The organism is Flavobacterium sp. PL002 (genome assembly GCF_054165825.1).
On sequence record NZ_CM135110.1, the window covers coordinates 3153533 to 3377500 of the forward strand.

The 223968-nt window shown below is 33.0% G+C and carries 165 protein-coding genes, 3 tRNA genes, 1 rRNA gene and 1 other RNA gene (1 of these 170 running past the window's edge); 84 read left to right on the top strand and 86 right to left on the bottom strand.

Annotated features, from left to right (window positions below; translation table 11 throughout):
• From ACVEGE_RS13790 to ACVEGE_RS13890, 21 genes are all read right to left on the bottom strand, one after another.
• Positions 1–1375 carry the 5' portion of an outer membrane beta-barrel family protein gene (locus ACVEGE_RS13790; RefSeq protein ID WP_192500518.1) on the bottom strand. It extends 1037 nt beyond the left edge of the window, so the window shows 1375 of its 2412 coding nt (coding positions 1–1375); it begins with the start codon at positions 1373–1375; the stop codon falls past the left edge of the window.
• A 14-nt stretch (positions 1376–1389) separates the two neighbouring features.
• Entirely contained in the window at positions 1390–1818 is a 429-nt protein-coding gene (locus tag ACVEGE_RS13795) for a PepSY-like domain-containing protein (RefSeq protein ID WP_192500517.1), read from the bottom strand.
• Positions 1819–1922: 104 nt separating this feature from the next.
• Positions 1923–3188: a sensor histidine kinase gene (locus ACVEGE_RS13800; RefSeq protein WP_192500516.1), complete on the bottom strand. Its 1266-nt coding sequence runs from the start codon at positions 3186–3188 to the stop codon at positions 1923–1925.
• Positions 3181–3858 (bottom strand): response regulator transcription factor, encoded by a 678-nt coding sequence (locus ACVEGE_RS13805; RefSeq protein WP_173853944.1) that lies wholly within the window; start codon positions 3856–3858, stop codon positions 3181–3183. Before ACVEGE_RS13805 ends, ACVEGE_RS13800 begins: the two co-directional genes overlap by 8 nt.
• 122 nt (positions 3859–3980) lie before the next feature.
• Positions 3981–4304, bottom strand: coding sequence for a hypothetical protein (locus ACVEGE_RS13810; protein ID WP_192500515.1), 324 nt, complete (start codon positions 4302–4304; stop codon positions 3981–3983).
• 48 nt (positions 4305–4352) lie between these two features.
• The gene (locus ACVEGE_RS13815; protein WP_192500514.1) at positions 4353–4727 is read right to left on the bottom strand and encodes a nuclear transport factor 2 family protein; all 375 of its coding nucleotides are present in this window, start codon (positions 4725–4727) and stop codon (positions 4353–4355) included.
• A gap of 168 nt (positions 4728–4895) precedes the next feature.
• Positions 4896–6740 carry a PLP-dependent aminotransferase family protein gene (locus tag ACVEGE_RS13820; RefSeq protein ID WP_192500513.1) on the bottom strand — a complete coding sequence of 615 codons (1845 nt, stop codon included), beginning with the start codon at positions 6738–6740 and terminating at the stop codon, positions 4896–4898.
• A 390-nt stretch (positions 6741–7130) separates the two neighbouring features.
• The gene (locus tag ACVEGE_RS13825; RefSeq protein WP_192500512.1) at positions 7131–8399 is read right to left on the bottom strand and encodes a hypothetical protein; all 1269 of its coding nucleotides are present in this window, start codon (positions 8397–8399) and stop codon (positions 7131–7133) included.
• Positions 8400–8588: 189 nt separating this feature from the next.
• The gene (locus ACVEGE_RS13830; protein WP_173855837.1) at positions 8589–8852 is read right to left on the bottom strand and encodes an FUSC family protein; all 264 of its coding nucleotides are present in this window, start codon (positions 8850–8852) and stop codon (positions 8589–8591) included.
• 286 nt (positions 8853–9138) lie between these two features.
• On the bottom strand, positions 9139–10650 hold the full coding sequence (locus tag ACVEGE_RS13835; protein ID WP_192500511.1) for a P-loop ATPase, Sll1717 family: 1512 nt from the start codon (positions 10648–10650) through the stop codon (positions 9139–9141).
• A 198-nt stretch (positions 10651–10848) separates the two neighbouring features.
• Entirely contained in the window at positions 10849–11610 is a 762-nt protein-coding gene (trpA, locus tag ACVEGE_RS13840) for a tryptophan synthase subunit alpha (RefSeq protein ID WP_173838699.1), read from the bottom strand.
• A gap of 44 nt (positions 11611–11654) precedes the next feature.
• Entirely contained in the window at positions 11655–11975 is a 321-nt protein-coding gene (locus ACVEGE_RS13845; RefSeq protein WP_173838698.1) for a gamma-glutamylcyclotransferase family protein, read from the bottom strand.
• A 210-nt stretch (positions 11976–12185) separates the two neighbouring features.
• Positions 12186–13367 carry a tryptophan synthase subunit beta gene (gene trpB / locus ACVEGE_RS13850; protein ID WP_173838697.1) on the bottom strand — a complete coding sequence of 394 codons (1182 nt, stop codon included), beginning with the start codon at positions 13365–13367 and terminating at the stop codon, positions 12186–12188.
• Positions 13368–13378: 11 nt separating this feature from the next.
• On the bottom strand, positions 13379–13996 hold the full coding sequence (locus ACVEGE_RS13855) for a phosphoribosylanthranilate isomerase (protein WP_192500510.1): 618 nt from the start codon (positions 13994–13996) through the stop codon (positions 13379–13381).
• Between the two features lie 232 nt (positions 13997–14228).
• Positions 14229–15044, bottom strand: a complete 816-nt coding sequence (gene trpC, locus ACVEGE_RS13860) for an indole-3-glycerol phosphate synthase TrpC (protein ID WP_192500509.1) — start codon at positions 15042–15044, stop codon at positions 14229–14231.
• Positions 15045–15132: 88 nt separating this feature from the next.
• Positions 15133–16128 (bottom strand): anthranilate phosphoribosyltransferase, encoded by a 996-nt coding sequence (gene trpD, locus ACVEGE_RS13865; RefSeq protein WP_192500508.1) that lies wholly within the window; start codon positions 16126–16128, stop codon positions 15133–15135.
• A 184-nt stretch (positions 16129–16312) separates the two neighbouring features.
• A complete protein-coding gene (locus ACVEGE_RS13870) occupies positions 16313–16978 on the bottom strand; it encodes an anthranilate synthase component II (protein ID WP_192500507.1) in 666 nt (221 codons plus the stop codon).
• A 48-nt stretch (positions 16979–17026) separates the two neighbouring features.
• Positions 17027–18430: an anthranilate synthase component I family protein gene (locus ACVEGE_RS13875; RefSeq protein WP_192500506.1), complete on the bottom strand. Its 1404-nt coding sequence runs from the start codon at positions 18428–18430 to the stop codon at positions 17027–17029.
• Between the two features lie 319 nt (positions 18431–18749).
• Complete coding sequence (locus tag ACVEGE_RS13880) at positions 18750–19316, bottom strand: YceI family protein (protein ID WP_173855829.1); 567 nt, start codon at positions 19314–19316, stop codon at positions 18750–18752.
• 27 nt (positions 19317–19343) lie between these two features.
• Positions 19344–19976: an NAD(P)H-dependent oxidoreductase gene (locus tag ACVEGE_RS13885; RefSeq protein ID WP_192500505.1), complete on the bottom strand. Its 633-nt coding sequence runs from the start codon at positions 19974–19976 to the stop codon at positions 19344–19346.
• A gap of 11 nt (positions 19977–19987) precedes the next feature.
• Positions 19988–20443, bottom strand: coding sequence for a MarR family winged helix-turn-helix transcriptional regulator (locus ACVEGE_RS13890; protein ID WP_173855827.1), 456 nt, complete (start codon positions 20441–20443; stop codon positions 19988–19990).
• A gap of 383 nt (positions 20444–20826) precedes the next feature.
• Here ACVEGE_RS13890 and ACVEGE_RS13895 point away from each other — a divergent pair, with 383 nt between their 5' ends.
• Complete coding sequence (locus ACVEGE_RS13895; RefSeq protein ID WP_192500504.1) at positions 20827–21585, top strand: hypothetical protein; 759 nt, start codon at positions 20827–20829, stop codon at positions 21583–21585.
• A gap of 283 nt (positions 21586–21868) precedes the next feature.
• Here ACVEGE_RS13895 and ACVEGE_RS13900 read toward each other — a convergent pair whose 3' ends face one another.
• From ACVEGE_RS13900 to ACVEGE_RS13935, 8 genes are all read right to left on the bottom strand, one after another.
• Positions 21869–23200 (bottom strand): IS4 family transposase, encoded by a 1332-nt coding sequence (locus ACVEGE_RS13900; RefSeq protein ID WP_192500503.1) that lies wholly within the window; start codon positions 23198–23200, stop codon positions 21869–21871.
• Positions 23201–23455: 255 nt separating this feature from the next.
• Positions 23456–23641 carry a YgaP family membrane protein gene (locus ACVEGE_RS13905; protein WP_192500541.1) on the bottom strand — a complete coding sequence of 62 codons (186 nt, stop codon included), beginning with the start codon at positions 23639–23641 and terminating at the stop codon, positions 23456–23458.
• A gap of 47 nt (positions 23642–23688) precedes the next feature.
• Complete coding sequence (locus tag ACVEGE_RS13910) at positions 23689–23994, bottom strand: hypothetical protein (RefSeq protein ID WP_192500502.1); 306 nt, start codon at positions 23992–23994, stop codon at positions 23689–23691.
• Positions 23995–24053: 59 nt separating this feature from the next.
• The gene (locus ACVEGE_RS13915) at positions 24054–27299 is read right to left on the bottom strand and encodes an efflux RND transporter permease subunit (RefSeq protein ID WP_192500501.1); all 3246 of its coding nucleotides are present in this window, start codon (positions 27297–27299) and stop codon (positions 24054–24056) included.
• A gap of 93 nt (positions 27300–27392) precedes the next feature.
• Positions 27393–28475, bottom strand: coding sequence for an efflux RND transporter periplasmic adaptor subunit (locus ACVEGE_RS13920; RefSeq protein WP_192500500.1), 1083 nt, complete (start codon positions 28473–28475; stop codon positions 27393–27395).
• A gap of 45 nt (positions 28476–28520) precedes the next feature.
• A complete protein-coding gene (locus ACVEGE_RS13925; RefSeq protein WP_192500540.1) occupies positions 28521–29834 on the bottom strand; it encodes a TolC family protein in 1314 nt (437 codons plus the stop codon).
• A 167-nt stretch (positions 29835–30001) separates the two neighbouring features.
• Positions 30002–30133, bottom strand: a complete 132-nt coding sequence (locus tag ACVEGE_RS13930; RefSeq protein ID WP_255505326.1) for a hypothetical protein — start codon at positions 30131–30133, stop codon at positions 30002–30004.
• 47 nt (positions 30134–30180) lie between these two features.
• Positions 30181–31641 carry an NAD(P)/FAD-dependent oxidoreductase gene (locus tag ACVEGE_RS13935; RefSeq protein ID WP_192500499.1) on the bottom strand — a complete coding sequence of 487 codons (1461 nt, stop codon included), beginning with the start codon at positions 31639–31641 and terminating at the stop codon, positions 30181–30183.
• Between the two features lie 395 nt (positions 31642–32036).
• Here ACVEGE_RS13935 and ACVEGE_RS13940 point away from each other — a divergent pair, with 395 nt between their 5' ends.
• Positions 32037–37652, top strand: a complete 5616-nt coding sequence (locus tag ACVEGE_RS13940) for a PAS domain S-box protein (protein ID WP_192500498.1) — start codon at positions 32037–32039, stop codon at positions 37650–37652.
• 138 nt (positions 37653–37790) lie between these two features.
• Here the strand turns inward: ACVEGE_RS13940 and ACVEGE_RS13945 are convergent, their stop codons facing one another.
• The 11 genes from ACVEGE_RS13945 to ACVEGE_RS13995 form a co-directional block, all read right to left on the bottom strand.
• On the bottom strand, positions 37791–38915 hold the full coding sequence (locus ACVEGE_RS13945) for an ABC transporter permease (protein ID WP_192500497.1): 1125 nt from the start codon (positions 38913–38915) through the stop codon (positions 37791–37793).
• Positions 38916–39040: 125 nt separating this feature from the next.
• Positions 39041–40147, bottom strand: coding sequence for an ABC transporter permease (locus ACVEGE_RS13950; protein ID WP_192500496.1), 1107 nt, complete (start codon positions 40145–40147; stop codon positions 39041–39043).
• Positions 40148–40220: 73 nt separating this feature from the next.
• Positions 40221–40955 carry an ABC transporter ATP-binding protein gene (locus ACVEGE_RS13955; protein ID WP_192500495.1) on the bottom strand — a complete coding sequence of 245 codons (735 nt, stop codon included), beginning with the start codon at positions 40953–40955 and terminating at the stop codon, positions 40221–40223.
• 2 nt (positions 40956–40957) lie between these two features.
• A complete protein-coding gene (locus ACVEGE_RS13960) occupies positions 40958–41869 on the bottom strand; it encodes an ABC transporter ATP-binding protein (RefSeq protein WP_192500494.1) in 912 nt (303 codons plus the stop codon).
• Between the two features lie 21 nt (positions 41870–41890).
• A complete protein-coding gene (locus ACVEGE_RS13965) occupies positions 41891–42778 on the bottom strand; it encodes an HlyD family secretion protein (protein ID WP_192500493.1) in 888 nt (295 codons plus the stop codon).
• A gap of 63 nt (positions 42779–42841) precedes the next feature.
• Positions 42842–44098: a TolC family protein gene (locus tag ACVEGE_RS13970; RefSeq protein WP_192500492.1), complete on the bottom strand. Its 1257-nt coding sequence runs from the start codon at positions 44096–44098 to the stop codon at positions 42842–42844.
• Positions 44095–44688 (bottom strand): TetR/AcrR family transcriptional regulator, encoded by a 594-nt coding sequence (locus ACVEGE_RS13975; RefSeq protein ID WP_192500491.1) that lies wholly within the window; start codon positions 44686–44688, stop codon positions 44095–44097. The genes ACVEGE_RS13970 and ACVEGE_RS13975 overlap by 4 nt, the downstream gene beginning before the upstream one ends.
• 249 nt (positions 44689–44937) lie before the next feature.
• Positions 44938–45240 (bottom strand): thioredoxin, encoded by a 303-nt coding sequence (trxA, locus tag ACVEGE_RS13980; RefSeq protein WP_173853915.1) that lies wholly within the window; start codon positions 45238–45240, stop codon positions 44938–44940.
• The gene (locus ACVEGE_RS13985; protein WP_173853914.1) at positions 45233–45439 is read right to left on the bottom strand and encodes a hypothetical protein; all 207 of its coding nucleotides are present in this window, start codon (positions 45437–45439) and stop codon (positions 45233–45235) included. Before ACVEGE_RS13985 ends, trxA begins: the two co-directional genes overlap by 8 nt.
• Entirely contained in the window at positions 45440–46270 is an 831-nt protein-coding gene (locus ACVEGE_RS13990; protein ID WP_192500490.1) for a methyltransferase domain-containing protein, read from the bottom strand. It abuts the gene before it with no gap.
• A 144-nt stretch (positions 46271–46414) separates the two neighbouring features.
• Entirely contained in the window at positions 46415–47830 is a 1416-nt protein-coding gene (locus ACVEGE_RS13995) for an MBL fold metallo-hydrolase (RefSeq protein WP_192500489.1), read from the bottom strand.
• A gap of 227 nt (positions 47831–48057) precedes the next feature.
• On the opposite strand from ACVEGE_RS13995, the gene ACVEGE_RS14000 reads away from it, so the two are divergent.
• Positions 48058–49389 (top strand): cytochrome ubiquinol oxidase subunit I, encoded by a 1332-nt coding sequence (locus tag ACVEGE_RS14000; protein ID WP_173853911.1) that lies wholly within the window; start codon positions 48058–48060, stop codon positions 49387–49389.
• Between the two features lie 5 nt (positions 49390–49394).
• Complete coding sequence (gene cydB / locus ACVEGE_RS14005) at positions 49395–50471, top strand: cytochrome d ubiquinol oxidase subunit II (protein WP_192500488.1); 1077 nt, start codon at positions 49395–49397, stop codon at positions 50469–50471.
• Between the two features lie 546 nt (positions 50472–51017).
• Here cydB and ACVEGE_RS14010 read toward each other — a convergent pair.
• The gene (locus ACVEGE_RS14010; protein ID WP_173853909.1) at positions 51018–51806 is read right to left on the bottom strand and encodes a sulfite exporter TauE/SafE family protein; all 789 of its coding nucleotides are present in this window, start codon (positions 51804–51806) and stop codon (positions 51018–51020) included.
• A gap of 74 nt (positions 51807–51880) precedes the next feature.
• A complete protein-coding gene (locus ACVEGE_RS14015; protein WP_173855807.1) occupies positions 51881–52507 on the bottom strand; it encodes a Crp/Fnr family transcriptional regulator in 627 nt (208 codons plus the stop codon).
• 294 nt (positions 52508–52801) lie between these two features.
• Here ACVEGE_RS14015 and ACVEGE_RS14020 point away from each other — a divergent pair, with 294 nt between their 5' ends.
• From ACVEGE_RS14020 to ACVEGE_RS14065, 10 genes are all read left to right on the top strand, one after another.
• The gene (locus ACVEGE_RS14020) at positions 52802–53113 is read left to right on the top strand and encodes a rhodanese-like domain-containing protein (protein ID WP_173853907.1); all 312 of its coding nucleotides are present in this window, start codon (positions 52802–52804) and stop codon (positions 53111–53113) included.
• A 57-nt stretch (positions 53114–53170) separates the two neighbouring features.
• On the top strand, positions 53171–54751 hold the full coding sequence (locus ACVEGE_RS14025; RefSeq protein WP_192500487.1) for an NADP-dependent glyceraldehyde-3-phosphate dehydrogenase: 1581 nt from the start codon (positions 53171–53173) through the stop codon (positions 54749–54751).
• Between the two features lie 474 nt (positions 54752–55225).
• Entirely contained in the window at positions 55226–59824 is a 4599-nt protein-coding gene (locus ACVEGE_RS14030; RefSeq protein WP_192500486.1) for a hypothetical protein, read from the top strand.
• Positions 59825–59826: 2 nt separating this feature from the next.
• Entirely contained in the window at positions 59827–61902 is a 2076-nt protein-coding gene (locus ACVEGE_RS14035) for a fibronectin type III domain-containing protein (RefSeq protein ID WP_192500485.1), read from the top strand.
• A 3-nt stretch (positions 61903–61905) separates the two neighbouring features.
• Positions 61906–63141, top strand: a complete 1236-nt coding sequence (locus tag ACVEGE_RS14040) for a hypothetical protein (protein WP_192500484.1) — start codon at positions 61906–61908, stop codon at positions 63139–63141.
• A gap of 19 nt (positions 63142–63160) precedes the next feature.
• A complete protein-coding gene (locus ACVEGE_RS14045; RefSeq protein WP_192500483.1) occupies positions 63161–64459 on the top strand; it encodes a hypothetical protein in 1299 nt (432 codons plus the stop codon).
• 23 nt (positions 64460–64482) lie between these two features.
• Positions 64483–69360 (top strand): T9SS type A sorting domain-containing protein, encoded by a 4878-nt coding sequence (locus ACVEGE_RS14050; protein WP_192500482.1) that lies wholly within the window; start codon positions 64483–64485, stop codon positions 69358–69360.
• Positions 69361–69439: 79 nt separating this feature from the next.
• Complete coding sequence (locus tag ACVEGE_RS14055) at positions 69440–71866, top strand: hypothetical protein (protein WP_192500481.1); 2427 nt, start codon at positions 69440–69442, stop codon at positions 71864–71866.
• 55 nt (positions 71867–71921) lie between these two features.
• A complete protein-coding gene (locus ACVEGE_RS14060; protein WP_192500480.1) occupies positions 71922–77048 on the top strand; it encodes a fibronectin type III domain-containing protein in 5127 nt (1708 codons plus the stop codon).
• Positions 77045–77827 (top strand): NADAR family protein, encoded by a 783-nt coding sequence (locus tag ACVEGE_RS14065; RefSeq protein WP_458008553.1) that lies wholly within the window; start codon positions 77045–77047, stop codon positions 77825–77827. The genes ACVEGE_RS14060 and ACVEGE_RS14065 overlap by 4 nt, the downstream gene beginning before the upstream one ends.
• Before the next feature lie 450 nt (positions 77828–78277).
• Here ACVEGE_RS14065 and ACVEGE_RS14070 read toward each other — a convergent pair whose 3' ends face one another.
• A complete protein-coding gene (locus ACVEGE_RS14070; protein ID WP_192501868.1) occupies positions 78278–78832 on the bottom strand; it encodes an REP-associated tyrosine transposase in 555 nt (184 codons plus the stop codon).
• Between the two features lie 231 nt (positions 78833–79063).
• Here ACVEGE_RS14070 and ACVEGE_RS14075 point away from each other — a divergent pair, with 231 nt between their 5' ends.
• The 5 genes from ACVEGE_RS14075 (at position 79064) to ACVEGE_RS14095 (ending at position 84699) form a co-directional block, all read left to right on the top strand.
• Positions 79064–79648: a hypothetical protein gene (locus ACVEGE_RS14075; protein ID WP_192501867.1), complete on the top strand. Its 585-nt coding sequence runs from the start codon at positions 79064–79066 to the stop codon at positions 79646–79648.
• Positions 79649–79650: 2 nt separating this feature from the next.
• Positions 79651–80340: a hypothetical protein gene (locus tag ACVEGE_RS14080; protein WP_192501866.1), complete on the top strand. Its 690-nt coding sequence runs from the start codon at positions 79651–79653 to the stop codon at positions 80338–80340.
• A gap of 334 nt (positions 80341–80674) precedes the next feature.
• Complete coding sequence (locus tag ACVEGE_RS14085; RefSeq protein ID WP_192501865.1) at positions 80675–81553, top strand: hypothetical protein; 879 nt, start codon at positions 80675–80677, stop codon at positions 81551–81553.
• Between the two features lie 411 nt (positions 81554–81964).
• The gene (locus ACVEGE_RS14090; RefSeq protein WP_192501869.1) at positions 81965–83539 is read left to right on the top strand and encodes an FAD-dependent oxidoreductase; all 1575 of its coding nucleotides are present in this window, start codon (positions 81965–81967) and stop codon (positions 83537–83539) included.
• 584 nt (positions 83540–84123) lie between these two features.
• On the top strand, positions 84124–84699 hold the full coding sequence (locus ACVEGE_RS14095; RefSeq protein ID WP_192501864.1) for a DJ-1/PfpI family protein: 576 nt from the start codon (positions 84124–84126) through the stop codon (positions 84697–84699).
• Positions 84700–84896: 197 nt separating this feature from the next.
• Here ACVEGE_RS14095 and ACVEGE_RS14100 read toward each other — a convergent pair whose 3' ends face one another.
• The gene (locus tag ACVEGE_RS14100; protein ID WP_173853904.1) at positions 84897–85748 is read right to left on the bottom strand and encodes an EamA family transporter; all 852 of its coding nucleotides are present in this window, start codon (positions 85746–85748) and stop codon (positions 84897–84899) included.
• 156 nt (positions 85749–85904) lie between these two features.
• Between ACVEGE_RS14100 and ACVEGE_RS14105 the strand changes: the two genes are divergently transcribed.
• Together ACVEGE_RS14105 and ACVEGE_RS14110 are read left to right on the top strand one after the other, a co-directional pair.
• Positions 85905–86375 (top strand): OsmC family protein, encoded by a 471-nt coding sequence (locus ACVEGE_RS14105; protein WP_192501863.1) that lies wholly within the window; start codon positions 85905–85907, stop codon positions 86373–86375.
• 106 nt (positions 86376–86481) lie between these two features.
• Positions 86482–86868 carry a hypothetical protein gene (locus tag ACVEGE_RS14110; protein ID WP_173855798.1) on the top strand — a complete coding sequence of 129 codons (387 nt, stop codon included), beginning with the start codon at positions 86482–86484 and terminating at the stop codon, positions 86866–86868.
• Positions 86869–87156: 288 nt separating this feature from the next.
• Here ACVEGE_RS14110 and ACVEGE_RS14115 read toward each other — a convergent pair whose 3' ends face one another.
• Positions 87157–88050: an IS1595 family transposase gene (locus tag ACVEGE_RS14115; RefSeq protein ID WP_192501064.1), complete on the bottom strand. Its 894-nt coding sequence runs from the start codon at positions 88048–88050 to the stop codon at positions 87157–87159.
• 240 nt (positions 88051–88290) lie between these two features.
• On the opposite strand from ACVEGE_RS14115, the gene ACVEGE_RS14120 reads away from it, so the two are divergent.
• From ACVEGE_RS14120 to ACVEGE_RS14170, 11 genes are all read left to right on the top strand, one after another.
• Complete coding sequence (locus tag ACVEGE_RS14120; RefSeq protein ID WP_192500703.1) at positions 88291–89889, top strand: oleate hydratase; 1599 nt, start codon at positions 88291–88293, stop codon at positions 89887–89889.
• 34 nt (positions 89890–89923) lie between these two features.
• On the top strand, positions 89924–90742 hold the full coding sequence (locus ACVEGE_RS14125) for a DUF1269 domain-containing protein (protein ID WP_192500702.1): 819 nt from the start codon (positions 89924–89926) through the stop codon (positions 90740–90742).
• Positions 90743–90764: 22 nt separating this feature from the next.
• Positions 90765–91475: a 2,3-bisphosphoglycerate-dependent phosphoglycerate mutase gene (locus tag ACVEGE_RS14130; protein WP_192500701.1), complete on the top strand. Its 711-nt coding sequence runs from the start codon at positions 90765–90767 to the stop codon at positions 91473–91475.
• 11 nt (positions 91476–91486) lie between these two features.
• A complete protein-coding gene (locus ACVEGE_RS14135) occupies positions 91487–91987 on the top strand; it encodes a hypothetical protein (RefSeq protein ID WP_192500700.1) in 501 nt (166 codons plus the stop codon).
• A 17-nt stretch (positions 91988–92004) separates the two neighbouring features.
• Positions 92005–92580 carry an HdeD family acid-resistance protein gene (locus ACVEGE_RS14140; protein WP_192500699.1) on the top strand — a complete coding sequence of 192 codons (576 nt, stop codon included), beginning with the start codon at positions 92005–92007 and terminating at the stop codon, positions 92578–92580.
• 31 nt (positions 92581–92611) lie between these two features.
• Entirely contained in the window at positions 92612–94204 is a 1593-nt protein-coding gene (locus ACVEGE_RS14145) for an oleate hydratase (protein WP_192500698.1), read from the top strand.
• Between the two features lie 277 nt (positions 94205–94481).
• Complete coding sequence (locus ACVEGE_RS14150; RefSeq protein WP_192500697.1) at positions 94482–94940, top strand: redoxin domain-containing protein; 459 nt, start codon at positions 94482–94484, stop codon at positions 94938–94940.
• A gap of 10 nt (positions 94941–94950) precedes the next feature.
• Positions 94951–95466, top strand: a complete 516-nt coding sequence (locus ACVEGE_RS14155) for a DsbA family protein (protein ID WP_192500696.1) — start codon at positions 94951–94953, stop codon at positions 95464–95466.
• A gap of 175 nt (positions 95467–95641) precedes the next feature.
• Positions 95642–96118: a Dps family protein gene (locus ACVEGE_RS14160; protein ID WP_192500695.1), complete on the top strand. Its 477-nt coding sequence runs from the start codon at positions 95642–95644 to the stop codon at positions 96116–96118.
• A gap of 239 nt (positions 96119–96357) precedes the next feature.
• Positions 96358–97011, top strand: coding sequence for a BON domain-containing protein (locus ACVEGE_RS14165; RefSeq protein ID WP_173855790.1), 654 nt, complete (start codon positions 96358–96360; stop codon positions 97009–97011).
• Positions 97012–97273: 262 nt separating this feature from the next.
• Entirely contained in the window at positions 97274–98170 is an 897-nt protein-coding gene (locus ACVEGE_RS14170) for a 3-hydroxyacyl-CoA dehydrogenase (protein ID WP_192500694.1), read from the top strand.
• A gap of 85 nt (positions 98171–98255) precedes the next feature.
• Here the strand turns inward: ACVEGE_RS14170 and ACVEGE_RS14175 are convergent, their stop codons facing one another.
• From ACVEGE_RS14175 to ACVEGE_RS14240, 14 genes are all read right to left on the bottom strand, one after another.
• On the bottom strand, positions 98256–98615 hold the full coding sequence (locus ACVEGE_RS14175) for a hypothetical protein (protein ID WP_173853891.1): 360 nt from the start codon (positions 98613–98615) through the stop codon (positions 98256–98258).
• A gap of 54 nt (positions 98616–98669) precedes the next feature.
• On the bottom strand, positions 98670–99077 hold the full coding sequence (locus tag ACVEGE_RS14180) for a hypothetical protein (RefSeq protein WP_173853890.1): 408 nt from the start codon (positions 99075–99077) through the stop codon (positions 98670–98672).
• 64 nt (positions 99078–99141) lie between these two features.
• Entirely contained in the window at positions 99142–99912 is a 771-nt protein-coding gene (locus ACVEGE_RS14185; protein ID WP_192500693.1) for an RNA polymerase sigma factor, read from the bottom strand.
• 519 nt (positions 99913–100431) lie between these two features.
• Positions 100432–101502, bottom strand: coding sequence for a response regulator (locus tag ACVEGE_RS14190; protein ID WP_192500692.1), 1071 nt, complete (start codon positions 101500–101502; stop codon positions 100432–100434).
• The gene (locus ACVEGE_RS14195) at positions 101495–103525 is read right to left on the bottom strand and encodes a PAS domain-containing sensor histidine kinase (protein ID WP_192500691.1); all 2031 of its coding nucleotides are present in this window, start codon (positions 103523–103525) and stop codon (positions 101495–101497) included. Before ACVEGE_RS14195 ends, ACVEGE_RS14190 begins: the two co-directional genes overlap by 8 nt.
• The gene (locus ACVEGE_RS14200; RefSeq protein WP_035759224.1) at positions 103518–104585 is read right to left on the bottom strand and encodes a mechanosensitive ion channel family protein; all 1068 of its coding nucleotides are present in this window, start codon (positions 104583–104585) and stop codon (positions 103518–103520) included. Before ACVEGE_RS14200 ends, ACVEGE_RS14195 begins: the two co-directional genes overlap by 8 nt.
• A gap of 139 nt (positions 104586–104724) precedes the next feature.
• The gene (locus ACVEGE_RS14205; RefSeq protein ID WP_192500690.1) at positions 104725–105102 is read right to left on the bottom strand and encodes a hypothetical protein; all 378 of its coding nucleotides are present in this window, start codon (positions 105100–105102) and stop codon (positions 104725–104727) included.
• Between the two features lie 247 nt (positions 105103–105349).
• Positions 105350–105610 carry a hypothetical protein gene (locus tag ACVEGE_RS14210; protein WP_108742098.1) on the bottom strand — a complete coding sequence of 87 codons (261 nt, stop codon included), beginning with the start codon at positions 105608–105610 and terminating at the stop codon, positions 105350–105352.
• A gap of 150 nt (positions 105611–105760) precedes the next feature.
• A complete protein-coding gene (locus ACVEGE_RS14215) occupies positions 105761–106252 on the bottom strand; it encodes a hypothetical protein (protein WP_192500689.1) in 492 nt (163 codons plus the stop codon).
• Between the two features lie 26 nt (positions 106253–106278).
• Positions 106279–107232, bottom strand: a complete 954-nt coding sequence (locus ACVEGE_RS14220) for an MlaD family protein (protein WP_192500688.1) — start codon at positions 107230–107232, stop codon at positions 106279–106281.
• 23 nt (positions 107233–107255) lie between these two features.
• Positions 107256–107990, bottom strand: coding sequence for an ABC transporter ATP-binding protein (locus ACVEGE_RS14225; protein ID WP_173855780.1), 735 nt, complete (start codon positions 107988–107990; stop codon positions 107256–107258).
• 3 nt (positions 107991–107993) lie between these two features.
• Complete coding sequence (locus ACVEGE_RS14230) at positions 107994–108752, bottom strand: MlaE family ABC transporter permease (protein WP_192500687.1); 759 nt, start codon at positions 108750–108752, stop codon at positions 107994–107996.
• Positions 108753–109218: 466 nt separating this feature from the next.
• Entirely contained in the window at positions 109219–109530 is a 312-nt protein-coding gene (locus ACVEGE_RS14235; protein ID WP_192500686.1) for a hypothetical protein, read from the bottom strand.
• Positions 109531–109647: 117 nt separating this feature from the next.
• Positions 109648–110097: a hypothetical protein gene (locus tag ACVEGE_RS14240; protein ID WP_173855778.1), complete on the bottom strand. Its 450-nt coding sequence runs from the start codon at positions 110095–110097 to the stop codon at positions 109648–109650.
• Between the two features lie 303 nt (positions 110098–110400).
• On the opposite strand from ACVEGE_RS14240, the gene ACVEGE_RS14245 reads away from it, so the two are divergent.
• Entirely contained in the window at positions 110401–111588 is a 1188-nt protein-coding gene (locus ACVEGE_RS14245; RefSeq protein WP_192500685.1) for a PAS domain-containing sensor histidine kinase, read from the top strand.
• Positions 111585–112637 carry a response regulator gene (locus ACVEGE_RS14250; RefSeq protein ID WP_192500684.1) on the top strand — a complete coding sequence of 351 codons (1053 nt, stop codon included), beginning with the start codon at positions 111585–111587 and terminating at the stop codon, positions 112635–112637. Before ACVEGE_RS14245 ends, ACVEGE_RS14250 begins: the two co-directional genes overlap by 4 nt.
• Before the next feature lie 448 nt (positions 112638–113085).
• Here ACVEGE_RS14250 and ACVEGE_RS14255 read toward each other — a convergent pair whose 3' ends face one another.
• Both ACVEGE_RS14255 and ACVEGE_RS14260 read right to left on the bottom strand, forming a co-directional pair.
• Complete coding sequence (locus ACVEGE_RS14255) at positions 113086–113772, bottom strand: SRPBCC family protein (protein ID WP_192500683.1); 687 nt, start codon at positions 113770–113772, stop codon at positions 113086–113088.
• A 41-nt stretch (positions 113773–113813) separates the two neighbouring features.
• On the bottom strand, positions 113814–114065 hold the full coding sequence (locus ACVEGE_RS14260) for a hypothetical protein (protein ID WP_173853876.1): 252 nt from the start codon (positions 114063–114065) through the stop codon (positions 113814–113816).
• Between the two features lie 528 nt (positions 114066–114593).
• On the opposite strand from ACVEGE_RS14260, the gene ACVEGE_RS14265 reads away from it, so the two are divergent.
• Together ACVEGE_RS14265 and ACVEGE_RS14270 are read left to right on the top strand one after the other, a co-directional pair.
• Positions 114594–116984, top strand: coding sequence for a glycosyltransferase (locus tag ACVEGE_RS14265; RefSeq protein WP_192500682.1), 2391 nt, complete (start codon positions 114594–114596; stop codon positions 116982–116984).
• 64 nt (positions 116985–117048) lie between these two features.
• A complete protein-coding gene (locus tag ACVEGE_RS14270) occupies positions 117049–118080 on the top strand; it encodes a glycoside hydrolase family 130 protein (protein ID WP_192500681.1) in 1032 nt (343 codons plus the stop codon).
• Between the two features lie 96 nt (positions 118081–118176).
• Here the strand turns inward: ACVEGE_RS14270 and ACVEGE_RS14275 are convergent, their stop codons facing one another.
• Positions 118177–118692: a DUF421 domain-containing protein gene (locus tag ACVEGE_RS14275; RefSeq protein ID WP_192500680.1), complete on the bottom strand. Its 516-nt coding sequence runs from the start codon at positions 118690–118692 to the stop codon at positions 118177–118179.
• Positions 118693–119088: 396 nt separating this feature from the next.
• Between ACVEGE_RS14275 and ACVEGE_RS14280 the strand changes: the two genes are divergently transcribed.
• From ACVEGE_RS14280 to ACVEGE_RS14290, 3 genes are all read left to right on the top strand, one after another.
• Positions 119089–119277 (top strand): hypothetical protein, encoded by a 189-nt coding sequence (locus tag ACVEGE_RS14280; RefSeq protein WP_173853872.1) that lies wholly within the window; start codon positions 119089–119091, stop codon positions 119275–119277.
• A 73-nt stretch (positions 119278–119350) separates the two neighbouring features.
• Complete coding sequence (locus tag ACVEGE_RS14285) at positions 119351–121561, top strand: bifunctional alpha,alpha-trehalose-phosphate synthase (UDP-forming)/trehalose-phosphatase (protein WP_192500679.1); 2211 nt, start codon at positions 119351–119353, stop codon at positions 121559–121561.
• Positions 121562–121793: 232 nt separating this feature from the next.
• Positions 121794–122870 (top strand): DNA topoisomerase IB, encoded by a 1077-nt coding sequence (locus ACVEGE_RS14290; protein WP_192500678.1) that lies wholly within the window; start codon positions 121794–121796, stop codon positions 122868–122870.
• Positions 122871–123103: 233 nt separating this feature from the next.
• Here the strand turns inward: ACVEGE_RS14290 and ACVEGE_RS14295 are convergent, their stop codons facing one another.
• Positions 123104–124906, bottom strand: coding sequence for a glycoside hydrolase family 15 protein (locus ACVEGE_RS14295; RefSeq protein ID WP_458008554.1), 1803 nt, complete (start codon positions 124904–124906; stop codon positions 123104–123106).
• A gap of 1789 nt (positions 124907–126695) precedes the next feature.
• Between ACVEGE_RS14295 and ACVEGE_RS14300 the strand changes: the two genes are divergently transcribed.
• The 3 genes from ACVEGE_RS14300 (at position 126696) to chrA (ending at position 134582) form a co-directional block, all read left to right on the top strand.
• Entirely contained in the window at positions 126696–130232 is a 3537-nt protein-coding gene (locus ACVEGE_RS14300; protein WP_458008555.1) for a glycoside hydrolase family 9 protein, read from the top strand.
• A 98-nt stretch (positions 130233–130330) separates the two neighbouring features.
• Positions 130331–132898, top strand: coding sequence for a cellulase family glycosylhydrolase (locus ACVEGE_RS14305; protein ID WP_458008556.1), 2568 nt, complete (start codon positions 130331–130333; stop codon positions 132896–132898).
• Between the two features lie 571 nt (positions 132899–133469).
• A complete protein-coding gene (gene chrA / locus ACVEGE_RS14310) occupies positions 133470–134582 on the top strand; it encodes a chromate efflux transporter (protein WP_192501439.1) in 1113 nt (370 codons plus the stop codon).
• 233 nt (positions 134583–134815) lie between these two features.
• Here chrA and ACVEGE_RS14315 read toward each other — a convergent pair whose 3' ends face one another.
• The gene (locus ACVEGE_RS14315; protein ID WP_192501438.1) at positions 134816–135838 is read right to left on the bottom strand and encodes a LacI family DNA-binding transcriptional regulator; all 1023 of its coding nucleotides are present in this window, start codon (positions 135836–135838) and stop codon (positions 134816–134818) included.
• 342 nt (positions 135839–136180) lie between these two features.
• Here ACVEGE_RS14315 and ACVEGE_RS14320 point away from each other — a divergent pair, with 342 nt between their 5' ends.
• The 23 genes from ACVEGE_RS14320 to ACVEGE_RS14430 all read left to right on the top strand — a co-directional run bounded on the left by ACVEGE_RS14320 (position 136181) and on the right by ACVEGE_RS14430 (position 171803).
• Positions 136181–137662, top strand: coding sequence for a xylulokinase (locus ACVEGE_RS14320; RefSeq protein ID WP_192501437.1), 1482 nt, complete (start codon positions 136181–136183; stop codon positions 137660–137662).
• 9 nt (positions 137663–137671) lie between these two features.
• The gene (gene xylA, locus ACVEGE_RS14325) at positions 137672–138997 is read left to right on the top strand and encodes a xylose isomerase (protein ID WP_192501436.1); all 1326 of its coding nucleotides are present in this window, start codon (positions 137672–137674) and stop codon (positions 138995–138997) included.
• 172 nt (positions 138998–139169) lie between these two features.
• Complete coding sequence (xylE, locus tag ACVEGE_RS14330; RefSeq protein ID WP_192501435.1) at positions 139170–140600, top strand: D-xylose transporter XylE; 1431 nt, start codon at positions 139170–139172, stop codon at positions 140598–140600.
• 27 nt (positions 140601–140627) lie between these two features.
• A complete protein-coding gene (gene fsa / locus ACVEGE_RS14335) occupies positions 140628–141281 on the top strand; it encodes a fructose-6-phosphate aldolase (protein WP_173835977.1) in 654 nt (217 codons plus the stop codon).
• Positions 141282–141283: 2 nt separating this feature from the next.
• Positions 141284–142126, top strand: a complete 843-nt coding sequence (locus tag ACVEGE_RS14340; RefSeq protein ID WP_192501434.1) for a transketolase — start codon at positions 141284–141286, stop codon at positions 142124–142126.
• Positions 142127–142248: 122 nt separating this feature from the next.
• Entirely contained in the window at positions 142249–143220 is a 972-nt protein-coding gene (locus ACVEGE_RS14345) for a transketolase family protein (RefSeq protein WP_192501433.1), read from the top strand.
• A 199-nt stretch (positions 143221–143419) separates the two neighbouring features.
• Positions 143420–144403: a Gfo/Idh/MocA family protein gene (locus ACVEGE_RS14350; protein ID WP_192501432.1), complete on the top strand. Its 984-nt coding sequence runs from the start codon at positions 143420–143422 to the stop codon at positions 144401–144403.
• Positions 144404–144488: 85 nt separating this feature from the next.
• Complete coding sequence (locus ACVEGE_RS14355) at positions 144489–145463, top strand: aldose epimerase family protein (protein WP_192501431.1); 975 nt, start codon at positions 144489–144491, stop codon at positions 145461–145463.
• Positions 145464–145754: 291 nt separating this feature from the next.
• On the top strand, positions 145755–149924 hold the full coding sequence (locus tag ACVEGE_RS14360; RefSeq protein ID WP_225738157.1) for a hybrid sensor histidine kinase/response regulator transcription factor: 4170 nt from the start codon (positions 145755–145757) through the stop codon (positions 149922–149924).
• Between the two features lie 614 nt (positions 149925–150538).
• Complete coding sequence (locus ACVEGE_RS14365; protein WP_192501430.1) at positions 150539–153670, top strand: SusC/RagA family TonB-linked outer membrane protein; 3132 nt, start codon at positions 150539–150541, stop codon at positions 153668–153670.
• Between the two features lie 13 nt (positions 153671–153683).
• Positions 153684–155216 carry a RagB/SusD family nutrient uptake outer membrane protein gene (locus ACVEGE_RS14370; RefSeq protein WP_192501429.1) on the top strand — a complete coding sequence of 511 codons (1533 nt, stop codon included), beginning with the start codon at positions 153684–153686 and terminating at the stop codon, positions 155214–155216.
• A gap of 18 nt (positions 155217–155234) precedes the next feature.
• Positions 155235–156401 (top strand): IPT/TIG domain-containing protein, encoded by a 1167-nt coding sequence (locus ACVEGE_RS14375; RefSeq protein ID WP_173853855.1) that lies wholly within the window; start codon positions 155235–155237, stop codon positions 156399–156401.
• Positions 156402–156478: 77 nt separating this feature from the next.
• Entirely contained in the window at positions 156479–157828 is a 1350-nt protein-coding gene (locus ACVEGE_RS14380) for an endo-1,4-beta-xylanase (protein ID WP_458008557.1), read from the top strand.
• A gap of 566 nt (positions 157829–158394) precedes the next feature.
• Positions 158395–161022, top strand: a complete 2628-nt coding sequence (locus ACVEGE_RS14385; RefSeq protein ID WP_458008558.1) for a glycoside hydrolase family 3 C-terminal domain-containing protein — start codon at positions 158395–158397, stop codon at positions 161020–161022.
• 10 nt (positions 161023–161032) lie between these two features.
• Positions 161033–162148, top strand: coding sequence for a hypothetical protein (locus tag ACVEGE_RS14390; RefSeq protein ID WP_192501428.1), 1116 nt, complete (start codon positions 161033–161035; stop codon positions 162146–162148).
• A gap of 39 nt (positions 162149–162187) precedes the next feature.
• The gene (locus ACVEGE_RS14395; RefSeq protein ID WP_458008559.1) at positions 162188–163309 is read left to right on the top strand and encodes an endo-1,4-beta-xylanase; all 1122 of its coding nucleotides are present in this window, start codon (positions 162188–162190) and stop codon (positions 163307–163309) included.
• Between the two features lie 185 nt (positions 163310–163494).
• Entirely contained in the window at positions 163495–164502 is a 1008-nt protein-coding gene (locus ACVEGE_RS14400; RefSeq protein ID WP_192501427.1) for a Kelch repeat-containing protein, read from the top strand.
• Positions 164503–164544: 42 nt separating this feature from the next.
• Entirely contained in the window at positions 164545–166020 is a 1476-nt protein-coding gene (locus tag ACVEGE_RS14405; RefSeq protein ID WP_192501426.1) for an MFS transporter, read from the top strand.
• A gap of 6 nt (positions 166021–166026) precedes the next feature.
• On the top strand, positions 166027–167046 hold the full coding sequence (locus tag ACVEGE_RS14410) for a glycoside hydrolase family 43 protein (protein WP_458008560.1): 1020 nt from the start codon (positions 166027–166029) through the stop codon (positions 167044–167046).
• A gap of 217 nt (positions 167047–167263) precedes the next feature.
• Positions 167264–168544, top strand: coding sequence for a sugar phosphate isomerase/epimerase family protein (locus tag ACVEGE_RS14415; protein ID WP_192501425.1), 1281 nt, complete (start codon positions 167264–167266; stop codon positions 168542–168544).
• Between the two features lie 276 nt (positions 168545–168820).
• Positions 168821–169585 (top strand): ThuA domain-containing protein, encoded by a 765-nt coding sequence (locus tag ACVEGE_RS14420; protein ID WP_192501424.1) that lies wholly within the window; start codon positions 168821–168823, stop codon positions 169583–169585.
• A gap of 14 nt (positions 169586–169599) precedes the next feature.
• Positions 169600–170538 carry an SMP-30/gluconolactonase/LRE family protein gene (locus ACVEGE_RS14425; protein ID WP_192501423.1) on the top strand — a complete coding sequence of 313 codons (939 nt, stop codon included), beginning with the start codon at positions 169600–169602 and terminating at the stop codon, positions 170536–170538.
• 68 nt (positions 170539–170606) lie between these two features.
• Complete coding sequence (locus ACVEGE_RS14430; RefSeq protein WP_458008561.1) at positions 170607–171803, top strand: endo-1,4-beta-xylanase; 1197 nt, start codon at positions 170607–170609, stop codon at positions 171801–171803.
• 236 nt (positions 171804–172039) lie between these two features.
• On the opposite strand, the gene ACVEGE_RS14435 is transcribed toward ACVEGE_RS14430, so the two are convergent.
• The 7 genes from ACVEGE_RS14435 to ACVEGE_RS14465 form a co-directional block, all read right to left on the bottom strand.
• Positions 172040–172594 (bottom strand): porin family protein, encoded by a 555-nt coding sequence (locus ACVEGE_RS14435; RefSeq protein ID WP_192501422.1) that lies wholly within the window; start codon positions 172592–172594, stop codon positions 172040–172042.
• 87 nt (positions 172595–172681) lie between these two features.
• Complete coding sequence (locus ACVEGE_RS14440; protein ID WP_192501421.1) at positions 172682–173818, bottom strand: helix-turn-helix domain-containing protein; 1137 nt, start codon at positions 173816–173818, stop codon at positions 172682–172684.
• Between the two features lie 1429 nt (positions 173819–175247).
• Positions 175248–176270, bottom strand: a complete 1023-nt coding sequence (locus tag ACVEGE_RS14445) for a reverse transcriptase domain-containing protein (RefSeq protein ID WP_192501420.1) — start codon at positions 176268–176270, stop codon at positions 175248–175250.
• Positions 176271–176446: 176 nt separating this feature from the next.
• Positions 176447–176773 carry a hypothetical protein gene (locus ACVEGE_RS14450; protein WP_192501419.1) on the bottom strand — a complete coding sequence of 109 codons (327 nt, stop codon included), beginning with the start codon at positions 176771–176773 and terminating at the stop codon, positions 176447–176449.
• Positions 176758–177633: a phosphoribosyltransferase gene (locus ACVEGE_RS14455; protein ID WP_192501418.1), complete on the bottom strand. Its 876-nt coding sequence runs from the start codon at positions 177631–177633 to the stop codon at positions 176758–176760. Before ACVEGE_RS14455 ends, ACVEGE_RS14450 begins: the two co-directional genes overlap by 16 nt.
• Positions 177634–178155: 522 nt before the next feature.
• A complete protein-coding gene (locus ACVEGE_RS14460) occupies positions 178156–178560 on the bottom strand; it encodes a hypothetical protein (protein WP_225738156.1) in 405 nt (134 codons plus the stop codon).
• A 265-nt stretch (positions 178561–178825) separates the two neighbouring features.
• Entirely contained in the window at positions 178826–179524 is a 699-nt protein-coding gene (locus ACVEGE_RS14465; RefSeq protein WP_192501417.1) for a hypothetical protein, read from the bottom strand.
• Between the two features lie 2 nt (positions 179525–179526).
• On the opposite strand from ACVEGE_RS14465, the gene ACVEGE_RS14470 reads away from it, so the two are divergent.
• Positions 179527–180033 carry a winged helix-turn-helix transcriptional regulator gene (locus ACVEGE_RS14470; protein WP_225738155.1) on the top strand — a complete coding sequence of 169 codons (507 nt, stop codon included), beginning with the start codon at positions 179527–179529 and terminating at the stop codon, positions 180031–180033.
• A gap of 397 nt (positions 180034–180430) precedes the next feature.
• Here the strand turns inward: ACVEGE_RS14470 and ACVEGE_RS14475 are convergent, their stop codons facing one another.
• The 5 genes from ACVEGE_RS14475 to ACVEGE_RS14495 all read right to left on the bottom strand — a co-directional run bounded on the left by ACVEGE_RS14475 (position 180431) and on the right by ACVEGE_RS14495 (position 187447).
• Complete coding sequence (locus ACVEGE_RS14475) at positions 180431–182602, bottom strand: TonB-dependent receptor (RefSeq protein WP_192501416.1); 2172 nt, start codon at positions 182600–182602, stop codon at positions 180431–180433.
• Between the two features lie 698 nt (positions 182603–183300).
• Positions 183301–183642 carry a MerC family mercury resistance protein gene (locus ACVEGE_RS14480; RefSeq protein ID WP_192501440.1) on the bottom strand — a complete coding sequence of 114 codons (342 nt, stop codon included), beginning with the start codon at positions 183640–183642 and terminating at the stop codon, positions 183301–183303.
• A 378-nt stretch (positions 183643–184020) separates the two neighbouring features.
• Positions 184021–184617 carry a type 1 periplasmic binding fold superfamily protein gene (locus ACVEGE_RS14485; protein ID WP_225738154.1) on the bottom strand — a complete coding sequence of 199 codons (597 nt, stop codon included), beginning with the start codon at positions 184615–184617 and terminating at the stop codon, positions 184021–184023.
• A gap of 32 nt (positions 184618–184649) precedes the next feature.
• A complete protein-coding gene (locus ACVEGE_RS14490) occupies positions 184650–187034 on the bottom strand; it encodes a TonB-dependent receptor (protein WP_192501415.1) in 2385 nt (794 codons plus the stop codon).
• A 65-nt stretch (positions 187035–187099) separates the two neighbouring features.
• Entirely contained in the window at positions 187100–187447 is a 348-nt protein-coding gene (locus tag ACVEGE_RS14495; RefSeq protein ID WP_192501414.1) for a hypothetical protein, read from the bottom strand.
• Between the two features lie 150 nt (positions 187448–187597).
• Here ACVEGE_RS14495 and ACVEGE_RS14500 point away from each other — a divergent pair, with 150 nt between their 5' ends.
• Positions 187598–187993: a Fur family transcriptional regulator gene (locus tag ACVEGE_RS14500; protein ID WP_192501413.1), complete on the top strand. Its 396-nt coding sequence runs from the start codon at positions 187598–187600 to the stop codon at positions 187991–187993.
• A gap of 463 nt (positions 187994–188456) precedes the next feature.
• The gene (locus ACVEGE_RS14505) at positions 188457–189350 is read left to right on the top strand and encodes an IS1595 family transposase (protein WP_192501064.1); all 894 of its coding nucleotides are present in this window, start codon (positions 188457–188459) and stop codon (positions 189348–189350) included.
• Between the two features lie 539 nt (positions 189351–189889).
• Here ACVEGE_RS14505 and ACVEGE_RS14510 read toward each other — a convergent pair.
• The 6 genes from ACVEGE_RS14510 to ACVEGE_RS14535 form a co-directional block, all read right to left on the bottom strand.
• Positions 189890–193963 (bottom strand): two-component regulator propeller domain-containing protein, encoded by a 4074-nt coding sequence (locus tag ACVEGE_RS14510; protein ID WP_192499647.1) that lies wholly within the window; start codon positions 193961–193963, stop codon positions 189890–189892.
• 363 nt (positions 193964–194326) lie between these two features.
• Positions 194327–196477 (bottom strand): glycosyl hydrolase family 8, encoded by a 2151-nt coding sequence (locus tag ACVEGE_RS14515; protein ID WP_192499646.1) that lies wholly within the window; start codon positions 196475–196477, stop codon positions 194327–194329.
• 82 nt (positions 196478–196559) lie between these two features.
• Positions 196560–197936 carry a polysaccharide lyase gene (locus ACVEGE_RS14520; protein ID WP_173855730.1) on the bottom strand — a complete coding sequence of 459 codons (1377 nt, stop codon included), beginning with the start codon at positions 197934–197936 and terminating at the stop codon, positions 196560–196562.
• A 217-nt stretch (positions 197937–198153) separates the two neighbouring features.
• Positions 198154–200271 carry an Ig-like domain-containing protein gene (locus ACVEGE_RS14525; protein ID WP_192499645.1) on the bottom strand — a complete coding sequence of 706 codons (2118 nt, stop codon included), beginning with the start codon at positions 200269–200271 and terminating at the stop codon, positions 198154–198156.
• A 409-nt stretch (positions 200272–200680) separates the two neighbouring features.
• A complete protein-coding gene (locus tag ACVEGE_RS14530; RefSeq protein WP_225738021.1) occupies positions 200681–200890 on the bottom strand; it encodes a DUF4861 family protein in 210 nt (69 codons plus the stop codon).
• Positions 200891–201020: 130 nt separating this feature from the next.
• Complete coding sequence (locus ACVEGE_RS14535; RefSeq protein WP_225738020.1) at positions 201021–201227, bottom strand: DUF4861 family protein; 207 nt, start codon at positions 201225–201227, stop codon at positions 201021–201023.
• Between the two features lie 697 nt (positions 201228–201924).
• Here ACVEGE_RS14535 and ACVEGE_RS14540 point away from each other — a divergent pair.
• From ACVEGE_RS14540 to ACVEGE_RS14580, 9 genes are all read left to right on the top strand, one after another.
• On the top strand, positions 201925–203181 hold the full coding sequence (locus tag ACVEGE_RS14540) for a tyrosine-type recombinase/integrase (RefSeq protein WP_192499644.1): 1257 nt from the start codon (positions 201925–201927) through the stop codon (positions 203179–203181).
• Between the two features lie 2 nt (positions 203182–203183).
• A complete protein-coding gene (locus ACVEGE_RS14545; protein ID WP_192499643.1) occupies positions 203184–204020 on the top strand; it encodes a hypothetical protein in 837 nt (278 codons plus the stop codon).
• 93 nt (positions 204021–204113) lie between these two features.
• Positions 204114–204383: a helix-turn-helix domain-containing protein gene (locus tag ACVEGE_RS14550; RefSeq protein ID WP_192499642.1), complete on the top strand. Its 270-nt coding sequence runs from the start codon at positions 204114–204116 to the stop codon at positions 204381–204383.
• Between the two features lie 6 nt (positions 204384–204389).
• Complete coding sequence (locus ACVEGE_RS14555; RefSeq protein ID WP_225738019.1) at positions 204390–204701, top strand: hypothetical protein; 312 nt, start codon at positions 204390–204392, stop codon at positions 204699–204701.
• On the top strand, positions 204694–207018 hold the full coding sequence (locus ACVEGE_RS14560; protein ID WP_192499641.1) for a hypothetical protein: 2325 nt from the start codon (positions 204694–204696) through the stop codon (positions 207016–207018). Before ACVEGE_RS14555 ends, ACVEGE_RS14560 begins: the two co-directional genes overlap by 8 nt.
• A gap of 308 nt (positions 207019–207326) precedes the next feature.
• Positions 207327–207863 (top strand): hypothetical protein, encoded by a 537-nt coding sequence (locus ACVEGE_RS14565; protein ID WP_192499640.1) that lies wholly within the window; start codon positions 207327–207329, stop codon positions 207861–207863.
• Entirely contained in the window at positions 207853–208071 is a 219-nt protein-coding gene (locus ACVEGE_RS14570; protein ID WP_192499639.1) for a hypothetical protein, read from the top strand. Before ACVEGE_RS14565 ends, ACVEGE_RS14570 begins: the two co-directional genes overlap by 11 nt.
• 63 nt (positions 208072–208134) lie before the next feature.
• Complete coding sequence (locus ACVEGE_RS14575) at positions 208135–208392, top strand: hypothetical protein (protein ID WP_192499638.1); 258 nt, start codon at positions 208135–208137, stop codon at positions 208390–208392.
• Positions 208382–208669 carry a hypothetical protein gene (locus tag ACVEGE_RS14580; RefSeq protein ID WP_192499637.1) on the top strand — a complete coding sequence of 96 codons (288 nt, stop codon included), beginning with the start codon at positions 208382–208384 and terminating at the stop codon, positions 208667–208669. Before ACVEGE_RS14575 ends, ACVEGE_RS14580 begins: the two co-directional genes overlap by 11 nt.
• Before the next feature lie 125 nt (positions 208670–208794).
• Here the strand turns inward: ACVEGE_RS14580 and ssrA are convergent.
• Positions 208795–209191: a transfer-messenger RNA gene (gene ssrA, locus ACVEGE_RS14585) on the bottom strand.
• Between the two features lie 90 nt (positions 209192–209281).
• Positions 209282–210478, bottom strand: coding sequence for a serine hydrolase domain-containing protein (locus ACVEGE_RS14590; RefSeq protein ID WP_192499636.1), 1197 nt, complete (start codon positions 210476–210478; stop codon positions 209282–209284).
• Between the two features lie 227 nt (positions 210479–210705).
• Here ACVEGE_RS14590 and ACVEGE_RS14595 point away from each other — a divergent pair, with 227 nt between their 5' ends.
• Positions 210706–211908 carry an NAD(P)-dependent oxidoreductase gene (locus ACVEGE_RS14595; protein WP_192499635.1) on the top strand — a complete coding sequence of 401 codons (1203 nt, stop codon included), beginning with the start codon at positions 210706–210708 and terminating at the stop codon, positions 211906–211908.
• A 95-nt stretch (positions 211909–212003) separates the two neighbouring features.
• Here the strand turns inward: ACVEGE_RS14595 and ACVEGE_RS14600 are convergent, their stop codons facing one another.
• Positions 212004–212765 (bottom strand): C40 family peptidase, encoded by a 762-nt coding sequence (locus tag ACVEGE_RS14600; RefSeq protein WP_173854669.1) that lies wholly within the window; start codon positions 212763–212765, stop codon positions 212004–212006.
• Between the two features lie 81 nt (positions 212766–212846).
• Complete coding sequence (locus tag ACVEGE_RS14605; RefSeq protein WP_173854668.1) at positions 212847–214025, bottom strand: acetyl-CoA C-acyltransferase; 1179 nt, start codon at positions 214023–214025, stop codon at positions 212847–212849.
• 241 nt (positions 214026–214266) lie between these two features.
• Between ACVEGE_RS14605 and ACVEGE_RS14610 the strand changes: the two genes are divergently transcribed.
• The 6 genes from ACVEGE_RS14610 (at position 214267) to ACVEGE_RS14635 (ending at position 223926) form a co-directional block, all read left to right on the top strand.
• A tRNA-Ser gene (locus tag ACVEGE_RS14610) sits at positions 214267–214350 on the top strand.
• A 51-nt stretch (positions 214351–214401) separates the two neighbouring features.
• A tRNA-Pro gene (locus tag ACVEGE_RS14615) sits at positions 214402–214476 on the top strand.
• Positions 214477–214506: 30 nt separating this feature from the next.
• Positions 214507–214580: transfer RNA gene (locus ACVEGE_RS14620), tRNA-Arg, on the top strand.
• A 1405-nt stretch (positions 214581–215985) separates the two neighbouring features.
• A complete protein-coding gene (locus ACVEGE_RS14625; RefSeq protein ID WP_458008562.1) occupies positions 215986–219228 on the top strand; it encodes a glycosyl hydrolase family 8 in 3243 nt (1080 codons plus the stop codon).
• Between the two features lie 1132 nt (positions 219229–220360).
• Positions 220361–221323 (top strand): IS30 family transposase, encoded by a 963-nt coding sequence (locus tag ACVEGE_RS14630; protein WP_173857104.1) that lies wholly within the window; start codon positions 220361–220363, stop codon positions 221321–221323.
• Between the two features lie 1089 nt (positions 221324–222412).
• Positions 222413–223926: ribosomal RNA gene (locus ACVEGE_RS14635) — 16S ribosomal RNA — on the top strand.
• Positions 223927–223968: the final 42 nt, after the last annotated feature.

A 223968-nucleotide genomic window follows, 5' to 3' on the forward strand; every position in this document is an offset into this window, starting at 1 on the left:
CAGTTTCTAATTTCCCATATTTAAAAGGAGCAATGTAATCTAAGTTAAAATCATAGACTTGCTCATCAGAGATTAATTTAAAAGCATCCGTACCTGTAGTAGAGGGAAGGTAGTTGTCATAAAAGTACTTTTCATCTTCTCTATGAAAAGTGTAATTAAAGCCAGCATTTATAAGGCGTCCAGGTTCTTTAAATTTATGTTGGTAACTAGCCGTTGCCATTACAGTTGTTTTTAATTCATCTTCTAAAAACTGCCATAATCTAAGACGTTGTGAATAATCACTATTAAAAAAAGGCTGGTCACCACGATCAATAATTTTTTCGCTGCCAAACATTCCTGAAACAGTAAGCGAATTTTGATCGTTAATAGCATAATCAATCCCTGATTTTAATGTGGTAAAATGGGTGTTTCTGTTGCGTTTTAATTGCGAATTGATAATGTCACCATTTGCATAGTTACGCGTTACAAATTCGTTTTTATTAAGTGTTTCAGTATATAAATAATCCCCTTGAAAGAACACATTTACTTTGTCTTTGCGATAATTAAGAGATATGCTAGGATTTATTTTTGGCGTAAAAGTATATTGTGGTGTTATCGTTGGCAGGTTTTCTTTTCGAACCCATAAAGAACCCAAACCAGTTGTTAAGCCAATTTTTCCATTAAATCCATTTTTTTTATTTTTCTTATAAATGATGTTGATAATTCCAGCATTTCCATTGGCATCATATTTAGCCGACGGATTGTTGATGATTTCAATTCTTTCGATTGCTGATGCTGGAATATTATCTAATCCTGTTGCATTACCAAAACCAGTCAATGCCGTTTGCTTACCATCAATAAGTACAGTTACTTTGTCGTTACCGCGCAACTGCACTTTACCATCTTGAGTAGTTACACTAGGTAAGTTTTGTATCGCCTGTAAAATAGAACCGCCGCTTTGACTAATATTGTCTTTTATAGAAAATGTTTTTTTGTCCATTTTCTCACTGATTTCATTTGTTTTAGTAGTAATGACAACTTCATTAAGTGTGGTTGATGCTGTTGCTATTTCGATAGTTTTTAAATCTAGATAGTCAGCTAGGTTACCAACAAATACGATTTCTTTTTTTGTAGTATAGCCAATATAAGAAACTTCAATAAAGTAATTTCCTGATTTAATTTTAGATAATGAAAACCGCCCTTCTTCATCAGTTACTGTTCCGCTTACAAAGGCATTGTCTTTTTCGGTTTTCAATACTACATTCACATAAGGTAATACGGTGTGGTCAGCTTTGTCTTTAACAATACCTGATAGAGTTACACTTTTGCTTTGAGCAAAAGAATATGACGTTATAATAGTGATAAAAAGTAGCGTATAAAAAATTTTGATTTTCATTCTCTGTGGCATTTTTAGTTTTTAATTTCTTTGATAAACTTTCCATTACTATCAAAAAGTAAATCCATTTTTTTCATTTCTACCTCATAAACAATAACGCCATCATTATGCGTGATTTTTGCTGCTTCATCTACTTTTAATGTTTTATAATTTGTTTTTACATACTCTAAAACTCCTTGTGGTAATTGAGTTGTTTTAATTTCGACTTCTGATTCAATAATGTTTCCTTGTTGATCAAATAAAACTGAATTATCGATTTCGTTTAGTTCGTAACTGGCTTCAAAGTTGCCGTCTTCTTTATCCCATTTTAGTATTTTAATTTGTGGGTAATTTTTTTGAAATGCTGTTTTTACAGCAGCAGGCACTTCTTTTGTTTGAATTTTTTGAGCCAATGCTATTGTTGTAACTAATAGTGCTACGGCAATTAAGGAGGTCTTTTTCATGGTGTATCTTTTTAAGTTATTTAAAATTATACTACAAAGTTGCAAGGAGATTTTGAATTAATTTAGAATCAGTAATAAAACCAATAGTTCAGTGTAGTTTAATTTTAAAATGTCACCAAAAAAGAATGATGAGTATCTTGAAAGATATAAGAAACAGACCAATTATTGCGGTCGGCAATTTTCTTGATAATGGCTAAACCTAAACCATTCCCATGATCAGATGGATTTGATTTTGAGAAACGATTGAATAATTTATCCGTTACTAAGGATTGCGCTTGTCCTGTATTCGAGAATAATAATGAATTTTTGCTCAGCGTTACATTAATTTCTCCGTTGCTTGTATTGTGTTTTATGGCATTAAGAAACAAGTTGCTAATAAGTATCTCAGCCAAAACAGGATTAGATTTGGCTACAACTTTTTCGGATAGTTCTAGTGTAATTTTTATGTTTTTGGCTGTTGCTTGTTCCGTGAAAAAGGTAATGTTTTTATGAATGATTTCGTGTAAATAAATAACCTCCTTGGTATTATAATTGTCATTTTCAATTTTAGAAAGCAAAAGGAGATTTTTATTTAGGCGGGTTAAACGACTAACATTTTCGTTTAAGGAACCGAGCATTTGATATTGCTCAGTACTAAAAACAGCACTCTGAATAAAGCTGTCTATTTTTGCCTGAAAAATGGCTAAAGGGGTTTGGAGTTCGTGAGCTGCATTTTCTATGAATTCCCTTTGGCTGCGGTAAATAGAAGTGTTTCTAACGATTAATTTTTCGATACTATTATTCAAACGATTAAATTCTTCAATATCAGTTGGTACAAAAACAGGAGTTGTTGCTTTGTCAATTTCGAACTTTTCGATTTGCGCTAATGTGTCATTAAACGGTTTCCAAAGTCGTTTTGATAATCGTTTTGTAATTGCAAATAAGCCAATCAAGAGTGACGTAATAATTGCTAAAAATAAGAATGCGATGTTCTGGACTAAATCTTCAGTTTCTACTAGGTTAATTCTGGTAGAGTAGGTGTATGGTTTTCCTGAGATTATAATGGGCGCATTTAATTCGCGATAAGGTTCCATCTCTGAATCTAAAATATCATGGTATGATTGATAAAAAAGACTGTCTGTTTTAGTGTTGTTGTACGCTTCAATTTTATTATTTCGATTGAATTTATTCCAGTTTGGTATATCAGTTATTTTTAAAGTAGGTAATGAATATTTTATAAACTCATTTTTATGCAGCAAGAGTGTTTCATCGGTTTCATCAATGTATAATTTTTGGGTACTATAATAAAATAAAGGTGCCGAAACGACCAACAATATTACTGAGAAAAGTAGGTAAGCTCTAGAAGTTTTGTAAAGTAAGTTTTTATTCATTTTGCCATTTATATCCTAATCCATAAACTGTTTTAATATAATCATCACAACCTGCGTCTTTCAACTTATTTTTTAAATTTTTGATGTGTGCATAAACAAAATCATGATTATCTAACATGTCTGCCATATCTCCTGAAAGGTGTTCAGCAATAGCGCTTTTAGATAATACTTTGTTTAAATTCCCTATAAGATATAAAAGCAAGTCGATTTCTTTTTTAGTAATCTCAACTTTAAGACTATTGACTTTTACCGTTTTAGAAAGTGTGTCAATTTCAATTTCGTTACAAGTTACAAGATTGTTTCCTTGAAAGTTTTTTCGTCTAATTAGGGCTTGAATTCGCACTAATAATTCCGATAAATGAAAAGGTTTTGTGAGGTAATCGTCAGCTCCTAATGTAAAGCCTTCAATTCTTGTTTCTAAAGTTTCCTTAGCCGAAATTATGATTACACCTTCTGTTTTACCTTGTTTTTTCAATTCGGTTAACACATCAAATCCATTACCATCAGGTAAACTAAGGTCAAGTAAAATACAGTCGTAATCGTAATTTGAAATTTTATTTATTGCTGTTTTTGTATTGCCTGCCCATTCACAAACAAAATCGTTACCAGTCAAATAATTTTGAATGCTATTGGCTAGATCTTTTTCGTCTTCAATGAGTAGTAATTTCATAAATACAAAGATAAGCATTCAATTTAGAAGAAATTTAGAATACGTTTTGTAGGCACTTAAGAACGAGTGTTTTTTTTTTCTTAGAGCGCTATTAAGTTTACGAGTAGCTATTCATAATGTTATTAACCTTTGGGACCAAACATTCTTTTTGCAGCAGGTTCAATATTAAAATACAGGTTTCTGCAGTCATCTGAGTCTTTAAATTTGACCCCTAAAATATCATAAAAATCACCATTTTTATCTCTTCCTGAACCTATAGAACAAATTCCTTCTTGAAATGCTAACCTTATGATCCATTGGCCGTCAGCAGGAGAGAGTGTGAACCAAGATGATTCATAAACTTTTCCGTTTCCTGTAGATAATACACAGGTGATAATTAAGTCAAATTTAGCATGGTACAAATTTGATAATGCTTCATTTCCTGTTTGACTTTTTATAAAAGCCATTTCTCTATTTCCTAAAATACTTTTACGATCAATTTATGATACTTTTTACTAATACATTTTATTTGTATTGGCTGATTTTTTTGGGATTTGCTGGATTGCATCCCAGTGTTCTACGATTTTACCTTTGTTGTCAAATCTAAAAAAATCCATAGTCACGTATTGGTCATCGTTAGGCCATATTTGGTGCGTATGAAGTGAAACCAAATCATTCTCGGCTATTACTCGCACAAATTCAATTGTTTTTTGAGGATATTCAATTTGCATTCTCTCAAAATATTCAATAAAACCTTCTGTTCCATTTGTAACTTCAGGATTATGTTGGATATACTCTGAACCCACATATAATTCAGTTGCTTTTCTTGGGTTGCCTTCGTATGCCATCTTATAAAAAGCAATAGCACTTTCTTTCATTTGTTCGATCATAACTCGGGGATTTATTAGTTTGTATATTTATTAATTGAATTTAAGTAAGAAGAAATAATTTAAAATAAATAATAAAACATATTTCTATAAAATTAGTCCAATTTAAAAAAAAGCACATACAACTTTTATAATATATGTGCTTTTTTAGAATTCTAACTTTTGAAGATCTTAAATACTCTCAACAAATTTTAAAAAGACTTTTTTATGTAATTCAAGATCCATGTCTCCAGAAAGTGATGCACGTACAATATAATCTTTGTCGCCTTCCTTAGTTGTTCCTTGAGTAGAAGTTGCGGGAATAGTCCAGTAACATCCTTTTAATTGACCATAGCTTACGCAAAATTTACTTTCATTGGGAATAGCAGTGATCATTAAATTGATTAACTTCAAGTTCAATTCTCTTTTGTGCGCCTCTTTTTCAGCTGCAGTATTTCCTTTTGTAGGCAAATCTAACGAGAATACAGAAGGAGTAAACCCTTGCTGAGCCAATTCTTCTGAAACAAAATTAATTTTTGCTCCCGGTAAGGAATCGTGGATAAAATTTACAAAATCGCGCGTGTTTTTATACGCAGCACTAATTCGTTGATTCATTGACGGCAACTGCTTGGCTAATATTTCATATTGAAGATCTGTAGCCTCATTATCGCAAAGATCAAGATGTAGAGCAATTTTTTCCATCAAAGCAACTGTTTTTTTGTTTCCTACACAGTAACCAGCAGTACATTTCCCACCACTAGGAAATTTAGATCCACTAGCAAATGAAATTGTTCTAACGGAGGCAAGAATATCCTCTTCACCTAAAAAGTGAACATTAGGACAAAATGTTTGGTCTAAAATAAAAACAGGATCGATAGCAATTGTACCAGTTGCAGTTTTACGTTTTTGACTTAAAACATTTTTTAAATCAGTAAGATTAGGTACTTCTACACGAGGATTTGTTGGAATCTCAGCAATGATGTATGGAATTGCATCTTCAGTTGCAATTTGGGTCAAAACAGTGTCAATACTTTGTACCATATCATTATCGCCATCAACTAATAAATCTACAATTTCAACATTGTCAATACAAGCAGCAACACGTCTCGCTTGATCATTAGTGCCTCCATAACAATTAGGCGGAACGATTATTTTAATTGCTTTCCCTTTGTGGTTTTCAACGGCATCATGAATTAATCCCATTAAAATAGCATACTGAATTGAAAGTCCACTTGAAGCAACAAGTGGCGTTGTACTCGTGTTTGTGATTTTTTTTATAGCCTTTAAAACAGCTTTTTTATCAGTGGTTACGTTGCTTTTAATGACAGTAATAGGTTGTTGTGCTACTAATGATTTTAAAGCTGCAAGCGAGTCAGAAGGTGTCATTGCAATAGTTTCTCTACGTCTTACATGCTGGATATCCGAAACGTAACTTTCGTTTTCTTTTCCGTTTACAATTAAAACGCTTCCTAACTGCTCGTACAGGCTAATATAAAAATCTACTCCGCTAGGAATAGTAAGGGCACCAAATTGCTTTTCATTTGCAATTAAAACAGTACTCCCATTAAAAGCCGGAATGGTATCAGTATTTTCAATTTTCTTTAAATCAAAATGATAACCATAAATATTCTTCACCACCTCAATGTCAAAGGATGCTGGCAAATCTCCAGTATAAAGGATTTGGGTGTTTTTATGGTCTAATAAATTTTTTCTTAAAACGGATAATACAGGAACTGTCTTAGATGAAAAACTAATTACATTATCTGCTTTTAGATTATTTGCTTTAGCAATACCCCATTCTAATACACAAGATAAAGGATGACCTAACCTAATATAATCATAAGCGGTAGGTAATTCATTAAGTGCTGTAGTGCTTGAATTGTCATTATTATACAACGCTTCAAACTGATCTAAGAATTGTGTTTTGGCTTGCTTTTCATCGTAAATATCTAGTCGGTGCGTGGTTATGTCCAACCATCTCGTAGGCATATTTGTTATTACCTCTTTTATATAATGTAGTATTTTATTGTCTTTCATAATATTAACTTTAGATAGACCGCAATTTACGTAAATAGATTTATTTATAAGGACTCATAGCCGTTTTATTGGGAAGTTGATGGTGTAGTATTTCAATTTTTTGCGAATTAATTATTTTAATAAAAGGAACCATTTATCCAAGTCCTGTTTTAATTATTTTTAAATAATGCAAGACAAAGAAGTTATATGATCCTCTTTATTCTTAAGACTATAAGTTAAAATAATATTCCCTAATCAAAATAACAAAGCTCATATTATCTTCAATCGGTTCATTTTATACGCTGTGCTAGCTAAAGCAGGAAGATTATAATTGCACTCATTTTTTCTACTCGAGAATAATTAAAATGTAAAATAAGTTTTTACTAATAGTAAAACGTTTAGTTAGTCTGATTATTCTAAGTCATACATTTCTGTAATTTTTTCTGGATGTAAGTAATAATAAAATAGTAAATGATGCAGTGCATCAAAATTATTCTTAAATGTATAATTAGCGTCATCACCACCAAAAGCAAGTCCTGCAACTGCTCCTGATTCGTTTGCTGGAATTTCAAATTCAGTTTGGAAATTGTTTTTTGATGAGTTAAGCTCCTCTACATCACGTTTACTAATGCCTATTTTTTCCAAATCTAAACTAGCTGAATCCAGGTAAGAAGTAGCGTCATTTAAAATGTCATCGCTGTCTTTTGATCCTTTCAATATTTTAACAAAAGAATTATCCATCATGCGGTAAGTGAAGTCGTCATTATTATGCATTAATTTATAGATCTTACTTATAAAAAAATATCTCATTTCTGATTTTTGAATAGGTGAAGCTTTTATTTTATCGATGCAATTTTCTTGTTTTTCGATCCATGCCAGAGCAGCTTCTTTTGAATCAATCCAATTGTCATTATACCATTCCGAAATAACCTTTCCAATCTTAATATTATTTTTTATTGAATCTGACAATTTATTTAGACCTTCAATAGTAGTTGCTTCTGATGATGTATCTACAAAACACTTAAGTCTATTTTCACAATCTAAAGTGTACGGGAGTATATCCTCTACAGCCAATGCCTTAATTTCAATAGGAGCATCTAACGTAAAGTTGTTTATATTTTTAAAATAAGCCGCTACATAATTGTTTTTTAAATCCTGTATTGTATGAAAATCATTTAAGTCATTGTACAATATATCGTAAGAATATGCCATTACAGAAACTGTTTGTGCAGTTAAACTATGAGGCATTTTTTGAGCTAACCATTGATACGTTTTAACTTTTGGATTTGAAGTGTCATAATCTGTCATTAATACCCATAGTAATCTTATTTCTGGTGCAATAGTTTCATTTTCAAACGAAAAATTATCAGCATATTTATTTTTTAGTGGCGTGTAAAATGCCTCTTGATACATTTTAAAATTACCCGTAGGTTTTTCAGTAAATTCATAATAGGTTGATAACGCATTTATAAGCGCCACCTTTTCTCCTAGAGCTACATCATTGCTGTAAAGTGTATTAGTAAAATCTTTCACAGTTATCCCTTTATTACTAATAGTCGTGTATTTGTTGTTACCTATCTTTTCATACGCAGTGTAAAAATTTAAACCTGCTAAAAAACTAGAGTCGGCAAATGAAGAAATTGAAAAAAACAGTGAGGCAATAAGAATTAATTTTTTCATTAGTTGTATTGTTTGTGTATTTTGTTTTTAAAGTAATCTATATTCTAATTACGCTTTTACTATTTTATGAATCATTGCTAATATTAGATGATTTTTTCCTCAACAGTTGACAGCCTACAACAGCTATGATTTGTGGCAGTCTTTAAGCCTTTACAAAGCCAATTATAAGAGTATGCACTTAGATTTTTTTTAAATTTTGGCTTTTACTGATCGCTCTCTTAAAATGTCGTCTATCTCCTTTGCTCTTTTACTCTTAGGGTCATTAATCAGTTTGTAAATAAAATATAACGGGATTAAAGTGACTAATCCCCAACTGTTTTTTGTTACACTATAAAATATAATTCCCATTAAAAACCCTATCAAGAGGCTGTTTTGTATGGAAAATGATTTTAATTTTTTAGCTTCTTCTTTTAGTTCAGCATCACTTAAATTATGAATATCAGTATTGGTCATTTCTTGTGTTTTAGGGTTTGGTTTATTTAATATAATGATATATTAATTCTTCAATGACAATAAATTCTAAATTATTCCAACCAGCTGTATTGTTTTTTCTGAGTTGTAACAATCAAAAAACTATTGATAAAATAATTTCCGTCGTCATCGCTGTAAGAATGTTGCTGGAGTTAATTATTTGCATGACAAATAAGATTGCATTTATTAATTGAATTATAACTCATGTATGTATTGTTCTTAATTGTATGTTTTAACAATGATCGAATATGAAAAATCTTAATATCTCTTAATTGATTGTATTGCACTTGGGACATAAATATTGTTTACGATTAAAATCCCTGTAAAATATGTTTTTACAAGTCAATGTCTTACATCTTCTCACTTTTTGAGTTATAAACTCCAAAACACCTAACTTTGGACATGCAGTAAAAGCTATTCGAATATCCTGAAAAGCATATTCATTGACGGCTTTGCCAGCTTTTCTGGGAACAATACCAATTTTTTTAAGGTATTCTGCAGTTTGCCAAGGATTTATAATATTCCTTACAGCCGCTACATCAGATGCTACTTTATTAATAACAAGCTCCTCAATTGTAAATGAAACATGTTCTGTTTTAATTAAATATCTTAAATTATTTTCATTTGTTATTAACTCTTTAGTTTTATCCATACAAAATTGTTCAATCGATGAATGAACTATACTTTCATCAAAGAGACTGCTATTTTGATCTTTTTTGAATTGTTCCGATATTATTCTATTACAAATTCTAATACAATCTCGAGGACTTAAATCAGAAAATAAAATTATACGTCCAAATAGTTTTTTATTAGAAAACATTGTTAGAAAATTTTTTACTTTTCCATTGCTATAGGCTTCGACTCGCTTGTCCAACATGCTAGATATTTGCTGCCAATCCCAATTTAGTTCATAAGAAAATACTCTGTCTGGACGAGCAGAAATTACTGTGTACGGTTTTAATGCATCCCATAAGAAAAATTTAAAACTAACTCTTGGTGTTTCTAATAGTTCTAAATCCTTTAATAAATCTTCAATTAACCTATAACTTGCTTCTGGATTATTACCTGTTAAATTCGTTTCATCAACTAAAATAAATATTGAATTGTAATTCGCCTTAATTAATAATTCAATTATGTTGAAAAAATTATCTTTATGACTAATTTCTAATTTTTTGTCAATAGCTATTTTAGATAAATCAATTTCTAATCCTTTACTTTTGGTTATTTGCTTTATGACATTTGTGATCGGTTCTTTAAAGCCATTCCATATATCAACTGCTCGATCTTTTATAGTTTTTAATGATGAAATTGCTTGATTTGGAAATGATGCTGGAGTATTATATAAATAAATTCTAGCAATTTTATAGATGTATTGTCTTTCTGTGAAAGTGTAAACCTCATCGAAATTAAAATTATCACTCTCAATTCTTTTAAATAAAGAAACAAGTAGAAGTCTGTTTAAAAAAGTTAAATGATAAGTTAAGCTTATTTCACTGATATTTTTAAATTCTGTTAGGTCATGGTTCGTGTAAGATATAGCTAAAATATCATCATATTCTCTAGTCCTCTTTTCTATCATTACTCTTTGGGCAGTTTTCCCTGCACCTCTAGGTGCATAAATTATACTAGATACAGGTTCGTAAGGATTTCCCCAAATATCTTCAAAATAATCTGGCTTGATGAAGTATTGACTTAAGAATTCGGTCTCTTTATCTGCGTTTGAAAATTGGAAAGGGTTCGCTTTAAAACCTATATTATTGAGATATTCACTTATCGTCATTTCTGTAAATTTATATTATTCTTCCCGTTCTTTTTTTAATAGATTATTCTAAAATATAATTTCATAATCAATTTATTCAGAATTTTATTATGATCAAATATATTAATAATTATTATTACTTTGTTTCTAAAAGAATGAAAAAAAAAACGGCATCTAGTTTTACTTAGACGCCGTTGTTATTATATTATGTAATGGATGTTATCGAATTGCTTTTGCAAAATCAGCTATTCTTCCAGTACCATTCTCGGTTAAGTGCTGTATAAATGCACTACCTATAATGGCTCCTTTTGCAAATTTCGTTGCTTGATTGAAGGTTTCTGCATTATTGATTCCGAAACCAATTACTTGTGGATTTTTCAAATTCATGTTGGCAATACGTTTGAAATAGTCTTCTTGCGTACTTCCAAAACCAGTTTGTGATCCTGTAACACTTGCCGAACTCACCATATAAATAAATCCATCAGAAACACTATCAATAAAGTGAATGCGCTCATCAGATGTTTGTGGTGTAATCAAGAATACATTTAGCAAACCATATTTTTCAAAAATAGCTTTGTATTCATCTGCGTAAACATCAACAGGAAGATCCGGAATAATTAATCCATCCACACCTACTTCTTGACATTTTTTACAAAAGTTCTCTATTCCGTATTGTAACATAGGATTGAAATATCCCATCATTACTAGGGGAATAGAAACTGTTTTTCTAATATCTTTTAACTGGTCAAACAGCACTTGCGTAGTCATCCCGTTGTGTAAAGCTTGGGTAGAACTTGCTTGAATCGTAGGTCCGTCAGCAAGTGGATCGCTAAACGGCAAACCAATTTCGATCATGTCTACACCATTTTTTTCTAAGTCTTGTATAATTTGAACCGTATCATTCAAACTAGGATATCCAGCAGAGAAATAAACAGAGAATATCTTTTTATCTTCTTGCAGCTTTTGTTTTATTCTATTCATTGCTATACTAATTAACAGATGCCTGATCTGTGTACTATATTTTTTTACGTTTTGGCGCTAAAGGCCCATGCTACTTCATTTGATTGTAAACGAACTTCAATCCTTTTATACTGTTTTCCTTCGTAGGTATCAGCGAGTTCTAGTTCATGAACTGAAAGATCATAAACCATCCCTTCAATAATATCATTAGTATTTTCAGTAGGGGCAATGATAGGGTAGGTTTCCATACCAAATTCCTCTTCGATTTTAATTTCTTTTACTTCATATCCTTTCAACGTTTCAGGAGTTCCTTCTAAGAATCTTCCAAAAACGGTTTCCTGAACTTCTTTATCTTTTAATGATCCGTAGGCAAATAATTTTTCCATTTTTTCTTTTTTGAATTTGTGCTATGATTTATTTACTCTCATAGTTTTTATTGCGTTAGGGATAGCAGCGGTATCGCCCAATTTAGAATACAAGGTCCTTAGACCGCTAGTATTCTTATTGGGAATTTAGCGTATAGCCCGGCCTTTTTTTTCTGATTTTTATCAGAGGAAAAAAGGAAACGCCCAAATGTAAAATTAGTGAAAAGTTATCTACAAATTGAAATAATCAATGTAAGTACTCAAATCTTTATCACCACGTCCCGATAGATTGATCACTACGATATCCTCTTTTTTAAATTTCATTTCGTCTAGAACAGCAAATGCATGCGCACTTTCAATGGCTGGAATTAACCCTTCTAGTTGAGATAGTTTTAATCCCCAGTCCATTGCTTGTTTATCTGTGATGGAAATAAATTGTGCACGTCCTGAAGCAAATAAATGAGCGTGCATAGGACCTACACCTGGATAATCTAAACCAGCTGAGATAGAATACGGCTCGGTAATTTGTCCATCAGTTGTTTGCATCAATAAGGTTTTACTACCATGTATTACACCTACTTTTCCTAGGGCTGAAGTAGCAGCACTTTCGCCAGAATCTACTCCGTGTCCAGCGGCTTCTACAGCGATGATATTAACATCTTTTTCATCAAGAAAATGATAATAAGCACCAGCAGCATTAGAACCTCCACCTACACATGCGATTACATAATCAGGGTTTTCACGACCTTCTTTCTCTAGTAATTGCGATTTGATTTCCTTAGAAATAACCGATTGGAAACGTGCTACCATATCAGGATAGGGATGTGGTCCTACTACAGATCCTATGATATAATAGGTATCCACAGGATTGTTGATCCAGTCACGAATGGCTTCGTTTGTAGCATCTTTCAGCGTTTTTGAACCTGAAAGAGCGGGACGAACCTCAGCACCTAACATTTTCATACGAGCCACGTTTGGCGCCTGACGTTTAATATCAATTTCCCCCATGTACACAATACATTCCATTCCCATAAGTGCACAAACAGTAGCCGTAGCCACACCGTGTTGTCCAGCTCCAGTCTCGGCAATGATGCGTTTTTTACCCAATCTTTTAGCGAGTAATATTTGTCCAATAGTGTTGTTGACTTTGTGCGCACCAGTATGACATAAATCTTCTCTTTTTAAATACACCTTAGTATTGTACATCGCAGACAAACGTTCTGCAAAATACAATGGAGTAGGGCGACCCACATAATCTTTAAGCAAGGCATCAAATTCAGCTTGAAACTCAGGTTCAGCTGTGATTTTTAAATAATTCTGACGCAGTTCTTCTACATTTGGATATAACATTTCTGGAATGTAGGCCCCTCCAAATTCACCGTAATAGCCTTTTTCGTTTACGTTGTATGACATTGTTTTATTTTTTATTGTGGATGATTAAACGTGGAGATACATTGCACTGCATCTCTACTTAATGATATGTTTTTTAATCCAGGTTCTATTTCAAACTTGCTGTTGACGTCTATGGCATGAACGGGCAAATTAGTTTTCAAAATTTCATTTACAGCATCCATTTCGTCAAGACCTATTCCTCCGCTTAAAAAGAACGGTTTTGATGATGGGTATTGCTGTAGTACTTTCCAATCAAATGTACTTCCGTTACCTCCTGGTAGCTTTCCTTTAGTATCGAATAAAAAGTAATCACAAACCATTTCAAAAGGTTCAAGTACCGCAAAGTCAAAGGTATCTAAAATTGAAAATACTTTTATGATTTCGATCTCCTTTAACAAGGATTTACGTAATTCACCACAAAATTCAACCGACTCCTTACCGTGTAACTGTACTGCTTGTAAATCGTATTGTGCTACTTTTTGAACAATATTTTCAACTGATTCATTCACAAAAACCCCCGTTTTTTTAATGGACTGAGGTAATTCAGGTACGATACCATCAAAATAACGAGCCGATTTCTCCCAGAAAATAAAGCCCATATAATCGGGTAGGAGTGCTCCCAGCTCGAGGATGTTTTCAGGGTATTTCATACCACAGATTTTTATCCCCACCCCGGCCCTCCCCGAAGGGGAGGGAGACTTTGTGTTAACTTTGATTGTCTTTTTCATATCTATTTATATTAAAAACTTCGGTAGAAGTTTTTTACTGCTCACTGCTCACTGCTCACTGCTCACTGCTCACTGCTCACTGCTCACTGCTCACTGCTCACTGCTCACTGCTCACTGCTCGCTGCTTACTCTTATCTCTTGCCTCTTTCTTCTTTTACATGTCCACAAAAAGAGGAGTTCCCCCTTCGGGGGCTAGTTGCTTTATGAATTCCGTTGCTGCTTTTCCAGCATCATCTGTTTTCATAAAGTTTTCCCCTATTAAAAATCCCTTGTAACCATAAGGTTTTAATTCTGTTATCGCTTCGATTGAGCTAATGCCACTTTCGGATACTTTTACGAATTCATTCGGAATCATGTCTGCTAATTGCTTGCTGAAATCCAAACTCACTTCAAAGGTTTTCAAATTTCTATTATTCACGCCAATCATGTCTAACGTGGGCATAATCGATTTTTCTAACTCTTCTTGATTGTGCACTTCTAGTAAAACCTCCAACCCTAAACTTTTAGCAAATTCAGATAATGATTTGATTTCGTCTCGCGTTAGTACCGCAGCGATAAGCAAAATTAAATCTGCTCCATGTGCCTTTGCTTCAAGTATTTGGTATTCGTCTACAATAAATTCTTTTCGCAATAGCGGAATATTTACCGAAGCTCTCGCCAATAGTAAATCGTCTAATGATCCACCAAAGTATTTTCCATCTGTTAAAACTGAAATTCCGCAAGCTCCAGCGCTCTCATATCCTTTGACAACTTCTTCCACTGTAAAGCTATGATTGATAACCGACTTAGAAGGAGAACGGCGCTTGTGCTCCGCAATGATTCCAGTGTTGCTGTTTCTTAAACTAGTGCTTAATGAAATAGTCTCTTTCGAAAAAAACACCGAAGCTTCTAATTGAGAAACCGGAATAATGCTTTTTTTGAGAATGATTTCTCGTTTTTTATCTACTATTATTTTATCGAGTATGTTCATGATCTTATTATTTGTTTAAAGTTTAAAGTTTAAAGTTTCAGGTTCCCAGTTTGTGTAACTTGAAACTTGAAACAAAAAAAACTTGAAACTAACTTTTGCTCAACTCCTGTAATTTTGTCAATGCTTTCATTCCTTTTCCTGATAGCAAACTTTCCTTTGCTTTAGCGAAACCATCTAATGGAGTACATCCTGTTACTGTGGCAATTGCCATAGCAGCATTTGCACAGACAACATTGTTTTGCGCTTCGGTTCCTTTGCCTGAAAGGATGTCTGTAAACATTTTTGCTGATGCTGCTATTGTTGTTCCACCTTCGATTTCACTTTGCTGTAACTGATTTACATTAAAAGTCTCGTGAGAAAGCATTCCTTCCATACTGCTAGTGATAATCTTCGTGGGGCTTGTTAACGAAATTTCGTCGTATCCATCAAGAGAATGTAAAATGGTAAAATTCACATCGGTATTTTGATATAAGTAAGCATACATTCTCGCTAACTCTAGGTTAAAAACTCCTACTAATTGGTTCTGCGGGAATGAAGGATTCACCATAGGACCTAGCATGTTGAAGAACGTTTTTACGGCTAGTTCTTTTCGAATGGGCCCCACATTTTTCATTGCAGGATGAAACAAAGGAGCGTGTAAAATACAAATTCCAGCTTGATCGATAGATTTTTCAAGGAAGTCAGCATCATTACTGAATTTGATTCCTAGACTTTCCATCACATTACTTGAACCTGAGATTGACGATAGTCCGTAGTTACCATGTTTAGCTACCTTGACACCTGCACCTGCAGTAATAAATGAAGCTAGCGTCGAGATGTTGAAAGTGTCTTTACCGTCACCACCTGTCCCGCACAAATCGATTGTATCGTAAGCAGATAAATCTACTCGAATGCAAAGCTCTAATAGCGCCTCACGAAAACCGGCCAGTTCCTCAATACTTATGCTACGCATCATGTAAACAGTCACAAAAGCGGCTATTTGACTTGGATTGTAATTTCCGTTTGAAATATTAACCAACACGCTTTTTGCTTCTTCTTTTGAAAGCGTTTCGTGATTGATTAATCTGTTTAATATGTTTTTCATTTTGTTTTTTTGTTATCCTCCCCCGGCCCCCTCCAAAGGAGGGGGTGACTGGATGGTTAAACTTTGTCTTTAAACTACGTGCGTAAACTTTGTCTTTATACTTTATGTTGAAACTTTAACTGCGAACATTTTTTGTAAACTTTGCTTGCAATGTTTTTTAGCAAACTATGACGGTAAATAAGTATCAATTATCTAGTTCCGTTTTGGCTCCCACTCCTTCGGAGGGGGTCGGGGGGAGGATATTCACCCAGTTCTCTAACATTCTTTTCCCGTTTGGTGTTAACACACTTTCTGGGTGAAATTGTACCCCACGTACGTCATAGGTTTTGTGGCGTAGTGACATAACTTGACCATTCTCATCAAATGAGGTTGCCTCTAGAACATCAGGTAGATTAGGATCTACTACCCATGAGTGGTAGCGTCCCACTTCAAACTCATTACCCAATCCTTCAAATAAAAGTTCGTCATCTACTACTGTTTTAACATTAGTGGCGATGCCGTGGTATACTTTATCTAAGTTAGATAGTGTTCCGCCATATACTTCCCCTATGGCTTGCTGTCCTAAACAAACCCCGAAGATACTTTTTGTAGGTCCGTATTTTTCAATCACAGCTTTCAACAAGCCAGCTTCATCTGGAATTCCTGGGCCTGGAGAAAGTAGTATTTTATCAAAATTAGCAATGTCATCTATTGCAAACTCATCGTTTCTGTAAACGGTCACTTGACAGTCTAAATCTTCTAAGTAATGCACTAGGTTGTAAGTGAAACTATCGTAATTGTCTATAACTAGTATTTTTCCCCTAGCCCCCGAAGGGGGAACTGATGCAGAGGATGTATTTGCTTTTGTCATTTTTTGTCTTAATTAAAATTTTTAATTCCCCCTTCGGGGGTTAGGGGATTATATTGTTTCAGCTAAATCTAATGCTGTATTCAATGCTCTTAGCTTGTTATACACTTCTTGCATTTCGCTTTCTTCGTCAGAGCTTGCTACAATTCCTGCACCGGCTTGTGAATGGAGTTGGTGATTTTTACTCAAGAATGTTCGAATCATAATGGCATGATTGAAGTTCCCTTCAAAATCCATGAAGCCAATCGCACCACCATAGAAATTACGATTTGTTTTTTCGTAATCTTCGATTAATTGCATGGCTCTATGCTTAGGTGCTCCGCTTAACGTTCCTGCTGGAAAAGTATCAGCTACGACCTGCATTGTTGTTGCTTTATCGTGTAAATGTCCTGTAACTTTAGAAACTAAGTGAATCACGTGAGAGAAAAACTGCACCTCTCTATAACGCTCTACATTTACATGGTGTCCGTTGCGGCTTAGGTCATTTCGAGCTAAATCAACCAACATGACATGCTCGCTATTTTCTTTTTTATCTTCAGATAATTGTTTGGCTAAAATAGCATCTTTCTCATCATCTCCGGTGCGCTTAAAAGTTCCGGCTATAGGATGGATTTCGGCTTTGCGATCTTTAACAATAATTTGCGCTTCGGGCGAAGACCCAAAAATTTTAAAATCACCATAATCAAAGAAGAATAGGTAAGGTGAAGGATTGATGCTTCTTAAAGCTCTGTATACGTTAAATTCGTCACCTTTAAAACCTTGCGTGAAACGACGTGATAAAACCAATTGAAAAACGTCTCCACGGAAACAGTGTTTTTTGGCTAAAGCCACATTGTGCTTGAACTCATCATCTGTAAGGTTAGAGAAACCCTCACCATCCTTTGTAAACTTGTAAGAAGCAATGTTGCGTGATTGCAAGAGTTGTTCTATTTCAGCAAGATTATTAGTATCTTCATCTAGACTGTGACAAAATAAATACGCTTCATTTTTAAAGTGATTGATAGCGATGATGTTTTGATAAACGGCGTAATAAACATCAGGAATAGTGTTGCTATTTTCTTTTTTTGCGATTGTTACTTTTTCAAAATAACGAACAGCGTCATAAGATAAGTATCCAAACAAACCGTTGTTTATAAATTTAAAATCGTTCTTCTCTGATGTGAACTCATGTGAGAATTCTTGAATGATTTCAGGAACAGAAGTCTGCTCATTAATAAAGATCTTTTCAGAAGTTCCGTCAGGATATGATTTTAAAATTGTCTCGTTTTCAATTTTTATAGATGCTATGGGATTGCAGCAAATATAGGAGAAGCTGTTGTCTCCGCCGTGATAGTCGCTACTTTCTAGAAGCAAACTATTAGGGAATTTGTCGCGAATTTTAAGGTAAATACTAACAGGCGTAATGGTGTCTGCTAGAATTTGTTTGTATTTAGTATTTAATTTAAATGATTTCAATGCGAATAAATTTTGATGATTTATAATTTATTTAAAAGTATAAAAACGGAAAAAGGCTTGTCGTGATGACAAGCCTTTTATATTTGTATTCAAAAAATACCATAGGTGCTTAGTTCACGACGTTTGACGTAAATTGTTCCACCACCAAGTATTGTTTGTAATTGTTTTCATAAGTCAAAGATAGAAAATATATTTATATGACAATCATATTAAAACAATAAATATTAAAATTTATAAAACTTTAATATCTGTAGAAGCTGTGGAAATAAAAAACCCAACAATTACTTGCTGGGTTTTTTTATATACTTTAAAAAAAGTATTAGAATTTTAAAGCTACAGCCAATTCAAATTCGTCTGAAATAGCTTTGTCACCTATTGAACTAAAGATGCTTGCAGAGTTGTATTTGATATCATATTGAGTTCTGTCTACCATAAATTTAGTAGTTGCAGTGTTTCCGTTTACAGTCATGTCAAAAGAAACTGATTTTGTAATTCCTTTGATTGTTAAATCAGCAACCACAGCATAAACTCCTTTAGATTTAGTTCCAATTTTTTTGAAAACTAAAACTGAAGTTGGGAATTTTTCTGTTCCAAAGAAATCTTCTGATTTCAAGTGACCGTTTAATTTACCTAGATATTCACCAGTTAAATCAGTTGCAGTTAATGAAGTCATATCAGTAGTAAAAGTTCCACCAACTAATTTATCACCTTTAAATACAAGTGCACCATCTTTTAGGTTTACTGTTCCGCTGTGTTCACCTGTTACTTTTTTAGCTAACCAGTTAATGGTGCTTTTTGCAGCGTCTACTTTTTTAGTTTGTGCTGATACTGTTGCTGTAGCAAAAACTACTACTAATGCTAATGCAATTGATTTTAAATTTTTCATTTGTTTGATTTTAAAATTGATATATAATTATAGTGTAATAAATAAATCCTCGTTTGATTTTCTAACTTTTTTGTAGTGTTGTGTATCGTCCTCATTGTGACGGTATCCCACAGGAGCGATAACTGCTGCATTCAAGTTGAGTTTGTCTAGTCCTAATATCTCATTAAATTGAGAAGCATTAAAACCTTCCATTGGTGTTGCGTCAATATGCAATTCAGCCGCGGCATTTAATAAATTACCCAAAGCTAGGTAAGTTTGTTTTGTAGTCCAAATATTTTTAAACTCTTCAGTCATTCCGCTAACGGCACCTTTCATTAAGTCAGAAAAACCAGCTAAAGCATCAGTAGGTATTCCTCTAGTTTCACTAATATTCTTAATGTAAGATTCAATCTCAACATCACCAACATTTGTTTGATTGGCAAAAACAAAAATATGAGAAGCATCCGTAATTTGTGTTTGTCCGTAAGCAGCAGCAATTAACTTGGCTTTTACATCATCGCTTTCGATAATTAAAACTTTGTATAATTGCAAACCATACGAAGAAGCGCTTAAACGAACTGCTTCTTTTAAAAAATTTAAATCAGCAGTGCTTATTTTTTTAGTGCTATCGTATTTTTTAGTTGCATAGCGCCAATTTTGTTTGTCAAGTAATGTACTCATAATGTTGTTATTTATTGGTTTCGGTATTTTTCGATTAAAATATTTAATAATTCGAGTTCTTCAGTATTTAAATTCTTTGCAAAATGATTTTCGTGGGCAATTACCTTAGGCTCTAACTGTGTGAGTGCATCAAGTCCTTTTTGGGTAATGGCAACTTCAATTTTTCGTCTATTATCAGGACAAACTTTACGAGTTACAAATTCTTTCAATAACAATTTGTCTACTAACCGAGTTGTATTACTGGTTTTTGCAATCATCCTTTCCTGAATTACAAACATATTAGTAGGATTACCATTTTGGCCTCTTAATATTCGCAGCACGTTATATTGCTCGCTAGATAAGTCATAAGGCTTTAATACTTCATTGAATTTTTCAGCGATTATATTTTGAGTATACAACACATTTAATATAATTCTTTTCGAATTAGTAAGTGTTACATTTGTTTTTATAATTTCTTCAATTTTCATATTCCGTATATGTTATTTGTTGGTACAAATGTAACAACTTATTTAGTTGTATATACAAATATTGAGTTATTAATTTGTTAATTTTTTTTTATCGAAAGAAATACAGCCATAAATAATTAAGAATGGCTTTTAAATAGGACTAAGATAAATTTTATAGATATCAAAAATAAAAAGAATACTACCTATGTTATAAGGTTACATTTTTATAGCGATGTTTTAAAAATTACTTTTAAGTAAAAAAAGGTAAGGAGAATTAATTTGAAAGTATGTAACTCACTTTTTAAAATAGAGGCTTTAATTTATACTATTCTTAGTAATGGGAGTGATTTACACAATAAATCCTATTTTTAGCGTTTTATAATTCAAAATATAAACACTTAATTATGATTTTTAAAGTTACTTTATCAAAAGCATCCCTTTTTGCCCTAACCCTTTTAACCCTTTTATCTTGTTCTAAAGATGAAGATGAAGAAAAACAAGTAGACAACTGCTGTGATTTTCCAGTTGAAGGAACTTGCGACAATCCTGAAAATTTTGTTTTTGTAGAGAAAGACAATTTAATAAACGTTGAATTTGAAGATGCGGCATTCACGACGGATTGGGAATTAGTAAAGACAGATAAAAACAGCTCTGGAAAAGGCTATATGGTTTGGAACGGAGCACAGAGTCTAGGAACGCCTGGAAAAGGGTTGACAAAATTTAAAATTAAGGTCAATAATCCAGGGATTTACCGTTTTGTTTGGAGATCAGCGATAAAAACAGGAACATCAGGATCTGACCATAATGATTCTTGGTTGCGATTTAATGATGCTAATGATTTTTATGGAGAAAAAACTTCTGGTAGTATAGTTTATCCTGGTGGATCGGGTAAAACGCCTACTCCTAATGGAACTTCTACTGATGGTTGGTTTAAAATTTATAGAAGCGGAAACGATTTAGATTTTAAATGGCAAGCAAGCACATCTGACAATGATTCTCATAATATTTTTGTAAAATTTACAACTGCAGCTGAATACACAATGGAGGTTTCTGCACGTTCTACGGGACATGCCATAGATAAATTTGTATTGTACAAAGAAAGCGAATACACTCTAGAGCAAGCGACTACATCAACTGTTCTTAGCGAAATTGTTTGTAAATAATTTCCAAACAATAATTTAAATTACTCGTATAATATTACTAATTTTTGCAACGCACTTTGTATAAGTGTCACGTAAAAAAAATGTAATATAATACGAGTTTTTTTTTTGCTGTTTTTTTAAGGATCTCATTATTAGTTTCGAAGCAATCAAACATCGTTGCTCCGTTTGTGTGCTCTTGATTGTGAGTTTACTTTGCTTCGCTCGCAATGACAATTATGCTCGCAATGATGGTGTAGGTGGTGTTTCGCGTGAGGGATAGCAGTCAATGTCATTAAGTTAAGGATTAGATCACTCTTTTATAGTTATTTACGGATTTATATTTTCCTGATTGTCTTATTTTCGATTTTCTTCGCTCATAACTTCTATTGATCCTAATAGGCTCAAGATATCTCTCAAATAAATTTTGTAATTCTAATAACACTATTTTGGGTTCCTCTGCAAGCAATAAAGCTACTATTTTATTTTTCATGCTTCCAATACTCAATGTCCTGTTAATTTGATAATCATGCTTCCTAATTTTATTTTTAATTTCCAGATAGGGCTCGCATTGCTTCTCTATTATACTTTGCAAATTTGACACCAAAGTTGTGGCATAAAAATCCTGTTCTATACTCCAAATCGTATGCCCGCTAAATTGCCCTAACTGCAACACATTTTTATCATGGCCGTAACTGGTCTCTATCTTCCATCTCATGAAATAAAGTGTTTTAAAAATCTCTTTTTTGTACTTTTTACAGTCGTACAAATTGGTTAGTAAAACTTCTATTTCCCCTGTTTCCAATTCTACCTTTATCATTCGTATAGGTATTGTTGTATGAAGAAAAACACTGAACCCATATTCTTTCATTTTATGGATAGCTCTATAATTTGGCCCAAGATTTATAACTTTATCATCATCTGGACTTAACATAAAATCACTGACTTCCTTATTAAAACCTTGTTTGCATCGCATCACAAAATGTTTTGTCTTTTCCTGATGAATCAATAAATACATCAATGAAAAACTCGCAAATCCTCTATCATAAATAGACAAACTATCTTCTGGGATACATTCAATATGCTGTGCAACTATACTTTTTTCACCAATTTTTATTGGATGTATTTTCGAGAATACAGTAATTTTATTCAACACATCATAAAACTTCATTATTCCAGCCATTGGGACTTCCTTAATATGATTTCCATGAGTACCAAAATGATTTTTTACTTCTTGCTTATCTACCAGATTAATAGTAGAGCCATCCACTGCTATGAGTAAGAAACCATTCCATTTTTTGACCTTATCACCATAATAATTATAAAAAGAGTTTACTAATAGCTGATTCCAAACTTCAAAAAACAATGGTTTTAGCTTTTTTCTCTGGATACTTAACGCTGATTTTGTGCAGCTTAAATTCTCCGAAAGACAATTCTCAAAAAAATTTTGAATCTCTATAGATAAACTCTTTTTGAGCATGTTAACAATTAGAAACACAGTTCGGTTATAGGTCAATTTTCTATTTCTAGTAAAATCGGAAGCCTTACTTGTAAATAATTTCCTTAACTCAAGATCAGTATTAATAATTTTTAAAAATTCTTTTAACTCTTCTATTATTTTTATATTTGCTTCTACCATTGGGATTGTTTTTTTTGTCAATTACAAAGAACCTAATTTAGGTTCGTAACCCAATGGTTTTTATCTATTTGTGTATTAACTTAATGACATTGGGATAGCAGTGGAAATCCTTTACGGAACGGAGTGGAGTAAAGATTGAAACGTATAGCCCGACGCCGCCAGAACGCAGTGGAGGCGGGGGCACGCCCTAAAAACAGACATTAAAAAACCCGATAAGCTTGAAGCAAATCGGGTGGTTGTTGAGGTGTAACTATCTTAATTTTTTATTCCTAATTTGGATAAAATAGTTTCTAATAAACACCATTTTGTAAATCCGGATTGGATTAGGTTAACGCCTATAAATACTGTGAACCACAACCAATTTTGATTGACGTAAACAGATAATAATAAACTGATCAGTATGAACGATCCTACGAGGATTCTAAAAACTTTATTTTTCATATTATTGTCGTGAGGAATAGAATAAATTGTCCTCATAGTTTAAATTATTAATTTGACTTTTCGATGTTTAATACAGCTACATGAATATGAGAAGCAGTTTTTTGTTCTTCATTAAAAATATCGATAAGTTGAAAAAACAGGTCTACTTTTTCTTTTTTCACGAATGCATAGTAGAGTATCGATTCGCTTTCGTTGCTTTCGCTTCCAAACCAATTGCTTTCAATTGCCTCTTCGGATAAATCTTTAAATCCGGTTACTGTTTTATAAGTAAAGGTTTTTACATCTGATTGTTTTAGCATTCTTTTTACTTCGCTATCAAATGACGATATAGCTGTTATGATGAGTAATTTCATAGTGTTTTAGAATTATCCCAACTCCCTCCAAAAAAGGGAGGGAATTGAGGTCATTAAATTTATATATCATTTTCTTTTTTAGGTACTGTCTCTCTTCCTTCGGAAAGGTTGGGGGAGGATTCCCATTTTTTACGCTCAGTGATGTAGTAAATAATAGGCACTACAATTAACGTAAGAATAGTTGAAACGATAGCTCCAAATACTAGCGAAATTGCTAATCCTTGAAACAAGGGGTCAAACAAGATGATAGAAGCTCCTATTACAACAGCTCCTGTTGTCAATAGAATAGGAGAGGTTCTTACTGCTCCAGCCTCGATAATGGCTTGCTTTAATGCGATACCATCATTCAGCCTGATTTCGATAAAATCGATCAGTAAAACAGAATTTCGAACCATAACTCCCGCCAAGGCAATCATACCAATAAAAGAAGTTGCTGTAAAATAAGCGCCTAGCAACCAGTGTCCAAATACAATCCCGATTAACGATAACGGAATAGCCAACATCATTACGATTGGGGTTTTGAAGTTTTGGAACCATCCCACGATCAACATATAGATAATCACAATGGCAACCATAAAAGCAACTCCTAAATCACGGAATACTTCTAAAGTAATCTGCCATTCTCCATCCCATTTTACAGTGAAATCGCTTTCGTCTGTGGGTTGTTCCATATACAATTCATTGACTTTGTACCCTTTTGGAATTTTCATTTTGTCCAGTTTCTCGGTCATTCCAAGAATGGCATAAACAGGACTTTCTACTGCTCCAGCCATATCAGCCGTAACATAAACTACTCTTTTTTGATCTTTTCTATAAATGGTTTTTTGTAAAGTTCCTTTTACTACTTTTACTAAATCACTTACGGGAATCATATTACCTTGACTTCCTTTTATTTTCAAATTCTGAATGTCTTGCAAGCTTGTTTTATCCTTGTCGTCAAGTGAAAGCACAATCGCTACATTATCATTTGAAGTTTCAGCATATAAGTCAGAGACAGGATATTCTTTCAATAAATAAGTCAAATTCCCAACTACTTGTTGCGGTGCAATTCCGTTTAGCATTGCTTTTTCCTTATCCACTTCTAGTTTGTATTCTACTTGATTGTCCTCAACAGTCCAGTCAATATCTACAATGCCATCTGTTTTATGCAAAATGTCTTTTACTTGTTGCGCTACTTTTATTTGATCTTTATAATCAGGACCATAAACCTCAGCAACCAATGTTGATAATACAGGAGGCCCAGGCGGAACTTCAATAATTTTTACATTCGCACCATATTTTTGGGTAATTTTTTGAATGTTAGGACGTACAGTTTTGGCAATATCATGACTTTGTAATTTTCGATCTTCTTTGTGCAACAAATTCACTTGGATATCTGCCATATTACTTCCACCACGCAAATCATAATGACGTACCAATCCGTTAAAAGTAATTGGCGCCGAAGTTCCTATGTAGTTTTGGTAATCAACCACTTCTGGAATTGTAGTCAAATATTGTGCAATCTCCTTAGTCACTGCGGCAGTTCGCTCTAGCGTAGTACCTTCGGGCATATCAATCACCACTTGGAACTCGTTTTTATTGTCAAAAGGTAGCATTTTTACCAAAACGGCTTTCCCAAAAAACATTCCAACAGAACCTATTAAAAGTAGTACGGTAATTCCAACAAGAATTCTTCTTCTAGAACTACTCTCAAGCAATGGACGCTCAATTTTGTTGTACATTCTATAAATGAAACTAGTTTCTAAACCTTCAGCATCTTTATGTTCTTGATCGTCTTTTTCTTGTAATAGGTGATATCCTAAATAAGGGGTAACCGTCAAGGCAACAAATAGCGATAAAATCATTGCAATCGATGCGCCTATAGGCATTGGGCTCATATAAGGTCCCATCATTCCAGATACAAATGCCATTGGTAAAATAGCAGCAATAACGGTAAATGTTGCTAAAATCGTTGGGTTTCCTACTTCGTTTATCGCATAAATAGCGGCTTGTTTAAACGGCAATCGCTTCATCTTGAAATGCCTGTGCATATTCTCGGCAATAATAATACTATCATCCACGACAATTCCCACCACAAATACTAAGGCAAAAAGCGTGATACGGTTCAGGGTGTAATCCAGCATATAATAACTGAACAATGTCAATGCAAATGTTAATGGAACCGAGAAGAACACTACCAATCCACCGCGCCATCCCATGGCAAACATTACCAAAATAGTTACCGCCAAAATTGCAATTCCTAAGTGCAGCAATAATTCGCCTACTTTGTCTGAGGCTGTTTCTCCATAATTACGAGTTACCTCAACATGCACATCATTCGGAATCAAATTGGATTTTAAATGGCCTACTTTTTCAATAATTTTCTCCGAGATTTTCATCGCATCGGCACCTTTCACTTTACCTACAGATATCGTAACGGCAGGATATTCAGATGGATCTGCTTTGTATTCTTTATTGGCTTTTCCGTATCCAAAAGACACATAATTGCTAGCTGTTGACGGTCCGTCTTCAATTTTGGCTACTTGTTTTAGGTACACGGGTAAGTTTTTGTTTACCCCAACCACTAGATTTTCAACATCATCTGCTGAGGTTAAAAATTTACCAGTCGTAATCAAATATTCTTGGTCTTGATTGACAAAACTACCTGATTGTGAGCTCCCATTATTGGCTTGAATCATTTGCATGATACCTAGGGCATCCACACCATTTTCGGCCATTTTATCTTTGTCTAGAACCACTTTTAAGGTTCTGCTACGTCCACCAATTTCTTTAGTGATGGCAACATCTTTTACTTTTTCAATTTCCGATGTTACTTCCTCAGCAATCTGGCGCAATTGAAAATCGTCCATTTTTTCGCTCCAAAGCGTAATACCCAACATCGGTACATCGTCAATAGAACGTGTTTTTACCATCGGTTTGTACACTCCTTTTGGGAACATATCTTCGTGTTTTGCTAGTTCGTCGTATAATTTTACATACGAACGCTCCACATCCTGACCCACATAAAACTGAACAATAAGCATCGCTTGACCGTTCATCGCCATCGTATGCACGTGCTCAACCCCTTTAATATTTGAAATAATTTTCTCTAGCGGTTTGGCCACACGACTTTCAACTTCCGTAGGGCTCGCTCCTGGATATCCCACCATGACGTCAGCCATTGGCACATTAATTTGTGGCTCTTCTTCTCTTGGAATCAGAAAAGAACTATAAACCCCAATGATCATCAAACCCACCATCATCAAAATAGTTAGTTTTGAATTGATGAAAAAATTGGCAATTTTACCTGAAATTCCTTCTTGCATATTCTTTTTTGTTTAAAGTTTAAAGTTTCAGGTTTAAAGTTGTCCTCCTGAAACTGAACACTATTAGTTATTATTTTGAAAACTGATCACTAATTACTGAATACTAACTTTTGCACCATTAAACAATTTCCCTTCAGCCGAAACAATGTATTGCTCATTTGCAGCCAATCCAGAAAGTACTTCGACTTGATTCCCAAAAGTTTTACCAATACGCAACCATCTTAATATGGCAATGCTATCGTTACCTATGACATATAATCCAGTAAGTTGTCCTTGTTTTATCAAAGCCGTTTCTGGAATTAACATTACGTCACTTTTAGAGGCGTTTTGTTGTTTTTCGATTGGAAATTGAACATTCACAAACATGCCTGATAATACCGAAGCATCTGCCTTGTCCAAATTGATTTTAACTAAATACTGTCCACCGGTATTCTTAGCAGATATGCTTACTTCGCTTACTTTTCCGGTAAGTTGATCGTTACTCGATTTTACCAAAACAGTAACAGGCATCCCTTTTTTGATTGCTGTAATATCACTTTCGGATACCATTGCCGTCACTTGTAATTTTGATGCTCCTTCAATACTTACCAATGGCATTCCTGGATTGGCCATATCACCTTCCTTAATAAAAGTATTGGTTACCACGCCCGAAAACGGAGCTGTAATGTTGGAGTATTTAAACTGTGCTACGACTTCATTTCGCATTTGTTTGGCTCCTTCCAATCCTGCTTTTGCCATTTCGTATCGAGCGGTCATATCATCCAATTCTTTTTGTGAAGCACTTTGTTGCTTGAACAAATTCATAAAACGATCGTAATCTTTCTTAGCATTATTATATCCAGCCGTTGCTTGTAAAATACTTGCGTCAACTTGTGCTTTTTTGGCTTGTAAATCGGTGTTATTGATACTTACCAACATTTGTCCAGCGGCTACTTTTTGTCCTACTATAACATTTACTTTAGTAACATATCCCATCATTCTGGTGCTTAAATTTGCACTGTTTTCTGCTTCAATTTTTCCGCTAGCACTTACAAAAGGACTGTTATCATTTTCAGAAGCACCACTTACTTTTACTGCAATGGCAGGCAATTCGGTGATGGGTTCTTTCTTTTCACCATTGCAAGAAGTTAAGGTCGAAATCGCTACGGCTATAATTGGTATGAATATTTTTTTCATGGTTTTGAGTTTGCTGTTTTTTATAAATTCTAGTTCTTCTTTCGTTTACTTCGTTAAAAACTGTAGATATTGTTGGGTGAAATTGTATTCAAAAACCGCTTGCAAAAAGTCTAATTCTTTTTTGAACATTTGTGTTTCTGTTTGTAATAAGTCGGTTGTTTTTTCTAACCCTTGAGTAAAACGGTTGCTTCTTATTCTGTACGCTTCTTGTGATTGTTCTAGATCCAATTGGGCAAGATTCACTTTATTCTCAGCATCTCTTATCTGACGATTGGTTTTGTTTAACTCCAATTGGCTTTTGGCCTTATATTGTTGGTTTTCAATCTCGGCTTTCTGAAAATCAGCCTTTGCTTTTTCCATTTTCCCTATAGATTTAAAACCATCAAAAACATTCCATGACAGTTGCGCACCTAAAGTATATCCTTTAGCAGCGGTTCCAAATAAGGAATCATCATACAATTCGTAACTACCAAAAGCATTTAATCTTGGTAAGAAATTCATTTTGCTAGACAACATCATTTTTTGATAAGCTGTAGTCGATAAATTCATTGCTTGAATATCTTTTCGATTTTCAGAAAGAGTTGTTGCATTGCTTTCAATCGTAATACTGTTTTCTAATTCTTCTGTTGGTTTGTATATTTTATCTCCAATATTTTCATTTAGTAAAAAAGCCAAATAATCAGAAGCGTTTTGAACGTTACTCTTAGCATATTGCAATTGGTTTTTCACTTCATTTACACGCACTTGAACGGATAATAAATCTGTTTTTTGTAGCATTCCTTGTTTAAAATAGTTTTCTATTAATTTCAAGTTAGCATCAGCAGTAGTATTTGCTTTTTCTAAAACCGAAACTGCTTTGTAGGCCAGTTGCAATTCCATAAACGATTTATTTACTTCTAGCTCAAGGTATTCTTTGGTGCGCTCCGTTTGTAATGCAAAAGCATTCATTTTAGCCTTAGCTGCCTGACGACCATAAATTCCATCTACATTAATTAAAGGTTGTAGAATCTCAAATTTGGTAGCAAAATTTTGAATACGATTTGGATTGTTCAATAAATTCGGATCAAAATCAGAAGCGGTCAAAATTTCTTGATTCAGTTTAGATCCAAAAGCCATTAAAGGATTTGTAGTTGTAATCGCAGTGTGCGAGGCGGTGATATTCGGTAAGAAAATAGCATTCGATTGTCTATAATCTGCTTGTGCCGATTTGAACTCTTGGTTTGCAATTTTAATTTGTAAATTTTTCTCAGTCACTTTTTGCGAAAGCTCACTTTTAGAAATAGCCAACGTTTCTTGACCATAACTGTAAGTCGATATCGAAATTGTTCCTATTAGTACTAATAAATTTATTTTCTTCATCATTTTTTGGTTCTAATTATTACACAAAGATAATTTTGCAATAAGGGCTCCACAGTAACAAATGTCACACTGAGTAAATTAAATAGAAAAGCATTTTAGAATTGGCTCTAAAATGCTTTTGGATTTGTTTGTTTTGTACAGGATTGTCCGTGTTTTTGGATTGTTTTTTATCCTCTAGTACTGCCATGTCCGCCAGCAACAATTTTTAATATTCGAATATTTAAATAGAAAAATTTAAAAAATTGTATAAAAACATTTTGCATTTTTGAATGCTGTGATTTTGATATTCTTTGTGTCATGATTTTATTTTTTAGTTGCTTTGTACTTCTGTCTTATACTCTGAATATTATTCAGGAATCAACCACCAAAACGGACGCATTTTTGCTTTCCATAAAAAGGCATAATGCAAAGAGAGTTTTACCCAATGTCCTGCCAATCCAATGTCGCCAAAGGTTTTATTGATGTCACGACCACCGGTTTGTGGGTATTTTATATAATCAGGAACAATAGGGTAGGTGGTAATACTCACGCCGCTTCCTTGTGTCATTCCAAAACCTGCCGAAGCGATACAAGCCGCACCCATATTACCCATAGAACCTTTGTGATGCAAAGATTCTTTTCCCGATTTAATAGAATCGATGATGTTGTCAGCTACTAGTCTAGCTGTAATTCCAGAAGGCATTCCTGTTCTTGGTGGAGCTGGAAAGATATCAGTTCCGTTTTTACTTTTTCGTGGTTTCGAAATAGAATGTGGTGGTGCAAAAGCAATTCCAGGTGCAAAAATATTTTTGTAAGAGGGATTCTGATAGGTTTCTGGCCAATCTTGAACGGTCCATTCTTCGTAGGGTCTTGGCGTATAATCAGCATCTACAATCATGAAACCTTTGAATAATTTATCGGTAATATCAGCGTCATTTTTATCATACCCTTTAAAACCATGACCTGAAAAAGCGGGTATCAACATGGCAAAATCATAGGTTTCTGATTTGAATTCTCCTTCTAGATTTTCGTAATGTGCTACGCCATCTTCGATTTTATTGACACCAGCACCCAGAATCCATTTGATGCCTCTATCTTCAAAAATCATTTCGATCATGTCTTTGGATCTCATGTTTAAACCGTTGTAATCCAGTAGCATCCCATCCATTCCAAAATCGCCTAAATCATTTTCGTTAGAAATCCAGGTTACTTCAACTTGGTTTCTTACACCATGACGAACCAGTTCTTTTTCAACATTCAAAATATATTCAAAAGCAGCACCTTGACAAGTGGCTTTGGCATGCCCCGTTCCAATTAAAACTTTAGCTTTTTTGTTAGACCCTTTTAATTGATCGATAAGGTCTTTTAAACCGTGCCATGCGTGTTCCGCATGATCGTATGTACAGACCGAGTAGGCTTTGTTTGTGCCCGGATTTAATCCTTCGGTCATGTCAAACGCTAATTTTGGCCCCGTTGCGTTAATTAAATAATCATAGGTTACATTTTCGGTCTTTCCTTGATCTGCGCCAAAAACATATTCGACCGCTACATAAGGTTTGGTTTCTGTTGTATTTCCTTCTGGATGAAACGAAACAACTTTGGCTTGTTTGTAACCAATCCCTTTTCTTTTATATAATGGTTCTAGCGGGAAAATTAATTCTTCTGCTTTCATTCTACCAATTCCCACCCAAATATTCGATGGCACCCATTGGTAATTTCGATTAGGAGAAACAACAACAACTTCATGTTCCTTGCTGAGTTTTCGACGCAAATGAGCCGCTGCGGTGTGACCAGAAATTCCTGCTCCTATAATTACTATCTTTGACATATGACTATGATTTAATTAATTGAAAAGATAAAGGTCTAAAAACTAATTGTCAGTCGCAGTGACATTTGTTACAGAGCGATTTTTATTTTCTGAAGATTATTTTTAATTTATCTAGCAATACCAATAGTAAAACTAAAACAAAGCTTTGATTAATAAAATGATAGTTGTCACATTGTTAGTTTGTTAGGTATTTTTTTATATTGAATTTTAGCTTGTTATAGTACATGTTTACTCTAATTAAGCATGATATAATACCGTTGGCAATCCAAACTGTTTTGCTGTCTTGTTATTTTATAAAAAAAAGGCTAGAAAACACTCAAGTATTTTTGATAGTGGCTATTTTTTATATCATAAAATTTATTTATATTTAGCATAGTATAAATAGTTTAATGTTTATGAGTTCAACCTTTTCTAAACTTAGTCACGAGGAGCTTCTTAAAATTGTAAAAAATCAAGAGGAAGAATTACTGCGTTTGCAAGAAAAAAATAAATTAAAAAATAATTTTGACCGTTATTTTGAAGAGTCAAATGATTTGATTTGTATGGCAGGAATTGACGGCTATTATAAGGAAGTTAATCCTACGTTTAAAAAAATATTAGGATACAGTAAACACGAGGTTGAAAACAAAAAGATAATTGATTTTATTCATCCTGATGATATCGATGAATCAATACAGGAGTTATCAGGAATGACATCAGGTAAAATTGCTAAAAACTTTGAAAACAGACTAATTACTAAAACGGGTGAAGTTGTAATAATTCAATGGTCTAGTTTTGAAAGTACTTCACGTGAAATATTTTATGCAATAGGTAGAGATGTTACAGATTTAAAAAAGGCAACTGAGCAATTAGAAAAAAGCGAAAATTTATTAAATAGTGCCCAGCAAATTGCTAAAATGGGTTCTTGGGAATTAAGTCTAGATTCAAATCAATTATTGTGGTCTGATGAAATGTATGCCATTTATGAAATAGAAAAAATTGCAAATCAGGATCTCTTTGGACTTTACCAAAAAAAATTAAAACCCGATCAAATTTTACTTTTTAAAGATAAGATAGAACAAATAAAAAAGGATCAACTGCCATTTGAACTTGATTATGAATTGTTTTTAAGGCATACCACAAAATGTATCAATGTTAAAGTAGTTGCTGTTTTTGATAAAAAAGGAAAATTTATTGCGATTAGAGGAAATACTCAAGATATAACTGAAAAGAGAAAAACTCTAGAAAAACTTAAAGAGAAAAAAAATAGAGAAGTTGCTTTAAAACTCAAACTTGCTGAAGAGGAAGGTAACTCAAAATTTAGAGAATATATTGAGAATGCTCCTGATTCAGTTTTTGTAGTTGATAATGATGGCTATTACTTAGAAGTTAATAAAGCGGCTTGTATAAGTACTGGTTTTACTAAAGAAGAACTATTAAAAAAACGATTTGGAGACTTGACAAACCCTGAAGAACAAAATGATTTAATTCATTCTTTTCTTGCAAATATTTCTGTGAACGGAGTAGCAAAGTCAGAAGTTAGGGGCAAAAATAAAAACGGAGAATACCGCTGGAGGGCTATTGAAGCCGTAAGAATTTCAGAAAATAGAATTTTAGGCTTCGCCAAAGATATTACCATTAATAAAGAAAATCAAGATCTTATTAATTCTATACTTGATAGAATTACAGATGCCTTTGTAGCGCTAGACAACAACTGGTGCTATACGTATATGAATAAAAAAGCAGGTGAAATGCTACAGCGTAATCCTGTTGATATGATTGGAAAGTGCATTTGGACAGAATTTCCTGAAATTGTTGATTCAGAGCTATATTCAGCGTTTCATAATACGTTAAAAAGTCAGCAATATTCCTGTTTTCAATATTTACATAATGATAGGTATTGGATTGAGAACCAAATTTATCCATCCAAAGATGGAATATCAAACTTCTTTAGAGATATAACGGCTAAGAAAGCAGCAGAAAATGAACTTCAGGTGAGCGAAAAACGTTTTCGAGCCTTAGTTGAACACAATGAAGGTATCATTACTGTTGTTGATGAAAAATTAAATGTTCTATTCCGTAGCCCATCTTCAGAAAGGATTACTGGCTACACCGATGAAGAGTTTAGCGTTATTCCTGATGAGGGTTATTTTCACCCTGATTATTTAGATTTTATACAGGGCAATATAAAAGAAGCTGTTGCAAATCCTGGAAAAATAATTCCAGCTTTGTTCCAAGTAAAACATAAAAAAGGGCATTATATCTGGCTGGAAGGAGTTATTAGTAATAGATTTCATGATAGTACTGTAGAGGGGATTATTGCCAATTTTAGAGATGTAACTGATAAAGTAATTTCGGATACAATTTTAAAAAAAGAACGTGATGTTTTTGCTAAAATAGCTGCTACCTCTCCTGGTTTAATCTACTCTATGCGTCAAAATCTAGATGGTTCTTTAAGCTATCCTTATGCTAGTGAGTCAATTAAAGCTATTTATGGTTTTAGTTTTGATGATATAAAAGAGGACTCTAGTAAAATGTTTGATTTAATACACCCTGATGATGTTGAAAATGTTATAGAGAAAATCAGAATTACAAAAAGTACTTTTGTACCACTAAAAGTGGTTTACCGTTACATTCATCCCACAAAAGGGCTTGTTTGGCATGAAGTAAATTCATTGCCCGTTCTTGAACCTGAAGGAACTGTAATTTGTCATGGTATTGTTACTGATATCACGGATAGAATTGTTGCTGAACAAAAAATCATTAAGAATAACCGACTCTACTTGTTTATTAGTCAAATTAACCAAATGATTGTTAGAACAACAGATGAGGAAACCTTGTTTAAAGAGGCTTGCAAAATTGCTATTGATTTTGGTAAATTTAAAATGGTTTGGATTGGAAAAATAATTAAAACTACTGGAAAAGTAAAACCAGTGATGATGGCTGGTGATGATTTAGGTTATATTGAGTTACTTGAAAAAATTCTAATCGATGATATTGGGGCTCGAGGACCAGTAGGTACTGTCATAAATGATGGTAATTATGTAGTTTGTAATGATATTCAAAATGATGAAGTCATGCAACCTTGGAAAGAAGATGCTTTAAAACGTGGATACAACTCCATGATGTCATTGCCTATAAAAAAGTTTGGAAAAATTGTAGGTGTATTTAATTTTTACTCGAATGAGAAACAATTTTTCGATTCAGAAGAAATTAAATTGCTGGAAGAAGCCACTGGAGATGTTGCTTTTGCATTAGAAGTAATTGAAAAAGACATAAAAAGTAAAAAAGTAGAAGAAGCTATTTTTCAAAGCGAAAAAAGATACCATACCCTTACAGAGGCCTCACCTGTTGGAATTTTTCGTACTGATGTTTCGGGACTAACTACTTATGTAAATCCTAGTTGGACACAAATTTCAGGATATCCTTATGAGCAAGCTTTAGGGTATGGTTGGCTTGATACCGTTCATGAGGACGATAGAAAAGCAATGATAAGTTCTTGGGAAATTGCTAATAATAAACAAGAAAAATCATTTTCGGAATATCGTTTTGTAAGGCCTGATGGAACAATTAGATGGGTAATGGGGCAAGCAATTCCTGAAAAAGATAAAAATGACGAGGTTGTAGGTTACATAGGTACTATCACTGATATTACAGAGCGTAAAATTGCCGAAGAAGGTACTAAAAAAGCCAATGAGCGATTTGAAATGATTTCATCAGCAACAAATGATGCGATATTCGAATTGGATTTTGTTACAGGTAAAAATTGGCACAATCAAGTGTCCTACGATAATTTGAACTCTTATAATAAAAATTTAACTACTGAGGAAAATAAAGCTTTGTGGAGATCTAAGTTGCATCCTGATGACAAGGATAGAATCATAAAGAGTATTGAAGAATGTTACTTAAGTAGTTCTAATTCTTGGTCAAATGAATTCCGTTTTAAAAAAGCAAATGGTAGTTATGGTTATTTTTATGAACGTGCTGTAATTGTACGAGATGAAAAAGGAAAGCCAACACGTTTTATAGGATCAATGCTGGACGTAACTGATCTTAAAAAAGCAGAATTGGAATTTAAAAATATTAATAAAAAACTTGAAGGTATTCTTAATGCTATTCCTGATTTACTTTTTGAAGTAGGAATTGATGGGTATTTTTACAATTTCCACTCGCACCATTCAAGTATGTTAATAATGCCTGCTGAGGATTTTATTGGAAAGAAATTTGAAGATATTTTACCACCTAATGTTACAGCAGTAAGTTTGTCTGCTCTAGAGGAAGCTTCTAAAAAAGGTTTTTCAACTGGAAAGCAATATACTCTTGAACTTCCTGATGGTACACACTGGTTTGAACTATCAGTTGCTCCCATGAAAGTAAATGAAAATGGGGATACGCATTTTATATGTTTGTCTCGAGATATTACTAATGCTAAAAAAGGAGACTTTGCTCTTGAAAAAAGTGAAGAACGTTATAGAGGTTTACTAAATAATTTAGATGCTGGAATTATTGTGCATGCTGCTGATGCTTCAATAATTATGAGTAATAAAAAAGCTTCTGAAATATTAGGTTTGAATTTAAAAAATATTCTTGAAAAGAAAAAAAATAGTAGCTTATGGGAATTTCTAGATGATCAAGGATCAGTTATTAAAGAAGCAGATTATCCCATACGTATAATTTTGAATACCATTAAACCCATAAAAAACGTTGTAATAGGCATTTACAAGTCTGAACATAAAAACACAAAATGGGTTTTAGTTAATGGCTATCCTATGTTGAATAGCAAAGGTGAAATTGTTGAGGTTGTAATAAGTTTTATTGATATTACAGAGCGTAAGAAAATGGAAATTCAGATTCAGAAATCCAAAGAGCAAGCGGAGTCAGCTAATAAAGCCAAAACAGATTTCTTAGCGAATATGAGTCATGAAATACGTACACCATTGAATGGAATTATTGGGTTTACACATTTATTGATGCAGTCTAATTTAAAAATGAACCAGTTTGAATACATGTCAACGGTAAATGAGTCGGCTAAATCATTAATGCAAATTGTAAATGATGTACTCGATTTTTCTAAAATTGAATCTGGAAAATTAGAATTAGATATAGAAAAAGTCAATTTAATTGCACTCAATAATCAAGTAATTGATTTGTTTAAACACCAAGCAACTTCAAAAAATATAAAACTTAAATTAAACATAGCTAAAAATGTCCCCGAATATATTTTGGCTGATGCAGTGCGATTAAAACAAATATTAGTCAATTTATTGAGTAATGCTTTAAAATTTACTAGCGAAGGAACTATAAAACTTAAAGTAGCTGCTATAACTGAAATTAATAATAATTTTTGTAAAATTAAATTTTCAGTAAAAGATACGGGAATAGGAATCAAGAAAGACAATAAAAAAAGAATATTTAAATCCTTTGTTCAAGAGGATACCTCTACGAGCAGAAAATTTGGAGGTACTGGACTTGGTTTAACCATTTCTAATCAATTGCTAGCATTAATGAACAGTACACTAAAATTAGATAGTAATTTTGGAGAAGGAAGTGAGTTTTTCTTCACGATAAAATTTCAAAAAGCAGTTGTAAAAGAATACGAAAAACTACCTGAGATAGCACATGAAGTTATTCCTAATAAGGAACCTCTCAAGATCTTGAGTTTTAAAAATGTACTGATCGTTGAGGATAATAAAATAAACATGCTCTTAGCAAAAACGCTAATGAAGCGAATTTTACCTAATGCAACCATATATGAAGCTTATGATGGTAATGAAGCCGTGGAACAGTTTAAAAAATTGCCTCTAGATATTATTTTTATGGATGTACAAATGCCTAATAAAAATGGTTACGAAGCAACAATTGAGATTAGAGCAATGGACAAACATCAAGACATTCCTATAATAGCCATTACGGCAGGGATACTAATAGGTGAAAAAGAGAAATGCTTTGAATCAGGAATGAATGATTATTTACCTAAACCTATTAATATTCCAGATCTAGAAAATATTACTAGAAAATGGATTAGTGATTAGTAATATTTAAAACAAGTAATAAGTACTAGCCCAGTAATTTTATAAATAAAAAAAGCCACTCCTATTAGCATGTTAATCGCTTCTATGGAGTAGCTTTTTTTTGTTTTATATTTAGGCTTTCGCCAAAGTCAAACTGTTCTAGTTCGTTTTTTTATAACTCCAAACTGCAAAAGCATTTAGCACAAATGCATAACCCAATATTATAAAAAATTGTCTTGATATATCTGAGAAATTGGCTCCTTTGAGTAAAACCATTCTAATAATTTCTACAAAATAACGAATAGGGTTAAACAACGTGATCTTTTGTGCCCAGTTAGGCATGCTTTCTATAGGAGTGAACAATCCGCTCATTAAGATGAAAATAACCGTAAAAAACCAAGCAATGAACATCGCTTGTTGTTGGGTTTCGGTGTGGTTAGAAATAAATAAACCTATTCCCAATATAACCAACAAATATACAGAAGTAAACAAATAAATTAGTCCTAAATTCCCTAGCATAGGAATGTTGAAAACGGCTTTAGAAATAATAAGACCCACCGTTAAAATAAACAATCCCAATACCCAAAACGGAAATAACTTACCAATAATAAACTGGTATTTCTTGATGGGAGTGACATTAATTTGCTCGAGTGTTCCCATCTCTTTCTCGCGTACAATATTCATAGCTGATAGAAAAAGCGTTAGCATAGTTACCAGTAATACTAAAATTCCCGGCACCATATACGTTTTGTAATTTAAAGTGTTGTTGTACCAGAAAGACGGGATACTAACAATGCTTTGTGGCTGTACTACTATTCCATCATTAAATTGCATTCCTTGCGTTTGTATGTTTTTATTGAAATTGCTAATTAATTGTGTGATATAAACATTAGCTACTCCTGCAGCAGCGCCGTCAATGGCATTAATATTAACGGAGAGATTTGTTTTTTTATTGATTAATAAGTCGCGTTCAAAATGGTTTGGAATTTCAAGAAGTACATCTATATTCCCTTTTTGCATGGCAGCTGTAGCTTCTTTATGTGAAGAAAAATTTTCAACTACATTGAAGTAATTGGAAGCTTCAAAACTACCTACTAATTCTCTAGAAACAGCGGAATGATCGCTGTCAATGTAACAAAACTTGATATTTTTTACTTCAAAACTAGCAGCATTAGATAGGATTAATAATTGTATTAATGGCAATACAAATAGTATAGGTAACATGCCTTTATTTCTAAATATTTGTTTGAATTCCTTCTGGATGATGAATGCTATTGTTTTCATAGATAGTTCTTGTTTGTATAGCCCTGATGGAAGTGGAAATCCTTTTGTCTCGTTTCTTAACGAGGCAAAAGATTGTAACGTACAGCAGGATAAAGCTCCTAAAACCAAAATTAATTGGGTTTAAATTACTCTAATCTTATTTTGTAATTTTTAATACTCAAGCCTATAAAAAGTACGGACATTGCTATGAGAATAAGGATTTCTTTCCAAATTATAGAGAACGTTGCTCCTTTAAGCATAATGGCTTTTATAATTATGATAAACCATTTAGCAGGGATGATATTACTGATAATTTGTAAGGGTAGGGGCATACTCGAAATAGGAAATATAAATCCTGAGAGGATGATTACAGGCAGCATAAGCCCCATTAATGAAATCATCATGGCCATTTGTTGCGAACTGGATATTGTTGAAATTAAAATCCCTAATGATAAGGCAGTAATGATGAATAATACAGTAACGAATGCCAGTAAAAATAGGTCGCCTTGAAACGGCATTTTAAAAACAAAAAAGCCTAATAGTAAGATTACAACAGCGTTAATGATGGATAAAAAAATATATGGAAATACTTTACCAATAATAACTTGATAGGGTTTCATAGGCGATACTAAAAGCACTTCCATGGTTCCTAACTCTTTTTCTCTAGTGATGGATATGGAGGTCATCATTGCAGAAACCAACATTAAAATCACTGTCATTACTCCTGGTACAAAGGTAAATACACTTTTAAGTTCAGGGTTGTAATACAGCTGGGTTTGTGTTTGAATCTGGTAAGTTGGTTTGTTTAAGGTATTGACTTCTTGGATGTGATTTTGTAAAATAGCATTTGTATAATTAGTGATTGTATTGGCTATATTAGGATCAGTAGCATCAGTGATTATTTGGACTTTAGCCTGTTTTTGTGTTTGTAAATTTTTTATAAAGTCGTTCTCGAAAACCAAAACAGCTTTTACTTTCCCTTTTTTGAAAATTGCCTCTATTTGGTTCTCATTAGTAATTTCTTGCTCTAAATTAAAATATTTAGATGCATTGATTTTACTGATTATTTTTTGAGTTTCTGAATCTTTTGAATGGTCTAAAATAGCAATATTTACATTATTGATTTCGTTAGTAATGGCAAACCCAAAAAGCATTATTTGTGCAATAGGCATCCCAAATAAGATAAACATAGTACGTTTATCACGAAAAATGTGATAGAATTCCTTAGTAACAAAACCGATAAATCTTTTCATTATGCTTTATTTAAATGTAAAGTTAGCAAAGGAGTTTTTTAACAGATTCCCTTTTAAACCTCTCTAATTCCTACTATTCTATATTTCGAGCCAGTTTTAAAAAAACGTCATTCATAGAAGCTACTTTGTATTTCTCTTTTAAATTTTTTGGGGTATCGAGTGCTTCAATTTGTCCTTCAACCATGATAGAAACTCGGTCACAATATTCGGCTTCGTCCATGTAATGCGTGGTAATAAATAGTGTTGTTCCTTTGTTTGCCTGTTCATAAATCAGTTCCCAAAACTGTCTTCGAGTAATAGGATCGACGCCGCCGGTAGGCTCGTCTAGAAATACAATTTTTGGTTCGTGCAGTAAAGCAACTGAAAAGGATAGTTTTTGTCTCCAACCTAATGGCAAATCCCTAACTAGTTTGTCTATCATTTCTTCGAGTTGTAACTCTTGTACCAGTTGTTTCGTTTTTTCTTTAATCTTTGCTTTGGATAAACCGTAAATTCCACCAAAAAAAGTAATGTTTTCTCTAATTGTTAAATCGTCATACATAGAAAATTTCTGACTCATATAACCTATGCTTTTCTTGACCATTTCAGTATTGGTTTTTACATTAAAGCCAGCAACAATTGCCTCACCTGAACTAGGTTTAGAAATCCCAATGAGCATTTTCATAGCCGTAGTTTTTCCAGCACCATTTGCGCCAAGAAAACCAAAAATCTCCCCCTTATACACCTCAAAAGTGATGTTGTTTACGGCCTTAAAATCACCAAATACCTTGCTGAGATTTTTTACTTCTATAATTTTTTCCTGCGTCATGATTATTGATTTACAGCGGTTAAATCCATAAAAACATCTTCAATTGTATTTTTTGCAACCTTGATTTCTATTTCCAGATGATTTTGTGATTCTAGATAAATTTGTAATTCGTCAGGATTAAAATCAGTGCTTTTATCAATATAATGAAGATATTCTCCAAAGGCATAAACACTATACTGACTTGGATATTTCTTTAAATCGACAATTAATTGATGGGTATTTTTAGCCCGAATATCATAGATCGTTTTATCATAATTCTTAATGATGTTTTCAGGAGCATCGATTTTTAAAATTTTCCCTTTTTGGATCAAGGCAATTCGGTCACATAAAGTAGCTTCATCCATGTATGGCGTAGAAACTAAGATAGTTATTCCTTTTTGCTGCAAGCGCTTGAGCATTTGCCAAAATTCTTTTCTTGAAACAGGGTCAACACCTGTAGTGGGTTCGTCTAAGAATAATACAGATGGTTTATGAATCAATGCACAACACAATGCTAATTTTTGTTTCATTCCGCCTGAAAGTGCCCCAGCTCTGCGGTTTTTAAAAGGTTCGATCTGGATGTAAATATCCTCTATCAATTCATAATTCTCTGCAATTGTAGTCCCAAAAATTGTGGCAAAAAACTTTAAATTTTCTTCGACCGTTAAATCTTGATAAAGTGAGAATTTACCAGGCATGTATCCTACAGAATTTCTAATAGATTTGTAGTCTTTAACCACGTCAAATCCAGCTACGGTCGCCGTACCTTCATTAGCTAAAAGTAAAGTGGTAAGAATCCTAAAAAGCGTTGTTTTACCAGCACCATCAGGACCTATTAATCCAAATAATTCTCCCTGATTTACATCAAAAGTGATCTCGTCAATAGCGAGAATTTTGTTGTAAGATTTTGATATGTTTTGGACTTTAATACTCATAATTAAATTTAAGGATCAGCTTTATTTGTTCAAACTCTGAATCCACATTTCAGCGGGCATTCCTATTTTTAAACTACCATCATTTTTTACTTTTACTTTCACAGCATATACTAGATTCACGCGCTCCTCTTTTGTTTGAATCGTTTTTGGTGTAAACTCAGCCGATGAAGAAATCCATGAAATTATTCCTGTATATGATTTCATATCTTGATCAGCATCTATTTTGACAGTTACTTTTTGATTTGTTTGTATGTGTGCTAATTGGGTTTCGCTAATATACACTCGCAATGTCATTTCTAAAATATCTGCAATTTTGTACAGTGGTTTTCCAAAAGAAGTGATCTCATTAGCTTCAGCGTATTTGGCTAAAACGGTACCTTTTATAGGGTTCGTAATTTTACTCTTCTCAATTTGATCGTCTATTTTATCTATTTGAATAGCGATAGATTTGGCCTCATTTACAATAGGAGCGTCTTGTGTTTTTACGCTTTTTATTTGTTCATTGAGGACATTTACTTTACCGTTAATTTCATCTAATTGACGTTTAGTAGCCGCATCTTCTGCAAACATATTCTGAATGCGGTTTCTCTCAATCAATGTTGTTTTTAATTGCTCTTGTAAAACAGTAATTTGTGATATTACATTTGTAGATTTTGAGTAAACAGTATTTTTAGAAGCAATCAGTTGTTGTTTATTAAAATTCAATTGCATGGTATCAATTAAACCTACTTGTTTCTCGGCTTCAAGAATATCGCCTTCTTCAAGGTTTAAAAAGATTATTTTTCCATTTGCTTCTGCTGAAATTGTAGTTTCCGTAGCTTCAAAATTTCCGTAGCCATCTGCCTTTTCATCATTTTTATTGCAAGAAATAAAACTTATAGTAAGTAAAATTAGTATGTGTTTTTTCATGTTTGTTTAATTTATTATTCGTCACTTAATTACTAAGAATTACGAATTTACCTGAGGCTATAATTAATTTCCGTTTATAATTAAATAATTAGCATTAGCTAAATCTAATTGTATTTCATGTATTTTTTGATTCAATTTCGCTTGATACAAATTTGTCAACTCGATTAAATAATCAGATGCCGTAATCACCCCATTTTTTAATTGTGAATCAGCTGATTTTACTACGTATTGGCGTAAAGCAATAATTTCAGAATCAGTACTCGTAATTTCATCAAGTTTGTTTATTTCGTTTTCCATTTCTTGTAATTGTAAGTTAGTGTTGACAAGAAAGGTTTCTTTTTCGGTAACAATAATTGCCTCCGAAATAGTCAAAGCTTCTTTTTCTTTTTTGGATTTGTTCCAATCAAATACATTCCAATTAGCTTTTACACCCAACATATAAAATGTTTGAAAAGAATTGTCCAACATATTCAAACCTGGATTTCCATATCCTGCTTGTCCAAATGCATTTATTTTAGGCACTTTTTTCTTTGTAATGATAGTTTTAGAATGTTCAATTTGTTGGTTTTGTAGATCAAATAGCTGTAATTCTGGGCGGCCGTTAATGGTAGTAAAATTTTTTTCAAAAATTGGTTTAATTAAAATCACATTGTCCGGTATTGTTGAAAAGGTTAATGAAGCTAAATTTGCTATAAACCTCTTTTTATCATAAGTAATTTCTGTAAGCTGCTGTTTTATTTTTAGACTTTCAGCTTCTAAAATTTTTTCAGAAGCAGCTAGAATGGCACCATATTTCACTGCTGTTTTTACTTCATTTACTTTAGAAACTAACTGTTGTTGTTTGGCTTTGAGAATTTCCATTTTTTCTTGCGATAGTAAAATAGAAAAATAGAGCTGGTTAATCTTTGATTTCAATTGATACAAATTCACTTGAACTTGTTGCTGTTGTGTTTTTGTTTGTATCTCTTTCATTTCGGCGTTTGCATTGATTAATCCGCCGTTATAAAGTATTTGATTGACATCAAAAGTTGCTTTATATTGGTCTTTATTAGCAGGGTCAACCGTTAAGTTTGGAATTTTTATAGGTAATTGTGTCACATCAGATTGATAGGTTACTTGCGCATTTAAGTCAAATTTAGGAAGTTTTCCAAGGTTGATAGTTGCAATGTCTAAAGCTGATTTTTCTTGTAATAATTTACTTTGCTTTGCAATAGGATAGTTCTTATTTACCAAAGCATAACAGTCTTCTAAAGACAGATGTTGTTGTGCTGTAGTAAAAAAAGGAACTATAATAAGTACTAGAATAATTATTTTTTTCATTTTTTTATAGCGTTAATAATTTGTTCTGAAACAGTAATTTTACGTTCTTCCATCATAGCATTAAATTCATTGTCAGATAGTTTTATAATGCCTTTAACGAGCATTTGAGCTGCAAAAGGAAAAATAGTCATTGAGAGGATGTCCAATAAAAGCTGTTTTGGATTGCCTCTTTTGATAATTCCTGCCGTCATTTCGTTTTCTATTTGCAAAATAAAATTTGAAGAGTCAGGAGCATTTTTATTTTTAAGAAAATTAGCTACAAATTCGGGATTATTATTCATTTCTTGAATTACAAATGCAGGTAAAAATGGATTCTTAATCACAAACGAAATGTAGTTTTGAGTGAATTTCTTTATTTTTTCAAATACTGTTGCCTCTGAATTGAATATTTCGTTTATCTGTGGTGCTAGTTGGCTAAATGCGTTTTTAAAAACGGCTTCAAATAGTAGCTGTTTATTTTTAAAACAATAATGTAGCATGGCTTTGTTTATTCCAGCTTGGTCTGCAATTTCTTGCATCCTAGCACCCGAAAAACCTTTTTTTTGAAACACGATTTGCGCGGCATTAAATATTTTTTCTTCAGTAGTCATTTTGCTAACTATTTAGTTTAACCATTTGGTTAATTCAATTGTAAAAAAAAGTAATTTGATTTACTTTTTTTCTTTTGGAACAAACATTTTAAAAATCAATCAGCTCATTAGACTTCCATATTAGATGGCTGTTAATGATTTATATATTATCGCACAAGTTATAAAAGCACAACCTACTTAATAATAGTAAGCACAACCACTAAGGCAACAATAAGAATTTTAAATACGGAATTTAATAGTGCTTGATTGTTATTGATTACTCTTTTCTAAAATAACATTGATGATATCTTTTTTTTGTAAAACACCAGATTGTCTCCACAATTGTTTTCCGTTTTGGAATAAAATCATTGTAGGTACGCCACGAACTTGATATTGCGACGCAAGTTGCTGGTTTTTATCCACATCAATTTTTATTATCGAAATGCGTTCTTCTAAGTTGTCTTTTACTTCTTTTAAAACAGGAGCAAGCATTTTACAAGGTCCACACCAAGTAGCAAAAAAATCTACTAATACAGGTTTGTCTGAATTTATAATATCGTGAAAACTACTCATTTTTATTTTTTTTATATGTTGGTACATTGCAACCATTTAATCCACAACCCGAGTTAAATACTGCTTGAAATAAGAAGAAAGCTGCCATAAAACCAAATAATGGTTGGCGGTATTGAAAAGCTTGTTGGATTAAAAATAAGCCAATCGCTAAACGAATCCAGCGCATGGCATGCCAATTTGTAAAGAGAATTTGCTTCATTTATATTTTATTTATTTTTAAGTTATTATCGTAAGAAAGCACTTCTTGTAAATCTGATAACGGAAACTCATTTGTACTTACTAATAAAAGTATTGTATAATCAGTATTTATACTCACATTTAAAACGCTCTCTAGTTTTTCTAATTTTGACACAACGGCACTAGTGCTATCATTTGTAATGATTCCTTCCAATTTATATAAGTTAACATTTGTGGCATCCATTTTCTTTAATTCTATAAAAAGCTCTGTATTTGCTCGTGGAGTAATTGAATTTTTGGATACATCCATAGTCAAAACCTCAAAGGCATCTTTGAAAAGCAATTTATATTCTTCTTGGCTTCCGCCAAAAGGAGGTCCCGCAGTAAAAGTTCTATTGAATAATACTCCTGCTAACTTTCCGTTTTTAGCGAGTAGATCGTGCATTTTAGCAACATACTCTTGACGCATGGTAGGAGGTAATGCGCAAAAAAATGTTTGCTCAATGATTAGATCGTAACTACCCTGATGTTTAAAAAAATCACCTAAAACAATTTGAATATTATTGTTTGTAGCAAATTTTTGTTGCAGGATTCTTATTAATGTGGGCGCTATATCAATTACCGTGATATTTGTAAAGCCCATCTCAAGTAAATAAGCTGCCTCATAAGTATTGCCGCATCCAGGAATTAAAATAGCTCTATTTTTATCCTCGATGGCATCAATATAAGCCTTCAAAGGAGGCGAAATAACTCCTAGATCCCAACCGGTGGTATTTGCTTTGTATTGACCGTCCCAATAGTTTTGATCTAATACTTTGTCACTTGATTCTGTACAACATTGTTTGTTATTCATATGGTGCTTTATTTTCTACTTATAATATCAAACAATACTACTGCTAGGAAAAAGATAAAAATGTAGTCCTACAGATCATTAAGATAAAGATAGGGACTTTTTTTTAGCGTACTAAAACAGTAGTATTAAATTGACGTTAATTTATTATTTTAAAACTTTGCTTTGACAAACAAAATTAGTTTTAGGTACAGTCGTTTTTGCAATAGCATTAAAACCACCTTCAACTTCTTTAAAGTTTCTAAAACCTCTAGCTTGTAAAATAGAAGCAGCAATCATACTACGGTAACCACCTGCACAATGTAAAAAGAACGGTTTTTTAGGATCAATATCTTTTACCCAATCATTAATATTTGACAAAGGTTTGCTAAAGGCTTCATCCACATGTTCTGCGGCATATTCTGTTTCTTTTCGAACATCAATTACTTTGCTTTCGCCAATTTTAACCTCTTTAGAAAATGCTTCGGCTGTGATTCTATTTACGGTATCAGTTTCTTTTCCTGCTTTGGCCCAAGCCTCAAATCCGCCTTCTAAATGTCCGATTAAATTATCAAAACCTACACGGCTTAAACGAGTAACCGATTCTTCTTCTTGACCATTCTCGGTAACTAGAATAATAGGTTGTTTTACATCGGCAATCAAAGCACCTACCCAAGGAGCAAAATCACCATCAATACCTATATTTATAGATTGCGGAATAAATCCATTGGCAAAAACGCCATTTTTACGTGTGTCTAATATAAGAGCACCAGTGTCCTCTGCAACTGCTTCAAAATCAGCAACAGTAATAGCTCTCATTCCGTTATTTAAAACTGTTTCAAAGCTTTCGTAGCCTTTTTTATTCATGGCAACATTCATCCCAAAATAAGCAGGAGGAGGCAATAAACCATCTGTCACTTCTTTAATAAATTCAGCTTCCGTCATATTTGCTCTTAAAGCATAATTGGTTTCTTTTTGGTTGCCTATAGTTCCTACAGTTTCCTTACTCATGTTTTTACCGCAAGCACTTCCAGCACCATGCGCAGGATATACAATTACGTCATCAGGAAGTGTCATTATCTTGTCTCTAAGAGAATGATACAATGTAGCAGCCAGTTGTTCTTGCGTCATATCAGCCGCTTTTTGAGCTAGATCAGGCCTTCCTACATCGCCTATAAATAAAGTGTCTCCAGAAAAAATAGCATACTCTTTACCATTTTCATCAATTAATAAATAGGTAGTACTCTCCATAGTATGCCCTGGAGTGTGTAAAGCTTTTATCTTGATATTTCCTATGGTAAATTCTTGTCCGTCTGTAGCAATAATAGCTTCAAACTCTGGTTTTGCGGTAGGTCCATAAACTATAGGAGCACCAGTTTCTTTACTCAAATCAACATGTCCAGAAACAAAGTCAGCATGAAAATGAGTTTCAAAAATATATTTTAATTTAACATTGTCTCTTTCAAGTCGATCTAAATAAGGTTGCACTTCGCGAAGCGGATCAATGATTGCAGCCTCCCCATTAGAAGTGATATAATAAGCTCCTTGCGCTAAACATCCTGTATATATTTGTTCAATTTTCATCGTAATATTTTTTTAATTTCTTATACAAAGGTAATTCTTGTATTTATATTTCACAGTGACTAAAGTTACATAAATGACACTTAAGTACCGAAATATCTAAAAACAAAGCTATTACCTATTTGTATAACAAGTTATGACATTTATCAGGATTTTAAAATGATTTTATGTGACATAGATTACTTTAATTGGTTAAATTTACGGGTAGCTTTACAAAAAATTACAACAGTATGGAAGAAATGCTTTTTTACGACAGAATGCAGTTCGCATTTACGATTACTTTTCACTATCTCTTTCCGCAATTGACAATGGGTTTGTCTTTAATAATTGTCTATTTTAAATGGAAGTTTCTTAGAACAGACGATATAACTTATAATAAGGCCACCCATTTTTGGATGAAAATATTTGCATTGAATTTTGCTATGGGTGTGGTTACTGGAATTCCAATGGAGTTTCAGTTTGGAACTAATTGGGCTAAATTCTCGGAGTTAACAGGAGGGATTATTGGACAAACATTAGCCATGGAAGGCATGTTCTCCTTTTTTCTGGAATCTTCCTTTTTAGGAATGTTTCTCTTTGGAGAAAAAATCATAGGGCATAAATGGCATTTTGTCACCGGATTGCTCATATTTATAGGGTCTTGGGCAAGTGGTTTTTTAATTATTGCCACACATTCCTGGATGCAAAATCCCGTGGGGTACGAAATTCTAGCAAACGGAAAGTTTGTATTAAATAACTTTGGTGCTTTATTTGCAAATCCGTGGTTGTGGCCTTCTTATTTACACAATCAAGCGGCTTCATTAGTAACGAGTTCGTTTGTAGTTGCAGGGATTGGCGCTTTGTACATCTTAAGTAAACGAAATGTATCCTACGGAAAGTTATTCCTAAAAACGGGAGTGGTATTTGGATTGATTTCGAGCTTAATTGTAGCGGTTCCTACAGGCGATTTATTGGCAAAAAATGTGGTGAAATACCAGCCAGTCACTTTTGCCGCTATGGAAGGAATTTTTCATACAGAGGAAAAAGGGGCGGAGATTGTACTAATAGGGCAACCTGATGTGAAGGATAAAAAACTTGACAATAAAATTGCAGTGCCTAATGTTTTAAGCTTTTTGACTTATGGCAGTTGGGACACTACAGTGAAAGGACTAGATCAGTTTGACGAAAGTATCCATCCTACCAATATTTCGGGACTTTATTATGCTTATCACATTATGGTAGGTTTAGGAACGCTTTTTATAGGGTTAATGTCCTTGGCGGTACTTCAATTATTTAGAAAAAAACTTTTTGAAACCAAGTGGATTTTGTGGGCATTGTTCTTTATGATGCCGTTTCCTTATATCGCAAATACCACAGGCTGGTATACCTCAGAGTTAGGGAGACAACCTTGGTTGGTTTACAATTTACTACGCACATCGGCAGGAGCATCGCCTACAGTTTCTTCGGGTAATACATTATTTACCTTATTAGGCTTCGTGGGACTATATATGTTGTTAGGTTTGTTGTTTTTACTCTTAGTGGGTAAGATTATTAAAAATGGTCCAGAAACTGTAAAAAAATAAAGATTATGGAATTCTTTTGGTATGTTGTTTTAATGGGGATTTTAGCGGTCTATGTAATTCTGGACGGCTACGATTTTGGTGCGGGTATAATTCATCTGTTTTTTGCTAAGACTGAAAAAGATAAAAAAGCAATTACAAATGCTATAGGTCCGTTTTGGGATGCTAATGAAGTTTGGTTAATTGCTGCAGGAGGTGTTTTGTTTTTTGCTTTTCCTACGCTTTATGCCTCTTCGTTTAGCGGATTTTACTTGCCTTTGATGATGATATTGTGGCTGCTTATTTTTAGGGCAGTTGGTTTAGAATTACGCGGGCAAATTCACCATCCTATGTGGGAAGCGGTATGGGATAAAGCTTTTGGTATCGCGAGTTTATTACTAGCCTTATTCTTTGGAGTTGCCTTAGGAAACGTGGTTCGTGGGGTTAATTTAGGGATGGTCACTAATGGGGTTTCGACGCAAGAAGCGCACTTTTTCTTTTTGCCTTTGTGGAATCCTAGCTTCAGTCCGCAGGCTGATCAACTAGGGATTATAGATTGGTTTACCTTGTTTTTAGGTGTGGTTAGTGTTGTAGCCCTAATGATTCACGGCGCAAATTGGATTATTTATAAAACCAATTCAGACATGAATCCGAAGTTAAGACAAGTCGTTTTTAAACTTAACTTTGTGCTACTAGCGTTAGTAATTATTTCATTGATGATTTGGCATAAAATAGAGCCTCAGCCTTTTCACAACTTTCTAGATAATCCTTTATTGTGGGTATTTCCTGTTATGTGTTTTGTGGGTATTTTTGGATTGTTTAAAGTAAGATCGTTTCAACATGATGGAGCAGGATTTTTATTCTCAAGTTTGTTTTTACTTGGCGGTTTTACCTCTACTGCAGCTTCTATTTTTCCTAATGTTTTGCCGTCTACAAATTCGGTGAATCCTTCTTTGACTATCTACAATACTGCGGCAGGAGAATATGGACTTTCGGTAGGAATCTATTGGTTTGTAATTGCACTTGCGTTAGTAATTACCTATTTCATTATTCAGTACAAAGTATTTAGCGGAAAAATGGATGATGTAGGTTATGGCGAGCATTAGTCACTTTCGATTATAAATAAATAAAAAACTCCCTTGTAATAAAATGTATTTACAAGGGATTTTTTGTATAACAGTACGCTCAAGTAAGAGTGAGGAGGCTATTTAATTAATGATAGGCTTTGATATAGAAAAGGATTTTAATATTTTTTGCTCGAAAACAACTCTTTTTAATGTCAATATTTTGACATAATTAAATAAAAAAGTAGAATAATATTTAGAATAGAATTCATAAAAAAAAGGCAATATTAAAGTTTTATTGTTCTCAAATAGCCTTGAAAACTTTATTGTAAAAGAATAATATGATTCAAAATGATTTAATCAATGGATACTATTTTTAATAAGGACAAGGTTTTTGTTATATAGTATAGAACACTTTAAGGCTGCTTAACTGAATTTATAAGCTATTATTTAATAGGTTTCACTTATAACAAATTCATTAAAATCACTAGGGATAAATAGGGTTTAAGCTTGGTAATCAGTTTGATAAGTGGTTGTTCTACTTGTTTAATAATTCAATTTTTAAAATTTATAGGGGATAACTTTAGTTTATTTGAAGAAAATCTCTTTAGTGATGATATAGATTCCCATGACCAAAACGAACCAACCAAATGCAGGTTTTAATTTTGCACCATCAATTTTTTTAGATAATTGTGTTCCAATAAATAAACCAATAACAGCCATTAATGATATGATAAGAAGTAATTTATAATCTAATACAACACCTCCTAAAACATCCCCTCCAAAACCAATAAGAGAATTAATGAATATAATAAATAATGAGGTCCCTACGGCTTGTTTCATAGGTAAGTCAGCAAAAAATAACAAAGCAGGAATAATTAAAAAACCGCCACCAGCGCCTAAAAAACCAATTATTAAACCTACTAGAAAACCCACTGTAGCCAACATTTTATAATTAGTAACGACGCCTTCTTTTAGATTTTTATTGTTTTTAATCATAGAGATTGATGTTGCAATCATCAAAAAAGCAAAAACAACCATGATTAATAAATTCTTTGTCACCTCAAAAGATTGAATGTAAAATAATGAGTCAGGGATTAAATGAAACACCATTTTTCGAACAAATAAAAGCGATACAATAGAAGGAATAGCAAATACTAATGCCGACTTGATTTTTAAATTCCCTAATCTATAATGATTGTAAGAGCCTATCATAGAGGTGAATCCTACAATAAATAACGAATAACTTGTTGCCTTTTCAGGATGTACATGAAAAAGGTATACTAAAATAGGTACAGCAAGAATAGAACCGCCACCACCTATTAGTCCTAAGGAAAGACCAATAATTATTGAAGCAAAGTAACCAAGAATTTCCATCTATTAAATTTTATTGCAAAGGTTGATTGATAAAAGTGCTTGTACAGTAACATTTATCACATAGAGGCTTTTTTTTATTTTAATAGTGCGATATGATTTCTATGTAACTGTACTAAACCACGCTGCTCCATCTTTTTTAATAATCGAGAAATGACTTCTCTTGACGTATTCAATTCGGTGGCTATATCCTGGTGCGAAAGTTTTAAATCTTTGCATCCACAAGCATCGCTATTGCGTTTTAAATAAAATTCTAATCGTTCATCCATTGCTCTAAAAGCTACATTATCGAGAACTTCTAATACTTCTTCAAAACGAGTTCGATAAGTAAGAATAACAAATTCATACCAGCTGCGGTGTTCCATCATCCATTTTTCCATTAACGATAGGGGCAACATAATAATTTCGACATTATCAATTGCCTTTGCCATAATCTGGCTAGTTTGACTTTTGGTTGCGCATATCATCGACACTGCACAAGCTTGTCCTGGATGTAGGTAATACATAAAAAATTCGCCTCCATTTTCTCCCTCGCGGTAAATTTTTAATTGTCCTTTTGTAACTAATAAGGTGTAGTTGATGTATTGGCCGGTTCGCATAATAACATCTCCAGCTTCAAAGGATTGTATGATGGCATGATTTTCAATTTCCAACAGTAAATCAGTTGAAAAATTGGGAAATATTTTTTTAAGTGTCTCTTGCATTTTTATTTTTTTGGATTAAAATTTCCATGTAGTAATGTAAAAGTACGGTAAAAATAAGAGATCACTAGCAAAGAATTTAGTAAGTTAATTGCTTTACGTTCTTTTAATTAGCGTTGCGTTTTTTATAATTTACCTATCGATTTAGTAGACTTTTATTTAAAGATTATTAGTATAATCTATAATTAGCTGGTTATTAATTAGTCACGAAATCGTTTTCTCGATATTATTATTTAATTCACAATTTGTTAGTTTTTAGTTAGCAAAAAACATTGTATTTTTACAAAAAAGATCATTATGAATTTAACACAGGAAGATTGGGTAGCACAGCTTGAAGCTGATAAAAATGCAGTAATATTAGATGTACGTACTGAAGATGAATTCAACGACGGAATTATTGAAAATGCTATAAATATAGACATTCATCAAGGACAGGCTTTTGTTGACCAAATAGAAGCTTTAGATAAAGATAAAAACTACTATGTATACTGTCGCTCTGGAGCTAGAAGCGGAAAAGCTTGTGAGGTTATGAATGAGTTAGGAATTGAAAACGCTTATAACTTATCAGGTGGGATCTTAGCTTGGAACGGAGACGTTGTTGCACCCTAAAACGTAAAGAGAGGCTCCTGCCTCTTTTTTTTATTACTATAACTAAAAAACCACATTATGAATTCGATACCAGAAGAATATCAAATTAAAGATTTACTAAATCAAGATACTTATTTATTAAATGGAACATTAGTAAACTGGGAAGGGCAAACCTCCCCCGTTTTTTCTACCATTTCATCTACCGAAGAGTATTTACCTACCATATTAGGTTCTATTCCTTATATGGGAGAAAAAGAAGGTTTAGAAGCCGTTGATGCTGCCGATAAAGCCTACAATAACGGACAAGGTTTATGGCCTACCATGCGCGTAAAAGATCGTATTAAATGCATGACTCGTTTTGTAGTTCAAATGGAAGCTACCCGTGATGAAGTAGTAAAATACTTGATGTGGGAAATAGGAAAGTCATTACCAGATTCTCAAAAAGAATTTGATAGAACCGTAGAATATATTTACGATACTATTGAAGATTATAAAAAATTAGACCGTGATAACGCTAAATTTACTAAAAGTCAAGGTGTAAACGCTATGGTACGTCGTGGTCCGTTAGGTGTTGTGCTATGCCTAGGGCCTTACAATTACCCATTAAATGAAACATTTGCTTTATTGATTCCAGCTTTAATTATGGGGAATACAGTGGTTTTTAAACCTGCAAAACATGGTGTTCTTGTAATATCCCCATTGTTAGAAGCATTTAGAAATAGTTTTCCAGCTGGGGTTATTAATGTAGTTTACGGAAGAGGTCGTGAAGTTGCGTCGCCTATTATGGCATCAGGAAAAGTTACTGTTCTTGCTTTAATTGGTAACAGTAAATCAGCTATTGCATTGCAAGACCAACATCCTAATAAAAACAGATTGCGTTTAATTTTAGGGCTTGAAGCCAAAAACCCTGCGATCATACTTCCAGATGCAGATTTAGACTTGGCAATACAAGAGTGTATTTCAGGAACTTTGTCTTTTAATGGACAACGTTGTACTGCTTTAAAAGTATTGTATGTCCATGAAAATATTGCAGTAGAATTCAACAAAAGATTTGCTGCTAAAGTGGATGAATTGAAATTTGGAAACCCATGGGAAAAAGGCGTTTCATTAACACCACTTCCTGAAAAAGAAAAACCAGCTTATATTCAAGAATTAATTGATGATGCTACTAGCAAAGGCGCTAAAGTGATTAATGAAAAAGGAGGACATCACCACCCTAATTATATTTTCCCAGCGGTATTGTATCCAGTAAACAAGGAGATGCGTATTTATCACGAGGAGCAATTTGGACCTGTTGTGCCTATTTTAACTTTTGATGATATCCAAGAACCTTTAAATGATATGGCCGAATCTAATTATGGCCAACAAGTAAGTTTGTTTGGGAAAGACATTAAAACATTGGCACCGCTAATTGATACATTGGTGAACTTAGTTTGTCGTGTGAATTTAAATAGTTCTTGTCAAAGAGGTCCAGATATTTATCCGTTCACAGGTCGTAAAGACTCGGCTGTTGGGACTTTGAGTATTCATGATGCCTTGCGTTCGTTCTCTATTAGAACTTTTGTTGCTTCAAAAGATAATGATTATAACAACGAAATTTTACAAGCATTATTAAACAGTGACGAATCTAACTTTATCACTACGGATTATATTTTGTAAATAAGTGATACCATAAATCGAAGCCTTCTCTATTGTAAAATTGAGAAGGCTTTTTTATTTTATCTAACTAAAGCAAATAAAACGATAGATTGTAGTCTATTAACGTCAATAATTCTGCTATTTTTACATTAGCGTTTATGTTGAATTCACAATTTGATATCATTAAATACACTCCAGTTTTCTATCAAATTTTGTATATAGTTTAATATTTTCAAAGCTTTATTTGTTAAATAATTTCAGTTTTATTTAACAATTTATTTATACATTTTAACCTACAAAGCATTTTTATTAATAATAAATTATATATTTGTCAATTGTTAATTTATTTACAAATTTGTTTATAAATTACCTATCAGTTGTTAAAATTAAATATAGCAAAGAAATAGTAAAGTGAAAACAAAAATTACCAAATCAATACCTTTTTTAATAAGTTTAGTTTTTTTTATCATCAGTATAAATTGTTTTTCAAACCCTTTGAAAGACACAGTTGGTGATTATAAAAAAACACAACACTTTCCTGAAATTAGAAAATTAAAGAATAATAGCTATTCAAATATTCCTTCAACTTTAATAGCAAGTGAGTTTACTGATAGTTTCATTAAAAAGAATTACCCGATTTCTGATGTGACTAATGAAGATCTGAATAAGGCTATGGCAACTTGTTTAGAAATTGATAAAAATCAGAATTTAACAGACTTATTAGGGCCAAAAAGCTTGTCAATGTTGCCATTAGGCATAAAGAAGACCATCGGAGGAATTCAATATATGTTAGGTATAAGTAATGCAAAATTCACTCCTGAATATACGGAGTTAACTGCATTTGTTAGAATTATACTTCCACAAATAGATTCTCTAGGAAATCAGAAACAGCTTTTTTTTGGTGCCAATAATATTAAACTTTCACATAAGGGAGGATTAGTTGGAGATACCAATTTAGTATTGCTGGGTAATTTTCCTATGAAACTTTTTGGGGATAAAGCTTTATTGGTTCTCAAAGGAGGAATGGATATGGAAAGTGGTGAAATTCAAAATAAAACATATGTAACCATAGATTGCAATGGATTTAAAGAATTAGGTATTACAGCTGATGTCAAGTTTTCTAGGTCTATAATTGAACCCGTAGACGATAACTATCTTGCTATAGCCTCCCCCGCATTTGTTAAAGGAACTTTTAAAACCGTCGTTTCTAACTGGAATGACATTTTAATTGAAATATCATTACCAAAATTTCAATTAACATCTAAAAAAGGCTTTTGTTTTGAGTTGAATACAGCGGTGATCGATTTTAGTGATTTACGAAACTCTAAAAGTGTAGTCTGGCCTCCTAATTATGCTGAAAAATATTTAGTCCCCGGAAATGAAAACCTATGGCGTGGCCTTTATGTACAATCGCTAAAAATAGTTTTACCTGAAGAGTTTAAGAAAAAAGACAGTAAAGAAAGAATTCGTTTTGAAGCTACAAATTTATTAATAGATCGTATGGGTGTTTCTGGGACTTTTTCGGGAAATAACTTAATAGGTATAGACGAAGGAAATGCATCGGGATGGCAAATCTCACTTGATACTATCAGTATAACTTTAGTTGCAAATTCATTGACTGCAGCCAGTTTTGGAGGAGACATTCTTTTACCTCTTTCAGAAAAATCAGCAAAATGTAATGGAGGTGCAAGATCAGAACTGGCTTATAAAGCATTAATAAATCCTGTAAACAGTGAATACCTTTTAAATGCGCAAGTAACAAACGGTATATGCTTTCAGGCCTTTAAAGCAGATGCCATTATAGAAAAAAACTCCTATATTGAGTTAAAGGTAAAAGATGGTAACTTTTTACCAAAAGCAGTTTTATATGGTACTTTATCTTTAAAAGCCAGTAACAAACCAGTTAGTGCTGCAGAAGCTCAATCAGGAACAAATGCAGAAACAAAAGAAACTGTTGATTTTAAAGGAATTTTATTTCAAAATTTAACCTTACAAACGGTGTCTCCTTATATTAGTGCTGATTATTTTGGCTATAAAAATATTCAGGGTAAGGATGCAAGTGTTAGTAATTTTCCAGTAACGATTAATGAAATTGCTTTAATTACTACTGATGAAAGTGCCAGTTTAAAGGTAGATCTTGCTATTAATATGATGGAAAATCAATTTAATGGGCAAACTAAATTTTACGTCGTTGGAAAATTTGGCAAGGATGAAGGAATTCAGAAATGGAAGTATGATCATCTTAAATTTGAGCAAATTTCGATTGGAGCAGATTTAGGTGGAATGAAATTAAAAGGAAGCATTACCATAATGGATAATGATCCCGTTTATGGAAAAGGCTTTAAAGGAATGTTAAGTTGCGACTTCACAGGAGGAATAAAAGTAGAAGCTAATGCAATTTTTGGCTCTATCGGTTTTAGATACTGGTATGTTGATGCCATGGTTGATGGGTTAAATATTCCAGCAGGTGCCATTACGTTTAAAGGTTTTGGTGGAGGTGCCTATTATCGAATGAAAAAAGATGGTTTTAGTAACCGATTTGCTGCTTCAGGGTCTAATTATGTTCCTGATATCGATTCAGGTCTTGGTGTTAAAGCCATGATTAAATTTGCCGGAACCGCTACTGCTGATGCTTTTTGGGGTGGTGCAGGTTTTGAAATTGCCTTTAATAGTAAAAGCGGGATTAACAGAATTAGTATTTATGGCGAAGGTCACGTTATGCAGACTTTTGAAATTCCTGGTGCGAGTGAATTAACTGAAGCCTTAAAAACGGTAACAGAAAATGAATCTCTAATGGGTAAGATAGCCGTAGAAGCTCTAAAAACATCTAATTTATCAAAAGCAGCTGCACAATTGTACCCTAATGATGTGGAAGCTTCTATGGGTATCAATGCTTTTGCAGCCATAGAATATGACTTTAGAGCTAAAACATTACACGGTTCATTCGATTTGTATATCGCTACTCCTGGTGGTTTTATTCAGGGCCGTGCCTCAGGAAACAGAGCCGGATGGGCAGTTTTACATTTTGGACCGGATAAATGGTATGTGCGCGCGGGTACACCTACTGACCGATTAGGAATAAAATTAGCTATTGGATCTTTGGAAGTTGAAGCTGGTGGTTATTTTATGATGGGAGATGATATTCCTGGAAGTCCGCCTCCACCTGATATTGTTGCTCAATTACTTGGTGTTGATGTTGCAACTCTTGATTACATGCGAGATGAAAATAGTGTGGCATCTGGTAGAGGTTTTGCTTTTGGATCAGATTTTAGCTTAAAAACAGGAAATTTAAGTTTCTTAATGTTTTATGCTAATTTTCAGGCTGGTTTTGGATTTGATATTATGGTAAAAGATTATGGCGAAGCACAATGCAAAGGATCAGGACAAATTGGTATTAATGGCTGGTACGCCAATGGTCAATCGTATGCTTATTTACAAGGTGAACTCGGAATTAACATAAAATTGTTTTTTGTAAGAAAGAAAATATCGATTATAAAAGGTGGAGGCGCGGTTTTATTACAGGCAAAACTACCAAACCCAGTCTGGATTCGGGGTTATATGGCTGGATATTTTCATATCTTAGGAGGAGCTATAAAAGGAAGTTTTAGATTTAAATTGGAATTTGGAAAACAATGTGAATTTGTAAATGACGCCCCTTTAGGTGGATTAAAATCTATTGCAGATATAACACCTTCTGAAGGATCTAAAGATATTGATGTTTTTTCAGTGCCACAAGTTGGATTTAATGTACCTGTCGAGAAAAATTTTACTTTGGAAGAAGATAGTGGCATCAAAACTTATAAATTAAAACTAGAAGAATATACCATTAAAAAAGATGGCGTAGCCCTTGCTGGACAAATTTCATGGAATGAAACAAAAGATTTACTAAGTTTTAACTCCACAGATATACTACCTCCAAATTCTGATTTGACATTAACTGTAAAAGTGAGTTTTCAAGAATATGCAAACGGCACATGGAAAACTGTTATGGACCATGGAGAAATTGCAACGGAAACAGAAATAAGAAATTTTGCGACTGGTACAGCGCCAAATAATATTCCGGTTAATAACATTTCTTACTCTTATCCCGTTTTTGATCAAAAATATGTTTATCAAAACGAGTCAAAACAAGCGTATATCGTATTAAAACAAGGGCAGCCTTATCTATTTGAATTAAAACCTGGTCAATCACAACAGGCGTTTTATAAAACAGGAGACAAAACTGCTACTGGTTTAATAACTTATAATAATACTGAGAGAAAAGTTAGTGTTAATTTACCAGCTTTACAGACCTCAAAAGCATATAATATTACTTTGATGACTTTGGAAACAAAAACCGATGCTAATTCTAATTTATCACAAAATTACGAATCTCAGGATCTGGGTGATGGTGCAAATATCGAAATGAAAAGTAATACATTGAATGCAACCGTAACAACTGGTGAAGGTATAGAATTATTGCAGTACAAATTTAATACCAGCCAATACAATACATTTCAAGAAAAAATGGCTGCCAAGAAACCAAAACAAACTTTGGTAGAAATCATTTACTCAGATGTACACGCGTTACAATCTATGAACAACTCAACAGAACCTTTTGATGAAATTGAAATTATCGGAAATTTAAAAAGCCAAAATATGCCTTTAGTAACTGTTGAAGCAGTGTTAGATGACAATTATTATAAAAACGAAATATATCCTTTAATATATGCTGGATATCCGCTAGAAAGAGATTTAACTCTAGACAGAGTTGATGTAAAATTAGGAATTCCACCAATTAAAGGAGTTGAAATAATGGCATGGTATCAGGATTATATCCTTAATAATCCGAATAGTTTTATGCTAAAAGAGTATTTACCTTATCGCTATAATCTACCTTATTATTACAAAACAGATTTTGTTAATTTAAGATATAAAGTCGTAAACAAGTACTTGAATACGCTCAATCAGGCAATGATTACTAAATACGATTATATCATAAACGGTAAATTTCCATACATTAAACAAGGAACTTATACTATTAAATTAAACTATACGCTTCCTGGTGGACAATTAGGTTCGAGTTCTGTTTTTACATTCAATAAATTAAATTAAGCATGAAATTCAAATTTTTAATTATACTTTTTTTTACAATCATTAGTAATGGTTTTTCTCAAGATAAAACCGAACCCATTGCTGCTGAAAATAAAAAGCCAGAAATACAAGTTATTGCAAGAGTACAAAAAGATAGAATTTTATTGCGTTGGGCTGTCACTAGCCCAATCGCTTGGAAAAAATTAAATAAATATGGTTACTCAATAGAAAGATACACTGTCACAAGAGATAATAAAACATTGTCTAGCCCTGAAAAAATAGTTTTATCAAAAAATTTAAAACCAGCACCTCTAGAAGAGTGGGAAAAACTCATTGAAACCAATGACAATGCAGCTATCCTTGCACAAGCAATTTATGGAGAAGAGTTTGCTGTAACAGGAAAAAACAATTTAGAATCGATTATTAACCTTTCTGAAGAAACTGAACAGCGATTTACTTTTGCGCTCTATTCAGCCGATAAAGATTTTGAAATTGCTAAAAAAGCAGGTTTAGGATTTGAAGATAAAACGCCAAAAAGCAATGAAAAATATGCTTACAGAATATCTTCTAGCGTACCAGAAACAGAATTAAGTATTGATTATGGTGGTATATTTGTAGGTTTGAAAGAGTATGAACCTCTGCCAAAGCCTATGGATTTTACAGCTCATTTTACAGATAAAAGTACCATATTGAGTTGGAATTTTAAAATATTGGCCCATGCCTATGGAAGTTATTACATAGAACGCTCTACGGACAAAGTAAAATTTGAAAGGATTACCGAGAAACCTTATACAAGTTTAAATCAGCAAAATGCCAATAATAATCGTATTTTTTATGTAGATTCTATTGCTAATAATACTTCTTACAGTTATAGAATTCAGGGTATTTCTCCTTTTGGAGAGCTTAGTCCTTATTCTGACATCATTACTGGAAAAAGTAAAGCTATACTAAAATATGTACCTCATCTTACGGTAAAAGAATTTAAAGATGATACAACTGTAAACTTAATTTGGGAGTTTCCTGAAGAAGGCAATAATGAGATTTCTGGTTTCGAACTTAACCGTTCCGATGAAGAGGGTGACAATTATAAAACAGTACTAAAAAACATTTCTTCAAAGTCTCGTAATGTGGTGTACAATAAGTTATCGGCAACCAATTATTTTACCCTAACTGCAGTTGGTAAAAACGGAAATAGCAGAACCTCTTTTCCAATGTTAGTGCAACCTGTCGATTCTATTCCACCCTCAAAACCAATTGGTCTAAAAGGTGTTATTGATAGTTTGGGCGTTGTAAAACTTACATGGACGCCTAACAAAGAAAAAGACCTCCTTGGGTATCGTATTTATAAAGGGAATATAGCAGAAGAAGAATTTAGTCAAATAACCATTAGCCCGAATGAACCCAATACTTTTGAAGATAAAGTGCTAATTAAAAACTTAAATCCAAAAGTCTATTATAAAATTATTGCAGTTGATTATCGCTACAATATGTCTGATTTTTCAGAAACTTTAATTCTTAAAAAACCAGATGTCGTTCCTCCTGGATCACCCGTTTTTATGAATTATGAAATAAAAGACGGTGCGGTTTTCCTCGAATGGGCAAATAGTCAGAGTGAAGATGTAGCTGTACATCAGTTATATCGAAAAGAAGATGATAAGACAGAATGGAAATTAATATTAGAAACAAAAAATAAAGAAGAGAAATTTGAAGATAAAATGGCGCTAGAAGGACATATCTATACGTATGCCATTTTTGCAAAAGATCAAAGTAAGTTAGTTTCCAATCCTTCTCCTGAAATACACCTATTTGTACCCAATTATTCTGTGATGCCTTCTGTGAAAGGATTTTTTGCACAGGCCAATACAACAACAAATACAATTGACCTGTCTTGGGAATACCCAAATAACAATGTTGATAGTTTTGAAATCTATAAAGCATCTGATAAAGATCCTTTGCAATTAATTCAGGTTGTCGTTGGAGAAACAAAACGTTTGTCTGATCCAACAATTGCCATAAATACCAATTATAAATATGGCATAAGAGCCATTTTTAAAGACGGAAGAACATCTCAAATGGAATTTTACACGGTTAAATTTTAATTTATGAAAAAAAACTACATTCTATTTTTTCTTTTGTCATGGATGAATTTTTTCGGACAGACTTATAATTTTAAAATTACTAACGGACTTTTATGCAACACATGTAGAGAAGAGGGAGTTCCTACTGGCCCAACATATAATGAATATGACGCTACAGCAGTTTCATGGTCTGTAAGAAACAATACTATAACAATTGCTTCTGAAAATAAAAGCGGATATATTCCGCATGATAAAATAACAACAGGTTATACTAAAACATTCCAAGCAGGAAGCACTTTTTCTATTGCGACTAATTATACAGGTATTTGGCAATCGGAAAATGGATTCAGATACACTATCAACACTAATGCAATTTTGTCGCAAAGTATTGAAAATCTAATAGTTGTCGTACAGTTTGGGTATAATGACTCTAATTGTGATATTAATGCGTTTTCTACTAATGATATTGGAACATTTCCTAGTGTAGCATACCATTGGCATTATTCACTTGATAATAATATTTGGACAAATTTTCCTGTAGCAATTGCAAATAATACTCATGCCCCAATATTTTCTATACAGCAATTGTTAGGTGCATTACGTGAATATTATTTTAATAAGCTAATTTATTTTAGAATTGGATATGTTCAAAACAGACCTTTTTCTTCTCCATTCGCTATTACTTATCTGGAATGTGCTCCTGTAGAACAATACATCAATTATGAAACCCCCAAATGTAATGGTGATAACATCGAAAAAATTGAAGTCTTTTTTAAAGAAAAATTAAAAAATGGTGAGGATTTAAGCATTATATATGTAGTAAATACAGATCCTGCAAAAACAACTCCCCGTTTTCAAAATACAGCATTAGTAACCTCTTTTACTTTAGATCCAGCTACCAATTTGTATAAATATTCCTTTCCTAATTTAAAAGGAAAATTGGAAAATGGCAATTTTTACACTGTAAAATATCAGTCAAGATTAAACGGCCAACCAATGGGTTCACTACAAATTTCCCAACAACCTTTCGAATATATAGATCCTCCAAAAATGCAATTTAAAATAACGGGGCAAACGCAGCCAACTTGTTTTAGTGGTGAAGTTGAAATCCTGAGTGGTGCATCTCCCTATAATTTTTATGTGGATAATGTTCTCACAGCAGCTTCAAAAATGGATAATTTACATTATAAAATAACTAGTCTGAAAGTAAACGCTTTAAGATATAAAATCAAAGTAACCGATACAAATGGCTGCGTTTAAAAATAATAATCAATAATTTATGAAAAAGCTTTACACACTATTTTTTACTCTTTTTACTAGCGCCTTTTTTGGGCAAACGTATAGCATAACTCTAAAATATAGAGCAAATGGCGCTGGATGTCATGCAGCAGGATATGACTGGAGTTTTTATGGTAATACAACTGCACTAGCTTCATTTAGTGATGGCGGAAATAGTATGGATGTACCTACTACTTACACCACCTACGCAAGTGTGGCTAACTATAGTTCATTTAAATTATATCTTTATAATTCTTGTGTTCGTCTTGGGGCAGCCACAAAAGACTGTAGTGATAATAATAGCTCAGAGGTTACCACTGTAAACCTCATAAAAGGATCATATTTAGGATTGAACGGTTGCAACGGAGGAGTTTCTGTTGATAAATTTATACCTAACGTAAATATTAAAAATCTGGATGTAGCCAATCCAACAGAGGTGTGTGCTGGTTTTCAACTTGGATTAGCCGCATTTCCTGATAAATTTCCTCCGGAAGCATATCATTGGCAATATAGTTCAGACAATATGATCACTTGGGTTGATGTTCCAGCTACCATAAATGGAGTTACAACTAATAACATAAATACAGTAAATTTTTCTATGCAGGATATTTTAGGCACCAACCATGCCAACTTTCTTGATAAACAAATCTATTTTAGATTAGGATATACGCAAACTAGAGCTTTTTCTACACCAATTGCCATCAAATACTCTTCATGTGCTCCTGTTGTAAAACAAGTACTTTATATCGCTCCTAAATGTAATGGGGATAAAGTTCAACAAATTGATGTTTATTTTGATAGAAAATTAAAACCAAATGAAGATCTTTTTCCTATTTATTTAAAAAATGAAGATCCAACTAAAACAACCCCTCTTTTTCAACTTCCTTCTCCTGTAACTTCTTTAAACTTTGATATTGCAACAAATTGGTATACATATTCTTTTATAAATCCAGGAATACTAGAGAATAATAATAGTTATACAATAAAATATCAAGCCAGATTAAGCGGTACTCCTGCAGGTTCACTACAATCTTCGCAAACTCCATTTATTTATATAGATCCTCCAAAAATGGAATTTAAAATAACGGGGCAAACACAGCCAACTTGTTTTGGTGGTGAAGATGGAACAATTGATATTGAAATATTGAGTGGTACATATCCCTATTATTTTTATGTGGATAATGTTTTAAAAACGGCCAATAAAATTGATGATTTACACTACAAGATAACAGGCTTAAAAGCAAATGTAGTAGGATATAAAATTAAAGTAACGGATATAAATGATTGTATTGAAAAATAATCAACCCAAAACACAAAATACTGATGAAAAAATATTACTTACTACTATTATTCTTTACTAGTTTATTGGGTTATTCTCAGGTTGGTGCTCTTCAGGGCGACGGATCAAGAGCTGTAACCATCACACAACCAAAAGCAATAGAAATAGAAGGGACTACAACTGATGCAACGGGTTTTAATGTGGCTAATGGACAAATTATCGGTCTTGATATTACGGGTGGTACCCCCAATTATAGCAGCAAATGGACTAAAGATGGAAATACTTTTAATTCAACTGATTTCAGTAACCTTTTAGGAGGAGAATATATCGTTTCTGTTACTGACTCTAAAGGTTGTAGTAATCAAAGAACATTTAATATTGGACAACCAAAACAATTAGAAACTACTATTACAGGTAAAGATGTTTTATGTAAAGGTGGGACTACAGGTAGTTTATCTGTTATTGAAACAAAAGGAGGCTTATTGACTTCCTCCTATACTTATATATGGTATAAAAAAAATGCAGATCTAACTATTACAGATACTGGAAAGATAGGAATTTCTGCTTATGGACTAGGAGTAGGAGTTTATAAAGTATTGGTAAGTGATAATACAGCTTATCCTAATACAAACAAGGCATGGTCTAATGAATTTTCAATAGGTGAGCCTTTGGAAATAACATTAAGTGTTAATTTTAAAAAGGATGTAAGTTGTTATGGAGGCAATGACGGTATAATTAAATTGAATATTACTGGAGGAACGGCTCCATATAATGTAAGTTGGAATGATGGTCCTGTTACCAAAGACAGAACCAATCTATCCGGAGGGATTTACAAATATACTGTTACCGATGCCAATGTCCCTGGATGCTCTGTTACAGGTACTATTCCAATTATAGAGCCAAAGAGTCCATTAATCATTAACCCTATCACACAAACACAACCTACTAGTCCGCTTACTAGTGACGGAACTATAAAAATCACAGCAAGTGGCGGAACACTTCCTTATACTTATGTCTGGACGAAAAATGGGTTACCATATTCTCCCACTACAGACATAGCTACTGGGATAACGAGTAAATTAGATAACGGTAGATATCAAGTTGTAGTTAGCGATGATAATGGTTGTACACAAACAAGTGCCTTAATTATGTTAGAAGCTTTGGCAGTGGCACTTTTAGATAAAGAAAATATTAATTGTAAGAGTGAAGCAACAGGTAGTATAACTGTTAAAGCTATTGGTGGCTCTGGATCAGGATATACTTATCAATGGTATAAAATGAACGGTGCAATAGCGAATATTCTAAATGGAGAAACAAATTCATCGCTGACAAATCGGGAGTTCGGAACCTATCGCATTATTGTCAAAGATGGTGTAAATCCAGACGCTCACGAAGATTATGAGTTAACAGAACCAGTGAAACCACTTTCGGCAACTTTTACAACTACAAGCGTTAATTGTGCTGCTGGAAATGATGGAACAGCTTTAATAACAGCGGTTGGCGGAACCCCAGATAATGGTGTTTACAACTATATATGGTATAAAAATGGAATAGTATTGTCCGCAATTACCACTGCTAGTTCAAGTACGCTATCTGCAGGAGTTTATAAAATAATCATCAAGGATAAACTGTTGTGTAGGGCAGAAGTAAATTTTACACTCACCGCTCCTCTGGCAATTAATATTCCAGATGCAATCATAACAAAGGTTACTATTTTCGGGCAAAGTACGGGAGCAATTGCACTTGATCCTGTAACGGGAGGAAACGGTGGTTACACCTATAAGTGGACGTATAATCTTGATCCATTATATGTTCAATCAACCAAAGATATTTCGGGTTTAAAAGCCGGAACTTACACTGTTGAAGTTCGTGATGCAAAAGCGGGAGTTGCTGATAATGCAGGTTGTATCGCTACAAGAAGTTTTACTGTAACACAAAATCCGGAACTGCTTGTCACATTAAACGAAACAAAATCAATTCAATGTAATGGCGATTTTAATGGTGAGATTAAAGCGAACGTAATTGGGGGAGTTTTAGGCTATACGTACCAATGGTCTAACAGTAAAGGAGATATAATTGGTGGAGATAGCAATACCATAAGCAATTTAGGCACTGAACAATACAAAGTAATTGTTACCGATTCTCAGGGAGCGCAAACAACGTCTGCTGTATTAGATTTAATTCAGCCAGACAAATTAGTTGTATCGCTAGCCAATAAGTTGGATGTTTTATGTTTCGGAAATGAAACTGGAATTATCAATATCGATGTGATTGGAGGAACAAAACCATATACTTTTGAATGGAAAAAGGATAATAATGCCGCTGTATATGCTACTACCGAAGATTTAACAACATTAAAATCTGGTATTTACAGTGTATATATTTCAGACAAAAACAATTGTCAGACGAAGCTAGAAAATAGTAGTATAGTACAACCTGACGCACCATTGGCGATAACAGATATCGAAGTTAAAAACTTAAGTGGTTTTGAAACCAAAAATGGTAGTATCGAAGTTTCTATATCTGGTGGAACTATTAATTATACTTATGCATGGAGAGTAAAAGGTTCTCCAACAATTATTGGAAATGCAAAATTATTGGACCAACTAACTATTGGTACTTATGAATTGACTGTGACCGATAGTAATAATTGTACTATTGTTAAAGAATATTCTTTAATTGAACCTGACAAACTTTTAATTACTGGAATTACTCAAACTGTTAATATAAAATGTTTCGATAATAAACAAGGTGTTCTTCAAGCAACAATAACAGGAGGAGCGCCAATTGGAACTTTAGATGCCGATAAAAACTATATTTACAAATGGTACAATCAGCTTACACCTACTGTGGTTGCATCAACAACCAATCCTTCTGATGCATTACTTGCCGGTACTTATTTACTAGAAGTTTCGGATGGTTTTGGAAATAGCTTTACATCAAATTCAGTTACGATAACACAACCAGATCTTTTAAAAATTAATTATACGCAAACAAATGTTTCTTGTAACGGTCAGGCAGATGGGGCTATTGCAATTTCCATTTCAGGAGGTGTAGCACCTTATACTATTGTATGGAGTACGGGTACTTATGCTAACCAAAATATTTTGCCAGATCTTTTAGCAACAACCTATAATGTTACTGTAACGGATAATAATTTATGTGTGGCTACTCAGGAAGTGATTATTACTGAGCCACAAATAATGGGGATCAATGTAGTTAAAACACCACCATCAGCTATAGGTATAGACGATGCTAGTATTGAAGTCACTGTTACAGGAGGAACACCTAATTACAATTTTAAATGGTATGATCATGATAAAAAATTAATCTATACAGATGACAATAAAAAAACAAATAGTATCTACAATATTTATGTAGGACAGTATTTTATAACAATAACTGACGCTAATGGTTGTAAGATAGTGGAAAGAGATTTAGATCAAATTGATCCTTTACTTCTTAAGCTGGCACAAATAAATATTGTAAAATGCCAAGGTGATGCTACTGCAAGTATTAAGGCAATAACATCTGGAGGACTCCCCGGCTATTATTACGAATGGTATAATAAAAATGATTCTTCGACAATAATTAGTGAATTAGAAACGATGATAAATGTGAAAGCGGGAACCTATTATGTTATTGTTACCGATTCATTTGGTAAATCAATTCAGAGTGAAACTATAACAATTGCTGAACCCTCACCTTTAACTGGAACCCTTTCATCACAGTACACAAGATGTGGTGATGGCAATGATTGGACAATTACTTCAACTATTTCTGAAGGTACAGCACCATATACTTATTTATGGAGTACAAAAGCTACTACAGCTAATTTAATTGATGTTATTCCCGGAAATTATACTTTACTAACAACAGATAAGAATGGTTGTACGGTTTCAAATAATATTACTGTTGTTGCTCCAACACCGTTAGCAACCTCTGAAATTGTTAAAATACCTACCTGCTACGGTGGTTCTGATGCAAGTATAGAGCTTACATCTTCTGGCGGACAAGCACCTTATACTTATTTGTGGGATACTGGAGAAAAAACGAGTATGTTAAATTATATTGCAGCTGGAACCTATGTTGTTATTGTTACTGATAGTAAAAATTGCGTTATTACAAAAGAAATAGTTGTAAACGATCCCCCTAAGGATAGTATAAATATAGGAGAGGATATGACATTATGCATAGGTCAAAGTGTGACGATAAATGCAGCCATTGATGATAATTTGGCCACCTATTCTTGGACGTCAGATCAAGGGTTTATAAGTGATAAACCACTAGTTACAATTACTAAAGCAGCTACTTACTCGTTAGTTGTAACAAACAAGTTAGGATGTCAAGCATTTGATTCTATAAAAATTAATTATCAAGATAGTGCTATAGAATCAGTTTTTGCCGTTTCATCACAAGTCTTCGTTAACGAAAGTTTTGTAATGGTTGACATAAGTAACCCCAAAGCTGATAGCATAGAATGGATACTACCAGCAGAGGCAATAGTTACAGTAAATGATACTGAATATGCTGAGATGAGTTTTTCAAAACCGGGTGAATATCCTATTACATTAATTACTCGTTTAGGAAACTGTACCGCTTCACAAACTAAAAAAGTTTTGGTAGTAGAGGGAGAGTATACTAATCCAGATAGTTCTGATTTACAGAAAAAATTTGATATGAAAATTTATCCCAATCCATCTAACGGTATTTTTACAGTAGATGTAACATTAGATAAAATAATGTCAGCTAACGTAAAAATCTATAACCTTGTTAATAATGTCATTATTGATTCTAAGTTTGATGACGGTAAAGATGCTTACGAGTTTAATTTTAATTTAAATGGGTTAACAGCAGGAGTTTATTTTGTTCTTTTTGAATCTCAACAAGGAAGTAAGCTAAGAAAGATAATAATACAGTAAGTAATAATTGATTGAAAGATCAATAAACAATAAAAAAATAAGAAGTTTAAGTCTCTTGTTTTTATGCACAATAAATAGAATGAATTCAAAAATTAATTTTTTTATAATATTATTTGTTTTTACGACTACATTAGGGTTTTCTCAAAACTTTAATATAGAGCAACTTCCCAAGGCTAAATTAATCAAAGTTTCTGGAGGAGTATCGGCCAATAGTATTTTATACTCAGGTAATTCACAAAGAGATCCTTTTACATATTTTTTAAACGGAAATGTAAATATAAATGTGGCAGGATTATATAACTTGCCCTTTTCATTCTCTTATACTAATCAAAAATTTGGTTACAACAAGCCAGTCTTAATGAATCGATTGAGCATCCATCCATCTTATAAATGGATTACTGCTCATATAGGAGATGCTAGTATGAGTTTCTCTCCATACACCTTAAGTGGGCATCAATTTACGGGTTTTGGGGTAGACCTTACACCACAAGGAAAGTTCAAAATTAGTGCCATGTACGGTCGACTAATAAAAAGTAGTGAATTTGATACAAACAATGTAGATTTAGTACCTACATATAAAAGGTATGGATATGGTTTTAAAACTTCATACGCTTTAGACAAAGTCAATTTAGGACTTACTTTTTTTAAGGCAAAAGACCAAGAGCACTCATTAACAATTCCCATACCTTTTGAATTAGGAGTTAGTCCAAAGGAAAATGCAGCAATAAGCTTAGAAACAACTTTTAAGCTTTTTGATATGCTTCAAGTAGTTACAGAGGTTGCAAATAGCAGTATAACCGAAGATTCAAGAATGCTTACTGATGGCAAACGAAAAGGATTTTCGTCTTACTTTTTAAACCCAAATACCACTACGGAGAGTTACAATGCTTTTAAGGGACAACTTGTTTATCCAGCAGGAAATGGAACTTTAGGATTGGGTTATGAAAGAGTTGATCCTAATTACAGGACATTAGGAGGCTATTTTTTTAATAATGATTTAGAAAATATAACTTTGAATGCATCACAATCTTTATATAAGAACAAAGTCTCGATAGCACTGAACTTGGGTATGCAAAAAGATAATTTAGAAAAACAAAAAGTAAGCCAAATGAAAAGATTGGTAACTTCTATAACAATAGATTATAAAGCTAATGAAAAATTAAATATTAATTTGAATTTCTCTAATTTTCAATCATTTACTAATAGTCGCAATCAATTTGATTACATCAATCAAACCTCAGATTTTGATTATTTAGATACTTTAAACTTTAGACAAGTTAACAGGAATGCAGGTATAGCCATAAATTATTTATTAAAAAATGACAAGAAATTAAAAAAAGCTTTAAATGTTAATTTCTCATTTCAAGATGCAGTGAATCAACAACAAGGTAAAACAATACAAGGTGGAGCAACTAGTTTTTATAATTCAGCAGTGTCTTATATTGTAGGATATCCAGAGCAAGCATTGAATTTTACGGGATCATTAAATAATACCTATAGTAAGCTTGAAAACGAAAATAATTTGATTATTGGCCCCACTTTAGGGATAAGTAAACTTTTTTATGATAATAAATTAAATACATCTTTTTCTAGTAGTTATAATACTAGTTTTGCTAATGGAGATAAGAAAAATGATGTTTTTAATTTTCGTCTCAGCAGTTCTTATGTCTATTTAGAAAAACATAATTTTAGTTTAGGAGTTATTTCACTTTTAAGTAAATCAGCAGCAATAAATAATAATGATCTCACGGCAACTTTTTCTTATACTTACTCTTTTGATAAAATAAAATTGAGAGCAAAAAAAGAGGTGAAATCAGATAAGGAGTTGACTTTAGACACCACCGTAAAAATAAATTTTAAAGGCAAGGTTTATGAAGGAACTAAAGAGGAAATTAGTAAGCAATTACAAGAATTACAACTTCATTTACAAGCTATGCCAACAGCAGAAATTACAATTTTAGAAAAGCTTTTAACAGAAGTTAGTTTAGCCCAAGAAGATAAAGAAATAAAGGATAAAGTATTAGATTATCTAGAAAAAGAAGATGCTAATGCAACAATAATAAAAAAACAAAATCAATACTTGCTTGAAGTCATAAAAAAGATTGAACAGGATATGTTACGTAAAGATGAAAGCTTTGAAATTGACGATATAAAGGCTACAGAAAATTTCAATAACCATACAGTAGAAAATGCAAACAGCAGTGAGGATACAGCCAGTCATAATATGTATTTACAACTTGAAAATGAACGTAATGTAAACCATAACCGACTGATAAATCATAGATGGATGCTAAACGAGTTTTCTATACTTGTAAAAACACCGGTTAAAGAATTACAACAAAATGAATACTTTACAAAGTTCTGCAAGCAAGAATTAGAGGAAACTTTCAATTTAATTGCAGATGATAAGGATGAAATAGATATTAAAAATCAAATGGAACAGAAAATAATTCCATTTTATCATGAATTAGCAAAAAACAATTCAGGAAATGATAAAATGGAATAGAAATATATTTATAAAAACACAAAATAAAAATATAGTTGCCTTTAAATTACCCAAAATGATAAAAAAACTACACCTATTATTGGCACTTTGCTTTTGGCTTTTTACCTTTGCTGGATTTGCGCAAACGTACCCCGTTACCATAAGTACACAACTTACACAACCATCGCCAATATACTTGAGTAATTATGCCGATGCAACTACCATAAACAGTCCTATAAAAGTACAGTTGGTTCTTAATGATTTAACTATTACGAACCGACAAATAAGGCTGAAATGCTATTTTCAAGGTAATGGAATTTCTTTGGTAACTAATGATTTTGTAGTAGGTGCCAGACCTTTATACCTAGAAGGAGGATTTCCTTTGCAATTGACTAATCTTGAGTTGGCTCCCTATTTTGAATTTCAAAATATGTTGGGAATCAATCCTAATCAATATGCTCAAGCTTTACCAGAAGGAGTTTATACATTTGCAGTAGAGGTATATGATTTTGCAACTGGAAAAAAGTTGTCTCGTAAAACAAGTGTGACCACTATTATTTTCCAGAATGAGCCTCCGTTCTTAAACTTGCCTTTGAAGAATGCTTCTATCATGGAGCAAAACATTCAAAACATTGTATTCAGCTGGACACCAAGAAGTATCAATGTGAGCAATGTTGAATATGAGTTTTCTTTGGTAGAAATTTGGGACAATTATACACCCGTTCAAAATGCTTTTGCTTATTCGCCAGCACTTTATACCACTACAACTCGTAGCACTACTTTACAATATAGTACTACACAACCCCAATTGATTCCTGGAAAACGCTATGCCTGGCGCATAAAAGCAAAAGCAATTTTTGGTGCCGAGGAAATAGGCGTTTTTAAGAATAACGGCTATAGCGAAATTTTTTCTTTTAACTACGAAGTATCTTGTACAGCACCAATTGCTATAACTACTGAAAGTGTAAGTCAAGATAAAGCAAAAATAACTTGGAGTGGTGATGTGGCCAATTATGATTACCAAGTAAAATACCGTGAAAAAAATGCAAATTCAAACTGGTATGACCTTGTTACCCCAAGAGAGAACCTAACGATTGCCAACCTAAAACCCAATGCAACCTATGAATATACCGTAGGGGCATCCTGTGATATAGGTAAATATGTTGCTAGCAGTATTTATGAATTTACAACCTTGGCCAATGATGAAATAGCTTTTGTAGGTTGCGGTATCAAGCCTGATCCAAAAGACTTAGCCAACAAAACCCCATTGCCTAATCTTTTTCCTAATGATGTAGTTACGGCGGGTGATTTTCCAATAGTAGTGATAAAAGCAACAGGAAGCAATGGTAGCTTTACTGGTGAGGGTTATGTAACACTACCATTTTTAGAACAGTTTAAAGAATTGATTGACGCTGCCGATGCCTTAGGCGGCGAAAAAATAGATATAGGTAAATTCTCCCGAATCAGAATTACGTTCAACAATATTGGAGTCAATACTGATTTTAAGCTAATCTCAGGAGAAATTATAGCTAGTTATGATCCGGATTGGAAAGGGATGGCTGATGGGGATAAGATTCTTAATGATATTACAGGTAGTGATGGTAAACCTATAGCAGGTACAATTGATTATGAAGTAAAATCAGCAGTATTAAACCCTGACGGCAGTACCACAATAACTGGAGAAAATGGACAAGTTACAGTAATTAAAAAATCTGTATATGACCAAGTATATACAGATAATACTGGTCAAACAGTCACTATTCCGGCAAATGGTAGTGGTAGCCCTACTATTGAAACTGCTGCCGAAGGCGGTAAAGCAATTGCAACAAATACCAACGGAATGAGTAGCAGTGGTGAAGTAACACAAATATCTTCGCCAGATGTAACGATTACTTTTGAAAACGGACCAAACAGTAAATATGCTTTTGATAAGCAACCAGCTGCGGGTACAGAAAAACTTAAAGCCACTTACGAAACGATTCCTATGCCAGAAGGAGGCGTTTACAAGGTACATTATAAAGCAGTATCTGATTTAAATGGATCTGATGTATTTATTGCAGAAGCTAATTTCAAAAATGGTAAAACCAAAGATGATATTGTTTTTAAAACCAACACAGGAGCAAAAGTAGATGTAAAATGGATAAGCGATACTAAAGCCGAAATAACAGTCAATAAAACGTTAAATTTCAGTAAAGGAAGTATTATTGCTACTGTAAAAGGCGGTAAAGAAAAAGACCCTAAAGACGCTACAAAAACCATTGAGGGTAAAGCAGAGGTAGCAGGTAAGGTTAATGTTTGGGAACTAACACAAAAACCAGTAATAAGTATAACCCTTTTAAGTGTTAATGGCGCCAGTATACCCAATGTTAAAGATGCAAAAGAATACCTTAATGAGGTTTATAACACTGTAGGGGTTAAATTTGATGTAACAACTCAAAGTGTAACTATTGCTTCATTACCAAACGAAATACAATGCGGTAATAGTGATATTCTAAATGTATATACTGACGGCCAAAACGATATCAAAAAACAAATAGAATCAAATTCAAATTTTGTTTATAATAACGAAACCTATTATGTTATTTATACAGGCAAACCAGCCCAAAATAATTACAAAGGTTTTATGCCTTTGGGCGGGCAATATGCTTTTGTGTTTGATAATAGCTTAAATACTACAGCACACGAGCTAGGACATGGTATTTTTGGACTTAAACATCCATTCTCCATTGAGGCTGATAGCGGAAAAACAGATCTTCTAATGGATTACGGAGGAGGCAAACGTTTGTCTCACAACGATTGGGAAATTATTCATAGTGGCGGTTGGAAATTCTATGGTTTCCAGAAGAGTTCTACGGGAGGTTTAGTAGGAAATTCAATCATTAAATATAAATTTGAAGAATTTGAATATAAAAATCCAACGGTACTAGAGTTTTTAACAGCTGAAAATGAATTTTACTATCAAGGATATAAAATAACATTTCTTAATAAAAATGTAAAATTCGATAAAGTAAATGGTGTTTTTTATTATAATATTGGGGATGAACGTATAAACATCGTTGTATTATTTGATAAAAACACGCATTTAAATCCTGAACTTTTCTATAAAAGTGTATTTGATGATATGAAAGCTAATGCGGTAATATTATCTGCCAATAATTTAATAACTGAAAAGGCTTATTATGAAAAGTCAAACTATAAAATAGTAGAATTTAACGAGGCTATACCTGTAGAAAATCTAGCTCAATTAAATGACAAAATAAAAAATTTAGATACAGCAACAAAGAATGAAATTATTGCTTTACTGGAGGCGTTACCATTAAATGAAGTACTAGAAATCTGTCAACCATCTAAATGTTACGACATTTTTGGAAAAGAATATACAATATCAGAATGGGGTGAAATCATAAAGTTATTAGAAAATAAAAAAAATAAATTAGGAGTAGACTTAACCAAACTAGCAGTCATTGATCAACTAAAAGAAATCAAGGCTTTATTGTTAAATAAAAAAAATGATGATAAGATATGCCGATTAATATTAGATGAAGTACGTTCAAAGCGAGAGGTGTTGGAATATCCGAAAACATTCCGATTGGAATATTTGGGTAACGATTCGGGAAGGGAACAATTTAGAATTCAATTGCTCGAAAACTTTAAGATCGATAAAGTTGAGAGTATCTTTACGATTAGCTGTGCTTTAAATCAAAATATTAAAAATAGTGACAATGTTGCATTCGACCTATCTTTAGAGTCATCTTCAGAAAAGATTACTATCGATAATCTATCCAAAGGAACTTCTGCAGCTGAGGCACTTTCTAATTTAATAGGTAAGACTGTTTTAGTTTCTTCGGTTGCTATTCCTTCTATAGCGGTGGCAACTGAATACTTTATAACCGCCGAAACGTATACTGCGTACCTTGAACTTTTGCAAACAAAAAATGCAAAATGTATAGAAAGTATGGCGGTCGATCTTACTTTACAGTTACTAGTTGATCGTTTAGTTAAAGATTACGATGGAGAGGGTGTTCCATTTTCTTATACTAGTTTGGGAGTTAGTTGTTCTTATGCATACATGTCAAATTTGACATGGAAGGAGGCTTGTGCAGCAGGTGCTGTCGTAGCTCTAGGTGATAACATACTGAAAAACTTAACTAGCTCAAAATCTGAATCTTTGTCGACTACGATATCCGATGCAACGCTTTATTGCGCGCTAGGTGCTGGTCTCCATAATGTGGTGTCAACAAATTATATTGGGGCAGTAAAGGAATCTGTGCAATGGTATTATATTAAAAGTTTAGTTAATAAGCCTTTGGATTATGCTAAAAAATCTATTGTTGCTAAGTTTATGGTATCGCGAACTGAAAATTTTATTTCAGTCAACGTACTGGCGAAAATAATAAATACTACAACCGATGATTTGGCTGTTACAATAAAAAAACTTGAAGAATTTGCACGTAGTAATAAAAAAATTGTATCTGAAGGCGAAGAAATTTTAGTAAAAGAGGCTGACGACAAAATAATTGCTAAATTCGAAAGTGGAAAATGGAGGGCTGTTCAAGGGGTGGGGAATGTTGCTGAAGACATAACAAACTTCTATACAATAGACAGGGCTTTACAATCCAAAACCCTAGTTGAAAAATTTAATTTAACTCAATTTGCTAGTTCTGCAACAAAAGATGAAGTGGTTGCTATTCATAGATATACCCTGAATAATTTTGAACTTACAATTTCAGCCTATGGGGGTAATTATACTGCCGTTCAACAATCATGGATGAATTTAATAAAATCAGGATTGGTGAAACTTTCGCTCACAAATAAATTTATAGGTAAAGTCTACAGAGGTAGTAATTTGAGTCAATCTAACTTGCAACCTTTTTTAGATGCTTGGGCTAGTAAAACTAAAATAATAAAAATTCCTCCTATCCAGTCAACGTCAAAATTAGAATCTGTTGCTGATTATTTTATTTTTAAATTTAAGGATCCTAGCAAGATCGAGGTTATGTTTGAAATCGAATCTAAAACAGGTATTTATATAGATGATATATCAGATTATGGAAAACACCTACAACCAACGAGGCACATTGATGACCCTGTTCAAGAGGAAGTTTTACTATTTGATAATATGGACTTTAAAATAAATGATATTAGTATAAAAACAAAATTAGATGGTGTTCTTAGATATACTATTAATATGACAGAGTTATGAAAAAATTAAGTTCGGCAGAATTGGAATTAATGTCTAGTGAAGATAGATTTATCTATTTTGGACAAATAGCAAAATTTAAATGGGAACAGAGATCTTTTGAAGAAAAGGATAATGATATTTTGTCTAGTCAAGAGTTCTATGCAAATAGAAGAGGCATTGAGGGAATGAATTTAGAAGAACATTTAGATTTATCTTTGATTGCCGAGAGAACCAGTAAATTTTCTGAATCATATACATTTTTTTGGATTACAAAATCTCCATTTTCACAATGGCACAGAAGTAATTTTACAGCTACAACGATTCTAAACGAAGGCATAAATGATTTGCCTGAGCAAAAGAAAAAACATGTTGTACAAGACTTATTCCCATTAGATGTTCAAGAATATTCATCAGCTGAACAATTTATGATGTACCATAAGGCAATGATTTTTTTAGATAGAGAAGTTGCCCAGCAAATCATGCAAAGCGATGACGTAAGAAAAATAAAAAATTTAGGTAGGCAGGTAAAAAAATATGATGAATATGTTTGGAAATACTTCCGTAGTAAAGTGGTATATGAAGGCAACAAAGCCAAATTTACTCAAAATGAAGAATTAAGGAATGACTTATTTGCAACTAAAGGAACTACACTTGTAGAATCTGCACCAAATGATAATGTTTGGGGTATTGGTTTAGCAGAGGATGATGCAAGAGCCATAAAAAGAGAAACGTGGTTGGGTAAAAATTTACTTGGAGAAATCCTTACTCAAATTAGAATAGAATTAATGGGCGAATATTAATCTTTATCCCCCCGCTCCCGCACGAATCATTTCGTGTGGATCGAGATTGAACAACAAAATTTCCCCAGCTGGCTTGAGTGTATGCTAGCGCGAGCGTCTCGCTCGTGCCTACAAAGTAAACCCCCGATGGCGCGGATATACACTAAATTTCTCGCCACAGATAGCGCGGATTTGCAATCCGTGCCCACAAAGTATATCAAAGTCGTTGTAGCTTTGTATTTTGTTGACATTCTTTTTTATTTAAAAATACAATAAAAGCTACAAATAAAACAATTACATCTTTTTTAAACTTTATTCTTGTAAATTTGTTTTGTTAACACAGATTGTCCTTGATGTATGCGATTGTGGAATCCCGAAAGCGCGGATCCCCGATGGCTCGGATATATACTAAATTTTCTCGTTACCGATAGCGCGGATTTGCAATCCGTGCCCACACAGTATATCAAGAATCTAAAACAAATCTAGCACCACAACATCCAATTCATTTTCTAAGCTCGCATAATTTCTAGCAGAGCTAAAATAATAGTCCTCGGGTAATGTAACTATTTTATCTTTTACAGGATTGTTGTGAATATAATTGACCTTTTGTTTTATAAACCAATTGGTTTCTATTATTTCTGCATGATAGCCATCTTGCCACACTTTGTAGCTTTGATCCCGTTTTAAAAGTTCACATGCTTTGGCAAAAAAAGATAAAAGCCACTCCCTACGACTCTCTGGTTCTTCAATAATAGTTTGAATAATTTTCTTTGAAGTATATTTTTTAAAATCCCGCATTACATCCGACAAAATAAAACCATTTGTTGCTTTACACATTAAATGTATATGACTGTGCATAATGCAATACGCATAAATCTCAAGACCTTTTTTTTCCTGACAATATTGCAAAGCATTAATAATATTATATTTTTGATTGAGTCGTGTAAAAACATCAACCCAACCTACAGTAGTTATAGTTATAAAATACGCTTGATCTGTAGTTGTCGCCTTATATTTTGTTGACATGCTTTTTTATTTAAAAATACAATAAAAGCTACAAATAAAAAAATCGAATGTTTTTTTTAACTTTATTCTTGTAGATTTGTTTTGTTAACACAGATTGTCCTTGATGTATGTGATTGTGGAATATTATTGCGGGCACGGATTGCAAATCCGCGCTATCGTACATAAGAGATTTTTCTGCATATCCGAGCGATCGGGTTACAAGTAAAAGGATTTCTTGCTCATAAAACTGGAATGCTCTCAACAGAAGAAAGTGAAAATTTAGCTGAAATGCTTCGAAGGCTAGATGAGATTCCAAGCGATAAAGCTAGAACGTGGCTAGATTATGGTGCAAATCAGGCTGTATTTAAAGCAAATAGAGAAGCCGGAGTTGCTTTTGGAAATTTAATGAAAACGCAACTGTCTGATGCAAATTCTGAAGCTTATAAGACTTTAGCAAAACATCTTAATGAATTAAATCCAAAGGTAAATTTAGATGAATATTCTATATATTCGCAAGTACAGTTATGTTTAACCAAAAAATGCATTGATAAAGGCGAATATTGGATTCCTGATTTTATATTAGTTGCAGAGAAGACGAATGATAAAGGTAAATACCTCGAAACAATTATAGTTGACTCAAAACTATCTGGTTCTACAGGATGGACAACAAACCAAAATGTAGCAAAAGGTATGGATGGTTGGGATATCAAAGCAATAGGTGATAAAGCTTTGATTAAAGGTAGTAATGTTGAGAATTTTAAGGTAGAAAAATCATTAACTAAAAACGGTGATTTTATAAAATTATATAGCGAGAGTGGAATTTTAAGAACAAAATAATTATGAAATTTAATGAACAAATATTCAACATTTTTAAGTCTTTTTTTACAGAAAAAGGATATCCAGAGTCAAAATATCTTCCACATAATGGTGCGTTAGACTATTACAAGAAAGACAAAAACAACATTCATTGGATTAGGATTACCCTTGATATAACAAAAAAAGCTTTTGTCGATGTATATGGTCAAATATCTTTTTTGGAAGTAACAAATATACTTCAAAAATTCCTTGAAATTAGAACTGATTATACTGAAGAAATAGTTGTTAATTATTATTTATATGAAAATAGAGAAAAATGGACGGATATATGGAAAGCATTACAAGCAGCTTCACCATTAAAAACCAAAGAAGACATTGAAATTTTTAAACAAAACATCTCTAACCACGTAGACACCTACATAGTACCCTTTTTCGAAAAAATCCCCAATTTACAAGCAGTAAATGATGAGATTTTGAATAAATTATCTTTTGATGAATATCCAAATTTTATACCTGGAAACTGTACTTTAAAAGTTTTGATTATAATGAAGCTTTGTGAAAACACAAAATATGAAGATTATAAAACTTTAAAACTTTTAGCATATAAGAAAAACACAGAAACTGATTATAAAAACTGGATCGAAGATTATGAAACATTACAATCATTAATAACCTATTTGGATAGCGGAGAGTATAAAAAAGATTTAATTTAATATTCCCGCTGGCTTGGGCGTATGCTAGCACGAGCGTCTCGCTCGTGCCCACAAAGTAAACACAATATTAATTTGGAGAAAAAACATGAGCTTATTTTGTGAGTTTCGCAACAGTAAATTGGAAAGGCGGATTTACTAGAAATGTTTATTTTTGGATTATTATACAATCGTTGCGGGCACGGATTGCAAATCCGCGCTATCGGGGACGAGCGGGACGCTCGCACTAGCGAAGGATATTCTCATTAAATTATTATCTTGAGAATGGTTTACATAAAGATTTAATTTAAGAATAATTTGAGTTTATACGTATATAAATATTGAATAAAATTACAAAATGAAAAAAATAAGTAAATATTTTAATATTCTTAAACAGAATAAAAAAGAAATAATTAAACCAGTAATATTTCTGTTTTTAACGTTAGTGTTATTGTTCTCATTTAAATATTTTGCAACAAATTCAATAAAAATAAAACTCTTTGAACTTTTTATCTTTCAAGATAAAAAACTATTAATACAAAATTTAGAAATTAATGATTGTCTTTCCTTAATCATTTTCAAATTCATAACAATTATTTTATGGGCTAGTTTTTTGAATATATACACAAAGAACAAATATGCAAAGTTAAAATTAATTGGTTTTTCGCTGTTTATTTTCTTAATCTCGATTGGTTTAACAAATTTAATATTTCCCATTTATGAAAATTATCTTTCTAACAGTTTTCAATTTAGTAATATTATAAAACTTGAATTATCAATCCTGAGTTTTTATAGTGCAGAAGTTTATGTTTGGGTTTTATTAAACTTATTGTGTATGCCATGTTATTTTGTATTGACAGATAAATTAAAAATTAAAATTTCTTTAAATAACCTAATTTCAAATTTTGCCATGATTTACTTGCTTACATGTTTAATATCTACTCCTGGTTTTATAACAACAACAATATTTACAATTATTTTTATAGTTCTATTTTTCATAGGTGTTCTAATAACAAATTTATTTAAGACTAAAAATATAATTGTACCCACAAACAGAAACACTTATTTTTTAATTAGTTCAATTGTAACTATACTTTTAGGTTTTTTTATCCTTAATACAAATTTATCAATAATTAAATTATTATTTGTATTTTCATTTTTAATACTCATACAAAATCTTTACAAATCTGTCAAGTTAAACGACTCTGAGAAATTACTAAAAACTAACCTTAAGTAAAAATAAATATTAAAGGAGGACCCTGCTTGCGCGATTGTATTTATAAGGTTCGCTAGTGCTAGCGTCCCGCTGTACCCGATAGCGCGGATTTGCAATCCGTGCCCGCAAAGTAAATCAAACAAAATAAATAAAAATGTCAACAAAATATAAAGCGACAACAACAGAGGAAGCTATATATTTAACAATGACAAAATGAGGCTGTGATATTTTTTTAGTTCAGTAAATAATTATACAAGATTAGACAATGATTTAAATGTTGTTTTAGTTGAAATATTTTAGTTTAAAACGCGAATTTGGATTATCGATAAAGGTATTGATCAAGAATTACCACATCTCTAAATCCCTCAATTTAACTATGCATGCATTGTAATTCAATTATAATGCTTAATTTTCGATAAATAGTAGAAAATGATGCAATACGATTTTGATTATATCATAATAGGAAGTGGTTTTGGAGGTTCAGTAAGTGCTTTGCGTCTTTCTGAAAAAGGCTATAAAGTACTGGTTGTCGAAAAAGGAAAATGGTACAAAGCAACCGACTTTGCCAAGACCAACTGGAACCTACGCAAATGGTTGTGGATGCCGTATTTGCGTTTTTTCGGTATCATGAAAATGAGTATTTTCAAGCATATTGTAGTTATTTCTGGAACAGGAGTTGGAGGGGGATCACTGGTCTACGCCAACACATTACCGATTCCCAAAACTAATTTTTATAAATCAGGCAGTTGGAGCCAACTCGCAGATTGGGAAACCGAATTAAAGCCTTTTTATAAATTAGCGCTTAAAATGCTTGGAGCAGTTCGTAATCCCAAATTATTTGATGGAGACATTGCCTTGCAAACCTTGGCAAAAGAGTTGGGTAGAGAAGATCAGTTTGAGCATCCTGATGTTGCTGTTTTCTTTGGTAAAGAAGGGCAACAGGTAAAAGATCCCTATTTTGAAGGTCAAGGTCCTGATCGATCAGGCTGTACTTTTTGTGGTGGTTGCATGACGGGATGCAGGCATAACGCTAAAAATACTTTGGATAAAAATTACCTTTATTTAGCTCAAAATAACGGCGCCGAGATCTTAGCTGAAAACGAGGTTGTAGATGTCGTACCTATAGATAATAATGATGGCGCTTCTGGATACAAAATTAGTGTCAAATCAAGCACAAAAGTCTTTGGTAAAAAAAAGCATTTCACTGCTAAAGGAGTTGTTTTCTCGGGTGGAGTATTGGGTACAATAAAGTTGTTGTTGCAGCTTAAGCAAAAATCGTTGCCGTTATTGTCTGATGCTTTGGGCGATAATATCCGTACAAACAATGAAACTCTAATAAGTGTTTCTACTTTAGATAAAAGTAAAAATTTGTCTAAGGGAGTTGCTATAGGTAGCATGTTACATACAGATGAAAACAGCCATTTAGAAATTGTTAGGTATGCTGAAGGTTCTGGTTTTTGGAAATTATTGCATTTGCCTTTATCGAATGGAAAAAATAGTTTGACAAGATTGTTTACTATGTTCAAGCAATTTTTCCGTTTTCCGTTGTCGTATTTTAAAATCTACTTTAGAAATAGTTGGTCAAAAAGCACAACAGTTTTACTATTTATGCAATCAATAGACAGTACTTTAAAATTCAAGGAAAACTGGTTTGGCGGCATGTCATCTACCGTAAGTTCAGGTGTAAAACCATCTGCAGATATTCCAGCGTCTATCGCTTTAACAAAAAAATATAGCGAAATAATAGGAGGGAAGCCTACTTCGTTTGTTTTAGAATCGATTGCTGGAATTCCGTCAACGGCACACGTTTTAGGCGGTGCTGTAATGGCGGAGGATTCTAGCAAAGGGGTGATCAATAAGAATAATGAAGTTTTTGGGTATAAAAATATGCTGGTAGTTGATGGTGCAATGATATCAGCAAATCCTGGGGTGAATCCGTCGCTATCGATTACTGCAATTGCCGAAAGAGCAATGGCGCAAATTAAAAATAAACAAAAGGATAATTAATAATCCTAAAATTAGAGGTATATAAAAGCCTTATTGTGAATTAATTGTGTAATTTTAGAATGTCAATTATCAAGGTAAAAACATAAATTTTTAGTTATAAAAAAGAAAATCAAAATAATAAAAAATTCTATCCACGAAAGGTTGCATCGTGAACCTTATTATACCCATCCCAGACTTCATTTTGTTCCTAATTTTGTACTAAATATCATCACTTTTATGTTCACACTTGCTATAATTGCAACACTTGTGTATTTATTAATTTTATTTTTAGGCAATCGGTTTTATCATTTAAATGGAAAGTAATCCATCATTTAGGTTTGACCTTTTTTTTAAATCTAAAATAAAAGCGACTTCATTTTTATGATTTCAAAAACATTAGGTTGTTGGTTTTTAGGGCTTTTAAATGTGTGTAATATTGTTGTAAATGAGTTTAATAGTGATTTCTTTCTAAAACAAATTAGGAGTGATAGTATAGGACATTTAATTATAAGTAGGTGTTTACCTGAAACAATTTCGTTATATTTGAGTCTATAGAATCAGCATTTATTATTTTAAAATAATCACATCAAAAAACTAAACAAACGATGAAAAAAGTACTATTCTTAACAGGAGATTACACAGAAGATTACGAAACAATGGTTCCTTTTCAAATGCTTGAAATGGTAGGTTATGAAGTGCATACCGTTTGTCCAGATAAAAAAAAGGGAGATTCGATTAAAACAGCCATTCATGATTTTGAAGGAGATCAAACTTACTCTGAAAAACCAGGACATAATTTTGTTTTAAATTATAGTTTCGACAATATAAATGTCGAAGATTATGATGGATTAGTTATTGCTGGAGGGCGAGCACCAGAATATTTAAGATTGAATAAAAAGTTATTAGAACATGTGCAGTACTTTTTTAAAGTGAACAAACCAGTTGCAGCTATTTGCCATGGTATACAAATCTTAACAGCTGCAGATGTAGTAAAAGGAAGAAAATTAACAGCCTATCCAGCAGTTGGTCCTGAGGTAACTTTAGCAGGAGGAGAATTCCAATCAATCCCTGCAGATGGCGTATATGTAGATGGGAATTTAGTAACATCACCAGCTTGGCCAGCTCACCCTAATTTTATTAGAGAATTTTTAAAAATAATGGGAGCAACAATCAAGATATAATACCAATGCTATTTATAAAACAGCATAATTGTCAGTTCGAGCGAAGTGGAGTACCACTATTGCTTCTTACCTCTGCTCGATGTGACAAAAATTAATGGGACTATACTCTACTTGTGTTTGGTATAAAGCTGTTTCTAAATTATTCATTTCATAAAAAGGAAATTGATACGCTACTGCTAAAATATATCCACACTAAATTAACGATTTTTTTTAGCAGTTAGTGTAGATCCTGCTGATGCAATAACGACAAAAAGAACTGCTATAACTTCATTAAATGTAAGTACTTCGTTTAAAAAAAGTAAACCACATATAGAAGCTACTGCAGGTTCTAAACTCATTAAAATACTAAAGGTACGTGAAGGTAATTGTCCTAGTGCTTTCATTTCTAAAGTAAACGGAATAGCACTGGATAAAAGCGCTAAGGCAACTCCCAAATAAAAGAAATGGGGTGTGATAGTAGCAAATCCGTTCCCCATAATTCCGAAAGGAATAATCAACATCGAGGCAAATAACATTCCGGTTGCAACAGCTTCGCCACCTTTCATTATTTTAGAAACTTTTCCTCCTAATATGATATATGCAGCCCACATAGCACCTGCAGTCAATGCAAATACTACGCCAAGCAAATCTACACCTTCCTCTTTCCATGGAGCTATCAAAACGATTCCTGAAGCAGCGAGAAGCACCCATAAATAATCTAATATCCGTTTTGAACCTAGAACGGCAACGACTAACGGTCCTATGAATTCAAGTGTTACGGCAAGCCCTATTGGAATTCTCTCAATTGCGAGATAAAAAATTAAATTCATCGCTCCTAAAGACAAACCATATGGAATGACAATTTTCCATTGGTTGCTCGTAATTTTAAATAAGTTTGGTTTGTAAACGGCTACTAAAATAATCGCAGAAATCCCTATTCTTAAGGATGCTGTTGCAGCCGCTCCAAGTACTGGAAACAATGTTTTGGCTATGGCTGCACCAGACTGTACGCTGATTATCGCAAACAAAACAGCAGGAATAGGAGGGATATTAAGTAGCTTTTGTTTCACTTTATAAAGTTGCGGTTAATTGGTAAAACTACAAAAATATAATTCAAAAAATCAGGTTTTTAAGGATTGCTAGTTGCACAATAAGTAAAATTTTGAATGAATACTCTTTTTAATACCCATAGCATTTTTAAGTACTTTTGTAATAAAATAAGCAACATGAGTTTTACCCATTTATTTAAGGCAAGATTGAATTGGTTTTCTAACAAAGAAATTGTCAAAACACAGCAGAAAAATTACACTAAAAGCCACATCATTTCCATCGAAGGAAAAGAAATACTGAACGTATCTGCTGCCAAAGCTTTTAAGGGAGATCCTACATTATATAATCCCGAAGATTTGTTACTAAGTAGTTTAGTTTCTTGTCACATGATGTCGTATTTGTATCTGTGTACGCAAAACGGAATCGAAATACTCTCGTACACTGATAATGCCGAAGCAACGCTTGAAGTTTTAGATAATGGATCTGGTAGGTTTATAGAAGTTCGATTATTTCCTCAAGTTATTATTCAAAATAAAGAACAAATCACCCTAGCTTTAACGCTACATAAAAAGGCAAGCGAACTATGCTTTATTGCTAATTCTTGTAATTTCTCAATAGTTCATAACGGGAACTGTAAAGGAATTTAAAGTAGTTAAATAATGGCAACTGACCTAAGTCATTTTAAACAGTACCTGAATGAGATACTTTTGATGAATATTTACTACACTAGTACTAACATTAAAAGCCTAAATCATGAAAAATGAAGTTTTATACAACAGCAATATGCATTTTGAACACGAACAATGGAAAGGGGAATTGGCCTTTTGGAAAGACGAATTAGTATTCTTCAATAACAAATTGAGCGAACTCGTGACTCGCTGGACAGACAAGGATGTATTGGCTCAATTAGAACATTATCAAAACGAATTTGTGTTGCACGGTGGTGTAATCGAAGATCTACAAGAAATTATCGAAAAACACGAGGAGCGTATCGCTGGACAAAGCATGACGGGTGAGAATGCTTTAGATATTCAATCTACTAAAGAACATTTAGCCTTTAGAGACAAAATGGAAACGCAAAGACATATTTACGCCGAGCTTAAAAAAGACTTTTTTAGATTCCTTGAAAAGTACATGTAATACTAAAAGTACTATTTCGTTTTTCAAAAAAAAAGAATAAAAACAAAGGTTGACTACTAATTTTAATTTGGTAGCCAACCTTTTTTTGTAGCACTACTTTTAGAAATAGAGTTGCATTTAAATTATAAAAATTGTTTGGGCGTGTCCCAAGGGCCGGGCTTTCCGCTACAATTCCTCGCTGCACTCCCGAAAAAAATCGGGAGTTTGCTGTGGGATTTCCACTTCAATCCCTCACGCAGCACCTTTGTCGAGATACTGCATTAAATTAATTTTTTTTGAGGTCAGTAGTTACGAACATATAATTTTAGATTGATATATTTTTTCTGACTCGACCATTCTTACTATCAAATTGTTGAATATTGTGTCTTTGCTTTGAGAACGGTTAATTCGATAACAAAATTCATCAAGATACCTGTTTATATTAAAGTCACTTACCGATGAATATGTTGTTCTAATCCATGATTTTACTTGATGAATCATTGTGTGCAATGCCATAAAATTCATCCCTTTGTTGCTTTCTATTTGTGTGATATTATAATCTCCAAATAAAGGACGATAACCTTTCCATTTATCTGTGGTTATTTTTGCATTTTTATTAATGTGCTTTTCAAATATTGTCTCTAATTCTTTGGCTGAATAATTATCAATTTTCAAGGCATACATTCTTTTAATTTTTCCTTCATCTGTTAGTTCCACTGCTGTTACAACCTTTTTTTTCTTGCTATCATAACTCCTGCCTACTTTACCTTTTTCCTTTCCTCCAATAACGAATTCATCAACATGAACAGTTCCGTCCATTGGATGATTCTCACTAGATTTCATCGCTTCTCTAATTTTGTGCATAAATAAACGTGCTGTTTTTTCTGTAACTCCATAGCGAACTCCCATGTAACTGGCAGATAAACTTTTAGTGGTGGTTGACATCTCAAAACATATAAAAAAGGCTTTGCGTAAACCAAACTTAACCTTATGAAATAAAGTGTTTGCCGCCGCGGTTTCTGTATGGCTGCAGATATTACAAGTTCTGGAAAAATCTTTGCGGATTTGACTCTTTGTATGCTTACATTTTAAACAAATAAATCCTCGTTCCCATTTATAATTTGCTAAATATTCTTTGCAGTGTTCATCTGTTTTAAACCGTTCAGCGAACTCTAAAAGGTTTTGCCCTGTAAATAAATCCATGTTTCCCTTGTTTTATTGATCTCTAAGATATGAAATTATCTACTTACCTCAAAATTTTTTATTTTTTGTGAGGCTGATCTAGATCAGTGCAACCGTTTTTATAACGCCTTAATTTTGTTCTTTGAAAACTTGTCAAGAGTTGTATTCGATTATTGTAAAAGGCATTTTAAATAATTGAATTTCAGTAACCAAGATGAGTTTGATTAGCAATAAGAAAAAAATAATTAATGTATTTTAATCATGAATAACAATCAAGATAAAAAAGCCTACTTCATAGGCGGCGGAATAGGATCATTAGCAGCAGCAGTATTTTTAATTAGAGATGGCGGATTAGATGGTAAAAACATTACGATTTATGAAAGTTTAGCTGTTTTAGGCGGAAGTTTAGATGCAGGCGGAAATCCACAACAAGGATATACTTTACGCGGATCGCGCATGTTAACATTAAATATTTACGAATGTACTTGGGAGTTATTCAAATCAATTCCATCACTTACAGATCCTAATACTTCTGTTTATGAAGAGACTGTTGCGTTCAATGAACGTGTAAAATCAAATGCAAAAGCACGATTAATTGACAAAAACCGAGCGATTGTAGATGCGTCTAAACTAGGTTTTTCTATGGAAAATCGTGCTGAATTATTGAAGCTAAGTGAAGCAAGTGAAGATAAATTAGGAAATAGCTGTATTTCTGACTGGTTTTCTCCTTCCTTTTTTGAAACTAATTTTTGGTTCATGTGGCGTACTAGTTTTGCCTTTTCACCTTGGCATAGCGCCGTAGAGTTTAAACGTTATTTACACCGATTCATGCAAGAATTTCCAAACGTAGAAACTATGACAGGAGTAAAACGTACCGTTTATAACCAGTATGACTCGATGATTCTGCCATTAATTGTTTGGCTTAAGTCGCACGGAGTGAATTTTATGAAAGAGTGTACGGTAACTGATCTTGATACTGCATATGAACTTGATCCCAAAACAGGAACCGAAAAGGTAGTTGTTAAAAACCTTATTTATGAAAATGCTGGAACTAGTAAAACAATTGGAGTTACAGCCAATGATTTGGTGTTTTTTCAAAATGGTTCTATGACAGATGCCTCAAGTTATGGTTCCATGACAACTGCGCCTAAATTTTACACAAAAGAAGACAGCCAAGGCTGGGCGATTTGGGAGAAACTAGCAAAAAAATATCCTGAATTTGGAAAACCAGAAGTATTTAATACCAATATAGCCGAGTCTTTCTGGGAATCATTTACGGTCACATTAAAAGACACCGCTTTTTTTGATCAAATGGAAAAATTCTCGGGTAATAAAGCAGGAACAGGAAGTCAAGTTACGCTTAAAGATTCGAATTGGTTTATGAGTTTTTCATTAAACAATCAACCACATTATAAAGACCAACCCGCTAATGTACAAGTGTTTTTTACTTATGGACTGCATCCAGATCGCGTAGGGAATTTTGTAGGGAAACCCATGACAGCTTGTTCTGGAGAAGAGATTCTTCAAGAGTTATGTGGGCACTTAAAATTTGATTATGATGTAGTGTTTGCCAATGCCATTTGCATTCCGTGTAGAATGCCGTACATCACTAGTATGTTCCTACCTCGTTTAAAAACGGACCGACCACTTCCAGTACCCAAAAACTCAAAAAACCTTGCGTTTGTAAGTCAGTTTGTAGAAATTCCGGATGATGTAGTATTTACTGTTGAATACTCCATCAGAGCAGCTCAAATGGCTGTTTATGAATTACTCGAGCTCGACCTTAAAATTCCACCAATTACAAAATTTGATAAGAGTCTAAAAGTGGAATTGGAAAGCGTAGTTAAAGCATTTCACTAAATAAAATAATAACTAACATTTTAAAACAAAAATTATGGCAAATATAATAGTGATTCCATTTACCGAAGAGGAAAATGCAATAGCAGCGCTACATAAAATAAAAGAATTGGATGGATATGGAGATATTACGCTCTATGAACACATGATGATTCGTAAAATAGAAAATAATCATTATGAAATTTTATTTTATAAAGAACAAGGAGAAGGTTGGAGAACGTTAACGGGAATGGCTCTTGGTGGGCTTTTAGGTTCTGTTGCTGGTCCTATAGGATTAGTTGTAGGATTGTATACAGGTGTTGTTGCAGGAGCAGCTTGGGATGTAAGTCGTCATGATTTTGGAGAAGAACTTATCCAGAAAGTCAGTAATAAAATGAACATTGGAACCATCGCAATTATTGCTGAGGTTGGCGAAGACAGTTCCATATTTATTGACGATGCAGTAAAACCTTTTGCGTCAGAAATAATTAGAAGTGAAGCCGGAATCGAATTTGACGATTATATCGATGAACATATTGAAGACATCGAAGATAAAATTGAAGAGGAACGTGAGAAACTAAGAAAAGCAACTACCGAAGAAAAAGACAAAATAAAAGCTAAGATTACCGATTTAAAATCAAAAAGAAAATCAAAAATTGCCGATTTTGAACATAAAAACAAATCGGCTTTAAAAGAAGTCGAAGCTAAAACAAAAGATAGAATTAAGAAATTAGAATCCCGTCTTAAAGGATATGAACTCGCTGTTGAAGATGCATTTGCCAAAGCAAAAATAAACAGAATAAAAAAGAGACTACAAAAGCAAGAAGAAAAATTAACGCACTTGCTTAGTGTTCTAGAAGAGGAAATTAGGGATTAGTCTAATTTTAAATCAATATTAAATGGGAAAACTCATACTGGTAAGACACGGAAAAAGTGTGTGGAATGTAGCCAACATATTTACAGGTTGGACAGATGTTGATCTTGCTCTAGAAGGAATAGAGGAAGCAAATGCAGCGGGTGAAATTATTAAAAGGCATCAAATTACAATTGATATTTGTTATTCTTCCTATCTAAAAAGAGCCATCCGTACAGGACTAATTATTTTAGAGCATGCTGATAGGATGCATGTAGATTTTATTAAAAGTTGGAAACTAAATGAGCGAAATTATGGTGCTTGGCAAGGAAGAAATAAAGACGAGGTAAAAAGAGAAGTTGGAGAAGAACTTTTTTTAAAAGTACGAAGAGGCTTTGATACTCCACCGCCCAGTTTGCAACTTACTGATAAAAGACATCCCAAATTTGATCACTTATATGATACTGTCAATAGTAGCTATTTACCAGCCTCAGAATCCTTAGAACAAACCGAAGTGCGCGTCGTTGAATATTTTTTTGAGGTTATTATACCTGAATTGGTAAAAGGAAAAACCGTTTTGGTAGCTGCACATGGGAATTCAATTAGAGGATTAATGGCGCATATTGAGAATATTAACTCCTCAGAAATTCCTAAAGTAACTGTGCCAACAGGAGTGCTGCAAGTTTACGAGTTTGACACTAATATGATTTTAAAAAAGAAATACAAACTAGAAGAAAAAAATAAAATTAAACTTTAATACAACCAATTATGAAAACAAATTTTTTATCCTTAACCATGATAACATTGATGGCAGGAACTATTTTAACAAGCTGTGGAAAAACAACAAAAGATGACGCATCTGCCGTAAAAGAGGATGTTACAGAACTGAACAAAGATTTAGAACAAGGAGCAAAAGATACGGGTGTTGAGACTAAAGAAGCCGTAAATGCAGACTGGAAAAAGTTTGAAGCTTCGTCTAAAATAGCTATTGAAAACACAGACACTCAAATTAAAGCGCTTCGGGATAAAATTGCTAAAGCGGATAAAGCAGAAAAAGTGAAACTGACTGCAAAATTAGATGAACTCGAAAAAAAGAATACAGAGTTAAAAGAGAAATTAGAAAAAAGAGGCGTAGCGTTCAAAGAGGATGTTAAGGAAATGAACCAATCAGCCAAAGAAGAGGAACAAGAATTTGAGAGAGAGTTTACTCATGATATGGATGAATTAGGGACTGCTTTAAAAGATCTTTTTAAAGACAATGTGAAATAATTTTTAAAAATGCAATTATGCCAACTACAATTTTAAGTTCGATGGAGTCTGCAGTAAAAAATTGGTGGATATCTCTTTTACTAGGTATTCTATACATTATTGTTGGAATATGGGTGTTTCAAACGCCATTAGTCAGTTATGTCTCTTTAAGTTTTATTTTTAGTGCCTTTATATTTGTTTCGGGAATATCCCAAATAGTTTTCGCTATTTCAAATAGAAAAAAGATACACAGTTGGGTTTGGTATCTAGCAGGTGGTATGTTAGATTTAGTAGTAGGAATGCTATTGATTTTGAATCCTTTAATGACAATGGCTATTTTACCATTCTATGTTGGATTCTGGTTATTGTTTCAAAGTATGATGGCAATTGGGTTTTCTTTTCAGTTTAGAACAGCCAATGTACCTTCATGGGGATGGTTATTATTCCTTGGAATCATGACACTATTGTTTTCATTTTTGTTACTGTCTAATCCTGTATTTGCAGGTTTAAGTATTGTTTACATGACAGCAATGGCAATGATAACCGCTGGAGTTTTTAGAATTGTACTCGCTTTCGAACTTAAAATACTACATAAGAGAATAACTGGTATTTAATACCAAAATGGACCATTTAGAAAATAAACTCATGAAAATTAAAAAAAATAAAACACCTCAAAACTCAAAAGTATATTTAATTGGAAGCGGTATTGCGTCACTAGCAAGTGCTGTTTACCTGATCAAAGATGCTAAAGTTAAAGGAGCAAACATCCATATTCTTGAAAAAAGTACAATCGCAGGTGGTGCACTTGATGGTGCAGGAAACAAAGACGACGGATTTGTTGTGCGAGGGGGACGCATGCATGAACCCCATTATACTTGTTATTGGGATTTATTATCGAATATTCCATCGCTAGAAGATCCGCTTTTAACGGTAACTGAAGAGTCTAATGAATTCAATAAACGATTTGTTTCTAACGGACAAGCGAGACTAATTAAAGACGGGAAGATACTGGATGTTTCTTCTTATGGACTTTCATTATTGGAACAAACAGAGTTACTACGACTACTATTTGCTTCCGAGAAATCGCTTGGAAAGAAAAGAATAGAAGATTGGTTTGACCAAGAGTTTTTTGTTACTAATTTTTGGTACATCTGGTCTTCAATGTTTGCTTTTCAAAAATGGAGTAGCCTGGCCGAAATGCGACGTTATATGCGACGTTTTATTCATATGATTGATGGATTGAATAAATTGGGAGGCGTAATGCGTACCAAGTACAATCAATACGATTCGGTTGTGGTGCCGTTAAAGCGTTATTTAGAAAAAGAAGGGGTGCAATTCACTATGGATTCTGAAGTGGTAGATATTGATTTTGATCTATCTGCTGATAAAAAAACAGCTACGGTATTGCATTTAAAAAATAAAAATGAAATTGTACTAACAGAGAATGATTATGTTTTTATCACCAACGGTTCCATTACTGATAGTACAGATAATGGTGCTTGGAATAGAGCAGCCAAACTAAAAGGATTTGAAGAATCTGGATCTTGGAAACTTTGGAAAAAAATTGCCGAAAAAGACACCGCTTTTGGAAATCCAAGTCCGTTTTGTGATGCTATCGATTTACAAAAATGGTATTCTTTTACCGCAACATTTAAAGACAGTACTTTTCATGACCACATGGAAAATTTTTCGGGAAATGTAGATGGAACTGGTGGTTTGGTTACACTAACCGATTCAAATTGGCTAATGTCAATTGTTATTGCGCGCCAACCTCATTTTCCAAATCAACCAGACGATGTCAAGATTTTTTGGGTATACGGTTTATACCCTGATCGAAAAGGAAACTACATTAATAAAACCATGGCCGAATGTACCGGAGCCGAAATCCTAGAGGAATTATGGTTTCATTTAAAGGTTCAAGAGATGATGAAGCCCATTACAGATGCTGGAAAAGTGAATTGTATCCCTACTGCAATGCCTTTTATAGATAGTTTGTTTATGCCTAGAAAAATGGGTGATCGACCAAAAGTATTACCAAAAGGAGCCACAAATTTTGCTTTTTTAGGACAATTTGCTGAGGTTCCAAAAGATGTAGTATTTACCGTTGAATATTCGGTTAGAACGGCACAAACTGCGGTTTATGGTTTATTTAAAACCGATAAGAAAGTGTTACCAGTATATGAGTCTATTCATAGTCCAGAAGCACTTATAAAAGCAGCTAAAGCGATTAGTAGATAAACTAAATATTAGTTGGAAAACTGTTTTTAAATTATTGCAGGATATAAAAACAAATTAATTGAATAGCATAAACTTTGATATAAAACAGCTGCGCCACGATTTTGGTCAGCTGTTTTTTGGCAATTATAATAGTTGTGAAAATATGTAAATGAAGTAATATAAGCTTACAATTATATAATTATCATTGGGATTACAATGGTTATATTTGAATATGATTTTAAAGAGACAAATGAAAAGTTGATTTGTTTCTAATGTTTAATTAAAATAATAAAATAGTATGTTACAGAAAAACGATATCGCACCTAATTTTACTTTAGACGCTTCACCTGATAAAAAAATATCTTTAGCAGACATGAAAGGGAAAAATGTAATTCTTGCATTTTACCCCGCAGATTGGAGTCCGGTTTGTAGCGATCAAATGGCTTTATACAACGAAACACTTAAATTTTTTAAAAAGCATGACGCCGAAATATTTGGCATATCAGTAGATAGTGTATGGTGCCATAAGGCTTTTACAGCATCTCGAAATTTACATTTCCCTTTATTAGCCGACTTTGAACCAAAAGGAGCCGTTTCAAAAGCTTACGGTGCTTATGATGAAAAATCAGGACAATCCAAACGAGCTTTATTTGTAATTAATAGAGAAGGAGTTATCGAATGGAGTTTTGTATCTCCAAATGAAGAAAACCCTGGCGCCGATGGTATTTTAGAAGCTTTAGAAAATATGAACAAATAAAAAAAAGAAAATGAGTTTACATCCAGACGTTAATAAAAAAGATCACATTAAAGGAGATTCAAACGCTAAATTAGAAATCGTAGAATTTGGAGATTTTCAATGCGGCCATTGTGGTGCAGCACATCCAGTTGTAGAAAAAATAATAAAGGAATTTGGAAACCAAGTTAAATTTGTATTTCGTAATTTTCCTTTATCAGAAATGCATCAAAATGCACGTGAAGCTGCTAAAGCCGCAGAAGCCGCTGCATTACAAGGGAAATACTGGGAAATGCACAAAAGTATTTTTGAAAACCAAGAGTATTTACAATCCAATGATTTTATAAGCCATGCTGAAAAATTAGGATTAGATATCCAAAAATTCAAAAAGGACATGCAACTAAGTAGTATTGCCGAAAAAATTGATGATGATTTTGAAAGCGGTATTCGTAGTGGTGTAAATGGTACGCCTTCTTTTTTTGTTAACGGAAATAAATTTGATGGTGATGCTTCTAATTTATTAGCAGTAATTGAGAGGAGTGTAGAATAGGAGCTACTTATTCTACCAAAAAACCACACTACTTGTAGTATTTAAGTTAAATTCCTTTTTTTGAAAAAGAAAAGAGAACGCTATTTTAAAAAAATATCCAAGACTGATCTAGGTCATTTTAATTGTTTTAGAACAGTAATACCTTTGAGTAATTATAAATTTAAAACGAAAAATAATGAAAACTCCAAACATCGGAATTTCAACTGAAAACAGACAAGCAATCGCTGACCAATTGTCAAAGATATTGGCAGATGAATTTATATTGTATTCAAAAACACTTAATTTCCATTGGAACATTGAAGGAGCTGATTTTCACTCTGTACACTTATATTTAGAAACTTTATACCAAGAACAACAAGAAACTGTTGATACCGTAGCCGAAAAAATACGTGCATTAGGTCATTATGCACCTGCCACTTTGAAGAAATATTTAGAATTAACGCATCTTACGGAAGAAACAAAAGGTAAAAATGATAGTCAAAGCATCTTTGCTGAGCTATTACAAGATCACGAAAGTATTATTGTATTTATCAGAGAAGAGATAAAACCCATTGCTGATAAAATGAAGGCTGATGGAATTAGCGATTATATCACAGGATTAATGGAACAACATGAAAAAACCGCTTGGATGTTGCGTTCTCATTTAAAATAAAATTGTTGCAATAATTGTAACTAAAAAACAATTTATTAGCCCAAATAGAAGTTATTCTATTTGGGTTTTTTCTTTTTGATTGCGCTAGTTTTATTTTTCACAAAAATAAAATGTGCAATGATTTTCATCCTTTGTTAAAGTTTTATAAAATAACGGTGTGCTGATGTAGGTCAGTGTCAGTGCTTTATAGTCGTTATATATTTGGTCTATAATTATTCATAATTTAAATAATTGAAAATATGAGAACAGATCTTAGCATTAAAGAAAATGTTTTGGAAGAATTACAATGGCAACCAAGTATTGACGAAACTCAAATTGGAGTAATTGTAAAAGATGGAATTGTGACACTATCTGGAACCGTAGACAGCTATGTAAAAAAACAAGAAGCAGAAAAGGCGGCTAGGAGTGTAGTTGGGGTAAAAGGAGTAGCTGAAGAGATAGCGGTTAAATATGGTACGAATTCTAATAAATCAGATACTGAAATAGCTACTGCAGCAGTTAATGCCTTAAAATGGAATATATCTGTACCTGAAAATAAAATTGAGGTTAAAGTCGAAAATGGATGGGTTTATTTGACCGGTGAGGTACTGTGGGATTTTGAAAAAAATGCTGCTAAAAGAGCTGTAGAAACGCTAACTGGGGTTCATTATGTAGTGAATAATATTGCTCTTAAAAATACAGTAGATGCTGTTGATATTAAAGAAAAAATTAAAAAGGCATTTGAACGTTCGGCTGATATTGATGCTAAAGATATTATTGTAAAAGCTGATGGCCATACTATCAAACTGACAGGTAAAGTGCATTCATTAAAAGAAAAAGATAAAGCTAAAACAACAGCTTATTATGCACCTGGAGTATGGAGAGTAGAAAATGAGTTGGAAGTTGAATATTAGTTTTAATCAAAAGATAACGAAGAATTATTTACAATTGTTTTCTTATTAAAAGCCCTAGTTCTATTGACAGATTAGGGCTTTTTTTTCACTGACTTAGATCATTTTATAATTATCTTTAAATTGCTAATTTTGAAGTAATCTTATTTTATTTGAGAAAAATAGTAAGATGTATGACAAAATTATACTGCATCAAACTTGAATTTCAATAAATAGATAAGGCAATATTTTGGCTAAAACAGAATAACAATTTAAATACTATAAAATGAACTATAAAAATATTACCGTAGCAGGAAGTGGTGTTTTAGGATACCAAATTGCTTTTCAAACCGCATTTCATGGATTTAATGTGACCGTTTATGATATCAATGATGCTGTATTAGAAAAAGCTAAAGCAAAATTCAAAGACTTGAGTGAATCCTATAAAAAAGATTTGAAGGCAACGCAAGAACAGTTAGATCAAACCTTTAAAAACCTGAGTTATAATGCTGATTTAGGAGCAGCAGTTGCAAATGCCGACTTGCTCATTGAAGCGGTTCCAGAAAATCCAGCGATAAAAATTGATTTTTACCATAAATTGGCCAAAGTTGCTCCCGAAAAAACAATTTTTGCGACCAACTCATCAACGCTTTTACCAAGTGATTTTGCAGATGCTACAGGAAGACCAGCAAAGTTTTTAGCGTTACATTTTGCAAACACAATTTGGATTCACAACACAGCCGAAATCATGGGCCATGCCGGAACAGATCCGAACGTTTTTAAAGATGTCGTGCTTTTTGCTAAGGCTATTGGCATGCTCGCTTTGCCAGTACTTAAAGAACAACCTGGATACATTCTTAACTCTTTATTAGTACCTTTATTAAGTGCTGCGACTAACTTGCTAGTGAACGAAGTTGCTGATGTGGAGACGATAGACAAAACATGGATAAAAGCAACTGGTGCGCCAGTAGGGCCTTTTGGAATTTTAGATGTTATAGGCATTACAACGGCGTATAATGTTAATGTAATTGCAGCAGAGAAAACGGAAGATGCGTTAAAAATAAAAACGGTAAAATACTTAAAAGAGCATTTTATTGATAAAAATAAATTAGGTGTTGCTACAGGTGAGGGGTTTTATAAATACCCTAACCCAGCATATGAAAATCCTGATTTTTTGAAGTAGGTTTATTTAATTTAAGCCTACTAATTCAAGTAAAAAAAGAGGATAAACAGATTTAATGCTGTTTATCCTCTTTTAATTTAAAGAGTTAAGAACGTTTTTTAAGGTATCCTTTTAAAATATCTATTTGAAAAGCACCAACAGTAGATAAATTGGAATCGGCGTTCATTAGTACCAAACCATAACCTAAATCAGACAGTTTGCAATCTTGAATTATTTCGTTATTGATGCCGCTATAAATGGGCATAAAATGTTTTTCAACTTCAATTCCTGAAACATTTGCGACTTTGATAGCTGTTGTAAATGCATTAGCAATTTGATCTGGCGATAATCCCTTATCTAATAAATCACTAGCCAAATGTTTCATGTTTTTAGCATTGTAAAAATGCATGAAATTTTGAATATTGTCATTTACTTTGTATTTTTTCTTGTATAGTAATAGTTGCATGGCTTGTAGTTTCTAAATTAATAAAGAAATATGCTTGTTATTTACTTTTTAAAATTATAGTCCTTTTTCATAATCAAATAACATTTTTTTGAATTTGACAAAATCTTTAGTAAAAGTGTTCATTCTTAGAAGAATTTGTTGATGTTTTTCTCTGTAATCATTATCGGATAATCCCTTGTCACCTTTTTCAATTTTGGATAATAATTTTTCGTGTTCAATAATACTTTGTTCTAAGTCTTGAAATAAATCATTGTAAATAGTATCAATATTGTTTAATATTTTTTGATAGTTAGAATTACTTTTTTCAGCAGTTGATTTTTTCTTTAATACTACATTAAAAAATGTGATTTCGTCTTTCCATAAATTAATGTGGTCTAACCATTCTTTACTTTCAAAGTGTAAAACGTCTAATCCTGCACCAAGTAAGAACTGTGCTTTTGGATTTAAAATAGCTGTGCTCATAATTGTTTGTTTTAATTTATTTTAATAGTGCTAATGCTAAGAATTTTTAATTAATAAAGTTATATTAATCAATAGCAAATCTTTTAAGGAAACTTGCTTGTAATGCTTGTTTAGCGTCATTTAAAAGTTGGGAAACTTCTTCTAGGGTATTGTTTCTAATTTTGGCAATTTCTTCTAATTCTAGTTGTTCAATAGTGAACAATTCAAATACATTGCGCATGGAATAAGGCAAATTGTAGAGTACCATTTGAATGTGATTTTGAATTTCTTCGGCACTTAATTCTTTGTCTATTTTTTCGATCAACGCTTTTTGATTGTCTTCTATAAAAACATGATTTAAAGTATAGTCGTTATGGTTGTATGAAATGTCATCAAGTTCTTCTATCATCAAGAGATGTCCATCTCCATCAGTGCTAAAATTTTCTTGCATAGCATCCCATTCTGGTTTAGAATAATCATCAATGTTTTTAAAGAAAAATTCATCAAACTCTTCTTCTACAGTAATATCGTCTAGAAGTTCATTCGTTTTCTTAAACAACCAGAGATAAAAATCCTTCTCTTGTTTTACCTCATCAATGTGATCATAGATTTCGATAAAAAGTTGGTCAATAATATCGTCGGCTTTGATTTTGTTTTTGGGGAAGTGCCCTTTTTTAATTGCAATATTGAGTTGCCCGTTTACATACTTTTTTATTTCAGGCATTATTTTTAACACCAATGCATTAAAGGAAGATTTATCGTCTTCTTTTTTTAGTTTAATAAGATCCGGATACGTATTGCTTACGAATAAACGAAACTCTTTTTTGTTTTGGTAATAAGAAATATTTGTTTGCATAAATGATTACTTTAATAAGTTTATTGTAAAGATAGGTACTTGATTTTTTTTCTAAAATGACGCAGGTCAGTCTGTTAAAATTGATTAGGTTGTTCACTTAAATTTTAACTGTAAAATAGGAGCATTATCTTAAGATAAGATGATTTCAAGAAAAAGTTCTTTAGAAACAAGAGCTTAAAAATAATATAAAACTGATGTAGGTCATTTAGAAGATGGCAAACAGTTACTATTTTTGTGGTATAAAAAAAGAAAATTGTTGTTTAAAATATAGATTTTCACTGTGGTAATGAAAGTCTTTAAGGTATTAGAAGTTGTTTGTGCAGGGTGTTTTTTAAAATTAGCAATTGGTTGTTAATAATTAAAAATACAATTATAAAGTAGGACTAATACTTTCAAAGGAACTAAGACAATTTAGTCTTAGTTCCTTTTTAAATACAATTAGAGTGCCCAAAGTAGGACTATAATATGAAAATGTTGATTTGTAATTCTGGATTAATGTTATAGGTAGTAAAGGAAATATTAATGATTTTTAGCAACTTGTTTTAGTTTATTTTTATTTAATAAAACTAGCCTTCTATTAGTTTCAACACCTATTAATCCTTCGTTTTTAAATTCAGTTAACATTCTAATAGCAGTTTCTGTTGCAGTACCTATAAGTCCCGCAAAATCATCTCTAGGAATGCTTATTCCAGTATGATTTTCATCCTTAATCATTCCCTTTTTGTCTAATTCTAAAAGTACTTTAGCAGTACGTTGTCGTACAGTCGCAAAAGCCATATCTACCAATTGCTCTTGGAGTTCGATAATATTATTAGAAATCATACCAAAAAATTTATTAGACACTTCTTTATTGCCATAGAGCAGTTGTGTAAAATCATCTTTCGGAATTGCCAGAACCTCCGCGTCTTCTAAAACACTAGCAGTTTCGGCATAAGTACCTGCACTAGCAAGAAGAGATAGTTGACCTATAAAATCTCCAGGACCATATAAGGCAATAACAAATTCCTTTCCTGATTCAGTTGTTCTATAGGTTTTTACATTACCACTTTGAATAAAGTACAATTGATGCGCAGCACTTCCTTCGGTAAAAATATTTTCTTTGTTTTTATATTTTTTAATGCTTCGATTTTTAGATAAATCTTCAAGATTTAAATATGTTGAAGCCTCATTAAGAAACTCATTAAAACCGTGAATACTTTTAGAATATTCTTTTTCTAAAAATTTCTTTTTCTTGATGCGACATGCTATTGCTCCTAATAAATCTTCCTCTTCAAATGGTTTGATTAGATAATCGTCTACACCTAAATTCATCCCTTTTCTGATCTCTGCTTGTCCAGATTTAGCGGTGAGAAATATAAAGGGAATACTAGCGGTTATCGTATTTTTGCTTAAAGCATCATACACACCATACCCATCTACTTCTGGCATCATAATATCACAGATAATAATATCAGGAATATGCTCTAGGGCTTTTTGAATACCAATTTTACCATTTTCGGCAGTAATAACAACGTAATTCTCTAGTTCAAGAATTTCTGCAGTATTTTCTCGTACGTCCTGATTGTCTTCAATTATAAGTATTTTACTCATTTTTTTTAGTATCTAATGGAAATTCAATATAAAAAGTAGCGCCTTCTTTTAATTCACTTTTAAAAGTAATAGTACCACCCATTAATTCAGTATACTGTTTCACAATATTGAGACCTAAACCAGTTCCTTGAATATTTGATGCGTTATTAGCGCGATAAAACCTTTGAAACATATTGTTTTGATCTTCGATAGGAATACCTATTCCTTCATCAATTATTTCAATGTTTACATGCTCATTATTACTTTTTATTTTGATAATTATTTCTTTATTTTCTTCTGAATATTTTATGGCATTAGAAACAAGATTATAAATGATATGCTTGACTAATTTTAAATCTAAAAAAGCTTCAATTATTGAATTTTCAGACTGTAGCCTTATAATTTGTCCCTTTTTTTTGATGTCCTCTAATTCTTCGAGTAATGATTTTGTGAATGCAACCAAATCGAATAATACAGGCTGAGCAATTATTTTTCCTTCTTGTAGTTTGCTCAGGGATAGAAAATCATTTAGAATTACGACCAAATTCTTTACATTCGATCTTATTTTAGACACATAATTTATTCTTTTAGCTTCTTTTCCAACACCATTTTGTTTTTCGATTAAAATAGCCGAAGATAAAATGGCGCTCAACGGAGTCCTAAACTCATGCGAAGCCATAGAAATAAAACGCGATTTTAACTCGCTCAATTCTTGTTCTTTTTTTAAGGTATTAAACATTTCAAATTCAGCCTTCTTTTGTAAAGTGATATTATTATAAACTAATAAAACTTGTTCAATAGTATTATTATCATTGTACAATGGGGTGGTATTAACTAGGTAGTGATTGTCTCTAAATTCGATTTCATAGGAGAGATGTTCCCCTTCAAGCGTTTTTACTATTTTTTCTCTGGAGATTTTCTTTATTTCATCTGAGACACCAACAACATCGCCAAGTACGGTTTTGTTTTTTACCAAATTATCAAAACCCAATGCTATAACCTCTTCCCCTTCGACAAATACAATCCTCAATTTAGAATCAACAACGGCAATAAATCCTTTAGGGAAATTATGAGAAACATTATCTAGCAATTGCTTGCTGTTTAAGGCTTTTCTTTCGGCCTCTTTGGTGACATGAATTTGGTTATTGAGATTTACATTTAATTTGGTTAATTTTTGAACAATAGCATTGAGCTCAGTAGTGCGTTCTGTTACTTTCTCTTTTAATTCAATGGTGTAATTCCGTAAATTTTCTTCACTATCTTTTAGTTGTTCTTCGGCTTTTTTTTGCTTAGTAATATCTTGAATAGTACCATACATTTCTTTTGTATTACTATTCGCATCAGATACAATTTTCCCTTTGGTTAAAACATTTCTTAAAGAACCATCGGGTCTAATAATTGTTTTTTCGTATTGATAATCTGTTTGATTTTTGATAGCAAGAGCCACTATTTTTAAAGTATTTTCTCTTTCATCTGGATGAATAAAACTACTTAAAGTGTCTTTATTGAGTCGCACATCACCAGGTTCAAGACCGTAAATTCTATAGAACTCGTTTGACCAGCTTCGTTCATTTGTTTGTAAGTTCCAATACCAGTTACCTACATGTGCAATTTGCTGGGCTTCAGCCATTCGGCTTTCACTAACGATTAAGGCATGTTTTGCAGCCATACGCTCTGTAACATCAATAATAAAAGCAATTACTACTTTTTTATTATCTATTTCTGTAGGGCTTAAGCTTATTTCTAGTTGAAATTGAGAACCATCTTTTTTTAATCCCCATAAATCCAAATCATGTCCCATACGTCTTGCCTTGGGTTTTGAATTATAGTTAGCTCTATGAGAATGGTGGGTGTTTTTAAAGCGAGAAGGAATAAGACTCTCTACATCTTGATGAATTAATTCTTGTGAACTGTAACCAAACATTTGCTCACCAGCTGGATTTGCTTTAATTATTAATCCCTTGTCATCAATGACTAAAATTCCTTCCACAGAGGAGTGAAAAATATTTTTAAAAAGTAGGTTGTCTTTTGCGCTATCACTCATTTTTACTTTTTTTAAATTCGTCTACTTGTCTTAATTTTGGTAAAGAATCAGGATAATTTTCTTGTATAAAACCTATGAGTTGTTCTCTCATTTGACAGCGTAAGGTCCAAACATCTGAGGCGTTTTTAGCACTAAACGTACAACGCAATTCCATTGCTCGATCATCGCTTTTAGTAACTAATAGTTCCCCAACTTTTTTATCCCATAGCAGGTTGTCATTTAAAAGTGCTATTAGTTTTGTTCTCAGTTTAGCAACAGGAAAAGTATAATCTACAGAAATAAAAACACTACCAATTAATTCTCTAGAACTAAAAGTCCAATTTACAAATGAGTTGTCACTAAAAAAATTAAGAGGAACAACGAGTCGCCTCCAATCCCAAGTTTTGATCACAACATAGGTAAGTGTGATATCTTCGACAGTACCAAACTCCCCTTGAATAACAACTTCATCATCAATTTTTATAGGCTGAGTAAAGGCTATTTGAAAACCCGTAATAAGATTGGCAATTGATTTTTGGGCGGCAACACCCGCAATGATACCAATTACACCTGCCGAAGTTAGTATGGTTGTACCTAATTTTCTTGCTGCAGGAATATTCCATAAAACAACAGCAATGGCAATAGTGATAATAATGATAATTGAAAAACTCTTCATGAAGCGCAGTTGCGTCAAGACTTTTCTTTCTTTGGCTTGATGGAAGCCATCAACAGTAAATTTTTGTTGTACAATTTCTTCGGCTGCATTCAATAATGCAATCAATATCCATGAGAAGTTGATAATGATTAAACTTTCAACGATTGTTTGCCAGTAAGATGCTAATCCAATAATACTAAAAGAGCTGTAGATAAATAGAAATGGTAACAGGAATTTAGCTGGTTTTTTTAAATGCTTGAGTAATTGTGCTTTTAAAACGGTTGGTTTCTTAGTGTTAGAAAATGTAAGAAGCCAAAATAACCCCCACCTTAGTAATAACCCCAATAAAATACAGCCTAAAATTACTATGCTATAAGTAATAATGGGCTTAAGAGAAAAAGAATTTATAATTTGGTTTAAATTCATAAAGCATAACAAAAATAAAGTAATGTTTAAACCTAAAAAATGACATTGGTCATCTTTTCTATTTATTTCAAAAAACCTCCAAAATCAATTGAGATTGGAGGTTTTTGTTTTTTTAATACTATTTTAAACTAGTATTTCTCTATTTTTTAAAATGATTTCTCACAAAAGCATCTTTTTCATTATCAGTCATTTTATCAGCTGGTTGTATGTCGATTTGAATACCCTTAAAATGTAAATCTTTGTTCAAGAAATTATGTAGTTCTGTTTTTGCATTGGTAGGACCAAATAACAGGACATGATTGTAATTTAAAATCGCTTTGGCAATTTCTTTGTAATAGGCCTCATGCATTTGTTGACGCTTGTTGTGCATTCCTTTTTCGCTGTCACTCAATGCAGCTTCTTTTGTCTCAAAAGTAAAGTTAGAAACGATCGTATGGGTGTTTTCTTTATCATGTAAATCAATTAAATACGCTTTTTCATGATCCATCCAAATGCCTAAGTTTTTATGTAGTTCCATTTTATTTTTTATTTATTGATTAATTATGGGGTAGTGGTACAGTTCGTTTTTTTTACCGTTATCAGCTTGATTGCTTGCTAAATGCTGATTTCATAAACAACTGTTTTTGGCTGTAGCCAAAGCGTTCTTTTTAAAATTGAAAATTCAGGAATTGCATTAGAGTATAAAACAAAGATTCTGTTTTGTACTGCTATGATACATCCTCGATTATCAAGCTACAATGATGCTAAGGTCTACTAATGCTTTATTAAAGAACTGCACCTTCAAGAATGGGTTCGTTTTTTAGAATTTCTTTTTTTAACTCCTTTTTGACTTTCTTGACTTTTTTAGCACTCTTTTTTTTAATTTTGGTGATGGTTCCTTTTGTTTCTTTATTGATTTTTTTTGCTAATTTTTTAGCAGCCGAATCAATTTTCTTTATTATTTTCTTAGTGCTAGCCTTTGCTAGAATTGCATTAGTAAGAGCGGCAGAAATTTCGCCCGTCATTTTTTTAGATTTTGCTTTCATGATATTATTTTTAGTTTGTAATTATCAGGATTATTTTGAGATAAGACTTAATTGATAATAAAAGCTAATTTCCAACTTTATAACGAACAACGAAATGACCTAGATCAGTTATAAAATTGATTTAAAACAGCTTAGCTAGAAAATTGAAAACTAATGCTTAGCAGGTACATCAGGTAAGTTCATCTCGTTTATGTGGATGTCTACTTTTTTCCATGTTGATTTATCTAAGGCAGTAGTATCTACAGCGGTTGTCCAATCTATAAGTGGTACGACTTTAAAGCGTTCTACTACGCGCTCTCTATACCCAAAAGCAAACCTACTGGCTTTCAGTTGAAACTCAATTGTTTTGTTTCCGTTTTGAATATTTTTATAAATAACTGTCTGTGTTTTCCAATCTCCTTCCCAAGTAAAAAAAGCCTTTCCTAAAGTGATGCCTCCAATAATTAAAAAAGTGATTAATATTGATTTATCAGTTCGTAATTTACCAAACAAGTGGCCTATAATTATTACAAATGTTGCTGCAGCAATAAATAACACTATAAAGTGTAAGATGGAACTATTGATATAGAGTGACGTATAACGGTTAAGCAATACTAATGCAGCTGTTACAATAAAAAGAATGTAAATTAGGATGTGTTTCATGTTGTTTTATTTTTAATAAAGAAGTTTTATTTATTTGATTTTGCGTCCTCAATTTTCTTTTTTTCTTTTTCTTTTTTTCTAAAAAAGCCTCTTAAAATAAAATTATGCTTCGCTGCTTCTTCTAATTCGTTTAATTTTTTGGTACCAGTTTGTAAGTTAGTCATGGTAGAATCTAATGATTTTGCTAATTTTGCATCAGTTAATAATTTAGAAACAATTCCATTTCCGTTATTAAGAGTAGCGGTGAAAGTATTAATATCAGCGGTGCTTTTTTCTAAACCAGACAATGATTTCTTGATGCTATTGGTATAGTACGGGTCGGTCATGAGCTTGGAGAATGTACCGTTTTTATCATTCATTTTTTTTGTAAAAAGTACAAATTGATCGGATCCTTCTTCTAAATTTAGCATGGATTTTTGGACACTTTTGGCTAATTGTGGATCTGTCAAAATCTTTGATAACATGCCTTCACCATTATTAATTTTATAACTAAATTCAGATAACTCTTTTGTAATAACCTCAGCGTTATCAATACTTTTTTTAAGGCCTGACATCAAATCCTGTAGTTCAACCTCTTCGATTGACGCAATATAGCTATCGTCTTCAACCACTCTGTCTGACTTATTTCCTGGAGAAATAGTAACCACTTTGTCTCCCATCAACCCATCTGAACCAATACTCGCTAATGCGTCGGTTTTAATATATTGTTGCACTTCATTTTTGATAACCATAACGACCACAACAGAAGAGTCAGATATAAATTCGATTTCCTTAATAGAGCCTATATTTATACCTGATAGTAGCACGTTGTTATCTACCTTAAGACCGCTTACATTTTTGAATTTTGTTTTTAATTGGAATGTAGAACCAAAAAGGTTTTGGCTGCTGCCAATAAAATATAAAGTCGCAAAAAAGACTAGGAGTCCTATAATGACGAACATTCCTAATTTCCAGATATAGTTTGAATTTCTTTTCTTCATGGTGGTAATTTTATTACTGTTTTTTAATTAAAAAAGGAACGTACCCAATCATCAGCACTGTTTTCTAATTCTTCATAGGAACCTTCAGTATGAATTACGCCATCTTTCAAAATCATAATGCGATTCCCTGTCATTTTTGCGCAAGCAATATCATGCGTAATGATGATGGAAGTAGTCTTGTATTTTTTTTGTACAGATAAGATTAATTCATCAATTTCTCTTGCTGTTATTGTATCCAGTCCCGCAGTAGGCTCATCATATAAAATGATTTCAGGCTTTATAATGAGGGTTCTTGCTAGACCTATTCGTTTTACCATTCCTCCAGATAATTCAGATGGCATGCTATCAATAGCTTCTTCTAAGCCTACGTTTTCAAGTACTTCTAAAATTTGTGCATCTACTTCTTCATCTTTAAGATGAGGTGTGTGGTGTTTTAATGTAAAAGCCAAGTTGTCTCTCACCGACATGGAGTCATATAAGGCGCCACTTTGAAAGAGGAATCCAATGCGTAACCGAATTGCATTTAGTTCTTTATAGTTCATTTTAGCAATATCATTCCCAAAAATGTTTAACTCTCCCTCATCAGCATCAATGAGTCCAACTAGGCATTTAATGGTAACTGATTTCCCAGAACCGGAGCGACCGAGTATCACTAGATCTTCTCCCTTATTTACGGTAAGATTAATGCCTCTCAAGACTTTGTTTTTACCAAATGACTTTTGGAGATTTTTAATTACTATGACAGGTTCTTTTTGCATCTTTTAGAAAAATAAATCAGTTATTTGAACGGCAAGCATATCGATAATAAAAATGATAAGCGACGATAAAACCACGGCCGAATTTGCTGCCATACCTACGCTAGCAGTTCCTTTTTTAGCATTGAAGCCTTTATAGCAACCTATTAGTCCAATAAAGAATCCAAAAAAGAATGTTTTTATCGTAGCTGGTAATAAATCCAAAAAATCAAGGTGTTCAATAACTTCAGAAAAGTAGCGTAACAGTCCCAAACTCCCGTGTACATTGTAACCAATGTAACCACCAAAGATCCCAATAAAATCAGCATAGAATACTAAAATTGGGATCATAATAGTTGTTGCAAGTATGCGCGTGTTGACTAAATATTTATAAGGGTTTATAGCAGAAACTTCCATAGCATCTATTTGTTCAGATACTTTCATAGAACCAAGTTCAGCACCAATTCCTGAAGCTATTTTCCCAGCACAAATAAGCGCTGTAATTACGGGTGCAATTTCTCTAATTAACGATAACGAAACCATACTGGGTAACCAAGATTCGGCTCCAAATTTGGTCATAGTAGGTCTAGACTGAATAGTAAGCACTAACCCCATTATAAATCCTGTAATGGAAACTAAAGGCAATGACTTAAAACCTATTGCATAGCACTGACGAATAAATTCATTACTATAAAACGGTCGTGTAAATATTTCCCGAAAGAACCTTCCAGCAAACATAGAGAGTTTGCCCGCTTCATAGAATTTTTTTTTGAGGTAGGCTATCATTATTTTAAGTATTGATTTTTATAAAATACAAAGCGGCTTTTCTTTTTAGAATACTACGTTTTTTTATAAAAATGCATTCCAGTTAGGACCTTTAAAGCAAACTTAAAAGGTGAAATTTCTTCTCTTGACTAGATGCATTTATTTGTTATATAGTATCAAGCTATTGCAGTATCATGTAGTAAAAGTACTTTACTGGTAGACGCTATAAAATGACTTAGGTCATGTCATTTTGTGATGGGAGTCACATTTTTAAATCATATAATTTTGATTTTTACAATTAGATTTTGATACCGCTTTAGTATTACTGTAAGCAATGTTATTTTACAGAAGAGGATGTGAATAGCGGTGATAAATTAAATAGTGATTTTAGAATAAAAGTAAAAGAAGCATTTTAAAAAATTAGCTATTGAATTTTGTTACAAACCAACTTATAGGCAGTAGTAAGTATTATATTTTTTTGGTTTTGTTATTTATGAATGTCATTTACAACACGCATGAAATCAGCAGTTGCTGTATCAGCAGTAGTTCCGTAACCATCTACTAAGGTTCCTTTTTCATTATCATCAGTTTCAATTGCATACATAATAGCACTATCGTCTTGACTTGACGCTCCTTCAAAGCGATAAAAATGTACTATATTTATTTGCTTAGGCTTATAGTTTTTATTTGTTTTAAGCGAAGTTAATATTTCTCCATTTACTTCAAATTGAGATGTAAATCCTAACTTTTCTACATCGGCTAATACTGTTATTAAACTATCCATTTTTATTTTTTCCATGATTAATTAATTTTGCTAAGTGTGAAAAAGAGATAACAATTCTTGATTATTTTTCAAAGTTGAGAAAATACTTTGAAATTGAAAATGACCTTCATCAGTTAATAAAATGATTTGGTATTAAACTGAAAGAAAGAAAGTATCCCTATTAAATTGTCCTAATTCAAATTGCCCATTCATATTCATGGCATTCTTAATGATTTTATTTAATTTAATAATATCGTTTGATTTTTTAATATAAATATTGGCTCCAGCCATAAAAATGTCTTCATCACAAAATGCTGCCGTTGAATCATAAACCACAATAGAAAGGTCTTTGTTTTTTAAATCTTTCCTTATAGTGACGATTTCATTAATACATTTACGGACATTTTCATTCAAGTAGAAAAATAGAATAGGAGTGACTATATTAGGAACCTCCTTTAAATGCTGAAGGCATAATTCTATATTTTGGTATAATGATATGGGGTTTTTTGACCCAAGATTAATTAAAGCCGACTGAAAAACATTCATTGCTTTAGCATCGTCCTTTATAAGAAGCATGCATAATGGTAGCGATTTATATGACATCGAAATATATTTTGAATTATAGCAGCAAAGAAGCAATAAAAGGCATCAATTGTAAGTGATGACAAGCACTATAAAGTATGATTAATATCACTTTGTTGTATTAGAAAGCCATATTGTAATTAGTTTAGCTGTTTTAAGCAAAGAATATCTCTTTAAAATGAAAGAAAAAACAGCGGTTATTTCTTTTTGTGTTAAAATAATAGCTATGTGTGAATTGTGAAGCAGTAATGACTTACAAATTGATTTACTGTTTTTAAATAGTCGTCCTTTATCGTGATCATCCTAATTTGATCGATTGTTTAGATGAATAACGCCGCTCTTTTATATGCTCTTGTACAAAATGCTTTGGATGGAATAATTACTATTGATGAAAAGGGAATAATTGAATCAATTAATCCTGCTGGTTGTATTTTATTTGATTATCTCGAAGAAGAAGTTATAGGTCAGAATATTTCTATGTTAATGCCATCTGATGATAGAAGAAGACACGATAATTATTTAGAAAAGTATAAAAACACGAAAAAACCAAGTATAATAGGCACAGGTAGGGAATTAATTGGGTTGCGTAAAGGTGGTCAACGATTTCCTATGAAGCTTGGTGTTAGTGAAGTGCAATTTTCTGGAAAAACAATGTATGCAGGATTTATTCATGATCTCTCTAAACAGAAAATGGATGAAGAGCGTTTTAAAAATTACGCTACAGAACTTGAAGAGTTGGTTGAAGTAAGAACAAAGTCACTTAATGATACAATTGATGCCTTAGAAAAGGCCAAAGAGAAAGTGAGTATATCTTTAGTTAAGGAAAAAGAACTTAGTAGATTAAAAAATAGATTTCTATCGATGGCATCCCATGAGTTTAGGACTCCACTTAGTACAGTGCAATTATCTGCCTCATTAATTGAAAAATATGCTGAATCATTTCAAAGTGAGCCTATTAATAAACACGTGAATAAAATTAAAAATTCAGTGATGAATTTAACGGCTATACTGAATGACTTTCTTTATGTTGAAAAATTAGAAGTAGGAAAAATGATGGTCAGTTTCAGTAGTTTTGATTTGATGAAGTTTAGTAAAGAATTAACCGAAGAAATGCAACTTTTGGCGAAAGCCAGTCAAAATATTAATTATAAGCATATAGGAGATCAAACGATGGTATCTCTAGATGCAAATTTATTAAAGAACTGTGCTATTAATTTGATTACAAATGCTATAAAATATTCAGGAGATATATGTAGTATTGATTTTACAACAGAAATTTATAATTCAGAATGTATTTTATCAGTACACGATAACGGAATAGGTATTCCCTTAGAAGAACAAAAATACTTGTTTCAAGCTTTTTTTAGAGCGCACAATACCGGCAGTATTCCAGGAACAGGTCTTGGATTAAATATTGTTAGTAGGTATGTTTCTTTAATGAAAGGAACAGCCAAATTTACAAGTAATGCGCAGGACGGAACAACATTTATATTAAAATTTCCTATATCATGAGCAAAGTATTAATTATAGAAGATCATAATGACATTAGAGAAAATATTGTAGAAATTCTCACTTTGAGTGGCTACACTGTTTTTCAAGCCAATAATGGTAAAGTAGGAGTAGAGTCTGCTATTTTAAACTTGCCCGATATTATTTTATGTGATATTATGATGCCTGAGCTTGATGGTTATGGTGTTTTGTACTTGCTTAACAAAAATCCTGAAACAAGCACAATTCCTTTTATTTTCATTACAGCTAAATCAGAACGACCAGATTTAAGAAAAGCCATGGAAATGGGGGCTGATGATTACTTGACAAAGCCATTTGACGATATGGAACTTTTACAAGCGATAGAAAGCAGATTAAACAAAAAAAAATCAGAACAAGATTTTTATAAAAATGCTCTAGCAAGCAATGAAAAGGTAAATGGTCCTAAACAAGGCATAGGGGAACTGAAAAAATTAATAGAAGAGCATGTTCACAGACCTTTTAAGAAAAACCAAACCATTCATTACGAAGGTGATCGTGCATTAGGGATTTATTTAGTAATCTCAGGAAAGGTAAAAACAGTAAAAATGGCTGAAGATGGCCGGGAACTTATGACTGGAATTTATCATAGTAACGATTTTTTAGGAATAAATACCATCCTTTGCCATGAAACATTTACTGATACTGCAACAGCTCTAGAAGATAGTGAACTGTGTTTTTTTCCAAAAGAAGAACTTGAAGAGCTACTAAAACGCTATCCAGACGTAGCTGAAAAATTCATTAAAATTCTATCTAATGAAATTCGTTCTAAGGATACCCATTTGCTATTATTAGCCTATCAATCTGTTCGAAAAAGAATAGCAGAATCATTAATTAAACTTTTTGAGTTAGAAGATGAGGTTCAGGGCAATAGTATTAAGGTAACAAGAGATGATCTTGCAGCTATGTCAGGAACAGCATCAGAAACGGTAAGTAGAACCTTAACAGAGTTTAGAAACGAAGGTTTGATTGAAAAAAAAGGAAGCCACATCAAAGTTTTAGATTATAATAAAATATGTAAAATGAAAAATTAATAGTGTAATTATTAACTATTGAGTTTTTATAAAGCAAAATAGATTAGAGTTGCAACCAGGGTAATAATAAGGTGAACTCCAAAAACAGGAATATAATAACCAGTAAAATCTATTTATAATTTTCGATGCTGTTCCAACTGGCAATTTGCACTAATTAATAAGTGTGATTTGAATTTTTCTATTATAAATTAAGGTGCCTAGTTAGCTATCTTAAAGAATAAATTTCATGTTTGGATTTTATGATGCCAAATAAAATAATTAAAGATTGTGATGAAACCGCATAAAAAGCCAATCGAAAACTTCATAATTTACGATGTGGAATCGTGCAAAGTTTTACAATAATAACAATAACTATAGACCAATATAGTCCATAGTTATCGATTACTGTTTATTCAATTATAAATTTTGTAACCAGTCTGGATTAAATAAAAGGTAGACTAGTAAAATATTACTTCATGTCTTTTAAATTTTCAATAAAAGATTTAAAATTATTAAGGTCTTTTTTAACTAAACTTTTGAAGTACGGATTTAAAAATTGTGCAGCCTTTTCGCCTGCGCTGCCTAGTGGTGCATGATAGGAAATAATGATATCCACATCAGTAGTATTTCCTTTTGGTGTAAAGGAAACTTTACCAGTATTCTCTACCGTAGCATTTTCAATAGATTGCCAACTAATTACAGTATCAGTTACCTCTCTTACAATTTCAGCTTTCCAAGTTAATGAACCTAATCCAGCTGGGCCTTTAGCAGTCCATTCAGATAAATTATGATCGATAATCTTTACACTCTCCAAGTGATTCATAAATTTAGGGAGATTTTCAATATTTCTCCAGAAAGCATATACTTCACCCATAGGCTTATTAATAGTTTCTTTTAATCGGATAGTAATATTTGAAGAGGAATCTTCTTTAATATGCTCAATCGCACTGTAAACAGGGCAGTAGCCTGTTAGTCCTCTTAACAACATTCCGCTTGCCGCAGTTGTTTTAGTAATGTTCTTTTTCTTTTTAGATAAGGCTTTATATAATAGGTAACTTCCTGCAGCGACCATTAATACACGCTCTAATTTAGGGACGTTTGCTTTTATAAGAGATTCATTTTTGTCTAACTTGTTTTTACTTATTGCTTTACTCATGATGTTTGTTTTTGTTGAAGTTTTCTTTTATTAGATTAAATTTAATCAGCCAACACCTCTTTTTTACGAGAGATTTCAGTCATTTTATAGTACAAACCAATAGACAATACAGGAACTGAAAGTGCTTCTACAAACGAAGCCGCTTTAGCTTTTCCAGCATGTTTTAGTCCGCTGGACAGTAACCATGCTACTGCACCTGCACCTAATAAATAATTTGCAGGAACTTCAGAAAGTGCCTTATCGAGATTTTCCTTTAAGTTTTCTAAACTTTCCATGTTGATTAAATTTTCCATTTTTTATAATTTATGTTTGTAATAGTATCATTTTGAGGATCAATTTTTTTATTCGACATAGTAAAAGCCAATTAATTATTGATAACCCAAAAATACAACTGTCTTACTATAGAATATTTATACAATTATAGTTCTGTTTTATAAAATTATATCCTTAGTATGATAATCTTTGAGAATAAAGTGATTGAATTTTAAGAGACATTAACGTAACATTATTGACTTATTATACTATTTTTTTAAACAAATAAATAGGTTTAAAACTTATTTTAGGTTCTTTAATTTGATGTTTTATGTAGCTTAGGTCTGTAAAATAATTAGTAACAAACAGCTAGCATTCCTTACGAAATATCAAATTCAAAAGTACAATTTTTTAAAGAGGGATACTATTGTAATATAATACGGTAAGTATTGACAGTCATAAGGTTAAATATTATAATAAATACCAAAAATAGTATAAATATAAGTGTCGATTTTAGGCTTAAATTTGGATTAAACAAACAAATATAAATCGACAAACAAATAATAGGGATGAAAACTTTAACAACTAAATCAAAAATAGTATTTCTTTCGACTTATCCACCTACACAATGTGGCATTGCAACTTTTACGGAAGATACAGTTAACGCAATTAATAAAGCGTATGGAAAAAGCATCAATTGCGAAATTTGCGAAGTAACTTTTAAAGGAGAAGCCGCTCCTGATTCTGCTTACCATTTACCATCAAAAGACAAAGCTGCATATACTACTGTAGCTAAAGAAATTAATAAAGACCCTGATGTTAAACTCGTGCACATTCAGCACGAATTTGGATTATTTGGTGGTCAATATGGAGATTATCTTTTAGACTTTTTAGATACAATTAAAAAACCAATTGCTTATACTTTTCACAGTGTGATTCCTAATCCTGACGAAAAACTAAAAGCAATTGTACAATTGTTATGCAGTTATTCTCAAGCTATTTTTGTCATGACTAACAAGTCTAAAAAAATCTTGATGGAAGATTATGGAATTCCGCTAGAGCATATCGCCTTTGTCCCACACGGCACCCACTTAGTTAATTACGAAAATACGGATAAAGCAAAGAAGAAACTAGATTTACAAGACCGATTAATTCTTTCCACTTTTGGATTATTAGGAGAAGGAAAAAGTATAGAAACAGGATTAAAAGCCTTGCCTAAAATTGTCGAGAAATTTCCGAATATATTGTATTTAGTACTAGGAAAAACACACCCCAATACCATTGTTGATAATTTAGACGTTTATAGAAACTCATTAGAAGCAATAGTTACCGACCTAAATTTAGAAAATAATGTACGTTTTGTAAATGAATATTTAGAGGTAGACCAACTCCTAGATTATTTAAAAGCGACTGATGTTTATTTATTTACTTCCAAAGATCCCAACCAAGCGGTCAGCGGTACTTTCTCCTATGCAATGAGCTGTTCTTGTCCTATTGTTGCGAGTAAGATTCCGCATACTTTAGAGAGCTTAACAGCTGACATAGGTATTTTAGCTGATATTCAAAACGAAGATCAATTTGCAACAGCAACATTAAAATTACTAGGTGATGCTAATTTAAGAGCACACATGGCTTTGAACGCTTACGCAAAAACTACGCAAACTTCTTGGGAAAATACGGCTATAAAACACATAAAAACATATCAAAAGATTGCTAAAGATTTGGTAAAAACTAAAATCACCTATCCTGAAATAAAAATGGATCATCTAAAAGCGATGACTACAAATATAGGTATGATTCAATTTTGTAAAATATCAGAACCAGACTTGGATTCAGGTTACACGCTAGATGATAACGCTAGAGCATTAATTACAATGTGTAAACATTACCAGTTAACTGGAGATCAATCAGACATTAGCTATATGAACACGTATGTTGATTTTATCCAAAGATGCCAACTTTCGGATGGAAATTTCATTAACTATGTAGACCAACACAATCAAATCGAAGCAAGAAACAAAGATGAAAATTTAGAAGATTCTAACGGAAGAGCCATTTGGTCCTTAGGATATTTATTATCATTGAATGAAACAATACTTCCAGCTTCACTTAGGGATAAAGCAAATGGATGTATCGATAAAGCACTGTCTTGTGCAAAAAACCTTCATTCACCTCGAGCTATTGGTTTTACAATAAAAGGATTGTCTTATCTCTATAGTGTGACACCCTCCTCTATAGTTGCTCAAATAATTGATGATTTGGCACAAAAAATTAAAGTAATTTATACAGCCTCATATTCTAAAAATTGGAATTGGTTTGAGGATAAACTTACCTATGCTAACAGTATTTTGCCTGAAGCATTATTACTATCTTATTTGGTAACAGGAAAAGAGACTACTAAAACAATTGCATTAGATTCTATGAATTTTTTAATTTCTAAAATGTTTGTTGATGGACAATTTAAAATAATCAGCAATAAAGGCTGGCATAAAAAAGGAGTTGTACCACATCAATATGGAGAACAACCTATTGAGGCATGTTACATGATGCACGCTTTGGATTTATTCTACAAGACTTTTGGTGATGATGTCTATAAAAAAAATATGAAATTGGCATTTGACTGGTTTTTAGGAAACAATCATTTAAATCACATTATGTACAATCCAATTACAGGAGGTTGTTATGATGGTCTTGAAGAAGAAAATGTCAATTTAAATCAAGGTGCTGAGTCTACGGTTTGTTACTTATCGGCACGTCTTTTAATAGAAACTTATACGTCAAGAGGCAAGATCATACAGCTTCCTAAAATTAAGGAACATACAACTGAAAAACCTTCTTATCTATTATTAAGTGACCATACAGCTACAGCAAATAGGGCAGAGGAACATTCGATAAAAAGCAAAAGTTATATTTTGAACACCAATAAAATGATGCGCTCTAATAAAGTAAAGAAAGCTTAAATCAATTGGTTTTTTTTAGTTTAAAAAAATAGATTCGTTTTAATTATACTAAATAGCAAGTAAAATGATTACAGTTAAAAAAGAAGGCGTTATTCTCAAGGAAACTAAATTAGAGTTTGAAAATGATGGTGTGCTGAATCCTGCAATTTTACAGGATGGAAATACGGTTCATATTTTTTATCGCGCGGTGAGACGAGGCAATTATTCCACTATTGGTTATGCCAAACTAGAGGGGCCACTTAATGTTATTGATCGAAAGCAAGAGCCCTTAATTATACCTTCTACCGAAGATGAAGTTCACGGTATTGAAGATCCAAGAATTGTTGAGATAGAAAATACGTATTACATGACATACACAGCTTATGATGGCGTAAATGCGCTAGGTTGTTATGCTACTTCTATTGATTTAATTAAATTTGAAAAACACGGAATAATGGTACCGCAATTAAATTACCATGAATTTAACCGATTAACACAATGCAATGGCCATCTAAACGATAAATACAACCGATTTAATGTTCACGATGATGATAAAAATGAACGCGATAGAAAAACGTTTCTTTCAGATAAAAATGTTGTTTTTTTTCCGAGATTAATCAATGGTAAATTCACTTTTTTACACCGTATTAGACCCGATATTCAAATAGCTTCCGTAGCAAATTTAAAAGACTTGAATAAAGATTTCTGGACACAGTATTTGCTACACTTCAAAGAGCATATTTTAATGACATCTGTATACGATCATGAAATAAGTTACATTGGTGGTGGCTGCCCGCCTATAGAAACAGAAGCAGGTTGGCTTTTAATTTATCACGGTGTGCATGATTCGGCGCAAGGTTATGTCTATGCTGCATGTGCCGCTTTACTTGATCTTGATGATCCTACAAAAGAAATTGCTAGACTGCCTTATCCTTTATTTAAACCTGATTTAAAATGGGAATTATCAGGATATGTGAGCAATGTAGTTTTTCCAACAGGTACTTCATTGTTTGATGGTAGATTGTACATTTATTACGGAGCCGCTGATAAGCGTATAGCAGTTGCTTCAGTAGATTTTGAAGAATTAATTACAGAGTTATTACAATATAAAATTTAATGCACCTATTTTAATCGCAAAACTACTTTTAAAAAATAGTTTTGCGTTTTTTTAATTTTGTAACCAACTTATTTTAATGTTTTCTATTCATTATAATTAATCCAATAGTGTTTTTATTGGTGGGGCTTCTACATCTTTAATATGCTCGATTACTGATAAACTACCATCTGTTTCTAGAACAATTGCATCAGTCTCTTCTAATGAGCTATATCCTTTTTTTCTAATAATTGCCCATATTTCATCTTCATCAATTCTTTCCTTTAGCATATTAGCCTTTAGTAATTGCCCTTTGTAAGCCATTAATGTAGGTGATGATTTTACAAGCTCGCTTACTTTTTTATTTCGTGAAGAGAAATAGGTAATTAAATATTGAAAAAAAACCAACATTGCAAAAGCAAGTATTCCCTCTGAAAGGCTTACATCTTTACTTAGAATTACAGTGGCAAATATGGAACCTATGGCTATTGTAATAATCAAGTCAAAAGCATTCATTTTAGATAAAGTACGTTTTCCTGATATTCTTAATATTAAAATTAATGCTGGGTAAGCAATAATGGTAATAATTATAACACGGATAATGCTATACCAATTGCTGAAAAATATTTTATCCATTTCGTTACGTTTTAGTAGTATTTATAAAATAGTGTACGGCTCATTTAAAAAATTATTACTCTTTCATAAATTTATTTTATTAGCGCATAACGCAATGCTAATTTAATAAAAGGAATAATACTATACAATTAAGGAGCTGTAGGTTTGTGAATTTTTACTATTGTTAAGCACTATTTATTGAAAATTTCTTTATGGTTTAAATTTTAATTAACAACATTATTTTGTTTTAATACTAATGAGAATTCTATAATAAGTAGTGAGAATAATGTAAAATGAATAATACTTTCTGTATTAATTTTAATATCAATAAAACACAGATAGATAAGGAGTTAAAAACGACTCTTTTGGTGTTTTTAAATTATTGAATGCTATATTTAACTAGAAAATTACTCATATATGTTTAAAATAGGACAAAATGTACGACAAGAGTTTGGTGTTCAAATTATGGTGATCATTGGTTTTGAACCGGAACTCATTGAAAATGTAATTACACAATGGATAGACAATTTAGGAACCGTTATTACGGGTAAATTTAGTGAAAGCCAACTTATATTATCAGAAAGCAATACCGTACAAAAACCTTGAAATAATTTAATTGAATAGTAATAAAATTAGACTGATTCAAAAAATAAAAAAGATAAAATAAAAAAATTCCGTGATGAATAAAACAGTAATAGTTTCAAATAGGTTACCAGTAGATTTAAAATATGTTGATGATAATTTGGTTGCAAAATCAAGTTCGGGTGGCTTAGCTACTGGAATGAAATCAGTGCATTCAGAGGGCAACGGAATATGGATAGGTTGGTCTGGATTAGCTAATGAGGATATGAGCGATATTCAAAAGCTTGAAGTTGATGCGGCTTTAGCCAATGAAAAATGTGTGGCAGTTCCTTTAAGTCATACTGATATTGATAACTACTATTATGGTTTTAGTAATACAGCGTTATGGCCTTTATTTCATTATTTTCAAGCATATACTGAATTTGAATTAAGTCACTGGGAATCCTATGTTGAGGTAAATCAAAAATTTGCTGACGTGGTTTTAGAAAATGTGAATGATGGCGACACCGTTTGGGTACATGATTATCAATTGTTGCTACTTCCAGAATTACTTAGAAAAAAGAACCCTACATTGACAATAGGTTTTTTTCTACACATACCCTATCCATCTTACGAACTTTTTAGAACTTGTCCTTGGAGAAATGAATTGTTACAAGGAATGCTTGGTGCTGATTTAATAGGTTTTCATACCTATGACTATGCGCGCCACTTTATAAGCTCAGTAGGACGTATAAAAGATGTAGAGATAAACTTTAACGAAATTTCATACGGTAACCGAATCATAAAAGTGGATTCTTTTCCTATGGGAATTGACTATAATCGCTATCATAATGCAGCGCTGGAACACGATAAATATCCCGAAGATTCAAAGTCGGAATTAATGAAAAGCATCGATTTTCATAATAGATCGAATGATGAAAGTAAGTTGATTTTGTCTATTGATAGAATGGATTATACGAAGGGAATCCCCAACAGAATAAAATCATTTGAATATTTTTTAAATAAATATCCTGAATACAAAGGCAAAGTAAGGTTAGTTATGCTAGCCGTACCTTCGAGAGAAAATGTTGCCCAATACCAATTGCTAAAACGAGAAACCGATGAATTAGTAGGACGAATTAACGGAGATTTATCTACGATTAGCTGGACACCTATTTGGTATTTTTATAGATCATTGCCTTTTGATGAGTTGATTGATTTATATGTCTCTTCTGATGTGGCAATGGTTACACCAGTCAGGGACGGAATGAATTTAGTTGCAAAGGAATATGTAGCTACTCGTACAAAAGAAAACGGTGTATTGATATTGAGCGAAATGGCGGGAGCAGCTAAGGAGATGCATGAGGCTATAATTGTAAACCCAAATAATTTTGATCAAATTGCGGATAGCATCAAAATGGCTTTAGAAATGCCAGCTGAAGAACAAAAAACGCGATTAGAAGCATTACAGAAAAGAATTTCTAGATATGATGTAGAACGATGGGCTGGAGAATTCTTGAAAGCACTCAAAGTAGCCAAAGAAGCGGTTCCTGTTCAAGTTGCCAAAAAGCTTACGCCAAATAAGATTGAAGAAATTGCACAACATTATAAAACAGCTACTAAAAAGTTGCTTTTACTAGACTATGACGGAACTTTAGTCGGTTTTAAAAACAACCCTAGCGAAGCGCGACCTACACAAGAACTATATGATTTACTCGATAAGATCAATAGTGATGAAAATACAGAAGTAGCCATAATTAGCGGAAGAGACCGTAAAACACTCGAGGGTTGGTTTGGACATAAAAACTACACATTAGTTACTGATCATGGTGCTTGGTTACGAAAAATAGGGGAGGATTGGGCTGCTCTTGATCATTTAAAATCAAGCTGGAAAGAAAACATTAGACCAGTATTAGAAGCTTTTACAGATAGTACACCTGGAGCGTTAATAGAAGAAAAAGAATATTCCTTAGCGTGGCATTATCGAAAAGCAGATGCCGAGATGGCTGCTTTGAGAACAATGGAGTTAAAACATGTTCTTAAAAGTTTGCTGTTCAACAACAGTCTTTCAGTGCTTGATGGGAATAAAGTATTAGAAGTAAAAAATAGCAATATTAATAAAGGTCGTGCCGCGACTGGAATTATTTCGAATACGAAATATGATTTTATATTTGCAATAGGCGATGATTGGACTGATGAATTTATGTTCGAAGAACTTCCTGAAACGGCTTATACAGTAAAAGTAGGGAATGTAAAAACGGTAGCAAATTATTTTATAAAAGACAATACAGAGGTTCTAGGTCTTTTACAACGTATCACTACGTTGTAATGTTTTTTAGCATTAGCTTATAACAAGCTGCTATAATAATTTATACGATTAAATTTTAAGAAGCGTTTTTAAGATCACTTTAACTAGGGATTTTATAGACGCTTTTTAGATTAAAATAATTACTTAAAAACATAGTGGTTTATTATAATGCTATAATTCCTAAATGAAATTGTATAAGGATTTTTACAATTAACGGAGCTAAATTTACTCTTATTGTTTAAAGTCACTCAACATGCACAGATTAGAAAGTAAACTATCAAAAATTGATAAAAATCCGCAACTTACGGCTAAATTAGTAGGACTACGTTATTTTACAAATTCCTCAAGAGGTTTTTACCGATTTAAAAAAGGAAAAGGATTTTCATATAGAGATGAAAATGACGACTTGGTTACCGATCGAGAATTATTAACCCGATTTAAAACATTAGTGCTTCCGCCAGCTTGGGAAAAAGTATGGATTTCTCCTTATGAAAATTCACACCTACAAGCAACTGGTATCGACACAAAAGGGAGAAAACAATACCGATATCATGGCAACTGGAATAAAATTAGAAATCAATCTAAATTTTATCGCTTACGCCAATTTGCGAAGGCGTTACCCAAAATTAGAGCTCAAGTAGAAAAGGATTTGAATAAAAAAGGAATGCCTTATGAAAAGGTAATTGCTTTAGTAATTAAATTAATCGAAGTAACCAACATCCGTATAGGAAATGAAGCGTATAAAAAATTATACGGTTCCTTTGGACTGACCACTTTATTGGATAAACATGCAAAAATTAGTAAAGGGTTAATTTCGTTTGAGTTTAAAGGTAAAAAAGGAGTAAAACATAAAATTACTTTAAAAGACAAACGATTAATGCGTTTGGTAAAAAGATGTAGAGATATTCCAGGTCAAGAACTTTTTCAATATTATGATGACGATGGCAGCCACCATACCGTAGGTTCGGGTGATATTAATAATTATTTAAAAGAATGTACATCATTAGATTTTACAGCTAAAGATTTTAGGTGTTGGTCTGGTAGTTTGAATGCTTTAAGCAGTTTTTTACAACAAGAAAAACCATTATCAGTAACAGATTGTAAGAAAAAAATTGTTGCAGTTCTTGATTTGGTTTCAGCCAAATTAGGAAATACTCGTACAGTTTGTAAAAAATATTATGTACATCCCACAGTAATAGCATCTTTTGAAAGTGGGGCAATTTGGAAATACAAACCCCGTAAAACTACTTCAAACGGAAAATTAAATGCCGAAGAAAAAGCCTTAATAAAATTATTAGCGAAAGAGAAAATTGCTGAGGTTTTAGTATAATGCTAAAAACCGGTAGAATCCAAGCTAATTTTTATAAGTTCAAGCGCAGTCGAAAGGCAATAATGGTTTTCGACTACACTCAAACTGACAATTAGATTCTTTAACAAATAGTATTGTATAACGAAGATCATTTTATTTTTAAAAACATTACAAGCAAGTTGATTATTTTTAAATATAAAAAAACCGCAATTAGAAATTAATTGCGGTTGATTGTGCTTCTTGAAGCTAAAATATTAGTTCTTTATTGCTTCTAAAACTTCTTCATCATCAGTAATTTTAGAGAGATTAATGGCTGTTTCAATAAGAGCTAAATGGGAATAAGCTTGAGGGAAATTCCCTAATAAACGTTTGGTTTCAAAATCAATGTCCTCGCTAAACAATCCTAAATGATTGCTATATGAAAGCAGTTTCTTAAATAGTTTTTCGGCTTTTTTAGTTTCTCCAATTTTGTACAGGCTATTGATAAACCAAAAAGTACATATTGTAAAAGAAGAAGAGGGAAGCCCAAAATCATCTTTGTTTTTATAACGGTATAAAAGTCCATCGTTACTCAAATCACGTCCAATAGCTTTTACCGTGGCAACATATTTAGGATCTTTAGCAGCAATAAACCCATAATTCTCCATTAAAAGTACAGACGCATCTAAATCAGTAGAGCCATAGGATTGTGTAAACGCTTGCACAGACTCGTTCCAAGCGTGTTCTAAGATATCATTCTTTATCGCTTCGGCTAAAGGTTCCCATTTTACAGCATTCGATTTTTTACCTAAAATTTTCGCTACCTTAATTGCTCTATCAATCGCGGTCCAACATAATATTTTTGAGAAGGTAAAATGCCTTTCTTCTGTTCGAAACTCCCATATTCCTTTATCAGGTTCTTGCCAGTGTTTTTCAACCACCCAAACAATTCCTTTAGTGATATTCCATAATTCTTCACCATTTTCAGTGTCGTTACTAAAGGTGCTCAGTTGTTGATGAATCACATCCATCAAAATTCCGTAGATGTCGTTTTGACGTTGTGAGTAAGCTGCATTTCCTATTCTTACGGGTTTACTATCCATATAACCACTTAAGTGATCAAGTGTTTCTTCAGTTAGTTTTTTCTCTTTGTTAATCCCGTACATAATTTGTAATTTTTCATCCTTATCTGGAATTAAATCGACAATAAATTGCAGGTAGTTTTTAGCCATTTTTTTATGCCCTAATTCGGACACTACTTTAACAACCATAGAAGCATCTCTAATCCAACAGAAACGGTAATCCCAATTTCTAACTTCACCAATTGTCTCCGGTAGGGAAGTGGTGGCAGCGGCAAGCACAGCTCCCGTTTTTTCATAACTAAGCAATTTCAAAGTAATTGCACTTCTAATAATTTCCTTGTTGAACTTTTTATATTCGGTTGTTTTATCTGCCCATCCCAACCAATAGGATTTTGTTCTCTCGAACTCTAAATTTATTTTGGTTAACGTAGGTTTTAATATTTTTTCATTGTACGCTAGTAAAACATAACCATCCTCTTCAAGTTGAATTGTTTTACCTTCCTTAATTGCAGTTAGGTTAAAGTTACTGTATAGAAATAAGGAATCAAACTTTGTCGATTCACTCAAACTTATAATATGGTCTTCTTTAACAAAATTGTTCGTTTGTCCTAATCCGTATTCTAATCTCGGGTTGTATTCAATTGTGAATTTTGGGGCACCGTTTATTTTTCTAAAATAACGAATAATTTCTGGAGGAATCATGTAGCCCGTTTTTTCTTTGCGATAGCGAGGCATAAAATCATTAATTTCAAAAGCATCAGTGCCGTTATCAAATGTAGTGACGAGTATACTGGTACTTTCAAGGTATTTCTGGCTAATTGAATAGTCATCGGTACAGTGAATTTCAAAACTTCCACCAATTGCTGTATCTAAAATTTTTGCGAAAATAGAAGAGGAGTCAAATTCAGGTAGACAGCACCATTCTATAGCTCCTTTATCAGAAATTAATGCAGCACTTCGACAATTACCTATTATACCATAGTTCAAGTTTTTCATAAATAGTCTTTTTTTTCGTAGCTGATTATTAGTGATTTAAAATTAATAAAAGAATCTTAACTAACCTAGGCAGTTTTAGTCAAATAAATATTAATTATAACATTTTACGTTATAAAAATAGATTTGAGTTTAGCGATTGGTGTAAGGATATATTAAATTAATAAGACGTAAAAGTAACCTCAACGTTGGTATTGTCTATCAGTTACTATATTCAATTTTAATAAATAGTTTTTGATTTTTTTAGTAATTATAAAAGACAAGATTTTATATAAAACGGACACTATACTACTTGTTTAATTTCATTCTAAAATTTGTATCAATTAAATAAGTTAAATAATATAATTGATATTTTTCCAACTGAATATTTATGATATAAATTTTTTGTTGAAACTTTTAGTCCTTTATTGATTTTACCTAAACCCAGTAAACTTATTTAATAGTTAAATTTTTTTATAGCATAAATTTCCTCTCTTTTTTTTGATGTTATTATTTATTATCATTTGTTAAAAAAAAGATAACATTATCAGTTTAAATATTTTTTATTTTAGTTAAAAAAAACAGAAATAACTTATAAAAAAGAAATGTAAAAGGAATTAAAATATGGGTTTTAATTTACAAATTAAGAATTTTTTTATGAGATTAACTTGAATTGTAAAGCAAATTTTAGTTAGGGAAAAAATTGCAACTTTTTATTATTTTTTTACTTGGTAAAAAGTCTAATAAAAGGGCTTTTTAATTTAAAGTAAATTAATGTTAGTGTTTTTTTTCAGACTCTTATTATGGAACAGTTACTTATTCATATTATCACTAAGACTAAGCTTTCCAGTGCTATCATTTGAAATTTCATTTCTTAAATTTCTCTTCTATTTCTTTAAAAAAAAATGTTTAAAGAATATTTTTTTAAGTTAAAATTTTAATCAAATTAATAAAAATTGACTAAACACTGTTTTATGAATTATTTGTAAGAATTAATTTATTTTTATTGTTAAAATGGTCATTTAATCGATTTTATTACCGTTTAAACTTCAGTATATGAAACTTAATTTATCTTTGTTAAAGTTTTATTGTAAGCTGTTTCTTGTTATGTTTTACTTTTAATGTTTATTTTTTTGATAAAAAACATCGACAAATGTTAAATTACTAACGATTTTTTTTAATGTTTATAAGAGTTATTTTACTAGCTAATAGTCCATGAAACGCCCACTGGTTAACCAATTGTTGGTTTTTTTAACCAATTTTATAGTTCATTTTTTTTGATTTTTATAAAGAATTTTCAAGATAAAAAGGATTGAAAAATAAAATTTATAAACTGATTTTGAAGTTGGATTTTAACTGTAAAATATAGTAGTAATATTACTTAATTTAAACAAATAATATGATGTTTTAAATGTGAATTTTAGAATAAAAAGATAAACCCTTTACTATTACGGGTTATTTATATAAAAAGTAAATTATTTTTTTTAAGCAATATGAAAAATACGTTTTTACTAATAAGTTTTGATAATAATTTTACTCAAAAACAGCTACAAAGTCATTTAAATAAAAAAGAATTTTCGCTTGTTTTTTTATTGAAGTGCGTGTTAAGAATTTTTATTAATCTCTTTTTTCGTAATAAGAATTTTTTAAGTTTTTCTAAAAAGAGGAATTCTCTCCTTCTTGAAAATTTAAATAAAAACAAAGCTAAAATTAGAATTAGAGGTAGTCCCAAATAAACGAATTTGGATTTTTTTTATCCAAGTAAAAAAAGGGAACATACAATACCAAAATATCACAAAATAACAAACAAAGTATGAAAACAATTAGAAAATTAAAATTAGCATTGCTATTTCTTATAATTATTGGGAATTTTAATAGTAAAGCTTATTCTCAGGATAATTATAATTATTCCGAAGCCCTACAAAAATCTTTATTCTTTTATGAAGCACAACAATCCGGTAAACTATCAAGCACAAATAGAGTATCATGGAGAGCTTCATCTGGAATGACAGATGGAAGTGACGTAGGAAAGGATTTGACAGGGGGATGGTATGATGCCGGTGATCATGTAAAATTTGGTTTCCCTATGGCTTATACAGCAACAATGCTGGGTTGGGGAGCTATTGACTTTAAAGCTGGTTATGAAAAATCAGGACAATTAACAGCTGTAAAAAACAATTTAAGATATGTTTATGATTATCTTATAAAGTGTCATACAGCACCTAATGAACTTTACGGTCAGGTAGGTAATGGATCTGCAGATCATTCTTTTTGGGGAGCACCAGAAATTATGAAAATGGCAAGACCATCTTACAAAATTGATGCTGCTCATCCTGGAACTGATTTAGCAATGGAAACTGCTGCTGCACTTGCTGCAGGAAGTATTATATTTGCTACAGAGGATCCTGCTTACAGTGCTATTTTATTATCACATGCTAAACAATTGTATACTTTTGGTAATACTTACAGAGGAAAATATTCTGAATCTATCACTGATGCTACAGCATTTTACAATTCATGGAGTGGGTATAATGACGAACTAGTTTGGGGAGCGATATGGTTATACCGTGCAACAAATGATGCAACATATTTAACAAATGCAGAAACGGCTTACAATTCTTTATCTAATGAAGGCCAATCATCAACTATTAAGTCGTACAAATGGACAATTAACTGGGATGATAAAGCTTATGGATGTTATGCCTTGTTAGCTAAATTGACTGGTAATTCAAAATACTATCAAGATATTGAAAGAAATCTTGACTTTTGGACAACAGGATACAATGGTGATAGAATAACTTATACACCTGGTGGATTAGCTTATTTGCAACAATGGGGATCACTTAGATACTCTTCTAATGCTTCATTTTTAGCACTTTATTACGGAGATTTACCTCTTGCAAACACTACAAAGAAAACTACTTATAAAGATTTTGCTAAAACACAGATTAATTATGCTTTAGGATCTAATCCTAATAACAGAAGCTATGTTTGTGGTTTTGGTACAAATCCTCCAGTAAACCCTCACCATCGTGGTGCGCACGGAACTTGGACAAACAATCTTTCAGGACCACCAACAACTAGTAGACATACTTTGTATGGTGCTCTAGTGGGTGGACCAGATGCAGCTGATGACTATACTGATAGCAGATCAGATTATATTAAAAATGAAGTTGCTACTGATTATAATTCAGGATTTAGTGGTGCGTTAGCTCGTATTATTGCTGATGGATCAGCAGTTACTTTACCTCCTGTTCCTACAGAAGCTGTAGGCGAAGAATATTTAACTTCTATTAAGTCTAACAGTACTGGTTCTAGCTTTTTTGAGCCTGCAATAAAAATTCAAAATCATACAGCTTGGCCTGCAAGACAGCCAGAAAAACTATCATTTAGATATTTTATCGATATTACTGAGGGAGTTACTGCTGGATATACTATTAGTGATTACTCAGTTGCATTAGGTGGTTATGCGCCAAACGCAACTTTACTTCCAGGTTTTAAGTTATGGACTGGAAACATCTATTATGCTGAAGTAGAATATAATAATGCTGCAATCTATCCAGGGGGACAAAGTGAAAGTTACAGAGAATGTCAATTTAGAATGACTGGACCTGCAAATACATGGAGTTCTGCTAATGACTTTTCTTACACTGGAGTTACCGCTGCAGAAGCACAAACTTTGTACGTTCCAGTTTATGAAAATGGAGTACTTGTTTATGGTAAAGAACCATCTAGAACAACTGTAAATTACACCATTACGGCATCAGCTGGTACAAATGGATCTGTTGCTCCAACAGGAGTTTCAACAGTATCTGGTGGATCTAGTAAAATTTATACTATAACTCCTAGTACAGGATACCAAGTTGACATAGTAACTGTAAATGGTGTTTCAGTTGGTGCAGTGACTGCTTATACGTTTACTAACGTATCTGCAAATCAAACAATTGCAGCAACTTTTAAAGTAACTCCATCGTATACCATTACTGCAAGTGCTGGTACTAACGGAACTATTTCTCCTGTAGGAGCTGCAACAGTTAGCAGTGGATCTAGTAAGGTATATACAATTACCTCTAATACAGGTTATCAAATTGATGCTGTAACCGTAAACGGAGTTTCAGTAGGGGCAGTAGGTACTTATACGTTTGCTAATGTTACTGCAAATCAAACTATTGCTGCTACTTTTAAATTGATAGTTGTAAATCCAACTTACACTATTACAGCTACAACGGGAGCTAACGGAACAATTTCTCCATTAGGAGCTTCATCTATCACTAGTGGTTCAGGTAAAACGTATACTATTACACCTAATACGGGCTATCAAATTGATGCAGTTACCGTAAACGGAGTTTCTGTAGGTGCTGTAGCTAGTTATGCTTTTGCAAATGTTACTGCAAATCAAACTATTGCTGCTACTTTTAAATTAATTGTGGTAAGTACTAATTATAGCATTACAGCTACATCAGGAGCAAATGGAGCTATTGCGCCATCGGGGATTACAACAGTTACTAGTGGATCTAGTAAAACATATACTATTACACCAAGTACAGGATATCAGGTTGATGCTGTAACTGTAAATGGAGTTTCGGTAGGAGCTGTAACTAGTTATGCTTTTGCAAATGTTACTGCAAATCAAACAATTTCGGCTACTTTCAAAGCATTACCAACTGGTTCAAGTTGCTTGTTAACTACTTTTGGTGTTCCTAGAAGTTCTGCTTTACCAACTAAAAATGGTACTTTCAAAAACATTTATGTTTTAGGAACAAACGGACCTAATTTAACATCTGCTACAATGGGAACTTTCAATTGGAATCTAGAGAATAATGGTCTTTATGACTTCTCATTCAATTTTAATGCAAGTCCATGGTATTCAGGTTTTACAACAACAACAATTAAAAGTTTGAATGCTGCAGCACCATCAGTAACAATTAAAGGTTCTGGTATAACAAATTTTGATAACAATCAATACTATGTTAATCTAATAGGTGATGATGTTGTTTTTGTAGAAGTAAGTGGTTCTCATGCTATATATTTTTCTAATTCAGCTACTTCTCCTGTTGATTGTAATGCTACTACGGTTAACGCCATTGCAGCTACAACTCAAAAAGTAACTAATAACATGCTTGCATATCCAATACCAGTTACTGATATCTTGAATGTTAATGTTTCAGGTACTGCAAAATCAAAAACGATTGCGCTATATGATTTATCTGGAAATGTAATGTTTCAGAAAAATGTAAATAGCAATACTGAATTAGAACAAATCGATATGAATAAATTTCCAACAGGAGTTTATGTATTTGTATTTAAATCAGATAATAAAGTGATTACTAAAAATATTATTAAAAAGTAACACGATAAAATAAGCAATGTAATTATGACTGTCCAAAATATTTTTTTTAGACAGTCATTTTTACTTGAAAAATTATAACAAGTTTTAAAAAATATAAAATGATACATAAATTAAAAATTTATATTTTATTTTTCGTTTTAGTATTAGGTAATAATCTAAATGCTCAAACAACAAATAAAAATTTCTTGAGTACCTCTGGAAATACATTAATTGATGCCTCTGGAAAAGAAGTTAGATTAACAGGAATTAACTGGTTTGGTTTTGAAACTGCAATGTACAAACCTCACGGTCTATGGACTAGAGATATGAAGAGTGTCTTGCAACAAATCAAAGATTTAAAATTTAACTGTGTTAGAATTCCATGGACAGATGCTATGCTAGAGCCGGGTGTTACCATTCAAATCGATTCTTATGGAACTGATTCCTATTCTGGAGTTTCACCAATGAATGCTGATATTAAGAATGTTACTACACCAATACAATTACTAGATCAATTAGTTAAATATTGCCAAGAACTTAACTTAAAAGTTATTTTAGACAATCATGCTAGAATTGCTGATGGGTATTTATCCGAAACAATTTGGTATTCTGCAAAAGTTCCAGAAACTAAATGGATCGAAAACTGGGTATTAATGGCTAATCGTTACAAAGACTATGATGCCGTTGTTGGTTTTGATTTAGATAATGAACCACACGGAAAAGTTGCAGGTTCTCCTGAAACAGCTACTTGGGGAAATTCTAACCCAGCAACTGATTGGAATAAAGCTGTAGAAAGATGTGGAAACGCTATCTTAGCTGTAAACCCTAATGTATTAATTGTTGCGGAAGGAATTGAATCTTACGGTGGTGATAATTACTGGTGGGGAGGAAATTTAATTGGAGCAAAAACATATCCTATTGTACTTTCTAAAGCTAATAAACTACTTTATTCACCGCATGAATACGGCCCTACAGTTTTTGAGCAACCTTGGTTTAGTGACAGTACATTCCCAGATAATATGTCTGCAATTTGGGATAAAAACTTTGGTTATTTATACAATAATAACACTTCACCATTACTTGTAGGTGAGTTTGGTATCAAAACTGCTGGAGGTAAAGATGAAATTTGGATGAAAAGCTTTCTTAAATACATGGGATCTAAATATTCATGGACTTTTTGGTGCTTCAATCCTAATTCAGGTGATACTGGAGGAATTGTTGGTGACGACTGGTCAACACTGGTTCAATGGAAGTATGACTTATTAAAACCTTACTTGGCTCCAGAAATTTTAAATGGTTCAGTAACCGCCACAACTTCATCTACTATTGCAGCTACTGCAGGAGCAAATGGGGCCATTTCGCCAGTTGGATCTGTTACTGTGGTAAATGGATCAAGTAAAACATTTACAATTACTCCAAATACTGGTTATGTAGTAGATGCTGTGCTTGTTAATGGCGTTTCTGTTGGAGCAGTTACTTCGTATACTTTTACAAATGTTGTTGCAAATCAAACTATAGCAGCTACATTCAAAACTACTGCTACAACATCATACACAATTACTGCTTCTGCAGCTGGCAATGGTACTATTTCACCTAGTGGAGCTTCAACGGTAACTAGTGGATCTAATAAAACATTTACAATAACAGCCAATGCTGGTTATGTGGTAGATGCTGTAACCGTAAACGGAGTTTCAGTGGGTGCAATTACAACTTATGCATTTACAAATGTTACTGCAAACCAAACTATAGCGGCAACTTTTAAAACAAATGTTATTTCAAGTTACACTATTTCTGCAACTGCTAGTGCTAATGGATCTATTACACCATCAGGTACTACTACAGTTACAAGTGGAGCTAGTAAAACTTATGCGATAACACCAAGTGCAGGCTACCAAGTTGATGGTGTTACTGTGAATGGGGTTTCAGTAGGTGCTGTGACAAGTTATGTGTTTGCAAATGTTACTGCAAATCAAACAATAGCAGCAACATTCAAAGCATTAGCGACAGGATCAACTTGTTTACTAACAACTTTTAGTGTTCCTAGAAGCACCGCTTTACCAACTAAAAATGGTACGTTTAAAAATATCTATGTATTAGGAACAAATGGACCTAATCTTGCTACAGTTTCTATGGGAACTTTTAATTGGAATCTTGAAAATAATGGTCTATATGATTTCTCATTTAATTATAATGCAAGTCCATGGTATTCAGGTTTTTCATCTACTACAGTTAAAAATTTAAACGCAGCTGCTCCAACTGTAACAATTAAAGGATCTGGAATAACAAATTTTGATAACAATCAATATTATGTTAATCTAATAGGGAATGATGTTGTTTTTGTTGAAGTGAGTGGATCTCATGCTATTTATTTTTCAAATACTGCTACTTCACCTGTAGATTGTAATGCAACAGTGAATACAGTTGCAACTACAACTCAAAAGGTAACTAACAATATGCTTGTATATCCAAATCCAGTTACTGATATATTGAAAGTAAATGTTTCAGGAGATGCTAAAACAAAAAAGATCACATTGCATGATTTATTTGGTGTAGTTATTTATCAAAAAGTAATTAAAACAGGTGTACAAGAAGAACAAATTGATATGAATAGACTTCCATCAGGAGTGTATTTATTGATTTTTGAGGCGGATAATAAAGTAGTTTCAAAAAAAATAATGAAAGAGTAATTCATTAAATTAATTTCAATATTAATTATGGCTGTCAAGAGTGTAACACTTATTTGACAGCCATTTTTTATTGTTTTAGAAGTAGCGTTATCTAAGTTTGGATCTTATTATACTAATACAAATAAATATAGCTTAATTCGTTTTTTTATCATATCGAGCGGAGTAAAGATGTAATAGTAGTTTTAGATTGGATGGTTTATGATTTATTCCATTCATATAAAATGGAGATACTTTTACTAGTCATTTCTCAATAATAGAAAGCTGTTATTATCTAATTCTAAATTGAAAATAAGAACTCAATTCTGATAATTAAGGAAAGCAAAAAAAAAAAAAGATCTAACAGACTATATTCTTGAAGAAATAACCAAATTTGTTTATTATTTTATAGTTGTTGTTTACAAAGTAAATTTTTATAAAATATAAAAATATATTTGTTGACTTAAAGTTGGAGTTAATATGATGAAGGAGTTTCAATACAATCTTGCAATTATTCACATATAATTTGAATAATTTCACGATCACTTCTAATACATTTACTTGAACAATAATTCTTTTTATAAAAAAATGGAACATGGCAAATGAAAATAAATTGAAAGAAGTAGCTAAACTTTTTTTTAAACTGGGAAGTATTTCTTTTGGTGGTCCTGCTGCTCATATTGCAATGATGGAAGATGAAGTTGTAAAAAAAAGAGGATGGATGACTCAGGAACATTTTCTTGATATAGTAGGCGCAACGAACTTAATTCCTGGTCCTAATTCTACTGAAATGACCATGCATTGTGGTTACCATAAAGCCGGGTGGAAAGGATTGATTATAGCAGGGGTAAGCTTTGTATTACCGGCTGTTGTCATCACGATGATTTTTGCTTGGCTTTACGAACAGTACGGGCAGTTACCAAACGTTACACCTTTTCTTTATGGTATTAAATCAGCTGTAATTGCCATTATTATTGGAGCTGTTTATCGTCTTGGAAAAAAAGCTTTAAAAAACGTAACTCTTGGTGTTTTAGGTTTGTTGACATTAATAGCGTGTCTACTTGGTGTAAACCAAATTATCGCTTTATTTGCTTGTGGTTTTTTAGGATTGATATGGTCTTTTATCCAGAATCCAACAAAGAATATAATGAGTTTCACTCCACTTGTATTACTCCAACTTACTTCGGTTAGTAGCCTAAAAATTTTCTGGACTTTTGTAAAAGTTGGAGCTATCCTTTACGGTAGTGGTTATGTTTTGTTTGCCTTTTTGGATGTAGAGTTAGTTACTACAGGTTTGCTTACAAGGCAACAATTAATAGATGCCGTTGCCGTTGGGCAGTTTACTCCTGGACCTGTTTTATCAACTGCAACGTTTGTAGGTTGGCAATTAGGGGGCTTTTGGGGTGCAATAGCAGCCACTATTGGGATATTTCTTCCTTCTTTTATTTTTGTGTCAATATTAATTCCGTTTATTCCAAAAATGCGGAAATCTAAAACTATTGCAGCATTTCTAGATGCTGTAAACATTGCGGCAGTTGCATTAATTGCAGTAGTTTGTATAGAGATGGGTAAAGATACTTTAACCGATTGGCGAACAATTTTAATTTCTTTATTAAGTATTATAACTGTTTTTATATTTGAGAAAATGAATAGTGCTTTTATAGTTATTGGCGGAGCATTAATAGGATATATATTGACTTTGGTATAAAATCAATTCATCTCAAAAGTTATTTCAAGAAAAGTCAGATGTAAGCTGATGGTTTTTTAAAATGAGCTTTGCTTACCTAATAAAACTAAAATTATATTCCATAAATAATTTATAATACCTAATTAAAAGTTTCTTTAATTCTTTTAAAAAGAGTAATCTAAGAATTAGTCTCTACTACGTATGACTTGAATATGTTTTCTTATTTTCGAAAATTAAATTTAGACTAATAAAAACTACTTGATACTAGCGGTAGACTGCCTTTGAATTAAACTCGTTTTTATAATTTTAGTCGAAAATTCCAATTCTGTTTTGCTTTCGAGTCTGTCCACAAGCATTTTGGTAGCCGTTTCTCCAATGAATTTTCCATGCTGACTGATAGTGGTTATAGTAGGAGTAACATGCTGAGGTAGTTTTCCATTAGTAAAGCAAATCATTGCCATTTCTTCTGGTATTTTATATTGCATCTTCTTTATTAGGTCTAAGGATAGCATGGCAGAACTTTCCTCAAGACAAAGCAAACCATCGATTGTTTTATCAGCAAGGACAATTTTCATGGCTGTTTCTAAGTCTTCGTTTCTCGCCAGACGAACAATTATTTTTTCGTTTACCACGATATTGTGATCTTTTAAAGCTTGCTTATAGCCTTCAACTCGCAGTTTCCCCACACTCAAATTATCAATTACCGAAACTACTGCAATTTTTTTACAGCCCGTTTCGATTAAATGATTAGTAGCATGACGCGCGCCTTCAAAATCATTTACTATTACTTTATCACAAATAATCTCATCGGCCACACGGTCAAAAAGTACAATGGGAACTCCTTGATTTATAGCGTCTATTAAATGGGTGAAATCCTGATTGATTTGTGTTTCTTCTGCAATCGAAATGATGAAACCATCTATAGTTCCACTTTTTAATAATTCCACGGTATTAACCTCCTTTTCGTAAGATTCATTTGAAATACACGAAATCAGGCTGTAACCAAGTGCAGATGCTTTTTCTTCGATACCTACAAATACTTCGGTAAAAAAGCTATTCATAATATTAGGAATAATGACGCCTAATGTTTTTGTTTTTTTATTTAAAAGGCTCAACGCTACTTTATTGGGTTTGTAGTGATGTGCTTTTGCAAATTCTTGTATTTTTTCCTTCGTTTTTAAACTGATATCATGACTATCATTTAAAGCTTTAGAAACTGTTGCAATGGATACATTAAATTCAGCTGCGATTTGTTTTAATGTAATTTTTGGTATCATTTCGGTTGATTGTGGGTTTTAAAAGCTGTGCTAATTTAAGGTAAATAATACTCATTTTCAATTTTAATAAAATGTTTTTAATGCTAGTATTCTTGGTTTCTTTACTTAAAATAAAAAAGTTACTTAAACCTTTACGTAAGCTTTTTTAACGCCTTTTTTAAGCAGTAAATAGCGTGTATTTGTAATGATATCAACGGTTTACAGATTTATAGTTCGTAATTTGATTTTAGCATACAAAAAGCCTTTAAATTGATGATATACTATTTTTAAGCTTAAATAATAGTGAATAACATATTTTTGATAACCTAAAAGATCTAATTAAATAATCTAACAACAAATAATATGTATTACATAGGATTTGACATAGGAAGCTCGTCAGTAAAAGCAGCCATTGTAGAAATAGCCACTGGAAAAAGCATTGGCGTTGTCCAAGAACCAGAAACAGAAATGGAAATGCTTGCTTTAAAAAACGGTTGGGCAGAGCAGAAGCCAGAAGAATGGTGGATGCATTGTTGTAATGCTGTATCCAAATTAAAAAAGAAATACGCTATTTCGAGAACGCAAATCAAAGGAATTGGGATTTCGTACCAAATGCATGGTCTTGTTTTGGTGGATAAAAACGGTGCGCCTTTGCGAAAATCGATCATTTGGTGTGATAGTCGAGCAGTTGCCATAGGTAATGAAGCCTTTCAATCAATAGGTGAAGAGAAATGTGTGGCTCACCTACTAAATTCTCCAGCAAATTTTACTGCTTCAAAATTGAAATGGGTAAAAGAAAATGAGCCAGATATTTACAGTCAGGTTTATAAATTCATGCTTCCAGGAGATTATATAGCATACAAATTTTCGAATGTGATCAATACGACTATCTCAGGATTGTCTGAAGGGATTATGTGGGATTTTAAGAAGGATACTGTTGCTGATTTTTTATTAGAGTATTACGGTATTGATGCGTCATTGGTGCCAGATATTGTAGACACTTTTGGTTTGCAATCTACTGTGGATGATAAAGGAGAACTAGAAAGTGGTTTAGCTGCGGGAACACCTATTTTTTACAGAGCAGGTGACCAACCTAATAATGCTTTATCGTTAAATGTATTTAATCCAGGTGAAGTGGCAGCTACGGGTGGAACTTCGGGGGTTGTCTATGCTGTTACTGATAATTTATCTGGAAAAGAAAGCACTCGTGTAAATAATTTTGCACACGTAAATTATACCAAAAACAACCCTAGAATAGGGAAACTATTGAATATCAATGGTGCTGGAATTCAATACCGTTGGTTGTTGAACAATTTAGCGGTGAGTTCTTATGAGGAAATGAATACGCTAGCTTCAGAAGTCGCAGTGGGGTCAGATGGGGTTTGTATGTTGCCTTTTGGGAATGGTGCTGAAAGAATGTTGAATAACAAAGATATAGGAACGAGGTTAGTAAATATTAACTTAAATAATCATAACAAAGCACATGTGTGTAGAGCAGCCTTAGAAGGGATTGCATTCTCATTTGTGTACGGAATGGATATTTTAAAGGCAGATGGTAGCGAAGTAAATGTAATGCGAGCAGGGAATGATAATTTATTCCGTTCTGAGATTTTCTCGAATACTGTAGCGACTTTAATCGGACACGAAATTGAAATTTATAATACTACCGGAGCGATTGGAGCAGCGAGAGCTTCAGGACTTCACGAAGGTAATTTTGAGAAATATGGTAAGTTGATTATGGAGAATGACCATGTAATGACTTACATGCCGTTCAAGGACAAAGCACCTTACTTAGCTGCATACGAACTGTGGAAAAAAGAATTAGAATTAATAATTAATAAATAAAATATAAAAATGGCAACTTTAGGAAATAAAGAATACTTCAAAGGAATTGGAGATATTAAGTTTGAAGGAAAAGAATCTGACAACCCGTTAGCATTCAAATACTACAACCCAGACCAAGTGGTAGCTGGAAAAACAATGCGCGATCACTTTAAGTTTTCTATCGCATACTGGCATACCTTCTGTGGGCAAGGATCAGATCCTTTTGGACCTGGAACACAAAATTTCCCTTGGGACCAACCTACAGATGCGCTTACTGCTGCAAAAGAGAAAGCAGATGCTGCATTTGAATTTACTACAAAAATGGGATTTGGTTACTACTGTTTCCATGATTACGATTTGATTCAAGAGGGTGCTACTTTTAAAGAATCAGAAAGTAGATTGGCAGCAATCACTAAATATTTGAAAGAAAAACAAGCAGCTTCGGGAGTAAAATTACTTTGGGGTACTGCAAATGCTTTTTCTAATCCTCGTTACATGAATGGTGCAGCAACTAATCCTGACTTTAATGTATTGGCTAGAGCTGGTGGTCAAATTAAATTGGCTATGGATGCAACAATTGCTTTAGGTGGTGAGAACTACGTATTCTGGGGTGGACGTGAAGGTTATATGTCTTTACTAAATACGGATATGGGTAGAGAATTAGACCACATGGGACAATTCTTGAGAACGGCTCGTGATTATGGTCGTGCTCAAGGTTTCAAAGGGAATTTCTTAATTGAACCAAAACCTATGGAGCCAACAAAACATCAATATGATTTTGATACTGCAACTGCAATTGGGTTTTTACGCGCACAAGGTTTAGAGAAAGATTTCAAAATCAATATCGAAGTAAATCACGCAACATTGGCACAACATACTTTCCAACACGAAATTGATGTTGCTGCTCAAGCAGGAATGTTAGGAAGCTTAGATGCTAACCGTGGTGATTACCAAAACGGATGGGATACTGACCAGTTTCCAAATAACATTCAAGAGACTACCGAAGCTATGTTGGTTTTCTTAAAAGCAGGTGGTCTTCAAGGTGGTGGGGTTAATTTTGATGCAAAAATCAGAAGAAACTCAACTGATATGGATGATGCTTTCCATGCACATATTGGTGGAGCAGATACGTTTGCAAGAGCATTATTGACTGCAGATAAAATTATCACATCATCGGCTTATGATAAATTAAGAGCAGACCGTTACAGTTCATTCGATACTGGAAACGGAAAAGCATTTGAAGATGGAAAATTATCAATGCAAGATTTATACAAAATTGCACATGAAAATGGCGAGCTTAACTTGCAAAGTGGTAAGCAAGAATTATTTGAAAATATAATTAACCAATATATTTAATCAACCATTTTATTTTTTGATTTGTGTTTAGCAGTAGAGAGAAGTAGTTTGTTGACTACTTCTCGTTGCTGTTTTAATACTTTTCGAATATAAATTTTACTACTACTGCTACTACTACACTTATATTCAACTACAATAAATTTTATAGCTAACCATTAATTAAAATAAATATATGTCAACAGGATCAAATTCTGCCTATCTATGGAGACTTACTTTAGTGGCAACACTAGGAGGGCTTCTTTTTGGATATGATACAGCAGTTATTTCAGGAACAGTAAGTTCTTTAGAGAAATTCTTTGTACTCCCTTTCGGGCTTTCAGAGGTGGCGTCTAATGCGCGACTTGGATTTTTAGTCTCTAGTGCATTGATAGGTTGTATCATAGGTGGTGTTTTTGGAGGAGTGATAAGCAAGAAATATGGTCGTAAAAACGGACTAATATTGGCTGCAGTTTTATTTCTAATTTCAGCTTTAGGCTCTGCAATGCCTGAGATGTTTGTAAAACCTATAGGTCAAGGTGACCATACTTTTTACAGTCTTTTCATAGTCTATAGAATCATTGGTGGAATAGGAGTGGGCTTAGCGTCGATGTTATCGCCTCTTTACATATCTGAAATTGCACCTGCACGTAATCGCGGGAAGTTAGTTTCAATGAATCAATTTGCTATTGTTTTTGGTATGCTAGTAGTTTATTTCGTTAACTATTTTATAGCACGTCAAGGTGATGCTACTTGGTTAAATGCAATTGGATGGAGATGGATGTTTGCTTCAGAGGTGGTGCCAGCTGTTCTCTTTTTAGTATTCTTATTTTCTGTTCCAGATACGCCTAGATCTTTAGTACTACAGTCTAAACCTGAAAAAGCTTTGGATGTACTTATAAAAGTAAATGGTCCAGAAGAGGCTAACATGATATTAAATGACATTCAAAATACAGTCACTACGCATTCAGGTAAGTTGTTTTCTTATGGATTATCGGTGATTGTTATTGGTATTTTTCTTTCCGTTTTTCAACAATTTGTGGGCATCAATGTAGTATTATACTATGCGCCAGAAATTTTTAAAAGTATGGGGTCAGGAACAGATACGGCTTTGCTACAAACTATAATAGTGGGAGCAATAAATTTAATATTCACTGTTCTAGCAATTCAAACAGTTGACAAAATTGGTCGTAAGCCTTTAATGATTATTGGAGCATTAGGAATGGCCTTAGCAATGTTTGCGCTAGGTACAGCATTTTTTACACACTCTATGGGTGTCTTTGCATTGATTTGTATGCTTGTTTATGTTGCGGGATTTGCCATGAGTTGGGGTCCAGTCACTTGGGTTTTATTAGCAGAAATTTTCCCGAATAATATTAGAGGTAAAGCATTAGCAGTAGCGGTAGGAGTACAATGGGTAGCCAACTATCTAGTGTCTTGGTCTTTTCCAATCATGGATAAAAACAGTGAGTTAATTGCCTTATTTAATCATGGTTTTGCCTACTGGGTTTATGGAGTTATGGGAATCTTAGCCATGCTATTTGTTTGGAAATTTGTACCAGAGACTAAAGGAAAAACTCTAGAGGAAATGAACCAATTATGGGATAAAAAGGATAATACTATTTAAACTAAAAACAAACTAAAATAAACGAAAATGAAATTTTTTATAGATACAGCAAATTTAGCTGAAATAGCAGAAGCACAAGCCTTAGGAGTTTTGGATGGAGTAACTACAAACCCATCATTAATGGCTAAAGAAGGTATCACAGGTGCAGATAATATCTTGAAGCATTATGTGAAAATTTGTGAAATAGTGGACGGTGACGTTTCTGCCGAAGTTATCGCAACAGACTATGAAGGGATGATTAGCCAAGGAGAAGAATTAGCTGCTTTACACCCACAAATCGTGGTAAAATTACCAATGATTGCTGCAGGAATTAAAGCATGTAAATATTTTTCTGATAAAGGAATTAGAACGAATGTAACTCTTGTGTTTTCAGTAGGTCAAGCATTATTAGCGGCCAAAGCAGGTGCTACTTATGTTTCGCCTTTCTTAGGAAGATTAGATGATATTTGCACCGATGGAATGGGTTTAATTGCCGAAATCAGACAAGTATATGACAATTACGATTTTGGAACGCAAATTCTTTCTGCTTCGGTTCGTAACACAATGCATGTAATCAATTGCGCCAAAGTAGGCTCAGATGTTATGACAGGTCCATTATCTTCAATCACAGGATTGTTAAAACACCCATTAACAGATAGCGGATTAGCACAATTTTTAGCCGATTACCAAAAAGGAAACTAACTATGGAAATTTCAAAATTGCAAGATAACGTATCTCAAACTAGAAGAGATATTGTAAGAATGGTTCACAAGGTAAACTCGGGTCATCCCGGAGCTTCTTTGGGTTGTACGGAGTTTTTAGTAGCATTATATAATGAACTAATGGAATTAAAACCAGAGTTTGACATGAATGGTAAGGATGAAGACTTATTCTTCCTTTCTAATGGTCATATCTCTCCAGTTTTTTATAGTGTTTTAGCGCACAAAGGCTACTTTCCTGTAAAAGAATTAGGAACTTTTAGATTACTAAATTCAAGATTACAAGGCCACCCAACAACGCACGATGGTTTACCAGGCGTACGAATTGCTTCAGGATCTTTGGGTCAAGGATTATCGGTGGGGATTGGTGCAGCACAAGCAAAAAAACTAAATAAAGACACTAATTTAGTCTATACACTTCACGGTGACGGAGAATTGCAAGAAGGCCAAAACTGGGAGGCAATCATGTATGCTTCTGCAAAGAAAGTGGATAATCTTATTGCTACAATCGACTTTAATGGGCAACAAATTGATGGTTCTACAGACACTGTTTTATGCATGGGAAGTTTGAAAGATAAATTTCTAGCTTTTGATTGGGATGTGATCGAAATCAAAGAAGGAAACAAGCTCGAAGCAGTTATCGCAGGGATGAAAGAAGCCAAATCAAGAACTGGAAAAGGAAAACCAGTTTGTGTTTTGTTGCATACTGTAATGGGTAATGGAGTCGACTTTATGATGGGTACTCACGCTTGGCACGGAAAGGCACCAAACGATGAACAATTAGCAATAGCTTTGGCACAAAATCCTGAAACGTTAGGGGATTATTAATCCCCTCCTAGACTTTCGCCGTGGCGAAGAGGGAGAGCTACAAAAGTGAATAAATAAAAATATAAAACCCTATTTACCCCAATAGGGACTCCCCTCCTTCGGAGGGGTTGGGGGAGGAAACAATGAAAAAATATACATTTACCGAACAAAAAGACACGCGCTCTGGTTTTGGAGCAGGTCTTGCCGAATTAGGAAGAACGAATCCTAATGTTGTTGCACTTTGCGCGGATCTTATTGGTTCGCTTAAAATGGAAAAATTTATTGAAGAAAACCCAGAACGTTTTTTTCAAATTGGTATTGCTGAAGCAAATATGATTTGTATTGCAGCAGGACTTACTATCGGTGGCAAGATTCCATTTACAGGAACATTCGCCAACTTTTCGACAGGAAGAGTGTACGATCAAATTCGTCAATCTGTTGCATATTCTGATAAAAATGTAAAAATTTGTGCTTCTCACGCAGGATTGACTTTGGGTGAAGATGGAGCAACGCATCAGATATTAGAAGATATCGGAATGATGAAAATGTTACCAGGTATGACCGTTATTAATACCTGTGATTACAACCAAACAGAAGCAGCCACTATTGCAATTGCTGAACACCACGGCCCAGTATACTTGCGTTTTGGCCGTCCGGTGGTGCCAATATTTATGCCTAAATATACCGATGTTGCAAACGAAAATAAATTTGTAATTGGAAAAGCTATTCAATTAACTGAAGGTACAGATGTAACTATTGTTGCAACAGGACATTTGGTTTGGGAAGCTTTACAAGCATCTGAGCAATTAGAAGCTATGGGTATTAGTGCTGAAGTAATTAACATTCACACCATTAAACCTTTAGATGACGAAGCGATTTTAAAATCGGTTGCTAAAACTGGATGTGTTGTGACTTGTGAAGAGCACAATTATTTAGGAGGTTTAGGTGAAAGTGTCGCGGGATTATTATCTTTAAATACACCTACACCACAAGAGTATGTTGCAACCAAAGATACTTTTGGCGAAAGCGGAACTCCAGCACAATTAATGGCTAAATATGGTTTGAATAGTGAAGCTATTGTAACAGCCATTCAAAAAGTGATGAGTCGTAAATAAATTGCCGTTGACTTTAGTCAACGGTTCTGGTTTATTATCAAATTCCATTGACTATCATCAATGGTTCTCGTTTAGTTTAGTATCAATACCCGTTGACTTTAGTCAACGGTTCTTATTGAATTGCTATAGGGCTTTAGCCAAAATAAGGGTGTCATTTTGGCTAAAGCCAATGACATTTCAACTTTAAAAAATTATCAAGATGAGCGAAAATAAAATCAAATGGGGAATTATAGGTTTGGGGAATATTGCCGAGCAATTTGCACGTGATTTAGCTTTGGTTGAAAATGCACAGTTGTATGCTGTAGCATCTCGATCACTAGAAAAAGCGACCGAATTTGGTACTACGTTTAGTGCTGTAAAAAGCTACGGAGATTACGATTCGCTCATTAACGATGATCAAGTTGATATTATTTATATTGCTACGCCACATGATTCGCATGCTAGTTTGAGCATACAGGTACTAAATGCAAAAAAGCATGTGCTTTGCGAAAAACCAATTGCGATCAACTTTGTACAAGCTTCGGAAATGATTGCAGCTGCTAGAAAAAACAATCGTTTTTTTATGGAGGCTTTCTGGACCCGATTCAATCCTACTTTTACAGCTGTTTTATCAAAAATAAGAGCGGGTGAATTAGGGAAAATACAATACATAAATGCTGATTTTGGCTTTATAATGAACAATGGTCAAAACCGCCTAGAAGATATGAATCTGGGCGGTGGATCATTGTTAGACATGGGTGTTTATCCCTTGTTTTTATCCTATATGATTTTGGGAAAACCCGAAAACATTGCGGCATCTTCACTCTTTTATGAAGGCGGAGCCGACAAACAAACCACCATGCTTTTGAATTATCCAACAGCGCAAGCGGTTTTACATAGTAGTTTTATAGCTAGAACCAACATGCATGCTACGATAAGCGGTGAAAATGGGCGTATTGTAATTGATCCTATGTGGCATGAAGCTCAGAGTTTTTCTATATTTAAAGATGATGAGGAAACAAAAATTCTTCTACCTACAAAAGGAAAAGGTTTTACCTATGAAATTGAAGAATGCCATAAATGTATCGCTGCAAATAAAATTGAAAGCGAAATGTGGTCACATCAAAATAGTTTGGACTTAATCACTATCGCAGACCAAGTGCGTAAAGAGGCGGGAATTGTTTACCCTGCTGATACTATTTAATTTATTAAAGCAATTACTGCAACGCTATAATTTTTGACATTAGGATTACTATTTCTCTTAAAACAACTTACTATTAAAACCCATTATGAGCAAACTGACGGTATACACTTTAAAGAATAAAAACGGAATGGAACTTGAAGTTTCTAATTTTGGCGCGACAATTATTAGTTTAAAAGTTCCCAATAAATTAGGTACTTTGACTAATGTAGTAGTGGGTTTAGAAAAAGCTCAAGACTATATTGAAGCACCATATACTGATGTTACTCTATTTTTAGGAAGTACCATAGGTCGTTATGCAGGTAGAATTTCAAAAGGAAAATTTGAAGTTGATGGTAAAGTATATCCATTAGAACATAACGATGGTGTCCACTTGCACGGAGGGGAAGGATTTGATAAAAAGTATTGGGATTTAAAATCACAAACAGATAGTACCATTGTTTTGACGTATGTGAGTCAGCATTTAGAGAATGGATATCCTGGAGAATTAAAAGTAGAAGCCTCATTTGAAATCACGGATACTAATACTTTAAAAATTAGTTATTCAGCGATTACAGATCAGGCTACACCAGTTAATTTAACGATTCATCCTTACATAAATGTTAGCGGCTCAGGTACTGTTTTGTATCAAGAATTGTGGATTAATAGTACGCAACATCTAGAGGTTGATGCGCAATTAATTCCGTCTGGACGCATTTTAGAATCGGTAAATACGGCTTTTGATTATACTGTTCCTTCAAAAATTAACAAATCTACATTTGGAGGCTTTGATGATACATTTGTGATGGGAGAGGGGCAGTTGAAAGCTAGTTTGTATTCGTCCCAATCTGGAATTAAAATGAATGTCTACCATAATCAACCAGCAATGGTCATCTACACTCCCAAACAGTTTCCTAATTTACAATTCAAAAATAATTTGGGTGAAGGTGCTTTTCCAGCAATTTGTTTTGAACCTCAGAACTTTCCTGACGCTCCTCATAATAGTCATTTCCCCAATTCCATTTTGCAGCCCACTGAAACCTATCATAACGATATCGTATTAGAGTTTCAAGTAATACAATAAAAAGAGGAGCACTATCCCTAGGTTGCTTGATCAGTTTATCATTGGAAACGAGATTATGGAGATGAAATTTCTTATTTGATCAAAATTAAGGACTTAACTTTCGATAAAAAAGAAATTTAAAGAGGAGCTACAAGCTTTTTTACAATGTTAAAATTAACTTAAAATAAGAATGCACTATTGTTGCTTATTCGAATCAGTTATTTGATATTTACCATCTCATGCATTTTCTCTAGAACATATTTATTTAATTAAAATTGATACTATAATTTTTAACCATCACTTATTTTGAAAATGATTAAAACGTTCCCATTTTTTAAGATAGTCATCTTGTTTATCATGTTGAGTGTAATTACTAATGTGGCACATTCACAAAAATTGTATGAAGGTTATCAATTTATAAATATAAATGAGGGAATTTCTAAAAGAGGAGTTTCTTGTATTACTCAGGATCAATATGGGTATATGTGGATTGGTACTTTTGGTGCTGGTTTGTATAAATATGATGGAATAAGTTATACCGTTTTTGAAAACGATTGGCAAAAAGAAAGTTCTATCATAAGTAATATTATCTATTGTACCTATGTCGATTCACATAATAAATTATGGATAGGTACGGATCAAGGAATGTGTTTTTACAATAGGGAACTTAATAAATTTGAAAATATTGATCTAAAAGTAGGGCAGTTAAAAGGCACTAAAGTTGATGTTCCTGTAAAAAGTATCATTCAAGATAATTTTGGGAATTTAATCATCGGAACTTTTGGAAGAGGAGTTTTAAAGTTCAATTTAAAAACTTCAAAAATCTCGTTTATAAAGTCTGAAGTAGCGACCTATACTAATTATCAAGTTAATTGTTTGACTAAAAGTAAAAATGGAACGATTTTCCTAGGGACTAGTTATGGATTAAAGTCTTTGCTACCAGGGGCAAAAGTTGTAAAAAATGTAAGAGATGCGGCTGGAAAAACGCTTGTTAGTCAATATATTGAATCGATGGTTCTTGATCGTAAGCAAAATATATGGTTGGGAACATTTTATGAAGGTTTAGTAAAAATTTCAAAAGATGCGACTGGATTTTCTAAAAAGTCATTTCCAATAACCAAGAAAAGAGTCATGGCACTGCTACAAGCTGAAGGCAATTCTATATTATGCGCAACAGAAAATGATGGCTTATTTCTGGTAGATGAGCAAGGAGTGATTCTTAAAAAGTATATCAACAACAAAGCGGAGAACAATAGTTTAAAATCAAATTCGGTTTGGTCACTATTTGCCGATAAAGAAAATAGAGTTTGGTTGGGCTACTACAATCAAGGAGTTGATGTTTTTGATAAATTATACAGTAAGTTTAATGCTATAGGTAGCACTACTTACAATAAAGAAAATGCGCTTCAAGCGAAGTCAGTAACAGGTATTGCAAAGGATAAAGCGGGTAAATTATGGATCAGTCTTGAAGGTGGAGGCGTTGATTATTATGATCCAATTACGAATAATAACAAACATATTAACAGTAAAAATGCTTCGTTTTTATCGGGTTTAAAAAGTGATGATATCCAAACCGTTTTTATAGATAGTAAAGAAAATGTTTGGTTAGGTAGCTGGAATGATGGGATTTATTTTTTAAAAAAAGGGACAAATAGTTTTGTGAATTTCAATACTAATAATACTTCAGGTATAATCTCAAACAGAATGCTAAGCTTCTCTGAAGATTCTAATGGAGTCATCTGGATTGGTACGTATTTACGAGGTTTACACTATTATGTTCCTTCTGAGAATAAATTTTATCATTGTGATACAGCTCCATTTTCATTAAATGGATTAACAAATGGAGATGTTCGAAAAATTTTAGTGGATTCGAATGATAGGATTTGGGTAGGATCGACCTTGGGATTATTTCGGGTTTCGCATGATGAAAATTTTAATTTTTCGGTAGTGGCCTTGAAAAATCAAATGATGACGGACATAAAAATGCAAAAAAACCAGTCAGTTTTATCCTTGTATGAGTCTCAAAACAAACATATTTGGATTGGTACTGATGGTGCAGGATTATTTAGTTACAATCCTGCAGCTAATAAGTTTGATTACTATTATAATTTTAAGGGCTTAGTCGAGAAGTCAGTTGCTGCAATCGTTGAGGATCAAGAGGGTGCTATCTGGATTAGTGGAAAATCGGGAATTACCAAAGTTGATTTAAAGAAAAAAAACGCGATAAACTTTACAAAAGACGACGGACTTTTAGACAATGATTTCAATAATAATTCAGTTTTAAAAGACAAAAATGGTGATTTGTACTTTGGTAGTTACGAAGGAATCAATTATTTCAACCCAAAACAAATAGTAAAAAGTACCAAGCAACCTTTGTTATATTTTAGTGATTTAAAATTATTCAATAAGTCAGTGGGTCCTAATGATGCTGATTCACCACTTACAAAGGTAATATCAGAGACTGAATACCTAGTTTTGACAAATGATCAATCGGTTTTTACTATCGAATATGTAGGTTTGAATTATGCGCATCCTGGTAAAAATGAGTATGCTTATTATTTAGAAGGATTTGAAAAAGAATGGAATTTTGTAGGTGGTAAACGTGCAGCTACTTATACTAATTTACCTCCAGGAAAATATATTTTTAATGTAAAATCAGCCAAAAGAGGCGGAGTCTGGAGTGCAAAACCATTGCAATTGCACATTGAGGTGCTACCACCATTCTGGCGTACAAATTTTGCTTATTTTTTATATGTATTGGCTTTTATCTTGGTATCTGTTTACATGAAGAAATTTTTACAAAGGAGATTTGAGGAAAAACAAGCTATTCAATTTGAAAGAGATAAAGCCGTTCAAATCGAAAAATTAAATGCTAAGAAATTACAGTTTTTCACCAATATTTCTCATGAGTTTAGAACGCCACTTACTTTGATTATTAATCCATTAGAAGATATTTTAAAAAATAAAAGTTTTGGTTTACCTCCTGAAGTCCTAAATAAACTGTTTGTTATTCATAAAAGTTCAGATCGTTTATCACGCTTGATTAATGAATTAATGGACTTCAATAAATTACAGTTTAATAAAATGGCGTTGCATGTGCAACTAATAGAAGTGGTGAGTTTTACTCAAAATATTGTTAGTTATTTTGAAGAGGAAGCCGCTAGTAGATCCATTAACTTACAGTTTGAATCTACCGTTGACTCCCTTCAAGATTGGTTAGACCCTAAGATGTTTGAAAAAATTATTTTCAATATTATTTCTAATGCATTCAAAGTAACTGCTGACAATGGGAAAATAAAAGTGAGTATCAACGCATCACAAAAAATGATTTTTTTACCATTGGCTAATACTCAAAACAAAGTAGAAACATTTGAAATAGCCATTGAAGATACGGGTGCGGGATTGAACAAGAAAGAAATTAAACGCATTTTTGATCGTTTTTACCAAGTTAACAATCTTAATAAAACCTATTATGGTAGCACAGGAATAGGGCTTGAGGTAGTGCGTGGTTTTGTCGAATTGCACAAAGGTAAGATTGAAGTAAATAGTACTTTGGGGGTGGGAACCACGTTTACTGTGATGTTTCCGTTAGGTAATGAATATTTTACCGAAGCTGAAATTCTAGATGAGGAACATCAAGTAGTATTGAGAGAGTCAATTAAAAAAGTAGTGTTTGATGAAAAAGCAGCAACCGATACAGTAGCCATTACAAACGCAATTACACATACTATCTTAATCGTCGAAGATAATACCGAATTGCGAAATTACTTGAAAGACGAATTGAAAAAAAATTATAAAGTAATTGTTGCCGAAAATGGTCAAAAAGGGTTTGAATTAGCTAAACAAAAATTGCCCGATTTGATTTTGACAGATGTGATTATGCCTGTAATGAATGGTCTTGAATTATGTAAAGCTGTAAAAGCCGATTTAAAAACGAGTCACATTCCATTGTTGATGCTTTCTGCAAAAGCTTTGGTTCAGGACAAGTTAGAAGGAATCGATTCTGGAGCAGACATGTACATGAGTAAACCCTTTGATATGGATGTTTTAAAATCCAGTTTAGGGCAGTTAATCAACAGTAGGCAAATCATGTTTGATAAATTTTATAAAGGAATTACCAAGAACACGAAAGAAAAAACAACTACTCTTGATAATGATTTTATACAAAAGACATTAACTTTTATTCATGAAAATATTAGTGACTCTGATTTGAGTGTGGAGGTTTTAGCTTCAAAAGTTTTTCTAAGTAGGAGTCAGTTGTATCGAAAAATTAAAACGTTAACTGGAGTTTCAGTAAATGAATTTATCCGAAATGTCCGATTGGAGAAAGCAAAAGAACTTATACAATTAGGAGATAGCAATATCAACGAAATAAGTTATATAGTGGGCTTTGCATCGCCGTCATATTTTACTAAATGTTATAAAGTAAAATATGGACATTTGCCTACAAAAATGGATAATGATGCAACAGATTCAGAATAAAAAATTGTTGTTTAGTACCAAAAGAGTTCAAATTGAACTCTTTTTTTTTGGTTTATAATTCAAAAATTCAGTTTGAAAATAATGTAAGAATGCAAATGTTTGGTTTCATATTTCTTTGTTTATTTGGAGATAAAGTCGGTGTAACTTGCTAATTTATATTTTTTATGATAATTATGAAGTGTGTAATAAAAAGGTGTTTTTTTTTTACTTAATTAAAAATAAAATAAAACGATTGCTAATTACTTAAAAAATAGATTTTTCATTGTAATATTCTTAATGTCCCGAAATCATTGAGATGGAAAGAGGGTAATGCATCAAATGAACTAGATTTTGCATCATTTGTACTATATAATAGGTCCACTCTTACTCTATTTTTGACTCTGTAAACTAATTATAAAGACAAACTGATTTTTTAATTAAACCATTAACACACAAACCATGCGGGGAAAATTAAATTTATTATTTCAAATGAACGGCTGTCAAAAAGAGGCTAAAAAAAACGACAAGGTTCGTTTTGAAAATGAGATATATTAACAATGATTTTAGAATTATAAAAATTAAATATTTTGATAATAAGTAAAAACAATTAACTAACGAATAAAAACCAATTTAATATGATGATCAAGCTAAAATTCGCACTAATAGCGTTGGCAATGATTTGCACACAGACAGTGCTGTCGCAAACCAAGACCATTAAAGGGGTCGTAACAGATCAGGCTCGATTGCCTTTGCCTGGTGTAAATGTTTCAGTAAAAGGGACGGCTACAGGAGTTGTAACAAACTCAGACGGTTCTTTTGCTCTAGATAAAGTTCCTGCAAACTCTAGGATTATTTTTAGTTTTATAGGGTTTGCCTCTAAAGAAGTTGCAGCAGATAATAAAAGTACTATCAATGTCACTCTAACTGAAGATACAAATAACCTAGACGAGGTTGTAGTGATTGGTTATGGTTCTGTAAAGAAAAAAGATGTAACAGGAGCTGTTTCTACCGTTAGTGCAAAATCAATCAAGGACCAACCCTTTACAGGGATAGATCAAGCATTGCAAGGAAAAGTTTCTGGGGTAACGATAACTCAAAATTCAGGAACTCCCGGAGGTGGTGTTTCCATTAGAATACGTGGAATCGCTTCGTTATCAGGAAATGAGCCTTTATATGTTGTAGATGGTGTACCTATTAATGGAGGAGACAATAATGACTCTTTTAATTACAACTCTTTGGGAGGTGCAAACGGACAAACTAAGTCAAGTGCTTTAACAGCGATAAATCCATCAGATATTGAATCAATGGATATTCTTAAAGATGCTTCGGCAACTGCGATTTATGGTTCTAGAGGATCTAACGGAGTTGTTTTGATTACAACTAAAAAAGGAAAAAAAGGAAAATCGGTAATCTCTTATGAAACCTACACAGGTGTACAGCAGGTTACTAAATTCTTAGATGTTCTTAATTTACAAGATTTTGCAAAATACAGAGCAAGTGTAAGTACTGAATTAGGACAACAAATTCCATATGAGTTTCAAAATCCTGAAATACTAGGAAAAGGAACAGACTGGCAAAAAGAAATTTTTAGAAATGCTCAGATGCAAAATCATCAGATCACTATTTCAGGCGGAAAAGACAATACAAGATATTATACGTCATTAAATTATTTTGAACAAGATGGTATTGTAATTAATACTGGTTTCAAAAGATATTCTATGCGATTGAATATTGATACTAAAGTTAACGATTGGTTCAAAATAGGAAACAATGTTACTTTATCAAATACACAACAAAAAATTGCCTTTAACGATACTGAAGATGGTGTGATTAGTACTGCTGTATCACAATCTCCTAATATTCCTGTACGCTATTCTGATGGGACTTTTGGTGGACCAATAGAAGGTTTTGGTAATACATCGGCTTCAAATCCTGTAGCTACAGCTTTGACTAAAGGAAACAATCTTGCAAAATATAAAATTGTTGGAAGTCTTTTTGGCGAAATTTCATTTTCTAAAGATTTGGCTTTTAAATCTGTTTTAGGATATGACTTTAATACAACTAATGGTTCTGTTTTTTACCCAGATATTACAATAGGTACAACAAGTACAAGTAGTGTGTCTGTTAAGCAACAAAATCAAAGTATGTTCTGGACATTACAAAATTACTTTACGTATTCTAAAACTTTTGGTAGACACAATGTTGTTGCTTTATTAGGTCAAGAAGCGCAAGAGTCTAAATATGAAGGGATTTCTGGTACAAGAACTGGGTTTTTATCAAATGATATTACTACGCTAGGTCTTGGAGATGCTAAAACGGCTACAAATGGTAATTATAAAGGGACAAATAGTTTAAACTCTTATTTTGCTCGTTTAAATTATTCCTTTAATGATAAATATTTGCTAACAGCTACAGTACGTTCAGATTCCTCTTCTAACTTTGGAGATGGTTATAAAACAGGTTATTTTCCTTCTTTTGCTGCCGGTTGGGTAATTAGTAATGAGCCTTTTTTCGAAGGACTTAAAGATGTGGTTAATCACGCAAAATTTAGAGCGGGTTATGGAGAAGTTGGGAATCAAAATATAGGAAGTTACAAATACGGCTCATCAATTGTGAGTTTTCCTACAGGTTTTGGAACTGGTTTTGCACAAGAAAATATTCAAAACCCAACGGTACAATGGGAAACAACCAAAGCATCTAACTTTGGTGTAGAAGTAGGATTCTTTAAAGATGCCTTGCGTTTAGAAGTTGATTATTATAAAAAAGTGTCAAGTGATTTCTTATTCAGTGAGCCAGTACCTGCTTATTTAGGTACAAATCCACAACAAGGAAATTTAGGTCTAGGAGCGAAAGTAATTAACCTTGGTGATATCGAAAATAAAGGATGGGATGTTACCTTAAACACAAGAAATATTTCAAATGATAATTTCAACTGGACATCTTCATTTATATTTTCGACATTTAAAAATAAGCTAACGTCTTTTGGAGATAATAATTCAGCTATATATAGAAATTTCCAATTTAATAATACAATAACAAAAACAGGAGTAGGATCACCTGTAGGTCAGTTTTTTGGGTATCAAGTTGATGGGATTTACAAATCTGAAAAAGATATAGCAGATAGCCCTACGCCGGATAATGAAGTTGGTGCAAATGGCAAAGTATGGGTTGGTGATATAAAATTTAAAGATATCAATGGTAATGGGAAAATTGATGCTGGTGACAGAACTAATATAGGAAATCCAATTCCGGATTTTACGTATAGTGTTATCAATAATATCACGTACAAAAATCTTGATCTATCTATTGTTTTTCTAGGAACTCAAGGAAATAAAATTTACAACTGGACTAGAAAACTTACTGAAAGTTTGGGAGGAACAGGTGGACCGTATTCAAACCAAAGTGCTGATGTAAACAATCGTTTCATAGCTGGTGTGAACGAAAACACAAACATACCAAGATATGTAAATGGAGATCCTAATGGAAACAGTAGAGTATCTGACCGTTTTGTAGAGGATGGTTCTTATTTAAGGTTACAAAATGTAACTTTTGGGTATACCACGCCTGAGGAATTCATTAGTAAAACTAAATTTTTCAGTAAATTAAGAATATACATGACAGGACAAAACTTGTTCACAATCACAAATTATTCTGGATTAGATCCTGCTGTAGGTTCATTTAGTCAAGATGCCTTATTATCAGGTGTTGATAATGGACGTTATCCAGTAGCTAGAGTATTTACATTAGGTTTAAACTTAGATTTTTAAAAAAAATAACAACATGAAAAATTCAACTAAATATTTCGTGCTTTTGATGGCTGTATTTTTTACAGTATCGTGCTCAACAGAATTTTTAGACAATCCGCCAGAGGATAAATTAGTTTTAGATAATTTTTATACTTCGGATGGACAAATATTAGGGTCTGGTAGCGGACTTTACGGTCGCCCTTGGTTCTATTTTAATGAGAAGTTTGTTTACGGATTAGATACCTATGCTGGTAATTCTGTAGGTGCTTATTCTGATTTAGCGCAATTTGAGAACTTCTCTGTAAATTCAACTAATCAGTTTGTTTTTGAAGGATGGCAATCATTGTTTAATGTTGTAGCGCAGTCCAATACACTATTAAACAACTTAGAAAAAAATGTAGGACCAGCAACCACTCCTGAAGTGGTTGAAAGAGTAAAAGGAGAGGCTTATTTTATGAGAGCCACTGCTTACTTTTATTTGGTTAGAATCTTTGGTGCCGTGCCTATTTTAAATAAAATAGAGCAATACACAGACAAAGTTCCTACGTATAGAAATAATGTAGAGGATGTATACAAATTTATTATCACCGATTATAATGAGGCATACAAACGTTTACCATTAGTAACGGGGAATAGTTCTCTTGAAAGAGGTAGAGTCATAAAAAGTGCTTGCGACGGAATGTTGGCTAAAGTGTACATTACGCTAAAAGATTATCCAAATGCTAAAATTCATTCTGAAAATGTTATAAGAAGCGGTGATTACTCCCTTATTGATGATTATGGGTTGATGTTCAATAGTCCAGCAAATAATAACAGTAGAGAGTCAATATTCTCTTTGCAATGGGTAGGTTGTGTAGGATATGGATACGGTAATGCAGCGCAATCTTATATTACTCCAACATCAGAAATTACAGGAGATTATACAGGATGGAAAACCTTTGTACCTAGTATCGATTTGCGTAATGCGTATGAAGAGAATGATAAAAGAAGAAAATCTACTATTATGTTGCCTGGGGATTTTTATCCCGAATTAGTAACTAAAAAAGGAGGTTACACAGTAAGTCCTGGTGGTTTTGGTGGATCAATGGGTTTTAGAAAATATGTTATTGGTTCAACAGCTGAATTCGTAGGTGCTTGTCCACAACAAACCAATCAAAATACGACGATGTTGCGTTATGCTGAAGTATTATTAATTCACGCTGAAGCAATATTAGCTGGTTCAGGATCAACTTCATCAGCAGACGCTTTAGCATCATTTAATAAAGTGAGAACTAGAGCAGGATTGCCTGCAAAAACAAGTATTACGAAGAGTGATATTTTTAAAGAAAGAAGACTTGAATTGGTATTAGAAGGAGATTATTGGTTTGATTTAGTGAGAAGAGACAGAGCGGAAGCGATAAATATTATTTCAAATCAGGAAAGAGGAGCATACAGTAATATTGCTTTATTAGAAGTAAATTCTAAAAAAGTAATACCAACTGAAAATTCTTTCTTGATTCCAATTCCTGCTTCTGAATTAGATGCTAACCCACTTCTTAGAGAGACTCCAGTTCCTTTTCAATTTTAATAATTAAAATATAAAACAATGAGTAAAATAATAAAAAACAGTAGACATTTTCTAGGATTCCTGATTGTTTGCTTAGCGCTATCATCATGCTCAAATGATAATGATTCTGGTGCTGCAGCAATGTTGGAAGGGGTGTATAGTTTAGACAATACAACCTCTCCACCAACTGAAAATAAGGATAAAGGCTATCCTGGGGATTTAGTAAAAATAGAAGGATCAGGATTAAGTAATGTTAAAACAGTTGAATTTGACAATACAGTTAATGTAATTTTTAATCCACAATTGAGCTCTGATTTATCGTTGTTTTTTAATGTTCCTTTTGATGATAAAAAAGGAAGCCGATTTGGAGTTCAAGAATTAAAAATTACAAAAGGAAATGGTGAAGTAGTTGTTTCTAGTTTCGAAATTCTACAGCCAAAAGCAATAATTTCTGAAAAATTTGAACCTTTAGTTCCAAAAGTTGGAACTGTGGTAACGGTAAATGGGGGTTGGTTTTTCAACATTTCCTCTGTTAAGTTCGCAGGCGAAGCAGTTAGTTTTACTCGTATCAATTCTACTTCACTAACTTTTATGGTACCAACAAGTGCAATTGCAGGTGGTGATGTAGAAATTACAACGCCTGGAGGAACTACAAAAAGATTTTTAGACATAGATCAAGGATTTGATTTATATAAAGTGGCTGATTTTGATGGTGGTGGTTTGCGTCCCAACAATAATTGGGTAAAATATGGTGATGCAAATACACTTTCTTATTCAGACGTAGGAGGTACATCTGGAAAATATGCAGAATTTACTTGGGCAGGCGCCACTGCAAACGGATATAATGGAAGCCAATCTGATGCTGGAAATGCTTTATTGAGTGAAACGGCTACAGATGCTGATAAAGCATTCTATCTTATCGATGTAAATAGTGGAGGAGCGATAGGAACTAAAATTGATTTACTTCTTGTAGACAGTGATGGCGGAAACTGGGCGTATTCTTATACAATTGCAACTGCAGGATGGCAAACTATAGAGGTTAAAACTTCAGATTTCGGAGCTAATTATGATTCATCAGAGCAAGGTCAGGGAGATGTAAATCCTTCTAAAATAAACCAAGTTAAGATGACGATTAATCAAAATGGAGGAACACCAAATCCTTCTAAAGTTCAATTTGATAATATTAGATTTAAGGTTTTACGCTAGTTCGGTTTAGTGTAAATAATGTTAATTGTTAGAAAGGTTGCTGCATATAAGCAGCAACCTTTAAAAAAAAAATATAGATGAAAAAAATGAAAATAAAACAAGCTTTGTTGTTAATCTGCTTAAGCTTATTTGTATTAAGCTGTTCTAAAAGTGATGAAGAAGTAGCAGTGATTGCTGGGGTACCTTCTGCATATGCTGCAGTGAATCTGACTGATTCTGGATTTACCGCTAACTGGACAAGAGTGTATCGTGCCGATAATTATTTGTTAGATGTATCTACAACGGCTGATTTCTCAACTCTTTTACCAAATTATAATGAATTATCAGTAAATGCTTTAACGATAGACATTGAAGGTTTAGATTCTGGTACTACTTATTATTATAGAGTAAGAGCGGTACGAGGGGAGTCAATTTCTACATTTTCAAATGTGATTGTAACAGAAATAATCAGTACAGGTCCAGAACCTACAACGGCGCTAAAAGAAGCAGCTAATTTTAATGTAGGTATGATAGTAAGATCTAATCGACTAACGGGAATAACATCGGACATTATCTTAAGAGAATATGATAACATTACGTCTGAGTATGAAATGAAAATGGATCAAATGTATCCAAGTAAGGGAACGTATGACTTTACAGCAGTTGATAAAATTGTAAAGTATGCTACAGATAATAACTTAAATCTTCATGGACATGCTTTGATATGGCACAATTCAGTCCCAAGTTGGGTAACTAATTTTGTAGGTACAGATGCTGAGTTTGAGACTATGGTTAAAGAGTATATTACTACCGTAGTAACACGTTACAAAGGAAAAGTAAAATCTTGGGACGTTGTTAACGAAGCTGTTGATGATGGTAGTGGAAACCCGTTAAGAAATTCAATTTTCAAACAAAAAATGGGAAATGACTATATTAAAAAATGTTACCAATGGGCTAGAGCTGCTGATCCTGCATGTAAATTGTTTTACAATGATTATAATTTCGCATCTTCTGCTACTAAAAGAGCTGCAATCTTTAAAATTGCTGATGATTTGAAAAAAGACAATCTTATTGATGGTTTAGGTGCACAAATGCATATTAGTTATAAAGGGCCTGCTGCTTCAGAAATTCAAGCTGTGGTTGATGGGACTGTTTCTAGAAATTTATTAATGCATTTTGCAGAATTAGATATTCAAGCTAACCCTGACAATAATTTAACTTCATTAACACCTGAAAGAGCTATTGAACAAAAAAACAAGTACAAAGAAGTAGTGAAGATTTTTAACGCTATTCCTGCAGCTAATCAGTATGCACTTACGGTTTGGGGAATGAGAGATAGTGAATCTTGGTTGCTAGATTTTTGGGGACATATTGATTGGCCTTTGATGTACAATGAAGATTACAGTGTAAAAAAATCACATACTGGTTTTCTTGAAGGATTAAAATAGTCATAAGCACTATATAGATTACGGACTCAGACCTCCAAATCACTTTTTTACTGACGAATTAGCAGCGAAATTGTGACTTGTAGGTAGGAGTCCGTTTTTTTGTATCTTATCCTAAAGTAATATTAAAAGCGCATATTTGAGTGTTTTTAGTCATGTTCTGATGAGCTATTTTAAAATAGGTATCTCTATTTAAAAGTCATTTTTTTTACGATTATATAAATAATAATGAAGTTTTTTAAGGCTATTTATAATTTTTTAATAGTTATCGAAATTTACATTTTTATTTTAAAACCACTCATTAACGCCTACAAATAGTGAAATACGCACGATTTGTTGTAGTTATAGCTTCAAAAGTGTCATTTGGCAACGGAACATCCTGCTACTTTTACCAAACAGTTTTTACAATTACTAGTCGGTTTTATAACAGCTAATAATTTAAGAATAGTAAGTTCAAAATTGTCTTGAAAATTCAGTTTTATACCCTAAAAAAACGGACTGTTTTCGAAATAAAAACAGCTCCAAATAGTCGAACAAGATTTACCCAATTATAAATTAAAAAATACAATATGTCTCCATTAAAACAGATATGTCTTTTCTTTTTACTTGCCATCACAACTTGTGGTGCACAAGTGGCTTTACATAAAGATGCCTCAAAAACTTTTGAAGAACGCGCTTCTTTTTTGGTTTCGAAAATGACATTGGAAGAGAAGGTTTCTCAAATGACCTACAACTCTGCTGCAATAGATAGATTAGAAATTCCTGAAATGAACTGGTGGAACGAATGTTTACATGGTGTAGCTCGTGCGGGAATTGCCACTGTTTTTCCACAAGGAATCGGAATGAGTGCCATGTTTGATAGAAAGCAAATGTTCGAAAATGCCAATGCAATCTCAGATGAAGCGAGAGCCAAACATCATGATTTTGTATCTAAAAATAAAAGAGGCATTCACCAAGGCTTGACTTTTTGGACACCCAACATTAATATTTTCAGAGATCCAAGATGGGGTCGCGGAATGGAAACCTACGGAGAAGATCCATATTTAACGGGAGAATTGGGGGTACAATTTATAAAAGGCTTACAAGGAAACGATCCTAAATATTATAAACTGATTGCTACAGCTAAACATTTTGTAGTACACAGCGGACCAGAAGCGAGTCGTCATAGTTTTAATGTAGACCCATCCGACTTTGATATGTTGAACACCTACAGTCCACAATTCGAAAAAGTGGTAAAGGAATCGGGCGTGTATTCTGTAATGTGTGCATATAACAGCTTCAAAGGTGTGCCTTGTTGCGGAAACAAACAATTAAGTGAATTATTGAGAAAAGATTGGGGTTTCAAAGGATATATCGTTTCTGACTGTTGGGCAGTGACTGATTTCTATAACAAAGGAGCTCATGAAGTAGTACAAACTAAGGAACAAGCATCTGCAATGGCTGTACAAGCGGGAACCGACTTAAATTGTGGAGATTCCTATCCTTCACTGGTAAAAGCCGTGGAGCAAGGTTTAATTTCTGAAGCCGAACTAACCGTTTCTGTAGAAAGATTAGTAGAAGCTCGATTAAAACTTGGTTTGTTTGCACCAAAAGGCGATGTGAAATTTGAAGACATTCCCTATTCAGTAGTAGATTCAGAAGTACATCGTTTACTAGCACTTCAATCTGCTAGAAAATCAATGGTTTTATTAAAAAATAATAACCTATTGCCATTAAGCAAAAACGTGAAAAAAGTAGCGGTTATAGGTCCAAATGCGAATGATGCGGATGTTTTGCTTGGGAACTACAATGGTTTTCCGTCACAACCTATAACACCTTTGCAAGGGATTAAAAATAAATTACCCAATACGAATGTGAGTTTTGCACAAGGGTGTAGACTAGCAGATGGTTTGCCAATTTTAGAAGCGGTTCCTGCGTCTGTTTTATATACCGATAGTAAATTGAAAAATAAAGGTTTGAAAGCCGAGTATTTTTCGAATACCACTTTAAAAGGTAACCCATCGCACAAACAAATTGATAAAAACGTTGACTTTTTGTGGGCAACAACGCCACCATTTCCAGAAATGACGTACGATAAATATTCAGTTCGTTGGACTGGCTATCTTTCGGTTCCCAAATCAGGTCGCTACGCGATAGGAGGGCAATCTTATTCTGGAATGAAATTGTATGTTGATGATAAATTAATTGTAGAAAGTGACAATGTTTATGAGCCTAAAACAGAATATGAGTATTTAGATTTAGAAGCAAACAAAGCCTACAAAATTAAATTAGAATACAAGCAAGACAATTCAGAGCATGCTATAATGCGTTTTTTATGGGAAGCACCAAATGAAAATCTTGAAAAAGAAGCAATGGCGTTGGCTAAAGCATCTGATGTTGTAGTTTTCTGCATGGGATTGAGTCCGCTTTTAGAAGGAGAGGAAATGAAAGTGAAAGTAGACGGTTTTGCAGGTGGTGATCGTGTGGATATCAAACTACCAGCTTCTCAAACCAATTTAATGAAAAAAATAAGCACACTAGGCAAACCGATGGTTTTGGTTTTGCTAAACGGTAGTGCGCTTGCCATCAATTGGGAAAACGAAAATATTCCGGCTATTCTAGAAGCTTGGTATCCTGGACAAGCGGGTGGTACTGCAATTGCCGATATTTTATTTGGTGATTACAATCCGTCAGGGCGTTTGCCACTTACTTTTTATAAAGACATTAATGACATTCCAGCTTTTGATGATTACAACATGAAAGGCAAAACCTATCGCTATTTTCAAGGGAAACCCTTGTATGAATTTGGTTTTGGGTTGAGTTATACAAGTTATAAATACAGCAATCTGGCTTTAGACAAAGAACAAGCAACGAATAAAGAAATTCTACTTTCAGTTAATGTTACCAATACTGGAAAAGTAGATGGCGACGAAGTGACGGAACTGTATATGAAAAGTGCCAAAGACGATTTTCAAAATACTATAAGAACATTGGTTGGTTTTGAAAGAACTTTTCTAAAAGCAGGTGAAACAAAGACTATTTCGTTTAAAGTGCAACCAAAACAATTGGCACAAATCAACGCTGATGTAAAAATGGAAGTGAGTCCAGGCGATTATACTTTTTCTGTAGGAGGTGCACAACCAAATGAGGAAAGAATAAAAGAAGCCAATGTAGTTGTTAGCACAGTTACTTTAAAAGGAAACCCATTCAAAATTTAATTAAAACATTATGAAAATAGTTTATAGTCTATCAATTACGGCATTATTTCTTTTTAGCATAGCGACCAATGGTCAAATTAGTACTAAAAAAAGCAAAGGACATACTGTTGTTTCTATCGAAAAAGATAATTTTTTAATCAACGGAAAAATAATCAATAAGGGCAAAACATGGAAAGGAAAACCAATCGAAGGATTGTTGTTTAATTCAAGAATGGTGCAAGCGACTTTTGATGATGAGAATCCAGAAACAGCTGTTTTATGGAAGTATCCCGACACTCAAAAATGGAGTGCCGATCGCAATACAGACGAGTTTGTTGCTGCCATGGCAGAATGGAAATCGTATGGATTAAATGCGATTACCGTGAATTTACAAGGTGGTAGTCCAACAGGGTATGGTAATAAAAACTGGATCAACTCGGCTTTTACTGCTGATGGTTCGATTAAACCAGCCTATTGGAACCGATTAGAGAAAGTGCTTAAAAAAGCCGATGAGTTAGAAATGGTCGTAATCCTAGGATTATTTTATTTCGGACAAGACCAACTTTTGGCAGATGAAAAAGCAGTAATCAATGCTGTTGATAATACAATAAACGGACTTCATAAAACGGGCTATAAAAACATTCTTATTGAAGTTGTGAATGAATGTGATTTACCCTATTACGACCACAAAATCTTAACGGAAAGTGGTATGGCTACATTGATTAACAGAGTAAAAAACAATAAAAGAGGAAACTTCAGGTATTTAGTATCGACTAGTTTTCAAGGTGCTTCGATTCCAACTTCTAGTGTGATAGAAGCGTCTGATTATATTCTGCTTCATGCTAACGCTGTTGAAGATCCAAAAGGGGTGGCAATGATGGTCGAAAAAACGAAACAAGTGCCAGGTTACAGTCTAAAACCAATTGTTTTTAATGAAGATGATCATTATAATTTTGACAAGGAGCAAAATAATTTCAAAACGGCGATCGAGAACAAGGCCTCATGGGGTTTCTTTGATTTTAGAAGAGAAGGAGAAACAAATATTGAAGAAGGATTTCAAAGTGTACCTGTAGATTGGAAAGTGAGTTCAGCTCGAAAGAAAGCATTTTTTGAGTACGTGAAAACCATTGTAAATAGTGCAGAATAAGTAGATAATAAAACTAAATAGTGATTTAAAAAATAAAATATGAAAATAGTAAATAGCAAAACGGCTACAATTATATTGGCAGGAGTTTTAATGATGAGTTGTCAGTCTAAAAAAGAAGTGGTAGATCAAGAACCAACTTTAAAAAGTGCTTTCAAACAAGATTTTTACATTGGTACCGCTCTTAGCGAAGACCAAATAAATGAAAAAGATTCAGTTGTAAATAACTTGATCAAATCACAATTTAGTGCTATTTCTCCAGAGAATAATTTGAAGTGTGAAATGATTCATCCAAAATGGGATGAGTACACTTTTGATGTAGCAGACAAATATGTGGCTTATGGAAAAAAGAATAACATGTTTGTTGTAGGTCATGCACTTATATGGCACGAGCAATTGTCTCCATTTGTACTTGCAATAAAAAGCAAAGATTCATTGAGCATGTTTATGCAAAATCACATTAGTACTGTTGCCGGAAGATACAAAGGTAAAATTGATGGTTGGGATGTTGTAAATGAGGCTTTAAACGAAGATGGAACATATAGAAAATCTATATTTTTCGAAAAATTAGGCGATGACTTCTTAGTAACTGCTTTCAAGTTAGCCGAAAAAGCAGCTCCAAATACGGAATTGTATTATAATGATTTTAATATCGAGCAACCGGTAAAAAGAGAAGGAGCTATTCGATTATTAAAGAAAATTAAAGACAGTGGTGCTCGCATTGACGGTGTTGGAATTCAAGGACATTGGAGCCTTGATGGTTTGCCATTAAAAGATATTGAAGAAAGTATAATTGCTTATTCTAAATTAGGATTGAAAGTGATGATTACGGAACTAGATATATCTGTTTTACCAGTTCCAGAGAAGTTAGTAGGTGCCAATGTAGATCAGAATTTTGAAGAAGATGCCAAAATGAATCCGTACACGAATGGAGTTCCAGACAGTATTCAAGTGAAACTTGCGCAACGTTATGAAGATTTATTCAAAGTTTTCTTGAAGCATAAAGACAAAATTAGTCGTGTTACTTTTTGGGGAGTAAATGATAGTCAGTCGTGGTTAAACAATTGGCCTATCAAAAACAGAACAAACTATCCATTGCTTTTCGATCGAAATAATAAGACCAACAAAGCATACGATCAAGTAATGGCTTTGAAGAAAAAATAGAGCGATTGTAACTAGTAGTAGTGCAAACTGCCTTAAAATTATAGGACTATTTGTTACTTGTACTAAAATTAAAAAAGCACGCAGATTTAAAATTGATTAACTGTAATTAACCTGTCTAATCTGCGTGTAATTTTTTATCTAGTATGTAAAGCTAACAATCAAATTAAATCAAATTAAAAGAGATTATGATACGACTTTCTAGACTTTCGAAAATATTGGTTTTATCGTTGTTCACTTTATTTTGTCAACAAGGGATTGCACAATCTTTCGATAATTATAAATGGGAAACCTTGGCCTGTACAGGAGAACCTGCAGCACGACATGAAGCAGCATTTGCTGAAGTTGGCGGTAAATTTTACCTGCTTGGCGGTCGACGTATTCAAGAAGTGTCCATTTTTAATCCTGAAACAAATACATGGACATCAGGTGCCAAACCGCCAATTGAATTGCACCATTTTCAAAGTTTTTCTTATAAAGGGAAAATTTATATCGTTGGCGCTGCTACGGGGCAATTCCCACACGAAACTCCAGTAGCTACAGCTTATGTTTATGATCCTGAAAAGGACAGTTGGGAAAAAGGATTTTCGATGCCAGAGAATAGATTAAGATCCTCTACAACCACCAATGTTTATAAGGACAAACTTTATATTTCGGGTGGTATTATTGACGGTCACTGGGATGGACACGTAAGCTGGTTTGATGTTTACGATTTCAAAACAGGGAAATGGGAAAAACTAACTGATACACCTCGAGCTCGTGATCATGCTACCTCAGTAGTTTGTAAAGACAAATTATATGTATTGGGCGGAAGGGTTTCATCAGGCGCTATCGAAAAGGTTTTTGAATTAACAATTCCAGAGGTGGATGTGTTTGATTTAAAATCTGGACAATGGAGCACACTTGCCAATCCTGTTCCTACGCAGCGTGCTGGTATTGCATCAATTTGTATTGGTGATAAAATTTTAGTTACTGGTGGTGAAAATGGAGATCAATTACTAGCACATAATGAAGTTGAAGTTTTAGATACAAAAACCGGAATTTGGAGTACGCTACCCTCTTTGGAGCGAGGTAGACATGGTACTCAATTTATTTGGTACAAAAAAGAATTGTATATCGCTTCGGGCTGTGGCCAAAGAGGTGGCGAACCGGAGTTGAAATCGATCGAGCGCTTTAGTAATAAAACGACTAAATAATAGGAAACGTTTAGAAAGAATAACCATAAATAAAATTACAAAATGAATAATACATCCCAAAAACTTTCGGTTTTAGAGAAAGTAGGTTACAGTTTAGGCGACTTTGCAGCCAATTTAATTTTCCAAACTTTGATGACCTTTTTGGCGTTTTTCTACACCGATGTGTATAAAATTCCAGCAGGTACAGCAAGTGCGATTATCTTTTTTGGAGGTTTTATTGGTGCCTTTTTTAATATTATAATGGGTGCTGTTGCCGATAGAACAAGAACCCGTTGGGGGAAATTCAGACCTTGGATTTTATGGACTTCTTTGCCATTTGGAATCATCGCTATTTTGGCTTTCTCAACACCAGATTTTGGTCCAGACGGAAAAGTAATTTACGCCTTAGTGACTTATTTCTTGTTGATTTTAGTGTACTCGGCCAATAATTTACCGTATTCAGCTCTAAGCGGAGTTTTGACAGGAGATATGGGACAACGTAACAGTTTGTCTTCGTATCGTTTTGTTGCTGTAATGTTTGCACAATTTATCATTCAAGGATTGTTGTTGCCTTTGGTTTTAATATTGGGTCATGGTGACAAAGCAGCTGGTTTTAAAACGACCATGATGATTTTTGCCATTGCGGGGGTTATATGTTTTATAATCACATTCTTGACTACAAAAGAACGTATTGTTCCTAAAAAAGAACAAGAATCATCAGTAAAACAAGATTTACTCGATTTGTCCAAAAACAAGCCTTGGGTAATCATGCTTTTTGTTACTATTTTAATTTTTGTTACGCTTTCGCTAAAAGGCGGAATGTACATTTATTACTTTAAATACTACTTAGATCCTGTTGCTCAAGCGACGTTTTTGCAGGATATCGGATTTAATAATATGATTGCAGGATTAAATGATTCACTAATTGGAATGGGCCTTACCGAGTTTCAATGGCCTAAAGATGCCCCTACATCTGCCTTTAGTTTGTTCAATTCGGGTGGGATTTTGTTCATGATTTTCGGAATTATGTTTTCAAAAGGATTGGCTGATAAATTCGGAAAAAGAAACATTTTCATTGCCTTTATATTCTTGTCTGCTTTAAGCTTGGTTCAGTTCAATTTCTATGCGCCTACCTCCATAACGTTAGTATTTGTAACGCAGGTGGTACATGGATTTTTGTACGGAATTACGATTCCGTTACTATGGGCAATGATTGCTGATGTAGCTGATTATAGCGAATGGAAAAACAACCGACGCGCTACTGCGATCATCTTTTCGGCTATGATTTTTGGTCTAAAAGTAGGTTTGAGTATTGGTGGTGCACTAGGTGCTTTTCTATTATCAAGATACGGTTATGTAGCCGAAGCAGCGAACCAAGCACAATCAGCAATTGACGGAATTAAATTAGCCGTAAGTGTTTATCCAGGATTATTTTTTATCGCAAGTGCCGGTTTAGTATGTTTTTATATCATCGATAAAAAAATGGAAGTACAGCTAGAAAGTGAATTAAAAGAAAGAAGAAGTAAAAATATAAATTAAATTATTATGCCAGAAGAAAATATCAGTCATATCAATTTTGACGAAATAAACAAAAAAGCAATTTCACAACCGCTAATCAAACATATGTACACCGCAGATCCTTCGGCACATGTTTTTAACGGAAAAATATACATTTATCCTTCACATGACATCGAAGCGGGAATTCCGTTTAACGACAATGGAGACCATTTTGGGATGGAAGATTACCACGTTATTTCTATGGATAGCCCAACAGGGGAAGCAAAAGATAACGGATTAGCACTACACGTAAAAGATGTGCCGTGGGCCGAAAGACAAATGTGGGCGCCTGATGCTGCTACTAAAGATGGAAAATATTATTTGTATTTCCCAGCCAAAAGAGCCAACGGAATTTTCCAGATTGGTGTTGCGATTAGTGATTCTCCAGTAGGGCCATTTATTGCTGAACCAGAAGCAATTGAAGGTAGTTACTCTATCGATCCAGCTGTTTTTTGTGATGATGACGGTAGTTACTATATGTATTTTGGTGGAATTTGGGGTGGCCAATTGCAAAGCTATAGAAACAATAGTTATGATGTAAACCACAAAGAACCAGTAGGAAATGAGTTGGCTCTAAATCCAATTATGGCAAAGCTATCTGCTGATATGAAAAGTTTTGACGAATCGGTAAAAGAGCTCGTAATCCTGGATAAAAACGGAAAACCGCTTTTAGCAGGAGACAATGATCGTCGCTTTTTTGAAGCTTCGTGGATGCACAAATACAATGGTAAATATTACTTCTCTTATTCAACAGGAGATACACATTTTATCTGCTACGCTACGGGAGACAATCCTTATGGACCGTTTACGTATCAAGGTCGTATTTTAAATCCAGTAATTGGTTGGACTTCACACCATTCTATTTGTGAGTTCGAAGATAAATGGTATTTATTCTACCACGATTCTAGTTTATCTGAAGGAGTTACCCACTTAAGATCGGTAAAAGTAGCGGAAATCACTTATGATGAAAATGGTAAAATCCAGACTTTAGATCCATATTTGGAGTAGTTTTTAGAAGCTAATTTACAATAAAAAAAATAAAAATTAATCTGCTTGATACTCTTCAAGCAGATTAATTCTTTTTAGGAGGGAACAGATTCAACTTCTATAGTATTGATTCCACAAAGCTTTTGCATAGTAATATTTCTGAAAAATTGCATGAGAAGAGTAAAACCTAAGTTTAGCAAAAGCCATTATTTATTCACCTTGATAAAAAATAAGAAAAATGAAAAGAGTTCTTTTTTTAGTTATTTTTCTAAAATCATTCGTCAGTTTTGCTCAAGAAAACTACAGTGTTTCTTCTCAAAAAGACCGACTCAGGCAATATTCTGGTCAATGGGTAAGTGCAATAAATCCTAGTAGTGATAGTGTTGCAAAACTTCCTGAAATTAAAATGAGTAGTATGACTAATTTCGATAATCGTTCGCTCACGGTTGAAGTTTTTCAAAAAAACAGTGCCAATCAATACAATCCAATCCTTCATGAAATTATAGGTTATGATACGAGTACCAAGTCAATTTTTGCTGCTGGTCATAATGCAAAAGGCGCATTCTTTACTGGAAAAGGCATATTTTCTTCAGAAAATCATTGGACAATGCAAGACAAAGACCTCAATGGTAATAAAACAATGAAGGTTGATTTTAACTTTCAAAATTATACGTATGTTATATTGGAAGGATTTGATACTAATGAAAGGAGTGTATGGAAAACAAGATACATTAAAAACAATCCTAAAGATAAAAATATTGGTATTCAGCTCGTTTCTGTTCACAAAGAAATGCTTAAAAATCCAGAACAAACCTTGATTCAGTTAGGCAGAATGGGGTACAGCTATGTTGAGACTTTTGTATACAAGGATGGAGGTTTTTACGGTCAAAGTCCAACGCAGTTTAAGGCGATGGTTGAAAAAGCAGGCATGAAATTTTTAGGCTCAATGACCTTTTTCGATCCCGAAGACAAAAACGACGATGCCGCAATCAATGCGTGGTGGAATAAAACGATACAAGACCATAAAATAGCGGGTGTTGAATACTTGTCAACTTCAAATAGTAAATTAAAAAGCATCAAGACGATCAAAGAATTGCAAGAGTATTGCAATTATTATAATAAAGTTGGAAAACTCTGCAAGGAGAACGGACTCAAGTTTGTGTACCACAACCATGCCGATGAATTTTTAAAGGTCGAAGGGGTAACCATTTATGATTACTTTCTTAAAAATACCAATCCGGATTATGTCTATTTTCAATCGGATTTGTATTGGATGCATCGGGGAGGAGTGAATCCTATCGATTATTTTAAAACCTATCCCAACCGATTTATTAGTTGGCATGTAAAAGATTATAAAGAATTAGGCGAAAGCGGAAAAATAGATTTCAAGGATATTTTCAACTATCAAAAAACAGCTGGAGTGCAGTACATCTTGGCGGAAGTGGAGGACTATAACTTTCCACCTATGTACAGTGTGGATTTGGCTTGGGAATATATTTATTATGAATTATTGAAATAATCCACCACCGACTGAAATTTAGCTATCGATAAATTTTTATGAAAGCTGTTTTAACTTTTTGCCACGGAAATTATTATCTGCGAAAATCTGCTAAATTTGCGTGCATTTTTTTTCACGCAAATTTTCGCAGATGTAGCAGATTTTAAAAGAGTTAAATAGATTGAACAATGGTAGCAATGATTAATCATTATAATCTGTGGCTATATTTTTTAAACAGAATTAAAATGTACTATAGCACATCGCTTTAGTTATGCATGTAAACAATAAAATTAAATTATGAAACCATTTAAAATGAAATACTTTTTACTAACCCTATGCATTCTTACAATGATGAAAGCAAATGCGCAAGATCAGTTTCGTGTTTTATTGTTTACCCAGCATGATACCTGGCATTACAACACCATTCCTGTCGCTGTTGAAGCATTCAAAGAAATGGCAGCCGAAAATCAGTTTAAGTTTGATTGGACCCAAAGACCCGATGATCTTATAACAAAATTACCAGAATACGATGTGGTGATATTCATGAATGCCAATGCCAATTTTTTACTGCCAAAACACATGGATGCTTTAAAAGCATTTATGAAACGAGGCGGTGGCTTTGTAGGCATACACGGTACGGCAGATGGTGAAAACGATAACGCTTGGTTTGATGGTCTAGTAGGAGCGAAGTTCGTAAATCATCCAAAATTACAAGCAGCCATTGTAAACGTTGCCAATCATGATTTTCCAGCAACATGGCATCTACCCAATAAATGGCTTCGTTCTGATGAGTGGTATAACTTTAAAAATATGAATTTCGATAAACTACATATTCTATTGACGGTTGACGAAACTTCGTATGATTTTACTGCCGGTTATGATGAGATCGCGTTGAAAGGGATGGGAAAGGCACATCCTATTGCATGGTATCAAGAGTATGAAGGAGGAAGATCGTTTTACACCGCTATGGGTCATAAACCAGAATCGTTTAAAGATAAAAACTTTTTAAACCACATTTTTGGCGCTATTTATTGGGCTAAAGGCGATTCAATCAAAAAATAAATTAACAATACGATATGAGAACTAAATCAAAAAAACAGCTTTATAATAATTTTCTAAATATACTGAGCATCAGTTTTCTACTGATTGCGAATATGTCTTGCAAGGCGCAGAAAGACTTAAACAAAGCTATAATTGCCGATGGTGCGCAGCTTACTTTGGTTGCTGATGGATTCGAATTTACCGAAGGTCCTGCTGCAGACAAAAATGGCGATGTCTATTTTACAGATCAGCCCAATGACCGTATCCTGAAATGGAATGCCAGTGACAATACCGTTTCAGATTATATGAAACCATCTGGTCGTTCTAACGGATTGTATTTTGATAACCAAGGGAATTTGTTAGCCATTGCCGATGAAAAAAATGAAATATGGTCTATTGATGCAAATAAAAAAGTAACCGTAATACTTGCAAATTTTGAAGGTAAAAAATTTAATGGTCCCAATGATCTTTGGGTAGATGCCAAAGGAGGAATTTATTTTACAGACCCTTATTACCAACGTACGTGGTGGGAACATCAAGAACCACAGCAAGCATCAAAAAGGGTGTATTATTTAGCACCAAATACAAAAATACCAACAATTGTAGCCGACGATAACTTCAATCAACCGAACGGAATTATAGGTACTCCCGATTGCAAAACCCTATATGTTGCTGATGAATCTGGTAAAAAAACCTACTCCTATACAATTGGGAAAAACGGCCAACTTTTGAACAAAAAATTGTTTGCCAATATGGGTTCGGATGGGATGACGATTGACAACTTAGGTAATGTGTACCTGACCGGAAAAGGAGTTACTGTGTTTAATAAAAAAGGAGAACAAATAGAACATATTGCCGTGCCTAAAGACTGGACTGCCAATGTCACTTTTGGCGGTAAAAAGCAAACCACACTTTTTATTACTGCCTTGGATTCGATATTTACCTTAGCCATGGCGGTACATGGAGTGCGATAAGTACAAATAAGTAACCAAAAACTTGATGTATTCATTACAATACATTTTCTATTAATAAATAAAAAACTATGCAAAAACCAAAGTTCACAGTAAATAAAATGGCCACAATAATGGGTGTTTTATCACTAACATTTACAGCTTGCAATGCTCAAAAAGTGAAAACTACCGCTGTTTCGAAAACCGTAACAACTACTGAAAATGTAACATTAAAAGATGCTTTTAAAGACTACTTTTTATTAGGTAGTGCCATAAATGATGATATCGTTTCGGGTAAGGATAACGCCTCACAAACTATTATAAAAAGGGAATTCAATACCGTTACTCCCGAAAATTGTATGAAAGCGGAAGTGGTATGTCCGTCACCAGGAGTTTATGATTTTACATTGGCTGATGCCTATGTTGCTTTCGCCAAAGAAAACAAGATGTTCGTTATGGGTCACACCTTGATATGGCACAATCAAACGCCTGCATGGTTTTTTACAAACGATAAAGGAGCGCCAAATTCGCCAGAAGAACAAAAAGAGCAATTACGTACCCACATTAAAGCGGTTGCTGGTCGCTATGCAGGGAAAGTACAAGCATGGGACGTAGTAAATGAGGTTATAGATGATAATGGTAAATACCGACCTACAACATGGGTACGCGGTATTGGCGATGGAGACGAAATGGTTCGATTGGCCTTCAAATATGCAAGTGAATATGCCCCTAACACCGAATTGTATTATAATGATTTCAACGCTTGGCGTCCAGAAAAAAGAGACGGAATAGTTCGCATGATTAAGATGCTTCAAGATGCCGGAATCAGAATTGATGGTGTTGGGATTCAAGCACATTGGGGATTGAATTTTCCTAAGACGGAATACATTCAACAGGCGATTGATGCTTATGCGGCCTTAGGAATCAAAGTAATGATTACAGAATTGGATGTTGATGTATTGCCAATTACCAAGGAAGGTCAAATAACTGGGAAAAGCATGATGGAGCCTCAGTATCAATTAGATGAGTTCGAAACCTTTTTAGACCCGTACAAAAATGGTTTGCCGCAATCTGTAGAACAGCAATTAGCGAATCGTTACAAAGAATTCTTTGAAATTTTTGTAAAGAACAAAGATAAAATAAGCAGAGTCACTTTGTGGGGACTACAAGATGGTATGTCTTGGAAAAATGACTACCCAATTCCAAATAGAACAAATTACCCGCTTTTGTATAATAGAAAATTCGAACCTAAATTGGCGAGACAAGCTGTATTGGAGACTGTAAAGTAAAATTTATTAGTTGGTGGAAAACTTTTATTAAACTTTCTACTCTCATATTATTGCTTGAAGTAATGATGAAGTAGGTTGCAGTATTGTAATTGTAACTATAATAAAAAACCTCGAAAATCTTAGTGTTTTCGAGGTTTCTTAGTGTTTACATCTTTTTTCAGGATAATATTCATCATGAAACTATTGTTGAATTTTAACTCATAGTTCAGGATGTGAATTATTAAGATTATTGCAATTTAGAAAAAGAAATAACCAACAGATAATTGCAGTACTCCGTTTGTGTTTTTATTTGACGAATTGTCAACTTTATTGATGTTAGATACTCCCATATTGTATCTTGCACCAAAATTAAGACCATTGTCTAGTTTATAACCTAGACCAAAATTAATGCCAAAATCAACAGACTTAAACGAACCTTTTACATTAATACTTTCGTTTTTAGCAGACAACAAATAGCCTATTTGCGGTCCAGCTTCCACACTGAATCCTTTTGTTACATAATATTTCCCCATCAAAGGAACATTTAAATAGCCTAAAGCAACTGTGTTATCATTGAAGCTATATCCCTGGCCAGAATATAACAACTCAGGTTGGAATGAAAATTTATCGGAAATCGGAATTTCTGATAAAACACCAAAATTGAACGATGTTACAGCATCAAAATTTTTGGTGTTATCTCCGCTGATATTTGCAAAGTTTAAACCTCCTTTAATACCAAAATTGATTTTTTGTGCATTAACATTTGTAAATCCTAAAACTGTAAGAACAGCTAGTGTCAAAATTTTTTTCATAAAATGTGATTTGAATTATTTTAAGCAAAATTGAAGCAAATAGAATAGCTAAAGGTCTCAAAAGCTTAAAAGTGTATAAATTGGTACTTATTTATTAGCGTTTTTATATTCATTTGGTGTTTGACTAGTCATTTTTTTAAAGGAATTGTAAAAAGTTGTCTTTGATGTAAAACCAGATTCCAATCCAATTGTCAACAAATTATAATTTTCATATTCAGAATTTGAGATCATTTCTTTGACCGCTTCAATCCGATAGTTATTGATGTAATTGGCAAAGTTATCACCTGTTATGCTATTTATAATTTGGGAAAGATAACCTGGACTAATGCCTAGTTTTTCAGCAACTTTCTCTCGGTTTAATGTGCTGTCTGTGTAAATATGTTGCTCTTTGCAAAGTGATTCTAGTTTTTGATAATAAATATTGTCTGCAGTAATTGATTCTTTCTGTTCTTCGGGTCTATTATTTTTTATGATTGGAAGTTCGTGATCGGAAAGCGTTAAATCGGTATTTAAAAAAGTAGTAACAGCATCTTTGTTTTTGGCCAATTTGTATTTGTAAATACCTACATAAGCTATCCAGTGAATTAAAAATGTAGCCACCAATGCTAATGTACTCATGGAGTTAGAAATGTCATAGTTAAGAAGTAAACCGATTAGTGCAGCACTTAGCCATGCAAATAGTAGTAGTGAAGCGATGATTAATAAGGTGAGTATCCAATTTTTTTCTTGTGAATCTTTTAAATATTTTATCTTGGAAAAAGAATAAATCGAAAGAGATGGGATGAATGTAACAGCTAATAAAAGATGAATTAGACTAAAAATTTGGAGTACAAATATTCCTGTTTTAGAAAAAGTAACCGCTTCTACAATATGATCAAGACTGTATATTAAGGCAAGGGTTGCGGATAATGTAAACGGAATATAATACAAATAAGTTCGTTGTTTAACTTTTGAGGTTTTATCGATGCGATTTATTACAAACAAATATAGGAAAACAGGTATCAAAAAAACCCACTCGATGTCGTCAATAAATTGCAGAATAGGGTAGGAGGTGAATACGTGTTGAATTTCACTAACATGTTTCAGTAATTCTATTGACAGCGTAAATAGCAAATAGGCTAAATATTTATTTGAGTTACTATTGAATAGTGAAGACTTTATTATAATAAATCCTAAGACAATTCCCTGAAAAATCGCAATATTTAAAAGTGCTATGTAGATCAATATTTCTAATATAAAAGTTTGATATAGATTTATTTTGGTCAGTAATAATTTATTTGTTTTTAAACAAGGATAAATTAATCTGAATTGATAAGGCGAATTTATAGTAATAAGGATGGTATTTTTAATAGCTTAAGAAATGATTAACTAAAAAGAGAGTATATGGTTAAACAACTTTTAAGGGTGCTAGACCGAATAACACGGTTGTGGTCTGGATCTTAGAAGATTTTATGGAAGAATTGGAAATAAACAAAGCCTCCTATATCTATGAAGCTTTTCTATTGGTCGGCAACAGCAGAGATTTATTTCCTCGGTACCCCTTATTGTACCAATTCTTTCGAGTATTAAGTAGTACACGATTGAGTTTATTGGTAAATTATTATCTAAAAAGAACAAATCACTCACTTTGGTCCAGAAGAAATTCCGAACCTAAATTGGCGATTGGAGGAATTATGAAGACTATAAAATAAATTTGATTGCTAGTTATAATTTTATAAAAAGTAGTAGACGCTTCCTGAAAAGGGAGCGTTTTTTGTTTTGGGTGGTTTTTGAAAATGAATTTCTTTTCGAAAAGGAGTTTAGCTTCTGAATATCGATTATTTTCGAATGGATTGCTTTTACACAGAGGTCAAAATCAATCGAGAAATCATATCAAGAAATAAATAAACGTGGGTAGTTTTTTGCTCAGTTTACCTTTGTACAAGATACGAGGGCGAAAAACGTCTTTGTTATTTTATGAGTTTTAGTATCGTATAAACCATAGCTGGCTAAACAAGATTAGACAGCAACACTATCTTTTGTACTTCTGATGGTGAAAGTATTTCTTTCATCTTACCATTTTACTTTGTTTGAGTTTTTTAAATCCTGTGAGATATAGAAAAACATTTAAGTTTTGATTCTGAAAAGCAGCCAACAGAACGCAAATAAAATCCACCTAGTTTGTCATTCTGAAAGAATCTCACACACGCATGCACAACGAGTATCACAATCAGGGTCATTGCGACGAAGGAAGCAATCACGCACAGTGCATCACTTTTTATTGATTTGAAGATTTGATTTTAAACTATTATTGGTTGGGCGACTTGTGGTCTAGTAACGGATTTAGTTCGCGTGCACAGACATTCCGAAGCGTCGGGAATGTGCTAACAAACCGTTGATATGTTGGGATATCCAAGTGGTTGAGTATTTACAAAATATAATAAGTATTAGCTATTGTGATTGGCAATAGGAATGGGCGCAAAGTTGGAGACATTTGCGCAGCGTTCACGATGTAGTTGCCGTTTGAAAATTGAATTGGTAATTATACTTTGCGGAGCAGGGGACATTTGCGCAGCGTTCATGATGTTGTTGCTAGTTGAAAATTGAATTAGGAATTATACTCAGCGGAGCGGGGATATGGTAAAAATTATGTCAGTATATTCAAATGAAGTTTTTAAACTAGAGTCAAGGCTTTTAGATGCTTTTTATATTCAATAAATTCATTATCCAATGGGTTAATTTGAAGTATAAAGTTTATTTTTCCTAAAAGATGAGGTACATAATTAGCTTTCTTAATATTTTTTCTATTCATATGATTTTCAAGACCAAATTTTATAATGTAATACATTTCTTGTCTAATTTTATTCCTCTTATTGAATTCTACTTGAGGTTTATTATTGACAACAATTCCAGTCACAACTTGTCTAGAATTAGGTAACATTAATTTGGTTTTTTCATCATTTACTTGAAGATTAAGTGTTTTTATTTCGGTTCTTACAAATTTCAAAAGTTCAACTTCGTCAAAGTCGCCTGAAAATGTCATATCATCTGCATATCTAGTATATCGAATATTCCTACCTAAACAATATTTAGAAATTATATCATCTGAGTTGCGCAAAAATATATTAGATAGATATGGACTAGTTGACGCACCTTGCGGTAGGCAGTCGTTTAAACAACATAATTTAGCAATTAAAGAAGAAATTATATTTGAATAACCTAATGACTTAAAAATCACAATGACTTGATCAATTTTTATGGATGGAAAAAAATTTTCTAAATCAATAGTTAAGACTTTTGCTTGTTTTTTATGGAAAACAAGATTTTGCTTAATGCTAACTTTTGGTATGTAAGCTTTGGCAAATTTACTAACTTCAACTTTATAAAGAATATTGTTTAATATCCACAATTGAATTTCTTTTAAACTTGGAAGAGGCTCAGAAATTTTTCTTTTTTTACCATTTTTTTTTAGAATATCAAACTCACGATAGAAATAGGGTGTATATATCGCAGCTCTTTTTAAATAACTTTTTTTATAACCAACTAATGCAGACAGATTCGTTGTGTTATATATTACCGGAACATTATTTGAAATTAATTTTTTTGCATATTCTAAACAATCAAAAATGTTTTGTTCAGAATATCCTGAATTGACTGCTTTAGAAGTAAATTCTTTTTGGTAATGCTCAAAACTCATTTTTTGTCGTCGTTAATTGAGGTCAGAAATATAATATTTCTAACCTCAAATTAGGAATAGCGATAACAAATTTTCTCAAATCCTTTTGAGGAAATTTGTTATCGCATGCTTGAAAAAGCATTCACTTACAGGGCAATGACTCATTGACCCAACATCAATTATATTGATGCCACTAATTATTTATCAAATCTAAACGTAAGTTCATTTTGATTTGGCAAGTATACAAAATTTATTTTAATTTTAGGGATTTTGCTTTCTATTTCTGGTTCTATCCATTTTGCAGAGTCTGTTCTATTTAATTTTTTTGAAATAGTATCAATTAAATTGTTTCCTTTATCGGTTATTCCTAACAAACCATTCTTTCGCTCGGCATTACCATCATTTATTTCTTCGTTAATTGATTTAACAATTTGAGAATATTCATATCCCATTTTAATTAATGGAGAAATATCTCCGTTGAATTTAATGATTTTTAGAAGTAGTATTTTTACTGTGTTGTCCATTTATAGTTTTTTTTTCGCGGAAAAGGTGCCATTTTATATCTTGTTTCTAGCCAATATACTGGAAAAGTATTGTTTGGAGTTTTGTGCAGCATCGTGATAAGTGCTTCGGTTTGATTGTACCCAAATTTAAAATTCGGAGTTACATCCAAAATACTTTCAATTGACTCCATAGTTTGTTTTCTTGATAATGCTTTCTCTTTATTAGAATCGTCTGAAATTCCCTTATCAAAAGTTAATGCCGAAATTACATCAATTCCAAGAGAAGCTTTTACAGTATTTGTTCCCTGCAGTGATGAAGCTATTGAAACTACTTTTATATTATTAGGACTTATTTTGCCACTTTTAATTTCTACATTAATATATTCATTACAAATTTCAATAGCAGTACCACCTGAACCAACATAATCATCAATTAATATTAAAATAGAATCTTTGTTGTCAAAATTTTGCTGTAAATATTTTAGCGAGGAATTGGGGATGAATTTTTCACTTAACCAAGTATAATCATCTGATTCAAACATATAATGCAGAAAACCTGCACTTTTAGTTTTTGAAGGAGTAGCTTTATGTGGGTTTAGTAATGGGTAAACAAAAATCTTATCAAAATCATTATAAACGTTATCTCCTAAAGAAATTAAAGAGTCATAAAATCTTTCTAGATAATTCCCCAATTCTATTCTCGTATATTTGTAAGATAATTCAATTACTAGAAGTTGTTGTTCAACGTTTAGTAATTTCAGTCTTTCGCAAAAGCGAAAAAAAAGTGATGGTGTGCTAGCTATTCGGGTATTAATATCCCATTTTTTATATATAAAAAGTTCTTCGATCTTTAAAAGAATGTTGGGACTAATTAGACTCATATGTTTATTTGTGGAACTTCGTCATACATTAAATTTGAAATACCTCTTAATTACCTACTAAAATTTCATAGGTTATGAACCTAAGAGTAAATCGTTCTTAAATAAACGAAAATACAAATTAATATGATATTTGCAGGGTGTTTAAATATTTTTTAATGGAATATCTAAGTTTAGTTTTTTTCTTATAAGCTATTGTAATTGATTTTTCTATAAAAAGCAAATAACAAAAGTTTAAATCATTTGAATAATACATTCTTTTGTGAAATTTCTTACTTTATTAAATATATGGTCTTTTATCATTTTTGCTTTTATCCTGGTACCAAAAGAACCCTTTTGTGTGGTAAGAAGGTGAAGGAATATCTTTGAAGAATGACCATCCAAGTCCAAATAAAACAAATCACCCACTTTTGCACAACAGAAATTTTGAATCAAAATTAGCGCCAAAAACAATATTGGAAACAGTAAACAAAAAAATAAGATAGTACAAACTCAAATTTGCACTATCTTATTTTTTTATGTTTTCTAGTAAGCTATTTTCGCTTTATTTTCTAACTTAGGTTCTACAATAGGGTACAAGTTGTAGGTTGGATAAATTTCGGTTTTGAAAGCCTTCCAAGCAGTTCTTTCAATGGCTAGATTTACTGCGGCTAATTTTGAAGCAGGAAGTTCTAAGACCACCATTTGTCCAATCCCCATAACCACATACCAGTTTACTACAGAAACTCCTTCGGGTGGAAAATTTTTATAAAAACCTTGATCGGTTCTAATCTTTTCGATCTCATTCAAATTCATGCTTTGATCGTGTTTAAGAAAAATAGTCAACAATAACTTGTCATCGGGTTTTGGAGTAGGAACAGTTTCTTTATTTGATTGTGAATAACCAAGGATTTGGACTAAAAAGAGTCCGATTACTAATGCGTATTTCATGTTTTAAATTTTTTTTTGCTACAGCTGTTACGCTGTAATTTTTAGATTTAGTTACTAAAATCGAAGATAAACAAACCATAATTGACTGAGGGACTTATCTGTTTTTAATGTTGCATTTTTTTAGGAATATACGTGCGTAAGTCGCTATCTATAAAATGCAGATAGATTTCAGATATTTACCTTGAATAATCCTATCTGTGCTGCTGAAATCTTCAAAATCTGCGGGCCATTTTTTTTTAGTCCTCAAAAGCGGGCAGTCATATTCTTATTTATTGATTGTCTTAAATTTTGGTACAAAAAAGTTTAAACAATAAAGCATTGCAGCATACGTCAAAATTAAGGTTGGCATATTGGTATTAAAACCCAAATCAAATTCTGGAATACCCAATAATTCTCTAAAAGAGTGTGTTGCGATGAGTAACATGAAGATCAATCCGTAGCCGAAAACGGCAATAATTGCTATTTTGTTGGTAGTAGTTCGTGTAATGCCTTTTTTCGTTTCTTCAGTAAAGAAATACCAGAGTGCAACAGCGCTAAAAAGGGCTTCTATCAAAATCGCGATGTATGGAGAAGCGGCGTACAAACCAAGACCTGCCTCGGTAGTGCCTGCGCCAAATACATGATGCATATGACCAGAGAAGAAATCCAAAATAAAATGAATTCCGATTAAAAACATACTAACTATTCCTATTTGGGTACTTTTGAATGCTAATTTGCCAATGATGAAAACGATAGCCAACCAGAACAATAGTGGTACCAAATCGTGACTATACAACATGTCAACCGCCATATTGCTCAATGTGGCATCAAAGGCATCACTTGGTGTAGTGGTTTCCAATCCCAGATAATGAAAGGTAAACCAAAGTAAATCCTGCAATTGTGATAGGATTAAAAAATATAATAAAGCTACTTTTGGATACTTTTGCTTCGCTATTAATGCTGTTGTGAAATGTCCTGCTAACATATTTGTTGTTTTATTTTTGTATTTTTGCTATCGAATCGAAAGCAAAAATAACAATTACTATCGAATTAATAGTAATAATTCTAAAAAAAATGGAAAAAGAATTTCGCTCAGGCTGTCCAATCTCGGCTACGCTTGATGTTGTAGGCGACAAATGGTCTTTGCTAATTATAAGAGATATGCTCGTTAAACACAAAAAGACGTTCAAAGAAATATCAGATTCTGATGAGAAAATTGCACCGAGTATTTTATCTGCCCGACTAAAATTATTAGAAACCTATAAGTTAATATTCAAGATAAAACTTCCTGAGAATAAGAAGGAGAACATTTATTTGTTGACCCCAAAAGGCATTAGTTTAACGCCGATTATTGTAGAATTCAGTTTGTGGGGAACTGATAATATGCGCGAGTTTACTACCATTGATGATATCGACGGACTAAATTTAGACAAGTCTGATATTATAAGATCAGTGCAGGATAGTTATAGTGCTATGGTGAATACTCATTGTTAATGTATTCTCAGTTTATTCCGGAGTTTGTATGGAATTATTACTAAGGATTAAAATAAAAGTATTAAAATAGTCATAGTGCGATAAATAGTAAAATCCAGAGATATTGTTAGGTTTAAAAAATTCCAGGATTTATTATGCTTGCTCAATAGTACTCCTGGATATTGTAATTTATAAGAGCTGTTATCTTTTATTAAAACGTCAGGATATGTCAGTCAAAGAGGAGTAGAGAACCAGTACTGCATCTTGACTGTACTCGATCTAACAAAGATCATTTTGGACTATATTTAAACTACGTCTGGTATAACATTCTATTAGAATGTTATTTTCTGTATCAAGAAAAACCTCCTGTATCATCCGATATAGGAGGTTTTTTACTAATTTGAGACTGCTTAAAAATCTAGATTTTGACTTTAATTCCGGCATTGACTACAAAGCCATCTAGCGGGGCAAAAATGTCTTTGAAAACAGGTTTTGCTAGTGTTCCAGTATAGATGCTACCAAAACGAGTTTGGCGGGTATCAGTGAAATTTTCGAAATTAGCATAAATCGAAAAGTTCTCCCATAGTTTCTCTATCATCACTCCAAAAATCCAGTAATCGCGCCCAGTTGTACCATCAGTTAATTGTTGCGGACTATAGTAGTAGGCCTCTAAACCAACCTTCCATTTGTCTTCGACCTCGTACATCAATACATTGTTTAAGCGGTGTTTTGCTGTTAAAGGATTGCGAGATTTGGTGCCGTTGTTTTCGACTGTGGCGTCAGTGTAGGTGTACCCAATGAACAATTTAAAGTCTTCGTAACTGAATTTTAAATTGGTTTCGGTACCCTTAGTGTTTAGATTTCCGTCTACATTCAAGAACTGAAAAGTGTCGTTTGCAAGCGGTGTCAAAATTAGAGGATCGTTCACTTTTGTATAAAAAAACAACTGGTTTACCGATAGTGAAAGTGCATCAGTAAGATGCGTTTTGTAGTTTAAATCAAAGTTGAAACCATAACTTTTTTCCAGTTTGTTAGTATCGCTGTTTATAGGCAACACATTTTGATATTGCATCGATTCGCTTTCCTCAGTAAAAATTGTAGGCGTTTTATATCCTAATCCACCACCAAGTCTAGAGCTAAGCTTAGGGCTAATTCTAAACAATGCCGATGCACGTGGCAATAGTGAGAAACCATATTCATGCACATAATCACCTCTTAAGCCAGCTTCTAGATCCAACCAATCCGTTGCTTTTACCGTGTTTTGAACAAAGGCGCCATAGGTGATTTGGTTATAATCTCTTACCGGAAATGTATTGTTGTTTTTCTCTTTAAACTCATCAGTGTACAAATTAGCTCCGGCAACCCATTGCGAAATCTCCCCGTTATTAGCATAAGTAAATTCAGAAAAAGTACTAGTTTGAACCCCATCAAAAAGGTAATCAGGGATGGTGATCACACGACTGAAATTGTTGATGCTGTTTTTTACTGTAATAGATTCTCGATCATTAAATTTATGCGAAAGTGTGAACTGCGTGCTAACTCTTTGGGTTTTATTTTTTTCGAAATAGCTGTCTGGGAAATCACTACGATTTTTAATATAATCAATGTTTCCACCTATTCTGTCTTCGAAAACGGTATTCACACCAAAGTTCAATTCGGTTTTATCGTTGAGGTATAAAAACAATTTAGGATTGAAGTTAAAGCGTTCGAATTTAGGAATTGCGGTCAATTTATTATCACCAGGATCGTAGGCTGCGTTGCGGTCATGAGAAGCAAAAACAGTCAAACCTACTTTACCAAAACGTTGTCCATAAAAACCGTTTATGTCGAGACCTCCAGCAGAAGTTCCGTTTAATAAAAAGCGTAATTCTCTTTCATCTGTAGGCGTTTTAGATACTAGATTTACTAATCCAGCAATCGCTCCGCCACCATACAAGGTAGAGGCAGAACCTTTGATTATTTCGACCTGCTTTAAATCTAGGGGTGGTGTTTGCAACAAACCTAAACCGCTAGAAGCTCCAGAATACACTGGAAAACCATCCTTTAAAATTTGGGTATAACGACCGTCAAGACCTTGAATACGTATAGAAGAATTACCCGAAGTAGCCGATGTTTGCTGTGTTTGTATCCCTGTACTTTCATTCAACATCATGCGGATATCACCGGGCTTCATGTTGGCTTTTTCTTCTAACTCTTCACCTGCGATAAACTCGACGCGGGTAGGGATATTGCTGATCGTTCTTGTTCCCCTAGTTGCTGTAATGACAATCTCGTCCATTTCTTCAGCGTTACTTTTTAAGTAAACAATAACATCTGCTGCAGTAAGTAACGGTACTTGAATTGTTTTGTTTTCTAACTCATATCCTTCTAGTTGAAAAGACAGTGCGTACACACCTTCGGCTAGGTTTTCAAAAGAGATAACTCCTTCATCGTTAGAATAAGCCGTTAAGGATTGTGCTTGTATGGTTGCTGTAACCGCATTCAATGGCAAATTAGTATCGCTATCTTTAATATTGATTTTAAGGCTATGTTGTGCCTGAGCTGTGCCAATAGTTGCTATTGCCACAAAGAGTAAAATATATTTAAACATTTTTTATTTCTTAATATGAATAATTTTTTCAGCTACGTCTTGTAGACAGCTGATAGTAATGATTATAAATAAAAAGAAAATTTGGGTGGTTGCCAGATGGCACCGTTAAAGGAAGATTTCACAAGGGTAATTACAGCAATATCAAGTGATTTGTTACTACTTATAAGCGGTTGTTTTAGAGATTTAATCACGGTAGATGTGTTCATAGCAAAACCCACGCAGCTACCGCAAGAGTAGAAGGGAGAGCATTTGCCGGTACATTCGTTACCACATTTGTGAGAATCTTGTTCGCACTTTTTCTCTAGCGTACATTTAGATTTGGTTTCTAATGCGCTGCAGGGTACGGTTGATAGAAGTAGTACCAAAAATGATAAGAGTATGCTCCAGATTTTCACAAGGCAAATTTAAAAATAATATTTGCGAAATGATTATTAATTCGGTTCAAATTTTAATGAAAGGGAGGAATATTGTATCAATTGCAAGCGATAACTTTTAATGTCTAAATATTTGCCACAGATTAGCAGGATTTAAAAGGATATTAAGCTGTGCTATTCTTTTTAAGCTGTGGCAAAATTTAATTTTTATACTACTTATAATTTTTAAACTGCTAGAATGAGGCATTAATATATTGTTTTTGAAATGACCTTTATTAATCGCAATTTTTCATTCTAAAAAAAATAAGGGTTAAAGTAAAATCTCTAATGCGATTTAAAATTGATGAGGTGCCCGATGATCATTCCTAATCCTCCTATAAGAATCAAAGGAGAATTAACAGTTAGAAATGATTCTAAAATCACACCCACAATCACTGCAATTATGGAGCAGCTAAGTAATACTTTTACAAGTAGCAGACTCGAGCTAAAAATGATTTTCAGGACTACACAGAATGAAATAAAGGCAAAGAAAAGATCAAGATAATGGTTGCCAGTAAAACCTAGTGGTAGTACCGTTAATAGCGGAAATACTAGGCAATGTACTAAGCACAAGGTTGCACTAGATATTCCTAAAAGATCAAAAACGATAGTTGCTTGTTTTTTCATGGCTGTTTTATTATGAGGACGCGGCTTGATGTGCCGGATGCTCACTTTTTAAAGATTAATGTGTAACACTGTTTTCATGACCCAATAGGCTGATACTGTATGGTGCTGTAGAAGTCTTGATCTTCGTGGTATTAAATGTTGAAAGGTTTACTTGTAATAATTCAGCTGTTGCTAGAGATTTTAGGTATCAATGTTTCACTGAGTTACAAGAAGCAGTTTGTGCATTCGATAAAACAAAAAATACTAGTTGAAAAGCTTTCTATCAAATGCGCTTTTTAGTAACAACCTATTCCACGGATGAGCCGTAAGTAGCCGTTACTAAAATGCGCTAAGAGATTTTCAATAGCAGTAAGTCTGTTTTATTGCTTGTGCGTTAATTTATAAAACAGTGATAGGGAAGCTAACTTCAGCATCTGTACTTCCAGCTGCATTGGTGATATCTCCAGCTGCAACATTGCTAGCAGATTTACTTGGTTGGTGACGCAAAGTGATTGTTACTGTTCCTGTAGCGGCATCAGTAGTTGTAAACACAGATTGTAAACCTACAGGCAGTCCATTTGCATCAAGGTTACTAGCTGATGCACCGTAAGTAAAAGCGTTTAAATTCCCTGTTTTTTGATAAAATACTTGGTGATCAACCCCTTCTTCGATAATTTCGAGTGTAATATCATCCACAGGAGTAGCTAGTTCATTTTTAAAGGTAAGCACACCATTGTAGGTTTTATTTTTTTCGAAATTTCCAGAAACAGTAATCACAGGAGCATTGGCACCTTCGCCATCTAAATCTTTGTATTGCAGGGTAATTGCAGTTCCACCGTCCACAGGAGTATAAATTGCCGTTACCGTCGTAATCAACTCTTCCTCGTTTACAGGAGCATCAGTACTGTCATCATTACTACATGATGAGAAGGCTACAACTGTTGCCATGATAAGTGCATACGATTTCAACTTGTTTAATTTTTGCATTGTTTTCATTTTGTTTGAATTTAAATTAGTGTTTATAAAGTTTAATAATTGAATTTGAGTTGGATTTGGAAGCTTCGCCCTAGTTCATCAGCAAAAAAGCGCTGACGGTTTAGGTAATCTCGGTACGAAACATTCATAATATTTTGAACAGAAAACGCTACTGTTGTACTCACTTTTTTAAAGCTGTTGAATTTCATCTCTGAATAAAAATGGAGTAGGTGGTAAGCGGGTGGAGGCGTACTGATATCTACAATCACAGCTTGAAACTCATTGTTATTGATGATATTAGTACTAAAATTATTATCTGCAAACCTATTTTGTCTCGTTACGATCTCGCTCTTAATTTCTAGTAGTAGTTCGTGCCATTTTTTCTTAGAAAAGCTAATTTTATTGTAAAAGTTAAGCGGCGGCATGTCAATTAAAGGTTGGTTTTCAGTGCAATCATCGCCTTTTACATAAGCCATAGCAAAACTATGCTGCCATGAATCGTTGATTTTCCATTGTGTTTGAAGGTCTACGCCAAGTAGTTTAGCATTTGTTTGCTTGTATTCCCAGACCGGAAAGGCGCCGCGAATTGTTGTCTCAAATCCCACAGGCTTTAGATAAATGTAATTTTGAATATAATTGATATACGGGTTTACTTCGATAGAGAACTGATTGATTTTTTTTCGAATAGTTAGCGATAATTTGGTTGACTGTTCCTTTTCTAAATTCAAATCGCCCAGTTCGATTACTCCTGTTGAGTGGTGCAATCCATCACTAAAATATTCAGAAGGGTTAGGATTTCTTGAAGCAAAACTCGCATTGGCAAAAAAGTGCCAGTTGGTAGTTGTTTTCTTTTGAATTCCAGCACTTGCGGATACATTGTGAAAAGTAAAACTCGGTTTTGTCAACCATTGCGTTCCAAAATCTTCAGTTATAAATTCCGGAAATGTGTTGTCATAACCGCGTTCTTCCCATCGTGATTTTTGGTAGTACTTAGTTGCATCAATTTTCGAAAAGTCATATCGCAAACCACTATCAATAGTGAAATCATTAGCCAAGTTGTAAGTTGCAATTCCGTAGGCACCTAAATCAATTTTATCATAATTAGGTATTAATGGTCGAATGCCAGTTGCAGGATTAGCATAGTTGTTTTGAAAACTACCTATAACACCCGTTTTTAAATTCCAGTCGTGTGCTTTCTTTTGGAAATCTACGGAAACGGTGCTTGTTTTTAGATCCAAATCTAAGGCCGCGGTACTATTGTATTCGGCTCTACGCACATCAAATTCCAACCTTCGGTTATATTGATAAGCATATTGAAAAGCTAAGAAAGCCGATTCGTTGAAATAGTAATTGAAATTAATTTTGGCGATGTGGTGCGTTACATCCTGTTTTGGATTATGAATAGTATAAGAAAAATCATTGATAATGGCTGGGATTTTATTGTTGATCGATTGGTACAGGTCATTCACATTACCGGTATGGGAAGCGCTCAAAATTCCAATAATCGATTTGTAATAACTATACGATGCACTCACATTGTACTTTATAGCGTCGTATTTAATATCTCCAGAAAAACTTGCTCCACGATTAGCAGTATTCGATAAAGTATAGCCAGGCGCTGTTTTATCACCCATATATTTAAGGGTGGTTAGTGCGTTGTAACTCCAGCCATTACTATTGCCTTTATGGATACTCGAACTAATTGATCCGCCTTTTCCATTGGTATCATAGTTCAGGATTGTTTTACCAAATAAAGTATCCTTTTTACTGCTAATAGGTTCAATTAGTACCAGTCCGCCAATAGCATCACCGCCATATTGCAAGGCCGAAGCTCCCTTAATCACCGTTATTTTATTGGCACTGTTGATGTCAAAATTGGGTGCGTGTTCTGAACCCCATTGTTGGTCCTCCAGTTTTACATTGTTGTTTAAAATTGCTACTCTACTACCATATAAACCGTTGATAATCGGTTTTACAACTGCGTTTCCAGTCTTTAGAGTAGAAACACCAGGCACTTCAGATAATGCATCACCTAGAGATTGATTGCTGTATTTTTCTATCGTTTGTAGGTTGACAAGCTGTGCAGGGTTTGAGCTGTTATCCGTTTTGGCTTTAGCCTGAACAACAACCTCGTTTAAATTAGTGGTATTGACTTGCAGTTTGAAATTAAGATTTAAGTTACTTTTTAAATCAACAATAGTGTCGGTGTTTTTGTAACCCAAGTAGGATATTGAAATAGCTATTTTTCCCGGAGCTAAATCGTCAATTACATAGCTACCCGATAAATCGGTTCTCGTTGTTTTGTTAGCAATGTGCACATGGATATTTGAGGCATTTGATTGCCCTTGTAGTGTTATTTTTCCACTGATGGAATGTTGCGAATACATGGTATTGCAAAAAAGCATCAGCCAGAAAAAAATCGAAATTTTCTTTGACATTTGTTCGTTTTAAAATAGGTAAAAGCCGATCAACCTTGGTGTAAGGAGATTTGTTTTGCAGTATTTTAAAAAGTTGGTGGCGCCCGTAAAGAGAAGAGACTTCCGGTGAAGAAAGAGAAGTTTTGAGTTGAGACCACTGTATAAATGGTGCTGATAGTAGTGGTCTTAACAAACTGAAATAAGAAAAAATCAGAAGCCGTAAAGCAGCTAAACTGAAAATCGCAGGTGGCACATTTTAAATCAATGGTATGACTGTGCGCCAGTTCAGATTTGTTTTTTGACAATTCTTGGTTTGCAATTTGCTCCGTATTAATTTCAGACTGGTGCACATAACAATGCACTGACTGAAACAGCACTGAAAACAATACTGTAAGTGAGAGTACAAAGTTAATTATGGCAATTTTCTGTTTCATTAATCGTAGTGCAATACTTTATTTGTGGCGATAGTAAGCGAAGTTTTCTAACTACCTACTTTTACCGTATCTTTGCTTAATGCAATTATGTTGCAAATATATAAATCTTATTCTTAAATGCAACTTTGTTGCGTTTAATTTTATATCCAAATGAAAAATACTAGAAACACTACAGCCAAAGCGGCAATTTTCGAATTAATAAAAAAATCAGAAGTCGCCTTGTCACATGCTGAAATACAGGAGCTAAACCAAGAATCTTGTGACAGAGTGACGATTTATCGCATTTTAGACCGTTTGACTGCTGAGGATGTTATTCATAAAATTGTAACACCATCAGGTACGGTAAAATATGCTGCCTGCCATCATACTGACCATAAAGAGCATCACCACATTCACAATCACGTGCATTTTAATTGCGAAGTATGCCAGTTAGTTACCTGCTTAGAAAACGTAGAGCCTACTTTTAAACTACCAAGTAACTATCAAGTAAAACAGGTCAATTTTACAGTAACGGGAGTTTGTCCTTCTTGTGCTCTACTGGATTAGGGGTCTGGGGTGTAATTGATATCAATTATAATCATTTTTATAATATTTTACAAAATAAGGGAGTTCAAATAGAAGACATACCTAAATTTGAATATTATAGATATTGGGGTGCTGAAGTCGTACAATTTACCTTAAGGTTTTTATAAAATAATTGGCCACAAATATTAGAATGTAATCCTCATAAATAAAAATGAATTAAAAAGATACTGTACATATTTTTTTAACTAATTCGTTTTATAACGCTCAATAAATTTTCTAAAACAAAGAAACTTGTTTTTTTGGAAGTTATAAAGATGTTAAGTGTCTTTAAGTCTATTAATCTGGGAAAATTTATTTTGTGATAAACACAAATTAGAGCAAATAAATGAATTAAAGCTACTTTTTTATATTGAAAGATGGTATTTAAATTTTTTGAGGTAAGTAGATAATTTCATATCTTAGAGATCAATAAAACAAGGGAAACATGGATTTATTTACAGGGCAAAACCTTTTAGAGTTCGCTGAACGGTTTAAAACAGATGAACACTGCAAAGAATATTTAGCAAATTATAAATGGGAACGAGGATTTATTTGTTTAAAATGTAAGCATACAAAGAGTCAAATCCGCAAAGATTTTTCCAGAACTTGTAATATCTGCAGCCATACAGAAACCGCGGCGGCAAACACTTTATTTCATAAGGTTAAGTTTGGTTTACGCAAAGCCTTTTTTATATGTTTTGAGATGTCAACCACCACTAAAAGTTTATCTGCCAGTTACATGGGAGTTCGCTATGGAGTTACAGAAAAAACAGCACGTTTATTTATGCACAAAATTAGAGAAGCGATGAAATCTAGTGAGAATCATCCAATGGACGGAACTGTTCATGTTGATGAATTCGTTATTGGAGGAAAGGAAAAAGGTAAAGTAGGCAGGAGTTATGATAGCAAGAAAAAAAAGGTTGTAACAGCAGTGGAACTAACAGATGAAGGAAAAATTAAAAGAATGTATGCCTTGAAAATTGATAATTATTCAGCCAAAGAATTAGAGACAATATTTGAAAAGCACATTAATAAAAATGCAAAAATAACCACAGATAAATGGAAAGGTTATCGTCCTTTATTTGGAGATTATAATATCACACAAATAGAAAGCAACAAAGGGATGAATTTTATGGCATTGCACACAATGATTCATCAAGTAAAATCATGGATTAGAACAACATATTCATCGGTAAGTGACTTTAATATAAACAGGTATCTTGATGAATTTTGTTATCGAATTAACCGTTCTCAAAGCAAAGACACAATATTCAACAATTTGATAGTAAGAATGGTCGAGTCAGAAAAAATATATCAATCTAAAATTATATGTTCGTAACTACTGACCTCAATAAATTTTAAAAGTTCTGGAGATGGATTTACTAAGTCTATTAAAATCAGATTCCTAGCCAACTATTGAAATAGAAGTGGCAACATCATTAACCTTTGTTAATAATACAACCGTTGGAAGAACCAATTCAAGAACTTGGAATATGGCAGATGGTGTTCCTAGTTTGTTATATCTTAGAGCTCAATTTTTAAATTCTATAGATTAGGGACCTTTAATGCTGGTACTTTGACTCCTGCAAGAATAAATGAATTACCTAAAACAACTGTAGATAAATTAATTTTGCTAAAGACTAAATTTAACATTCGGTAAAAGGGGAGAAGAATTAATTTTCTTTTCTTTTTTTGAAAAAATAACCAAACCGCAACTTCCAAATGTTACATTTATTAATTGAATCTAAGTTAATATTTTATCGCTATTGAAACTTAAAATGGCAAATCTAATCCATATTTGTATCCTGAGAATTCAAAATATTATATACTATTGTCCTAATAATCATTTTAATCATCCCATCATAACCAAGGATTTTTTTAGTCTGCTTCAATATAAAATTTATCTGCATATTCATTAGGAGAGATATCGAATCTTTTTTGGAAACATTTGCTAAAGTATTTTGGACTATTAAAACCTACTTTGTAGGCTATTTGAGAAATATTGATTTTATTTTGCTCTAACATTTGCGCAGCACTTTTTAATCGTATTTCATGAATGAACTCGTTAGGAGTAAAATTTGTCCATACTTTTATTTTATTAAACAGCATCGTTCTACTTACACCAAGTTCAGTACAGAATTGCGGAATGTCAAACTGTGTGTTTCCGATATTAATTTCTACAATTTGGAAAGCTTTTTTTAGCATTTCAGTATCAACAGTCGAAAGTTGTACTTCTTTTGGACCGAAGAAATCTTCTTTTATAAATTTGTTCTTCAACCTAGCATTAGATTCAATAGTGTTTTTGATACGCAGTTTAAATTCTAATAAATTAAAAGGTTTACTAATATAATCGTCTGCTCCACTATCCAAACCTTCAAATTTATAGACCAGTGATGACCTCGAGGTTAACAGTATTACCGGAATATGGCTCGTTTTTGGGTTTTCTTTTATTTTCGAACACAATTCTGTACCTACCATTTCGGGCATAATTACATCGCTAATAACTAAATCAGGCACATATTTAACTGCTTTTTTAAACCCTGTTTTACCGTTATCGGCAGTGATTACATTGTATTCGTCTTTTAATAAATTGCAAATAAAATTGCGCAATATTTTGTGATCTTCTACAATTAAGATGGTTGGTTTGCTGTCATCGTGAACTAAATCTGCAATATCATCCGCAAATACTTGTACAGGTCTGTTCTTTATTTGTGAGGTATATAAAGAAATATCGTCACTAATTTTAAAATCTTTGATGATTTCGTTTTCACTTAAATGATTTTTACCTGTTGGAAGTGTTAATGTAAAAATGACACCTATATTCTCTTTATTTACTACTATTATTGATCCATGGTGTAAGGTAACAAGGTTCTTTACTATTGAAAGTCCTATTCCTGTACCTTTTGAATACTGTTTGTGTTCTTGATTGAGCATAGGAACTTCATAAAAAAGTTCAAATACATTCGTAATATGTTCGGGTGCAATCCCTACACCTGAGTCTTCAATTTCAAATCGGAAATTTGAAGCTTCTTTTTTTAATCGAATGTGTATAGTTCCTCCAGCTGGTGTATAGCGGAAGGCATTTGATATTAAATTATAAAATACGCGTTCCAACTTGTTACGATCAAAATAAATATAAATTTCGTCATCAGAGGATTCAAAAGTATAGTTGTATCCGCCATCTTTAGCAAATTCCGTAAATGATAAATAGATTTCTTTAGTGAATTTTACAATATTGCCATTGGCAGCTTCTAGTTTTGATAGGTTACTTTCTAGTTTTCTAAAATCCATTAATCGATTGATCAGGTCTAGTAAATGTGTGGTACTACTTTCCATTACCAATAGCTTTTTGTACATATCGTTTGATCCGCTGTACTGGGCTATAATTTGTTGTAATGGCCCAGAAATAAGCGTAAGCGGTGTTCTAAATTCATGTGAAATATTAGTAAAGAATTCTAATTTGGCTTGATTGTTTTCTTTAATTCGTTCTGCTGCGAGTTGTTCTAATTCTAGTTCTTGTTTGAGTTTTTCTTTAGACTTAAATACCCATACTAAACCATAAATAGCTAATCCGGCCAAAATAAAATATGCTAAAATTGCCCAAATACTAAGCCATGGAGCTGGCAATACCTCAATCTCTAATACGGTTGGTTCTTTATTCCAAAGACCATCATTATTAGCTCCTAAAATTTCAAGGGTATAGGACCCTGCATTTTGAATTGCATAACTAACCTCAGGATTATTGGTTGTTGTCCAGTTATTTTCTAAGCCGACCAATCTATAACGGTACTGATTTTTTTGGGAGCGAACAAAATTCGGAATTGAAAAACTGATAGTAAAGTTGGCTTTGTCATACGGCAAGATGATTTTTTTGGTATAAATTAAATTTTTATCTAATATTTCAGAGGTATCATTAGGTTTAATACGTTTATTTTGAATACACAAAGTAGTCAAAAGTACTTTTGGTACATAGTGATTTATAGCGATCTTGTTACTGTCAAAATAGCTTACTCCTGATGGTGACCCAAAATAAAATTGACTTGACCCAACTTGTAAACTCGCATTATCATTAAATTCATTATTAACAACGCCATCTTTTTGATCGTAAATAGTTGATGTTTCCTTTACAGTATTGTATTTTACAATTCCGTGATTGGTACCTAACCACAAGTTATTTTTAGTGTCTTCTTGGATAGAATGAATAGCCGTTATAATTCCATTTTTTGCAGATAATGTAACATCTTTAAATACGCCATTTTTTAGATAAAACAATCCTTTTGCTTTAGTACCTATCCAGATAGTCCCTTTTTTGTTCTTAAAAATGGTTAAAATATCATCTCCAGAGAGTGTTTTAGGATTGTAAAAATAGTTTTTTGGACCTTGTTTTTTAGAATGTTTGTTTGTTGTACTCAAAACATTTAGACCATTTTGTGTACCAACCCAAATATGATCATTTTCTATAAGTAAAGTACGTATTCGATTATTTGTTAAGGAGGAATTATCAATTGTGAAGGATATGTGCGTATTTGTTTTTTTATCGAATCGAATGAGACCTTTTCCAAAAGTCCCCAGCCATAGTATGCCATTCTTTTCTTCTTTGATAGCATAGACTCCAGTTTCTTTGAGTAGTTGATGAAGTGTTATAGGTACAAATGTGGCATCAACGGTATTTGTAGTAGGATTATAAGCTTTAAGGCCATCAAGAAAACTACCAATGAGCAAATGCCCGCTACTATCAAAAAACAGGGATTTGATATTATCACTAGGAGTAGTATTGATTTGTTTATCAAAAAGATAGCTGGTTTTTCCTGAAGTAGGGTTAAAAACGGTAATTCCGCCACCTTCCGTTCCCATGTAGATATTATCTTTTTTATCTGAAACGATCGCACTCACGACGTCAAAGCTCAATTTTTTGTCCTTATTGTATTGATTGAAGTTGGTGAAATTGCTATTGGAAACATCCCATAAATTTACTCCTTTGTAGTAGCATCCCATCCAGACAGAACCTTTTACATCTGTAAATAATGCTTTTATTTTATCAATATTGGGATTCTCATCGTTATGTATTGTTTGCGATTTATTATTTTGATCGATTATGGTGACACCGTTGTAGGAACCGATCCAAAGGGCATTATTTTTATCGAATGTGAGGGCACGAATATCGTTGTCAATCTTTTCGAATCCTTTTTTATTTTTTAAGGAGCTAAGTGTTTGTTTTTGATTATCATAATAGAAAAGTCCTTTGTATTTTGTGCCAATCCATAAATTATCGTCTTTATCACTGATGATGGTTTGGACAAAAAAGGTATCGGGGGTAAGTATATTTTTAAAGGATAATTTGCCAGTATGATCAAATTTTGCTTCACACAAACCTTTTGAAGTTCCAATGTAAATATGGCCTTTGGGTGTTTTGGTAATACTTAATATGTAATTACTTGGTAAGCTGTTTTTGTTGTTTTTTTGTTTGTAAAAGGATTTAAATCGACTTGTTTTTATATTAAAAACCGATAGTCCTTTTGAAGTACCAATCCAGATTTCATTATTAATTTGAGTAATACACCAAATCACATTATTGCTTAAGGATTGTGGATCGTTAGTATGAAAATAGCGTTTGAAGCTGTCCTTTATAGGATCATATTGGTTTAGTCCGTTGTAGGTACCCACCCAAATTTGGCCATTAGTATCTTCGGAAATACTTAAAATATCATTGTTGCTGAGAGATAAACTGTCTTTGTCTTCATTGCGGTAGACCGTGAATTTACTTCCGTCATATTTATTAAGGCCATCGCGGGTTCCCAACCACATTTGCCCTAATTTATCTTGATGAATGGCTATTACCGCACTTTGCGAAAGTCCATCTCTAGTTGAAATATTTTTAAATCGATAAGTATTATTTTGTGCAAATAAAGAAGTAACAAAAAATGATAAAATGATCAAAACTATTTTTTTCATATAAAATATAATTCAAAAAGAAGCCAGTATAATGATGTAAATAATTACAATTCTATTTAAGAGTGATTTTTTTACCATACTTTTAAAGTACAACGGTGAAATCAGCTAATTAGTTAACTGATTTTTTTAATAATAATTGCCTATTTGTTTTACTGATTATCTATAAGTCAAACATATTTTTTATAGGCTTGGTTTAAAAGAGAAGTGCTATAAAAGTAGTTTTTGTTTTCATTTGTGTTTTTGAAATGGTATTGATAAAAATCGACTCAATTTTGAAGTATTAATGATTAAGATAATTACGATTAAAAAAAAGCCATCCAAAATTTCAGTTAAGGATGACTCTTCTCGATCTAAATAAACTGACTACTTACTAATTATTATTTTTAATTTTTTTGTATTTTCTTTTGAGTCTATTGTAAGAATGTAAAATCCATTGGGTAAATAGGAAATATCGATTTTCTTTGAATCGCCTGCAGCCTTTTTTTGATAAACTGTTTCTCCCTGCATATTACTAATAATTAAATTAGTTCCTAGTTGAATTCCATCTATATTTACGACACCGTTGGATGGGTTTGGGTAAACAGTTATGTTACTTGTTTCAGCTTCAGCTTTTAAAAGTTTTTCATCAATTACTTTTTTTGCCGTATTGCAACTAGGTGTAACATTGTCATTACTAAAATACAAAGTGTAATTTCCATCTTTAGAAACCAAAGCGAGGTTAAGGCCATGTTTGTTTACCCAATAATTACCATCTAAACCTGTAATTCCAGAACCTATTATTTTAACTGCTGGACTACTTGACGAAAAACTCTGAGAAATAGTAGTTCTTAAATCAACATAATATCCAGGAACTCCATCGTTAGTACTGTAAGCAAATTGTGCTAATGATTTAGTTGCTGCATTCCAATTGATTTTAAAATTTTTAAAATTTGATAAATTTGGACCACCAGTACCTATTTTATACATTTTATTAAATGTTATTCTGTCAAATGAGCTTAAGTTACCTGTGCTTGGTGTTCCAAAATTGCAATTCCCACCAGATGAAGGAGGAGTGACAACAGCATTTACGGTAACATTTACAATACTTGATGAAGTTGTAGCTCCTTCATTATCAGTTGCGATTACTTTTAATGAGTAAGTACCCACACTAGCATTCGAAATAGTATATTGATATGGACTTGAAGTATCTGTTCCCAGTAAGGTGGTTCCTTTGTAAAAAGCGACTTGAGTAATAGAGCCATTATCTGTAGCACTTGCGGTTATAGCTATGTTTGCTCCGCTAGTAAATACAGCGCCATTATTTGGTGAGGTAATCGCTGCTGTAGGAGATGTATTAATAGGTGTATTTGTATTACCAGAAGCATTATCAGGTAAATAAAAGCTACTATTCAATAAAAATAAATATAATGTTTTTAAGGTTTGATTAAAATAACTGTTTGGTTCATTCAAGTTTTTTAAATCCGTGTACGAATTATTTAAATGTACTTGATTGTCTCCTCCCATTGCGGCGCAAGCAAAACCACCTACAAAAGTGGGGTTGTGGTATCTACCGACTTTAGTTCCATTTTGATTGTATCCATCAACAATATTTGCTGATCCTCCTAAATTGATTCTAACAAAATCAGATGATTTTTTAGAATACTCTTTAGCTTGACTATTTTGGAACCAAGCAAAATCTACTGCAATTCTCCAAGGTGTCCTAGCGGCATCGTATGAATAGGTTTTACCACTGTTTAAGTAGCCGTTAGATGTATAGTTACCACTACTATCACACCAATCAGACACTATTCCTCCCACGGCATTATTAACTTGTAAATTGTTATTAATTACGGTGTAGCATTTATTTGCTACAGTATTCCAATAGGGATCATTCATGAAATTGGCAAATGCTCTAAAATAACCGGTAGCAAAATAAGAAGGATTTGTCAATGAGGAACCTCCGAACATGTCTCCAGGTTTTAAAATATTTGTTCCAGATTCTATTTCGTGTGTTTTTACAATAGTAATCAGTGCTGCTGCATCGCTTTTGTATTTAGTTACAGATGGACTTCCCCAATTAGAGTCTGCTACAATTAATGCCATTGCAGCATCTAGTTCTGCATCTGAGGCACCGTTTTGGCCTAGAATCCCACTACATCCATTAATTTTCCAGTTCATTACTCCGTTCGCATTGCGATTACTTTTATAATAATTCCACAAACCATCAAAAAGGGATTGATCGTGTGCATAAGCCGCAAGTAACATTCCGTATCCAATTCCCTCAGAAACAGTTTGACTATTCGTGTCAAATTTAACCCTAATTTGTCCATTGCCACAAGATTCTGTAAAATTTGTCTTCCAGATAGTGTAATTATTTAATGCGTCTTGCAGGTTAGAATTAGTGGGTACAAGTACTGTACTTGCAAATGATTTTTGTGATAAATAAGGTTGACTTTGTGCGAATGTCAGCAAACTAAAAAATAGTATTAGCAGTGTATATCCTACTTTGTTTGAGATAAACTTTTTTAAATTCATATAGTTGTTTTTTTTTAAATCAAGTATTGTTTTAATTTTTATAAGCGTTTTTTGACACAGTCTTAATAAGCATGGAACATAATTATTCTACAATTAGCTTTAAGGTTGTTTCATTAGTTGTTTTTAGAAAATAGATACCCTGTTTTTGATTACTTAAGTCAACTGTTGTGCTTGTACCTTTTTTTACGAAATCACCTGCAAAGTTGAAAACTCTCCATTCCACTTCTTTAGAGAGTGTAATTAATCCTTTACTTGGATTTGGATAGGCATTAAAGGAATCCAATTTTACTTCTTTTGTCTCTTCTAAACTCAATTTGTTATCTTCAGTGCTGTATTTATTGAATTCATTAACTCGTTTTGTAGAAACTTTGAACTCATCAAACCATGCATATTGATCTGCTATTGGAGCATAATCCTGCAAATCAGAACCTCCTAGAAAGGCGGATAATAGTAAGTAATTAGTAGTTATATTGGCTCTTGGAGTATTTGGTTCTAAATAGTTGTTGAAAACTGTAGCATCCATAATAGCATGGTTTGCCCCATCAACCCAACCCTCAAAGTAGCCATCGTTTTTTCCAGGCGTTTCAAATTTATAATGTAATTCTATGTTATGCCATCCCGGTTTACCTAAATAAGATTGGTATTCAAATTCACAAATTCCACTTCCTTCTTTGGTTTTTTCTCCCCAAAAGCGTTGACCATCTTCAGCATTGAAACTATTGTCTGGGAGTTCCATATAAAATTGAATTGCACCTCCTTTTCGCCACATAATTCTACCTTTCCATCTGTTTTCATCTCTTGTTCCTGGAGTAGATCCACCTAAACTGGGTAATTTACCTCCACATTTAGTGAAGTCAAAATTATCACTAAATTTAATCCAATAAGAAATGTATAAGTCTCTTGATTCAAAAGTATTGTTTTTGTAGGTGTTGCTCAAAGGAATTCTGGTATCAATACCCGACGATTCAGTTTTTAATTTACCTTTAGGGAATTTTACTTTTAGAGAAACTCCTCCAGGATCTCTACTAATATCATAATCTACACTAGTTCTATCAGATCCTGCGCTACCATCAGAAACTCCTTTACCATATGCACAATTAAAATCGTTTTTTAATTCAGTATCAGTATAAGAATTGCCTTTTCTTAAGTGGTCAAAGCTTATATGATATTTTACATCGGCATTCAATGTAGCATCGGTTTCTAATGTAATAATTGCTCCTTTAGTTGCAAGTTTTGTTTCATAGCCTAGTGCGGCTACTTTAAAGTTAGTACTATTAGTTCCAGCTATTGTAAACTGGCCTTTTGAGTTTGTTTTGGTGTAAATATTTGGATTATTTGTTTGACACACTAAAGCGTAAACGATAGGGGAGTTTGAGCTGTTTTTAACAACTCCTGATATAGTTTGTGCATGACTGATAAGTGATACAAAACAAAACGTTAGATATAGTATTTTTTTCATAAAATAATTAATTGTTTTAATTTTTAGTATTTTTTTTAAAATAGTGCTAATACTGGATTTGCATAAAATAAAAACGCTTATGCCACCAATGGTATTTTGAGATTTTTAAAGCTTTTTATTAGATTAATTTTTTCACTTTAACTGTAAAATTTAAAGTTATGATATTCAATAAAAAGCCATCCAAAATTCACTTTTAGATGACTTCTTGAACTAAAATTTATTTACTAATTACTAACTTTAATTTTTTAGTACTTCCATTAGAATCAACTGAAAAAATGTAAATTCCATTTGGTAAATAGGAAATATCGATGCTCTTTTCTTCCTTTATTGCCTTCTTTTGATAAACAGCTTCTCCCTGCATATTATTGATGATGATATTAGATCCTATTAGAACTCCATCTATATTCACTATTCCATTTGAAGGATTTGGATAAACAGTAATGCCATCAATTGAATTTTCAGGGATTGAAAGTTTTTCAACATTTGCTTTTTTAGCAGTATTGCAACTAGGAGCAGCATTATCATTACTAAAATACAAAGTAAAACTTCCAGTTTTAGCAATTAAAGCAAGGTTGAATCCATGTTTGGTCACCCAGTAATTACCATCTAAACCTGCAATTCCAGAACCTGTAATGCTAACTGCTGGATTATTAGATGCAAAATTTTGAGTGATGGCAGATCTTAAATCTACATAATATCCAGGAACTCCGTCTCCTGTACTGTAAGCAAATTGAACCAATGAGTTTGTAGCTGCATTCCAATTGATTTTGAAATTTTTAAAATTAGATACATTTGGCCCCCCTGTTCCTATTAAATACATTTTGTTGAAAGTGATTCTATCAAAAGAACCTAATTTTGAACTTGAAGGAGTTCCAAAATTACAATTATCACTTGATGAAGGAGGAGTGACAACAGCATTAACAGTAACATTAATAGTATTGGATGATGTTGTTAGCCCTTGATTATCAGTTGCGATAACTTTCAATACATACGAACCTGCTGAAGCACTCGAAATGGTATATTGGTAAGGACTTGAAGTATCTGTACCCAATAAAGTGCTTCCCTTGTAAAAAGCAACTTGAGTAACCGAACCATTATCTATAGCACTCGCAGTTATAACTATATTTGCTCCGCTTGTAAATGTAGCTCCATTGTTTGGTGAAGTAATAGCTGCTGTAGGTGGTGTATTCGTATTTGTACCACCACCGCAAGAAACGATATTCCATGAGGGACATAATGTTGTGACATAGTTAGTTGTTCCGTCACTATCCGGAAAATCTGCAGAGTTTGGGTTTCTTGTATTACCCCAAATATGAATTTCACTTGGTGTTCCTCCTTTTTTTCGTGCCGTTGGTATACTGGCTTTACTAGATCCTAAATTAAAAGTATTGTTAAATATTGCAATTCTATATCCAGAGTTTGTTCCTGTTCTTTGCTGAAAATCGATACAGGAAGCAAGATTGGTTTCGTTGTCTGCATTAAAGGTGTTATTATAGACAAAAGTATAGCCTCCTTTAATATCCATAAATGCATCTGCACTATTTACATTGCTAATTCCTGCAGCAGTAAAAGTACAGTTTCTTACTATTGTATATTGAGTACCTTCTTTGATATCAATACACTCTGCTTTTATGTTAGGACCAAATGTACAGCCTTCAATCGTATTATTGTCACAATTAGGTGAATAACTAGAGTGACTGGCTTGGTCTGTTCCAATATAAATTCCTTCTCCGTAACCTGGAGAGGTTATTCCAGTATTATAAATTTTACAGTTTTGCACCAAATTGTAGCTTGAATTACTTCTAATATGTAAAGCTTCCTGAGCAATCGTATGAATTTCTAGATTTATAAGTTGGCAATTATTGGCAGTATCCAAATTTACACCCCTTAATCCATTACTAATTTCGAGATCTTTAATAATCCAATAGTCACCTGTTATTCCAAGTACTGGAGTTGTTAGGTCAAGGTTGGAGGCTGGTTTTAAAATAGTCTTATTTGTTGTACTAGAGCCTCGTAATATAATGGGTTTTGAAGTAGTACCATTTGCTAAACCAGAAAAACAATTGTATTTATTAATGCCATCTATGACTTTTGAATCGCTTAAATATACTCCAGGATTGATGATGATTTCATCACCAGGCTGAGCATCGGCCATTGCTGCCTTAATTTGAGCCACTGTAGTACAAATTATAGTTCTTGTTGCAAGAGCCGATTTATTTGCAGGAGAATGAAGTGATTTAATAGTGCTTGCATTTACACTTGTGATAAATAAAAATAGAATAATTGATAGCATTCCATTTAAAGAAAACACTATTTTAATTTTTTTAGTTCTCATTTGATTAGGGTTAAGTTAAATTTTAAGTGTATGTTTTTAATAATTTTTTAAAAAAAGCTAAAGTATCTAATAATAAGGTTTGTGAGAGTTTTTAGAAAGGAAAAATTGTACATTTCAGGGGGGTAAATAGTCCATTTAAACTCTAAAAACGGCAGTAACATTATAGAAACTGAATGATAAAGCATTAATGATATAAACAATTGGATTTTAGCAGAAAACTACAGGTGAAAATTTCAAATAAAACAAATTAATTATTAGTAAAATATATTATATATCTTCAAATGTAGTTGCGCAAAAAAGCCACAATCAAAATCGTAACAAGTTAATTGTGGGCTTTATTAATATTATAAAAATCACTTACTTTTAGGGGATTATTATCTTTTTTAGCAAAGTCATTTAAATAGGTTTTCTATTTTTTTTGATTTTGAAAAGGACTTACTTTTTTCCAACCAAATCCTGCATAATAAACGATTTTATTGTTTTGAACTTTTAAGCCTCCATATAAATTGCTTGAATCAGCAGTTTTAGTAATATAATGTTTGAATTTTTTTAATTTATTATTAGGTACAACAACTCCTATTCCTATTTCAAAGTCTTGCAAAGTCTCCCAGTACGACAACCAACCTTGTTTTAAATTAGCTCCAATTGTGCCTTTTTTTTTTCATGTAGCGTTAATCCAGTCTTAAGGACTTTAGTTCCCTTCACAGTAATATCATATTTAGATAAATAGCTACCGTAATCTAAAGAGATCATCTTAGTTTCTGTGATTTTTTTCCATTTGCATCCCAATTTGCATAAGTCAAAATAAAACTAGTTCGCACTGGACCTGTTGTAATTATCTTGTAAGTTATCCAGTTTCTAGAAATGTAATACATACTATCCACTTTTACTGCAGTTCCACCTATTCCGCTTGAACTTCCTACATGAAAATTATCTAAACCTCCACCAGTATCCATATGATATGATCCTTTTTCAGTTCCTGTTTTTTAATACCATTTATTAATAATAGGTCGGTTCTTTAGTCTTTATCAAGAAAGGTTTAGATTTTAATTAATAAATCAAAGCCACAAGTTGTTTTGAACTTACCTTTATTACTAGGTAGTGTCTTAACGATTACACACTGTTGGATGAAAAATTTTATTAAACAATTATGAAATATTCTTTAAATGTTTATTTATTTTTTGGTAAAATAAAATAATACAGATGACATCGCTAATGAATATTTAGAGTATTATCGTCGAAGGGATTGAGATTTAAATTTCATTTTCGAATAAAAAGTGTGAACTTTCAGGTATCATCAAAATATAATTCTAAACCGTAATTGTTTGGTTTTTTGTCTTTAAAAATTTGTGCAAACAAACTTTAGCTTACTAAATTGCATTCTAACCACAAAGAAGATTTTTTAAGATAGAAATAAAAAAAAACCTTGTAAACATTGAGTTTACAAGGTTTTTTGTGGAGTCGCCGAGTATTGCACTTTTTACTATTTATTATATGTTAATAAGTGTTTTTATCATTGTAAAGCGTTGTGAATAAAGAAATGTTTATATTTGTTATCAAATTAGTTTATTAACGAATAATAACAAAAACGGCAACGAAAACGGAAACTGTGACAAAAAACGGCAACCAAAACGGCAACCAAAAAACAACCCTATGAGATACACTTTTAAACTAAAAGAACCCAATTCAGATAAGGAAACTTTGATATTATTTTGTTGTGAATTTAAAGCAGAAAACAAAAAATTTGTATTCTCCACTGGCGAAAAAATACGCCCTTGTCATTGGGATACTATAAATAAGTTTCCACGCTTGAAAGGTAAACATAGTTCTGAGTTTGTAGAATCAATAAAAATGCAATTAAACAGACATTCCGATCTATTCCTTGAAACTGAAAGTTTATACAAGCGAGTAAACGAAGATTTTACAAGTAAAGTTTTAAGAGATGTTTTTGAGAAAGAATTTAAAATTACCTTAAAAGGAAAGAATTTGTTTTTTGATGCTTATGACAAATTTACAGCGGATAAAATTGCCAATAAAGAATGGTCTCCAGCAACTGTTAAGAGATATGAAAATATAAAAAACCTACTTAAAAAATTTGAAACTGCTAAAAAGTACCCTTTAACATTTAGTAAGATTGATGATAAATTTCATCAAAATTTTACCGCTTATTGTATGGATGATTTAAAGCATATTAATAATACTTACGCTAGGAATTTAGGTCTTTTTAAAACATTTATGTATTATGCTAAAGATAAAAAATACACTTATAATGACAAGTTTATGAGTTTCAAAAAAGCAACTCGAGTAATAACGAATCAAATTGCTTTAACGCTTGAAGATTTAAACAAATTACTAGATCATAATTTTGAAAGTAAGAGACTGGAACGTGTTCGGGATGTTTTTGTCTTTGCTTGTGTTACAGGAATGAGATTTGGCGAATTATCACTAATTACAAAAAGTAATGTAAACGATCATTTTATAATGCTTAAAGAAGAAAAAGACGAAAACAAAGAAGCGAGGGAAATCCCTTTGACGAGTATTTCAAGATACATTTTGTTAAAATACGATTATCAATTACCTTTAATAAAAAATCAAAAGCAAAACGAATATATTAAAGAAGTCTTTCAAGAATTAAAATACACTCATAAGGTGCAAAAAGTTACAACCAAGGGAAAAGAAAATATTATTGAGGAAATGGAATTTTACAATCGTATAAGTTCGCACACCGCCCGACGTACATTCATAACATTAATGAAAAGACAAGGCAAAAGCGATAAATTAATCGCTTCAATAACTGGACATTCTGATATGAAAACATTAAATCAATATTATCAAGTTAGTGATCCCGAGAAAAAAGAAGCAATGGACGAAGTATTTAATATTGAAATCCCAATGAAAAAAATAGTTTAATTATGAAGAGTATTATAACTGACATAAAGAATAAAGTCAATCTAAAGAATTTTTATTTTGATGTTTACGATAAAAGCGATTTACAAAAAATCAATAGAAACAATCCTTTACCTCACAAGTGTACAATTGATTTTAAAGATTTTTATTATTACAATGCAGATTTAAGTGGTTTGATGTGGCTTCAAGAATTGGACAGAAAACTAAAATACAACGACTTTGTTGATTTTTATAGAAAAGGTTTTGAAGAAGGTTTAAAACATTTAAAAGAAAAAGAAGGCATAAAGAAAAAAGACTTCTACAATACCAATAAAAAAGAAGAACTAAAACAAATATTATATTCGTTTTTATACGTTCGTGATTTCTTGCCAAATTATAGAGGTTTAAATGATTTAGTAAACAAAATACCTTTGATATGGACAGAGAAAATAATTTACGAACAAGGCTATTATAACGGTTTATTACATTCTATTTTAGTCCTATGTGATGAATTATGTTTTGTGATAAAGAAAAAAGTTGTTTCTGAAAATCCAAAAACCGAAAAAAAACTAACAATCAAGCAAATTGCTTTAAAACTAGCTTACGAGGGTATAAACGTTACCGATGAGAATAAAAATGAAATTATAAAAAAATACGGTCATAATTCAGGTGATAAACTTATGCAAGAATTTAATAATGTTTTTAAAACATCGAGAAGAACAACCGACCCTAACAAAACGCTTAAAATACTTCAAAATAAGATTGAATTATTTGAAAGTATAATTGAACTACTTGAAGTTGAATTCAAACAAAAAGCAATAGACGAGTGTAAAACACTTAAAACGCATTTAGCTAAATATTAGACAGTTGTAAATTAGTAACTAGTTACAACCAGTTACCAACTTGCATAAAATCAAACATTTGTATCAGATATTAACAAATAAATCTGATAAAAAATGAATAACCCATTTGCAATACTCGAAGCAAGATTGCTGAACATCGAAAATTTACTACTCGATTTTAAGCACCCTTTACAAAAAACAGAAACCAAACTTTTTTCTGTTAAGGAATTAGCCGTTTACGCTGGCGTTTCTGAACTCTCAATTCGTAACTATATTAAAGAGGGTAAAATAAAAGCCAAACAAATTGGAAGAAGAATCTTAATTGATGAAAAGCAATTTGAAGCGGGTTTAAGCGAAGTTAAATCTTTGAAGTATAAAAGATAAAAGGGTATGAATAAAGCTATCCATACCCCTGCAAAATCTTTGACTAATACCAATGACAAAGATAAACTTAAAACTCTTTTTTCTACTCAATTAAAAACCATATTCCACTATTTACAAACTAATATTTCCACCGCTTCAATGGTTTCAGAAGCTACTGGAATACCTCAAAAGAATATAACTAGATATAAGAGAGATTTAGAACAACAAGGATTGCTTTTTGAAGTAGAAAAAAAACTTTGTAAACTGACAGGCTTTAAAGCGTGGTATATTTCCACAAATAAAGATTTACTCACTTCAATAACTAGTAAAGATGAGTAACGTAATATTTACCGATTGGAAAACCGAATTTACCAAACGTATTCAGTTTGAAGTTAAGAGCCGTAAAGAAGTATTTAGCTATGTAGATGCACTTTTAAAGTCAACAGGTCGCAGAACTACCTTTGATGATTTAATGATTGAATACAGCCGTTTTATATCTTCCAAACCTTTGTTTAATAATGATTATTACAGATACGTCAATAGCTACGCAAAAGGCAAAGGATTAGATTTAAAATATTTCAAACACGATCTAAAAAAGTTGCTGGAGTATTACGCAAAATTTGACAAGGATAAAAAATACAATCCTTTCAATAAATCGCAGTATGAGGACTATGTTTTGTTTATGATGCTGAAACTAAAAGGACATTATAAGCTAGAATATGACAAGGTTTTTAATGTTAAACAAGTAGGTAGTAGAGAATACAACCCGTTAACCTCGATACCCTCAGTTATTAGAGGCGCCCTACCTTTTAACGTTAAGGAATTCGATATTTACCGAGCATTTTATACTTTTCTATGTAATCAATTAGGAATCAAACAAGATGCAGACGTTTACAGCCTTATAGACAAACGAACTTTTAACACCTTACTAAATTTACATAGTGGATGTAAAAGCACCACAATTGAAGCCGTACGCACTCAATTAGCTTGTGTATTTGGCGAAAGAGTTAATGAGGTTATAACAGACGAGCGTTTTAATAATAACGGTACTTTGTTTAGTGATCTAACCGTTTACGAAAAACAAGCGATTGAAAGTTTTGTAACTGCAAATAATATAAAAGAGTTCATAAAATTACACGATGGAATTTTTGTTTTAACAGATGTTGAATGTGATATACTGGAGATTGAAAATGTAGTTTTTAAAATCAAAGAATGTATTAAACCAACTATCGAAAACGATACTATTAATTTTTATACTTCAAATGGTTTTGGTGCAGACATTAAAACAAGCCCGAAGCAATACGCAGATTTTTGTATTCAAGAGAATTTTATAAGAGTTTCAGAAGCTGGAAACGATACAATAACCATTTTTAAAGATAGTAATAATGTAATTAATCCTTTCAATCATAAGACTGATTTAGTTCCATTTTTTAAAGATAATATTAACGACTTTGTTACTGATGGAATTGAAAATCAAATTGCAAAAGATAGCCAAAACGCTATTATACAAAGTTTGCAACTGTTGACACCGAAAGCATTAATTTATAATCGAGATACTAAAACCACTTTTGGAATACCTTTTTTAAATGGATTTGCTGAATATGATAATAATACAATCGATACCAAAATAAAAGAATACAGCGAGGTTAACGGTTTTTTTGCACCGCATCCAGCACAGGGCAGAAAATATACCCAAAACGACAATGAAACACAATCAGTTTTTGAAGTGTTTTTGTGTATGGTATCAACTGGAAAAGACCCAAGAACCGAGAGCCTAACCGATAGCGAAAACAAGACATTTACAGACTTTTGTTCTATGATTGGGTATTTAGTCCATACGTTCAAAGATGAGAGTTTTAACCCCGCTATAATCCTTTCAGATGCTGGAGCAAATGACCTTTCAAGAAACGGAGGGCGTGGAAAATCTTTAATAACAAAAGCAATTGCAGAGGTTAGAAATGTGATGTTAAAAGCTGGAGCGGAGTTTGACCCGAACTATTTATTTAATTTTTCAGATTTAACTAAGTCGCACCAAGTTTTTGTTATTGATGACGTGATGGCAGGATTTAACTATAATTCACTTTACACCCAAATTTCGGGCGGTATCAATTGCCAGCGAAAAGGAAAGCCAGCCACAATGATTGAGTTTAAGGAATCGCCAAAATTTGTGATAACTACTAATTGGTCGTATCGTGTTGAGGAAAATTCGACAAGTACACAACGCAGATTTTTTGAGTATCAACTGACTGACTATTTTAATTTGAATAGAACCCCTAAACAAGTCTTTGGACACGTTTTATTTGATGATTGGAACGCAGAGGAATGGCAAAGGTTTTATAGTTTCATTTTTGGATGTGTAGCCAGTTATTTAAACGATGGTTTGGAACGTATTGAATACAACAAGGTAGATGATAATTATCGAGCTAATTTTAATAACGATGTGATGGCTGGAGAGATGGAGCGTATAATGAGCGAAATATTAATCTTGGATAGTTTTAGTGTAGCAGACTTTTTGACTATTTACAAGCGGTTTGAAAATCCGTTTAGACTGGATAACTTTTTTAATCATAAGAACACAAAACAGCTGATTGAAAGTTATTTGAAGTATCATAATATCAAAATGACCTACTCGAACCGTCGAAAATGGGAGAAATGAAAAACTAACCGTGTTAACTGTGTTATTTTACACAGTTAAAACACAGTTTAACTAACTGATAATCAACACTTACACAGTTAACACAGTTCTTTAAATGTTACGCACAGGAAAAATGTTTTAGTGTTAAACACAATTTAAAAAAATATAAATATAAGTTCAAATTAACTGTGTTAACTGTGTATCTCAATGGTAGCAAGGGTTTAACTGTGTTATTAACTGTGTTTCAACTGTGTCGTAACCGTGTTAATTTAAAAAAATAAAAGGCATAGCGAACCACCGACAACGGACGCAAACAAATATTTAACAGAATGAAAACGACGAAAATTTTTTTAGAATTAAAATCAAACGAATTGAACACTGCAAAAGCAATTTTTGAAAAAAAGCAAATTGTAAAAAGTGAAATGTATGCAGAATTATCAAAACTAATTGATTTAGCAATTGAACCAGCGGAGAATATTGAAAACAATCCTATGCAATTTTATTATAATTGGTTAATTGAAAAATACAAAGAAAGTAATGCTATGAATTTAAACCCTATTAAATTGGTTGATTTACTTGAAATCGATTTAAAGAAATTTAAAGAAGCTATTGCAAAAAATAACACGATCCCGAATGTATGTGAACCAATAGAAGAAAATTTTAAAACGTACGCAGAAACACCCGAAGAATTAGCACGTTTAAAATTAGCAACTGATTTAGTCGAAGTTATTCAAAGAACAAAAAAAATTGTCGGTTTTGTAAAATTGTCTTCATTAAGTCCGATTATTCAATTTGATAGCAGTAAAGATGATTATATCGTTAATAACGATTTTGTAAAGTCTAAACATTATAAAAATGTGTTGTAAAACCGAACTAATAAATAATTTGCTAAATGAATCTTTAAACGTTCAAAGCGGTTGTATTGTCAAATTGGAGGAGAAAAACAAAATATCAGATGATTTGATAGAATTGTTGATACAAAGGCATACGGACACTAAAAACGAATTGCTAGAGGTTCAAAAAGAATTATCAGCATTAAAAAGAACCAAAGAGATTATAAAAATTTTTAACTAACTAATAAAAAAGCCTTTGTACTTAAATGCAGAGGCTTTCTAAAAAGTAGAAATAAGTAGAAAAATGACTAGAGAAAAAACAGGCGGTCGCATAGCTGGAGAACCCAATAAAATAACAACAGAAACACGAACAATGTTAAAAGCGGTATTAGAATCTGAATTTGAAAGCCTACCAACAATGTTGGCAAAACTTAAAACGAAAGACCGTTTAGACATATTGGTTAAATTATTACCGTTCGTGATGCCGAAACAAACACAAATGGACTTAAGTACTGGCAATTCATTTAATCCAATAATTATAAACTTTACAGATGAAGAATAAACAAATAAATAGTTTTGATGAGTTAATTAACTTATTAGAAAATAATAGTTTTACAGACAATCAAAAAGTAAAAATAATACAAAAGTGTTTGCAGGTTTATATTATTGCTGATGAGCATCCAAATTTAATAAATGATTTAAAATCCTTTTGGGTAAAGTATGGTAATTTACCGTTAACGTCAAGACCTTTGTTTTTATCGGGAAATTCAGATCTAAAAAGTATGAATAAAATCCCCGAATTAAAAAAGATAATTGATGAGATTGAACAGAAGTATTAAAGTTAAACCTTTCAGAAATGAGAGGTTTTTTTATTTGGTGCAAAAAGTTATTAACAAGACCAAAAGGCAACTAAAACGGCAACTATAAAAACAAAAGCCTCATAATCAAATGATTACAAGGCTAAAAGTGGAGTCGCCGAGAATCGAACTCGGGTCCAAACAAGCAACTAAAAGGCTTTCTACGCGCTTATTTTCTGATTGGATTTTCGATAATGAGGTAGGCCAGAAACAGCCACTCATCACTTATCTTCTTAATTTTGAAATCCACCCGAAGCTTATGGAAATCTAGGTCTATTTTTACGGTTCTCCTGAATAGAACGCCACAAACCAAGGCTTTCAAGGAGAATCCAGCTTTCCTATCTGATAGGAACGTGGCGTAATCGTACTATAATTCGGATTATGCAGCTAAAGCGTAGTTATTTTCGCCGTGTAAAATTGTAAGATCTTATATTTACGAGCAAGGTCTCAATGCTCGGCGTGCTTACTTCTCAATTCGACTTGCTGTCAAAACCAGTCGACCCCATTTTAATATTCAAAATAAATTTGAGAATGCAAAGGTATTCTTTTTTTACAAAAATAGACTATACACTCCCATATATTATAAAGCAATTATCATTCCGCTTTACCTTCATCATCTATTTTAAAAGGATAATCTCCAAAAAGCACTGATAAGTTACGCACTTTATAGGTAGTACGCGTAAATTTATTCGACAATGCAATAATTGTCACGCTTTCATTAGGCAATGTGATGTATGCTGACGTATTGCCATGCCACCAACCGTTATGAAAATAGAAATTTTGTCCTGTTGGCCAATTTATCATGCGCATCCCTAAACCGTAATTGTTTTTTCCTTTATGTTCATTGCTATAGCCTACAAAAGCTTCTTTTAATAACTTAGGGTTGAAGTATAACGGGGAATTACGACCTTGATCAAATTTTAATAAATCTCTAGGAGTAGAGTAAATGTTTTTATCACCATAAATGGCATCTAGATAATCCAAATTAAACTTAGAGAAATTGCCTCTATAAGATGGGGTTGCTGTCTCCTTGTCTTTCTCATAATCAAATACGAAGGTGTTTTTCATATTTAAAGGATCAAAGACAATTTTTTTCATTGCTTGACTGTAAGATAAACCAGTAACTTTTTCGATTATTAGCGCCAGCATAGCATAATTTGTATTGCAATAGCTAAAACGAGTGTTGGTCTTAAATTCTAAGTCAATAGACTTTGTAGCCATAATCGTTAGTATATCTTGATTACTAAGTATTTTATGACGGTCCCAAATTCCTTTTTTTTCAGTGAAATACGCATAATTTCGCATTCCAGATCGGTGATTTAATAATGTTTTTACCGTAACATCAGGATATGGAAAGTTTTTTAAAAGCGTTGTCACTTTTTGGTCTAAAGTTAGTTTCTTAGTGTCAATTAGTTTTAAAATTGCCGTTGCAGTCATCACTTTACTAACAGATGCTAGGTGTAAAGGAGTAACGCTATCTATAGGCTGTTTTGTTTTATAATTAGCTAAGCCTTCATATTTTTCATAAATTATTTGTCCGTTTTTTGCAACAAGAAAACTACCGTTCATTGTGTTGTTTGGCCAGTTTTTAGCGTAGAAATGACCTATGGCAACTTTCTTGGCTGCAATAAATTCATTGGTAAGTTTAGGACCTTCTTTTAGAATTTCTGTTATAGTATCTTTTGCTGCTTGTTGTGGATTTTTATCTGATTTATTTTTTTGGTTACATCCACTCAAAACTGCTGATAGCACGAGTATTTGTAGTATATTTACTTTTTTTATAAGGATCATTATTTTTTTGAATTGAAACGCAAATATATTGAATCGATTGCTCTTCTTTGTAGTTTTTTTTAACCTTAACAGTATTTTATTGCAGTTTTTCAAATTTAATTTGCAGACTTCAACCTATACTAAAAGTAATAGATAGTATTTTTATAAAAATAAAACAAAATCAGCTTAAAGTGTTATATTTGTAACAATTGAAGTGTTTTACAATCAAATTAGAAAGTAGCAAAAATATGAAATTTGGAATTATAAAAGAAAGAAAAAGTCCACCAGACAGGCGTGTCGTTTTTTCACCTAATGAATTAGTTCAGTTAAATAAAAAGTATCCTGACGCCATTATTAAAGTAGAGAGTTCGGATATTCGTATTTTTTCTGATGAGCAATATCGTACTTTAGGAATTGAGGTGTCTGATGATGTTAGTGAGTGTGATATTTTATTTGGTGTTAAGGAAGTTCCAATCGAAAATTTAATTGCAAATAAAGGTTATTTCTTTTTTTCGCATACTATTAAAAAACAACCTTACAATAAGAAGTTATTGCAAGCGGTTTTAGATAAAAAAATTGATTTGTACGATCATGAAACCATTGTAGATGCTGAAAATAAAAGGTTAATTGGTTTTGGTAGGTATGCCGGAATTGTGGGGGCTTATAATACAATTCGTGCTTTTGGGGTAAAATTCGAATTATTTAAATTACCAAAAGCAGAAACGCTTTCAGGAAAAGAGGATTTGATTAAGCAGTTGAAACGCATTATTTTTCCACCAATAAAATTTGTTGTCACTGGTGGAGGTAAAGTAGGAGGTGGGATCAAAGAAATTTTAGATGCTATAAAAATTAAGCAAGTTAGTGTTGATGATTATTTGACTAAGAATTATGCGCAAGCAGTCTATGTACAAATTGATGTTTTAGATTATAATAAGCGTATTGATGGTCAGGTTATTGATTGCAAAGATTTCTATACTAATCCGCAAGAATATATAGGGAACTTTGAACGCTTTACTAAGGTTTCGGATATTTTAATTACTGGTCATTTTCATGGTAATAGTGCCCCAGATATTCTGACTCGAACAATGATACAAGCTAACGATTTTAAAATAAAAATAATAGGAGATGTATCTTGTGATATTGATGGGCCTATAGCTTCTACGTTGCGTTCATCAACTATAGCAGAGCCTTTTTATGGTTATTTACCCTCAGGGCATAAAGAGGTAGATGTTTTTCATCCTGCTGCAATTGTAGTAATGGCGGTAGATAATTTACCTTGCGAATTACCAAAAGATGCTAGTGAAGGTTTTGGAGCGATGTTTATGGAGCATGTTATTCCTGCTTTTTTCAATAATGATAAAGACGGAATTTTGGCTAGAGCCAAAATGACAGAAAACGGAAAATTAACTGAGAAGTTTGGTTATTTACAAGATTATGTTGACGGTAAATAATGAGACTGTAAAAGAATAAAAAAAAGAGACGCTAATCTAAACAATTAACGTCTCTTTTTATTTGGAATATTTTCGCGAAAGCGTCATAAGATGCATTATATAATCTTCTTGATTACTCTTAATTTATGAGTGTGTTTATTAATTTCGGCATTGTAAATTCCTAAATGGTCTAAGCGGTCAATGCGTATTTTTCCGCTGGCGTGAATGATGTAGTTGTTCTCCATCATAATGCCTACGTGAATAATATTCCCTTCATCATTGTCAAAAAAGGCTAGATCACCAGGTTCGCTCTCTTCTATAAAGCTCAAAGGTTCCCCTTGCGTAGCTTGCTGTGACGCATCTCTTAGTAATTTATAACCATTGAGTTTGTAAACCATTTGCGTAAAGCCAGAACAATCTATTCCAAAAGGTGTTTTACCGCCCCATAAGTAGGGTGCGTTCAAATATAAAAAGGAAGTTGCTATTAAGTTGTTTTTGTCTTTAATACCAGTGGTTATTGCGCCTTCAAAATCAAATTGGCTACTATTAATAGCTTCTTTATTCAAGAAAGATAAAGAAGCACCTAGAGGAATTGGCATTAATAAATTATCAGGTGCGTTAATGTATTCGATTAAATCCCCATTCAAAACAATTGGCTCATTTGATAATAATTCAAATTGCGAAGCTGTTATGCTTTGGTATTGTTTTGGGTCAACCCAGCCTTCATATCCATCATAGTGCATTTTGATTCTAGACCACTGTTTTTGTGTTTCTAAAACTTCAAAGTGCTCTCCAAATAAAACTTGGGAAACGATTTCACTTCTGTCACTTGGTTCAAACCGAAGTGGGATTATAGCCAGATTACAAATTCCGAACATTTACGATGCAGTTATAAGTTATTAAATAAATAAGGGCTATAAGAAAATTGCTTATAGCCCTTGTATTATAATTTTAGATATTTAGTTTCTTTCGATAACAATAGCCGAAGCTCCACCACCACCATTACAGATCGCAGCAGCACCAATTTTACTATTATTTTGCTCTAAAACATTAAGTAATGTTACAATGATTCTAGCACCTGAACAACCTAGAGGATGTCCTAAAGACACAGCACCACCGTTAACGTTTACTTTGTCATTGTCTAATCCTAAAATTTTAGAGTTAGCTAGTCCAACTACAGCAAAAGCCTCATTGAATTCAAAATAATCAACATCGCTTATTGCGATTCCAGCTTTGTCAAGTGCTTTTGGCAATGCTTTAGATGGGCTTGTAGTAAACCATTTTGGTTCTTGAGCTGCATCAGCATAACTTTTAATAAAAGCCAGAGGTTTTAATCCTAAAGCAATCGCTTTCTCTTCACTCATTAGAATCAATGCCGCAGCACCATCATTAATAGTAGAAGCGTTAGCAGCAGTAACAGTACCTTCTTTTGAAAACACTGCATTAAGCGTAGGGATACGATCTATTTTTACATTTGTATATTCTTCATCTTTAGAAATAATGATAGGATCACCTTTTCTTTGCGGAACAGCTACAGGAACTATTTCGTTATCAAATTTACCTTCGTCCCATGCTTTAGCCGAACGGTTGTAAGATTGAATTGCATAATTATCTTGGTCCTCTCTAGTGAATTTATATTCTGTAGCACACAAGTCAGCGCAAACTCCCATTGCGTTGTTGTCATAAGCGTCTACTAATCCATCTTTTTGTAAACCGTCAACCATTGTAGCTGGACCAAATTTGGTTGCTGTTCTCAGGTTCATATAATGCGGAATCAAACTCATGTTTTCCATTCCACCAGCAACTACAACTTCAGCATCACCGCACTGAATAGCTTGAGCCGCTAGCATCACAGATTTCATTCCTGATGCGCATACTTTATTTATGGTAGTACAGGCAACAGTATCTGGCAAGCCAGCATAAATAGCAGCTTGGCGAGCAGGTGCTTGACCTGTTCCAGCTTGAACTACGTTACCCATAAAAACTTCATCAACTAATTTTGGATCTAAATTTATTCTATCTAAAGCGCCTTTAATTGCAATAGCTCCTAAACGTGGTGCTGACACTGTAGATAATCCCCCCATAAAACTGCCGATAGGTGTTCTAACTGCAGAAACGATAACAACTCTTTTGTTCATGATTTATATAATGTTGGTTTATGTAGCAAATTTAAGGTTTTTTATACAATTTATGATTTTAAAGGCTAGATTATATTTATATCTAAAATTAAGTAAAATTATTTTTTTGCTATATAATTGATTGTGAAGCGGTTTAAAAAAAATGTGAAATTTTATTAAAAATAAACGTCAAAACACTTGTGAGAATCGTGAACATGTCTTAAATTTGCAACCGCAAAACGAGACACGTTTCTCTGAGCTTGGAGGGGTGCCAGAGTGGTAATGGAGCAGTTTGCTAAACTGTCATCGGGTAACCGGTGCCAGGGTTCGAGTCCCTGTCCCTCCGCATATTTATTGAAGATTTGAAATTTAGTTTGATTCGTTAAACTAAATGTCACGGGGTGTAGCGTAGCTCGGTTATCGCGCCTGCTTTGGGAGCAGGAGGCCGCAGGTTCGAATCCTGCCACCCCGACTAAACTTTACCATTAGTTTTAAAAGAAATGGAGGCATAGCTCAGCTGGATAGAGCACCTGCCTTCTAAGCAGGCGGTCGAAGGTTCGAATCCTTCTGCCTTCACTTTGAAAATCAAGCCTTTACAGAAATGTAAGGGCTTTTTTTATGGCTTATAAAAAGTGATATTCTTTTAATTATTCTTATTTTCTATCGAATTTATTTAGTAAATTTTAAATCACAACTATTTTCTATGATAAGGAAATTCATAAAAGTTGGAAAATAAAGAGGATGTTTTCTACTAGGAAAGTTGAAAACTGAATTAAGTAAAAGGTAATATTGGTTTAGAAAAATGTATACCATTTATGAATTGATAGCTAGTAGTGTTTAAATGTATTTACAGGAGAAGGGTACTAATCCTTAATAGTAAAACATTATATTACTTTATAAGACTTTAAATCTATAGGTTTTGTATTTGATTTCCTATTGATTTTAATGCACCCATTTATTCTATGGTTAATATAAAACATGGAACTAATTTTATTATTATTAACATCTAAGGTATAAAGGTTTTTGGTTTATAAAAATTCCATTTATATTTTGATTAGAATAATGTCTAAATTATTGATGCTGCTATCCATTATTTTATTAAAAATACATTTATAAAATTCAATTTAGTGTTTCTTTTAATTTTTTAGTATTGGGAAATAGGTTTTGAATTAGGTAATTTTAGGTTTTGTTAACTAAGCATTTTAAAAATCGTTATAATCTAAGTATACTAATTTTACTTCTGAATTTAGGTTAGTGTTATTTAGTTGTAAAACGACTTTATTTAAATATGGTAACTTACTATTCTAGTGTTATTTTTCTCTACAGTTAAGTTAAGGGATGCTTAGTAAATGTGATTTCTCAACAAATTAAGTTTTAGTTAAATTACTACACAATTTGTATCTTATTATTTAGTAGTAAGCTAAATAGTTATTGATTTAAAATTGCACTTAAATCCACGTGAAATTAAACAAATTTTGGTTTAGAAAATTTTTACTTGTTACTATTTTTTGTTCCCTTTTTTCTTTGATTATACTATAATTGGTGAAACTTTATTAAAATCACTTAGTATATTTTTAAGTTTTATAACACTTAGTAGTTTTTTTTTCTAGGTGTTAAAATTAAAAGGTAATCAATGCAACCCAAACTTATTGTGAATTAATAGAAAATAGTTCAATTTATTAATTGAACCGAAATGATTTGTTTAGTTTTAAAATACGTGTTTATGGTTATTTCAAAATACAATGATTTTTAATAGGTTATTTAGTTATTTGAGGTTTTCATTTTTAATTAATACAGTTTTATGTCACTTCGAAGATGGTAATAATTCAACACTTACTATAACAGATGTTGCAATGTTAGGTTTGTGTGTTTGTTTTATTGATGAATAGTAGTTTATTGTTTGGTTTAAATATTATTATTGTAAAAAAAATTAATGCAAAGTGTATTAAAATTGTAATTACATCTTATTATAAAAATGATTATGAAACTTAATAAAATACTAAAATTTGTGGTACTGAGTATGTTTCTTCAGGTGCATATTGTTTACAGCCAATCTGTAACATATGAAGCAGAAATGATGACCAAAAGTGGCCTGTATTCAGGAAATATAACAAGTCCATTTAATGGATTGGCTCTTTATGGTAATGGTGATGCAGGAAGTACGACGGCAGTATTACCTACATCTTCAGGTCAATATACCGTTACAGTAATTGGTGCGTCTAATAATGCTAGCTCAGGTACTGTCAATCTAGAAGTAGACGGTATAGACGTGGGGTCTTTTAGTTTTGCAGGAACTACTACTGCGTCTGCTTCCAAAACAATTTCATTTGCGGGTAATGCGACTAAAGTAATTAAACTCGTTATGAAATCAGATACAGGAGCAAATGATATTTTTATTGATAAAATTAAATTTACTTATGTAGGTGCTGTTTCAGCTCCTAGAAGCGCCCCAGTGATTCCAGCTGTTGGGGCAGTAACCTCGGGAGTGTATAGAAATATGTTTGTGGAAGCTGGTTATAATAGTGATGACGTTAAATTGAAAATAAAAAATACATTTCAACAATTATTTTATGGAAATGATCAAACGGAACGCGTTTATTATCCAGTCGGAGATGATGAAGCGTACATCTTAGATACGGGAAATGGTGATGTTAGATCAGAAGGAATGTCATATGGAATGATGATATGTGTTCAATTGGACAAAAAAGCCGAATTTGATAAAATCTGGAAATGGGCATACACACACATGCGCCACAATACAGGGGCTAGAAAAGGATATTTTGCTTGGCAATGTAGTACTGCTGGAGCAAAAATGGATGCAAATCCAGCATCAGATGGAGAAGAATATTTTGCAACTGCATTACTTTTTGCCTCAAAAAGATGGAAAAATGGAACAGGTATATACAATTACAGTACTGAAGCAAATAATCTTTTAGAGATTATACAAAATAAAGAGAATCCAGTTGTTGAGTCGATTACCAATCTTTTTAATGTAAAAGAAAAACAAGTTGTCTTTGTTCCATTTGCAAGTGCGGCTCTTTTTACTGATCCTTCATATCATGTTCCTGCTTTTTATGAAGTATGGGCAACAAGTGCTAATACTAACAATGCTTTTTGGTCAGAGGTAGCTACAACTAGTCGTGCTTTTTTTCCAAAAACGGCTAATGCTACTACGGGATTAATGCCAGATTATGCAAAGTTTAATGGAGCTCCAGAAAACCAAGGTGGGCATGGTGATTTTCGCTTTGATGCTTGGCGTTGTATAATGAACATAGCGGTAGATTATTCTTGGTATAAAAAAAATAATAATGAAAAAGTTATAGCACAAAAAATCCAAACTTTTTTTAAGAGTAAAGGGATGAGTTCTTATGGAAATCAGTACGCTATTGACGGTACGGTATTATCAACGAGTCGTTCACCGGGATTAATTGCTTGTAATGCAGTAGGGTCTTTGGCGTCTGATTCGGTTCTTGCATGGGAGTTTATAGATGAGTTTTATGCAACTGGTATTCCAAGTGGGCAATACCGCTATTATGATGGTTTGTTGTATTTTATGTCTTTGTTACATGTAGCAGGAGAATTTAAAGCTTACATACCAGGAGCTGTAACGCCACCGATAGGCACAGTTCCTAGCACGCCTTCAGGACTTATTGCTAGTGTAGTTTCTAGTTCACAAATTAATTTGTCTTGGACAGATGTAGCAACTAACGAAACAGGTTTCAAGATTGAACGTGCCGTAGGTAGCGGAAGCTATACTCAAATTGCAACAGTTGGAGCTGGAGTGATAGTTTATAATGATACAGCGTTACCGGCTAATGTATACAATTACAGAGTTAGAGCAACCAATGCTACTGGAGATTCTTCATATTCTAACGTAGCTTCTGGAACAACAGCAGCTCCAGCGACAGCTCCTAGTATACCTTCTGATTTGTTGGTTAGTGTGGTTTCTAATTCACAAATTAATTTATCTTGGACAGATACAGCAACTAACGAAACAGGTTTTAAGATTGAGCGTGCCTCAGGAAACGGAAGTTATTCTCAAATTGCAACAGTTGGAGCTGGAGTAGTAACTTATAATAATACTGCATTAACAGCAAATACTTTATATAATTATAGAGTAAGAGCCACTAATAATATAGGCGATTCTGGATATTCTAATATAGCTTCAGGAACTACTACACCAATTGGTTCAACTATGAGAACGTATACGGTTGTAGCAAAAGGAAATGAAGGTACTGAGCAAGTTCAATTTCAAATTGACGGTGTAGTAAAGGCTACTTGGACTTTGACGCCAAATTATCAAAATTATACTGTCTCGGCCAATAGAGGAACACCTAGAGTTCTTTTCTTTAATGATTCTGGAAACAGAGATGTTTATGTTGATTATATTAAAGTGGACGCTAAAGTGTATCAATCGGAAGCGCAGTTGGTAAACACATCTGTTTTTGTTAATGGTCAATGTGGAGGAAGCTATAGTGAAACTATGAGTTGTAATGGGTATATTGAATACGCTGTAACTGGTGATCCAACTCCAATTCCAGTAACTAATTCCGTAGTTTTAAAAGGGAGTAATTTGAAATATGTATCGTCAGAAAATGGTTTGACTGATCTTATTTGTAACAGAGCTACTGTTGGTCTTTGGGAGCAATTTGAATACACAGACTTAGGTGGTGGTAAAGTTGCTTTGAAAGGTAATAATGGAAAGTATGTAAGTTCTGAGAATGGAATTAAAAATATGCGTTGTGATCGATCGGCTATTGGTGATTGGGAAAAATTTGACTTAATAGATTTGGGTGGTGGTATTGTTGCTTTAAAAGGGAATAATGGTAAATATATATCTTCTCAAAACGGAACTTCAGGTATGAATTGTAGCAGTGCTTCTATAGGATTAAATGAAAAATTCTTTTGGGAAACTCAAATAAATTCCGCTAAAGCGACATTAAAGGTAGAAGCTGCGTCTTTGGTCAAATCCAATTCCGCTCCAATTGTTTTGTATCCAAATCCTGTTGTGGGTAACTTAGTTTTTATCAATGGACTAACTACTACGGAAAATTACACAATTTCAGTTTATGAATTAGGGTTGGGGCGCATAGTCATGAGTCAAAAGGTAAGTAATGTTCAGTCTTGTGAACTACCTTTGCGTGCTATCACTAAATCTGGGGTGTATATTGTCACTATAACTAGTGCGAATGAAAATAAGGTTATTAAATTAATTAAGAATTAATACGTTTTTTAGAGAGATTATTAAAAGCAGTGAAGATTAAGTTTTCACTGCTTTTTTTATTTAAAAACGAATTACTTAAAGCTGTTTACTAATTTATTTAAAAAAAATAAAGGAATCAAAATGTTGTTTATTAAGTGTATATATAAGTTTTTAATTTTATAACTTAAACATAATTATTTTATATGCAAAACAGTTTCTCTTTCGATTAGGCTAGTTTTTATAATATTAGTAGTAAATTCAGCATAGGTTTTATTATACAACCTATTTGTTAAAATGGCGATTGCGCTTTATTTGATGATTTTTTTGATTTGGTGATGGTTGTTATTGTGGGGGTAATATGTTCTGTAGTTTTTATTGGTAAAATAAATCATAACCTTTTCTTTAAAGATTTTATAATTTATGACTTTCTAAAGTTTAATAATACAATAGCTCAACCTTTTTTCAAGACACAACAAATTATCAATTTTTTTTTCTGCCAATATAATTTCAAGAGCTGTTTCTAAATCTTCATTTTTAGAAAGATGAATAATTATTTTATATCTATAGTAATATTTTGGTCTAGCAATGCTTTTCTATTTTGCTATTATCTTAGTAAGTTTTACGCTTAAATTATCAATAAAATAAATTAATGTAATTTCTTTACAAACTGTTTTAATAAGATGATTGCTAGTGTTTTTTAGTTCTTTTAAAGTTATTTACAATTACTTTGCTACAAACAATTTCATTGGTAACTCGATCAAAAAAAACAATTGGTACTCCTTCATTTATGGCGTTAATAAAATGGTTGGAATTTTTGTTAATTTGAGTTTTTTCGGCAATCGAAATAATAAAGCCGTTTAGGTTGCTACTCTTTAAGAGTGCTACTGTATTTGTATCTTTATAATAAAATTCATTAGAAATGCAGAAATTAAATTGTGACTTAATTTGAATATTTTTTCTTCAGTACCTATAAATACTTCATTAAATATAAAGGTAGTCATGTAAAATCTTAGATTCAAGTGATAAATGCAACACTCCTTATTTGTTTAAATAAAGCCTACTGATAAGTCTTGAAGATCTAGATCTTCAAGACTTATCAGTAGGCTACGAAAAAAATTTCTCTTATTTTTGGGTTACTAAGCACAAAAAAAAGATGTCACATTTAACGATTGAACAAAGATACGAAATTGCTACACTTCGTTCACAAGGATTTTCAATGAGTAAAATTGGAGAGGTTATAGGTAGAGATAAATCTGTAATTTCAAGAGAGCTATCCAGAAATTCCGATCAAAGAAATAAAGTTTATAAAGCTAAATTAGCCCAAAGTAAAGCCAGTATTCGACAGCATGAAAAAGCTAAGAAAATACGCTTTACTGAACAGATAAAAGCACATGTTATTCATCTTTTAGAAGAAGATTTCAGTCCTGAACAAATAGTAGGATATTGCAGTGATAAAAACTTTGAATGTGTTTCGATTGAAACAATTTATCAATTCATTTGGAGCGACAAAAAGAAAGGCGGACAACATTATAAGCACCTACGCACAAAAGGAAAGCGATATGCTAAAAGAGGGGCTTTAAAAGGCTCAAGAGGTATTATTAAAGATAGAGTTGGTATTGAAAACAGGCCGTTGGTTGTAGAAGAAAAGCAAAGAATTGGGGATTTAGAAATTGATTTGGTAATAGGTAAAAATCACAAAGGAGCTTTGTTAACAATAAATGATAGAGCATCAGGTGTGCTTAAAATGGCTAAAATAAACAGTAAGGAATCACAAGAAATTCAGGAGAAATTAATTGAATTATTAATGGATTGGAAACCCATTTTGCACACCATCACATCTGATAATGGGAAAGAGTTTGCAAACCATAAAAAAGTATCTGAAATACTAGAAATCTCATACTTTTTTGCCAACCCATATTGTAGTTGGGAAAGAGGTGCTAATGAAAATTTAAATGGTCTAGTAAGACAATATTTTCCAAAAAAATATAACTTTGATTTAATAACAGAAGAAGAGGTTTTAAGAGTAACAAATAAATTAAATAACAGACCCAGAAAAAGATTTGGTTTTAAAAGTCCAAATGAAATTTTTGAGCAAAAACTTAAACAATGTGCATGAGGTTGCATTTGTTAATTGAATCCACCAATTAAAAAAATGCTCGAAAATCACTTTTCCGACAATTTCTTTTTTTTATAAAAAAAAGTGATACACAGTAAATTTAAAAGGTAGAGAGGTTCTTTTTTAGTATTGAGTCAAATTTAAACAGGTATTTGACAGATTGATCATTTTTAATCTAATTAATTTTGAGAAGTCAAGTCTTGAGAGTTGAAAAATATAATAGCTGGAAAAAAAATCTACCAAATGTATAACTTTGGAATATTGTGTTTAGGTAATTTAATTTACAGGAGCTATTTCCTGCTATCCGCTACAATCTAGTTCGCTAATCCCAATTAATCCCGAAAGCTTTCGGGAGGGAGGCTCCCTAGGATTTCCACTACTATCAGGGCTAAGTAGGAGTGGTATGATTGAATCAAGATTTTGATACCTATATATAAGGAGTGATTAGTTTATTCAAATTGCATTTAGGAATAAAAGATAATAACTGAACTATATTAAGAGGATTAGTAGCTTCTGCAAAGTCGCTCTTGACTGTAAAGTAGTTTAATGAAAGTATTTTTAAGGGAGTTGTAACTTAGGAAAAACTATAAACAAGTCGTAAATCTAATAAAAACCCAATCTACAACAGTAATAATTCCTACTTTTACTCAAAACCGCACCAACAACTCTTTTTCAAAGACAAGGTTTCCAGTAGTTTAAAATTAAAGTTATAAAAACATTAAAAAAAGGCAATCAAAAGTATTGTTTAACGGAAAAGAGTCAGTACTTTTGCACCCGCAACAGCGAATAAGTTCTTTACATTATGGCAAGCAAAACGGAATAAGTTGAGAATTTATTTTCAGATTATTTTAAAAAAAGCTTGTGAGAAATAAAAGAGTTTATTACTTTTGCACCCGCTTCGGGAAACATGTATAACATGAAAACGAGGTTAACAAAAAGGTAAGAACACGTTCCTAGACATATTGAATTGACAGCCGTTTTAATAGAGATGTTAGAACAAAAGAATAAGAGTAATAGAATAGATAGATTAGAGTATAACCAATAGATCTTCAGTCAAAAATAAATAGCTTAGTAATAAGCAAATAATATACGATGAAGAGTTTGATCCTGGCTCAGGATGAACGCTAGCGGCAGGCTTAACACATGCAAGTCGAGGGGTAGTTATCTTCGGATAATGAGACCGGCGCACGGGTGCGTAACGCGTATGCAATCTACCTTTCACAGAGGGATAGCCCAGAGAAATTTGGATTAATACCTCATAGTATAGTAGTCTCGCATGAGACCACTATTAAAGATTTATCGGTGAAAGATGAGCATGCGTCCCATTAGTTAGTTGGTAAGGTAACGGCTTACCAAGACTACGATGGGTAGGGGTCCTGAGAGGGAGATCCCCCACACTGGTACTGAGACACGGACCAGACTCCTACGGGAGGCAGCAGTGAGGAATATTGGACAATGGGCGCAAGCCTGATCCAGCCATGCCGCGTGCAGGATGACGGTCCTATGGATTGTAAACTGCTTTTATACAGGAAGAAACACTGGTTCGTGAACCAGCTTGACGGTACTGTAAGAATAAGGATCGGCTAACTCCGTGCCAGCAGCCGCGGTAATACGGAGGATCCAAGCGTTATCCGGAATCATTGGGTTTAAAGGGTCCGTAGGCGGTCAGATAAGTCAGTGGTGAAAGCCCATCGCTCAACGGTGGAACGGCCATTGATACTGTCTGACTTGAATTATTAGGAAGTAACTAGAATATGTAGTGTAGCGGTGAAATGCTTAGAGATTACATGGAATACCAATTGCGAAGGCAGGTTACTACTAATATATTGACGCTGATGGACGAAAGCGTGGGTAGCGAACAGGATTAGATACCCTGGTAGTCCACGCCGTAAACGATGGATACTAGCTGTTGGGAGCAATCTCAGTGGCTAAGCGAAAGTGATAAGTATCCCACCTGGGGAGTACGAACGCAAGTTTGAAACTCAAAGGAATTGACGGGGGCCCGCACAAGCGGTGGAGCATGTGGTTTAATTCGATGATACGCGAGGAACCTTACCAAGGCTTAAATGTAGATTGACCGGTTTGGAAACAGACTTTTCGCAAGACAATTTACAAGGTGCTGCATGGTTGTCGTCAGCTCGTGCCGTGAGGTGTCAGGTTAAGTCCTATAACGAGCGCAACCCCTGTTGTTAGTTGCCAGCGAGTCATGTCGGGAACTCTAACAAGACTGCCAGTGTAAACTGTGAGGAAGGTGGGGATGACGTCAAATCATCACGGCCCTTACGCCTTGGGCTACACACGTGCTACAATGGACGGTACAGAGAGCAGCCACTGGGCAACCAGGAGCGAATCTACAAAACCGTTCTCAGTTCGGATCGGAGTCTGCAACTCGACTCCGTGAAGCTGGAATCGCTAGTAATCGGATATCAGCCATGATCCGGTGAATACGTTCCCGGGCCTTGTACACACCGCCCGTCAAGCCATGGAAGCTGGGGGTGCCTGAAGTCGGTGACCGCAAGGAGCTGCCTAGGGTAAAACTGGTAACTAGGGCTAAGTCGTAACAAGGTAGCCGTACCGGAAGGTGCGGCTGGAACACCTCCTTTCTAGAGCCTTAGTGTTAGCTAAGTATTATTTTTAATGAATAA

Coding starts and splice junctions, on each gene's coding strand:
- ACVEGE_RS14175 (WP_173853891.1), bottom strand. CDS start 98,615: ATGCAACTATTACTATACAAGAAAAAATACAAAGTAAATGACAATATT.
- ACVEGE_RS14190 (WP_192500692.1), bottom strand. CDS start 101,502: ATGAGTAAAATACTTATAATTGAAGACAATCAGGACGTACGAGAAAAT.
- ACVEGE_RS14195 (WP_192500691.1), bottom strand. CDS start 103,525: ATGAGTGATAGCGCAAAAGACAACCTACTTTTTAAAAATATTTTTCAC.
- trpC (WP_192500509.1), bottom strand. CDS start 15,044: ATGAACATACTCGATAAAATAATAGTAGATAAAAAACGAGAAATCATT.
- ACVEGE_RS13955 (WP_192500495.1), bottom strand. CDS start 40,955: ATGACGCAGGAAAAAATTATAGAAGTAAAAAATCTCAGCAAGGTATTT.
- ACVEGE_RS14425 (WP_192501423.1), top strand. CDS start 169,600: ATGAGAACTAAATCAAAAAAACAGCTTTATAATAATTTTCTAAATATA.
- ACVEGE_RS14270 (WP_192500681.1), top strand. CDS start 117,049: ATGATTACAGTTAAAAAAGAAGGCGTTATTCTCAAGGAAACTAAATTA.
- ACVEGE_RS14350 (WP_192501432.1), top strand. CDS start 143,420: ATGAGCGAAAATAAAATCAAATGGGGAATTATAGGTTTGGGGAATATT.
- ACVEGE_RS14570 (WP_192499639.1), top strand. CDS start 207,853: ATGTGTTGTAAAACCGAACTAATAAATAATTTGCTAAATGAATCTTTA.
- ACVEGE_RS13805 (WP_173853944.1), bottom strand. CDS start 3,858: ATGAAATTACTACTCATTGAAGACGAAAAAGATCTAGCCAATAGCATT.
- ACVEGE_RS13910 (WP_192500502.1), bottom strand. CDS start 23,994: ATGAAATTACTCATCATAACAGCTATATCGTCATTTGATAGCGAAGTA.
- ACVEGE_RS14380 (WP_458008557.1), top strand. CDS start 156,479: ATGAAAAAAATGAAAATAAAACAAGCTTTGTTGTTAATCTGCTTAAGC.
- ACVEGE_RS14480 (WP_192501440.1), bottom strand. CDS start 183,642: ATGAAAAAACAAGCAACTATCGTTTTTGATCTTTTAGGAATATCTAGT.
- ACVEGE_RS14365 (WP_192501430.1), top strand. CDS start 150,539: ATGATGATCAAGCTAAAATTCGCACTAATAGCGTTGGCAATGATTTGC.
- ACVEGE_RS14490 (WP_192501415.1), bottom strand. CDS start 187,034: ATGTCAAAGAAAATTTCGATTTTTTTCTGGCTGATGCTTTTTTGCAAT.
- ACVEGE_RS14160 (WP_192500695.1), top strand. CDS start 95,642: ATGAAAACTCCAAACATCGGAATTTCAACTGAAAACAGACAAGCAATC.
- ACVEGE_RS13870 (WP_192500507.1), bottom strand. CDS start 16,978: ATGACAAAAGCAAATACATCCTCTGCATCAGTTCCCCCTTCGGGGGCT.
- ACVEGE_RS14080 (WP_192501866.1), top strand. CDS start 79,651: ATGAAATTTAATGAACAAATATTCAACATTTTTAAGTCTTTTTTTACA.
- ACVEGE_RS14205 (WP_192500690.1), bottom strand. CDS start 105,102: ATGGAACTACATAAAAACTTAGGCATTTGGATGGATCATGAAAAAGCG.
- ACVEGE_RS14320 (WP_192501437.1), top strand. CDS start 136,181: ATGTATTACATAGGATTTGACATAGGAAGCTCGTCAGTAAAAGCAGCC.
- ACVEGE_RS14140 (WP_192500699.1), top strand. CDS start 92,005: ATGCCAACTACAATTTTAAGTTCGATGGAGTCTGCAGTAAAAAATTGG.
- ACVEGE_RS14180 (WP_173853890.1), bottom strand. CDS start 99,077: ATGAGCACAGCTATTTTAAATCCAAAAGCACAGTTCTTACTTGGTGCA.
- ACVEGE_RS14540 (WP_192499644.1), top strand. CDS start 201,925: ATGAGATACACTTTTAAACTAAAAGAACCCAATTCAGATAAGGAAACT.
- ACVEGE_RS14390 (WP_192501428.1), top strand. CDS start 161,033: ATGAAAATAGTTTATAGTCTATCAATTACGGCATTATTTCTTTTTAGC.
- ACVEGE_RS13945 (WP_192500497.1), bottom strand. CDS start 38,915: ATGAAAACAATAGCATTCATCATCCAGAAGGAATTCAAACAAATATTT.
- ACVEGE_RS14085 (WP_192501865.1), top strand. CDS start 80,675: ATGAAAAAAATAAGTAAATATTTTAATATTCTTAAACAGAATAAAAAA.
- ACVEGE_RS13810 (WP_192500515.1), bottom strand. CDS start 4,304: ATGGCTTTTATAAAAAGTCAAACAGGAAATGAAGCATTATCAAATTTG.
- ACVEGE_RS14515 (WP_192499646.1), bottom strand. CDS start 196,477: ATGAATTTAAAAAAGTTTATCTCAAACAAAGTAGGATATACACTGCTA.
- ACVEGE_RS14035 (WP_192500485.1), top strand. CDS start 59,827: ATGAAATTCAAATTTTTAATTATACTTTTTTTTACAATCATTAGTAAT.
- ACVEGE_RS14360 (WP_225738157.1), top strand. CDS start 145,755: ATGATTAAAACGTTCCCATTTTTTAAGATAGTCATCTTGTTTATCATG.
- ACVEGE_RS14445 (WP_192501420.1), bottom strand. CDS start 176,270: ATGAGTTTTGAGCATTACCAAAAAGAATTTACTTCTAAAGCAGTCAAT.
- ACVEGE_RS14630 (WP_173857104.1), top strand. CDS start 220,361: ATGTCACATTTAACGATTGAACAAAGATACGAAATTGCTACACTTCGT.
- ACVEGE_RS13940 (WP_192500498.1), top strand. CDS start 32,037: ATGAGTTCAACCTTTTCTAAACTTAGTCACGAGGAGCTTCTTAAAATT.
- ACVEGE_RS14450 (WP_192501419.1), bottom strand. CDS start 176,773: ATGGACAACACAGTAAAAATACTACTTCTAAAAATCATTAAATTCAAC.
- ACVEGE_RS14105 (WP_192501863.1), top strand. CDS start 85,905: ATGAGTTTTACCCATTTATTTAAGGCAAGATTGAATTGGTTTTCTAAC.
- ACVEGE_RS13845 (WP_173838698.1), bottom strand. CDS start 11,975: ATGGAAAAATTATTTGCCTACGGATCATTAAAAGATAAAGAAGTTCAG.
- ACVEGE_RS14525 (WP_192499645.1), bottom strand. CDS start 200,271: ATGAGAACTAAAAAAATTAAAATAGTGTTTTCTTTAAATGGAATGCTA.
- ACVEGE_RS13965 (WP_192500493.1), bottom strand. CDS start 42,778: ATGAAAAAACACATACTAATTTTACTTACTATAAGTTTTATTTCTTGC.
- ACVEGE_RS13930 (WP_255505326.1), bottom strand. CDS start 30,133: ATGACACAAAGAATATCAAAATCACAGCATTCAAAAATGCAAAATGTT.
- ACVEGE_RS14590 (WP_192499636.1), bottom strand. CDS start 210,478: ATGATCCTTATAAAAAAAGTAAATATACTACAAATACTCGTGCTATCA.
- ACVEGE_RS14605 (WP_173854668.1), bottom strand. CDS start 214,025: ATGAACAAAAGAGTTGTTATCGTTTCTGCAGTTAGAACACCTATCGGC.
- ACVEGE_RS14225 (WP_173855780.1), bottom strand. CDS start 107,990: ATGCAAAAAGAACCTGTCATAGTAATTAAAAATCTCCAAAAGTCATTT.
- ACVEGE_RS14315 (WP_192501438.1), bottom strand. CDS start 135,838: ATGATACCAAAAATTACATTAAAACAAATCGCAGCTGAATTTAATGTA.
- fsa (WP_173835977.1), top strand. CDS start 140,628: ATGAAATTTTTTATAGATACAGCAAATTTAGCTGAAATAGCAGAAGCA.
- ACVEGE_RS13795 (WP_192500517.1), bottom strand. CDS start 1,818: ATGAAAAAGACCTCCTTAATTGCCGTAGCACTATTAGTTACAACAATA.
- ACVEGE_RS14220 (WP_192500688.1), bottom strand. CDS start 107,232: ATGAAGAAAAGAAATTCAAACTATATCTGGAAATTAGGAATGTTCGTC.
- ACVEGE_RS13895 (WP_192500504.1), top strand. CDS start 20,827: ATGATTTTTAAAGTTACTTTATCAAAAGCATCCCTTTTTGCCCTAACC.
- ACVEGE_RS14290 (WP_192500678.1), top strand. CDS start 121,794: ATGCACAGATTAGAAAGTAAACTATCAAAAATTGATAAAAATCCGCAA.
- ACVEGE_RS14020 (WP_173853907.1), top strand. CDS start 52,802: ATGAATTTAACACAGGAAGATTGGGTAGCACAGCTTGAAGCTGATAAA.
- ACVEGE_RS13890 (WP_173855827.1), bottom strand. CDS start 20,443: ATGAAAATTGAAGAAATTATAAAAACAAATGTAACACTTACTAATTCG.
- ACVEGE_RS13970 (WP_192500492.1), bottom strand. CDS start 44,098: ATGAAAAAAATAATTATTCTAGTACTTATTATAGTTCCTTTTTTTACT.
- ACVEGE_RS14120 (WP_192500703.1), top strand. CDS start 88,291: ATGAATAACAATCAAGATAAAAAAGCCTACTTCATAGGCGGCGGAATA.
- ACVEGE_RS13800 (WP_192500516.1), bottom strand. CDS start 3,188: ATGAATAAAAACTTACTTTACAAAACTTCTAGAGCTTACCTACTTTTC.
- cydB (WP_192500488.1), top strand. CDS start 49,395: ATGGAATTCTTTTGGTATGTTGTTTTAATGGGGATTTTAGCGGTCTAT.
- ACVEGE_RS14075 (WP_192501867.1), top strand. CDS start 79,064: ATGCTCTCAACAGAAGAAAGTGAAAATTTAGCTGAAATGCTTCGAAGG.
- ACVEGE_RS13835 (WP_192500511.1), bottom strand. CDS start 10,650: ATGACGATAAGTGAATATCTCAATAATATAGGTTTTAAAGCGAACCCT.
- ACVEGE_RS14550 (WP_192499642.1), top strand. CDS start 204,114: ATGAATAACCCATTTGCAATACTCGAAGCAAGATTGCTGAACATCGAA.
- ACVEGE_RS14300 (WP_458008555.1), top strand. CDS start 126,696: ATGAAAACAATTAGAAAATTAAAATTAGCATTGCTATTTCTTATAATT.
- ACVEGE_RS14010 (WP_173853909.1), bottom strand. CDS start 51,806: ATGGAAATTCTTGGTTACTTTGCTTCAATAATTATTGGTCTTTCCTTA.
- ACVEGE_RS13920 (WP_192500500.1), bottom strand. CDS start 28,475: ATGAAAAAAATATTCATACCAATTATAGCCGTAGCGATTTCGACCTTA.
- ACVEGE_RS14215 (WP_192500689.1), bottom strand. CDS start 106,252: ATGAAACACATCCTAATTTACATTCTTTTTATTGTAACAGCTGCATTA.
- ACVEGE_RS14460 (WP_225738156.1), bottom strand. CDS start 178,560: ATGAAATACGCATTAGTAATCGGACTCTTTTTAGTCCAAATCCTTGGT.
- ACVEGE_RS13905 (WP_192500541.1), bottom strand. CDS start 23,641: ATGAAAAATAAAGTTTTTAGAATCCTCGTAGGATCGTTCATACTGATC.
- ACVEGE_RS14505 (WP_192501064.1), top strand. CDS start 188,457: ATGGATTTATTTACAGGGCAAAACCTTTTAGAGTTCGCTGAACGGTTT.
- xylE (WP_192501435.1), top strand. CDS start 139,170: ATGTCAACAGGATCAAATTCTGCCTATCTATGGAGACTTACTTTAGTG.
- ACVEGE_RS14305 (WP_458008556.1), top strand. CDS start 130,331: ATGATACATAAATTAAAAATTTATATTTTATTTTTCGTTTTAGTATTA.
- ACVEGE_RS14580 (WP_192499637.1), top strand. CDS start 208,382: ATGAAGAATAAACAAATAAATAGTTTTGATGAGTTAATTAACTTATTA.
- ACVEGE_RS14235 (WP_192500686.1), bottom strand. CDS start 109,530: ATGGAAAAAATAAAAATGGATAGTTTAATAACAGTATTAGCCGATGTA.
- ACVEGE_RS14125 (WP_192500702.1), top strand. CDS start 89,924: ATGGCAAATATAATAGTGATTCCATTTACCGAAGAGGAAAATGCAATA.
- ACVEGE_RS14090 (WP_192501869.1), top strand. CDS start 81,965: ATGCAATACGATTTTGATTATATCATAATAGGAAGTGGTTTTGGAGGT.
- xylA (WP_192501436.1), top strand. CDS start 137,672: ATGGCAACTTTAGGAAATAAAGAATACTTCAAAGGAATTGGAGATATT.
- ACVEGE_RS14415 (WP_192501425.1), top strand. CDS start 167,264: ATGAAAAGAGTTCTTTTTTTAGTTATTTTTCTAAAATCATTCGTCAGT.
- ACVEGE_RS14060 (WP_192500480.1), top strand. CDS start 71,922: ATGATAAAAAAACTACACCTATTATTGGCACTTTGCTTTTGGCTTTTT.
- ACVEGE_RS14405 (WP_192501426.1), top strand. CDS start 164,545: ATGAATAATACATCCCAAAAACTTTCGGTTTTAGAGAAAGTAGGTTAC.
- ACVEGE_RS14495 (WP_192501414.1), bottom strand. CDS start 187,447: ATGAAACAGAAAATTGCCATAATTAACTTTGTACTCTCACTTACAGTA.
- ACVEGE_RS14420 (WP_192501424.1), top strand. CDS start 168,821: ATGAAACCATTTAAAATGAAATACTTTTTACTAACCCTATGCATTCTT.
- ACVEGE_RS14395 (WP_458008559.1), top strand. CDS start 162,188: ATGAAAATAGTAAATAGCAAAACGGCTACAATTATATTGGCAGGAGTT.
- ACVEGE_RS13915 (WP_192500501.1), bottom strand. CDS start 27,299: ATGCAAGAAGGAATTTCAGGTAAAATTGCCAATTTTTTCATCAATTCA.
- ACVEGE_RS14560 (WP_192499641.1), top strand. CDS start 204,694: ATGAGTAACGTAATATTTACCGATTGGAAAACCGAATTTACCAAACGT.
- ACVEGE_RS14110 (WP_173855798.1), top strand. CDS start 86,482: ATGAAAAATGAAGTTTTATACAACAGCAATATGCATTTTGAACACGAA.
- ACVEGE_RS14385 (WP_458008558.1), top strand. CDS start 158,395: ATGTCTCCATTAAAACAGATATGTCTTTTCTTTTTACTTGCCATCACA.
- ACVEGE_RS14065 (WP_458008553.1), top strand. CDS start 77,045: ATGAAAAAATTAAGTTCGGCAGAATTGGAATTAATGTCTAGTGAAGAT.
- ACVEGE_RS14115 (WP_192501064.1), bottom strand. CDS start 88,050: ATGGATTTATTTACAGGGCAAAACCTTTTAGAGTTCGCTGAACGGTTT.
- ACVEGE_RS13960 (WP_192500494.1), bottom strand. CDS start 41,869: ATGAGTATTAAAGTCCAAAACATATCAAAATCTTACAACAAAATTCTC.
- ACVEGE_RS14070 (WP_192501868.1), bottom strand. CDS start 78,832: ATGTCAACAAAATATAAGGCGACAACTACAGATCAAGCGTATTTTATA.
- ACVEGE_RS13815 (WP_192500514.1), bottom strand. CDS start 4,727: ATGATCGAACAAATGAAAGAAAGTGCTATTGCTTTTTATAAGATGGCA.
- ACVEGE_RS14135 (WP_192500700.1), top strand. CDS start 91,487: ATGAAAACAAATTTTTTATCCTTAACCATGATAACATTGATGGCAGGA.
- ACVEGE_RS14435 (WP_192501422.1), bottom strand. CDS start 172,594: ATGAAAAAAATTTTGACACTAGCTGTTCTTACAGTTTTAGGATTTACA.
- ACVEGE_RS14345 (WP_192501433.1), top strand. CDS start 142,249: ATGAAAAAATATACATTTACCGAACAAAAAGACACGCGCTCTGGTTTT.
- ACVEGE_RS14625 (WP_458008562.1), top strand. CDS start 215,986: ATGAAACTTAATAAAATACTAAAATTTGTGGTACTGAGTATGTTTCTT.
- ACVEGE_RS14600 (WP_173854669.1), bottom strand. CDS start 212,765: ATGTTCGGAATTTGTAATCTGGCTATAATCCCACTTCGGTTTGAACCA.
- ACVEGE_RS13900 (WP_192500503.1), bottom strand. CDS start 23,200: ATGGTAGAAGCAAATATAAAAATAATAGAAGAGTTAAAAGAATTTTTA.
- ACVEGE_RS14185 (WP_192500693.1), bottom strand. CDS start 99,912: ATGCAAACAAATATTTCTTATTACCAAAACAAAAAAGAGTTTCGTTTA.
- ACVEGE_RS14375 (WP_173853855.1), top strand. CDS start 155,235: ATGAGTAAAATAATAAAAAACAGTAGACATTTTCTAGGATTCCTGATT.
- ACVEGE_RS13935 (WP_192500499.1), bottom strand. CDS start 31,641: ATGTCAAAGATAGTAATTATAGGAGCAGGAATTTCTGGTCACACCGCA.
- ACVEGE_RS14400 (WP_192501427.1), top strand. CDS start 163,495: ATGATACGACTTTCTAGACTTTCGAAAATATTGGTTTTATCGTTGTTC.
- ACVEGE_RS14340 (WP_192501434.1), top strand. CDS start 141,284: ATGGAAATTTCAAAATTGCAAGATAACGTATCTCAAACTAGAAGAGAT.
- ACVEGE_RS14285 (WP_192500679.1), top strand. CDS start 119,351: ATGAATAAAACAGTAATAGTTTCAAATAGGTTACCAGTAGATTTAAAA.
- trpB (WP_173838697.1), bottom strand. CDS start 13,367: ATGTCATACAACGTAAACGAAAAAGGCTATTACGGTGAATTTGGAGGG.
- ACVEGE_RS14475 (WP_192501416.1), bottom strand. CDS start 182,602: ATGTTTAAATATATTTTACTCTTTGTGGCAATAGCAACTATTGGCACA.
- ACVEGE_RS14260 (WP_173853876.1), bottom strand. CDS start 114,065: ATGGAAAATTTAATCAACATGGAAAGTTTAGAAAACTTAAAGGAAAAT.
- ACVEGE_RS14275 (WP_192500680.1), bottom strand. CDS start 118,692: ATGGATAAAATATTTTTCAGCAATTGGTATAGCATTATCCGTGTTATA.
- ACVEGE_RS14040 (WP_192500484.1), top strand. CDS start 61,906: ATGAAAAAAAACTACATTCTATTTTTTCTTTTGTCATGGATGAATTTT.
- ACVEGE_RS13985 (WP_173853914.1), bottom strand. CDS start 45,439: ATGAAGCAAATTCTCTTTACAAATTGGCATGCCATGCGCTGGATTCGT.
- ACVEGE_RS13820 (WP_192500513.1), bottom strand. CDS start 6,740: ATGAAAGACAATAAAATACTACATTATATAAAAGAGGTAATAACAAAT.
- ACVEGE_RS14500 (WP_192501413.1), top strand. CDS start 187,598: ATGAAAAATACTAGAAACACTACAGCCAAAGCGGCAATTTTCGAATTA.
- ACVEGE_RS13950 (WP_192500496.1), bottom strand. CDS start 40,147: ATGAAAAGATTTATCGGTTTTGTTACTAAGGAATTCTATCACATTTTT.
- ACVEGE_RS14295 (WP_458008554.1), bottom strand. CDS start 124,906: ATGAAAAACTTGAACTATGGTATAATAGGTAATTGTCGAAGTGCTGCA.
- trpD (WP_192500508.1), bottom strand. CDS start 16,128: ATGAAAAACATATTAAACAGATTAATCAATCACGAAACGCTTTCAAAA.
- ACVEGE_RS14595 (WP_192499635.1), top strand. CDS start 210,706: ATGAAATTTGGAATTATAAAAGAAAGAAAAAGTCCACCAGACAGGCGT.
- ACVEGE_RS13990 (WP_192500490.1), bottom strand. CDS start 46,270: ATGAATAACAAACAATGTTGTACAGAATCAAGTGACAAAGTATTAGAT.
- ACVEGE_RS13880 (WP_173855829.1), bottom strand. CDS start 19,316: ATGAAAAATTTAAAATCAATTGCATTAGCATTAGTAGTAGTTTTTGCT.
- ACVEGE_RS14265 (WP_192500682.1), top strand. CDS start 114,594: ATGAAAACTTTAACAACTAAATCAAAAATAGTATTTCTTTCGACTTAT.
- ACVEGE_RS14520 (WP_173855730.1), bottom strand. CDS start 197,936: ATGAAAAAAATACTATATCTAACGTTTTGTTTTGTATCACTTATCAGT.
- ACVEGE_RS14155 (WP_192500696.1), top strand. CDS start 94,951: ATGAGTTTACATCCAGACGTTAATAAAAAAGATCACATTAAAGGAGAT.
- ACVEGE_RS14165 (WP_173855790.1), top strand. CDS start 96,358: ATGAGAACAGATCTTAGCATTAAAGAAAATGTTTTGGAAGAATTACAA.
- ACVEGE_RS14355 (WP_192501431.1), top strand. CDS start 144,489: ATGAGCAAACTGACGGTATACACTTTAAAGAATAAAAACGGAATGGAA.
- ACVEGE_RS13885 (WP_192500505.1), bottom strand. CDS start 19,976: ATGAGTACATTACTTGACAAACAAAATTGGCGCTATGCAACTAAAAAA.
- ACVEGE_RS14015 (WP_173855807.1), bottom strand. CDS start 52,507: ATGCAAGAGACACTTAAAAAAATATTTCCCAATTTTTCAACTGATTTA.
- ACVEGE_RS14535 (WP_225738020.1), bottom strand. CDS start 201,227: ATGGATACTGGTGGAGGTTTAGATAATTTTCATGTAGGAAGTTCAAGC.
- ACVEGE_RS13995 (WP_192500489.1), bottom strand. CDS start 47,830: ATGAAAATTGAACAAATATATACAGGATGTTTAGCGCAAGGAGCTTAT.
- ACVEGE_RS14280 (WP_173853872.1), top strand. CDS start 119,089: ATGTTTAAAATAGGACAAAATGTACGACAAGAGTTTGGTGTTCAAATT.
- ACVEGE_RS14430 (WP_458008561.1), top strand. CDS start 170,607: ATGCAAAAACCAAAGTTCACAGTAAATAAAATGGCCACAATAATGGGT.
- ACVEGE_RS14170 (WP_192500694.1), top strand. CDS start 97,274: ATGAACTATAAAAATATTACCGTAGCAGGAAGTGGTGTTTTAGGATAC.
- ACVEGE_RS14230 (WP_192500687.1), bottom strand. CDS start 108,752: ATGATAGCCTACCTCAAAAAAAAATTCTATGAAGCGGGCAAACTCTCT.
- ACVEGE_RS14370 (WP_192501429.1), top strand. CDS start 153,684: ATGAAAAATTCAACTAAATATTTCGTGCTTTTGATGGCTGTATTTTTT.
- trxA (WP_173853915.1), bottom strand. CDS start 45,240: ATGAGTAGTTTTCACGATATTATAAATTCAGACAAACCTGTATTAGTA.
- ACVEGE_RS14045 (WP_192500483.1), top strand. CDS start 63,161: ATGAAAAAGCTTTACACACTATTTTTTACTCTTTTTACTAGCGCCTTT.
- ACVEGE_RS14150 (WP_192500697.1), top strand. CDS start 94,482: ATGTTACAGAAAAACGATATCGCACCTAATTTTACTTTAGACGCTTCA.
- ACVEGE_RS14250 (WP_192500684.1), top strand. CDS start 111,585: ATGAGCAAAGTATTAATTATAGAAGATCATAATGACATTAGAGAAAAT.
- ACVEGE_RS14465 (WP_192501417.1), bottom strand. CDS start 179,524: ATGTTAGCAGGACATTTCACAACAGCATTAATAGCGAAGCAAAAGTAT.
- ACVEGE_RS14055 (WP_192500481.1), top strand. CDS start 69,440: ATGAATTCAAAAATTAATTTTTTTATAATATTATTTGTTTTTACGACT.
- trpA (WP_173838699.1), bottom strand. CDS start 11,610: ATGAATAGAATAAAACAAAAGCTGCAAGAAGATAAAAAGATATTCTCT.
- ACVEGE_RS14555 (WP_225738019.1), top strand. CDS start 204,390: ATGAATAAAGCTATCCATACCCCTGCAAAATCTTTGACTAATACCAAT.
- ACVEGE_RS13925 (WP_192500540.1), bottom strand. CDS start 29,834: ATGAAGAAAATAAATTTATTAGTACTAATAGGAACAATTTCGATATCG.
- ACVEGE_RS14485 (WP_225738154.1), bottom strand. CDS start 184,617: ATGAAAACAATGCAAAAATTAAACAAGTTGAAATCGTATGCACTTATC.
- ACVEGE_RS14245 (WP_192500685.1), top strand. CDS start 110,401: ATGAATAACGCCGCTCTTTTATATGCTCTTGTACAAAATGCTTTGGAT.
- ACVEGE_RS14200 (WP_035759224.1), bottom strand. CDS start 104,585: ATGAATTTAAACCAAATTATAAATTCTTTTTCTCTTAAGCCCATTATT.
- ACVEGE_RS13975 (WP_192500491.1), bottom strand. CDS start 44,688: ATGACTACTGAAGAAAAAATATTTAATGCCGCGCAAATCGTGTTTCAA.
- ACVEGE_RS14145 (WP_192500698.1), top strand. CDS start 92,612: ATGAAAATTAAAAAAAATAAAACACCTCAAAACTCAAAAGTATATTTA.
- ACVEGE_RS14455 (WP_192501418.1), bottom strand. CDS start 177,633: ATGAGTCTAATTAGTCCCAACATTCTTTTAAAGATCGAAGAACTTTTT.
- ACVEGE_RS14565 (WP_192499640.1), top strand. CDS start 207,327: ATGAAAACGACGAAAATTTTTTTAGAATTAAAATCAAACGAATTGAAC.
- ACVEGE_RS13830 (WP_173855837.1), bottom strand. CDS start 8,852: ATGACCAATACTGATATTCATAATTTAAGTGATGCTGAACTAAAAGAA.
- ACVEGE_RS14255 (WP_192500683.1), bottom strand. CDS start 113,772: ATGAGTAAAGCAATAAGTAAAAACAAGTTAGACAAAAATGAATCTCTT.
- ACVEGE_RS14130 (WP_192500701.1), top strand. CDS start 90,765: ATGGGAAAACTCATACTGGTAAGACACGGAAAAAGTGTGTGGAATGTA.
- ACVEGE_RS14410 (WP_458008560.1), top strand. CDS start 166,027: ATGCCAGAAGAAAATATCAGTCATATCAATTTTGACGAAATAAACAAA.
- ACVEGE_RS14210 (WP_108742098.1), bottom strand. CDS start 105,610: ATGAAAGCAAAATCTAAAAAAATGACGGGCGAAATTTCTGCCGCTCTT.
- ACVEGE_RS14025 (WP_192500487.1), top strand. CDS start 53,171: ATGAATTCGATACCAGAAGAATATCAAATTAAAGATTTACTAAATCAA.
- ACVEGE_RS14575 (WP_192499638.1), top strand. CDS start 208,135: ATGACTAGAGAAAAAACAGGCGGTCGCATAGCTGGAGAACCCAATAAA.
- ACVEGE_RS14510 (WP_192499647.1), bottom strand. CDS start 193,963: ATGAAAAAAATAGTTTTGATCATTTTATCATTTTTTGTTACTTCTTTA.
- ACVEGE_RS14095 (WP_192501864.1), top strand. CDS start 84,124: ATGAAAAAAGTACTATTCTTAACAGGAGATTACACAGAAGATTACGAA.
- ACVEGE_RS14000 (WP_173853911.1), top strand. CDS start 48,058: ATGGAAGAAATGCTTTTTTACGACAGAATGCAGTTCGCATTTACGATT.
- ACVEGE_RS13855 (WP_192500510.1), bottom strand. CDS start 13,996: ATGAAATACCCTGAAAACATCCTCGAGCTGGGAGCACTCCTACCCGAT.
- chrA (WP_192501439.1), top strand. CDS start 133,470: ATGGCAAATGAAAATAAATTGAAAGAAGTAGCTAAACTTTTTTTTAAA.
- ACVEGE_RS13825 (WP_192500512.1), bottom strand. CDS start 8,399: ATGAAAAAATTAATTCTTATTGCCTCACTGTTTTTTTCAATTTCTTCA.
- ACVEGE_RS14545 (WP_192499643.1), top strand. CDS start 203,184: ATGAAGAGTATTATAACTGACATAAAGAATAAAGTCAATCTAAAGAAT.
- ACVEGE_RS14240 (WP_173855778.1), bottom strand. CDS start 110,097: ATGTCATATAAATCGCTACCATTATGCATGCTTCTTATAAAGGACGAT.
- ACVEGE_RS14050 (WP_192500482.1), top strand. CDS start 64,483: ATGAAAAAATATTACTTACTACTATTATTCTTTACTAGTTTATTGGGT.